This is a genomic window from Achromobacter sp. JUb104 (genome assembly GCF_024806975.1).
Classification (GTDB): Bacteria; Pseudomonadota; Gammaproteobacteria; order Burkholderiales; family Burkholderiaceae_B; genus Achromobacter; species Achromobacter spanius.
In genome coordinates, this window is sequence record NZ_JANUEY010000001.1 from 2329254 (window position 1) to 2556912 (window position 227659).

Here is a 227659-nt window from a genome sequence, read left to right on the forward strand (position 1 = left end):
TAGCCATAGGCTAAGAATATTAAATAAATATCTATTTGTGTCTAATAATCGACCGACCGATGATGACGTCTACCCAAGCCCTTGACCCTCAAAGACGTTATGGACGCATCAAGCAACAAGCCCTTCCGGCTGGGCGCCAACTGGCGCCTGAGCCAAGACGGCGACGCCGTCATCACCTCCATCAACCCGGCCGACGGCAGCATAGCCGGCATTGTCACGCGCGCATCGGCGCAGGACGTGGACGCGGCCGTGGCCATTGCCTGGGACGCCTTTCACAACAAGCCCTGGCGCAAGCTGCGTCCGGATCAGCGCGCCGCCACCTTGTACGAGATCGGCCGGCGCCTTGCCGCCGAGCGCGAACCCTTGGCGCGACTGCAAATGCAAGACAGCGGCAAGCCCTGGAAAGAATGCCTGAACATGGTCGACAGCGCGGCCGGCCATTTCCGCTACTACGCGGCCGTATGCGAAACCTGGCAAAACGAAATGACCTCGCCACGCGGCGAGTACTTTTCCATGGCGCTGGCTGAGCCTTTCGGGGTGATCGCAGCAATTACGCCGTGGAACTCGCCCATCATGAACGAGGCGCAGAAAGCCGCGCCAGCGCTCGCCGCCGGCAACGCCGTGTTGCTCAAGCCTTCCGAGGAAACGCCACAGTTGGCCCTGGAACTGGCGCGCATTTGCGGCGAAGCCGGCTTGCCCGCAGGCCTGCTGACCGTGCTGCCCGGCCATGGCGAAGACGTGGGCGCGGCACTGGTCAAGCATCCTGGCGTGCGCATGGTGTCGTTCACCGGCGGCACGGAAACCGGACGCGCCATTGGGGGCATCGCGGGCCAACGCCTGATTCCGGTCGGGCTGGAACTGGGCGGCAAGTCACCCCACATTGTGTTCGACGATGCCGACCTGGACCGCGCCGTGGCGGGCGTGGTCTCGGGCATCTTCGGTTCGGCGGGCCAGAGCTGCGTTGCGGGCTCGCGCCTGTTTGTGCAGAAATCCATCTACCCGCGCTTCATGAAAGCCTTGGTGGAACGCACGCGGCAAGTGCGCGTCGGACTGCCGGACGACCCTGCCACGCAGATGGGGCCGCTGGTGTCCCGCGCGCATCGCGACAAGGTCGCCGGCTATGTGGATATCGGCCGCGCCGAAGGCGGCCGTGTGCTGGTGGGTGGCGAGCCGCCCACGCAGGCGGAACTGGCCAATGGCTGGTTCTATCTGCCCACGGTCATAGACGGGCTGGGCAACCAGGCCCGCGTGTGCCAGGAAGAGATTTTCGGCCCCGTGCTGGTGGCGCTGCCCTTTGACGACGAGGACGATGTCGTCCACCAGGCCAACGACACCGCCTTCGGCCTGGCCGCCGGCATGTGGACGGGCGACTACGCCCGCGCCTGGCGCGTCGCCCGCGAGATCGAGGCCGGCTCTATCTGGATCAATACCTACAAGCAATCGCATATCGCCACCCCCTTCGGCGGCTTCAAGGCCAGCGGCATCGGGCGCGAAAAAGGCCTGCACGGCCTGCGCCTGTACAGCCAGGTCAAGAGCCTGTACTGGGGCATGCATGAAAAACCCATGGGACTTTAAAGCAACATGACAACTGAAAAGAAAAGCGCGGCGCTGTCGCTGGCCGACTCCCGCATCCTGATCGCCGGCGCCGCCAGCCTGGTGGGTTCCCACACCGCCGACGCCTTGCTCGCCGCCGGCGCGAAAGAAGTGATCCTGCTGGACAATTTTGCATTCGGCACCCCCGAGGCCATTGCCCACCTGCAGGACAATCCCCGCGTGAAAGTGGTTCGCGGCGATCTGATGCGCCTGCCGGACCTGCTCTCGGCGACCGAGGGCGTGGACGGCGTGCTGCACCTGGCTGCCTACATGACATTGGGCTTTTCCCAGACGCCATGGCAGGCGGTGGACGTTAACGTCCGCGGCGCGCAGAACATGCTGGAAGCCTGCCGCGCCAACAAGGTGCGGAAAATCGTCTTCGCCTCATCCAACGCGGTCTATGGCTATGGCACCGGCATCGCCGGCGCGCTGGTCGAGAACGGCCCCTTCCATTCCGAAGGCGCGCCCCCGGCCGCCATTCTGTATGGCGCGTCCAAGATCATGGGCGAGCAGCTTTGCCGCCAGTACTACCAGAAGTCCGGGCTGGACTACGTGGTGTTGCGCTATTCCACCGTTTACGGCGAACGCCAGCACTACCGCGCGGCCAACTCGCTGTACATCATGGAAACCTACGACCGCGTGCGCAAGGGTGAACGCCCCGTGCTGCCGGGCGACGGCACCGACACCAAGCACTTCGTGCACGTCTCCGACGTGGCGCGCGCCAACGTCGCGGCGTTCCAAAGCGCGGCGACCGACGTGGCGGTGAACGTGTCGGGCCCCGCACCCATCACCACCGGCGAACTGGTGCGCTTGGTGCTCGACTACTGCAAGAGCGATCTACAACCCGAGATCAAACCCGACCCGCCCGGCACCGTGCGCCTGACCTCGGGCGGTGCATTCCATATTCCGCACGACCTGGCCGGCCAACACATCGGCTGGCAGCCGAAGGTCGGCATGGCTGAAGGCGTGGCCCGGCTGCTCGCCTGGCGCGAAGCGCAAGAAGCCGGCTAAGTCCGCACCGACAGGGCGAGCGCCAAGCAGAACCCGCCACATGACGCCACAGAGCGTCAGGCAATAAGCAGCAAAACGCATTCAGGGTCCGCGTCAACAGAAAGCGGACCCGATGCGCACACGAGGAGACATGACAATGAATAAGCGACATTGCATCGCCGGTGCCCTACTTGCGTGGGGCATGGCCCTGGGCGCTGGGGCGGCGCTAGCCGAAGGCTATCCAGACAAGCCCGTGACGCTGGTGGTCCCGTATCCCCCAGGCGGCGCCACCGACGTCATCGCGCGGCTGATCGCGGAAAAACTGCCTTCGGCATGGGGCCAGCAGGTCATCATCAACAACCGCCCCGGCGCCGGCACCACGGTGGCGGCCGAGTCGGTGGCGCGGTCGGCCGGCGACGGCTACACGCTCTACATGACGACGGCGGCGCACACGATCAGCGCCAGCCTGTACAAGAAGCTCAATTACGATCCCCTGAAGGATTTCGCGCCGCTGACGCTGACCTCCACCATTCCACTGGTGCTGGTGACGGCGCCGTCCTTGCCGGTCAAGAATCTGAACGAACTGATCGCCTATGCCAAGGCCTCGCCCCAGGGCCTGAGCATGGCCTCCACCGGCAACGGCACCCCCCAGCACCTGACCGGCGAGCTGTTCAAGGCACGCGCCGGCCTGAATCTGGTTCACGTGCCGTACCGGGGCGATGCGCCCATGATCACCGACCTGATCGGCGGCCAGGTGCAGATGGCCTTCGTCACCCTGTCGGCGGCGTTGCCGCACATCCAGTCGGGCAAGCTCAAGGCGATTGCCCTGGCGCATCCGCGCCGCGTCGAAGCCATCGCCCAGGTGCCCACGATGACCGAGGCCGGCATGAAGAACTTCGAGGCCGCGACGTGGTTCGGCCTGTTCGCGCCTTCCAGCATGCCCGCCGCTCTACGCGAAAAGATCTACCACGACGTCGCGAAGATTGTCGCCACCCCCGAGATGACCAAGAAGCTGCAAGACATGGGCGGCGACGTGAACAACAGTTCGCCCCAGCAGTTCCAGGCCTTCATCAATGACGAAGCACAACGCTGGGCCGAGGGCGTGAAGCTCTCTGGCGCGCAGATCGACTGATCCGCCGCATCAATCATCCGACCGGAGAGACAACACATGAGCGACAACGAACAAGACCTGTTGGCGCGCTGCGCCGCCATCGGGACCAGCACCTGGGCAGACGCCATGGACGCGCTGGGCATCGCGGGCGTGGTGCAAGGCATTGCGCGCCGCAGCGGCCAAGGGCGCATTGCCGGCTTTGCCGTCACCGCGCGGCATGTTTGGGGCGGGCTGGGCGACTTCGACCGCGCCGACTTTGCCGTGGGGCGGCTGGTTGCCGCCACCGGTCCAGGCCGCGTGCTGATGGTGGATGCGGGGGGGACCTGCATTTCCACCTTTGGCGGCATCGCGTCCCTGGCGGCGTCCCGTCGTCAGGCCACGGCGGTAGTCATCGACGGCGCGTGCCGCGACGTTGACGAGATCCAGGCAACCGGGTTGTGGCTTGCCAGCCGCCACGTCACGCCCTTGACGGGCAAGACGCGCTTGCGCCTGCAAGCCATGGGCGAGCCCGTGACCATCGGCCAACTGCGGGTCGCCGAGGGCGACCTGGTGGTGGGTGATGACACGGGCCTGGTGGTGGTGCCGCGCGAGCGGCTTGAAGCGGTACTGGCCGCCGCGCAAGAAGCCCTGGCGGTGGATGAGCGCGTAGAACAAGGCATCCGCGACGGCCTGTCGTTCGCCGACGCCGCCGCGGCCGCCAACTACATTCCCGCACGCGCCGGAGACAGCGAGTGAGCGCCTCCCATGACGTCGTGCAGGTCGCTTCGTTAGGCGCCGAGTTCGACCAGCGCCTGGCGGCGCGCTACCGGGTTCTGCAAACCTGGCATGACCCGCGTGGCCTCGCCGCGTTCGGCGATGCGCTGCACGGCCCGCGAGTCGCCGTGACCTCGGTGCGTCATGGATTCACGCAAGCCATGTTCGATGCACTGCCCGCCTTGCAGGCGGTATGTAGCTGGGGCGTGGGCCACGACACGCTGGATTTAGGGGCCGCCGCCACACGCGGCATCGGCGTCAGCGTCACACCTGACGTGCTGGATGATTGCGTGGCCGACCTGGCGTGGGCCCTGCTGCTTTCCGCCGCGCGCCGAACCGCCATCGGCGACCGTTACGTGAAAACGGGACAGTGGCGCGCGCTGGGGCAGTTTCCGGTAACGACCAAGGTGTCGGGCAAGCGCCTGGGCATTCTTGGGCTGGGTCGTATCGGCGAAGCCATTGCCCGACGGGCGGCCGGCTTCGACATGGAAGTGCGTTACCACAATCGCGCGCCTCGGCCTGGCGCACCCTATGGCTACGAGTCCTCGCTGGTGGCCTTGGCCGAGTGGGCGGATTTTCTGGTGGTCGCGTGCGTGGGCGGCGCCGCCACGCGGCACCTCGTGGATGCGCCGGTCATCCGCGCGCTAGGCCCACAGGGCATTCTGGTCAACATTGCCAGGGGCAGCGTGGTGGACCAGGCCGCCGCGCTGGCTGCCCTGCGTTCGGGTGAACTGGGCGGAGCCGGGCTGGACGTGCTGGAGCAGGAACCCACGCCAGCCACGGAATTCGCGGATCTGGATCAGGTTTCACTCATGCCGCACGTGGGCAGCGCCACGCGCGAAACCCGGGCCGCGATGGCGGAACTGGTGCTGGACAACGTCAACGCCTTCATGCAGACCGGCCGCCTGCTCACGCCGGTAGCCGCTCGCGAGATGCAGACATGACGCATGCCGGATTGCTGGCGGAGCTAGGCGCCTGCATCGGTGACGCGCACGTGCTGACCGGCGCCGCCGCCGAGCCTTACCTGAGCGACTGGCGCCAAGCCTTCACCGGCCGCGCGCTGGCCGTGCTGCGCCCCGCCGATAGCGACGAGGTGGCGCAGGTGGTGCGCCTTTGCGCCGCAGCGGGCGTGGCGATCGTGCCGCAGGGCGGCAATACCGGCCAGGTAGCCGCTGCCACCCCCGATACCAGCGCGTCGGCCGTGGTGCTCTCGCTGCTGCGCATGAACCGCGTGCGCGCCATGGACCTGGATAACGACACCATCACGGTCGAAGCCGGCTGCGTGCTGCAAGCCGTGCAGGAAGCGGCCGCCAACGCTGGCCGGCTGTTTCCGTTGTCCCTGGGCGCACAGGGAAGCTGCACCATCGGCGGCAACCTGTCCACCAATGCCGGCGGTACACAAGTGCTGCGTTACGGCAACGCCCGCGAACTGGCGCTGGGCCTGGAAGTGGTCACGCCGCAAGGCGAGATCTGGCACGGGTTGCGCGGCCTGCGCAAGGACAACACCGGTTACGACCTGCGCGACCTCTACATCGGCAGCGAAGGCACGCTGGGCATCATCACCGCAGCTGTCCTCAAGCTCTTTCCCCTGCCCCGCGCGCAATGCACGGCCTTGGTCGCTGTGTCTGGGCTGGCGCAAGCCGTGCAGTTGCTGCAACGTGCCCGCGCGGGCTTTGGCGCCGGCCTGACCGCTTTCGAAGTCATGTCGGTTCCTTGCATGACCGATGTAACTCAGGCCTTCCCGCAGCAACGCCTTCCTTTCGCGGATCTGCCGGAAGACGCCTGGTGCGCCTTGCTTGAGGTGTCCGACCACAGCGACGGGCCGCATGCGGCAACGCGGCTGGAAGCCGTCCTGTCGGGCGCTTTGGAATCGGGCATAGCCCGGGACGCCGTGGTAGCGGTATCCGGCGCACAAAGCGCTGCCTTCTGGCATCTGCGCGAGAGCATCACCTTGGCATTGGCGCGGGCCAAGGCTTGCGTCAAGCACGACATTTCATTGCCTGTCTCGCGCATCCCCGAATTTGTGCGGGCCACCGACCAGGCGCTTGCCACCGCCTTTCCCGGTGTGGCGTTGCGCGTGTTCGGACACCTGGGCGACGGCAACCTGCACTACAACCTGCTGCCGCCCATGGGCGCATCGCACGCGGACATTCAGCGACTGGTGCATGACAAGGTCCACGACGCCGGTGGATCCATCAGCGCCGAACAAGGCATCGGCCAATGTCGCGTAGAGGACCTCCAGCGCTACAAGAGCACGCTGGAACTGGACCTGATGCGGCGCATCAAGCTTGCCCTGGATCCCCAGGGGGTCATGAATCCCGGCAAGGTTCTGCCGGCAACCGGCCCGCATCACATGCCATAGCCGGCAGCCTTGCCTGCACCAACTTCCAACATCAAACACAAACCTGGAGACAACATGTTTTTTTCACCCAAGAGCGCCGCGCGCGCCGTGCTTTCCGTTGCCGGCCTGTGCGCCGCATTGCCCGCTTGGGCGTGGCCCGACCACCCAATCGAATTGATTGTGGGTTTTGCGCCTGGCGGCGGCACGGATCTCACTGCCCGTTCGCTGGCGGTCTTTCTGGAAAAGGAACTGGGCGCCACCGTGGTGGTGCAGAACAAGCCGGGCGCGTCCAGCGCCATTGCCCTGGCCTACGTGGCGCGCGCCAAGCCGGACGGCTACACGCTGGCCATGACGAATATGCCCGGGCTGGTGTCCTTGCCCATCGAACGCAAGGCAGGCTTCAACCGTGACGACTTCACCTACCTGGCCAATCTGGTGCGGGACCCCAGTGCATTCAGCGTGGCCAGCAACAGCCCCTATCAAACGCTGGAAGCCCTGATCTCAGCAGCCAAGGAAAAGCCGGGCACGATCAGCTATGGGTCCACCGGCGTCGGCACCGACGACCATCTGGCGCTGGTCCTGTTCCAGGCCCAGACCGGCACCAAGCTTAACCACGTGCCCTACAACGGCGCGGGTCCCCTGCGCAGTTCGGTACTGGGTGGTCATACCGTCGTCGGCGGTCTGAACCTGGGCGAAGTCATGCCCTATCACGGCAAGAACATGCGAGTACTGGCGCAAGCCAGCGAGAAGCGCTCGCCGCTGGGCCCCGACGTGCCCACTTTCAAGGAACTGGGCGTGAACCTGGTGTTTGCCTCGGAACGCGGAATCGTCGCGCCCAAGGGACTGCCGGCCGACGTGTCCGAAAAATTGCGCAAAGCGCTGGGCAAGGTAGCGGCCAATCCGGACTTCCAGGCCCAGATGAAACAGCAGTTCACCGAGATGGATTACGTGGACGGCCCGCAGTGGCAGGAACGCCTTAAGGGTGACGATGCCCGCCTGCGTCAGATCTGGGCGCAAACGCCCTGGGTCGAATAAGCGTCGACGCAAGCATTACTGTCATATCCAGGTGCGCATCATGGCTTTCGATCAATAAGCCGATGCGTACCCAAACGGCGCAAGATAGCGACGGAGCCCTCCATTTCGAACGTAATCTGCCAAGACTTGTTGGGCAACACGTCGATTTTCAATATGCGAGGATCGAAGCAGCCAGTGATTGAATGAAGCCTGAGCTTGTTAGGTTGGGGATAACGCACCAAATCGCGAATGGCATTCTTTGCGGCATTCTGGATTTCGAGAGGCGCCCTGCGAAAGTCACGATCGAACGTTTCTTTCCTGGCAAGAGACCTGATAAGAATGGACGCCAAACTTATCGACCCAAAGATTTCAGAAACGCTTCGACGTCATCCTGGGGGCCGCCCGCGACCACCGCCGCCACGTCTGCATCATTTTCCATGACGGCCCACTTCAAGTCGTGCAAGTGGGAAAAGGCATCCTTCACTTGAATAATTGCCTTGTCGAAGGACTCCACCACGCCATCGCCATCTTGAAGCTCATGGTCCGCCAAGGCCGCCAGGCGCTTTTCTTCAAGCATGCGCCCCAGTTCGGCAAGCACATCAAGCGTGTCATCAAACGCGGCCTGGAACACGCCCTCGCGATCCAGCACCTGCCGTTCGCTTGCGGGCGAGCGACAGATCGCGTGCGCCACATCGGAAGCATTTCTTGAGATAGTTTCAAAGGTGTTGGCCAGCACTTCGTTGCTGGCTACCGTGTCTTCGATAGCGCGAAGCAGGTGCAGGGAACGGCTGCTGTCGGCACGAGCGCCTTCCACAATGAAAGCGACCAGCCCGCTATGAGAAATGGTGGAACGCATATGCGCTTCCTTTATCGGCGTGTTGGACCCCAATCCTGGGACCCAAGACAAGGCATGCGGAAAGTATAGACACAAAGCCAAATCGCCCGCCAGTTGTGGGAAGCCGCAATATTTGCGGTTTTCCTCCTGACCCCGTCGACGCAAGCATTACTGTCATATTTCATGTCCACAATTCCGGGCTTCTACTAGAAGACCGGAGTTGTAAAGTGCGTCAGTTACCGCGCGGGCTTGCCCGTCAGCAAGGTTTCACCCTGATCGAGATCATGGTGGTGATTGTGATAATGGGGATTCTGGCGGCGCTGATCGTGCCGCGCGTGCTGGACCGCCCGGACCAGGCGCGGCAGGTGGCGGCGCGTCAGGATATTGGCGGCATCATGCAGGCCTTGAAGCTGTACCGGCTGGACAACGGCCGCTATCCGACCACGGCGCAAGGCCTGCGCGCGCTGGCTGAAAAGCCGGATGGCGCGTCGAACTGGCGCGGTTATCTGGACAAGCTGCCCAATGATCCCTGGGGCCACCCCTATCAATACCTGAGCCCGGGCGTCAAGGGCGACATCGACGTGTTCTCGTTTGGCGCCGACAACAAGCCCGGTGGAGAAAACGGCGATGCCGACATCGGTTCCTGGGAGCTCTGAGCGCGGCTTCACGCTGGTTGAAGTGTTGGTGGTGCTGGTGATTGTGGCCATTGCCGCCAGCATGGTGAGCCTGTCGATCGGCAAGCGCGACAACGGCCTGCGCGTTGACGCCGAACGCCTGGCCGACGCCTTCACCGTGGCGCAAAGCGAAGCCCGCAGCGATGGCCGGCCCATCCGCTGGCTGGCCGGCGACCAAGGCTGGTCGTTCGAGCGCCAGGGCCGCTTGCCCGGCCCCAGCGCCGACGAAAACGTGCCCGTGCCGATAGACCGCCTGGAGCAGGACGACATGCTGCGCCCGCAGTCCTGGCACGCGGGCGTCGTCCACCTGAGCCTGACCCCCGACCGGCCGCTTGTATTCAACACCGAATGGGTCGCCGACCCGATCACGCTGACCCTGCGCGCGGGCGATGACCAGGTCACCCTGCAACGCGACGCCGCCGGCCGCTATGACATCCACTGATTCCCCTGCTTGCGCCAACAAGCCTGTCGCCCAGCGCCAGCGCGGCTTCACCCTGATTGAAGTGCTGGTGGCGCTGGCCATCATTGCCGTGGCGATGGCGGCCGCGCTGCGCGCGACCGGCGTCATGACGGCCAACAACCGCGCCTTGCAGGACAAGACCTTGGCGCTGCTGGCCGCGCAAAACGCCTTGACCCAGTTGCGGCTGGAACAGAGCTTGCCGCGCGCCGGATCGCAAACCGTGCCTTGCCCGCAAGGCGGCCGCGCGTTGCAGTGTGAGCTGGTCTTCACGAATTCCATGAACCGCAGCTTCCGGCAGGTATCGGTCAACGTCCATGACGCCGCGTCGGGCCGGCCGGACGCCGTGCTGCTGCAATTGGACGGCCTGCTGTCCAGCCTGCGATGACGATGCGCCGCGTGCCTTCCCCTCCCGCCAAGCGCCCCAACCGCGCCCGCCAAGCCGGCTTCACCCTGATCGAGGTGCTGGTTGCGCTGGCGTTGATGGCGCTGGTCAGCCTGATGGCCTGGCGCGGGCTAGCCAGCGTATCCAGCGCGCGTGACCGCATCGAACAACAGGCCGAAGACACCGACGCCATCGTCCGGACGCTGGGCCAGATGGCGCGCGACGTGGAACTGTCCTACACCGGCCCCCGCTTCGATGCGCCCGGCAAAGACGCCGTCTCGCTGACCAGCGGGCTGCGCCTGCTGCGCCAGAACACGGGCGGGCAAACGCTGGAACTGCTGCGCCCCGATGCCGACGGCAATGGCCTGTGGCAGCGCGTGCAATGGCAGGTGCGGGCGGACGGCCTGTGGCGCGCCAGCGGGCCGCCCGCGCCGCGCAGCCCGCTGCCCGCCGCCGTCAATGCCGTGCTGCTGCTGCCCGGCGTGCGCGTGTTGAGCCTGCGCGCCTGGGTGCCGGGCGTGGGTTGGGCGGACGCCAATGCCAGTTTCGGCACGGCGCCAACCGGCATCGAGATCACGCTGGAACGCGGCGCGGCCAACGCGCCGCAGCGCTACACGCGCATTCTGGAGCTGCCATGACGCCCCGCCCTACCCTGAAGGAACGCGGCGCGGCGGTCATCAGCGCGTTGATCATCGTGGCCATTGTGGCGGCGCTGACCACCAGCCTGTTCCAGCGCCAGACCGCCAGCACCCGGCGAGTGGAAAACGAGATGTCGCGCGTGCAGGCCCGCGTCATGCTGGCGGGCGGCATCGACTGGGCGCGCCTGGTCATCCGCGACCACGGCAAGCGCGAATCCACCACGCGCGGCGACCAGATCTGGGCAACGCCCATCCTGGACACCCGCATCGAACGCCCCGGCGACGACCGCGTTGCCGTGTTCTCGGGCCGCGTGCAGGACGAACAGGGCAAGTACAACCTGAGCAACCTGGCGCGCAACGGCGTGCCGCAGCCCGAGCAGGAAGAAGTGCTGCGCCGCCTGCTGGCCGCGCAGCAATTGCCCGACACGCTGGCCGCCCACATCATCGACATCATTGCCCTGGCGCAGCCGCCCGCGCTGGCGGCCGACGCGCCGTCCGGCACCAAGGGCCAGCCCGCCGCCACCCCCGACTCGCGCGCGCCGCTGCCGCGCGGCGTGGATGAAATTGCCGCCCAACTTGGGCTGGAACCCGCCGTGCGCAATGAAATGCGCCGCACGATGACGGTGCTGCCGGTGGCCACCAGCGTCAACGTCAACACCGCGCCCGCCGAGGTCATTGCCGCCCTGGTGCCCGGCCTGTCGCTAAGCCAGGCACGCGCCATGACGGGCGAACGCGATCGTGGCAACTGGTTCAACAACGCCGGCGACTTCAGCAACCGCCTCGCCGGCACTGGCGTCGAGGCGACCGCCCCCACCGTCACCACCGCCAGCGGCTGGTTCATGGCCAGCGGCACCGTCGTCTACGAACGCGCGCGAGTCGCCATGCAAGCCTTGGTGCGCAGCGCACCGCCCGCCGCGCCCGACACGATATGGACAAGAGAAATCCCTTGAAGAACGCCTTGCGCATCGCGCTTGCCCCCTTGGACGAATTCACAGCCGATTCGCCGTTGCCCTATGCCTGGTTCGACCGGCGCGGACGTTGCGTCCAGCAGGGCGAACTGAGCGTGCGCGCCCTGGGCAACGCCTACCCCCACGCCGCCTGCGAAGCGGTGCTGCACCCCGCCGACGTCATCGCCACCACGGTACGCATTCCAGCCGTGCCCCGCGCGCGCTTTGCCGCTGCCGTGCACAGCGCGTTGGAACCCTTGGTGTTAAGCGACCTGGACGCGCTGGCGATCGGGTTCAGCGCGCGCGCCGCCGATGGCAGCGTGGCGCTGGCGTGGTCGCCCCGCGAACCGGTGCGGCGCGCCTGGGGCCTGCTGAATGCCCAGGGCTTGCGCGCCCATGCGCTGATCGCGCCGCAGACTCTGGCGCCCGCGTCGTCCGAGCCCCTGCGCGACCCCGCAGACCCGCGCTGGCAAGCGCCGTCGCCCAACTGGTCGCTGGCCATGCCGCAGTTGGCGCCGGCCCAGGTCTCGCGCTGGCGTCCGGTGTGGCGCTGGGGCGCGGCGGCGGCCGTGGTCTGGATTGCGGGATTGAACATACACGCCTCGCAGCTCAACGCCGAGGCGCAAGCCTTGACAGCAGGCATGCGCCAACAGGTGCTGGCCGCGTTTCCCGACCTGCCCGTCGTGTTGGACCCGCCGCGCCAGGCCCAGCAAGGCTTGGATGCGCTACAGGCCAATCGCGGCGCGGCCAACGCAGCGGACTTTCTTCCCTTGGCGCGCGCCACCGCGCAACTGCTGCCGTTCGCGGCTGACAAGGTGTCGCGACTGACTTACTCGGATCAGGCCCTGACCTTACAACTGGCCGAGTCTGGCGAACAAGCGCAACGCGTGGCCGAAACCCCCGCGCTGATCCAGCAAGCCGCCGCCTTGGGCCTGAAGCTGGAACGCGGCGATACAGACAACACTTGGCGCATCGTGCGCAAACAACCATGACCGCCCCGATTGAAAGCCGCCAGACGAATTTGCAAAAGAATCCGCAAGCGAATCCGCACACAAATCCGCGGACGACTCCGCAAACCAATCTGCAAACCCGCCTGCAAGCCGGCTGGCAAACCGCCAGCGCCCGTCTGCGCAAAGCCGTCGACCCCACCCTCGCCCGCGCCCGCCTACGCTTTCAGGCGCTGGCGCCGCGCGAACGCCGCCTGGTCACGGGAGCCGGCGCGCTGCTCGGCCTGGCGGTGATCTTTGTCACGCTGATCGAACCGCCCCTGAACACGATGCGCAAGCTGCAAGCGGAGCTGCCGCTCTTGCGCGGGCAGGCTGCCGCCGTTGCCGACCTGACCACCCAGGCCCGCGCGCTGCGCCAACGATCCGCCGCGCCCGTGGCGTCCCTGCCCACGCAGGCGGAAGTGGGCGCCAGCCTGGAACGCGCCGGGCTGCCGGCGGCGATGTGGACCCTGGGCACGCCCGAGTCCGGCAAGGGTTTGCAATTGACCTTGAACCAGGCGCCGTCATCCGCCCTGCTGCCTTGGCTGGATGGCGCCGGACAAGACTGGGGACTGAGCACGCAGCAAGTGGAATTGACGCGGGCCACCAATCCCAATGGCCGGCCCCTGCCAGGGCTCGTCAACGGCCACGTCACGCTGACGCTGCCCGAACCGTCGGGAGCCCGCTGATGGCGTGGGTGCGTTTGAACAAGCGGTCGGCCGCGCTCTGGCTGGCGAGTTGCGCCTGTGCGGTGGCGGCGGGCGCCAGCGTGCTGCCCGCGCGCTGGTTGCTGGCCATGCAGTCGGATTCTTCTCTTGTGTCACTGGCGGACGCCGGCGGCACGGTATGGCACGGCAGCGCCTGGGTGGCCTTGGGCCCGCAAGGATCGCGGCGCGTATTGCCGCAACCCGTGCAATGGCAATGGCGTTGGGACGCGATGGCGCTTGAGGTCACGCACCCCTGGCTGCAAGGTCCCTTGCGCGCGCGCCTGGGTTGGAACGGCGTGTCTGTACCGGCGCAATCGCTGCGCGTGCCGGCCACCGTGCTGCCCGCGCTGGGCGCGCCCTGGAACACGCTGGCGCCTGAAGGGATGCTGGAAATCAAGTGGCAGGCCTTGAGCCTGGGTGGCAGTTTGCCGGCCGGCCAGATCGCGGATGTGCGCTGGCGTAACGCGGGCACGGCGCTGACGTCGATTGCGCCGGTCGGCACGTATCTGCTGCGGGTACAGGGCCAAGGCAAGGCGGGTGCCACGCTGACTCTCAGCACGGAAAGCGGGCTGCTGGCCGTCACGGGCCAGGGCACCGCCGGCCCACGCGGCGCGCGCTTCGAAGGCCAGGCCACCTTTGCGGAAGCTGCCACGCCCGCGCAGCGGGCCGCGCTAGACGGCTTGATGTCCACGCTGGGCCGCCGCTCGGGTGACAAGGTGGTGTTTCGGGCCGGCAAGTAGCCGGGCCTGCCGCAAGGCAGGCCGCGCCTGCGTGCCTCCGCGCCTGCGTGCCTGGATGCCTGCGTGCCGGCACGCAGTGCTAGGCGTCGCGCGTAACCCGCACGATTTCCTCGGGCGAAGTCTGCCCGCCTTCCACCCAGCGCTGGCCGTCTTGCCGCATCGTGCGCATGCCGGCGGCCATGGCGGCCACGCGCAATTCGCGTTCGTCGCGGCCTTCATGGATCAGGCGGCGCGCGTCGTCGTCCACGGTAAACAGTTCATGGATACCCGACCGTCCGCTGTAGCCGGTGTGATTGCAGGCCGGGCACCCCACGGGATGGAACACGCGCATGCCATCCTGCATCGACGGCTTCTTGCATTCCGGGCACAGCTTGCGCACCAGCCGCTGCGCCAGCACGCCCAATAGCGACGAGGCCAACAGGAAGGGCTCCACGCCCATGTCCGTCAACCGAGTCACGGCGGACACGGCGTCGTTGGTGTGCAGCGTGGCCAGCACCAGGTGGCCGGTCAGCGAGGCCTGCACCGCGATCTGCGCGGTTTCCAGGTCGCGGATTTCCCCGATCATGATGACGTCCGGGTCCTGTCGCAAGATGGCGCGCAGCGCCAGCGCGAAGCTCATGTCGATCTTCGCGTTGACTTGCGTCTGGCTGATGCCGGACAGGTCGTATTCGATGGGGTCTTCCACCGTCAGGATATTGCTGGTGGCCGCGTCCAGGCGGCTTAGCGCGGCGTACAGCGTGGTGGTCTTGCCGCTGCCGGTGGGCCCCGTCACCAGCACAATGCCGTGCGGCTGGCGGATCAGGCGATCCAGTTGCGTCAGCACCTCGGGGCACATGCCCAGGCGCTCCAATTGCAGCCGCCCCGCTTCCTTGTCCAACAAGCGCAGCACGGCGCGTTCGCCATGGCCCGTGGGCAAGGTCGACACGCGCACATCAATGGGCCGGCCGCCCACGCGCAGCGCAATGCGGCCATCTTGCGGCAGGCGCTTTTCGGCGATGTCCAGATGCGCCATGATCTTGATGCGCGAGATCAAGGCCGCGTGCAAGGCCTTGCGCGGCGACACCACATCGCGCAGCGTGCCGTCGACGCGGTAGCGCACCACCGAATGCGTTTCGAAGGGCTCGATGTGGATGTCGCTGGCGCCGTCGCGCGCGGCCTGGGCGAACAGCGCATTGATCATGCGGATCACGGGCGCATCGTCCTGCGCTTCCAGCAGGTCCGCCACCTCGGGCATGTCTTGCAGCAGGCGGTCCAGGTCAATCTCGTTTTCCGCCACGCCCATGACGGACGCGGCATCTTCGGAATGGCTGTACGCCGCCGTCAGCAAGGTTTCCAGCGCCTCGTCGTCCACCTGCGCCAAGGTCACGTCGCCATGGCAACGCCGAATTTCCCGCACCGCCCAATCGGGCGTGCGCGGGCTGACCGTCAACTGCACCTGGCCCGCGCGCAACGACAGCACGGCACGCTGCGCGCGCGCCCAGGCGTAGGGCAAGGGATGCGCGCTCATAGCAGCGACTCGGGGTCCACCGCCACGCTGTGCATCAAGCTGCTGGACACGTGGATCGGCATGGCGGCAGTGCGCGCCGGCGGGCTGCCCGGGTACTGACGCACCGTGAACGACTGCACCGTGGCGGGCGGCGGCTGGCGCAGCGTGGCGGCCTGCTGGTCCGGGCGCAGGTCGTAGGCGTTGTTAGACACCGACGGCGCGGAACCGGGCAGCGGCAGCATCGGCGCCTGCATGTCGGGCAATGCCCAGTGGTGACCCGGCTGCGCCGCGCCTTGCGCCCGGCGCATGTAGTCGTAGCGGTCCATGGTGACGCTGGCGCTGCGGTTCGCGTCGCGCACCACGTAGGGGCGCAGGAACACCATCAGGTTGGTCTTGGTGCGCTTGCGGGTGTCGTAGCGGAACAGCGACCCGATCACCGGCAGCGAACCCAGGCCGGGTACGCTGTTGGTGGTCAAGGTGACGTTGTCTTCCAGCAGGCCGCCCAGCACGATGATCTGGCCGTCATCGATCAACACGCTGGTGTCGATGGCGCGCTTGTTGGTCACGATGCCGCTGGTGGAATTGGAACGGCTTTCGTCGATGCTGCTGACTTCCTGGTAGATGTCCAGCTTGACCGCGCCGCCTTCCGAAATTTGCGGACGGATGTTCAGCTTCAGGCCCACGTCCTCGCGTTCAATCGTCTGGAACGGGTTCGAGCTGCCGTTGCTGCCCGACGTGACGTATTGGCCCGTCACGAAAGGCACGGTCTTGCCCACCAGAATGCTGGCCGACTGGTTGTCCAGCGTCAGCAGGTTCGGCGTGGACAGGATGTTGGCTTCGCCCGTGTTTTCCATGGCGCGGGCCAGCACGCCCAGGTTGATGACCTGGTTGCCCAGCACGTCCACCGTGCCCTTGACCACGCCCAGGCTCAGGCCGCCGCCGATGGCGTCGATGGACGTCGGGCCGTTGCCCGTGATGCCGCTGCCGCCCAGGTTGGTGCCGCCGATGAAGCTGGTGCCGTTGCTGTTGATGTTGCCGGCGCCCGTCATCCACTGGATGCCGAATTCCGCGGCCTTTTCTTCGCTGACTTCCACGATCAGGCTTTCCACCAGCACCTGCGCGCGGCGCTGGTCCAACTGGTCGATCACTTCACGCAGGCTGCGGTACAGCGGTTCGGGCGCGGAAATGATCAACGAGTTGGTGGCCGGGTCGGCTTGAATGGTGGCGCCGCCGGCCGAATACGACACGGGTTGCGAGCTGTTGTCTTCCCGCGTGATGCGTTCTTGTTCGCCCGACAAACCACTCTTGGACGAACCCGACAAGCTGGCCATGCCCTGCCCCGTTTGCACGTTGCCGGCCGAGGTGTTCTGGCTGCGCGCACCCGTCTGCTGGCCGCCCGTGGCGCTGCTGGCGCCGCCCGACGCGCCGGGCGCGGAATTGGCCTGCCCGGTCAACAGGCCGCCCAGCACTTCGGCTATGCGCGAGGCCTGCGCATTGCGCATGTAGACCACGTGCAAGTTGCCGGCGCGGTTCTGCTGCGCGTCCAGCTTCATGATCAGGTCGCGCGCCAGGCGCGTGCGCGCCGGGCTGCCCGAACGCACCAGCACGCTATTGCTGCGGGGGTCGGCCACCACCGCGATGCGCTGCGTCGGGTCACTGCTTTGCGTGTCCAGCAACTGCGAGGCCAGGATGGCGATGTCTGTCGCGATGCCCGACTGCACCGGCACCACGTCGGTGTCGATGGAGCTGGGCACGTCGATACGGGCGATGACCTCCGCAATGCGTTCCAGGTTATCGGCGTAGTCCGTGACCACCAGCGTGTTGTTGCCGGGGTACGCGTTGATGGGGTTGTTGGGCGGCACCATCGGGCGCAGCACCGGCACCAGGTTCGCCGCGTTCTCGTACTTCAGCGGGAACACGCGCGTCAGCATCTCGCCGCTGCTGCGGCCGCCTTTCGCGAAGGCCGCCACGGGTACCGGCCCGCGCGCGGCGTTGCCGGCGGCGGCGCTGGCCGGCACATTGGTCGACGCAGACCCGGCAGCCGGCCGCGTATTACCCACCACGGCGCTGCCTTGCAGCTTGGCGTCGGCTTCGGGCACCACGCGCGTCACGCCGTCCACGTCCACGATGGCAAAGCCTTGCAAGCGCAGCGCCCCCGTCAGCATGGCCAGCGCCTGCCCGCTATCCACGGGCCGGTCGGACACCAGCGTCAGTTTGCCCTTGACGCGCGGGTCCACCAGAAAGTTGCGCTGCGTGAACAACGACAGCGCGCGCAACACGGCGGGGATGTCGGTGTCGACAAAGTTCAAGCTGACACGGTTGTCCGTTTGTTGAGCGTGGGCCGTGCTGATCGCCGGTCCGATTTGGCTTGCGATGAGCAAGGCGGCAAGGCTGAATTGCGCGATGTGACGCATGACGAGAGTGGTGCCTTCAGACGTGAATGCAGAAGTGAAAAAACGTGAAATCGCGTCGGAGTATACGGGGTGACAGTGCAACACTACGGTCATATTTGACATGCAACATACAGCCTGCAAACCCTTTAAATTCGGGGCTCTTGCGCGTTTTTCATTTGCGCGTGGCCCCCTGCTTTCACCATGCCTTCCTTTCGATACGAAGCCACCGACGCGCTGGGCAAAATCGTGCGTGGCACGATCGACGCCGACACCGAGCGCGGCGCCCGCAACCAGTTGCGTGGCCGTGGCCTGCTGCCCTTGTCGACGGCATCGGCCGCGCGCACAGAAGGCCTGGGCGCCAGCCTGCGCACCCGCCTGTCGGATGCCGACCTGGCCTGGCTGACGCGCCAACTGGCCAGCCTGCTGGCGGCGCGCTTGCCGCTGGATGCCGCGCTTTCCGCCACGCTTGAACAAGCGGAGAAAAAACACATCGCGGCAACGCTTGGCGCCGTGCGCGACGACGTGCGCGCGGGCCACCGTCTGTCCACCGCGCTGGCCGCTCGGCCACGCGACTTTCCCGAGATCTATCGCGCCCTGATCGGCGCGGGCGAAGAGTCCGGCGACCTGGCGCAAGTGATGGAGAAGCTGGCGGACTACATCGAAGAACGCAACACCTTGCGCAGCAAGGTGATGACGGCCTTCATCTACCCCGCGGTGGTTGCCAGCGTGTCGGTCATCATCGTGATCTTCCTGCTGGGCTATGTGGTGCCGCAGGTGGTGTCGGCGTTCAGCCAGGCCAAGCAGCAATTGCCGATGCTGACCCGCGTGATGCTGGCCTTGTCGGACTATGTGCGCGAATGGGGCATGGTGACGGGCGTGGCCGTGGCTTTGGCCATTGTGCTGTGGCGCTACACGCTGCGCGCGCCCGCCGCGCGCCGTGCGTGGCATGCGCGCGTATTGCGCCTGCCGCTGATGGGCCGCTTCGTGCTGGGGGTGAACGCCGCGCGCTTTGCCTCCACGCTGGCCATTCTGTGCGGCAGCGGCGTGGCGTTGCTGACCGCGCTGGACGCCGCGCGCCGCACCTTGGGCAACGACGTGCTGCGCCAGGCCGTGGACGAGGCCTCGGCGCGCGTGCGCGAAGGCGCGGCGCTATCGGCGTCGTTGGGCGCACAGAAGGTCTTTCCGTCGCTGTTGGTGCACCTGATCGCCAGCGGTGAAAAAACCGGACGGCTGCCCGAATTGCTGGACCGAGGCGCGCAGAACCTGTCGCGCGATCTGGAACGCCGCGCCATGGCGATGACGGCGCTGCTGGAACCGGCGCTGATCCTGCTGATGGGCGGGTTTGTGCTGCTGATCGTGCTGGCGGTGATGATGCCGATTCTGGAGATGAATCAGCTGATCCGCTAGAAAGACAAAGGCGCCCGCCCCGGTGATGGGGCGAGCGCCTTGGAAGTTCAAGCGATGGCGCTCAACAGGTAGAGCGGATCACAGCGCTTCTTCGTCGGATTCGCCGGTGCGGATGCGGATGGCTTGTTCGACCGGGGACACGAAGATCTTGCCGTCGCCGATCTTGCCGGTGCGCGCGGCCTTGACCACGGCTTCGATGGCGGCTTCGACCTGGCTGTCGGGCAGCACGACTTCAACGCGAATCTTGGGCAGGAAGTCCACCACGTATTCCGCGCCCCGATAGAGTTCGGTGTGGCCTTTCTGGCGGCCGAAACCCTTGACCTCGGTCACGGTCAGGCCGCTGACGCCGACTTCGGCCAGCGCTTCGCGGACTTCGTCAAGCTTGAAGGGTTTGATGATGGCGGTGACTTGTTTCACGTTGGTCGTCCTGGGTTTTTGATGTGTTGCGGCGCCCTGCCCGCGCTGGCGCGGCCGGCAAAGCGCAATGGATAAGAGAATACCACCGGGGCCCGCGCCGCAAGCGAGGCGATTGCGGCATTGCGGGACAACCCCGATCAGCCCGGCGGCGCGGCGTCGGGAATGCGCTCGGCGTCGCGCATCCACACCACCGATTCCGAATCGCTGGGCGCGCGCCAGTCGCCACGCGGCGACAGCGAACCGCCCGAGCCCACCTTGGGCGAGTTCGGCACGCAAGTGCGCTTGAACTGGGTCGTGCGGAAGAACCGGTCCAGGAATATCTTCAGGTTGCGCTTGATGGCGGCCAGGTCGTACTGGTTGCGCACCACGTGCCCGGCGTCGGGCCAGGCGCCGGCCTCGCGGTCGCGCCAGGCGGTAAACGCCAGGAACGCCACCTTGGTCGGGGCAAAACCGTAGCGCAGCGTGTAGTACAGGTTGAAGTCCTGAAGTTCGTAGGGGCCGATGGAATCTTCGCTTTTCTGGACGGGCTTTTCGTCGCTGCCCGGCACCAATTCCGGGCTGACGTCCGTGCCCAGCACGTCCAGCAGCACCGCCGCGCCGTCCTCGCCCAGCCGGCCGGATTCGGCCACCCAGCGCACCAGGTGCGTGATCAGGGTCTTGGGCACGCTGGCGTTCACGCTGTAGTGCGACATGTGGTCGCCCACGCCATACGTGCACCATCCCAGTGCAAGTTCGCTGAGGTCGCCCGTGCCGATGACGATGGCGTTGCTGAAGTTGGCGATGCGGAACAGGTGGTTGGTGCGTTCGCCGGCCTGCACGTTTTCGAACGTGATGTCATAGACCGGCTTGCCGTCCGCATAGGGATGGCCCAGGTCTTTCAGCATCTGCAGGCAACTGGGGCGGATGTCGACTTCGGACGCGGTGCAGCCCACCACCGACATCAGCCGGCGCGCCTGTTGCAGCGTACGAGAACTGGTGGCGAAGCCGGGCATGGTCACGGCCAGGATGTTGGACCGGGGCAGCCCCAGCGTATCCATGGCCTGCGCGCAGACCAGCAGCGCGTGGGTGGAATCCAGCCCGCCGGAAATGCCGATGACCACTTTCGACATCTTGCTGGCCGACAGGCGCTGGGCCAGGGCCTGCACCTGGATGCTGTAGACCTCTTTGCAGCGGGCATCGCGCCGTTGCGGGTCGGCCGGCACATAGGGAAACCGCGCTACCCGCCGCTCAAGCGCCAGCTCGGCATCGTCCAGTGGCGGGTTCACCGGCACCGCCACGGGGCGGAACTTGCGCACTTCGTCCTGATGACGGCGGACGGATTGGCCGAAGGTGGTCTGGCGCATGCGCTCGCGCGACAAACGTTCCAGGTCCACGTCCGAGAACAACAGGTGCGAATGGTTCAAGAAGCGCTCGGACTCGCCGAGCAGTTCGCCGTTTTCATAGATAAGCGCCTGGCCGTCCCACGCCAGGTCGGTGGACGATTCGCCCCGGCCGGCCGACGTATACATATAGGCGGACAGGCAGCGCGCCGACTGTTGCGCCACAAGCTGGTGGCGGTATTCCGACTTGCCCACGACGATGTTCGACGCGGACAAATTCACCAGCACGGTGGCGCCGGCCAGCGACGCGAACGACGACGGCGGAATCGGCACCCAGACGTCTTCGCAGATTTCCACATGGAACTGGAACAGCGGCAGCTTTTCCATCTGGAACAGCAGTTCGGCGCCAAAGGGCACGGTCTGGTCCAGCAGGCGGATGTCGGTGACAGGCGCGCAATCGGCGGCGCTGAATTGGCGCGCTTCGTAGAACTCGCCGTAGTTGGGCAGGTAGCTCTTGGGCACCACGCCCAGCACGCGCCCGCCGGCGGCGACCACGGCGCAGTTGAACAATTGGTGCGACACGCGCAGCGGCGCGCCCACGATGACGGCGATATCCAGTTCGGCCGTGGCCGCCACCACCCGCGCCAGCGCTTCCTCGCATTCGTCCAGCAAGGCTTTCTGGTGGAAGAGATCGTCGCAGGTGTAGGCCGACAGGCCCAATTCGGGAAACGCCACCAGCACGGCGCCGCCCTGGGCGGCCTGCTGGGCCAGCTCGATGGTTTGCGTGGCGTTGAAGGCCGGATCGGCGATGCGGCATTCGGGTACGCCGACCGCCACCCGGGCGAAGCCGTGGGAATACAGGTTGAAGAACGGGTTCGACATCGGGGGTTCGCCTGGGGTCAATGAAGACTAAGTTCCAACCGGCGGATTATCTCACGGCGCCTGGCGCGCTTTCGTCTAGGTCGGCATCTTGCCATCGGTCAGGCCGCGCTCGGACACGGCGCCCGAGCCATCCGGCAACGCCGGCGCCGAGCGATCGCGATCCCGGTCCGCCGCCAACGCGGCCTGGATGGCGCTTTCGCGCAGATGGCTGCCCATGGCGCCGATGTCGGCCCCGGACGGCTGCTGGTACAGGCGCAGCCCAAGCTCGGGCAGGATGGCCAGCAGGTGGTCGAAGATGTCGCCCTGGATACGTTCGTATTCCACCCAGGCAGTCACGGCCGTAAAGCAATAGACCTCGACCGGAATGCCGTCGGACGAAGGCTCCATCATGCGCACCATCATCGCCATGTCCTGGCGCACTTCCGGATTCTGCTTCAGAAAGGCCAGGCCGTAGGCGCGGAAGGTGCCGATGTTGGTCAGCCGGCGGCGGTTGGCGGGCACGCTGGCCAATTCCCCCATGGTCTGGTTGGCTTGGGCGATGTCCTGCGTCTTGGCCTGCAGGTAGTCGTGCAGCAGGCGAAAGCGCATCAGGCGCTGGGATTCTTCGTCGGTCAGGAAGCGCACGCTGGTTGCATCGATGCGCAGCGTGCGCTTGATGCGCCGGCCGCCGGATTCGAACATATGGCGGTAGTTGCGATAGCTTTCCGAGAACAGCTTGTAGGTCGGCACCGTGGTGACGGTGTTATCCCAATTCTGCACCTTGACGGTGTGCAGGGCGATGTCCTTCACGAATCCATCGGCGTTGGATTGCGGCATTTCGATCCAATCGCCAATGCGCAGCATGTCGTTGCTGGTCAATTGCGTGCTGGCCACCAGCGACAGCAGCGTGTCCTTGAACACCAGCAACAGCACCGCCGACAGCGCGCCCAGGCCCGAAATCATCCACAAGGGCGAGCGGTCGATCAGGATGGACAGCACCAACACGGTGCACACCGCCGCCAGAATCAGCTTGCCGATCTGGATATAGCCCTTGATGGAGCGCGTTTGCGCCCGCGTGGTGGCGGAATAGGTGTCCTGCCAGGCGCTCAGCACGCCGGAGAACGCCACGAACACGCAGATCCAGGCGCCCGCATGGGCCAGCCGGCCAACGATGCTGACGGCTTTTTCCGCGTGCGGCACCAGGCCGATGCCCATCGACACCACGGCGAACGGCACCGCGTACCACAGGTTCTGGTACGCCCGGCGGCGCTGCAGCGCCTGGTCCCAGTCACCCCGCCCGCTCAGCACCAGCACGCGGTGCGCCAGCAGCAGCACCACGCGCGCCACCACCCACTGCACGAACAGCGCGGTCAGCACCAGCACGCCCACCCCCACCAGCGTCTGCGCCCAGGTCTCGTGCGGCATGTGCGCATCGAGTTGGGTGACCAGTTCTTCCCATTCCACGGGCATATCTCTTTGACTCGCTCTAAGTTCTTGAAACGACGACTTGAAACCAAGGCTGGATTATCCGACATGTCGGGCGTTGGCGCGCTGCCGCGCCCGTGAAATCAGGGGCGGGGCGGCCGCCGCGTGCGCCGCCCCGCCGGCAGGCCCTATAATTCCGCCCATCATGGCAAACACTCCCTCCCCCGATCAAAACCAGTTCGCCAACAAGGCGCAGGCCTGGTCCGCCCGGTTCTCGGAACCGGTATCCGAACTCGTCAAACGCTATACGGCGTCCGTGGATTTCGACAAGCGCCTGGCGCGCCACGACATCCAGGGCTCGCTCGCGCATGCGGACATGCTGGCCGCCCAAGGCATCATCGGCGCGCAAGACCTGGCCGACATCCAGCGCGGCATGACCCAGATCCTGTCTGAAATCGACGCCGGCAGCTTCCAATGGCTGCTGGATCTGGAAGACGTGCACCTGAACATCGAAAAGCGCCTGGTGGAACTGGTGGGCGACGCGGGCAAGCGCCTGCACACCGGCCGTTCGCGTAACGACCAGGTGGCCACCGACATCCGCCTGTGGCTGCGCGACGAAATCGACAACCTGCAAGACCTGCTGCGCCAATTGCGCCACGCCCTGGCCGCCGTCGCCCTGGAAAACGCCGGCACCATCATGCCGGGCTTCACCCATCTGCAAGTTGCCCAACCCGTCACTTTCGGCCACCACCTGCTGGCCTATGCCGAAATGTTCGGCCGCGACGCCGAGCGCCTGGCCGACTGCCGCCGCCGCGTGAACCGCCTGCCGCTGGGCGCCGCCGCCCTGGCCGGCACCTCGTTCCCCATCGACCGCGAACGCGTCGCCAAGACGCTGGGCTTTGACGGCGTGTGCCGCAATTCGCTGGACGCCGTGTCCGACCGCGACTTCGCCATCGAATTCTGCGCCGCCGGCGCGCTGATCATGACGCACGTGTCGCGCCTGTCCGAAGAGCTGGTGCTCTGGATGAGCCCGCGCGTGGGCTTCATCGACCTGGCCGACCGCTTCTGCACCGGCAGCTCGATCATGCCGCAAAAGAAAAACCCCGACGTGCCCGAGCTTGCCCGTGGAAAGACCGGCCGCGTCAACGGCAACCTGGTCGCCCTGCTGACCCTGATGAAAGGCCAACCCCTGGCCTACAACAAGGACAACCAGGAAGACAAGGAAGGCCTGTTCGACACCGTGGACACCGTGCGCGACACGCTGACCATCTTCGCGGACATGGCTGCCGGCATCAAGGTCAAGGCCGACAACATGCGCGCCGCCGCCCTGCAAGGCTTCGCCACCGCCACCGACCTGGCCGACTACCTGGTCAAGCGCGGCGTGCCCTTCCGCGACGCCCACGAAGTGGTGGCCCACGCCGTGCGCGACTGCGAACAGCGCGGCTGCGACCTGGCTGACCTGTCCACCGACGAACTCAAGGCCTATCACGCCCAGATCGGCGACGACGTCCACCAGGTGCTGACGCTGGAAGGCTCGGTTGCCGCCCGCAAGCACGTCGGCGGCACCGCCCCCGAACGCGTAGCCGAAGAAGCCCAGCGCGTACTGGCGGAAACGGCCGAAGGCTGATTCCCCCGGGATCCCGCCTTACCAAACAAGGCCCTCGCAAGAGGGCCTTGTTGCGTCTGGCGCAAGGCAAACTGGTCAGCCGAGGGCTTGGACATGGAGATCGGCGGCGAGGTCTCGCCCGGCTGGGAAGTCGCTCTGGCGCATCGGCGGCAGAAGTGCAAAGCGCCAACTACGTGACGGACAAGGCGTACTCGCGCGGCAGCTGGCACTCACGGACGCTGGGGATGGGGCGGTCCTGGCGGAGGACGCTTCCGCGGTTCCCCCCCCCGGGTTCAATAGGTGAAAGCCGCAGTGATCGCTTCCACGACAACACGCACCCTGGCTGTGTGCGCCAAGTCCTGATGTAGCACCAACCACGACTCGTACGGTTTTGCGCGTCGTCGATCAGGCCATAACCGCACGAGTTCAGTATCTCGCCGGGCCAAGTACTCCGGAAGCTCGCCAACCGCCAGGCCAGTGCGCACGAAAGTCGCCAACATCAGGCTCGAATCCAGTTCAGCTACTACACACCCGTTCGTCCTGGGCTCTCCGACCAGCGTGTCGTCCTGCCGCCCCGTCACGCCTTCTTGGTAGAGCGCAATGTCGTGACCCGCGAAGCCATTTCCGGGTTGCGGCTCACCATGCTTGGCCAGATAACCTCGGGTTGCGTAGAGGCCAACTTCCCAACAGCCGAGTTGGCGAACAATCAAGTCCGGCTGCTCCGGCCGCAGGGTGCGTACCGCAATGTCGGCTTCCCGCCGAGCCAGGTCGAGCAGCCGCGTCGTGGTACTCAGAATTACCCGCACCTCGGGATGCTTGCCCCGCAGGCGTTCAATGGCTGGAACCACGAAGTCCACCGCCAACGCGTCGGTGGTGGTCACGCGCACCTCACCGGCCACGCGCGCATCGGCACCTTCGCCGAGGCGCTCAAAGGAAACAGCCATGCGTTCCATGCCCTCAGCCATGCGCAGTACTTGCTGGCCGGTGTCGGTCAGCACCAAGCCGCCCGTGGTGCGGAGGAACAACCGGCTGCCGAGCTCCCGCTCCAGTCCGGTCAGACGCCGGCCCACCGTCGTCTGGTCGATGGCCAGTCGCTGCGCTGCCCCGCGCAAAGTTCCCGCGCTCTGAATTGCCAGGAATATCCGCACGTCGTCCCAGTTCATAACCCGCCTCATTGCAAATATGCAGCCCCGGGCTGCATTTCTGTGCATTTTCACCGGAAAGCCACCTCCGTAACATGGCGCTCATCCCTTTTTAGACCTTTGATACGCAGCCAGCCCGCCTGGTTGCCGGGAGCTACCATGCCTCGTTTACCGTTCATTCTGACCGTCGCCATGCTGAGTGCCGTCGGTCTGATTGCTTCAGACGTTTATCTGCCCGCCATGCCCAGCATGACCATGGAGTTCGGCGTCGCCGACTGGGAGATGCCGCAGACAATCTCGTTCTACCTGCTGGCACTGGCAATTGCCCAGTTGGCTTACGGACCACTGTCGGACCGTAATGGCCGCAAGCCCGTGCTGCTGGCCGGCATCGCTCTCTACATCGTCGGTTCGGTGGGCTGTGCAACCTCAGCCACCTATAACGGGTTCCTGGCGTGGCGCATGCTTCAGGCAATCGGCGCGGCTGCGGGCCTTGTCGTTGGCCGCGCCCTGATCGCCGACACCTGCGACAAACGCACTTCTGCCAAGGTCTATGCGGTGATCTACCCACTGGTGTCGCTGTCGCCAGCCCTGGCACCGGCCATAGGCGGGCATTTGGCCGCGACCTTCGGCTGGCGATCCGATTTTCTGTTCGTCGCCGCGTTCGGTGTCGTGGCACTACTGATGGTGATGACGCTGCTACCGGAAACGCTCCCCATCCCCGCCCGCACCCGGACCTCCCCCTTTGCCGGCTTCGGTCATGTCCTGCGCGACCGTACTTTTCGTCGCTATACATTGGTGGTCTGCGCGATCTACTGCGCCTGGTTCGTTTACTTGACCCAATCGCCGTTTCTTTTCGCGCGCCAGGGCTTGAGCGAGGAACAAAGCGGCTGGCTTTACCTGCCGCTGACGGCCGGCATCATCGGTGCCAACCTGTTGGCCAAGCGGTTGCTGGATCGCTGGCCCTATGACCGCATCCTCGCTGCCGGCGTCATGTGCTTCGTGCTTGGCGGCGTGGCCTTCCTGGCCGTGGCGGCATTAGGGCTGCATGGAGCGGCCGCCGTGGTGATGCCGATGTGCCTGGTCAGTCTCGCTAATGGCTCGTCGCTGTCGCTGGCTGTGTCCGGTGCCATCGCCAGTGAGCACGGGCATGCGGCTACGGCGTCGGGACTGGTAGGGTTCTGTCAAATCGGCAGCGCCGCACTGGTGGCAATGGGTGTCAGCGCGGCCTTCGGCACCGGCCTTGGCGTGCTCAGCGGCGCGGTGCTGGTACTGGGCCTGATCGCGCTGTCCACCTGTGTGCCATGGCCCGAACGCCGAACAGGCGTGGTCTGAGTACGGCGCTACTGAAGTCATCTTGAAAAAAAACAGGGGCAGCTTTCGCTCCCCCTGCATGAAAGGCCCTACGAGAACCCCCCCGTCCGCGCGTGCGAAAACGGGTTGGCGCTCGCGCCGCCGGCGCGGCTGATTGCCGAGACTGGATTACACGGGAATCGTCGTTGGGCGCGTATCACTGGAATTGGGTATTTTCGATGGCCCGCTTCCGACTTGCATGGTCATGCATGACTGGCCACATCTGGAAACACTCGTCTACAGGCCAGGGCGGGCGCTCCGATATCATCGCAACACCTTGCGACCCGCCCCCCATTTCATGCCGCTATCGCCTGCCCTACGCCGTGTTGGCCTGCCGCGCCACATGCGTGTTTGCCCGATCATTCTGAGCGCGTTCGGCCTGCTGCTTGCCGTGGGCAGTAGCTCCGACGCCCTGGCGCAAACCGCCCGCAAGCCTTCGCCCTACGAGAACGCCCGCCCCTTGCGCCCGGACGAACGCGCGACGCAATCGCAGGAAGGCGCGAAGCGTAGTGGCCCCGCGTATCTGGGTCAGATCGGCACGCAGGCCGAATTCCAGCAACTGGCTCGCGTCTACAACGCCGGCACGCCGCTTGAGATTCCGCATGTGCTGTTCGTGATTGATCGCCAACGCGGCGACCGCATCTATTACGTCGACACGCCGCGCTATTCCCTGCACGAGAATTTCGCACGCGCACACCGGCTGCTACCGGGCACGGACCGGGCCACGCTGATCGCGCAGTACAAGGATCCCAAGCGGCGTCTCTTGTTCGGCACCCTGAGCTGGCAGCGCGATCTGCCCGGCTACACCTACGAATTCTGGGAAGGCGACCAAGTCACGCCCGCGCTGCTGCGCCTGACCGAAGACAAGCTACGCGCCACGTTCTACGAGCCGGTGCGTTTCAAGGCGAATTCCACGGCGCAAGAGCAGACGGCGCAAACCGCCGGGCTGGCCTTGGTAACGCAAGAGGCGTTGCTGCGCGAACAGACGTTCTTGCCGCTGAATACCGGCAGTGCGCAGGGCCGCTTGCGTATCGTGAAGTCGATGGATGACACGCCGGATCTGGCGCCCACCGATATCGTGGTGCTGGACGAAGTGCCCGTCGCCATCTCGCCGGTCGCGGGCCTGGTCACGCAGCGGCCATCCACCTTGTTGTCGCATGTGAACCTGCTGGCCAAGGGCTGGCGAATTCCCAACGCTTACGTGCGCGATGCCGTCGCGGCGCTGCGCAAGTATGACGGCCAGTGGGTGGAACTGACGGTCACCAGTAATGGCTATCAGGTGCAGCCCATTGCCAAGCCGGAGGCCAAACCCGAGGACAACCCCGAAGGCAAGCCCAACGACCCGCCCAAAGCCACCGCCCTGCCGCTGCCCAAGCCCGACCTGTCGGTTCGGACGCTGATGCCGCTGACGGGCATGGCCACGCGCGACAGCCGGTACTGCGGGGTCAAGGCAGCCAACTTGGGCGCGCTTAAATCGGCGCTGCCGCCGCTGGCCAGCGTGCCGGACGGCTACTGCATTCCGTTTGCCCAGTACGCGGCATTCATGAAGCAATTGGGCATCCCGCAACGTATCGCCGCGCTGGAACAACGGCCCGACTTCGCCCGTGACGCCAAGGTGCGCCGCGCCGAACTGGCCGCCTTGCGCCAGGACATCATCAACGCCCCGCCCGACGCCGCGCTGGCCACCGCCTGGCGCGAACGCTGGCAACAGCAGTTGAAGGGACGCGGCGTATTCGTGCGCAGTTCATCGAATTCCGAAGACCTGCCCGGCTTCAGTGGCGCGGGGCTGTACACCACCGTGCCCAACGTGACGCAGGCCAATGCCTTGGCGCAAGCCGTGCAGACCGTATGGGCATCGGTCTATAACTTCGAAGCCTACGAGGCCCGGCGCGCGGCGGGCATCGGTCAGGATGCCGTGGTGATGGCGGTGTTGGTGCAGGAGGCGGCGGCGTCGGACAGTTCGGGCGTGATGATCACGCGCGATCCCTTTGATGCGTCGCGCCGCTACGTCACGTACCTTTCCGCCAAGCGCGGGCTGGGCATCAAGGTAGTGGAAGGCAAGCGCCAGGCAGAGCAACTGATGTATTCCACCTGGTCCAAGGCGGTGCAGGTGCTGAGTCGTTCCGCCGAGGACACGCAGTTGGTGGCGGACGCCGCGGGTGGCGTGCGCGAAGTGCCGATCGAAGGATCACGACAAGTGCTGAACGATGCGCTGGTGGCGCGGCTGGCCGCCGTGGGCAACCAGATCAAGCTGCGGTTGGGCAATGTGGATCAGGATATCGAATGGGCCGTGCAGGGCGACAACATCATCGTCTTGCAGGCCCGGCCGTATATCGACGGCAGCCGGTAGCGGCACTTGCCGCCACCGGCTGATCATCGATCAGCATCGATCAACAAACGACGAATCAAATGTGCAGCGCGTGGCCCAGCGCTTTCAGCGCCGCTTCCTGCACCGCTTCGCCCAAGGTCGGATGCGCATGGATGGTGCCCGCCACGTCTTCCAGCGTGGCGCCCATTTCCAGCGACTGGCCAAACGCCGTCGATAGCTCCGACACCCCGCGTCCCACCGCCTGCCAGCCCACGATCAGATGGTTGTCGCGCCGGGCCACCACGCGGACAAAGCCGTCGGTGGATTCCAGCGTCATGGCGCGGCCGTTCGCCGCAAACGGGAACGACGCCGCCAGGCAATCCAGCCCCGCAGCCTCCGCGTCCGCCGGCGACAAGCCCGCCACCACCACTTCGGGGTCGGTAAAGCACACGGCGGGAATGGCCGCGGGCTGGAAGTGACGGCGCTTGCCCGACACCAGTTCCGCCACCATCTCGCCTTGCGCCATGGCGCGGTGCGCCAGCATCGGTTCACCGGCAATGTCGCCAATGGCCCAGACGTCGCGCATCGACGTGCGGCATTGGTCGTCGATACGCAGCGCATTGCCCTTGCGATCCAGTTGCAGGCTTTCCAGCCCCCAGCCCTGCGTGCGCGGACGGCGGCCCACGGCGATCAGCACGCGGTCGGCCGGCAACAGGGTTTCGGCGCCGGAGGCGTCCTGGATACGCACCGCGTTGCCCGCCGCGTTCAAGCCCAGCACTTTGCGGTTCAGGTGCAGGGCCACGCCCATCTTCGCCAGCGCGGCGGCCACGGGCTTGGTCAGTTCGGCGTCGTAGGTAGGCAGGATGCGGTCCTGCGCTTCCACGACGGCAACTTCCGCGCCCAGCTTGCGGTACACGGTGCCCAGTTCCAGCCCGATGTAGCCGCCGCCCACCACCACCAACTGCTTGGGGATGGACGTAGGCGACAAGGCCTCGGTGGATGACTCCACGATGCCGCCGAACGGCATCGACACCAGCGGCGTGGGTTCGGACCCGGCCGCCAGCAACAGGTGTTCGCATTGAATGCGCATGGTGCCGCCATCGGCGGTGGTGACCTCGGCGGTCTTGCCATCCAGCAGATGCGCCCAGCCCTGCACCACTTGCACGCCGTTCTTCTTCAACAACGCGCCGACGCCGCCCGTCAGCTTGCCGACGATGCCGTCTTTCCAGGACACGGTCCGCGCGATGTCGATGGCCGGGGCGGACACTGAAATACCCAACGGTGATTCCCCCGCATAGTGCCGCGCCTTGTCGAATTCCTCGGCCGCGTGGATCAGCGCCTTTGACGGAATGCAGCCGATGTTCAGGCAGGTGCCGCCCAGTTGCGCGCCTTCAACCAGCAGGGTCGGCACGCCCAATTGCCCGGCGCGGATGGCGGCCACGTAGCCGCCGGGGCCGCCGCCGATCACCAGCAAGGTTGTTGTCTTTGTGATCTGGCTCATGCTTACTCCACGAAAAGCAGCGCGGGTTGTTCCAGCAGCGCGCGCACCGCCTGGATGAAGCGCGCCGCGTCCATGCCGTCCACCACGCGGTGGTCAAACGACGACGACAGGTTCATCAGCTTGCGCGCCACCACGGCGCCGTTGCGGAACGCCGGCCGCTCAACGATGCGGTTCACGCCCACGATGCCCACCTCGGGGTGATTGATCACCGGCGTGGTGACGATGCCGCCCAAGGGCCCCAGGCTGGTGATGGTGATGGTGGAGCCGGACAGCTCGTCGCGCCCGGCCGTGCCACTGCGCACCGCTTGCGCCAGGCGCCCGATCTCGGCCGCCATGGACCAGAGATCGCGCGCTTCGGCGTGGCGCATGACGGGCACCATCAGGCCGCCCTCGCTTTGCGTGGCGATGCCGATGTGTACGGCGCCAAAGCGTGTCACCACGCCGCCTTCGTCGTCATAACGCGCATTGATCTGCGGAAAGTCCCGCAGCGCCACCACCATGGCGCGCGCCAAGAGCGGCAGCAAGGTCAGCTTGCCGCGCGACTCACCCCATTTCTGGTTCAGTTGCACGCGCAGGTCTTCCAGTTCGGTCACGTCGATTTCCTCGACGTAGCTGAAGTGCGGAATGCGGCGCTTGGACTCGGCCATCTTCTGCGCGATCTTGCGGCGCAGGCCGATAACGGGCACCACGTCCTGATCGTGACGTTCCACATACGCCGACCCGCCGCGCGCGGCCTGGCCCGAGCCTTGCGATTGCAGATAGGCGTCCAGATCTTCGTGCATGACGCGGCCGGCCGGACCGCTGCCGGCAACAAAGCGCAGTTCGATGCCCAGGTCCCACGCGCGTTTGCGCACGGCGGGCGAGGCCAAGGGCTTGTCGCCCGGTTGGCGTGGCACGGCGGGGGTGGTGGAAGACGCGGAGGAAGACCGCGCGGCTTGTTGCCCGGATGATTGAGAAGATTGCGGACGAGCTGTTTGATTGTCTTTTTGCTGGGCCGGCGCGGCCGCTGACGCAGACCCCGGCGACATCGACGCCGCGATCTGGCCGGCGATGCCGCCCGCCTTCGCGCCCGCTTCGCCTTGCGCGGAGGCGGACGCCGACGCCGACGCGTCGCCGCCTGCCGGCTTGTCCCCTTCGGATGCCGCCTTCTGCGGAGCGCCCGATCCGGGGCGCACATTGCCCTCACCCTCCACTTCCAGGCGGATCAATTCCCCGCCCACGGCCATGACCTGGCCCACGTCGCCGCCCAGCGCAATCACCTTGCCGACCACCGGCGACGGAATTTCCACCGTGGCCTTGTCGGTCATCACATCGGCCAGCGGCTGGTCTTCGGCCACCGTGTCGCCGACCTTGACGTGCCAGCCCACCAGTTCGACCTCGGCAATGCCTTCGCCGATGTCGGGCATCTTGATGATATGGATCCCCATGTCACACCTCCATCGCGCGTTTGAACGCTTCGCCAACCCGGCGCGGGCCGGGGAAGTACGCCCATTCCTGCGCATGCGGGTAGGGAGTGTCCCAACCGGTCACGCGCTCGACAGGCGCCTCCAGGTGATGGAAGCAATGCTCTTGCACCAACGCAATCAGTTCCGCGCCATACCCGCAAGTGCGCGTGGCTTCGTGCACCACCACGCAGCGGCCGGTCTTCTTCACGGAATTCACGATGGTTTCCAGATCCAGCGGCCACAGGCTGCGCAGGTCAATCACTTCGGCGTCAATGCCGGTCTCTTCGGCGGCCGTCAAGGACACATACACGGTCGTGCCGTAGGTCAGCACCGTCAGCGCATTGCCCGGCCGCACGATGGCGGCGGAGTCCAGCGGCACGGTGTAATAGCCGGTGGGCACCACGCTGCCGGGGCGGCCGGTCCACGGCGTGACGGGGCGATCATGGTGGCCGTCGAACGGGCCGTTATACAGCCGCTTGGGCTCCAGGAAGATCACCGGGTCATCGTTTTCGATGGACGCAATCAAGAGGCCCTTGGCGTCGTAGGGGTTGGACGGCATCACCGTGCGCAACCCGCAGACCTGCGTGAACATGGCCTCGGGGCTTTGGCTGTGCGTCTGCCCGCCGTAGATGCCGCCGCCGCAAGGCATGCGGATCGTCATCGGGGCAATGAATTCGCCCACCGAGCGATAGCGCAGGCGCGCGGCCTCGGACACGATCTGGTCAGAGGCGGGGTAGAAATAATCGGCGAACTGGATTTCGCAAACGGGCCGCAGGCCATAGGCGCCCATCCCCACCGCCACGCCCACGATGCCGCCTTCGGAGATCGGCGTGTCGAACACGCGCGAGCTGCCGTACTTGGTTTGCAGGCCTTCCGTGCACCGGAACACGCCGCCGAAATAGCCGACGTCTTGTCCGAACACCACCACATTGTTGTCACGCTCCAGCATCACATCCATGGCCGAGCGCAAAGCCTGGATCATGGTCATCGGCGCCGAGGCCGGACCAGCGTTGTTATCAATTGCCATGGTCAGACTCCGAGCTGCTGGCGCTGCCGGCGCAGATGCTCCGGCATGTCCTTGTAGACGTCTTCAAAGATGCTGGCGGCGCTGGGGACGTGGCCGTCCACCAGGGTGCCGTAGCTTTCCGCTTCCTTCTGGGCGGCGACGATCTCGGCGTCGAGTTCGGCGCGCACGGCGTCGTGCTCGGCGTCGGACCAGATACCCAGACCGATCAGGTGCTTCTTGAAGCGTTCGATCGGGTCGCCCAGCGGAAAGTGCGCCCAGTCATCGCCAGGCCGGTATTTGGAAGGGTCGTCGGACGTGGAGTGCGGACCTGCTCGGTACGTGACCCATTCGATCAGGGTCGGACCCAGGTTGCGGCGGGCGCGCTCGGCGGCCCAGAGCGAGGCGGAATATACCGCCAGGAAATCGTTGCCATCCACGCGCAGCGACGCAATGCCGCAGCCCACGCCACGGCCCGCGAAGGTAGCGCCTTCGCCGCCGGCAATCGCCTGGAAGGTGGAGATGGCCCATTGGTTGTTGACCACGTTCAGGATGACCGGCGCGCGGTAGACGTGCGCGAAGGTCAGCGCGGTGTGGAAGTCGGCCTCGGCGGTGGCGCCGTCGCCGATCCAGGCCGATGCGATGCGGGTGTCGCCCTTGATGGCCGAGGCCATCGCCCAGCCCACCGCCTGGATGAACTGCGTGGCCAGGTTGCCCGAAATCGTGAAGAAGCCGTTGGGCCGGTCGGAATACATGACCGGCAACTGGCGGCCCTTGAGCGGGTCGCGCTCGTTGGACATGAGCTGGCACATCATCGTCACCAGCGACACATCGCGCGACAGCAGAAGGCTTTGCTGGCGATAGGTCGGGAAACACATGTCGCCCTGTTCCAGCGCCAGCGCGTGAGCGGAGCCGATGGCTTCCTCGCCCAGGCTTTGCATGTAGAACGAAATCTTTTTCTTGCGCTGCGCGGTCAACATGCGCCCGTCGAAAATGCGCGTCTTCAGCATGGCACGCATGCCGGCGCGCAGCAGATCGTTGCTGATCTCGGGCGCCCACGGCCCCACCGCGCGGCCGTCGTCGTCGATCACCCGGACCAGGCTGTACGCCAAGGCGCCGGTATCAACCGCGGCAACATCAATGGGGGGTTTGGGCACCTCGCCGGGCGGCGATAGATGCAGATAGGAAAAGTCGGTCTTGCAACCCGGACGCCCCGTGGGCTCGGGGACGTGCAACTTCAACGGCCCATACTGGCTCATATATTGTCTCCACGCTTGATCGTGTCACGCGTTTTCTTCCTACCAAGACATTGCCAAGGGCGTGTGACCCGGGGCGCTGCCATCGTCGGCCCGCGCATAGGGATAAACATGCGTGGCCGTCGACGAGATTAGCACAGGGGACAGGGGCGTTGAGAGGGCCAAAGCAGCATGCCGGCCCGCGTTGCACTAGGGGTTTTCCACGGTTTACCAGCGATAGCTCAGGGTGGCATACAGCGTGCGCGGCTCACCATAACGGCACCCCGTCGCGCCGGCGCACGCCAGATAACCCCGGTTGAAAAGGTTGCGTGCGTTCACCGTCAGCGCCAAGCCCGACATGGCTGGATCCAGGGCGCCGAAGTCATAAGCAGTCATCGCGTCGACCAGGAATTGCCCGGGCACGTTGGCGGGATAGCCGGGCAGGTTCGTCGAACTGGCGTAGCGCACGCCCGCACCGACAGTCAGGCCGGCTACACCGACGGCGCTCAGGTTGTAGTCGGCCCAGACAGAAGCGCTGTGCAGCGGCACCAGCGCAATACGCTGATCCACAAGCGAGGGCAAGGTGCTGCGCGTGGTGCGCGCATCGGTGTAGGCGTAGCTGGCGGTGAGGTTCATGGCGCCCAGGCGCGCCTTGGCTTCCAGTTCCAGGCCGCGTGATCGGGCACGACCGCTTTGCACGGAGTACGTGGCGTCGGTCGGATCGCTGGTCAGTGCGTTCGTCTGCGTAAGGTCGTAGACGGCCGCGCTATAGAGCATGTTGCCGCCAAGCGGTTCAAAGCGCAGGCCCAGTTCAAATTGCGTGCCTTTGGTGGGTTTGAAGGCGTTGCCCGCCCGGTCCACGCCCACGGTGGGCGCGAACGACTGGCTGGCGCTTGCATAGGGCGCCAAGCCGTTGTCGGCCAGGTAGACCAGGCCGACGCGCCCCGTCGTCGCGGTATCGCGCAAGCGCGTGGTGGCGCCGGTGGTGTAGCTCTTCTGGTCGGTATCGGCCCAATCCTGGCGGCCGCCCAGCACAAGCACCCATTTGTCCTGGATCTTGATCTGGTCCTGCAGGTACAGCCCCAGCGAACTGCTGCGCGTATTGATCCCGTAATCGGCAGCGGTATTCACGATGGGAACCGCGCCGTAGACGGGGTGGTAGATGTTCGCCAACGGCGCCACCGTGCCCGAATGACGGTGCGAATCGTAGCCGCTGCGGTAGTAGTCCAGCCCAGCCAGCACCGTGTGCTGGAAGGCGCCCCCGTCCAGCTTCAGTTCCAGCGACGTATCGGTGGCAACGCCGTAGGAATGTTCGTCGCGGCTGACAACGCCGCGCCGCAAGGTCTGCCCGTTGGCCTGCAAGGCGCCGAAGCTCAGGTAGTCCCACTGGCCATCCGCGGTGAAATAGCGGGCGCTTTGGCGCAGCTTCACGCGGTCGTTGAAGGCGTGTTCGAACTGGTAGCCGACCGTGTAGGTGTCGGTGTCGTAGCGGTCGAAATCGGGCTCGCCGATGAACAGGTCGCGCGGCACCTGGCCGTTCAAGGTATTGGCCGCGGGCATCGGCGCGGAAAAGCGCGTGCGAATGCGCTGATAGCTGGCCAGTAGAGTCAGCGACGTGGCCGCCGAAGGTTGCCACGTCAGGGCGGGCGCCAGATATGTCCGGTCGTCCGGCACATGGTCCACCCAGTTGTCGGCATTGCGGACAAGGCCGGTCAGGCGGTAGGTCCATGCGCCGTCTTGAGACAGCTCGCCGGCGAAATCGCCCGACACCTGGCGGCGGCCATAGCTGCCGCCCTCCACGTTCAGTTCGCGCAGCGTGTCGGCCGTTGGCCGCTTGCTGACGGTATTGACCACGCCACCCGGGCTCAACTGCCCGTACAGCACCGATGAGGCGCCGCGCAGCACTTCAACACGCTCAAGCCCATAGGGCTCCTGGCCGCCATCGTAGACACTGGATTGCAGCTTCAGGCCGTCGCGCAGTTGGCCCGAGTTGCCGGCGGCCACGTTGAAGCCGCGCAGCATCAGGTCGTCCACCATGCGGCTGAACGCGGGCGATTGCGCCGACACGCCAGGCGTGTAGCCCAAGGCGTCCGCCACCGAACCCGCCTTGATGATACGGATCTGATCACTGGTGACGACCGACACCGATTGCGGTGTTTCGATCAGCGCCGTGTCCGTCTTGGTGCCGGACATGGCGCGCTGCGCCACGTAGCCGTCGACGTGCGCGGTGGGAGACTCCAGCGACCCGGTGACGCGGACGGGCTCAAGCACGGTGGTGCCTTCCACCACGCGGCGGGCGCTCAAGGTGCCGTTGGCCGTTACGGCCAACTCCAATCCACTGCCGGCAAGCGCGCGCCGCACGGCGTCTTCGGCCGTGTAATCCCCCACGATAGCCGGCGCATTGCGGCCGGCGACCAAGGCGGGGTCGACAGACACCGCCCGGCCGGTCTGGCGCGCAATGCGGGTCAGCGTGTCGCCCAGCGCGGCCGCCGGCAAATCAAAATGCTGGACGGCCACGGCCGACACGGCAGCCGGCGTCGTCTGGGCAAACGCCGAAGGAAGGCTCAGGGCAATGAACAGCGCGGCAGCCAGGGGCCGCAGCGGGGGACGATGAAACATGGATTCTCCTGCAACAGTGTGGTGTTCAGGAGGGATGTCCCACGACGGGGGCAAAAGTGATCATTTATTTTCAGGCAGCGCGAGACACCAGGTCGATGCTGACGAACCAGCCGCCCAGCGAACTGACATCGATCGGCAAGGTCTGGCGCAGCGATTCCAGCGCGCGGCTGGTGTCGTCCAGCGGAAACGCGCCCAATACACGCAGCCGCGCGGCCGCCGGCGTAATCCGGATGATGCCGCGCCGGTACGGCCGCAGCGCATCGACCACTTCGCCCAAGGACTGGTCATGAACGACCAGCATGCCCGCGTGCCAGGCGGCGGCGTCCCGCAGTGCGGGGTCCGGGGAACCCAGGCCATGCGAATCAAACCGCAGGCCCTCCCCCGCTTGCAGAATCCGGCGCTGGCCCGCCGCGCGCACCTCGACACTGTGTTCGACCACGCTGGCGATGCATGCCTCGTGCTCGCGCGCCACGCTGAAGACGGTGCCCAGCGCCTGCACTTCGCCATCGGGGGTGGCGACGATGAATGGACGCGCCGCATCCGGCGCCACCCGCGCATAGACCGCGCCAGCCCGCAAGCGCACCCGACGCACGCCCGCGCTGAAATCCACGTCCACGGCCGAACGCGCGTTCAATGTCAGCTCACTACCATCCGGCAAGGTATAGGTACGGCGTTCGCGCGTGCCCGTGCGCAAGTCGGCGGTCAGCGTGCGCAGGGGGATCTGGCGGTCAACCAGCGCCGCCATGCCGCCCGCGGCCAGCGCCACGCCCAACGCATTGCGCAACGCCCGGCGCCGGGCGGGCGCGGTCAGCAAGGCCGCGCCGGCAGCATGGCGCTGCTCAACGTCGGTCAACGCGGCAAAGGGGTCCTTGACGGCGGCGTTGACGGTTTCCCAGGCCGCCTCGTGCCGGGGGTCGGACTTTTTCCATTGTTCGAAACGCGCCCGGTCTGCGGTGGGCACGCTACCCGAAGACAGCAGCACCATCCAGTCCACGGCCGATTGCAGGTCGGCGGGCAACACCGGCATGGGGGCCGTCATGCCGACAAGCGCGCGGTCACGCACAGCGTGATGGCCTGCTTCATATAGCGGCGCACCGTGATCACCGATGTGCCGATGCGCGCGGCAATCTCGCTGTAGCTGAGCTCATCAAGCTGGCTATACAAAAAGGCCTGACGCGCTTTGGGCGGCAGGCGTTGCAAGGCGCGGTCGATGTGCATCAACGCGTCGATCACCAGGGCGCGGGACTCTTCGCTGGGTGCGCTGGCTTGCGGCAAGGCGGCCAGGCTATCGAGATACGCGCGTTCCAGTTCGCGGCGGCGCCAAAAGCTGAACAACGTGCGCTGCGCCAGCGTGGTCAGGAAGGCGCGCGGTTCGCGGATGGCCTCGGTGTGCCGGCCAGCCAGGACTCGCACGAACGTATCGTGCGCCAGATCGGCGGCATCATGGCGGCACCCCAACCTGCGCCGCAGCCACTCCTGCAACCAGGAGTGATGCGCTTGATACAACTCGGCAGTGGAATGCTCCGAGGGCTGCGCGGATGAGGACATGGAAAAACGCCAGGCTAATTAACAATAAGAATTATTGTTATTTATTGCCTGGCGCGCAAGCGCCCCGTGGGGACGCCTTGCCGAATGGACGCGCCCGTGAACGCTTAGACGGGACCGGTCCACTCCGTGACGAACTCGCGGAAGTCGGGGCGCTTGGCGGGCGGAACGGCGCAACCCGGCGTGCCGATGGCCAGATAACCCAGGAAGCGGTAGTCCAGCGAGTCCAGCCCCAAGGCATTCTGCACGTCTTCCACGTAGGTGCCGACGCCGGTGCTCCAGAACGCGCCGTAGCCCAGCATGTGGGTGGCGTTCAGGATGTTCATGACGGCGCAACCGGTGGCCAGCAGCTGTTCATGCTCTGGGATCTTGGTGTTGTCGTGCGCGATTTTCTGCGCCACGCCAATGAACAGCGGCACGCCGGCCATCCATTCGCGTACCGATTTTTCTTTTTCGGGCGTCATGCGAGGGTCGCCGCTGCGCTTGACCGCTTCCAGCGCCACGTCCGCCAGCTTGGCGATGGCCTCGCCCTGGATCACGACAAAGCGCCACGGGCGCAACGCGCCGTGGTCGGGGGCCGACATGGCGGCTTGCAGGATCTGTTCAAGTTCTTGGGGCTTGGGCGCGGGGCCGCGCAGGAATTTGGTGGAACGGCGAGTGGTCAGCGCGTGCAACGGGGTGGCGGTGGTGGAGTCGGTCATTGATTCAGGCGCAAAGGTAAAAGAGACAGATTCTCATAGTAAGCGATGGCCAGGGGCCGGGGCGGGTATCCCCCGGCCGGCGGAAAGGGCATCGCGGGGCGGGCTCAGCCCAGGTGCGTGTGCCGCTCCTGGCGCTCTTCGACCTGCATTTCAGACAGGCCATGCAAGATGCCGCAATTTTCCGCATCGGGCTGCGCCGACAGGCAGCGTTGCCGTAAATCGGTCAGTTGGGTCTTCAACTGCATCAGTTCGGCGATGCGCTCATCCACGTGCGAGATGTGTTCGTCGAACAGTTCATTAATGGGGCCGCAGCCGGTGTGATGGTTGTCGGCCAACGACAGGATGGCGCGGATCTCGTCTTGCGTCATGTCCAGCGCCCGGCAGTTGCGGATCAGGCGCAGCCGTTCCAGATGGGCTTGCCCGTAGCTGCGGTAGTTGTTCAGGCCCCGGTCCGGGGCGGGCAGCAGCCCTTCTTTCTCGTAGTACCGCACGGTTTCGACCGTGGTGCCGGCCGCCGTGGCCAATTCGCCAATTCGCATCACGCCTCCTGGGATCGCATCCGAATGAGTGTTTTTTGGGGGTTGACCCTATAGTAACTCCAAGGTGTGGAATGGCGACATCCGTTTCAACAAGGCTCAGAACCATGTCATTCCCGCCGGTCAAATCCCACGATCGTCCCTCTGCCGAGCATGCCCACGCCGGCTGCGGTGGCCATGGCCATGCGCATGACACGAAGGGGCACGGCCACGATCATGATCACAACCACGCTCACGATCACAGCCACAGCCACAAACACGATCACAGCCACGATCACGCGGCATCCACCTGCTGCGGGCACGACCACGGCACGCCCGCCTATGCGGCCGCCGCCGATGCATCCACGCTTAGCGCCGGCCCCGGCCAGTTGCTGGCGCGGCTGCGTATCGGGCAAATGGACTGCCCGACCGAAGAAACGCTGATCCGTAAAAAGCTGGACGGCCTGGACGGCGTGCATGCGCTGGACTTCAACCTGATGCAGCGCGTGCTGACCGTGGTGCACGCCGAAGGCGCGCTGGACCGCATCATGGCCGCCATCAAGTCCCTGGACATGGTGCCGGAACCGCTGGCCGAAGGCGCCGCGGGCACGCCCGCCCCCGCTTCCACGCCGGTGAACTGGTGGTTGATCGGCGGCGCCGGCGTGCTGGCCGCGCTGTCCGAGTTTTCGCACTTTGCGGGCTGGCATTGGGGCGCGACCGCGGCGTTGGCGCTGGCCGCCATCCTGGCTTGCGGCCTGGGCACCTACCGCAAGGGCTGGATCGCCGTGCGCAACGGCAACCTGAACATCAACGCATTGATGAGCATCGCCGTCACCGGCGCCGTGCTGATCGGCCAATGGCCCGAAGCCGCCATGGTGATGTTCCTGTTCAACGTGGCCGAGCTGATCGAAGCCCGCTCGCTGGACCGCGCCCGCAATGCCGTGCGCGGCCTGCTGGACCTGGCCCCCGAAACGGCCACCGTGCGGCAAGCCGACGGCGCCTGGCTGCAAGTACCGGCCGCGCAATTGAACGTGGGCGACGTGGTGCGCGTGCGCCCGGGTGAACGCATCGCCGCCGATGGCATCATCGTCAGCGGTAGCTCCACGGTGGACCAGTCCCCCATCACCGGCGAAAGCCTGCCCGTGGAAAAAGCGCAGGACGACCCGGTCTACGCCGCCACCGTGAACGCGGCGGGCTCCTTCGAATACCGCGTCACGGCCGCCGCCGGCAACACCACGCTGGCCCGCATCATCCACGCGGTCGAGCAGGCGCAAGGCGCGCGCGCCCCCACGCAACGTTTCATTGACCGCTTCTCGCGCATCTACACGCCCGCCGTCGTGGCGGTGGCACTGCTGGTGGCCACGGTGCCGCCGCTGCTCTGGGGCCAGCCCTGGTTCGACGCCATCTACCGCGCCCTGGCGCTGTTGATCATCGCCTGCCCGTGCGCGCTGGTTATTTCCACGCCGGTCAGCATCGTCAGCGGCCTGACCGCCGCGTCGCGCCGAGGCATCCTGATCAAGGGCGGCGTCTATCTGGAAGAAGGCCGCAACCTGAAGTGGCTGGCGCTGGACAAGACCGGCACGCTGACCCAGGGCAAGCCGGTGCAGACCGACCTGGAAGCCTGGGATGTGGCCGACTTCACCCCCCATCCCGCCACGCTGATCGCGGCCAGCCTGGCCGCCCGCTCGGACCACCCCGTGTCGCTGGCCATCGCCAACGCCGCGCGCGAGGCCGGCAGCACCTTGCTGGAAGTAGACGCCTTCACCGCCCTGCCCGGTCGGGGAGTCAGCGGACGCATAGACGGCGTGACGTTCCAGTTGGGCAACCGCCGCCTGATGCGCGATGCGGGCGTGTCGAATCCGACACTGGAAGCGCGCATGGATGAATTGGAACGCCAAGGCAAGAGCGCCATCGCACTGACCGACGGCACGCACGTATTGGCGCTGGCCGCCGTGGCCGATACGGTCAAGCCCTCCAGCGCCGCCGCCATCGCCGACCTGCATGCCTTGGGCGTGCGCACGCTGATGCTGACGGGCGACAACACGCCCACCGCCGAAGCCATTGCGCGGCAGGTGGGCATTGATGAAGCGCGGGGGGATCAGTTGCCGGAAGACAAGCTGGCCGCCATTGAAAGCAAGCTGGCGATCAGCGCGGCAAGCGACGGCAAGGTGGGCATGGTGGGCGATGGCATCAACGATGCGCCTGCGCTGGCGCGCGCCGACATCGGTTTCGCGATGGGCGCGGCCGGCACCGGCACGGCGATCGAAACAGCGGACGTTGCGCTGATGGACGACGACCTGCGCAAGATCGGCACGTTCCTGCGCTTGTCGCGCGCCACCCACCGCGTGCTTATCCAGAACATTGTGCTGGCGCTGGGCATCAAGGTGGTGTTCCTGGCGCTTGCCATGACCGGCAATGCGACCTTGTGGATGGCGGTATTCGCCGATGTGGGCGCCAGCCTGCTGGTGGTGGCCAACGGCCTGCGGCTGCTGCGCCCGGCGGATTAAGCCGTGCGGAAGTTCCGCCCCGGGCCTTAGCCCGTCTGTTCTTCTTGCGGCCAGTCGCGCAGCACGGGCGCGTCCGGTGCGCCGGGGCCGACGTCGCGCAAGTGCTCGTGCTGCAACAAGGCCATGCGGTAGGCATCGCGATAGGCGCCGTTGGAGAAGAATTCTTCCTTCATCAGCCCTTCGATCTGAAAGCCGCAGCGTTCGTACACGTGCACGGCGGCGGTGTTGTCCTTGTCGACCACCAGGTAGACCTTGTGCATGTTCAGCACGCGAAACGCATAGCCCACCGCGATGCGGGTGGCGGCCTTGGCGTAGCCCCGGCCTTGGTAGCTGGGGGCAATGATGATCTGGAATTCGGCACGGCGGTGGATGTAGTCGATTTCAACCAGTTCCACCAGGCCGGCGGGTTGGCCGGTATCGTGCTCGATGATGAAGCGCCGTTCGTTTTGATCATGCAAGTGGCGATCATAAAGAGCGACCAGTTCGTCGTAGGCCTCGTAAGGCTCTTCGAACCAATAACGCATGATGACGTCGTTGTTGTTGATCTTGTGCACGAAGTGCAGGTCGCCGCGCTCCAGGGGGCGAATTTTGATATCGGATATGACCGACATAGAAACCTCCGAAAGTGCGGCCATTGTATTCCCATTGGCCCCGAAACGCCCTTTTCATGGGAATTTCAGAAATTTCTTGTTTGTTCATGCGGCTTTCAAGACGTTTATGCCTTGAAAGCATTGTCATTGCTGGCTTTGAATATCAAGAATTTCTCAAAACCGTAGTAAAAAAGCAGCCCGGCCACCGCCAGAATGTCGTCGTCGGCCCACCGGAATCCCCAAGCGTTACGGGTCCCCGCCGCCGGCCCAGGTATCTCTAGGAAATACTTCCGAATCTTTATACAATTCCTGGATTCCGTCTGACGCCGACCTATCCGCGAGCCATCATGAGCCGTCCCGACCCCCTATTCGTGCAATCCCTGGCCAAGGGTTTCGAGCTGCTTGAGGCCTTTGCCCAGCGGCCGTCCACGCTCAGCATGAACGAGCTCATTGAGATCACCGGGTTTGACCGCAGCACCACCCAGCGCATGACGCATACGCTGGTGACGCTGGGCTACCTGGAACGCGGCGCGGGCGGCAAGGGCTACACGCCGGGCAAGAAAATCCTGCAACGCAGTTTCGACTACATGCGCAGCGTACCGCTCTTGGAACGCGCCACGCCGCTGATCGCGGAAATGCAGCGCGAGACCAGCGAAAGGGTTGAACTGAGCCTGTTCAACGACCTCTACATCATCTTCGCGCTGCGCCGCCAGACCAAGCGCCAGACCTTCAGCAGCACGCTTGCCGGCCGCGCCCTGCCCATGGTGCAGACCGCCGGCGGCCGCGCCATCATGTCGCATCTGCCTGATGAAGAAGTCGAAGACATCCTCACGCGGTCCATCGACATGCCGCGCGCCACCATCCCCACCACGCCCAAGACCAACAACGATCCGGACCGCATCCGCGCCTTGGTGATCCAGGCGCGCCAGGACGGCTACGCCACCGCCATCGAAGAAAGCCTGCTGGGCGAACTGAACCTGGCCACCGCCATCCTGGACCACCGCCACCGCCCGGTCGCGGCCATCCAGATTGCGGGGCTGGTATCCGAATGGGCCTCGCCGGAAGAATTCGCGCGGCGCTATTCCCCCCTGCTGATGACGGCCGCCCGCGCGCTGAGCGGCAAGGTCGGCATGTCTTGAGCGTGCGGGGCCCGGGCGCGCACTTCCTGCCCGGACACGCCAGCACGCCCCTGGACTGATTACTTGCCGCGCCAGAACAACGGCAACGGCGCCTGCACCATGCCCTGGAATTTGGCGTCGTACGCCTTGAATTCCGAATAGCCGCCCAGCGGCACGAACATCACCTGCTCGTAGGCGCGCTGTTGAATCTGCGTGGCCACGCGCTTCTGTTCGTCCAGGCCCGACACCGCTTCAAACTCCGCGCGCAACTGCTGGATGGTGTCGTCCTTCGTCCACCCTGGGTAGCCGCCTTCGCCCCGCCCGTCCAGGTTGGCGTTCACGATGGGGTTGAGCAGGTCCATGCTGGTCAGGCTGGAATGGAAAATGCTCCAGCCGCCGTCGGCCGGCGGCGCGTCCTTGCCACGACGGGACAAGAGCGTGGCCCAGTCCATGGATTGCACTTCCACGTTCATGCCGATGCCACGCAGCGCTTGTGCGGTCACCGGGGCCAGCGCCGACAGGCTGCGCACGTCCGTGGGATGCAGCACCACGATCTTCTCGCCGGCGTAGCCGCTGGCTTTGAGCAGCGCGCGCGCCTCGTCCAGATTGGGCGGTTGCGTTTGCGTGGCGCCCACTTCGGTCTTGTAGGCGGAAATGCAGCTGAGCATGGCCCCGCACAGCTTGTAGAACTTGGGATCCCCCAACGACGCATCCAGATAATCCGCCTGATACAACGCCGCCAACACCGCGCGGCGCACCTTCACGTTGTCCAGCGGCGGCTGCTTCCAGTTCATGCGCAGGGTGTAGGTTTCGGAGGCATCGCCGTAGCTTTGCACCGTCACCTGCTTCACGCCTTCCAGTTGCGGCAACAGGTCTGGCGCCACGTTTTCCACAAAGTCGATCTCGCCCTGGCGCAGCGCATTCACCGCCGTCTGCGCGTCCGGCACGTTCACCACATCAATGCGGTCGAACATGGCGACCTTGCCGCCCGCGAAGCGGCTTGCCGGCTCCTGGCGCGGCACATAAGCCGCGTTCTTCACATAGGCGGCCTTCACGCCAGGCTGGAAGTCCGCCGACACGAACTGGTAGGGGCCCGAGCCCACGGTTTCCTTGATGGCCTCCGACGGCGGGGTCTGCGCAATGCGGCGCGGCATGATGAACGGTACGGGCGAACCGGGCTTGGCCAGCGCGTCCAACAGCAAGCCATAGGGCTTTTTCAACACGATGCGGAAGGTGTCGGCCGATGGGCTGTCCATGCGTTCGGTCGCGGCGGCCAGGCGCGTGCCGATCGGGTCGCGCTGCGACCAGCGCGCCAGCGACGCGATCACGTCTTCGCCGGTGACCGCCGCGCCGTCGTGGAATTTCAGGCCGGGTCGCAGGGTGAACACGTACGTCAGCTTGTCCGGCGACACCGTCCAGGCCTGCACCATCTGCGGCTGCGGACGGGAGTCCGCGTCCAGCGAGAACAAGGTGTCATAGACCATGTACCCATGGTTGCGCGTGATGTAGGCGTTGGTCAGCACGGGGTCCAGCACGCGCAGCGGCGCATGCATGACGACCCGGGCGTTGACCGGCTCGGCGGCGCGGGCATCGCGCGGCAAGACGGATACGGCGACGGCCAGCGCTGTGGCAAGGCTTGCGGCGAGAGTGGTGGCCCGAACAGCCACGGTTAAACCACGACGTTTCATGATCAGTCCTAAGCAAAGGAAGAAAGTGAACAGCGGAAGGGAACAGCCGACAGAAACAGCAGACAGGAACAGCGGGCGTTGCAGCGGGCCGCAAGCCGCCCTCCCCTGCGAGGTTCCCGCAAGGGATGGCGGACTTGCCGCTAAGCGAAAAAACAGCGAAAGCTCAGTCTTGCAGAGCCTGGATGGCGCCTTGCAGCGCCCCGTCTCCGATGGGAATGCCCGTGGCGCGCAGGGCGGCATCCACGCCGCCCAAGGCGCCCAGGATCATGGCGGAGTGCACGTCGCCCAGGTGTCCGATGCGGAACATGCGCCCCGCATACGGCCCCAAGCCGCCCGCGACCGCCACCTGGAAGCGTTCGCGCGCGACGCTGCGCATGGACTCGATGTCCACGCCATCGCGCACGGCAATGGTCGTCACCGAGACCGCCCGCGCGGCGGGGTCCGGCACGAACAGGCTTAGCGCGCCCGCCGTCGACCACGCATCCACCGCCGCATGCACGGCGGCGGCCACCCGCTGGTGGCGCGCGTAAACCGCCGCTTCACCCTCGGCGGCGATCAGGTCCAGCGCGGCACGCAAGCCGGCCAGCAGGCTTTGCGGCGGGGTGCCGCAGAACTTGCGGTAGAGCAGATCGCTCTTGCGCTTGTTCCAGTCCCAGTAGGCGCGCGGCGTGGGGTTGGCCTGCGCCGCCTGCAAGGCGCGCGCGTCCACGGCGGTGAACGACAGCCCCGGCGGGCCCATCAAGGCCTTTTGCGATGCGCCGATCGCCACGTTCACACCCCACTCGTCCATGCAAAACGGCGTGGCGCCCAGCGACGCAATCACGTCAGCCACCAGCAAGGCCGGATGACCGCTGGCGTCCATGGCCCGGCGCACCGCCGCGATGTCGCTGGTGACGCCGCTGGCCGTATCCGTATGCACCGCGAAAACGGCGGCGATGCGGTGCGCGGTATCCGCCCGCAACGCCGCTTCAATGGCGGCCGGGTCCAGGGCCTGGCCCGGCCGCGTGGGCGTGCGTATCGCCTGCGCGCCCAGCGCCTCGGCATGCACGGCCCAGGCTTCCGCGAAGTGGCCGCTACCGGCCACCAGCACCTGCGCGCCGGGCGCCACCAGGTTGACGATGGTGGCCTCCCAGGCGCCGTGGCCGTTGGCCGCGTACATCAGCACATCGGCGTGGCGCGTGCCCAGCAGGCGCGCCAGCCCGGCTTCGCAATCGGCGATCAGGTCCGCCAGGCGCGGGTCGGACAAATCCATGCACTGGCGGCCCATGGCCTCGCGCACCGCGTCGGGCACGTGCGTGGGGCCGGGCGTGTGCAGGAACTGCGGGCCGGCCAGCGTGGCGCGGGCCGTGCTCAAGCTGTCTTTCATCTTGCTGTCTCCAGGCCGGGTTCCAGCAGCCGACGGGCCGCCGTCCAGACGCGTTGTGTGTAGATCGGGGCGGTCGGCCGTTCGTACTGGCCGGCGGTGCGTTCGCATACCGCCTCGGACGGAAACACAAGCGGCACGCCGGCCGCCTGCGCCTTGACCTGCGCCTGGCAGGCGCGTTCCAGGTAATAGATATTGACGAAGGCCTCGGCCACCGACGAACCCGCGGCCAGCAGGCCGTGGTTGCGCAGGATCATGGCCTTGTGCTGGCCCAGGCTGGCGACCAGGCTTTCGCGTTCTTCCAGGTCCAGCGCAATGCCCTGGTAGTCGTGGTAGCCCAGCCGCTTGTAGAAGCGCAACGCGTGTTGCGTAATGGGCAGCAGCCCGTCGCGTTGGCAGGCTACGGCGATGCCGTCGGCGGTGTGCGTGTGCACCACGCAAGCCAGGTCGTGGCGGGCGGCGTGCACCGCCGAATGGATGGTGAACCCAGCGGCGTTGACCACCTGGCTTTCGGCGTCGCCCGGGTCCACCGGGTTGCCGTCCAGGTCGATCTTGACCAGATCTTGCGGACGCATTTCGTGAAACAGCACGCCGTAGCGGTTGATCAGGAAATGGTGTTTATCGCCGGGCACCCGTGCGCTGATGTGGGTGTCGATCAAGTCCGTCATGCGGAAATGCGCGACCAGGCGGTACAGCGCCGCCAATTCTTCACGCACTTGTGCTTCGCTTGCTTCTTGCATCATGAGTAAGGCTCCGGTTGCGATCAGGGTTCACGCATCCGCCTGGCCGGCCAGATCAAGCTGGGCACGGATCAAGCGCGCGATGGCCAAGCCGCCAGTGTCGCCCAAACGCTCCAGTTCGCGTACTACCCCCAGGCGGTCCTGCACCGATTTATCCTGATTCAGCTTCATTTTTCCTTCCAGCGTGGCAATCGGGATCTCCAGCGCGGCAATGGCCTTCAGGCGCGGGGTGGTCAGCGTGTCGGGCATGGCGGGAAACGTCCACTCGCCGCCCAAGGGCGTGTCGTAATGCGCGACGGTTGCCGATAGCACGGCGCGGATGGACTCGGGTTCCTGGATCAGGCGCGGGGTGCCGCGCGCGTGCACCGCCGTGTAGTTCCAGGTGGGAAAGGTCTGCTGGTTCACGTACCAGCTAGGCGATATGAAGGCATGCGGCCCCTGGAACAGCACCAGCGCCCGCGCGCCCGCCTCCAGATCGCGCCATTGCGGATTGGCGCGCGCCAGATGCGTGACCAGCGTGCCAAGCCCGCCGTCTTCGCGCAGCAGGAACGGCAGGTGCGTGGCCTGGGCGCCGTCCGCGCCCACGGTCACCAGCGTGGCGAAACCATGCGCCCGCATGAAGGCATGCAGTACGCGGGTGTCGTTTTCGGCGTAGGCCGGCGGGGTGTACATGGCGGGCGGCCTCCGGTTACGCGGCCTTGGCGTGCAACCAGCGCGCCGTGTCGTCGAAGGCTTCGCCCGCCACCGCCGCGATCGACACGGCTTCCAGGAAACTGTGCGCCGTGCCGGGATAGACCTTGGCGGCCACGTCCACGCCGGCCTCGCGCAGCTTGCGTTCCAGCTCGATGCTGTCGTCATGCAGCGGATCGCATTCGGTCACGACCAGCCAGGCGGGTGGCAGGCCCGTCACGTCGGCGCGCAGGATGTCCACGCGCGGGTCGAAAAAGTCTTTGCCATGGCGGATGTGCATGCCCCGGAACCAGATCATCATGTGCAGCGACAGGCCGTAATCGCCCGCGCCGTAGCGCACCACCGAGTTGCGGAACAGGTTGCTGCCGAAGCCGCCGTAGTTCAGCACCAGGCCCTTGAGCAACGGCTGGTTCTCGTCGCGCAAGGTCAGCGCCGTGCCCATGGACAGGTTGGCGCCGGCGGAGTCGCCACCCAGGAAGAGCTGGCTGGCGTCGATGTCCAGCGCCTGGCCCGACGCCGCCACCCAGCGCACCACGTCCACGCATTCTTCCAGCGGCTGCGGGAACTTGGCTTCGGGCGCGCGGGTGTAATCCACGCCGATCACCACCACGCCGGCGCGTTCGGCGTATTCGCGCATGACGCGGTCATGGGTATCGATGCTGAACAGCACAAAGCCGCCGCCGTGGATGTAGATGAAGGCGCCGGGCAAGCGGCGTTCGGCCGGGTAATAGACGCGCACGCGCACATCGCCGTGGCGGGTGGCAACCTGATGTTCCACGGTGCGGGCCATTTCCGGGCCGCCTTGCGCCCAGGGCAGGCGCACTTTTTCGGCATTGGCGCGGCCTTGCTCGATCGACAAGGTGTCGCGGCGCGGGTACTGCGATGCATCGGCCGCCATGCGGCGCAGGAATTCGGCAATCTGCGGATCCAGGGGCGCGGGGGTGCCGGTGGGAATGGTGAACGCGGGGTCGTCGAAATACATGGTGTGTCTCGTTGAAGGGGTTCAGATGGCAATCAGGTTGAAATCGGGATGGCGAAATAGCAGGGAAATAGCAGGGAAATAGCAGGGAAATAGCAGCCAAAGACGCCGGGTCAGTAGCCGCGCGCGGCGTCCACGGCGTTGGCCAGCGCCGCGCCCTGGCCCAGGCGCCGGATGTTGGCCACCACCTGTTCGGCCACGGTGCCGGGTGCCGGCATGGTGGCCATGTGCGGGGTCACGATCACGCCGGGCGTACGCCACAAGGGGTCGGCGGGGTCCAGCGGTTCATGCGCGAACACATCCAGCACCGCGCCGCGCAACTGCCCGCGCGCCAAGGCATCGATCAGGTCGGCCGGCACCAGATGTTCGCCGCGCCCGCAATTGACCACCGCCGCGCCGGCGGGCAAGGCGTCGAAAGTACGGCGGTTGAGAATGCCGCGCGTGGCGGGCGTGAGCGGCACCAGGCAGATCAGCACATCGGTATTGGCCAGGAAGGCATCGAATTCGGCTTCGCCCGCATAGCCGCGCACGCCGTCAATCTGGCGCGGCGTGCGCGACCAGCCGTTCACGGGGTAGCCCAGCCCCGGCAGCACCGAGGCAATGGCGCTACCCAGTTCGCCCAGGCCCATCAGCCCCACGCGGCATTGCGACGCGGGGGTCTGCACCGGCCGCTGCCATTGCGCGCTGCGCTGGTTGGCCAGCGCCACGTCCAGCTTGCGGTGAAACGTCAGCACGCACCACAGCACGTACTGCAACATGCCCTGTGCCAACTGCGGATCCACCACGCGGCACACGGGCAGGCCGCGCGTGCGCTGCCCGTCCAGCAGGTTGTCGACGCCGGCGGCAATGCTGTGGATCAGCTTCAGGTTGGGCATGTCGTCATACACGCCCACGGGCGGGTTCCAGCACACCGCTACGTCGGCGGACAGGCTGCGCGGGTCGGGCCAGACGGCCACGTCCAACTCGGGCGCCAGCCCTTGCAGCAAGGGTTGGAAATACGAAAGATTGGCCGAACGGCTCAATAAGGCAACGCGTGTCATCGTCAGGTTTCCTTGGATGCCTTGATGTTCTTGGATTCCGCTACGCACCGGCCAGCGCCAGGCCGGCAACGGGGCGGCTGCCCAGCCCGTCCTTGCCGGGAATGGCGGCCAGCAATTCCTGCGTGTAGCCGCTGCCGGGGCGTGTGAAGATCTGTTCGGCCGGGCCGATCTCCATCACGCGGCCGCGCTGCATCACCGCGATGCGGTGGCACAGCCGGGCCGCCACGCGCAGGTCGTGGGTGATGAAGATCATGCTCAGGTTCAGTTGTTCGCGGATGCGTTCCAGCAAATCCAGGATCTGCGCCTGCACCGACACGTCCAGCGCCGATACCGCTTCATCGGCGATCAGAATCTCGGGTTCCATCATCAAAGCCCGCGCAATGGAAATGCGCTGGCGCTGCCCGCCCGAGAACTCGTGCGGATAGCGCTTGAGCGCGCTGGCGTCGATGCTGACCAGTTCCAGCATGTCGCGCATGCGGGCCTGGACGCGGGCGCGGTCTTCGCCGTAGTTCATCGGCCCTTCGGCCAGCGTGGCTTCAATGGTCAGGCGCGGGTTGAATGAGCGGTATGGGTCCTGGAACACCATCTGGATGCGCTTGCACCATTGCCGCCAGGCGGCGCGCGACAGGCGCGATACGTCTTCGCCGTTCATCACGATGCGCCCCGACGTGGGCCGCGCAAAATGTGCCAGGCAGCGGCCCAACGTGGTCTTGCCCGAGCCGGATTCGCCCACGATGCCCAGCGTTTCGCCGCGCGCCAATGACAGCGACACCCCATCCAGCGCCATCACCTCGCGGCGCTTGGCCTTGAACAGGCTGGACGTCACAAAGCGCATGCCCAGGTTTTCCACGCTGATGACCGGGTCGCCCTCGGCCAGCGGCGCACCCGCGCCAAACTGCCCCTTGGGCACGGCATCGATCAGCTTGCGGGTGTAAGGGTGTTGGGGGTTGGCCAGGACCTCGGCCGCCGTGCCGGCTTCAACAATGCGGCCCTGCTGCATCACGATGACGCGGTCGGCAATTTCGGCCACCACATCGAAGTCATGCGTGATGAACAAAATGCCCGTGTCGTGCCGTTCGCGCAGGCCGTGCAGCAAGCGCAGCACCTGGGCTTGCGACGTTACGTCCAGCGCGGTGGTGGGCTCGTCGGCGATGATCAGCGCGGGCTCCATCGCCAGCGCCATCGCAATCATCACCCGCTGGCGCTGGCCGCCCGACAACTGATGCGGATACGCATGGCGCAGCGTTTCGGGCGACGGCAGCCGCATGTCCGTCAGCAAGGCAAGCACGCGGGCGTCAACCTCGCGTCGTGACAGCGACGGGCCGTGAAATTGGAAGATCTCGGCCACCTGGTCGCCCACTTGCATCAGCGGGTTCAGCGCCGTCATGGGTTCCTGGAAGATCATGGCCATGCGGTCGCCGCGCAGCTCGCGCAACTCGGTGTTCGTGGCGTGTGTGAAGTCGCGGCCAGACAGCAGGATCTGCCCGCTTTCCAGGCGCAGCACGTTCTTGGGCAGCAAGCCCATGACGGCGCTGGCCGTGACCGATTTGCCCGACCCGGACTCGCCCACGATGCAGACGATTTCGCGCGCGCTTACGGTCAGGCTGATGCCTTCGGCGGCGTAGCGGCGGTCGCCCGCGCCGGGCAGGCTGACGTTCAGGTCGCGGATTTCAAGAATGGGAGTTGAAGACATGGCGTTCAGCCCTTGCGTAGACGCGCCATGCGCGGGTCGAGGCGGTCGCGCAGCGCGTCGCCGAACAGGTTCACGGACAGGATCAGCAGCGCCAGGAAAATGCCGGGGAACAAAATGATCCACGGCGCGCGCTGGAAGAAGGGTCGACCTTCGGAAATGATGCTGCCCAGGCTGGGAATCTCGGGCGGAAAGCCCAGGCCCAGAAAGCCCAGCACTGCTTCGATCAGGATGGCGGACGCACAGATGAACGTGGCCTGCACCACCAGCGGGTTGATGGTGCTGGGCAGCACGTGGCGCCACAGCACGCGCCAGGTGGCGGTGCCCATGCCCAGCGACGCTTCGACATAAGGCTCTTCGCGCACCGACAGCACCACGCTGCGCACCAAGCGCGCCACGCGTGGAATTTCCGGAATGGCGATGGCCGTGACCATGGTGGGTATGGACGCCCCGCCCAGCGCCACCATGGCAATCGCCAGCAGCAGGCCGGGTATGGCCATGATGCCGTCGATGATGCGCATGACCACGGCATCCAGCCGGCGGAAGTAACCGGCCAGCAAGCCCAGCAGCAAGCCGGCGCACACCGAGATCACGCTGACCAGCACGGCCAGCGTGATCGAGAGCCTGCCGCCGTAGAGCACGCGGGAAAACAGGTCGCGGCCCAGAGAATCAGTGCCCAGCCAGTACTCGGCGCTGACGGGTTTCAAGCGCAGTCGCGGCGTCAGGCTGGCCGGATCGTGCCAGGTGATGACGGGCGCCAGCAGAGACAGGCCAATCAACAGCACCAGCAGCACCAGCCCGGTCAGCATCATGGGATCGCGCGTCAGCGCGGGCCACCAGGCGCGCGCCCGGGGAAAAGTGATCGCGTTTGAAGTCATGGGGATCCGGCCTCAGTAGCGGATGCGCGGATCGAGTACCACATACAGCAGGTCGATCGCCAGGTTGATGAAGACATACACGAACGAGAAGAACAGGATCGTGCCCTGCACCACCGGATAGTCGCGCGCCAGCACGGCGTCGACGATCAGGCGCCCCACGCCCGGAATGTTGAAGATGGTTTCGGTGACCACCACGCCGCTGATCAGCGTGGTCAGCGCCAGTCCGATCACCGTCACGATGGGCACCGCCGCATTGCGCAGCGCGTGGCGGTACAGCACGTAGCGTTCGGGCACGCCCTTGGCGCGCGCGGTGCGCACAAAGTCTTCGCCCAGCACTTCCAGCATGCTGCCGCGCGTGATGCGGGTGATCAGCGCGACGAACACGGTGGCCAGCGTCACGGTGGGCAAGACCATGTGATACAGGAAGGTGCCGAAGCCGGAGGCCAGGCCGGCGTAGCCCTGCACCGGCAGCCAGTTCAGCTTGACCGAGAACACCAGGATCAGCAGATACCCCACCACGAAGGCCGGCACCGAAAACGCCAGCACCGTCACAGCCAAGGTAATGCGGTCGATCAGGCGCTTGTGCCACCAGGCTGAAAACACCCCCAACGGAATGGCCGCGAAGATCGTCAGCAGAATCGCGCACAGGGCAAGCGCGAGGGTCGGCCCCAGCCGCTGGCCGATCAGCGTGGACACCGGGTCCTTCGAAATGATGGACTCGCCCAGGTCACCCTTGAGCAACGCGCCCATGGCCAGCAGGTACTGCGTGGGCAGCGGCTGGTCCAGGCCCATTTGCGCGCGGACCTCGGCCACGGCCTCTTCGCTGGCCATGTCGCCGGCGATGACCCGGGCGGGGTCGCCCGGGGCCATACGCAACAACAGGAACACCACGGTGGCCACCACCAGCATCACGGGAATGGCCGCCAGCAGGCGTTTAAGGATCAGATTCAACATGATGGCCCTTCCCCGCTACTTGGCCGAGGTCCAGAACAGCGGAATCGGCGCGTCCACCAGATCGGCGAACTTGGCGTCATAGCCCTTGAACTTCGAATACCCGCCCAGCGGCACATACATGACCTGTTCGTAGTTGCGGCGCTGGATGGCGGTGGCGATGTCGCGCCGTTCGGCTTCAGTACGAGCGGCGGCGAAGCGGGTGCGCAGCGCGTCCATCGCGTCGTCGTGCGTCCAGCCGGGGTAGGTGGAACCGGCGCGTCCGTCCAGGTTGGGATTGCCCACGGGCGAAATCAGGTCCAGGCTGGACATGTTCGACTGGAAGATGCTCCAGCCGCCCTGCTCCACGCCGTCCTTCTTGCTGCGGCGGCTGAGCAAGGTGGCCCAATCCATCGACTGGATCTCGGCATTCATGCCGATGCTGCGCAGCGCCTGCGCGGTCACGGGCGCAATGTTGGCGAAGATGGGCAGATCCGTCGGGTGCAGCACCACCACCTTTTCGCCCTTGTAGCCGCTGTCTTTCAGCAGCTGGCGCGCATGCGCCAGGTCTGGCGCCTTGATCTGCGTGGCGTCGGCTTCAGACGCATACGGCGACACGCAGGTCAGCACCGCGCCGCACACTTGGTAAACCTCGGGGTCGCCGATCTGCGCGTCCAGGTAGTCCACCTGGTTCAAGGCGGCCAGCGCCGCGCGACGCACCTTCACGTTGTTGAACGGCGGTTGCAGCCAGTTCATGCGCAGCGTGAACATATTGGAGTTCTTGCCGTAGGACTTCAGCGTGATGCCCTTGGCGTCTTTCAATTGCGGCATCAGGTCGGGCGGCACGTCTTCCAGGAAGTCGATCTCGCCGTTGCGCAGCGCGTTGACGGCCGTCTGGCTGTCGGGGATATTCACCAGTTCCAGACGGTCCACCCGGGCGACCTTGCCGCCCGCGAAGGCGCTGGCCGGTTCCTTGCGCGGCACGTAGTCCGCGAACTTCAGGTAGGTGGCCTTGACCCCTGCCTGGAAGTCGGCCTGCACGAACTTGTAGGGGCCCGAACCGATCGTTTCGCTGATAGCCTGCGAGGCCGGCACGGACGCAATCCGCTTGGGCATGATGAAAGGCACCGGCGAGCTTTCCTTGGCCAGCGATTCCAGCACCAAGCCATAGGCGGTGCGCAGCTTCAGCGTGAAGGTGTCAGCGCCGGTCGCGGCCAGTTCCGCCGTGGCCTGCTTCAGACGGTTGCCGATGGTGGGGTCGCCGTTTTCCCAGCGCTGCAACGACGCCACGACGTCGTCCGCCGTCACCGGCGCGCCGTCATGGAATTTCAGGCCGGGCCGTAGCTTGAAGGTGTAGGTCAGCCGGTCTTCCGACACGGTCCAGGAATCGACCATCTGCGGCTTGGGCTGGCCCTGGGCGTCCATCGAGAACAGCGTGTCGTAGACCAGATAGCCATGATTGCGCGTGACGTAGGCCGACGTCAGGATCGGGTCCAGCACGCGCAGCGGCGCATGCATCACAAACTTGGCGGTGGTCTCGGCCTGGCTGGCCGTGGGCACGGCGGCAAGCGGGCCTGCCGAGGCCAGGAACAATGTGGCGGAAAACAGAAAAGCGCGTTTCATTTCTTCCCCTTGTATGGTTTTGAACGGCGCCCCCGGCATGGCGGCGGACCGTGGCGTGGTTCAGGGCAGCAGGATTTGCCGCGTGCCCCAAGGCGCGGCGCGTTCCAACTCCGCCGCCAGGCGCAGGATCTGGTCCTCGCGCCCGAAGTGCCCGATCAGCTGGCTGGCCACGGGCACCCCTGTTTCAGTCCAGTCCAGCGGCAGGCTGGCCGCCGGTTGGCCCGATGCATTGATCACCGCAAGAAAGGTGGCGTAGCGCGACACCTTTTCGCGAAACGCCCAGAACTCGCCCTCTAGCGCCAGCTCGCCCAGCTTGGCGGGCAACTGCGCCAAGGTGGGCGTCAGCACCAGATCAAAGCCCGTCATCGCCGATTCGATGGCGCGGCCGATGGCATGAAAGCGGTTGATCGAATCTACGTATTGCGTGGCGGACAGGCCCCGGCCCACGGACAGGCCATCGCGGATGACCGGTTCCAGGTCGTCGTCGCGCAAGTCGCGGCCGCGCAGCGTCAGGCGGGCCTGCACGGCCAGCACGATGTTGGTGGCCAGCACCGTGCCGTGCGCGCGGACGAAACCGGCGTAATCCAGGTCGGGCAAAGGGGCCTCGACCACCTCGTGCCCCAGTTCGCGGCACAGGCGCGCCGTGCGTTCGACGGCGGCCAGGCATTCCGGAGCAATCGCGATGCCGTTCCACGCCCGGCGCCACAGCGCAATGCGCAGCGGTTCGCGGCGCTGCTCACGCACCGAATCCAGGTACGAGCCCGGCTGCGGCGGCGCGGCATACGGCGCGCCAGCGGCATAGCCACCGATACCGTCCAAGGCGGCGGCGGTATCGCGCACGCTGCGCGACAGCACGCCTTCGCAGGCCATGCCGCCCCACCCTTCGCCGCGCGCCGGGCCCATCGGGACGCGGCCCCGGCTAGGCTTCAAGCCGAATACGCCGCAGCAAGCCGCCGGAATCCGGATCGACCCGCCGCCGTCGCTACCGTGCGCCACCGGCACGATGCCCGCCGCCACGGCCACGGCCGCGCCGCCGCTGGAGCCGCCGACCGACCGGTCCAGCGCACGCGGGTTCAGCGTTGCGCCGCCGTTGCGGCGCGCTTCGGTGGACGGCCCCATGCACAGTTCCGACACCGTGCTGCGCGCAAACGGAATCAGGCCCGAGGCCTCGAAACGTTCGGCCAAGGTGGCGTCAATGTCATAAGCCGTGTCGTCGAACAGATGCGAACCCAGGCTGGACGGAAAGCGCCGGCTGGGCAGGCCCGAGTCTTTCAAGATAAAGGGGATGCCGCGAAAGACGCCGCATTGGCGCCATTCGGCGGCAAGATCGCGGCCCGTATCGGGCTGCACATAAGTCAGCGCGTTCAGGGGCTTGCCGCGCGTGTCGGCAAGTTCCAGCGCGCATGCCATCAGTTCGGCCGGGGTGGTTTCGTTGTAAGCCAACAGTTGGGCCAAGCCCAAACCATCCCGCCCTTCGTATTCATCTGTCCGCATGAAGTCCTGCAACCTTGATGCGCCTGGGTGTGACGGAACTCGGCTCGGAAGCGGCCGGCGCGCTTGCCCCGTTCCGATAAATGCCGCGTTCGTCGTGCTTGCTTTGAAGTATTGTTTAGCAATACCTACGTAGCTCATAAAAATATTCTAAGCGAGCCCATCGGGCACACGCAACGCGAGTTTGATCAGGGATTTCCCGCGAAATCGGGGCTGGGCAAAGGGAATGAGCCCGCGCGCGGACAACGCTATTGCTGAAAGCCCGCGCCCTCTCCAATAATTCGGCAGACCCGGAAATTCACGGACCTGAATCCAAGAGGAAACGACATGCACATCCTGGTGGCTGGCTTCCAGCACGAGACCAATACCTTTGCGCCCTCCAAGGCCGGGTACGACAACTTTGTCCGGGGCGAAGGCTTTCCCGCCATGGCGCGCGGCCAGGACGTGCTGGCGCTGCGCTCGGTCAACATTCCCGCAGGCGGTTTCATCAACGCCATCCAGGCGCAGGGGCATAGCGTGCATCCCGTGATCTGGGCCGGAGCAAGCCCCTCGGCCCACGTCACGCGCGACGCGTTTGAACGTATTGCCGGCGAAATCCTGGATGCCACGCGGTCGGGCCGCTACGACGCTGTCTACCTGGACCTGCACGGCGCGATGGTCACCGAACACCTGGACGATGGCGAAGGCGAACTGCTGGCGCGGGTGCGCCAGATCGTGGGGCCGAACGTGCCGGTGGTGGCCAGCCTGGACCTGCACGCCAACGTCACCGCGCAGATGCTGCAAGAGGCCGATGCGTTGGTCGCCTTTCGCACCTATCCGCATGTGGACATGGCGGATACCGGCGAACAGGCGGCGCGCCTGCTGCTGGCCCGTATCGCGGCCGGCTCGCGCTGGACCCGGCATGTGCGCCGCCTGCCCTTCCTGATTCCCATCAACGGCATGTGCACGATGCTGCAACCGTCGCAAGGCGTGTACGAAACGCTGGCCCAGTTGGAGCAGACGCCAGGGGTCACGTCGATGTCGTTCGCGCCCGGTTTCCCGGCGGCTGATTTTCCGGAATGCGGCCCGGTGGTGTGGGCCTACGGCACCGATGCGGCGGCCGTCGAACACGTTACCGACACGCTCTACAAGCAGGTGCTGGAGCTTGAACCAGAATGGTCGCCCGACTTCCTGGAACCCGCCGATGCCGTGCGCCGCGCTCAGGCGCTGGCGGCGGGCGCATCGCGCCCTATCGTGATCGCAGACACCCAGGACAACCCCGGCGCGGGCGGCGACGCCAACACCACGGGCATGCTGCGCGCGCTGGTGGAGGCCGATGCGCAGAACGCCGCGCTGGGCTTGCTCTATGACCCCGACGCGGTGCGCGCCGCTACCGCCGCCGGCGTCGGCCAGACCGTGACGCTTAGCTTGGGTGGGCAGTCGGGCGTGGCGGGCGATGCCCCGTTCACGGGGGAATTCGTGGTGGAAACGCTATCGCCCGGCAAGCTGCGCTTTGACGGACCGATGATGCACGGCATGGACGTGGACCTGGGCGCCGTGGCCGGCCTGCGCATCGGCGGCGTGCGCGTGGTGGTCAGCGCCAGCAAGGCGCAGATGCTGGACCGCAACCTGTTCCGCGTGGGCGGAGTGCAGCCCGAGGAAATGGGGATTCTGGTCGTGAAGAGTTCGGTGCATTTTCGCGCCGACTTCCAGCCCATCGCGCACGAGGTGCTGGTGGCCAAGGCGCCGGGGCCGATGCAGGCCGACCCGGCGGATCTGCCCTGGACCCGCTTGCAGCCGGGCATCCGCGTGCGGCCTCAAGGCCGGCCGTTCAATGGGTAGTACCCACGAGGCATAGAACCGAGGCTTAAACCCCGGGCTTGGCGCTCCGGGGCTGTCTCAGAACTCGGGTGCTATTTCAGCTTGCCCTGGGGGCTGATGAAGTCTTCCAGGGTCAAGCCCTTTTCCTTCAAGATGGCTTCCAGCAGCGGTTGCAGCTTGCCCAGGCTTTCCTGGACGGTTTCGCGCACGGTATCAACCATTACCTGCGTGCTGCGTTCGATTTCAATGTTCACGAAATCGCCCACCTGCTTGTCCTCGAACACCGTCATGCGGCGGGTTTCGGGGATGAGCCACACTTCAAACCAGCCTTCGGCGCGGTTCACCTCGGACACGGTCAGGCTGGCGCCGTTGATGGCGATGTAGCCTTTGGCGAAAACGTATTTGCGGAACGCTTCGGGGATGCTGAAACGCATCAGCCGGTTGGTGTCCGACGACTTCACCATGACGACTTCCGACGTGAAGTCCACATGGCCCGACAGCGGATGCCCGCCGATTTCGGCACCGTCTTTTGCCGCGCGTTCGACGTTGGCGCGGTCGCCCTCGGCGTAGCTGCCCAGCGTAGTGATCGCCAGGCTTTGCAGCATGACGTCGAACGTGGCCTGGTTGTCGGACAGCAGCTCGGTCACGGTCAGGCAGACGCCGTCCGTCGACACGCTGGCGCCGATGGCCAGGTCAACACAGAAACCAGGGGGGAAATCCAGCGTGAAGGTGCGCAGGCCTTCGCGATCCGCGATCTTCGCGATCGTCGCGGTGCCTTGAACAATACCGGTGAACATACGGATCCTGAATACGGGGCGGCGAGCCCCTGAAGCAAAACCTGAACGTTAACCGATATTTGCCGATATTTTGCCAGGCGCCGCCCCGAAGCAGGCGGGTGGCGAACGCCACCCGCCCTGCCATCAATGACGGATGGCGATGGTCTTCAAGGTGGTGAAGCCGTACAACGCTTCGAAGCCCTTTTCGCGGCCGTAACCCGACTGGCGCGACCCGCCGAAAGGCAGTTCCACGCCGCCGCCGGCGCCGTAGTTATTGACGAAGACCTGGCCGGCGCGCAGCTTGCGAGCCAAGCGCATCTGACGGCCGCCGTCGCGCGTCCAGACACCGGCCACCAGGCCGTACAGCGTGCCGTTGGCGATTTCCAGCGCCTCTTCCTCGGTGTCGAACACCATGGCGGCCAGCACCGGGCCAAACACTTCTTCCTGCGCCAGGCGGCTGTTGGGCGGCACGTCGCGGAACAGCACGGGCGGCTGGTAATAGCCCGCTTCGGGCGCGCCTTCTTTCAGCGTGCCGCGCGCGGCCACTTTCAGCCCTTCGGCTTCGGCTTCGGCCAGGAAGCCGCGCACGCGGTCCTGCTGACGGCCGCTGATCAGCGGGCCCACGTCCAGATCTTGCGCGGCGGGGCCGGTCACCGTGGCCGCGAACGCCTCCGACAAACGCTTCAATACGGTTTCGTACACGCCGCGCTGGATCAGCACGCGGCTGCCCGCCGAGCAGGTCTGTCCGGCGTTCTGAATGATGGCGGCCAGCAGCACGGGCAAGGCGGCGTCCAGGTCGGCGTCGTCAAACACGATCTGCGGCGACTTGCCACCCAGTTCCAGGGTGACCGGCACGTGGTTGTCGGCGGCGGCGTGGGCCACCATCTTGCCCGTCTGCGGCGAACCCGTGAACGAGATGTGGTCGATACCGGGATGCGCGGACAAGGCGGCGCCGGCTTCGTGGCCATAGCCGGTCACGATGTTCAGGGCGCCCGCGGGCAGGCCCACTTCGGCGGCAATCTCGGCCAGCTTCAACAGCGACAGGCACGCATCTTCGGCGGGCTTGACCACGCAGGCGTTGCCCGCGGCCAGCGCGGCGCCCACGCTGCGGCCAAAAATTTGCAGCGGATAGTTCCAGGGCACGATATGGCCGGTAACGCCATGCGCCTCGCGCACGGTCAACACGGTGAAGCCCGGGGTGTAGGGAATGGTCTCGCCATGCAGCTTGTCGACGGCGCCGGCATAGAACTCGAAATAGCGCGCCACGGCGGCGGCGTCGGCACGCGCCTGCTTGATGGGCTTGCCCGTGTCGGCGGATTCCAGTTGGGCCAACTCTTCCTGCCGATCCAGCAGCGCGAAGGCAATCTTCATCAACAGGCGGCTGCGCACGGCGGGCGCCATCTGGCCCCACTCGCCTTCGAATGCCTGACGGGCGGCCTGCACCGCGCGGTCGACATCCGCCTCACTTGAGCGGGCGATCGACTCGAAGGGCTTGCCGTCGGACGGGTTGAGGACGGGGATGGTTTCACCGGTGGCGGCGGCCACCCATTGGTTGGCGATAAAGTTCTTCTGAGTCACGATGTGCGGAGTAAAGTAGCGGCCGAATGGCCTGGGGTGCGCGTCAAGGCGCGGGCGATGTGAGTGATGCGATGTGCTGCATGCCGGGTGGTAAACGCCCAAGGCAAAGGCTGGGGTAAACGCCCCGTGGCAAACGTCTGAAAGCAAATTAAGGGAGCCCCCCTAACTTGTCAATTGAATTGACAGCTTTCTTCCTAAGCTTCAGGATTTTTGACGTCGGATTCGGGTAATCCCTTAGATATCAAGCCTCTGCCTGCCGGTTTGCCACCCGCGATTTCTGTCATGGCGACTGACAACCTTCGGATTTTTTCAACCTCTTCAGGAACGCGCCAATGAGCGATGTGCGTGACCCCCAACTGGATTCCCTGCTGGAATCCGCCTCGCGCCCCCGTCCTGAACTGGACGTGCTGGCAGACGTGGCGTCGGGCTTGGGCTATGTGCGCGCCGAGCGCTTTGCCGAGCGCGTCTATGAAAGCCTGTTCTACGCGATTGCCACCGGCAAGATCGCCCCCGGCAACAAGCTGCCCACCGAATTGGAACTGGCCGCGCTGTTCGAGGTGTCCCGCCCGGTGGTCCGGCAGGCGCTGGACCGCTTGCGCGAAGACCAGTTGGTGGATTCCATCCGAGGCTCGGGCTCCTACGTCCGCGCCAAGCCCGACCTGATGGGCGGCATGCCCGCCGTCGACCCGGCACGCCGCGTCGGCCACATCCTGGAAGGCCTGGAACTACGCATGGTGATCGAACCCGAATGCGCCTACCTGGCCGCCCTGCGCCGCAGCAGCGACGACCTGCGCGAGATGGACCGCATGCTGACCGGCTACGAAGAGGCCGACGCATCGGGGGCCATCGCCCACCATTACGACTACGGCTTTCACCGCGCCATCGCCACCGCCACCAGCAACCAGCGCTTCGTGCAAGTGTTGAAGTCGCTGGAATACGACGTCAGCCACGCCGTCAACGTCATGCGCCACCTGGTACACAGCGAACCCTGGAAGCGCACCCGCGCCGCCATCGACGAACACCGCCACATCTACCGCCTGATCCAGGAACAAGACGCCGACGGCGCCCGCAACGTCATGCGCGCCCATATTGAAAAAGCGAAGAGCCGGATGCTGAACAGCGGCTCGGAGAGTTGATCAGGGTGGGGCTGGGGTGAATGGGTTGAGGATTTGAACATCGAACTGAACAAAATCGCTGACGTTGCGCGTCACCATGACCAATTGGCTCAGTTTGGCGGTGGCCGCAATCATGGCGTCCTTGTTCAGCGTGTCCGAACGGCCATGAATCAATTGCGCCCAGAGGCGAAAGGCTCTTCCATGCATGGGCAACACGTTATAGGCATTCTGCACAGCGTCTAACCAGCACGAAAGGTCATCTGCCTTGGCCGCATCCTGAACTCTTGTCCGTTCAATTCCAACCTGAATCTCGCCAACGGTTACCGCGGACAAGTGCAATCGACTGTCATCCACCGATTGCAGCCAAGCGACGACCCCCGCATGCGGCTTTGGCCGTCGCAGCTCTGAAACGACATTGGTGTCCAGCAAGAACATAAACTTATCGGCGACCTGATGAAGGAGTCAGCAACCGCTTTTCGGCCCTGGCGGGCGTCAAGTGTTCTGTCCGCGCGAAATCACTCAGCAAAAGAGCCTTGAGTGTCGGCCTGACCGCTGGCATCGTTGGATTCCGCGCGTTCGCGCGCATGTTGACGGCCAACTCAGGACCCTCGCTGACCAGCGCGTGCGGTCGGGTGGATAGGGTTTCGTCAAGCAGGTCAACAAATTGCGCTTGGACGTCTTGCCTGGACATGGTTTTCATGGACGGCTCCGAAATGAAGTGTTCCAGCAGTCTAGGCAGTTACCCAGGTTTTCGCCTGCAAAAAGGCGAAATGTAAGACCGGTTCCCTGCCCTTCCGGCGTTCGCCCACAGCCATCCGCCCCCTTGGCACGCATGGCCGCGCCGCCACGGTATCATCTGCCCCTACCCCTGGCGCCTGCCGGCCCACTCCGAACGCATCGCCGAATGCCCAGCCAGTCCGGATTATTGGCAAGCACGACATTGGCAGGCGCTATCGCCAAGACCCGCATGAGTAAAGGCACTACAAAATCATGAAACTCGCCACCTGGAACGTGAATTCCTTGAACGTACGCCTGCAGCAGGTGCTGGATTGGCTGGCGGCCAATCCGGTTGACGTACTGTGCATCCAGGAACTGAAGCTGACGGACGACAAGTTTCCCGAGGCGGCTTTCAAGGAAGCCGGCTACCACGCCGTCTGGGCGGGCCAGAAGACGTATAACGGCGTGGCGATCGTGTCGCGGGTGCCGGGCACGACGATGGTGCGCAACATTCCCGGCTATGAAGACCCGCAGCAGCGCGTGCTGGCGCTAACCTTTCCCAGCCCCGAAGGCGACGTGCGCGTGGTTTGCGCGTATTGCCCCAACGGGCAGTCGGTGGATTCGGACAAGTACATCTACAAGCTGGCGTGGTTTGACGCCATGCGCAATTGGCTGGCCGACGAGATCAAGCAGTTTCCGCGTCTGGCCGTGCTGGGCGACTACAACGTCGCGCCCGCCGATGAAGACGTACACAACCCCGAAAAATGGGAAGGCCAGGTGCTGGTGTCCGAGCCCGAACGCGCCGCCTTGCGCGCGCTGCTCGACTTGGGCCTGACCGATTCCTTCCGCTTGTTCGAGCAGCCGGAGAAGTCGTTTTCGTGGTGGGACTACCGGCAATTCGCCTTCCGTCGCAACGCCGGCCTGCGGATCGACCACGTGCTGCTGTCCGCGCCGCTGGTCAAGCGCTGCGTGGCCTGCGTCATCGACAAGGAACCGCGCCGCAACGAGCAGCCGTCGGACCACGCGCCGGTCGTGGCCACGCTGGAATTCGTCTGAAAATAATTGCCCAGCGCCGTATTGCGCGGCGCTTTGAAGTTCAGGTATAGTTTTGCTCTTGCTTCATTGGGGCGGTAGCTCAGCTGGGAGAGCGTCGCGTTCGCAATGCGAAGGTCGGGAGTTCGATCCTCCTCCGCTCCACCAAACACCAGACGGAAAAGCCTTGGACACCAACATGTGTTCCAAGGCTTTTTTGTTTTTGGGGGGCTACATGGACCGCGTACTCAAACCGCGTCCTTATCCAGCCGCCGCACCGCCGCGCTCAGCGTCGACAAATCAAACTCCTTCACCCCACGGCGTGCCAGGCGCATCAGCACCGTCACCACGACCGGCACGAACGCCGCCAGCAAAAACGATTCCAGCAAGAACGTGGGCTTGTCGCCCGGCGCCGGGAAGAAGAACAGCCCTACCGCCAGGCCCGCCGCCGTTGCCGTGGTGGCCGTCGCGCCATCATGCTTGCGGCTGAACAGGCCGTAGAAAACCGGAAACGCCGCGGCCGAGCACAGCAGGTCGGCCAGCAAAAATAGATACAACACGCTGTAGCCTTGCGAGGCCACGATCATCACGGGAATCGCCAGCAGCAGCACGGCCCAGCGGGCCAGTCGCTTCATGTCGCGGCCATTGGCGTGCGGCATCAGGCGGCGCATGTCCACCGCCACGATGCTGGACACCGCACTGATCGCCGTGTCGGCCGTGCTCATGACCAGCGCCAGGCCCAGCGGAATCAAGGCGATCACGAACCAGGCGGGCGCGTGCGGCATGATGACGCTGAACAGCGCGACAGAGCTATCGCCCTGCGGCGCCAGGCCCACGAACGCCAGGCCGAACAGACCCATCAAGAAGATGAACGGCGCGGCAAGAATACCGCCCAGCAGGAAACCATTGCGCATCGACCGCGCGTCTTTCGCGGCGTAGATGCGCTGCCAATTGCCCTGATGGAAGATGCCGGTCAACAGAATTGCCACGAAGAACGTCAGGCCCGCCTTCACGCCCACGGGGTCCGTCAAATCCAGCAATTGGGGCGCGCGGGCTTGCAACGCTTCGATGGTGGGCAGCGCGCCGCCCGCCGCCTGCCAGCCCACCACGCACAGGATCACCAGCAACGGCACGATGACCATCATCTGCACCTGGTCGGTGAAGATCGACGAACGCAGCCCGCCGTAGGTGGTGTAAAGCAGCGTCGTGCCCATCACGATGGCGGCGGTGGTCCACAGCGGCACGGGCGCCAGCATGGTGACCAGCTTGGCAATCGCCGTGACTTCGGCCGACAAGGCAATGAACAGATAGAACAGCATGATGAATAGCGCCAGCCCGTACATCGGGCGGCCATAGCGCGCCATCAGGAATTCGGTCAGGGTATGGCCGTGCGGAATCAGTTCACGCATGCGCCGCCCCAGCGGAATCATTACCAGGCGCGGCGACATGGACCCCAGCGCATAGCCGATCACCGCCGCCAGTCCGCCCCAGGTAGCGGCCTGTGCGGGCGAGAACAGGATCCACGCGCCCAGCGTTGACGCCATCAGCGTCAGGATGGTGCCGAACGCGCCCTGGCTGTTGCGGGCCACGATGTAGTCTTCCAGCGTGCCGCGCTTGCGACGGGTATAGAGCACGCTGGCAACGGCGAAGCCGCCTGAAAACAGCAGCAGCCACAACAAGGCGGTGGTTTGGGTCAGCATGAAAAACAGTCCTCCCTGGCCCGGCCGACAGCCGGACGCGCAACGCGGCGGCCCGTGAGAAACAGGGGCCGCTGATGGATGAAAGTCTAGGGAGGGCGCACGAACCGTGCGATGTCCTTCCCTTCGCCGGCATTACCCGGATCAGGTTCAAAGGGTTACCGCATGACGCGGAATCTCAGCCCAAACAGGCTCCCCCAGGAATTGCCGCAAGATTAGGGTCGCGGCGAGCCAATGTCAACGCATGGATTCGTGCTAAGTTCGCCCGCTTGCGGCACCTGTTTGCATGCGTGCCGGTGAACTGAAGAGCCCACCATGTCCATTGCCCATCGCTCCCCTGCCCTGAACGAACAGCTGGTTATTGTCACGGGAGGCGCCCGTGGATTGGGCGCGCACATCACGCGGGCCTTCCTGCGCGAGGGCGCGCGCGTGGTGATCAATTATCTGAACAGTGCGGATGCCGCCCAGGCGCTGGCCGCCACCGCGCCCGACCGGGCGTTGGCAGTACAGGCCGACGTACGCGACGCCGCCGCCGTGGCCGGGATGATCGCGCAGGCGCAAAGCCACTTCGGCATGCCGGTGACCACGGTGGTCAACAATGCGCTGCCCGCCTTTCAGTTCAATGGCGATGCGCGCCCCCACGCCGACACCCTGACCTGGGACAACCTGAACCAGCAGATCGAAGGCTGCGTGCGCGGCGCGCTGAACACCACGCAGGCCGCGTTGCCCGGCATGCGCAGCGCAGGCGTCGGCCGCATCATCAACATCGGCACCAACCTGGTCCAGAACCCGGTGGTGCCGTACCACGACTACACCGCCGCCAAGGCCGCGTTGCTGTCGTTCACGCGCACGCTGTCGCAGGACCTGGGCCCGGATGGCATCACGGTCAACATGGTGTCGGGCGGCTTGCTGCGCACCACCGATGCATCGGCCGCCACGCCCGAAGCGGTGTTCGACCTGATTGCCGCCAGCACGCCTTTGCGCGCCGTCACCACGCCGGACCAGTTCGCCGATGCGGTGCTGTTCTTCGCCTGCCCCTGGTCGCGCAGCGTCACCGGCCAGAACCTGGTCGTGGACGGCGGCCTCGTCAAGAATTGATCGCCATGCTGCATCTGAACCTGTTCATCTTCGGCTGCGGGCACCACCGCGCCGCGTGGCGCCACCCGGACTCCGCCGCCGAACGGCTGGGCGACATCAGCTATTACGAAGCGCTGGCGCAGACGGCCGAACGCGGCAAGCTCGACGCCATTTTCTTTGCCGACGGGCAGTCCACCGACAACATCGGCGACGGGCCGCGCTGGTACCTGGAACCGCTCACGACCATGGCCGCGATTGCGCGCGCCACCCATCGCATCGGCTTGATCAGCACGGTGTCCAGCACCTTTTTCACGCCCTTTCACGCGGCGCGCATGGTGGCGTCGCTGGACCACATTTCGGGCGGCCGCATGGGCTGGAACGTCGTCACGTCCATGTTCGACGCCGAAGCGCGCAACCACGGCTTTGAAGCCATGCCCGGCCACGATTGGCGTTACGCGCGCGCCGAAGAATTCGTCGACGTGGCCTTGCGCTTGTTCGACTCGTGGCAAGACGACGCCCTGGCCATCGACCGCAACGGCTTCTACGGCGTCCCCGAACGTGTACGGCAGATCCACCACCACGGCGACCATTTCCTGGTGGACGGCCCGCTGACCGTACCGCGCCCGCCGCAAGGGCATCCCGTGCTGTTCCAGGCGGGCGCATCCGACCAGGGCCGCGACCTGGCCGCCCGGCGCGCCGAAGCCATCTATGCCGTGGCCTACGACCTGCCGGCCGCGCAAGCCTATTACCGCGACATCAAGCAGCGAGTGCGCGCCGCCGGCCGCAGCGCTTTTGTGCCGATCATGCCGGGCCTGGTTACCTATGTGGGGTCGACCGAGGCCGAAGCGCGCGCCAAGCAGCGCGAGCTGGACGTGTTGTTGCCCAGCGATGCCTCGTTACGCCAGTTGGGCACGTTTGTGTTGCAGGATTGCGCCGCGTGGGAACTGGACGCCCCCGTGCCGCCGCTGCCGCCCCTGCATGAGTTCAAGGGCCCGAAGGGCCGCTACGCCACGATTCTGCGGATTATCGAAACGGAACAACCCACCGTGCGCCAATTGCTGGGGCGCCTGGCGGCGGGTGGCGGCCACTGCACCATGGTGGGCACGCCGGAGCATATTGCCGACCAGATCGAACACTGGTTCAAGAACGAAGGGGCGGATGGGTTCAACCTGATGCCGCCGTCATTGCCAGGCGGCATCGACGATTTCGTGGATCACGTCATTCCGGTTCTGCAACGGCGCGGGCTGTTCCGTACGGAATACGAACACAGCAACTTGCGCGGGCACCTGGGTTTGCAACGGCCCGCGGGCTGACGGACCGGGCGCGCCCGTCAAGCGGAATTCCGTCTAAATCGCAACGAAATAGCAGACACAATTTATCAATTTGTACGCGACGAGGCGGCCGGCATTTTCCGTAATCAGATCAATGCTTGACGCAACACGAGCCGGCTGCCCGCCCCACGACTTGGCCCAGACTGTTGTAAGCAAGCCATAGCGCGCCCCGTTTTTAGATGTGAACGGGGTAACTGATATTTACTGCTTCAGCCTGCTGTCAGAGGGAGCGAAGCTGAATACGGCCCCAATATGTATATCCAGAACCATTACGTAGTTTTCAGTTTCATGTTTTCGAGCCGCCTTCCCTATTGTTGAGGCCTGGGCTGCTTTCACTCCCCTGAAAGCAGGCAACGCAAGCCTTAGAACCGGATGTGGATATGAAACTAACAAAAACTTTGCTCGTTGGCGCGATTTTGGCTGGCATGGCCGGTGCGGCGCAGGCGGAAACGTCCGTCACCTTGTACGGCATCGTTGACTTGGGCATGACCTATCAACGCGGCAAGGTCGGCACCACCGATTCAAACCGTGGCGTGAATGGCGGCGACTACCACTCCCGGATCGGCATGAACGACGGCATCCAGAACGGTTCGCGTTTTGGCTTGCGCGGCACGGAAGACCTGGGCGACGGCCTGTCGGCGGTCTTCACGTTGGAAAGCGGCTTTACGGCTAACAACGGCAACCGCTCGCAAGGTGACCGCCTGTTCGGCCGCCAAGCCACGGTGGGCCTGAACAGCGACCAATTTGGTCTGCTGGAACTGGGCCGCCAAACCAACATCGCATCCAAGTACTTCGGCGACATCGATCCGTTCGCGCTGGACTACCTGAACGCCAACATGGGCTTGGCCTTCAGCGCCGCGAACACGGTTCGCTACGACAACATGGTCATGTACCAGACCCCGGTCTGGAGCGGCTTCCAAGGCGGCGTCGGTTACTCGTTCTCGACGGACGACGTCGAAGGCCCGACCGGCTTCAAGACCAAGGAAAACAACCGCGCCTGGACGGCCGGCGTGCGCTACGACAACGGCCCCTTGAAGCTGGCCCTGTCCTATGACGTGCAATACCGCAAGCCGAACCAGCCGCAACCGCAGCAGTTCATCATCGGTGGCGCTTACGACTTCGAAGTCATCAAGCTGTCGCTGGCTTATGGCCGTTCCGAAGACGGCGTCTTCGCCGGACAAGACTTTTCGCTGATGGGTGGCCGCCAGCAAGCCGGTGGCACGGCCCAAGGCCAAGGCTTCACCAACGGCCGCTTCACCTGGGACGGCCTGCGCATCAACTCGTACATGGTTGGCGTGAGCGCCCCGATCGGCGCGGCCAGCAACATCTTCGCGTCGTGGCAGCGTGCTGACCCGAACAAGAACCTGTACGCCATGGACATCTACAGCGTCGGCTACACGTACGACCTGTCCAAGCGCACCAACCTGTACGCCCTGGCTTCCTACGCCGACGGCGCCGCCTTCATCAACGGCAACAAGATCAGCACTGTTGGCGCCGGCATCCGCCATCGCTTCTAAACAGGCTGCGGGCCGCCCCTGCTGAGCAGAGTCGGGGCGGCCTATCTGTACTTAGGCCATCCGTGATCGGATGGCCTTTTTTTATCTGGTGTGGGGAAACAGACGCGGCGGCGCTAATGAAAGCGGGCGCGGGAGATTCGCTGCGGGAGACTAGCGGGAGCGCCTCGCTGCGGAGGGCTAGCTGACCGACGGCGCGGGTTCGACACGCTTGGCGGCGTGCGCCGTTGCGCGGGGCGCGCCTGTCGCGCGGGTGGCGGCAATGCGGGCGGCAGTACGGGGGGCAATGCGGGCGACTCTGCGCGCAGCGAACCAGTCGTAAAGGACGACGCCGGGGTGGCGCAACAACACAGCGGCAAAAGCGATCAGTGCAACGCTTGCAATAACCAGGGTTGGCCAGGACATCTGACGCCCCTCCTTGAAGAACATTCCGGCTTGGAAACCAGACGAAAAATCGTGTGCGAAAAACTCACATACGGCGTATTTGGCAGCTACTGTACCGCACAAAACCAGCGAAATTGGCCGTTTCCCGGGTGGAAAACACTGTTCCGTAACTCAGAGAAACACGTCATGGCTGCTGCCGGATACGCCTGGAAAACGCGACGGGGTCCTCTTCCGGCGCGGTAAGAGGGCCGACCGAAGCGCGCTTGCGCAGTTCTTCCAAGGCCACGCTGTCGTCCAACCCGCCTTGCTCGTATAGGTACTCGGGCAGATAGCCCGACAGCAACAGCCTGTGATCCAGCGGCAAGCCCGGCACAATCGCATTCACCATGTGGTAGACCAGCGTCGTGCAATTGGCGGTGACCGTGTGATAGAACCGGGGCGTTGTGACCAGCGTGTTGGCGGTATTCACGTAAGACAGGAACAGTTCACGCATGGCGCGCTCGGGCATGCGCACCGGATACAGGTAAACGCTTTCGCCGCGCGGCCCGGCGCGCACATACAGAATGTCGCGCTCTTCGGCGGCCACCACGCTCAGTTCGAACTGCTTGAAGAATCCGCCAATCTCCGAGAACTGTTCGCCGCGTTCCTTGCGGATTTCAACCGAGAACACCACGTGCCGCCCGTCGGAAAAGCCGAAGGAAACCAGCGTGTGCGCGATGGCTGGGCCTGCCCAGTACGACAGCGCCATGTCCACGGACTCAAGCTGGTCCAGATCGTACTGCCGCGTTTCCCAGCGCACGGTGTAGTCGTCGTCCGCGCGCCAGTCGAAATTGCGGACGTTTTCAAGCGTGACCGTTGAGCCCTGCACGGTGCCGCGCAGCATCTTCGCCACGTCGTCGGCCCAGATGCGGTCATTGCTTGGCGCCAGGGTCTGCCACCAACCGCACAGCAGCGCCAACCCGATCACGTAGGCCCACCCTGCTTGCCGCCGCCACCGGCTTGCGCGCCACCGCGTTTTGCACCACAGCGCCAGCACGGCGCCCACGCATAACGCGGTCCACACCAGGCCCGCGGCCCCCTTGCCCCACGCGCCACCAGGCGCTTGATAGGCCAGTGCCAAGCAGCCCCACACGGCGGACGCGGCCAGCAGCAGCGTCAACAACACCCGTCCTGCCACGGCCAACCCTCGGCGCAAGCCGCCCTGCCCCGCCGGCTTAGCCACCGCCATGCTGGCTCACGATTTCCAGCACGCCGTTGATGACGAACTGGACCCCCATGCACACCAGCAGAAAGCCCATCACGCGCGAGATGGCTTCGACGCCGCTCTGCCCGATCACCGCCACGATGCGGCCCGCCGAGCGCAGGCACACCCAGAACAGCACGCCCAGCAAGACGAAGACGATGACGGGGGTGACGACAACCACCCACTCGGGGTATTGCGGCGTAATGGAGGCATCCACCGAGGCCGCGCCGCTGATGATCATGGCGATGGTGCCGGGCCCCGCCGTGCCGGGCAGCGCCAGCGGCACGAACGCAATGTTGGGCACCTGCCGGGTTTGGGCGTCGGCCGCTGCTTCCGCGGCCAGCGTGCGAGGTTCCGCCGGCGGAAACAGCATGCTGAACCCGATGCTGACCACGATCAGCCCGCCCGCGATGCGCAGGCCCGGAATCGAGATGCCGAACGTGTGCATGATCCACGCGCCCGCGTAGTAGGTCACCAGCATGACGCCCACCACATAGAACGCCGCCTGCGTCACCTGGCGTTCTCGCTCTTTATAAGGAATCTGCCCGCCTAGCGACAGCAGCAAGGTCATGGACGTCAGGGGGTTGGCCAAGGGCAGCATCAGCGCCAGGCCCAGACTGGTGAGCTTGGCCAGTTCAATCAGGTCATCAATCATGGAACTCCTGAAAAAAATGCGGGCAAGAATGTACGGGAAAAACAAGCGCGGACCTTGCCGCGGGTTGTGTAGCGCACTCTACCTTACCCATTCCCCGGTGTCGCCCCACCCGCGCCATCAGCATCAGGCTTTCTGATTATCAACATCCATTAAACTGATGCAATTGCCGTGGCGGATGCCGCTGCCTAGCATAGCTGGATAGCTGGGATAGCTGGCACAGCGAAGACGGCACGACGCTATCGTGTCCCACCCGCAGCGCCTGTCAGCCCACCCACCGCCGCGCATTCATTTTGTGACCCGGAGTTTTCCCTTGAGCGACCTCTTTCATTTCAGCCGTGGCACCGCCCCGCTGCTGATTTCCATTCCCCATCTTGGCAGCCAGATTCCCGATGCGCAGCGCGCGCAAATGACGCCCTTGGGCTTGCAGTCCGGCGACACCGACTGGCACCTGGACACGCTGTACCAATTTGCCCAGGCCCTGGGCGCTTCCGTGATCGGCGCGCGCTATTCGCGCTATGTGGTGGACCTGAACCGCCCGCCCAACGATGAAAGCCTGTACCCCGGCCAGACCAAGACGGGTCTCTGCCCCACCCAGACCTTCCGTGGCGATGCGCTCTACCAGGACGACGCCGTGCTGACCGACGCCGAACGCGCGCAGCGCTTGCAGACCTATTGGCAGCCGTACCACGCGCAACTGCGCAGCGAAATCGACCGCATCAAGGCCGAGCACGGCACCGTGCTGCTGTGGGAAGCGCATTCCATCGCCAGCGTGTTGCCGCGCCTGTTCGACGGCAAGCTGCCCGACTTGAACATCGGCACGTCCGACGGCGCCGCCTGCGCGCCCGACATCCTGGCCGCCGTCCAGGCGCAACTGGACCCTTGCACCGACTACACCTGGGCCGTCAATGGCCGCTTCAAGGGCGGCTACATCACGCGCCACTATGGCTCGCCGGCCGACAACGTACATGCCATCCAACTGGAAATGTGCCAGTCCACCTACATGGACGAAACGCATCCCTACGGCTATCGCCCCGACCTGGCCGGCCGCGTCATCCCGGTGGTCGAAGCCATGGTGCGGGCCGCGCTGGAGCAGACCACGGCGCGCCAGCGCTAAGCACCAAGCGCTGAGCGCTAAGCGATAAACGCCAAGCGCCAGCCTTTCCCCCCACCACATCCAGGACCACCCAGGCCATGAACCGCTTTTCCTTCAGCACGACGGAAAACTATCCGGAATGGAGCCTGCTGTTGACCTGGGTGGCGGTGGTGGAAGCCGCGTCGGTGTCCGGCGCGGCGCGCCTGCTGGGCCTGTCGCAGGCGGCGGTGTCGCAGCGGGTCAAGCAACTGGAAGCCGCCATGTCGACCGAGCTGCTGGACCGCAGCACGCGGCCGGCGCGGCCGACCCCGGCGGGCGAACTGCTGTTCGATCACGCCGCGCGCCTCTTGGCGCAAGCCGGCGACATGACGGAAAGCGTGCGCAACCTGAGCCGCGCCAAGCGCAACATCGTGCGCTTCGGCTGCGTGGATTCCTTTGCCGGCACCTTGGGGCCAACCTTGATCCATGGCCTGTCCGGCGCGTCGCGCCAGATTCGTTTGTGGTCGGGCATTACGCCCGTGCTGGACAAGCAACTGGAAGACCGGCAACTGGACCTTGTCGTCACCACCAGCGCCGTAGCGGGCAAGCCCACCATCCGCAAGATCAGCCTGTTCAGCGAACCCTATGTGCTGATCGTGCCGCGCACGCTGGACGTGGACAAGATCGGCTCGCTGAAAGACCTGGGCAAGCGCATGCAGTTCATCCGCTACAGCGCGCGTTCATTCATCGGCGCGGAAATCGACCGCCTGATCGAAGCGCACGACGTGATGATCGAACGCACCTTCGAATTCGACAACACGGATCCGCTGCTCAGCCTGGTCACGGCGGGCATCGGCTTTGCGATCAGCACGCCGCTGTGCATCTGGCAGTCGCGCCATTTCGTGGACCAGTTGCGGGTGCTGCCGCTGGCGCCGTATCTGGGCGTGACGCGCGCCGATGATCCCGGCCTGTCGCGCACGCTATACCTGGCCTCGCGCCAGCAAGAGGTGGGCAAGCTGCCCACCGAGGCGCGCGACGTGATCCTGATGGCGGTGGAACGCCTGATCCAGAAAGACATCGCGCCGGCCCTCGGCCTGCCGCCCGCCACGCTCTGGCGCAGCATGCGGCGTTGACGCGGCCGGGCGCTTAAGCTCTTACAGCTCTTACAGCTCTTACAGCCCTTACAGCCCTTACAGTGACGCGGTCAGCGTCGGCACGGCCTCGAACAAGTCGCCCACCAAGCCATAATCCGCCACCCCGAAGATCGGCGCGTCGCCGTCCTTGTTGATGGCGACGATGGTCTTGGAATCCTTCATGCCGGCCAGGTGCTGGATGGCGCCCGAGATTCCCACCGCGATGTAGAGCGCCGGCGCCACGATCTTGCCGGTCTGCCCCACCTGCCAGTCGTTGGGCGCATAGCCCGCGTCCACCGCCGCGCGCGAGGCGCCCAGCGCCGCGCCCAGCTTTTCGGCCAGCGGGTCCAGCAGCTTGAAATGTTCGGCGCTGCCCAGCCCGCGCCCGCCCGACACCACCACGCGCGCACCGCCCAGTTCGGGCCGTTCCGACGCGGCGATGTCTCGGCGCTTGAATTGCGCAAGGCCCAGGTCGGCCACGGCGGCAATGGGTTCGATCGCCGCATTGCCGCCGTCCTCGGCCGCCGCATCGAATGCGGTGGGGCGGATCGTCGCCACCACGACGGCATAGCCGCTTTTTACCGTGGCAATGGCGTTGCCCGCGTAGATGGGGCGCTTGAACGTGTCCGGCGCCAGCACCTCGATCACATCCGACACCTGCTCCACATCCAGCAGCGCGGCTATGCGCGGGGCCACGCTCTTGCCCTGCGTGGTGGCAGCCATGAACACATGCGTGTAGCTGTCTGCGGCAGCGGCGACCGCTTGCGCGGCAAGATTCTCGGCCAGGCCATCGGCCAGATGCGGTGCATCCGCCAGCAGCACTTTCTGCACGCCCGCGATGCGCGCGGCGGCTTGCGCCACGGCCTGCGCGCCCGCGCCCGCCACCAGCACGTGGATCGGCACGCCCAGCTTGGCCCCGGCGGCAACGGCGTTGCGCGTGGCGCTATTCAGGGTGTGGTTGTCGTGTTCGGCAATAACTAGGACCGTCATCAGATCACCTTGGCTTCGTTCTTCAGTTTGTCGACCAGCGCGGCCACATCGGCCACCTTGATGCCGGGCGCGCGCGCCGCGGGCTCTTCCACGCGCAAGGTCGACAGGCGCGACGCGGGGTCCACTCCCAAGCCCTCGGGCGTGTCGATGTCCACCGGCTTTTTCTTTGCTTTCATGATGTTGGGCAGCGTGACGTAGCGCGGTTCGTTCAAGCGCAAGTCGGCCGTCACGATGGCGGGCAGGGTCAGGTCCAGCACTTCCAGGCCGCCGTCCACTTCCCGCGTGACACGCGCCGTGCCGCCGTCGATCTCGATGGCGCTGGCGTTGGTGGCTTGTGGCCAGCCCAACAGCGCGGCCAGCATCTGGCCCGTCTGGCAAGCGTCATCATCAATGGCCTGCTTGCCCAAAATCACCAGCGCGGGCTGTTCTTTCTGCACCACGGCGCGCAGCAGCTTGGCGACGGCCAGCGGTTGCAGCGCGGCGTCGGTCTGCACCAGCACGCCACGGTCGGCGCCGATGGCCAGCGCCGTGCGCAGCGTTTCCTGCGATTGCGCGGGGCCGCAAGACACGGCGACCACCTCCGTGGCCGCGCCCTGCTCTTTCAGGCGCACGGCCGCCTCGACGGCGATTTCATCGAACGGGTTCATCGACATCTTGACGTTGCCGATGTCCACACCGCTTTGATCGGCCTTCACGCGCACCTTGACGTTGTAGTCAACCACGCGCTTGACCGCGGTTAATACCTTCATGCAAACACTCCTGGGTCAGGGAATCAATGAACGCCTTGCGCCGCAACCGCGCAGGACGTCAAAAATGGATCGAATAAGACGGGGTTAAACCGCGCACCGGAAACCGCACGACTCAAATAGCACGACTCACACGGCAGCCGACGCGGGCACGCGCACGTCCAGCACCACTGCGGCCACACCATCCCGCGCCATGGGTTGTGCAGGCTCAAAGGCCTGCCGCGCATCGATGCCACAGGACACGCCGACCACATAGCTGCCCGCCGCCAGCGCCACGCCGGCATCGGCTGCCGCCTGGCTCAAGCGCCCCGCCTGCGCGGCGACAACGATCCGCAGCGTGTGCGTCGTGGCGCTGTCTTGCGCCAGCCCGCCCGCCTGCACCGCAGACTGCCCGCCGCCCACGCACAAGACGCTGGCCGCCGCCGCGCCGCGCAACACAAACAGGTTCAGCACGCGCACCGGCCCATTCAACAGGCGCGATTGAAATCCCGCATCGCCCGCGAAGGCCGTGGCCACACCGGGTGCAAGCGTGATGCGCCCGGCATCGACAACGTCGGCCGAATCCGCCACTTCGGCCACATCCGCCCCCTCCGCAACCAGCTCCACACCACCGCCCGTCAACACCACCGATACGCGGTCATAGCCGGGAAAGCGGGAATACGGCCCGTCGCGGTCGATGTCCGCCACGCTCACCCGCCAGCGCGGCGGTTGCTGGGCGGCATCCATCGACAGCGTGCGCGTGACGCCACCGCCGTTCTTCCAGGGTTCGGGCGTAACGGCCAGCCAGCTTGCGTGCAGCGGGCGCATCGCGTTACGAGACGGCGCCAAGGCCGTACTTGCCGGTCAGCAACGCACCGCTGGCAAAGCGGCCGATGTCATAAGGCTTGAGCGACACGTCCGTGGCCAGCCCCAGCGCTTCCTGCGCCAGCACGCGGCCCACCGTCGGCGACAGCTTGAAGCCGTGGCCTGAAAACCCGAAGCCCACGATCAGGCCCTGCACGCCCGGGACGCGGCCCAGCACCGGGTTCCAGTCCGGGGTGACGTCGTACACGCCCGTCCAGGACGAGGCCAGGCCCGCCGTCTCGTAGGCGGGAAAGCGCGTTGCCACCTGCTCGCCCACTTCGGCCACGTAGTCCAGCGGGATATCGCCTTGCTCGGCGTCGCTGTTTTGCAGCGCCTCGCCCACGATGCCTTCGCTGACCAGCATCTGGTTGCCGCCATAGCTGCGGCAATACAGCATGCCGGGCGAGGCCAGGTCCTTGAAGACCGGCATGGAATAGGTATAGGGCGCGGCGTCGCATTCCAGCGCCAGCACCGCGTGGCGCTCAGGCACGACCGGCATGGCCACGCCGGTCCAGCCCGCCAGTTCGGAGGTCCAGATGTTCTGCGTGCTGATCACCACGGGGCTGGCGTAATCGCCGTCAGAGGTGGACACGCCCACCACGCGGCCGTTTTCCACCAGCAGTTTTTTCACGTCCACGTTTTCGCGGATGGTCACGCCACGGCGGCGGGCGCCGCGCGCGAAGCTGGTGGCCACCAGGTAGGCATCGGCAAAGCCTGCTTCCGGTTCAAAGCCGATCAGCGCCGCGTTGTCGAACGAGGCAATGGGCAGCAGCTCGCGGGCCTGGGCGGGGTTCAGCAATTCCAGCGCAATGCCCTGTTCGCGCTGCTGGTCCAGCGCGCTCTGCAAGGGAGCCAGCTTGTCGTCGTCGGCGGCGGTGATCAGATAACCGCACTTGACCAGGCCGCAGGACGCTTCGTCGTCACCGACGTAGCTGGCGAAGTGGTTGAACACGTTCCAGGAACGCTGCGCCAGCTCCACGTTTTCGCGCACCGAATAATGGGTGCGCAAAATACCGGACGACTGCGAGGTCGTGCCCGCGCCGATGGTCGCGCGGTCCAGCACCAGCACGTTCTTCGCGCCCAGCTCCGCCAGGTGGAACGCCACCGAACTGCCGATCACGCCGGCACCAATCACGATCACGTCATAACTTTTCACGACAAGGCTCCAAGGACAAGTGGCGCGAGTGTGAACCTGCGTTAGTGGGCCGATCGCAATATAAGCATCGCGAATACTTAATAAAAGCGCCGCAAGAACAGGGAGTGACGAAAGCAGATTGCTTAAGCGCGGCGAATTTTGACCATCGCCGCTCCTTATATTCATGGCTTGGCGCGGCGGCCGGGTGAAAGTCTCGTCTGCCGCACCATAGAGTGCCGGCGACATGGAATCTATCCGTCAATCTACATCCACGTAGGGGAAAAATATGAACATGAATCGCCGCGCCATGCTGGTGCGCACCGCTGCCCTGGCGGGCGCAAGCGCCCTGGGCTTTCCGATGATCGGCCGCGCCGCCAATGCGTCTTATACGTATGGCGGCTCGGCGTGGCTGGGCCACTATTCGGCCTACATCGCCATGAAAACGGGCCTGTTCGCCAAGCAAGGCCTGGACATCAAGTGGCAAAGCTTCGCCACGTCGTCCGACCGCATGAGCGCCGTGATGGCCGGCAACATCGACCTGGCCGGCACCGGCGTGGTGTCGTCGCTGGCCTTGATGGCGGCCGGCGCGCGCCAGTTTCAGGTGATCGCCACGCCCAACAACTTCGGCCGCGCCGAAGGCGTGCTGGTGCGCGAAGACGTGAAGTCGGTGGCGGACCTGAAGGGCAAGAAGATCGGCGTCACCTACGCCTCCAGCGCGCACGTGCTGCTGCTTGATGTGCTGCGCCAGGCCGGTCTGGACGCCGAGCGCGACGTGTCCATCATCAACCTGCCGGCCACCAACCTGCTGTCTGCCTACCAGGGCAAGCAGATTGATGCGGCGGTGGCCTGGACGCCCGCGTTCGACCGCATCAAGGCCGTGCCCGGCACGCACGTGCTGCTGGACGACACCGCGTTCTCGCTCTACAAGCAATACGCCATCACTCCCGGCCCGGACGTGCTGCTGACGCACGCCAAGCTGGGGCGCGAGAACCCGGAAGCGGTGAAGAAATTCCTGCACGCGGTGTTCCAGGCCAACGCCATGCTGACCGAGCAGCCCGATGAGGCCGCCGGCGTGCTGTTGGAGCTGACCGGCTTGTCGCGCCCCGAGCAACTGGCCGTCATCAAGCAGACGCAGTGGTATTCCGCCGCCGACCAGAAGGCCTTGATGGTGGACCCGGGCAACTTCGTCACCGGCATGCAGCAGTTGGCCCAGATGCTGGTATCGCTCAAGCAGATCGACAAGGCGCCCCAGGTCAAGGACTGGGTCCAGGCCTCGTACCTGTAAACGCGGAACCCAATCGCCATGTCCGCGCGCTCGTCTTCAAAGGAAACACGGCTGATCTGGGTCAGCGTGTTTTCGCTTCTTGGCTTTCTGTTGCTGTGGGAAGGCCTGTGCCGTGCCGGCGCGGTCGACCCCATCTTTTTGCCCGCGCCGTCCCAGGTGCTTGCGCGGGCCTTGTCCATGTCGGACCAGGGCACGCTGTTCTACAACGTGCTGGCGTCCACGCGGCGCGTGATGGTGGGCTTTCTGGCGGCCGTTTTCGTGGCCATACCGCTGGGCATCTTGCTGGGCACCTCGAAGGTGGCGCGCGCCGTCTTCGACCCCATCATCTCGTTCCTGCGGCCGCTGCCGTCAATGAGCTGGATTCCGCTGTCGCTCTTGTGGTTCGGCATTACCGAAACGCAGAAGTACAGCATCGTCTTCATGGGCTCGTTCGTGCCCGCGCTGCTGTATGTGATGGAAGCCTCGCGCAGCATTGACCCGGTGCTGGTGCGCGCGGCGCGCAACCTGGGCGCCAACCGCTGGCAGGTGATGCGTGAGGTGCTGTTTCCCGGCTGCCTGCCGCAGATTCTGTCGGGCATGAAGATCATCCTGGGCCTGTCCTGGACCTGCGTGATCTCGGCGGAACTGGTCGCTTCGCGGGAAGGCCTGGGCTTCATGATCATGAACGGCAAGGAATTCTTCCAGACCGACACCGTGGTGCTCGGCATGGTGCTGATCAGTTTCACCGTGCTGGTGACCGATCTGTGTTTGCGGCTTCTTGAACGGTGGGTGCTGGCATGGCAACGATGAACGAAACGATGATCCAGCTGACCGACGTGTCCAAGGCCTATGGCGACGTGACCGTGCTGGACAAGGTCAACCTGGAGGTCAAGCGGGGTGAATTCCTGGTGCTGCTGGGCGCGTCCGGCTGTGGCAAGTCCACCTTGCTGAACCTGATGGCCGGCTTCATCCAGCCCAACACGGGCACGGTGGCCATCAATGGCAAGACGGTCACCGACGTGACCGCCGCCTGCGGCATGGTGTTTCAGCAGTACGCGCTGTTTCCGTGGCGCACCGTGCAAGAGAACGTGGAATTCGGCTTGAAAATGCGCGGCATGTCCAAACAGGAACGTGCCCCGATTGCCCGCAAGTTCATCGAGATGGTGGGTTTGAAACAGGCGGCGGACAAGTATCCGCATGCGCTGTCGGGCGGCATGAAGCAGCGCGTGTCGATTGCGCGCGTGCTGGCCAACGACCCGGACGTGATGCTGTTCGACGAGCCCTTCGCCGCGCTGGACGCCATGACGCGCCAAGTGCTGCAAGACCAGTTGCTGTCCATTTACGAACAAAGCGGCAAGACGATTGTGTTCATCACGCATTCGATCGACGAGGCGCTGACGCTGTCCACCCGCATGGCCGTGATGGGCTCCAAGCCCGGGCGCATCGTGCAAGACATCCACAATGACCTGCCGCATCCGCGCAGCGCCGACGTGCAGTTGTCGCCGCGCTTTGTGGAATTGAAGCGGTCGATCTGGGAACGGGTGCAGGAAGAGGTCACGCGCAGCATGGAGCTGACGACCGACTAGCCGGGTCTGGCCTGGCCGCTACCAGGCCCCCTGGCTGCGGCCTTCTTCGGCCAGGAACTCCACCAGCGCGGGCAGCGACGCATCCATCGGCCGGTTGGCGTGGATGCGCATCACATAACCCCACGAGCCCGGCATGCGCAGTTGCGGCATCAACGGCACCAGGCGGCCGCTGGCAAGGTCTTCATCGATCAGCGGCGCGCGCCCCAGCGCGATGCCCACGCCAGCGGCGGCCGCCGCCACCACGGTGCTCAGGCCGCTCAAGACCATGGGCTCTTGCCAATCCGATTCGGCCAGCCCCAAACGCGGGCCCCAGGTGCGCCAATCGGTTTCGGGGCTGTCGATATGTTTTTCCTCCAGCCAGCGGTGCCGCAGGAACACGCGGGGGTCGCCGCGCTCGGCTTCGGGGATCAGCGCGGGGCTGCACACGGGCACCACGGTTTCCGTCATCAGTGCAATGTCGCCCGGCTCGGCCAGATGCGGCCCCCGGGCGCGCACGTGCAGGAAGGCCAGGTCGATGTCCTGGCTTTTCCAGGCGGGGTCCTGGCTGGCGTGCAAGTAGACCTGCACGCCGATGTCGGGATGCAGTTCGATGAAGCGCCCGATGCGCGGCGCCAGCCACAATGCGGCCAGCGAGGGGTTGGCCGACACGTTCAACGTGTAGCGGCGGCGGCCCCTCGCGCTGGCGCGGACGTCGCGGCAAGCGGCCTCCAGAAGGGTCAAGGCCTGTTGTACGGAAGCCAGCAATTTGGCGCCCGCTTCGGTGGTTTCGGCGCGGCGCACCGTGCCGCCCCGGCGCAGCAATTGCACACCCAGGTCTGTCTCCAGCGCGCGTAGCTGATGGCTGACCGCGCTTTTAGTGACATGCAGCTCGCCCGCCGCGCGGCTCAGGCTGCCCAGGCGGGCAACGGCCTCGAACGCACGCAGCGCGGCCAAAGGCGGCGTATGCGTGGGCAGATCGGGGGATGGATTCTGGTTGGGCAGATCAGACATGGGGTTGAGTTTATCTCAACCCAAGATTGAAAAAGACTCGCTATCGCAACGGCGTCGGATCAGCGACCATGCAGGCTCTGCATGGAGCATTGATATGTATTTCGACTCTCGGTTGTGGCGCCTGACGGCGGGATTGCGCGCCGGCATGGCGGGCGGCATTTTCCTGGGCCTCTTGGCGCTGGCGGCGGGCATTGCCCGTTATGTGTTCCTGGGCCAGTTGCTGGCCCGCGTGTTCGACGGCGCGCCGTGGCAAGACTGGATCGTGCCCGCCCTGTGCGTGGGCGCCATGGTGCTGCTGCGCGCGCTGTTCGACCACTGGCGCACCGTGCAGGCCAACCACACGTCGGCGCAAATCCAGCAGACCTTGCGCGGCAAGCTGTACGACCGCATCGTCGCCCTGGGGCCGGCCTGGTTCGCCAACCAGCGCACGGGCGGCGTCATGCTGACCGTGGTGGACGGCGTGGAGCAGTTGCAAACCTTCTTCGGTCAATACCTGCCGCAGGTCGCCATTGCGGCGGCCGCGCCCTTTGCCATCTTCGCCGTGATCGCGTTCTGGGACGTGCCCACCGCGCTGGTGTTTCTGGTGGCGGCGCTGTTCGCGCTGTTCGGCCCGATGGCGGTGCACATGCTGGACCGCCGCGCCAGCCAGGCGCGCACGCAGGCGCTGAATGCCTTCGGCGAAGACTTCCTGGACGCGGTGCAAGGCCTGCCCACGTTGAAGTCCTACGGCCAGGGCAAGGCCTGGGGCCGGCGCCTGGCGGCCCGTGCCCGCAGCCTGTCGGACAACACGTTCTGGGTGCTGTCGGTCAGCCTGTTGACGCGCGGCATCAGCGACCTGGGCGTGGCGCTGGGCGCCGCGCTGGCCCTGACGCTGGGCGCCTGGCGCGTAGCCGCGGGCGACATGAGCGTGGAAGCGCTGCTGATCGTGCTGATGGCCGGCACCGAGATCTTCCGGCCGCTGCGCGACCTGCGTTCGGTCTTGCACCGCGGCATGCTGGGCCAGTCGGCCGCCGTCAGCATCCATGCCTTGATGGACGCGCAGCCGCTGACGCCCGTGCCCAGCAGGGCCTTGGGCACGCGCAACACGGCCGCCCATCCAGCGCCCAACCAACTCGCGTCCGCCCCCCTGTCGCCCACGATCGAATTCGACAACGTGGCGTTTTCCTACACGCCCGAGCGCCGCGCGCATCAAGGCCTGGCGTTCCGCATCGCCGCGGGCGAACGGGTCGGCGTGGTCGGCCCCAGCGGCGCGGGCAAGTCCACCATCGTGCGGCTGCTGCTGCGCGAATGCGTGCCGCAGGCGGGCGTCATCCGCGTGGGCGGGCACGATGTGAACACGCTGGACACGCAAACGCTGCTGTCGCAAATTGCGCTGGTCAGCCAGGACATCACGCTGTTTCACGGCACCATCGACGACAACCTGCGGCTGGGCCGGCCCGACGCCACGCACGAGCAGGTGCGCGCCGCCGCCCGTGCCGCGAATATCGACGACTTCATCATGGCGCTGCCCGACGGGTACGCCACCCGCATCGGCGAACGCGGCCTGCAATTGTCGGGCGGGCAACGCCAGCGCGTGGCCATCGCGCGGGCGCTGCTGCGCGATGCGCCCATCCTGATCCTGGACGAAGCGCTGTCATCGGTAGACACCGAAAACGAAGCGCTGATCCAACAGGCGCTGGACCGCCTGATGGCCGGCCGCACCACGCTGATCCTGGCGCACCGGCTGGCCAGCGTCATCGGCGCCGACCGCAGCCTGGTGCTGGATCAGGGCCGCGTGGTGGAAGCCGGGCCGCATGAGCAACTGATGCAGGCGCGCGGGCTGTACTACCGCTTGATGCATGAGCAGGCCGAGGCGCACCGGAACCCGTCGGCCGGTGTGGCCGCCTTGGCGTCGGCTCCGGTGCTGGATGCCGCCAAGCCCGACGATGCAGACGACGACGGCGGCACGCAAGGCCCCGCCCTACGCCCGTTGGATGCCGATGCCGACCAGGTGGGTTGGCGCGCCACGCTGGGCACCTTGCTATCCGTGGTCAAGCCATGGCGCGGCACGCTGACCGCCACCATCCTGCTGGGCGTCGCGCGGGTGGCCGCCTTCATCGGCGTGGGCGTGTTCAGCGCGCTGATCGTAGCCGCCATCCGCGATGGGCGCGAGGTTTCCGGCCTGATCGTCGGCCTCTTGGTCTGCGCGCCGCTGGCCGCCTTGTTCCATTGGCTGGAGTCGTGGCTGGCGCACGCGATGGCCTATCAGTTGCTGGCCGACATGCGGGTGAAGCTGTTCGACAAGCTGGAGCGCCTGGCGCCCGCCTACCTGTTGCAGCGCCGCTCGGGCGACCTGGTTGCGCTGGCCACGCAAGACATCGAGATGGTCGAGTACTTCTACGCGCACACCATCGCCCCGGCCATCGTGTCGGTGCTGGTGCCGCTGTCGGTGCTGGGCTTTCTGGGCGTGTATAGCTGGCCCGTGGCCTTGGCGCTGCTGCCCTTCCTGGCCTATGCGCTGGTGTCGCCCGTGCGCGGCCGCCGCCATATCGATACGCTGGGCGACAAGGCGCGGCAGGCGCTGGGCGAAATGAGCGCGCACACCACCGACACCATCCAAGGCCTGGCCGACCTGACCGCCTTCCAGGCCACCGACCGCCGCCGGGGCCAGTTCCTGAAAGTGGCTGATCAATACCGCATCCGCCGCCTGGACATCCTGCGCGACCTATCCAAGCAAACGGCCTGGTTTGAAGTGGCCATGGGCTTGGGCGGGTTGGCCGTGGCGGTCGTGGGCGCCTTGCAGGTATCCGCGGGCGCGCTGTCGGCCAGCATGCTGCCCTTGCTGGTCTTGATTGCGATGGCGACCTTTCTGCCGGTGTCCGAGATTTCGCAGGTCAGCCGCCAATTGGCCGACACCATCGCCGCCACGCGCCGCCTGCACGTGGTCAGCAACGAGCCCGAACCCGTCACCGACGGTCCGCTGGCGCCGCCGGTGGCCACGCATGGCTTGTCGTTGGCGTTTGAGCACGTCAGCTTCGCCTACCCCGGCAAACAGGAAGACACGCTGAAGGACTTGAGTTTCAAGGCGCCGGCCGGGGCAACCGTGGCCATCGTGGGCGCCTCGGGCGCCGGCAAAAGCACCGTGGCCAGCCTGTTGCTGCGTTTCTGGGACCCGCGCCAGGGCGCGGTCAAGCTGGACGGCCTGGATGTGCGCCAACTGCAATTGGACGGCTTGCGCGAGCGTGTGGCCCTGGTCACGCAAGACACCTACCTGTTTAACGACACACTGGAGGGCAACATCCGGCTGGCGCGCCCCGAGGCCACCCCCGAGGAACTGGCGCGCGCGCTGGACCAGGCGGCGCTGACGACATTCGTACAGCAACTACCCGACGGGCTGGCCACCAAGGTGGGCGAACGCGGCATGCAGTTGTCGGGCGGGCAGCGCCAGCGCATCTCGATTGCGCGGGCCTTCCTGAAGAACGCGCCGGTGCTGATCCTGGACGAGGCGACTTCGCACCTGGACACCTTGTCCGAGATGCAGGTGCGGACCGCGCTGGACGCGCTGATGCAGCACCGCACCACCCTGGTGATTGCGCACCGGCTGTCCACCATCCGCAACGCGGACCTGATCCTGGTGCTGGATCGCGGCACGCTGGCCGAGGCAGGCACGCATGACCAATTGCTGCGCAAGCAAGGGGCCTATGCGCGCCTGGCCAGCCACCAGGGCGGCTACACGGTCAGTAGCGCAACGTCTCAACCGACTTAGCGTTGGCGCGCACTTCCGCATCCGTGAACCAGACGCGCTTGCTGCCAAAGTGGTTGTACAAGTCGAACTGGTCGCGGGTGTGGACGGACGGCGTGCCGTCCGGCGCCACGAAACCGCTCTGCCCCGGCGCCACCACGTCCACCGCGCGCACGCCCTTGCCGTCGAACACCGTCATGTTGTTTTCGGTGCCCCGGTTTTGGGTAGCGGAAAAACTCAGTACTGCCTTGTCGTCCGCCTGCGGCACGCCCAGGAAGTTCTTCGGCGCAAACACCATCGGCGGCGCGGGGATGCGCCACGCGGCCGGGTCCTGGCCATACGCTTTTTGCAAGGCGGCCAGGGCCTCGTCCAGCGCGGCCAGGCTGACCGCTTCCGGGCGCTTGCCGTTGAAGAAGTCATAGGGCTGGGGCACGCCGGCGTCGGGGCCAGCCAAGGCGTTGAACAAGACCTTCACGCCCACGGTCAGGTTGAGCGAACCGGTGGCCGGCGTGGCGGGGGTGGGATAGCCCGTGGCGCTGTACCACTTGAAGAAGTCGGCGGGCATCTCGTCGGCCAGCGTGCTGCGCAGCATGGCGCGCAGCCAGGCGTCCATCACGGCGGACCCGGCGTTGTCGTAGTAGCCGGGCTGTTTGTCGCTGGTGCCCATGCCGTCCCAGGTGGACAAGTCGGCCACCAGCCGCGCGCGTGCGTCATCAGCTGGCAAGCCCGCCACGGCGCGTTGCAGGAACGGCAGGAAGTGGCGGCGGTTGACGTCGGCGTAGCTGGTGGTGCGGATCAAGTCCCACATTTGCTGCGCGCTGATCTTGCCGCCATCGGCCGTCATGGCCTTCATGCGCGTTTCGATTTCGGCGTAGCGGTCGGCCTGGCCCCACACGATGGCGAACAGGTCGGTGGACGGGTAGCCGCGCATGGGCTGGTTGTTCCAGTTGGCGATGTAGCCTTGGCGCGGGTTGTAGACCTGCGGGTTGGTGGCGAACGGCAGCATGCCGTCCCAATCCATTTCACCCGTGCCGGGCACGGGCAGGCGCGGGTCATGGCCGGGTTTGCGCTTGGGATAAAAGCCGGTGTGCGCATAGCCGATGTTGCCGCGGTCGTCGGCGTAGTACCAGTTGATGGTCAGCGCGTGGCGCGCGGCCTGCTGCTTCCACTGGTCCCAATTGCGCGCCTGCGTCTTGTGCGTCCAGGCCATCAGCGATTGCAACTCAAAGCCTTCCCACGCGCGCGCCTTGGCGTAGGCCACATGCTGCTTGTCGTCGAACTTGGTCACGATGCCATGCACCGTGCGGTACACGTCCATCAATACCGGCTTGCCGTCCTTGACCTGGATAAGCTCGGTGCGCTTTTCCATCGTCTTCCATTCGCCATTGTGAAAATAGCGGGTGCGGTCGGCGGGGTCGAGCTTTTCGGCGTAGATGTCCACGTCGTCGCCAAAGCCTGCCGTGGAGCCCCAGGTGACGTGCGCGTTGTGGCCAAACAGAATGCTGGGATAGGCGAACGGGGTGTTGCCCACCACGTCGTAGCCCGCGCCGTGCAGGCCGATGCCGTAGGTGTAGGCGGGGTTCCACCAGCCGAACTGCGGGCCGTTCAACAAGATGGAACGCGCGTCCTTGGCGTGCTCGCGTCCCACGATCCACATATTGCTGGTGGTGGGAAAGCCGGCGATGCCAGGCTGGCCGCTTTGCGCAAACTGCGCCAGCAGGCGGGCGGGCGCGTCGGCGGGTGCGTCTTGCAGCACGCCGCGCGTTTGCGGGTCGCGCGCCACGCGCTCCAGCATGGGCGGCGTGCCGTCGTAGCGCGGCAAGGCGTAGGACAGCTTGGCGGGCGCGCGCGCGGTGGCGGGTTGATAGGTGGCGGGCTGATAAACCCCCTCTTCTTCCGGCACCGTGGTCGGCGCGCGGCTGTCGGTCATCCAGCGCAATTGGTTGAAGATCTGCATGGCGCGCGCCTCGCCGTGCTTGTCGCGTAGCGCGGTCAGCAGCGCCAGGTTGTCGATTTCGCTATTGGCGTCCGAAAACCGGTTGGCCATGGTGCCCACGAACACCATCGCCACGTCATAGGGCGTCCAGTCGGACGGCTGGAATTGCAGGTCGTTGAATTCCTTGGGCATCAGCGTGCCGGGTTCGGCGCGCACGCGCGCAATCCATGCATTCATGCCGGCCGCGTAACCGTCCAGAATCTGGCGTTCGGACGCGGGCAGCGCGGCCAGTTGGCGCTGGATGCGTTCGGGCGAAAAATTTCCGCGTATCGATTTGTCGAAGGCCACCATTTTTTCGCCCAACACTTCGGCCACCTGGCCTTGCGTGCTGCGACGCGCCATCTCCATCTGAAACAGACGGTCTTGCGCCACCGCGTAGCCGTAGCCGTAGAAGATGCCGTACACCGTGTTGGCGTAGACGTGGGGCATGCCGTAGCCGTCGCGGCGGATGGTGACCTGCCCGGCGGTGGGGCGCTGGGCGTCGGCGGTCAGGGACGGTTGGGATTGGGGCTGGGATTGCGCGTGCGCGGGGGCTGCGCCCACGCCGGCGCAGGCTGCCAGGATGGCGGCCGACAACAAATGCTGCTTCATTGACTCTGTCTCCAAATTGATAAACCGCGCCATGCTTGCGAGCGACCTTCAGCGCGGGATGCGGCGCCTCTGCGGGCGCCGTCCGGGGACCATGATAAGAAGCCGCTACTTATAATGCCAATGCATTTATGTCATGGATTCGATGCGTAAATCTCATGGACTTTCAGAAACTCAAACACCTGCTGGCGGTGGTCGAACACGGCACTTTTTCGCTGGCGGCGGAAAAGGTGAACCTGTCCCAACCCGCGCTTAGCCGCAGCATTCAGGCGCTGGAAACCGAGTTGGGCCTGCCGCTGCTGGATCGCGGCACGCGCCGGGTCCGCCTGACGCCCTACGGCGCTTGCGTGGCCGAGCGCGCGCGCCGCATGCGCTTCGAAGAAGCCGAGCTGCAACGCGAACTGAAGGCGTTGCACGGCGGCGATGCCGGCTCGCTGACCATCGGCCTGAGCCCTGCCCCGGCCTCGTTGCTGCTGTCGCCCTTTCTGGCGCACATGGCCGCCCACCGGCCCCAGGTGCGCGTGGGCGTCGAACTCGGCAGCACGGCGGCGCTGCTCGACATGCTGCGCGCCGAACGCATCGACGCCATGGTGTGCGATGCGCGCATGTTGTACGACGCCGCCGATATCGACACCCGCCCGCTCGCGCCGCTGCGCGCGGGCATGGTCTGCCGCAAGGGGCACCCCATCCTGGCGCACAAGCGCGTGGGCATCGAACAGGTGCGGCAATATCCGGTGGCCTCCAGCACGCTGAGCCCGGAGGTGTCGCTACGGCTTGCCGAAACCTTGGGGCCAGGCGGCGCGCCCGAACAGATGGTGACGCTGCGTTGCGAAAACCTGGATGCGCTGGCCGACCTGGCGCTGCATACCGACACGCTGCTGCTGGGCGTGATCTGCGTGACGCGGCGCGAACAAGAGGCGGGGCGACTCGTGGAAGTGCCGCTGCCGCCTGACCGCCAGCGCCAGGGCCATTACGTGCTGGCGCGCCTGGCCGGGCGCACGCCCCTGGCGGCGCAAGATGCGCTGTACGAATTCACGCAGCAATGTTGGGCGGGGTTCGCCGCGTTCAAGCCCCGCGGCCCCGGTCGTTGAAAAAAACCCACAGCGGCAATACCCACACAAAGCGCCCCGTTGATTCCCTTACATCATCTCTATAGAATCAGCAATTCGGGCCTTTGCCCATTCCTTTTTCATCCACTTCACTTACCGCCAGGGAGGCCGCATGATGTTTTGCCCCATGCTCACCGCCGTCCCGCGCGTATCCCCGCGACGCCATTAAGTCGTCGCCCGCGCGGATCCATCGCTATACCGTTACCTAGCGACTGGTCCACCGCGCCCGCTCAACACCCGTAAACGCAGTTGCCGATGCCTTGGGCATCCGGCTTGTTATCCCTCTTTCCTCACAAGGACATCCTGGCGTGTCTTGTGCCGCCAGGCCATTGTTATGGCTAGAAAAAAAATCGACTTTCGAGGACAGGCCTTCAAGGACGTCCTGGGCTTTACCTTCAAGCATTGGGTCTTGCAGCCCTGGCGCACCCTGGTCATCGTGCTGCTGGCCTTGCTCTCGGCCGTGGCCGATATCCTGACGCCGATGTATGCCGGCCGCCTGGTTGACGCCGTGGCGTCCGGTTCGAGCGGCGACGCGCTGGCCTGGGACGCGGCCATCACGGCCTTCTGGCTGCTGGTGGCGCTGGGCGTGGGCGGCACGCTGCTGCGCCAGGCGGTGTTCCAGAACATCATCACGTTTACGTTGAAGATGATGAACGGGATCGTGTCCAACGCCTTCTACCGCGTGCAGCGCTTTTCCACCGACTGGCATGCCAACAGCTTCGCGGGTTCCACCGTGCGCAAGATCACGCGCGGCATGTGGGCCGTGGACATCCTGAACGACACGCTGCTGATCGCGCTGTTGCCGTCCGTGGTGATGCTGGTGGGCGCCACCGCCCTGCTGGGCGCGCACTGGCCCTTGATGGGCTTGGTGGTGGGCCTGGGTTCGGTGGTGTATATCGCCGTCACCGCCGCGCTGTCGCTGGGTTATGTGGCCCCGGCCGCGCGCCTGGGCAACGCCTGGGACACGCGCATGGGCGGTGCGCTGGCCGACGCCGTCAGTTGCAATGCCGTGGTCAAGGCCTTCGGCGCGGAAGCGCGTGAAGAAGCGCGGCTGGATCGCGTGGTGAACAAGTGGCGCCATCGCACGCGCCGCACCTGGGTACGCGGCACACTGAACGGCGGCATCCAGGGCGCGATGCTGGTGGCGATGCAGGCCGCCATCCTGGGCGCGTCCTTGCTGCTGTGGTCGCGCAACGAGGCCACAGTGGGCGACATCACCTTCACCCTGACGATGTTCTTCATGCTGCAAGGCTATCTGCGCGACGTGGGCATGCATATCCGCAACCTGCAACGCTCGGTCAACGACATGGAAGAACTGGTGGCGATGGGACGCCAGCCGCTGGGCGTGGCCGACCGTCCGGGCGCATCCGCCATCAACATTCGCGAAGGTGAAATCCGCTTTGAAGACGTGACCTTCCGCTATGGCGCGCACAACACGGCGCTGTACCAGAACTTCTCCGCGCGCATCGCGCCCGGAGAACGCGTCGGCCTGGTGGGCCATTCGGGCTCGGGCAAGACCACGTTCATCAAGCTGATCCAGCGCCTGTACGACGTGAACGGCGGCCGCATCACCATCGACGGGCAGGACATCGCCCAGGTGAAGCAGGCGTCGTTGCGCAGCCAGATCGCGATCGTGCAGCAGGACCCGGTGCTGTTCCACCGCACGCTGGCGGAGAACATCGCCTATGCCCGGCCGGGCGCGACGCAGGCCGAGATCGAGCAGGCGGCCCGGCTGGCCAGCGCGCATGACTTCATCATGACGCTGCCCAAGGGCTACGACACGCTGGTGGGCGAACGCGGCATCAAGCTGTCGGGCGGCGAACGCCAGCGCGTGGCGATCGCGCGTGCGTTCCTGGCGGACTCGCCCATTCTGATCCTGGACGAGGCCACCTCCAGCCTGGACAGCGAAAGCGAAGTGCTGATCCAGCAGGCCATGGACCGCCTGATGGTGGGCCGCACCACGCTGGTGGTGGCGCACCGGCTGTCGACCGTGCGCGCCCTGGACCGTCTGCTGGTGATGGACCGTGGCCGCATCATCGAAGAAGGCAGCCATGACCAATTGATCCGTTTGCAGGGCGGCCTGTATCGGCGCCTGTTCGAACGCCAGGCCCTGGAACTGACCAAGGGCCTGACGGCCGCCGAAATGCTGCAAGACGGCGCCACGCCCCCGAAGGTCAAGGACCCGAATATGGACCCCAGCGTGGATCCGAGCTTGGACACGGACGTGGATGAAGGCAGCTACGCCTTCGGCAAGTAGCGCGGTCCAAGTAGCAAGGCCCAAGTAGCAAGGCCTCAGTCGCGCGGCCCAAGTCAGGCAGCCCGATAGCCTAGGGCATGGCGGCGGCGGCGCGGTCCACCGCCGCCGACCGCCGCGCGAAGCGCGCTTCTGACAAGGCCAGGTAGCGCTCCACCACGGCCGGCTCGGACGTGGCCGGCGTGCCGCCCGGGAACGGCGGCTTGGGGTCGTATTCGATCTGCAACTGAATCAGCTTGGCTACGTCTTCGCCACACAGCGCCGCCACCACCTTCAAGCCCATGTCGATGCCGGACGTCACGCCGCCCGCCGTGTAGATATTGCCGTCGACACACAGGCGTTCATCGCTGGGAATCGCGCCAAAGCGCGACAGCAGTTCGCGCGCGCGCCAGTGGCTGGACGCGCGCTTGCCGCGCAGCAAGCCCGCCGCGCCCAACAGCAGCGACCCCGTGCAGATGCCGAAGATGGTTTGCGCGGCCAGTCCCTGCGTGCGCGTGAACGCCACCCAATCCGCATCGACGATGGCATCATCCGTGCCCGGCCCGCCAGGCACCACCAGCAGGTCGCAGGGCGGCGCGGACGCCAGGGTTTGCGTGGGCACGAATTGCAGGCCGCGATCGCACCGTACCGGATCGCGCGTTTTTGCGACAAAATCCACGGTGAAGCCCGGCGCGTTCGCCAAGACCTCGTAGGGCCCGGTCATGTCCAACTGGGTCAGCCCTTCGAACAAGAGAAAATTCACATGCATGACGATGCTCCCTCAGAAACGCCAGCGCCCAGCATAGGCGGACGCGCCCCCGCCGGTGCGCCAGAATGCGGCCAAAGCGCGCCACGGCGCGTGGTGTTCATGCTGTACGACGGATTCCAGCCGCTGGATCTGGCGGGCCCCTGGCAGGCCTTCAGTTCCGCCAACGAAGAGGCGGGACAAGCGCTATACCAGTTGAGCACGATCGCCGCCACGCCGGTCGTCAGCACCTGGGAACAGGGCCTGCGCATGCAGGTGGACGGCACCTTCGAACAAGACGGCGACGCGCCCATCGACATGCTGCTGGTGCCAGGCGGCCCCGGCGCGGACCACGCCAGCGCCCATGCCGAAACGATGGCCTGGTTGCGGCGCCGCGACGCCGGCGCGCCGCGCACGTGCAGCGTGTGTACCGGCGCCTTCGTGCTGGCCGCGGCCGGCCTGCTGGATGGCCGCGCCGTCACCACGCATTGGCGCTCGGCCGACCGGCTGCGGCAGAGGTACCCCGCCCTGCGCGTGCACGACGACCGCATCTTCATTGAAAGCGGCAAGTACTGGACGTCGGCGGGCGTGACGGCGGGCATCGACCTGGCCTTGGCGCTGATCGAACGTGACGTGGGCGCGGCGCTGTCGCAACAGGTGGCGCGCCGGCTGGTCGTCTTCATGCGCCGCGATGGCGACCAGCGTCAGTACAGCCAGACGCTGCGCCTGCAAGATCGCGTGGCCGCGCCGTTCCGGGATCTGGTCGAAAGAATCGAGGCGAAGCTGTCGGCACGCTGGTCGGTGGACGACATGGCCGATGCCTGCCAGATGTCGCGCCGTACCTTCCAGCGCAAGTTCGCCGCGCACTTTGGTGTGGCGCCCACCGAAGTGCTGCGGCGGCTGCGCCAGGAGCGCGCCAGCGCGCTGCAGGCCACCGGTAAGATGTCGAAAAAATCGGTCCAGCAACATGTGGGCCCCACGCACAACAGGTCCACTCCATGACAACACCCGCTTGCCACCGCAAGTCCGCGCGCCGCGCCCTCGCCGCCTTTGCCTTGCTGGCCCTGCCGCTGCTGGCGGGCTGCGACAATCCCGACGACCCGCCCAAGCTGACCTTGGAACAACGCTTGTTCAAGGATCTGGCGCCCCACCGGGAATTCAAAGGCGAGTTGAACGGCCAGCAGGTGCACTTGATCGTCCACGAGTGCGAGGTCTTCCTGAACGAGCCCGATCCCGAATCCACGTCAGCCGGCGCCCGACGCTGGACGAAGGTGCTGGAGCCCGAGTTCTATCCGTCGTTCATGGACTGCCAGCGCCAATCCTTAAGCCGCGAAGGCCAGACGGTGGAAGCCATCATCGGCGAAATGGCGATGGGCGCGGGCGGATGCTGCGCCACCGGCGGCCGCTTCCGGTCCAAGGACGGGCGCGAATGGAAGCCGCAATAAGCGGCCTCCCCCCACGCCGCTGGCAACGCGCTACCCCGCCAGCCCCACCGACATACCCCCGCACACATACAGCAGTTGCCCGGTGATGAAGCCCGCCTGCTTGTCCAGGAACATGGCGACGCTGTGCGCGACCTCTTCCGGCTGCCCCACCCGGCGCACGGGAATGGACGCTTCCAGCGCCAGCGTTTTGGGCTGGCCGGGCGGATTGGACTGATTGAACAGTTCGGTGGCGATCGGCCCCGGCGCCACGGTGTTGACGGTGATGCCGTCGGCCGCCAATTCCAGCGCCCAGGTGCGCGTCATGCCGGCCAGACCGGCCTTGGACGCGCCGTAGACCGTGCGCCCGCCCTTGCCCAGCGCGGCGCGGCTGCCGATATTGACGACGCGCCCGTACTGCGCCTCGCGCATGGCGGGCAGCAGCGCCTGCAACAGCAGGACTGGCGCGGTCAGGTTCAAGGCCAGCGTGCGCTGTAATTCGGCCTCGGTCACGTCTTCGATGTTGGCCACCTGGATCATGCCGGCGTTGTTCACCAGATGCAGCACGCGCCGCTCGGCCGCCAGTTCGCGCGCGGCCTCGCGGGTGGCCGCCGCATCGCCCAGGTCAACCGAGCGAAACGTCTCGCCCGGCAGCAAGGCATCGGGCGGCCGACGGCTGAAATTCACCACCTGATAGCCGTCCTGAATCAGGCGGGCCACGATGGCGCGGCCGATGCCCCGGCTGCCGCCGGTGACAAGTGCGATGGGCGTGTTCATTGCGCGGTAATCCCTTGGTCTTTGATAAGCCCGCCCCACTTCTTGCGCTCCGCGCGTTCGAAGGCGGCCAGGTCGTCGCCGAACAGCGTGCCGGGCTTGGCGCCCATCGTGGAGAAATTCTTGGCCAGGGCGGCGTCTTGCAGGCCGCTGCGGGCAGCGTCGATCAATTGCTTGACCACCGGCGCGGGCGTGCCGCGCGGCGCGTACAGCGCGAACCAGGCCGTCACGTCAAACCCGGGCAGGCCGGATTCGGCAACGGTAGGCAGGTTGGGCACGGACGGGTCACGCTGCGCCGAGGTAACGGCCACGCCGCGCACCAGGCCGCCGTCCTTGATCTGCGCCAGCGAGCCGGGCAGGTTGTCGAACAGCAGGTCCACCTGCCCGCCCGCCACGGCGGGCAGCGATGCCGATGTGCCCTTGAACGGCACGTGCAGCATCGTCACCCCCGCCATCGCCTCGAAGTACGCGCCGGTCAGGTGTACCGACGAACCCACGCCCGGCGAGGCGTAGGTCAGTTTCTTGTCGGGCGATTGCTTGGCGGCCTTGATGACATCGGCCACCGTCTTGTAGGGCGACTTGGCGCTGACGGCGATGACGTTCGGCGTGGTGGACACCAGCGCGATCGGCACCAGGTCTTTTTCGGGATCGAACGCCATATTGCTGTACAGGAACTGGTTGATGGTCTGCGTGCCGATCGTGCCCAGTCCCAGCGTGTAGCCGTCGGCCTTGGCGCGGGCCACGTAAGCCATGCCGATATTGCCGCCCGCGCCGGGCTTGTTTTCAACCAGCACCGTCTGCTTCAGCCCGGGTTGCAGCGCATTAGCAATGGCGCGCCCGAACATGTCGGCGCCACCGCCCGGCGGGTAAGGCACCACCACCGTGACGGGATGATCGGGATAGCCCGCGGCATGCGCCACGGGCAACGCCAGCAGGGCCAGGGCGGCCAGCGCCAGCCTGCGCCGCCCGGCGCGCGGGAGTACGGATGAGGTCATGAACTTGTCTCCTGTTGAATCCGCTGCATGCGGATTTCTTCTTGAAATCGACAACTGCTCAAAGTACGTAAATACGTACTATAGTTATAAAAACACAGAAATCGGATAGGAGACAAGCAATGAAACGCTGGACGCAACGCCCCGAAGGATCCACCTGGGGCGACTTCGGCCCGGACGATGAACTGGGCCGACTGAACCTGCTGACCGAGGAAAAAGTGTTGCAGGCCGTGCGTGAAGTGCAGGCGGGCAAGGTGTTCTGCCTGTCGCTGCCGCTGGACCTGCCGGGCGGCAACGTGCTCAACCCCCGCCGCCACGCCCCCACGCTCAAGCCCACCTTCCGCGAGGGCACGCCCTACCTGAACTTTGCGATGTCGCAAGTGCAGCCCGAGGCCGTCGACGTGCTGTCCGACGACCAGGTCACGCTGTCGATGCAATATTCCACGCAGTGGGACGGCCTGTGCCACGTGGGCGCGCTGTTCGACATCCAGGGCGACGGCGAGGCCCGCCGCGTGTACTACAACGGTTATGCCGCCGGGGTGGACGTGTTTGGCGGCGCCGACCCCGACACGGCGCCGGATGCCTGCTGCCCGCCCGGGGGCTCGTTTGCGCGCAAGCTCAGCGTTAGCCGCTATGCCGAAAAAGGCATGCAGGGGCGCGGCGTGCTGGTGGACCTGGCGCGCGCCTTTGGCCCCGGCCGCACGCTGGTGGGGCATGAACAGTTGCTAGCCGCCATGCGCGAACAGAACGTGGTGGTGGAAACCGGCGACATGCTGGTGTTGCGCACGGGCTTCGCCGAGCGCGTGGTTGAAATGAACGGGCAGCCTGACCCGCACGCACTGGAGCAGACCGGCGCGGTGCTGGACGGCGCCGACAGCGCACTGCTGGACTGGATCTCCGCCAGCGGCGTGGCCGCCATCTGCGCCGACAACTACGCGGTGGAATCCTACCCGGCACGCACCTCCGGCCCCGGCCATTCGATCTTGCCGCTGCACCACCATTGCCTCTTCAAACTGGGCGTGCCGCTGGCCGAGCTGTGGTACTTGAAGGACTTGGCCGACTGGCTGCATGCCAACGGACGCAACCGCTTCCTGCTGACCGCCCCGCCCTTGCGCATGCCCGGCGCGGTGGGTTCGCCCGTGACGCCCATCGCCACGGTGTAAGCCATGACCTTGCCGTACTCGACCTTCGCCGAACATCTGGATGCACTGGCGGCCCGCCGCCCCGAAGCGACCCTGTTGATCGATCAAGACCAGCCCATCAGCGCCGCACAACTGCGCAACCAAAGCCGCGCCCTGGCCTCGGGACTGGCGCGCATCGGCGTGCGCCCCGGCCACCGCGTGGCGGTCTGGCTGCCCAACTGCGCCGCCTGGGTGGAATCTTTCCTGGCCTGCGCGCATCTGGGCGCGCTGGTACTGGCCGTCAACACGCGCTTTCGCGCCCTGGAGGTGGCCGACATCCTGGGGCGCGGCCAAGCCGACTGGCTGGTGTTCTGGCCGGGCTTCAAGGGCATCGACTTCGCGGGCATCCTGGCCGCCGTCCCGGCGTCGGAACTGACGCGCCTGCAAGGCGCGATCGCCGTTGCCGAGCCGGATCCGAATGACGTCACCCCGAACAATGCCACCCCGAACGTCGCCCCTACAACCGACGCCACTTCGACTGTCCCCGCCGCACCGCCCCCCGCATTCATCCCGGGCAAACCCACCCATCGCTACGCCGACCTGATGGCAAGCCAGCAACCGCCCCCGGCCGCGCAGGGCAACGCCGGGGTGCTGTGTTTCACCACGTCGGGCACCACGTCCAAACCCAAGTTCGTGCTGCATGACCAGCAAACCCTGCTGCGGCATGGCGCCACGGTTGCGCAGGCGTTTGGCTATGACGAGCACAGTTGCGTGCTGGCCAGCGCGCCGTTCTGCGGCGCGTTCGGCTTTGCAACGTTGGCGGGCGGTCTGGCGCAAGGCGTGCCCGTGGTCTGCGCGCCGGTGTTCAACGCCGCCGAATCGGCCGACGCGATGGCGCGCTATCAGGTCACGCACACTTATGCCAACAACGAGGCGCTGGTTGGCATGATGCAGGCCGCGCCCGCCAGCGCCTTCGCCTCGGCGCGGCTGTTCGGCTTCGCCAGCTTCACGCCGGCGTTGGACAACATGCTGGATCTGGCGCGCGAAGCCGGTGTGCCGCTGACCGGCTTGTACGGCTCCAGTGAATTGATTGCGCTGGTGGCGGGCCAGCCCCGTGATCCGGCGGAAGGCGACGTGTCGGCCCGCCACAAACCCGGCGGCACGCTGATCTACCCCGAGGCGCGGGTACGCGCCCGCGACCCGGAAACCGGCCAGGTGCTGCGGCACGGCCAGTCAGGCGAAATTGAAATCCTGTCGCCCAGCCTGATGCAAGGCTATCTGGACAACCCCGAGGCCACCCGCAACGCCGTCACCGATGACGGCTATTTCAAGACGGGCGACCTGGGCTATACGCTGACCGAGCGGCAGTTTGTGTTCCAGACCCGCATGGGCGATTCCCTGCGCCTGTCGGGCTTTCTGGTGAACCCCGTGGAAATTGAACAGGTGGTCGAAACCCTGCCCGGCGTACGCGCCTGCCAGGTGGTGGGCGCCACCCGCGACGGCAAGATCGTGCCCTACGCCTTTGTGCTGCTGCACGAGGGCGCCCAGGCCGACTCCGCCGGCTGGACCGCCGCCTGCAAGGCCGCCATGGCCGGTTTCAAGGCGCCGGTGGGGTTCACCGTGCTGGACGCCTTTCCGTCGGTGGAAAGCGCCAATTCGGTCAAGATCCAGAAACACCGGCTGCGCGACATGGCTGAGGCTATGCTCTCGGATCCTTCCTTACCGCCCACGCCCTGACCCATGCCCGCCCGCAAGCTTTTTTCGCGCAGCCCCCAGCCGCTTTACCTGCAAGCGGCGGCGCTGTTCCGCAGCCATATCCAGAACCGCACGTGGCGGCCGGGGCAACAGATCCCGCCGCTTGAGTCGCTGATGGAAACGTATGGCATCTCGCGGGCCACCATACGCCAGGCGTTCGGTTTGTTGGAGCAGGACGGGCTGATCCGGCGTTCGCGCGGGTCGGGCACGTTCGTGAACGCGGAGCTTCCCGAAACCCCTACCCTGCTGATCCCCAAGACCTGGGCCGAAACGGTGGAGCTGAGCAATCAGCTGGGCACGGTGTCCCTGGTGGAATCCAGCGCCGATTCCCCGCTGCCCGACACGCTGGGCATGCCTTGCGAAGCGGACCGTGGCGGCTTGTTCCAGTACCTGCGGCGCGTGCACACCACGGACGCCGGCCCCTTCTGCTACAGCGAAGTGTTCCTGGAAAGCGGGCTGTTTCGCAAGCATCGCACCCGCATCCAGAAAAGCACGGTGGCGCCCGTGCTGGACCAGTTCTACGGCACCCGCATCACCGAAGCGCGCCAGGTGCTGAACGTGATCGAAGCCGGCCAGGAATCGGCCGAGTCCTTGCAGATTCCCGTGTCGTCGCCCGTGGCCGAGCTGCGCCGCTATGCCTGCATCGACGGCCGCGTGGTGTATTTCGCGCGGCTGGAGTTTCCGTTTCGTAAAGTGCGGATGGAATTCGACCTGCTGGCGCAACGCTGAGCCGGCAACGCCCCGCCACCATCGCCGCAATCAACCCCATCGCCCAAGGAGCTCATCCCACCACCCACGCCACTTTCGCGGCCAGCCCCCAAACCAGAGCGCCATCAAAGCGCCGGCAGACTTCACATGATCCGGCACAAGAGGAGACAGACCATGGCTTACGCCAACACGCCCCGGATTTCCATGCATTGCCGCAGCACGATTACCCGTCTATTCGCCACGTCCGCCCTGTTGGCGGCAGCGGCCGCCCCCGCCTGGGCGCAGCAGCCCGCCGCCATCTCTGACGACGTCGTCCGGCTGGGCCTGATCCTGGACATGAGCGGCGTCTACGCCGACGTGACCGGCAAGGGCAGCGCCACCGCGGCCGAGATGGCCATCGCCGATTTCGGCGGCACGGTGCTGGGAAAGAAGATCGACATGATGGTGGTGGACCACCAGAACAAGGCCGATATCGCCGCCGCCAAGGCACGCGAGTGGTACGACACGCAGAAGGTGGACGCCATCATGGACGTGGCCGGTTCCGCGCCCGCGCTGGCCGTGCTGGAAGTGGCCCGCGAAAAGAAGAAGATCGTGGTGTTCAGCGGCCCCGGCACCGAACGCATCACCAATGATCTGTGCTCGCCCTATTCCGTGCACTACACCTACGACACCTGGTCGCTGGCCAACACCACGGCGCGCGCCACCGTGGAGAAAGGCGGCAAGAGCTGGTACTTCCTGACGGCCGATTACGCGTTCGGCCACACGCTGCAAGCGTCCGCCACCGACGTGGTCAAGGCCAACGGCGGCACCGTGCTGGGCGCCTCGCGCCATCCGCTGGGTTCCAGCGACTTCGCGTCCTACCTGCTGCAAGCCCAGGCCAGCAAGGCGCAGGTGGTGGGCCTGGCCAACGCGGGCGGCGACACGGTCAACGCCATCAAGGCGGCCAGCGAATTCGGCCTGACCAAGGGTGGCCAGAAGATGGCCGGCTTGCTCTTGTATATCAATGACATCCACGCCATCGGCCTGGACGCCGCGGCCGGCCTGACGCTGACCGAAGCGTTCTACTGGGACATGAACGACCAGACGCGCGCCTGGTCGCAGCGCTACTACGACAAGCTGAAGAAAATGCCCAACATGAGCCAGGCGGGCACCTATTCATCGGTCATGCATTACCTGAAGGCGGTGCAGGCGGCCGGCACCGATGCGCCCGAAGCCGTGATGAAGCAGATGAAGTCCATGCCCATCAACGACTTCTTCGCCACCAACGGCCGCATCCGCGAAGATGGCCGCATGGTGCATGACATGTACCTGTTCGAGGTCAAGCAGCCGTCAGAATCCAAACGGCCGTGGGACTACTACAAGCTGGTGGCAACCCTGCCAGGCGACCAGGCCTTCATGCCCTTGTCCAAATCCACCTGCCCGCTGGTGAAGAAGTAAAGCGCCTGGGGTGGCCTCGCCGGATACGTTAGGATGAGCGCCACCCCCAGGAGATTTCCGCATGACCTCCCCCATTGCCGCCACCATTGCCGCCGTCATCCGCGACGGCCATGTGCTGCTGGTGCGCCGCGCGAACCCGCCCGACGAAAACTGCTGGGCCTTTCCCGGCGGCAAGATCAACGCCGGTGAGCCCCTCGAAGCGGCGACCGTGCGCGAATTGCTGGAAGAAACCGGCGTCGTGGCCGAGCCCCTGCACGTGTTTGACGCGGTGGACGTCTTCGACCGCGACGACACCGGCGCCCTGCGCCGTCATTTCATCTTGATCGCCATGCTGTGCCGCTGGCAGTCCGGCGAACCGGTCGCCGGCGACGATGCGCGCGACGCACGCTGGATTGCGCTTGCCGACCTGGAAGGCCACGAACTTGCCACCAGCTTCGGCGTGGCGCGCCTGGCCCGCAAGGCGGCGGCGCTGATGGCCGGGTCGTAAGTCGGCGTGGCAAGGCGGCGTACTAAGTCGGTGTACTAAGTCGGCGTAGCAAGTCACCGTAATAAGGAAGCCCCCTCGATGTTCGACGCCTACCTGTCGCGCTGGAACCTCGTGCCCGACGGCGCGCCCATCCAGACCCATGCCGCCCGGCTGCTACCCGTAATGCACCAGGGCGCGCCCGCCATGCTGAAGATTGCCGAGCAAGAAGATGAGCGCCAGGGCGGCGTGCTGATGCGCTGGTGGGACGGAGACGGCGCGGCCCGCGTGCTGGCGCACGACGACGACGCCATCCTGCTGGAACGCGCAACGGGCACGCGCTCATTGTCGGCGTATGCCCGCACCGGCCGTGACGACGAAGCCACCCGCATTCTGTGCAAGGTACTCAAGGCGCTGCACGCCCCGCGCGCCAAGCCTTTGCCCGCGCTGCGCGGCCTGGAGGAATGGTTCACGGACCTATGGCCCATGGCGCATTCGCACGGCGGCATCCTGGCCCAAAGCGCCCGCTACGCCCGCGCCCTGCTGGACGACCCGCGCGAGGTCACCGTGCTGCATGGCGACATGCATCACGACAACGTGCTGGATTTCGGTGAACGCGGCTGGCTGGTCATCGACCCCAAGCGCCTCACCGGCGAACGCACCTTCGACTACGCCAACATTTTCTGCAATCCCGATCTGTCCGACCCGGTGCCGCCCGTGGCCACCGTGCCCGGCTGCTTTGAACGCCGCCTGCAAATCATCGTGGAGGAATCCGGCCTGGACCGGCGCCGCCTGCTGCAATGGGTGGTGGCGTGGTGCGGCCTGTCGGCCGCCTGGTACCTGGGCGACGGCGACGACGCCGCGGTCGACCTGAACATTGCCCATCAGGCGATGGCGCTGCTGCGCGCCTGAACCGCGCCACGCCGCGTCACCTCGGTTCACGCCCCGTCCCTTCCCGCCCCGGCCCGCATGATCAGGTAAGGTGTAGCCCCTTGCACCCCTTATCTCTTCATTCCTGGAGTCGTGAATGACCGGATTGTTTATCGTGGTGGCGGCGCTGGCGTTCCTGATGCTGGCGGCGTATCGAGGCTATAGCGTCATCTTGTGCGCCCCCATCGCCGCCATGGGCGCGGTGTTGTTGACGGATCCGTCCGCGCTGGCCCCCGTGTTCTCGGGCATCTTCATGGAGCGCATGGCGGGCTTCGCCAAGCTGTATTTCCCCGTGTTCCTGTTGGGCGCCGTGTTCGGCAAGCTGATCGAGCTGTCCGGATTCTCACGCGCCATCGTGCAGGCCGTGCTGCGCATGATCGGCGCCGAGCGCGCCATTCTGGCCATCGTGATGGTGTGCGCGGTGCTGACCTACGGCGGCGTATCGCTGTTCGTGGTGGTGTTCGCCGTCTACCCCTTCGCGGCCGAGATGTTCCGCCAAGGCGGCATTCCCAAGCGGCTGATGCCCGGCGCCATCGCGCTGGGCGCGTTCACCTTCACCATGACGGCGCTGCCCGGCACGCCGCAGATCCAGAACATCATCCCCACCACCTTCTTTGAAACCACCACCTGGGCCGCGCCCTGGCTGGGCCTGATCGGCGCGGCGTTCACCCTGACCATGGGCATCACGTATCTGGAATGGCGGCGCAAGCGCGCGGCGGCGGCGGGCGAAACCTATGGCACCGACCTGCGCAACGAACCCACCACCCCGGCTACCGAACGCGATCACCCTCCGCTGATCGCGCTGCTGCCGCTGGTGGTCGTGGGGGTGGTGAACTTCCTGCTGACCCGCTGGATTCCCGGCTGGTATCCGGCGGGCGCCGAAGTGGACCTGCCCGGCCTGGCCCAGCCCCTGCCCGTCAACGCCGCCGACCAGGTGGCGCTGTGGGCGGTAATGGGCGCGCTGATCGCGGGTATCGCGACCATCCTGATGTTTTCGTTTTCCACCATCAGGGCGCATTTTGCCGAAGGCAGCAAAAGCGCCGTGTCGGGCGCGCTGCTGGCGTCCATGAACACGGCGGCCGAATACGGCTTTGGCGGCGTCATTGCCGCGCTGCCGGGATTTCTGCTGGTGGCCGACGCGCTCAAGGCCATTCCCGACCCGCTGGTCGGCGAAGCCGTGGCGGTGACGTCGCTGGCGGGCATCACCGGGTCGGCATCGGGCGGCATGAGCATCGCGCTGGCCGCGATGGCGCAGACCTTTATCGACGGCGCGGTGGCGGCCGGCATTCCCATGGAGGTGCTGCACCGCGTCGCCGCCATGGCCAGCGGCGGCATGGACACGCTGCCGCACAACGGCGCGGTCATCACGCTGCTGGCCGTTACCGGCCTGACGCATCGCCAGTCGTATGGCGACATCTTCGCCATCACGCTGATTTCAACGCTGTCGGTGTTCGTGGTGATTTCGGTTTACTACCTGACCGGCATCGTCTGATCGAACGCGGTGGCGAACACCTGGGTTAGCCACTGCGTAAAGACGCGCACCCGCGCCGACACCTGCCGGTTCTGCGGATACAGCACCGACACCGGCATGGGTGCGGGCGGCAGATCCGGCAGCACGACGCGCAGATGCCCGGCCGCCAGTTCGCGCTCGACGCGATAGCGCGGCACCTGCACCAGGCCCAGGCCGGCCAGCGCCGCGCTGGTGTAGAGCTCGGCGCCCGTCACGCTGGCCACCGACGCGGGCTGCACCGTGACGTTGCGCCCGTTCACCATGAAGTCCAGGGGCATGGCGCGGCCGGTGGCGCTTGAGATGTAGTCCACGGCCCGGTGGCCGGCCAGATCGTCCAGGCCGGTGGGTTCGCCAAAGCGCGCCAGATACGCGGGACTGGCCACCGTCACCTGCGGCATCAAGGCGATCTGCCTGCCCGCCAGGGATGAATCCTGCAAGGTGCCCGAGCGCAGCACGCAGTCCACGCCTTCACGCACCAGGTCAACCAGCCGGTCGTCCTCGCCCAGATGCAGGACGATGTCGGGATAGCGTTCCAGAAAGCCAGGCAAGCCCGGCATGAGGAAGTATTTGGCCAGCGTGCCCTGCGCATTGACGCGCAGCAGCCCCTTGGGCGCGGTGTTCAGGAAGGCGCCGTCGGCCTCTTCCAGGTCCGCCAGCAAGCGCACGCAGCGCTGGTAATAGGCCTCGCCGTCATGCGTCAAGCGCACCTGACGGGTGGTGCGTTCCAGCAGCCGCGCGCCCAGGCGCTTTTCCATGCGCTTGATCAGGTTGGTGACCGTGGCGCGCGGGATGCGCATGTCTTCCGCCGCTTGCGAAAAACTGCGCCGCTCGGCGATGCGGACGAATACCTGCATTTCCTGGAAACGGTCCATGGGTAGTTGGGTTCACGGCTGGGATGAGGGTTCGGATTGTTAATGCAAATGAAATTAACTTAGCGAATATAGGGTAATTATTTTCAGTTTGGAATAGTTCATGATGCGTTTCATGCAGGTTCGCTTCCTGCTTTGCCTTCCCCTTTCACTGGAGCCCCCCCATGAATACGCAAGCCCTTGATCACGCATCACAACGCGTCGCCCTGGTTACCGGCGGGTCGCGCGGGATTGGCGCAGCCATCGTGCGCCGCCTGGCGCAGGACGGTTATGCCGTCGCCATCAACTACGCCGCCAGCGCCACGCACGCCGAAACCCTGGCCGACGAGATCCGCCAAGCCGGCGGCCGCGCGCTGGCGGTGCGGGCCGACGTGGCCAAGCCCGCCGAGGTGCGCGCGCTGTTCGACAAGGTGGAATCGGAATTGGGCCGCGTCAGCGCGCTGGTCAACAGCGCAGGCGTATTGAAGGTGCAGCCGCTGGCGCAGACCAGCGACGAAGACTACGACCAGACCTTCAACATCAATACCCGAGGCACCTTCAACACGCTGCGCGAAGCCGCCACGCGCCTGGCCGACGGCGGCAGCATCATCAACGTGTCCAGCACCACCGTGGCGACCAACCTGCCGGGGTACTCCATCTACATCGCCAGCAAGGCCGCGGTGGAAAGCCTGACGCACGTGTTCGCCAAGGAACTGCGCGGGCGCCGCATCACGGTCAATGCCGTGGCGCCCGGCCCCGTCGCCACCGAACTGTTCCTGACGGGCAAGAGCCCCGAATTGATCGAGCACTTTGCCAAGATGCCGCCGTTGGAACGGCTGGGCCAGCCGGAAGACATCTCGGGCATCGTGTCATTCCTGGCCGGCCCCGACAGCGGCTGGGTCAACGGTCAGGTGCTGCGCGCCAATGGCGGCATGGCCTGAGCGCGTCGTTAGAACCGGTATTGCGCCGTGGCCACCACGGTGCGCGGCTCGCCCACCTGGATCTGCCCGGCGCTGGTGGCCGAGCCGTAGTAGGTCTTGTCGGTGATGTTGCGCATGGCCAGGCGCCAGTCCCACTTGCCGGTGCGATAACCCACCAGCGCGTCCCAGCGCGCATAGCCCGGCAGCGTCGTCAGGTTGGTGTTGTCGGCGTAGCGTTCGCCCACGAAGGTCAGCCCGGTTTCGCCATACAGGCCCTCGGCCGGCTTGTAGGTCAGGAACACGCTGCCGTTGCGCCGCGCCACGTTGCTGACGCGGTTGCCCGCCATGCCGTTGTTGTCTTCGATGATGGCGGCGTTTTGCAGGCCGATCCCGCCACGCAGATACCAGTTGCCCGTCAGCCGGCCTGCGGCGGTCAGCTCGATGCCGCGTGAACGCTGCTTGCCGGTCAGCAGCACCAGCGTCGGGTCGTTGGGGTCGGTGGTGCGGCGGTTATAGAGTTCAAGCTGGTACAGCGCCAGCGTGGTGCTCAACTGCCCGTCCAGCCAATCGCTCTTGACGCCCACTTCCGTCTGGCGCGTGTGTTCGGGCGCCAGCTCGTTGGTGTTGCCGCGCGCGTTCGGCGTGATGCCGATGGTGCCGCCGCCGGTGGGTGAAAACGTCTTGCTGTACGAGGCATAGAAGGAATGGTCGCGCAGCGGCGACCACACCAGGCCCACGCGCGGGCTGACGCCGCTGCTGTCGTGCGACGCCGAGGCATCCAGCAGGCGGTTGGTGGAATCAATGTTGAAGCGGTCCATGCGCACGCCCAGCAGCACCTGCCACGCATCGTTCAAGCGGATCTGATCCTGCACGTAGTAGCCCTGGCTCCTAACCTTGTGGCGCGCGTCGCTGCTGAGCGCCATGGCGCCGTTGTGTTGCTGGGACAAGTCGGGGTCGTAGAGATCCAGCGCCGGCACGGGCTGCGCGCCCGGCCCGCGCGTGGCGGCGGAATACAAAGTGGGCGACCGGTCCTGGTGGGCCAGTTCCACCCCGAACAGCACTCGGTGCTCGATGCCGCCGGTATGGAACACCCCTTCGGTTTCCAGGTTGTTGGTGATGTTGCGCGTGCTTAGGTCCTGCTGCCAGCGTGTGCGCGTGACCTTGCCGGTGGCGGCGTTGTAGCCCGTCAGGTAGGTGTTGTCGAAATCACTGTCCAGCTTGAACACGCCCAGCGTGTAGCGCAGTTGCCAATCGGGCGCCAGCGTGTAGGCCAGCCGCGAGCGGAAGGATTGCGCGCGGTCGTCGATGTAGTCGCGGTCGGGGTCGCCGTAGACGGTGCTGCGGCCCACGTCGGCGGGCCGGCCGTTGACGCTGGGGATGCCGCGGTCGGGCGTGCGGTCGTAGCGGCTGTATTCGTACTGCACCAGCCAGTCCAGGTTGGGCGTGATGCGCCAGTTGATGGCGGGCGCCACCAGTTGGCGCGTGCCGCCGATCTTGTGGCGAAAGCTGTTGCTGTCTTCCTGGCCCAGGTTCAGGCGCACGCTGACGTTATCGCTGGGGTCGGCGCTGAAGTCGCCGTACACGCTGCGCAAATCCCAACTGCCGGTCTGCGCTTCGATGCTGGACTCGCGGCCCGGCTGCGGCGCCTTGCTGACGCGGTTGACAATACCGCCCTGGCTGCCCCGTCCGTACAGCACGGCGGCCGGCCCCTTCAGCACTTCGATGCGTTCAATGTTGTGCAGGTCGCGCACGTACTGGCTGTCGTCGCGGATGCCGTCCAGATAGAAATCGCTGCTGGCGTCAAAGCCGCGGATACGCACCGAGTCAAAGCGGGTGTCTTGCGCGCTGGACACGTTGGGCATGCCCGACAGTGCGTCGCTGATCGTCGTGACGCCATAGTTCTGCACGTTTTCGACCTTCACGGTGTCGATGGTCTGCGGCACGTAGCGGGCCGGCGTCTGCGTGCGCGTGGCGGTGGTGACTTCCGGCACACGCGGGTCGTCGGCGTTGGCGCCTTCGACACTGATGGCGGGCAATTGGGCGGTCTGCGCCAGTGCCTGCGGCAAGGCGGATGACAGGGCGAACGCTACCGCCAAAGAGAGGGAGCGTGGGACAAACGGCGGATGCATCGCAAGACCTTTACGTCGGTTCAGGAAAATGAAAGGCGCGATGCTATCGAGAATTGATTCTATTTACAAATGAGACTCAATCTTGTTGCAGTGCTGCAACATCCTCATCCGAACGCATGACGGCATGCGCACCGCAAGCGGTTTGGCGCCCTGCCCGCAAGGTCGCGAATTTGCGAGCTTGGTCATCCGTTGCGGCGATGCGCGCCTCGCCCGAGAGGCCGAGGGCTTGCTCCGCTTGGCAAGACTTTCTCTTTAATCACTCGGCGGTTCGACCTACGGCCAAGTCTGGCCAGTCGGACGAGGTTTGCATGAGACGGCACCCGGAAGCTCTGGTTTAGGCTGACCCGGCAGTACTCCGACTCACCTTGATCGATTGGACGAAAGCAAATGAATCAACTCATTCATACAGACTGCCACCCCTTCACCGCCGCGGGCAACATGAAGCAAATCTCGGCCTTTTATGAGGAGGGACGCCGAGTCATGTGGATGATGCTGCGCGCACAACCGCGGCCGTGCTTTAACCACGAACTCATCGACGAAATCATGACCCTGGCGCGCGCCGCCAAGGACTCGGGCCTGCCCATCGACTTCTGGGTCACCGGTTCACTGGTGCCGCAGATCTACAACGTGGGCGGCGATTTGAATTTCTTTGCCGAAGCCATCCGCAACGGCAAGCGCGAAGCGCTGCGGGCTTATGCACGCGCTTGCGTGGACTGCGTGCATGCAGCCTCGCGCGGCTTCGATACCGGTGCGATCTCGTTGGCGATGATCGAGGGCACGGCGCTGGGCGGCGGCTTTGAAGCCGCATTGGCACACCACTTCGTGCTGGCGCAGAACAATGCGCGCATGGGCTTTCCCGAGATGGCGTTCAACCTGTTTCCGGGCATGGGCGGCTATTCGCTGGTGGCGCGCCGTTCGGGCATGAAGCTGGCTGAAGAGCTGATCAGCTCGGGCGAATCGCATACGGCGGAATGGTTCCACGGCAAGGGGCTGGTGGACACCTTGTTTGAACCGGGCGAGGCGTACCGCGCCACGCGCACCTTCATCGATGTGATGCGGCCCAAGCTCAACGGCATGCGCGCCATGCTGCGCGCCCGCCAGCGCGTGCTGAACCTGTCACGTTCAGAACTGATGGACATCACCGAGGATTGGGTCGAGGCCGCGTTCTCGATCGATCCGAAAGACCGTGCCTACATGGAACGCCTGGTGCTGGCGCAGAACCGCCGCAGCGCCGTCAGCAGCGAGGCCGTGCAGGAAGCCACCATGCACTGAGCGCGCCCCCGCATCGCGCGGGCTGCATCAGGCGATCAGATGCAGCCGGCGCCGCTGAGCCAGCCAGGCAACGAATTCAGTCGCGGGCATGGGCTTGGCGTACAGATAGCCTTGCTTGGCGTCCACGCCCAGCGTATCCAGGAAGGCGGTTTCCTCAAGCGTTTCCACGCCTTCCGCAATCACCTTCAATTCCAACGTGCGCGCCACGGCCACGATGGCGCGCGCCAGCGCTTGCGACACCGGGTTCTCGTTCACGCCGCGCACAAAGCTGGCGTCCAGCTTGATGGCGTCCAGCGGAATGCGCGCCAGTTGCGACAGCGACGAATAGCCCGTGCCGAAGTCGTCCAGATGCACGCGCGCGCCCAATTGGCGGAACTGCTTGATGAGATCGATGGCGGCGTCTTCGTCATCGATCAGGCAGCTTTCGGTGAGCTCGATATCCAGCATGCAAGGCTCGAGCCCGGCATCGCCAATGGCGCGCATGAAGTCGCTGACCACGCCCTTGTCATCCAACTGCCGCGCCGACATGTTGATGGCGATACGGATGTTCAGGCCGTCGCGCTTCCAGGCCGCGGCCTGGCGCGCGGCTTCGCGCATCACCCACACGCCCAGCGGCGAGATCAGGCCCGACTCTTCCGCATAGGGAATGAAGGTGCCGGGGCAGACCATGCCACGATCGGGCGAGCGCCAGCGCAGCAGCGCTTCGACGCTGTGGACTTCACCGGTGCGGCCCACCAGCTTGGGCTGGTAATACAGCATCAGGTGATTCTCGGACAAGGCCTTGCGCAGGTTGGTGTCAAGCCACACGTAGTCGGCGTTGCGACGATCCATGTCGGGCTGGAACACGCGGTAGGTATGCCGCCCTGCTTCCTTGGCCACATACATGGCGATGTCGGCGCTGCGCACCACGCTGTCCAGGTCGGCGCCGTGGTCGGGGTACATGGCGATGCCGATCGAGCAACTGGTGTAGACCTCGATCAAGCCCTGGCGGAACGGCTCGCGCAGCCGTTCGATGATGCGTTCGGCAGTCGCTTCCAATTCCCAGGCCTGCGCCTGTTCCTGCAACACGATGAACTCGTCGCCACCCAGGCGGGCGAGCGTCTGGCCCGACGACAGGCAGGTTGAAATCGCCACCGACACGGCCTTGAGCAGGCGGTCGCCAAAGCCGTGGCCATAGTGGTCGTTGATGCGCTTGAAGTTGTCCAGGTCCAGAAACAGCACACCGCCGCGCCCGTCCTGCCCCGCCGCCAACGCCGCCTTCAGGCGCGACGTAATGGCGTGCCGGTTGGGCAGGTTGGTCAGCATGTCGGTATTGGCCAGCACGCGCAGCCGTTCCTGCGCCTGGCGTTCTTCGGTGATGTCGGTGCCCGAGCAGATCAGGTACACACGCTTTTCACCGCTGCCGCTGGTGACGAACTTGTTGCGAAACAAAAAGAGCCGTGGGCCCTTGACCGTGTTGATGAGGCGCTCGACCTCATACGACTGGCCGCGTTTGTAGAATTCCGCGATATTGCGGCGCGAAGCAATGGCCTCTTCGCGCGTCATGAACATTTCGAACACGCTACGCCCGACGATGTCTTGCTCGCGCTTGCCGGTGTATTCCTCGCTCAGCTTGTTGAAGCGCTGCACGCGGCCGTTCTGGTCCACGATGACGATCACCGAATTGGCTTCGGACACCACGGTCTCGGCAAACGACAGGCCTTCGACCAGGTCCTTGGCGACGGATTCGGTATCGGAATAGGCGGACGCGGTGCCGGCCCATTCGTTTGGGTTGATCTTGCGGCCCACCAGGTGCAAGCGCAGCAGATCGCCGTACAGCAAGATGTCGATGCGCACGCTGGAGGTAATCCCCGTCAGCGATCGAACCGTGTCTGCCTGATCCGGCCGCAGCGCCAATGCGATGTTGGTCGCCCCCTTGATGGCGGCCAACTGTATGGCGTCGCTATCGGCCGACAGACGCCAATAAGGGCTGTGCGTACCGAACTGCGTGTACAGGATCGACTTTTCGTCTTGATTCTCTGTCATCGTGGTATCCCCCCACTGTCCTAGGCTGGACCGCAAAGTACATTACGGCCTAGTCCGAACAGGGTCAATACCCGTTTGCGGTGCAACAAACGCTGTATTACGGATTATTGCAACGGCAGTCTGAACCGGCGGCGTGCCCACCTGCTTCCCCGCGCCCTTTAGTGCGCCGGGTTCCCCTGCGACGAACGTCTTGTTGCGCGGCCCCTTTTGGCGTCGCACAAAAAATAACGCCGAAGACTTCGTTCGGAAATCTTCGGCGTGTGGCGTAAATGGTTCAGCCGAGAGGCGCAGCGATCAGGCTTACTCTGGCTTCACGCCGGCTTCGTCGATCACCTTGGTCCAGCGGGCGACTTCCGCCGACACCCGTTTGCTCGCATCGGCCGGCGTGGTCCAGGTAGCGATGGCGCCCTGGTTCAACAACGACGCCTTCACCTCTGGCTTGGCCAGGATCTTCTTCAACTCGCCATTCAAACGTTCGATTACCGGCGCCGGCGTGTTGGCGGGCGCAACGATGCCGAACATGGAGCTGACCTCGAAGTCCTTCAGGCCCGCTTCCGCCGCGGTCGGCACGTCCGGCAACGCGTCCACGCGCGCGGGGGACGTCACCGCCAACGCGCGCAGCTTGCCCGCCTTGATGTTGCCCTGCGCGGCAGGCACGGTTTCGATCATGCTCAACACCTGGCCGCCCATCAGGTCGGTCATGGCGGGGCCGCTGCCCTTGTAGGGCACGTGCAGGATGTCGACGCCGGCGGCGCGCTTGAACATTTCGCCCGCCAGATGCTGCGGCGAGCCGTTGCCGGCCGACGCCATGGTGATGTAGCCCGGCTTGGACTTGGCCAAGGCAATGAACTCGGACAAGGTCTTGGCCTGCACCGACGGGTTCACCACAAACACCAGCGGCACCGTGCCCACGATGGACACCGGCGCGAAGCTCTTTTCCACGTCATACGTGACGCGGCCACGGTACAAGGCGGCATTGATGGAGTGGCTGGTCAACGCGCCCATCAGCAAGGTGTAGCCATCCGGCTGGGCCTTGGCGACCTGGTCGGCGCCAATGTTGCCCGCCGCGCCCGCGCGGTTTTCCACGATCACGGACTGGCCCAGCGCGCCCGTCAGTTCCTGCGCCAGCACTCGGCCGATCACATCGGTGGCGCCCCCGGGCGGGTACGGCACGATCAGGCGGATGGGCTTGTCCGGGTAGGCATCGGCGGACATGGCCGGGGCGGACACGCCGGCACACAAGGCCAGCAGGGATAGCAGGACGGCACGGCGTGGCCGCAGACGCAGGTCTGACATAAGGTCTCTCTCCAGCCGGGATGAGTATAGGAATGGACGGACGCCCGGCTCGTCAACCGCGCCAGTTTAGGAGCGTGAACTTGATTGAAGAATCAGAATTTTTCTATCGACTGATCGATAATTTCGATCAATATTCCAGCATACAGAAACCGCTTGCCGTCGCTTTCAAAGGCTGGATATGATCTTGGACCTGGATTATCAATAATATTATCGGGACTGAAAATGACGGACGAGACCAAGGGCGCCAAGCCCGCGATGGGCCCTTTTGATAGCGACAGCGCCACCGCGCAGGGCGTGGCGCGCGGGCTCACGAACTACGGCGACAAGGGTTTTTCGCTGTTCTTGCGCAAGGCGTTCATCAAGGGCGCCGGCTTGTCCGATGACGCCCTGGCCCGTCCGATCATCGGCATCGTCAACACCGGCAGCAGCTATAACCCCTGCCACGGCAACGCGCCGCAACTGATCGAAGCCGTCAAGCGCGGCGTCATGCTGGCCGGCGGCCTGCCCATGGACTTTCCCACCATTTCGGTGCACGAGAGCTTCTCGCAACCCACCAGCATGTACCTGCGCAACCTCATGTCCATGGACACCGAGGAAATGATCCGCGCGCAGCCCATGGACGCCGTGGTGCTGATCGGCGGCTGCGACAAGACCGTGCCCGCCCAACTGATGGGCGCGGCGTCCGCCGGCGTGCCCGCCATTCAATTGGTCACGGGGTCGATGCTGACCGGCTCGCACCGTGGCGAACGGGTCGGCGCCTGCACCGACTGCCGCCGCTACTGGGGCCGCTACCGCGCCGACGAGATCGACGCGCCGGAGATCGCCGACGTCAACAACCAACTTGTCGCCAGCGTGGGCACCTGTTCGGTGATGGGCACGGCCAGCACCATGGCTTGCATCACCGAAGCGCTGGGCATGATGGTGGCGGGCGGCGCGTCCGCCCCGGCCGTCACCGCCGACCGCGTGCGCGTGGCCGAACGCACCGGCGCCACCGCCGTCGCCATGGCGGCATCGCGCCTGACGCCCGACCAGATCATCAACGGCAAATCCATCGAGAACGCCTTGCGCGTCTTGCTATCGATTGGCGGGTCCACCAACGGCATCGTGCACCTGACCGCCATCGCCGGCCGCCTGGGTATCGACATCGACCTGGCGGGCCTGGACCGCATCAGCCGCGAAACTCCCGTGCTGGTGGACCTGAAGCCGTCGGGCCAGCACTACATGGAAGACTTCCACGACGCCGGTGGCATGCTGGCGCTGCTGCGCGAACTGCGCCCCTACCTGCATCTGGACGTGATGACCGTGTCCGGCCGCACGCTGGGCCAGGAACTGGACGACGCGCCCGCGCCCTTCAAACAGGACGTGATCCGCACGGCTGCGTCGCCGATCTACCCCGTGGGCGGCCTGGCCGTGCTGCGCGGCAACCTGGCGCCGGGCGGCGCCATCATCAAGCAGTCGGCCGCCAACCCCAAGCTGATGGAACATGAAGGCCGCGCCGTGGTGTTCGAAGACGCCGAGGACATGGCGCGCCGCATCGACGACGACGCTCTCGACGTAACCGCCGACGACATCCTGGTGCTCAAGCGCATCGGCCCGACCGGCGCACCGGGCATGCCCGAAGCCGGCTACATGCCGATCCCCAAGAAGCTGGCGCGCGCGGGTGTGAAGGACATGGTCCGCATTTCGGATGGCCGCATGAGCGGCACGGCGGCCGGCACCATTGTGCTGCACGTCACGCCCGAATCCGCGATTGGCGGCCCGCTGGCTTACGTGCAAAATGGCGACCGCATCCGGTTGTCGGTGGCCAATCGGGAAATTGCGCTGCTGGTGGACGACGCCGAACTGGCGCGCCGCGCGGCGGAAAAGCCCATCAGCCGGCCCACCGCCGACCGCGGCTACCGCAAGCTGTTCCTGCAAACCGTGACGCAGGCCGATCAGGGCGTTGATTTCGACTTCCTGCGCGCCGGCGTCACGCATGACACGGTGCCCAAGAAATAGGCCGACTCGATGTAAGCCGTTGCGAAGCGGCCGATGCGAAGCAGCCGTTTCAAAATAAGCAGACCAACGTAAGCCGACTGAGCAAACGCCCGCAAACATGAACGCCATCACGCCCGACGCCCTGCAAGCAGAGGCCCCCGACGCCACGCAATCCGCGGTGGCAGCCCTGGAAGAAGACATCGTCTTCGGCCGGCTGCACCCGCGCGAACGCCTGACCGAAGACGAGCTGATGGCGCGCTTTTCCATGAAGCGTCATGCCGTGCGGCAAGTGCTGACCGAGCTTGAATTGCTGGGCGTGGTGGAAAAAAAGCGCAACGTCGGCGCCGTCGTGCGGGCATTTTCCGCGCGCGAAGTCATGGAGCTGTACGCGCTGCGCGAAGTGCTGGAAGTGCACGCTGCCAGCCAGATGCCGCTACCCGTTCCCGAAGCGCGACTGGCGGCCTTGGTCATGGTGCAACGCGAACACGACGCCGCCGTGGCCGACGGCGACGCACGCCGCGTATTCCGCAGCAACCAACGCTTTCACCGCGAATTCTTCGGCCTGCTGGACAACGCCGTACTGGGCCAGGCGATTGAGGAATACGCCCGCCGCACCCATCCGATCCGCTTCGGCACCCTGGTTGCGCCGGCCTACCGCGAACGCGCAAGGCAGGAACACTGGGCCATGATCCAGGCGCTACGCGCGGGCGACCGGGACGCGCTGATGGCGATCTGCCGGGATCATTTGCTGCCTTCCAGAGACGCCTATCTGGCGTCGGAGCAGACGCGGTTGCGGGCGTGAAAATCCGCGGCGCTTCATAGATCAGGCAAGGCTGAAAAGAGAAAATCCGCGTTACCGATCGCGGCGGTTCGCATGGTCTCGGTTGAAGATGAATTCCGCGGGTAGCATTCCACGGAATTTACGCAACCTGGCCAGCGTCTCTTCCTCGTCGATCGTCTTGCGCACTTCGAATCGGCGATCATCCTTGACGTCAAATTCAACATCATCGCCCTCTTTGAGGTTCAACGTATCGACCACGTTATCGGGCAGGCGCAGAGCCAGACCGCTGCCGCATTTAAAGACTCGCATGTGAGCTTCTCCTTGGATAAACGAAGGGCATTTCCATTAATGATGCCTGAAGGCACCACCGTCTACATTTCATAATCGTCCTATAGCTCTACCCCAACGATGTGCCCGACGATATCGGGATCACATTCCGGGGGGAGCTATCGTGACTCATCAATGCGACCTGTGTTTTAGTTTCGGCGTCGTCGGCGGCTTGGATTTCGAGCTTATTGAGTTCACGCTTGATGAGGCACTTTCCGAACCGTTTCGCCTGGACCTCGAACTGGCCAGCGACGATGCGTCGATCGACTTTTCCCGGATCCTGGATCAACCGGCGCTGCTGACCATCTGGCGCGACGACACCCCGGTGCGCTATGTGCACGGCGTGGTGTCCCGCTTCGAGCAAGGCACAACCGGCTTTCGTCGCACGCGCTATCGGGCCACCGTTGAACCGCGGTTGGCCCGCGCGGGTCTGTGTTCAGACTGGCGAATTTTCCAGCTGTTGTCCGTACCCGAGATTCTGCAACTCGTGCTGAAAGAGCACGGCATCCTCGACTACGAGCAGACGATTACGCACGAGCACCTGGCGCGTGAATACTGCGTGCAGGCAGGCGACACGGACCTGCACTTTCTGGAACGCCTGGCCCGCGAAGAAGGATTTTTCTACGCCTTTCATCACCACGCCAAGGGCCACCGGCTGGTGCACAGCGACCGACTGCACATACACGGCGGCATTGACGGGGACCCCGTGCGTTATCAACCCGCGCCCGGCGGCGACCAACCCGAACCCGCGCTACGGCGGTTTTCTTATGCCGAGCAAGTCCGTACCGCGCGGCAGACCCAGCGCGACTACACCTACACCCACCCGCAATACGCCCAGGAGCACAGCCGCGACGGCGGCGACCTGCATCATCAGCACGCGCGCTACGAACGCTACGACTACCCGGGCCGCTACAAGCGCGACGAAGCGGGCAAACCCTTTACTGAAAACCGACTGCGTGGCCTGCGGCGGGACGCGCGCGTCGCAACCGTCGAAGGCGACGATCCGCGCCTGACTCCAGGACTTTCATTCGAACTCGTCGGCCATCCGCGCAACGATCTCAACCAAGGCTGGCGCCCGATACGCATGCGCCATCACGGCGTCCAACACACCAGCCAGCAAGAAGACGGGGCCGATGCCCAACGAGGCACACGCTACGGCTACACGGCAGAGCTCGTGTCCAAACACGCCGAATGGCGGGCCGAGCCCTTGCCCAAACCCAGGATCGACGGGCCGCAGATTGCCACGGTGACCGGGCCCGCCGGCGAGGAAATCTATTGCGACAGCTATGGGCGGGTCAAGGTGCAATTTCCCTGGGACCGCCTGGGCAAGCATGACGAGCACAGCTCCTGCTGGATACGCGTGTCGCAGAACTGGGCGGGCGCCACCTGGGGCCACATGGCAATACCTCGGATCGGACAGGAAGTCATCGTGAACTATCTGGACGGCGACGCGGACCAGCCGGTCATCACCGGCAGAACGCACATGGCGCTGCAACTGCCGCCCTATGAACTGCCGCGCCACAAGACACGCATGACCATCAAGAGCCAGACCCACAAGGGCCAGGGCTATAACGAGCTGCGCTTTGAAGACGAACGCGACCAGGAAGAAATCTACGTCCACGCACAGAAAGATCAGAACATTCACGTCAACCACGACGAAAGCACGTTTGTCGGGCATGACCGCAGTGAAAAAGTAGAAAACGACGAAACCATCGTGATCGGCCACGACCGCGAAGACACCGTGGGCAATGACGAGCGCGTCGACATCGGCCAAGACCGCCGCCACCGCATCGGCCAGGACGACCTGCTGGAAATCGTGCGCGACCACACCATCATTACTGGCAAGGACCGCACGGAAGAGGTCGGCAACAACCGTCGCGACAAGACGTTTGCCAATCACTGGGTAGAAACGGGCGGCCACGTCGAGCACCAGGTGCAGGGCCATCACCACATTGAAGCCGGCCAGGCCATTGAACGGAATACCCCCATTTACCGCCTGCGGACCCGCGAACGGATCGTGCTGCAAAGCCCTGGCGGGTCCATCACCCTGGACGAGGGCGGCATCACACTGGATGGCGTGGCGATCAATATCAAGGGGCCGCTCAGTCAGCAGGGTGCCGGCGCCGGCCTGCCCCTGAACATCGACGGCGCGCCAAACCTGGACGAACCCATTTGCCTGAGCTGCTGGATCAAGGCCGCAAAGGAGCGCACCGCGCTGATGAAGGTAAGCCCATGATTCCGCAGCAACTACAACGTGCGTTGGAGGAAGACATCCACGCCGCGACGCCCGGACAAACGCGGTACCTGATGGTGCTGATCGATATGGCGGGGTTATCGGATGCCCAGCGCGGCAGGATCCGGAACGACATGGCTGGCCGGATGCATTCCCTGCTGTTGCATCCTGATTTTCTGGCCTTGCGACCGCTAGGCGCAATGCTGGTGGGATCGGACGACAGCAGCCCCAAGTCGCGAGATGCCCTGCTGTCGATCGCGGGCGCCTACGATGCCGACATCGTCCAGGCCTGGATCACCAGCGTCCTCAGCCCTGCCGACCTGGCCACCCATTTGAGCCAGGCCTGTTTCGCGCTAGGCAAAGACGGCGAACGTTACTTGCTGCGCTATTACGACTCCTTGATCACACCCGTCCTGTACCGCACGGCGGATGCCGCCTGGGTCGCCAGCGTCTTCGCACCGGTCATTTCATGGTGGTTCGTGGGCGCCAACATCCTGCACCCGCAATGGCACCGCATTCCCGGCAGTGCAAACGCACGCTGCCGGCCACCCAGCCCGCTGGTGCTGACAGAAACGCTGTGGAACGCCTTGGCGGGCGATCCACTTCCCCACCGACTGCTGGACGAACTTGAACAAGTGTCGCCAGACGTTTTATCCACGCAATGCCGTGGCGTCCGCCTGGCGCAGATCCGGTCTCATCTTGCCTCGGCGAATCAGATTGGACTGAACCGCCACGACGATCTGGTTGCCTACGTATTCACGGCACTGTCGCGGCCGGCGGCCAGCCTGCAAGCCGACCGCGCATGGCAACACGCGCTACAGCAGGCTGTTGCTGGCGAAGCGCCGCTAGCCGTCACCACTCCGATTCCCACGCCACACAACAGGACTGCCCGATGACGACGCCAACCCTTGAGTCCCTGGTGCCGCAAATCCTGCGCATCGCCGACAGAACCCGTTGCGACGCCGGCCCCAGCCCCGTGGTCGCGTGCAAGAGCGAAGTCGCCATCCTGCCCCTGCGCTACGCCGTCCTGACCGACGCCGGCCCGGCCCTTGAAGCCTTGGCGCCAGCGTTGCCGCCTCACCTTGCGTCCGGGTTACCGCCACTCCAGGGCGAGCACGCGCGCTATGCCGTGTGCACGATACGCAGGGGTTATCTCTACCTGTTCACGAAACGCTTCCGGAACGACTGGTCCTGCGAAAGCGCCTACCGCACCTATGACTGCGGCCTGCTGAAGCGTGTATTTCCGTATGCCCCCCAGCGCTTCGAACGCGAGCCACTGCATGAACAGCGAGCCAGCGTGCACGATCTATACGGCTCGGCCGAGAGCGGCCCGGGTGGCTGGACCCTTTGCCTGAAAGCCCCTGAAGACATCGAAGAACTTCGCGCCCTGTTCACGCCCGACCCCTTGACGACACGCATGCTGGACTTGATATCCAGCTTCAGTCCGCTGCGCAATCAACTGCAAGCGTTCGATATCCGCAGATTGATGATGTCGTGCTCGCGGGCAGCCGACGTGCTGGATCCCAGCATCATCAATGACACGTTGGCCGACGCCATCGCGCAAGACCAGCCGAACACCGCGCCAGTTCTGGCAAGCCAGTTGTATTCCGATCCTGAAAACCGCTACGCGCGCAACGTTGTCGCCCTGGACCTAAAGGAAAGCGCGCGCCGTGCTCGTGGCTTTGGAATCGTGCTGCATGACGCCATCGGGATCACCCAGCAGCTCAATAGCTGGCGCAACGACGCCTATGAAGCAGTGCAGCGCTATCTGGACAAAAAGGACGACAAAGGCATCGAGAACCAGCGCAAGGTCTTGGTTGCGCAGGCGTTTATCGACGTCAAGCAGCAGTTCGAATCCCGCTCGGCCGCGCTGGAAGCCCAGCACTACATCGATATCGAGCGCGGCCGAATCTATGACCCGGGCATGGCGGCGGGCCGCAACTGGATCTTGAACGACGACGAGCGCGAACGCTGGGACAACGAAGCAGACCAGTACATCACTCAGTTCGAAGACACCCTGCGCGCCAAGATGCAGGCGAAGCTGGATAGCGGTGAGTACCGGCGTAGATTCGACAGCAAATACCTGTCGCCTGCAAACCCTGGACAAGCGGTGCGCGTGGCGGACATGGACGTGGAGTTGAAGGCCTTCGACGCCGTGTCGGCGACCGCTGAAGCCGTCGGCGCCAAGCGCGCCAAGAATCACGAACGATGGCTCGCCAGCGAGCATCTGCTGACCGCGCTGGACGTCTACGACGACAGGGATCTGGCCAGCGGCTGGCGCTTCGCGGGCCAGACAGGCTTGTGCGTGTTGGGCGCGGATGGGTGCAAAAGTACGGCGGATCTGATCGAAAAGTGGTGGACCGGCAACCCAACCGAACGCGCCAACTTGGCGATGCGCGGCTTTGCGCTGAATCAAACAGAGATTCAAGCGGAATTGCAGCGGACACTGGAAGAAGCGCGCGGTCAAGGGCAAACTCAGGCGCAAAGCCAAGCGCACAACCCCGTCCTATCCAACGACAGGATGATCCAGCAAGTTCAGGCGGGGTTCGTCGCGGTTCAACACCTGGCCGATCTATTCGACAAAGCGAATGGCTTATTTGAGGCATTGGCCGCCACCGGCGAAACGAATCTGGCGGGCGGCGCTTTGGCCTGGTATTCCAGCCTGGGCCGCCAATCCCTGCGCTACGGCTCAACCGGCAAGGAATGGTTCATCCACGGCATCACCCGAAGCTGGCTGGCCGCCAGCGTCGGCAAGCGCGCCACGAATATGCGCATCGACGAGCTGACCCAATTGGGGCGAAGCGTGGATCCGAAACAGTTGCGCGCGCAAATTGGCAAGAACACCCGATTCGCATTTGCCACTGAACTGGTGGACGCCCATCGCAGTGACTTTTACAAGCTACGCGCCAGCAGTTGGCTGCTGTTCTTTGAAGCGGCGTTGATTGCCTTGCGGGTGCGGGATATGCCGAACGACGAACGCGGCGTCGGGGAGTTGATCGCCCATGGGTTGCTTGCGGGCGCTGCGGGAACGGAGATATTGGCGGCGGGCACGGAGTTGGTACTGGGGCATTACAGCGCGGCCAGCGTGACCGGGCGGGGCGCGACGGTCTTTCAGGGGCAACTGAAGCTGGTCGGCGGCGCGTTAGCGGCGGTGGGTGGGGTGGTGTTGATGGGGTATGACGTCGAGGATGGAATAGCAGCCTCAAAAGAGGCAAAGCATGGTTTAGCTCTCGCGTATTACCTACGATCGGCGGCTGCATTTGCGATAGTTGGCAGCCAATCCAGCATTGCCTTCGCCGCCGCCGGCCCGATGCTGAAGATCCTGGCAGAGCGACGCGGAAAATCATATGCACTGTCCTCGCTCCTTTTCATGGCGGCAAGGGCGTCCTCATTCCTAGGAAGACCCGCCAGCCTCGCACTATTGCGTAGCCTACTCCTGCGCAGCACGTTGATTGGAATTGCCGCCACTTTGGCCATAGTCATCTTTGATGACGATGCGCTAGAAAAATGGTGCAGGCGCTCTACCTATCGCGGCATCGACTACCAAGGCAACAGCCCGCACAAGGAACTGGAAAATGAGCTGGCCGACTTGTACAGCGCCTTGCTGGAGATAATCTGATGTACCTGATGGAGTGGATTCTCTGGCTTTCCGTCATCAAATCCGATGCTTGGTTACAGGAACAGGCAGACGAGAATCCGAACGATCTTGCCCGCAAGCCTCTGGAGCCGGTCTATGAGGATCTACTCGTCGCGGAATATGCGCGATTGCGCGCCGCGCGATCCGACCACGCCGAATCCAGAGGCCCGGTCTACGCCTGCGACAACACCATCCTCGAAATGCGTTGCGGCGCTATGGAAGAAAAACGGGGGTTCGTTACTCTCATATCCGCGTTTTTCTTTTTGCCCACTCTGGTCGCCATCAAAGGCATTCCTATACTGTTTACTGAGCCAAACGCTGGCCACTGGAGTATCAGCAAGGCGGCCGTTTTGATTCTTCTTGTCGTAATGAGCGCCGCATCCCTCTACGTCTACTTCAAATACCTCTTCCGCTTCACCCGCCTGGAATCCTTCACTTCCCGCCACCTTCTTATCCGCTTCAACCGCATCACCCGCCAGGTCTATCTGCACCGCCCGCCCAGTTGCGGCGGTATCGCCGTGCTGCCTTGGGACGACATTCATCACGATGAAGTCCCCGGCGTGAACCTCGTCGTCGGTTGGTACCCGCCCTACTCTCCGCTTCCGTTTCCCAACATGGTCTTCGTCGGAAAAAAGAGCGTCAGCGAATTCGAAATGAAAGCCGAATGGGAATACATCCGACGCTACATGGATGAAGGCGGCCTGGATGCGGTGGACCCGCCGCGCCTCAGTTCGCACCTGCCCTTGCCTTGGCCGGCGTTTGCAGCGCAGTTCGAGGCGCTGGGTCCTTACCTGCGTCACAGCGGCCCACTGACGTGGCTCGGAATGCTGTTGATATCCCCGGCCTTGGTGGTTATCGGGCTGGGGCATTGGGTGTCGCTGCTGTTGTGCTGGCGTCCGCGTTGGCCAAAGATCATCCGGGAAGCCGGACTGCCCGGCAAGCCGACTCCACCATTGACCACCATCGAAGACTACCCGCCGGATATTCGTGCGGCGCTGCTGGAAAATGCACATCGATGGGTGGTCCGGCCGGGTTCGCCACCACCACGGCCCAAACGATTTTCCCTCAAGGGAAGCTGGGATAACCGCAAACGCTAACCGCCAGTCGCCAGCCGCTTGCCGCTAGCGGTAGCAGCCGTCGGTGACGCCCCCCCTGCGCCCCTTCAGCGCCCCTTCAGCGCCCCTGCAACGCCAGATACTCCTTCAAGGTCCCCACCAACGCCGCCGCCGCCGGCGACAAACTACGGTTGCGTGACGTTACCAAGCCAATCGACCTTTCCGCCACCGGCCCGATCAGCGGACGTTGCACGATCCCCGTTTGCGCCACCGCGCCCGCGGCAATCTCGGGCAGTGCCGCCACGCCGAAGCCGCATTCCACCATGGCCACAATGGTGGTCAGGTGTTCGGCTTCAAACGCGGGCGTGAAGCGGATGCGGTTTTGCAGGAAGGCCCATTCCGTGTATTGCCGCACGCTGCTGGGTTGCACCATCGACACGTGCTCGGCCGAGGCGGTGTCGGCCCAGCGCAGCGGGCCACGGGACTTGGCCAGCGGATGCGACTCGGGGATCAGCAGCAGGAAGCTATCGGACATCAGCGGCACATAGTGCAGGTCGGCGTGCTGCGGGTCTGCGGCGGTGAGCGCGAAGTCGACTTCGCCCGCGCGCACCAGGTCGAAGGCCGGGCCCGACAAGGTGTCGCGCACTTTCAGGGCAACATGCGGGTGCGCCTGGCGATAGGTCATCAGCACGCGCGGCAGCAAGCGGGCAGCAAGCGAGGGCAGCGCAGCGACCGACACCTGCCCCTGCTCGGCGCTGGTAATGCTGCTGACCGCCGCGATGGCGTCGCGAAACGCCGCCTGCAACGTCGCGGCCTGCTGCATGAAGACTTCGCCCGCCGCCGTCAGCCGCACGGTGCGCGTGGTGCGGTCGAACAGGCGCACGGCCAAGGCCTCTTCAATGCGCTGTATCTGCGTGGATAGCGCCGATTGCGACAAATGCAATTGCGCCGCCGCCTGCCGGAAATTCAGCGTGCGGCCCAGCACCAGCGTGGTATCGATGTCGCGCATGGAAAGGTTGATCTGCATGTCTCTACACCCGGGTCGTATTGATCTATTTTGTCGATCATTCTATCCAAAAAATCTGATTCATCTATCAAACGCCCTTCTCTACACTCGCCCCCAACGACGATGCAATGACAGGAGCAAACCATGCAGACGGACGCAACAGCGCTGCCCAACCCGGGCGCGGCGCATGCAGTGGTGGTGGGCGGCGGCACGATGGGCGCGGACGTGGCGGTGGTGTTGACGCGCGCCGCCTGCCGCACCACCGTGATCGAATCGAACGCCGAACGCGCGGCGGGCCTGCCCGCGCGCGTGGCGGAAAATCTGAAGACGATTGGACGCGAGGCGAACGCCCCGTTGCTGGCCACGGCCGCCAGCCTGGACGAGGTGGACTGGTCCACGGTGAACCTGGTCATCGAATGCATCCCCGAACGCCTGGAAATCAAACAAGCGTTGTTCGCGGACCTCGCGCAGCGGGCGCGCCCCGACGCCATCCTGGCCAGCAATAGTTCCAGCTTTCCAATCAGCGCCATCAGCCAAGGCCTGGACACGCGCGGCCGCATGCTGGGCCTGCACTTCTTCATGCCCGCGCATCTGGTGCCCTTGGTGGAAGTGGTGCTGGGCGAAGCCAGCGACAACGCCTGCGCCGATTCGCTGATTGCCTTCATGCGCCGTTGCGGCAGCGTGCCGGTGAAGGTCAAGCAAGACCTGCCGGGCTTTCTGGCCAACCGATTGCAGCATGCGTTGTCACGCGAGGCGTTTGACCTGATCGACCGTGGCATTGCGTCGCCGGAAGACGTGGACGCCGCCGTGCGCTTCGGCTTTGGCTTCCGCTTCCTGGCCGCCGGCCCCGTCATGCAGCGCGACCATGCCGGCATCGACGTGCACGCCGCCGCGGGCGCCACGATGTACCCCACGTTCTGCAACGCCGACCACCCCGCGCGCTGCCTGACCGAGCGCGCCGCCGATGGCCGCCACGGCATGAAGACGGGCGAAGGCTTCTACGCCTGGACGCCCGACACCATTGCCGCCGAACGCGCCCGCTACGACCGCCTGCTGCGCGCCGGCCTTGACCTTATCAACCCGGAATTGCCGGAGATCCAGCCTTGAACGCCCCCGCCTTGCCGCGCGCCGCGCTGGCCGACTCCCCCGTCATCATCACCGTGGCGCCCAACGGCGCCTACAAGAAGGCGGCCGACCATCCGGCCGTGCCGCTGAGCGCCGACGACCTGGCGCGTGAAGCGCGCGCCTGCCTGGACGCGGGCGCCGGCATGATGCACATGCACGTGCGCAAGCCGGACGGCAGCCATCTGCTGGACGCTACCGCCTACCGCGACGCCCTGGCCGCCGTGGACCGCGCCGTGGGTCATGAATTGCTGGTGCAGGTCACCAGCGAAGCGGCCGGCGTGTACAAGGCCGCCGAACAGATTGCGCTGGTGCGCGAATTGCAGCCGGAAGCCGTGTCGATCGGCCTGCGCGAGATTGCCGTGCCGGACATTCCGGAGACGGAACTGGCGGCGTTCCTGGCCTGGCTGGCCGAACGCCGCATCATGACGCAGATCATCCTGTACGACGAAGGCGACGTGCGCCGCTGGCTGTCGCTGCGCGCGCGTGGGCTGGTGCCGCCGGGCGCGTGGTCGGTGCTGTTCGTGCTGGGCCGCTACAGCGCGGGCCAGACCTCGTCGGCGTATGACTTGCTGCCGTTCCTGGGTGCCTACGATCAGTCGTTGCCCTGGGCGGTATGCGCGTTCGGCCCCGAGGAAAACGCCTGCGTCACGACGGCGGCGGCGTTTGGGGGGCACATGCGCGTGGGCTTTGAAAACAACCTGAAGTTGCGGGATGGAAGCGTTGCACCGGACAACGCGGCGTTGGTCCGCCAGGCGGCGGACGGGGCGCGCGCGCTGGGCCGGCCCATTGCCACCGCCGCTGATGCGCGCCGCATCTACGGCGCGATTGCCTGATTCAACCCCGCACCAACACCGACCGCGTGTCGCGTGCCGAATGCTGTGCCGGATCAATCCGGCCTACGCATCCGGCACTTTTTTTTCGCCCTGCCAGGCGCCGCCCCAACCACCGCGTTATTGCAGTGCCGCAATATTGTTTCGCCGCCATGCAACATTGACGCAATGTAAAAGCACTGCTAAAAACTTCGACATCCGCACGTTCAATGCAATACCCCAACTGTCAAAGTGAGGTGGTGTGTGCAAAACGAGTCTGATGGCTACACCAAGCCTCAGGAGCTGCGAAGTTTTCTGTTCCTGACGGCAGTCATGGCCCCCGTTCTTACGGTCATCATCGTGGCGGGTTACGGGTTTATCGTCTGGGCCTATCAGCTGATCGCCGGCCCCCCGGGCAGTTGATGCCAGGCGACGGAAATCCTGCCATGTCCGCGCTTCCCCCCACCGCGCCGCCCCCGGCGCCACCCGAGCTGCACATCGCCAGTCTGGTTGTGCATGCCCTGCCCCACCGCTTGCCCGACGTGCGCGCCGCCATCCTGGCGATAGCGGGTTCGGACATCCATGGCGCGTCCGACACCGGCAAGCTGGTCGTCACGCTGGAAGCGCCCACCACCGACGACATGATGGCGCGGATCTCCGAGATCCAGCGCCTGGATGGCGTACTGGCTTCGGCGCTGGTCTATCAGCACGCCGACACGCTGGCCGCGATGAACGAGGAGATTGGCGATGTCCATGGCTCGTAGAGATTTCATCAAGCAGTCCGCCGCCGCGGCCGCCGCCACCGTGGCGGGCATTCCCATCGTCGGCATGACGCAGAACATCGTGACCGAATCCGAGGCCGCCAAGCTCAAGTGGTCCAAGGCGCCCTGTAGGTTCTGCGGGACCGGCTGCGGCGTGAACGTCGCGGTGAAGGACAACCAGGTCGTGGCCACGCACGGCGATTTCAATGCCGATGTGAACAAGGGCCTGAACTGCGTCAAGGGCTATTTCCTGTCGAAGATCATGTACGGCAACGACCGGCTGACCACGCCGCTGCTGCGCATGAAAGACGGCAAGTACGCCAAGGACGGCGAATTCGCCCCGGTATCGTGGGACCAGGCGTTTGACGTGATGGCCGAGCAGTTCAAGCGCGTGCTTAAAGACAAGGGGCCGACCGCCGTGGGCATGTTCGGCTCGGGCCAATGGACCATCTGGGAAGGCTACGCCGCGCTCAAGCTGATGAAGGCGGGCTTTCGGTCGAACAACCTGGACCCGAACGCGCGCCACTGCATGGCGTCGGCGGCGGTGGGCTTCATGCGCACCTTCGGCGCGGATGAGCCCATGGGCTGTTATGACGACATCGAGAACGCCGACGCCTTCGTGCTGTGGGGCTCGAACATGGCCGAGATGCACCCCATCCTGTGGACCCGTGTCACCGACCGCCGCCTGTCTGCCCCCAAGACGCGCGTGGTGGTGCTGTCCACCTTCGAGCACCGCTCTTACGAGCTGGCCGACCTGACGCTGACCTTCACGCCGCAGACCGACCTGGCCATCCTGAACTACATCGCCAACTACATCATCCAGACCAAGCGGGTGAACCGCGATTTCGTCGACAAGCACACCGTATTCCACGAAGGCAATACCGACATCGGCTATGGCCTGCGCCCCGACCACCCCTTGCAAAAGGCCGCCAAGAACGCGGACAAGGCCGGCGGATCCAAGCCCATCACCTTCGATGATTTCGCCAAGTTCGTGTCGAAATACGATCTGGAATACACGTCCAAGCTGACCGGCGTCCCGCAAAAGCAGCTGCGCGATCTGGCCGAGCTGTATGCCGACCCGAAGATCCGCGTGACGTCTTTCTGGACGATGGGTTTCAACCAGCACACGCGCGGCGTGTGGGCCAACAACATGGCCTACAACATCCACCTGTTGACCGGCAAGATCTCGACGCCCGGCAACAGCCCGTTCTCGTTGACGGGCCAACCGTCGGCCTGTGGCACCGCGCGCGAAGTCGGCACGTTTTCGCATCGGTTGCCGGCCGACCTGGTGGTCACCAACCCCAAGCATCGCGCGCACGCGGAAGAGATCTGGCAACTGCCGGACGGCACCATCCCCGACAAGGTGGGCGCGCACGCGGTGTTGCAGAACCGCATGCTGAAGGACGGCACCATCAACGCCTACTGGGTGATGGTCAACAACAACATGCAGGCGGCCGCCAACCTGATGAACGAAGGGCTGCCCGGCTACCGCAACCCGGCCAACTTCATCGTGGTGTCGGACGCCTACCCCACGGTCACGACCATTTCGGCCGACCTGATCCTGCCCACCGCCATGTGGGTGGAAAAAGAAGGCGCTTACGGCAACGCCGAACGGCGCACGCAGTTCTGGCATCAACTGGTGAACGCGCCCGGCGACGCGCGCTCCGACCTGTGGCAGTTGATGGAGTTTTCCAAGCGCTTCAAGGTGGAAGAAGTCTGGCCCGCCGACCTGCTGGCCAAGAAGCCGGAATATCGCGGCAAGACGCTGTATGACGTGCTGTACGCCAACGGCAAGGTCAACAAATTCCCCAATAGCGAATTGAACGCGGAATACGAAAACCAGGAGGCCAAGGCGTTCGGCTTCTATGCGCAAAAGGGCTTGTTCGAGGAATACGCCGAGTTCGGCCGGGGCCATGGCCACGACCTGGCGCCGTTCGACACCTACCACGAGGTGCGCGGCCTGCGCTGGCCGGTGGTCAACGGCAAGGAAACCCTGTGGCGCTACCGCGAAGGCAGCGACCCCTACGTGAAGGCCGGCGCGGGCTTCGAGTTTTACGGCCACCCCGACGGGCGCGCCATCATCTACGCCCTGCCCTACGAACCCCCACCGGAATCGCCCGACAAGGAATACCCCTTCTGGCTATCCACCGGCCGGATCCTGGAGCACTGGCATTCCGGCTCCATGACGCGGCGCGTGCCCGAGCTGTATCGCGCCTTTCCCAACGCGGTCTGTTTCATGCACCCGGACGACGCCCAGGCGATGGGCTTGCGACGCGGCGTGGAAGTCGAAATCGAATCGCGGCGCGGCAAGATGCGCACACGGCTGGAAACGCGCGGGCGCAACAAGCCACCGCGCGGCCTGGTGTTCGTGCCCTGGTTCGACGCCGGCCAACTGATCAACAAGGTCACGCTGGACGCCACCGACCCGATCTCGTTCCAGACCGACTTCAAGAAGTGCGCGGTCCGGATCGTCAAGGTCTGAAGGCCTGGGGGAGACAGCCATGAACACGCGCACCGCCGCCATCGCCCTTGCACTCGTTGCGGGTTCCCTGTTGGGCTCGTCCGCCTGGGCGGCGCCGCCCTTCGAGGTCGAAGACCCCATGCGCGGGCCCACGCCCGTTGCCGACGAGACGACCCCACCCCTCATCAGCCCCATCGAAAACAAGGACATCAAGCGGATGCGCACGTATTCGATGCAGCCGCCCACCATTCCGCACAAGATCGACGGCTATCAGATCGACAAGAACTACAACCGCTGCCTGGCCTGCCATGCGCGCGTGAACACCGAGGAAACCCAGGCGCCACCGCTAAGCGTCACGCACTACATGGACCGCGACAGCAATGTACTGGCCGAGGTGTCGCCACGCCGGTATTTCTGTGTGCAATGCCATGTGCCGCAAGCCGAGGCCAAGCCGCTGGTGTCCAACACCTATCAGGACATCGATGTGATCCTCAAGCGCCTGACCGCCCCGGCGACAGACAAGAAGTAAGGGACAGGACGCCGCCATGGTCAAGCTTCTAAAGCGCTACTGGAACATCATCCGCCGCCCCAGCGTGCATTTCAGCCTGGGCTTTCTGACGATAGGCGGCTTCATCGGCGGCATCCTGTTCTGGGGCGCCTTCAACACCGCCATGGAACTGACCAACACCGAAAAATTCTGCACCGGCTGCCATGAGATGCGCGACAACGTCTATGCGGAATTGAAGGGCACCATCCACTTCACCAACCGCTCGGGCGTGCGCGCGCTGTGTTCGGACTGCCACGTGCCGCACAACTGGACGGACAAGATCGCGCGCAAGATGCAGGCATCCAAGGAAGTGTGGGGCAAGATCTTCGGCACCATCGACACGCGCGAAAAATTCGTCGACAAACGGCTGGAACTGGCCCAACACGAATGGGCGCGCTTCAAGGCAAACGATTCGCTGGAATGCCGCAACTGCCACAACTACGAATACATGGACTTCACGCGCCAGAGCGTGCGCGCGCAGAACATGCATTCGACCTATCTGGCGGACAAGTCCAAGACCTGTATCGATTGCCACAAGGGCATCGCGCACACCTTGCCGCACATTCCGCCCGGGCAGACGTCGAACGCGGCGCCGGCCACCGGCGCGACCAAGGAAATCGCCAAGGCGGAGCCGGCCAATGCGGCCCGCTGACGCGCCGCCTCCGCTGCTTGCCGCCCACGGCCTTTGCTGCCCGCGTGGTGGTATGGCGGGGCAAGGCGTGGGCCCGTTGCACTTTGACCTGCACGCCGGCCAGTTGCTGCACCTGCACGGCGCCAATGGCAGCGGCAAGACCAGCGTGCTGCGCATGTTGGCCGGCCTGCTGCGGCCCGTGGCGGGCTCGCTGCATGTCTTGGGCCGCGACGTGTCGCGCGACCCGTCGTCGTACTTCGCGCGCTTGGCGTATCTGGGCCACGCCAACGGGCTGTGCGCCGACCTGAGCGCTTTGGAAAACCTGCGCTACAGCCTGCATGTGGCGGGCGCCCCGCAAGGCGATAACGCCATCGCGGCGGGGCTGGCGGCCTGGCGCTTGAACGCCTGCCTGCATACCCCGGCGGCCCACCTGTCGCAAGGGCAAGCGCGTCGCGTAGCGCTGGCGGCCGTGATGCTGAGCGGAAAGCCGCTATGGCTGCTGGACGAACCCGATGCGGGGCTGGACGCGGCCAGCCTTGAACAATTGTGGGCCGCGCTGGACACGCACCTGGACGCAGGCGGCGCGGCGGTGGTGGCCTGCCATCGGCAACCCGCCACCGCGCCCGATCGCCTGCAAACCCTGAACATGGATGACTACGCGGATGCTGGCTACGCTGTCTCAGTTGGTGTTGCGTGACATCCGGCTGGCCTGGCGGCGGCCTGCAGACACGCTGGGCGCCACCTTGTTCTTCGTGGTGGCCGGATCACTGTTTCCGCTGGCGGTCGGCCCGGACCCGGCGCTGCTACGCGCCATCGGGCCGGGCGTGCTGTGGGTGTGCGCGCTGCTGGGCATCTTGCTGAGCCTGCACCGCCCGTTTACCCAGGACCACGACAACGGCGCGCTTGAGCAACTGCTGGTATCACCCCACCCGCTGCCGCTGCTGGTGGGCGTCAAGTTGGCCGCGCACTGGTTCAGCGGCTGCGTGCCGCTGATTCTTGCCAGTCCCATCCTGGCATTGCAGTTTGATTTGCCGCCGCACGCCATCGGCGTCCTGGTCCTGTCCTTGCTGCTGGGTACGCCCACGCTGGCGCTGGTGGGTGGCCTGGGCGCGGCGCTGACGCTGGGCCTGCGCGGCGCCGCGCTATTGCCCTTGCTGGTGTTGCCGCTGTATGTCCCGGTGCTGATCTTCGGCGCGGGCGCGGTGTCGGCCACGCAGGCCGGGTTGGGCGCGGGGCCACAACTGTCGCTGCTGGGCGCGTGCCTGTGCCTGGCGATTCTGCTATGCCCCTGGAGCGCGTCCGCCGCGCTGCGCGTGGCGCTGGACTGAGAGGGCCCATGCACAAGCAAGCTGTCTGGATGCGCTATGCCTCGCCCGCCGTGTTCTACCCGCTGGCGGGCCGGCTGATTCCCTGGCTGGCGCTGGCCGCCGCCCTTTTTGCCGCTGCCGGCTTGTACGTGGGCCTGGTCGTCGCGCCCCCGGACAGCCAGCAGGGCGAGGTCTATCGCATCCTGTTCATCCACGTGGCGGCGGCGTGGATGTCAATGTTCCTGTACCTGGTAATGGCCGCGTATGCCGCGCTGGGCCTGATCTACAACACGCGCCTGTCGTTCATGATGATGCGCGCCCTGGCGCCCACCGGCGCGCTCTTCACCTTCCTGACCTTGTGGACCGGCGCGCTGTGGGGCAAGCCAACCTGGGGCGCCTGGTGGGTCTGGGACGCGCGGCTGACGTCCGAACTGATTTTGCTGTTTCTATACCTGGGGTTCATCGCCCTGCAAGCGGCCACCGACGACACCCGCCGGGCCGACCGCAGCGGCGCCATCCTGCTGCTGGCCGGCGTGGTCAACGTGCCCATCATCTATTTTTCGGTGCGATGGTGGAGCACGCTGCATCAGCGCGCATCCATCAACCTGACCACCGCGCCCAGCATGGCGCGCATCATGCTGACGGCCATGCTGCTGATGGTGGCGGCGTTCTGGCTGTACAGCGCGGCGGTGGCGCTGGCGCGCGTGCGCGGGTTGATCGCACAACGCGAACCGGGCGCCGTGCATTCGGGCCCCGTGCGTTCGGGCGCCGTGTGTTCGGGCGCCGTGTGTTCGGGCGACAAAGGTAGCAATGGCCACGCGGGCCAGCCCGGCCGCCAGGAGGCGCCATGAGTTGGGACGCGTTGTTTTCGCTGCAAGGCCATGGCCCGTACATCCTGGGCGCCTATGGGGTGACGGTGGCGCTGATGGGCCTGGAAGTCTTTTTGCTGTGGCGCCGCGGGCGCAGGCGATCCGGCTCACGCGCTACGCGCATATCGTCCGACCCGCGCGCGGAATCGGGGCGCCCATGAGCCCGCGCAAGCGTCGCGCCTGGGCTATCGCGGGCGGGCTGGCGCTGCTGGCCCTGGCCACGGCGCTGGTGCTGAACGCGCTGCAATCGAACCTGGTGTTCTTCTTCAGCCCCAGCCAGATCGCCGCGAAAGAGGCCCCAACCAGCGGCAGCTTCCGCGTGGGCGGATTGGTCGAACAGGGCTCGGTGCGCCGCGAGCCGGACGGCGTGACCTTGCGCTTCATCGTGACCGATACCGCGCACACCGTGCAGGTCGCCTACCAGGGCCTGTTGCCGGACCTGTTCCGTGAAGGCAAGGGCGTGGTGGCGGCGGGCAAGCTGGGCGCGGACGGCGTATTCCGCGCCACGCAGGTGCTGGCCAAGCACGACGAGAACTACATGCCGCCCGAAGCCGCCGACGCGCTCAAGCGCGCGGCTGGCGCATCCGGTGGCGCGCGTGCGGCGACTGGCAACCCCGTTGCCCCAACCGGCACGGCCAGCAACAAAGCGACCAATGCGTTGCGTCCGGAGGCCCGATGATTCCCGAGATAGGCCTGTTCAGCCTGATCCTGGCGTTGCTGGTGGCGTTGACGCAGGCCACGTTGCCGCTGATCGGCGCCGCTACCGGCTGGCAAGCGGGCCTGCGCGTGGCGCGGCCCGCCGCAGTGGGCCAGTTCTGTCTGACGACGCTGGCGTTTGGCTGCCTGGCCTGGTCGTTCGTCGACAAGGACTTTTCGGTGTTGTACGTGGCGGGCAACTCGCACGCCGACCTGCCCGCCGCCTACCGCTTTGCCGCCGTGTGGGGCGGGCATGAGGGGTCCTTGCTGCTGTGGCTGTACTTGCTGACTGCCTGGACCTTGGCCGTCGCCGTCTTCAGCCGCCGCCTGCCTTTGGCTTTCACCGGGCGCGTGCTGGCGGTCATGGGCTGGATCAGCGTGGGCTTGTTGCTGTTTCTGCTGTTCCTGTCCAACCCCTTCGAACGGCTGATGCCGCCCGCCATGGCCGGCCGCGACCTGAACCCGCTGCTGCAGGACCCCGGCATGATCGTGCATCCGCCGATGCTGTACATGGGCTACGTGGGCTTTTCCGTGGCCTTCGCCTTTGCGATCGCGGCGCTGCTGTCGGGCGAGCTGGACGCGCTGTGGGCGCGCTGGGTGCGTCCGTGGACCTTGGCCGCGTGGACATTTCTGACCGTGGGCATCTTGCTGGGCAGCGCATGGGCCTATTACGTATTGGGCTGGGGCGGCTGGTGGTTCTGGGACCCGGTGGAGAACGCCTCGTTCATGCCCTGGCTGGCGGGCACCGCGCTGATCCATTCGCTGATCGTCACCGAGCGCCGGGGCGCGTTCCGCAGTTGGACGGTGCTGCTGGCCATCTGCACGTTTTCGCTCAGCATCCTGGGCACGTTCCTGGTCCGCTCTGGCGTGCTGACCTCGGTGCACGCTTTTGCGGTCGACCCCGGTCGGGGCCTGTACATCCTGGCGTTCATGACCGTGATCGTCGGCGGCTCGTTGGTGCTGTACGCCTGGCGCGCGCCCTCGGTGGGCTTGGGCGGCGGCTTCTCGTTGCTGTCGCGCGAATCCCTGTTGCTGTCCAACAATGTCGTGCTGACGGTGGCGGCGGGCTCAGTGCTGTTGGGCACCCTGTACCCCGTGGTTCTCGACGTGTTGGACTGGGGCAAGATCTCCATCGGCCCGCCCTACTTTGAAGCGGTATTCGTACCGTTGATGACGCCCGCGATCTTCCTGATGGGCGTGGGGCCGGTGGCGCGCTGGAAGCAAGCCGAAGTGCCCGACCTGGCGCGCAAGCTGCGCGCCGCCTTCGTCGTCAGCGTGTTGACCGCCGTGTTGCTGCCGCTGGCCATGCCGGGGCCGGCGCGCCTGGGCTCGCCGTTGGTCATGCTGGGGTTGTGGCTGGCCGCCTGGTCGGTGGCCGCCGCCGGCGCGCATGCATGGCAACGACTGACCGACGGCGCCGACGGCCAATGGCTGCGCCGCCTGGGACGGCAGCCACGCTCCTGGTACGGCATGCTGCTGGCGCACGCCGGCATCGGCGTCTTCATCGCGGGCGTCACCTTGGCCAACGGCTACGAAGTCAAACATGAAGTCCGCCTGGACCTGGGCGCCACCCAGGAAGCGGGCGGCTACCAGTTCACGTTTGCCGGCATCGCGCCCGCCATCGGCCCCAACTACAGCGCCCAGCGCGCCGAGTTCAAGGTCACGCGCAACGGCAAGCCGGTGGTGACGCTGTATCCCGAAAAGCGCCTGTACATCGTGCAGGACATGGCCTTGAGCCAGGCCGACATCGACAGCGGCCCCACGCGCGACCTCTTCGTGGCGCTGGGCGAACCGGTGGGCGAACCCGGCGGCAAGGTCGCCTGGACCGTGCGCATTCAGGTCAAGCCTTTCATGATGTGGATCTGGGCGGGGTGCGTGCTGATGGCGTTGGGCGGCCTGCTGGCCGCGGCCGACAAACGCTACCGCCGCCAGCAGGAAGCCGCTGCGCGTCAGGCCCAACCAGGCTTGGCCACGGCGCAGCGCCAGGCGCGGGAGGGCTATTGATGCGCTACGTGCTGCCGCTGGCCGTCTTCATGGCAATGGCCGTGTTCCTGGCGATGGGCCTGTCGCGCGACCCGCGCGCCGTGCCGTCCGCCATGATCGACAAGCCGGCCCCGCCCATCAACCTGCCGGTGCTGCAATCGCCCGGCGAACAACTGGACGTGCAAGCGCTGCGTGGGCAGGTGTGGTTGCTGAACGTATGGGCATCGTGGTGCGCGCCATGCCGGGAAGAGTTGCCGGTGCTGCGCGACGCCGCCCAGCGTCACGCCATCCCGCTGTACGGTTTGAACTACAAGGACAACCCCGAAGACGCCGTCGCCTGGCTGGCGCGCAATGGCAACCCGTACGTGGCCTCGGCCAGCGACACGGACGGCCGCGTCGGCATCGAATATGGCGTTTACGGCGTGCCGGAGACCTTCGTCATCGACGGCGCCGGCCGCATCCGCCACAAGCATCTGGGCCTGATCACACCCGAGATTTTCCGCACGCGAATCCTGCCTATCATCGAGGCGCTGAAATGAGCGGGCGGTGGATTCCGTTGACGCTGCGGCAGGCGTTGATGCCGATGCTGATGGTCGCGATCCTGCTGGCCTTGAGCCCGGCGATCGCGCAGGCCGCCTCGCCCTCGCCCGCACTCGCCGCACCCACCGCGCCCGCCCTGCCCGCCCTGTCGCCCACCGACCAGCAACGCGCCGACAAGCTGGCGCACGGCCTGCGCTGCCTGGTCTGCCAGAACCAGACCCTGGCCGATTCCAACGCGCCGCTTGCCCAAGACATGCGCAAGCTGATTCACGCGCAATTGGCCGAGGGCCGCAGCGACACGCAGATCATGCGCTTTTTCGAAGACCGCTACGGCGACTTCGTGCGCTATGACCCGCCCTTCAAACCGATTACCTGGCTGCTGTGGCTGGGTCCGTTCACCTTGCTGGCCTTGGGCTTCTGGGTGCTGTTACGCACGCTCAAGCGGCGCGCCGTGGCCCGCGCGCCATTGACGGCCGACGAGCGCGCCCGCGCCACGCGCTTTCTGGACACCGACCCATGACCTCGCTTTGGATTGTCGTCGTGCTGTTGTTGCTGGCCACCCTGCTGTGCCTGATTCCTCCGCTGCTGCGTCGCGCGCTACCCGTCGCGCCCGCTGCCGACGAGAACCTGCGCGCCTTCTATCGGGCGCAGCGCGAGCAGTTGCAACGCGACCTGCGCGCCGGCAGCGTGAGCCCCGAGGCCGCGTTGCGCGCGGAAGAAGAATTGCAGCGTGAACTGCTGCAAGACCTGGCGGCGCGCCAACCCCGCGTGGGGCTGGTCGGCGGCCAGCGTGCCGGCCTGGCCGCCGCCTGCCTCTTGACCGTGCTGATCCCCGTGGCTGCCGTGCTGCTGTACGGCAAGCTGGGCAACCCGCGCGCCGTGGCCGACATGGCGCACACGCGCACGGCGCCCGCGCATGCCAACATCGCGGGTAACGGCGTGGGGAATGACGCAAGCAATGGCGCGGATAATGGCGCGGCAACCAACGCCGCAGGCCCGGCTAGCGATGGCGCCGACATGGCCGTGGCCATCAATGCCTTGGCGCAACGGCTGCGCGCCAGCCCCGACGATGCCGACGGCTGGTATACGCTGGCGCGTTCCTACGAAACATTGGGGCGCTATACGGATGCGGTAGCGGCGTATCGGCAAGTGCTGCGGCTGGTGCCGGGGCAGCCCGCCGTGTTGGCGGACCTGGCCGATGCCCTGCTCTCGGCCAATCAAGGCAAGCCGGACACCGACGCCATCGCGGCGGTGGCACAGGCGCTGGTGGCGGACCCGGACCAACCCAAGGCCCTGGCGCTGGCCGGCATGATGGCGCTGCGCCGTGGCGACGCGGCCGAGGCGCTGGTGCATTGGGAACGCCTGCAAACGCTGCTTCCGGCAGACTCCGAGGCCGCGCGCCAGATCCAGTCGAACATCGCGCAGGCGCGTGCCATGTCGGCTGGCGCGCCGGACGCGAAGCCGGGTAGTGGCATGGGCGCTTCGATCAGCAACACGAACGGCGCCGCCGATGGCGTCTCCTCCAAAGACGCCCCGCCCCCTGCCGGCCCATCTCCCGCCCGCATTTCGGGCACCGCGAGCATCGCTGACGCGCTGCGCGGTCAGGTTCAGCCCGGCGATACCGTCTTCATCCTGGCGCGCCCCGTCGCGGGCTCGCGCATGCCGCTGGCCATCACGCAATGGCGCGTGTCGGACTTGCCGCGCGCCTTCGTGCTGGATGACAGCAACGCCATGTCGCCGCAGGCCAAGCTGTCTGGGGCCAGCCGCGTGCAGGTCGAAATCCGCATCAGCCGTTCGGGCAAGGCCGCCGCCCAGCCGGGCGATTTGTCGGGCGTGCTGTCCGATGTGGACATCCGCGCACGCGATCTGGAGCTGGTGGCCGACACCGTGGTGCGCTGAAGCGCTCCCCCGGTAGCCGCCCTCGGTTGGCTCGGTTCGCTCGGTCAGCTAAGGCCGCCAAGCGCGTTAAGCCCGCCAGACCCGCTAGACCCGCTCGATCCGCGCCGGCAGGCCCTGGCGCACCGCCGCGCCGGACACCCAGTCGATCCAGACGTTGGCGTGTTCGCCGCGCGTGGCGTCGCCAAAGCCCAGATCGTTCAGGTTGACGCCCGCCGCCAGCGTGGCGTCATGCGGCATGGGCTTGCCGTCCACCACGTGCGCGCGCGCGCCCAGCTCGGTGTGGCCGTAGCCATGTTCGATGCCGACCGCGCCCGGCTGGATGCCATCGCGCAGCAAGGCCAGCCCCGTCACCGCGCCGCCCGGCGTCACGATGCGCACGGCATCGCCGTTGCGGATGCCCAGCCGTTCACCGTCCTGCCGGTTGATCGACACCGGGTTGTGCGGATGGACCTGGCGCAGTCGGCTCACGCCGATGGACATCGAGCTCATCAGGTTCGACTTGAACGAACTCAGCAGGAAGGGCCAGTCCGCAGCGGGATACTCGGCGCGCACATCGCGGCCATCCGCCAGGCGTGGCGGATACCAGGTCGGACAGCCGCTGTAGCGTTCTCCCGTCATGGCATGCCGGAACGCCGCCAGGTCTTCGCTCCAGACGTGCAAGGGCTTGGCGTAGGCGGCGCGGGTCTGACGGGTTTGGCGGGCTTCGCTTTGCACCCAGGCGTCGTCCATCTTGTCGAAGCGCCCGCCGCGGCTCATCAGCATGGCCACTTGCCGCCACTCGCCCGGCTTCAGCTTGTGTTCGAGCAGGGCGCGATAGCGGTCCACGCCGGTCAGCGCCATGTCTTCGTCGCTGGCTTCGGGCACGGGGCGGCCGGCCGAGAACGCGATGTTGGCCATGCCGCGCAGGAAGAAGTCTTCGGGCGTGTCCAGCGCGTGCTTGCCGCCGTCCTTGTCGGTAATGGCGTTGGCGCCGAAGCCCGGCATGCCCAGACGCTTGGCGCAGGCGATCAAGAACGTTTCCAGGCACACCGGTTCATCCGTGGCCGTGCGCGCCACGCGCGGCCGGACAGCGGGCCAGCGCACCGTGGACGCCTTGGCGACCACGTCGGCCCACGGCGCCGACACGCCCCAGCTTTCGTAGGTGACGGTGTCCGGCACGATGTAGTCGGCCAGCGCGTTGGTCTCGTTGATGAACGGGTTGATCGACACCGATAACGGCAGGATGCGCGGGTCCTTCATCTTGTCGGCCAGCACGGATTTGAAACCCGCGATGCCGTAGACCGGGTTGCTCATGTGGTTGAACCACACCTTGGCGCGATACGGATAGCCCGCCAGCGCGGACGCCAGCATTTCCGAACTGAGCCCGCCGGTGGCCGGATACCAGGGCGCGGCAGCCGGATAGGCAGGCTGCCCCGCCGCCTGCTTGCGCTTGAATTCGCTGGACTTCTCGTAGGGGTAACGATTGCGCGACAGCGCGACACCCTTGGGCGTGGCGCGGTTGGCAAAGCCTGCGATGTTGTAGCGCGGGCCGGGGCCGTAGGGCGGGAACGGGCCGGCGTCCAGCACCAGGCCGCCGTCCACGTTCAGGTTGCCCACCAGGGTGTTCAACATGGCGATGGCGTAGGCGGTGTAGAAGCCCGCGCCGCTCATCGTGCCGCCGTGGGCGTCGGCCACGGCGCGCTTGCCGTGGCTGGTGAAGCGTTGGGCAAGCTGAACGATCTTGTCGGCGGGCACGCCGCACAGGTCGGCGTATTCGTCCAAGGTTTTACGATGCGATTCCTCACGCAACAGCGCCAGAGACGAACACACGCGCAGGGCTTGCGGCGCATCCGCCATGCCGGGCGCCGCGATGCGCTCGTCCACGAACAAGGTCGCGGGAGACGCGCCGGTGTGCGGCGCCAGCGTGCCGTCTTCCAGGCGAACGACATACACATCTTGCCATTTGTCGTCGGCGTCCAACGGGCGCGGCCAGCCCAGGTCCGCGCCGCGCAGGAAGCTGCCCAGGCGCGGGTGGCCGGGTTCGGCCACGACCAGGTGCGTGGCGTTGGTCCAGGCGGCTTCGCCCGCCGCCTGCATGGCCTGCGGGCCGGGCTGCGCCAAGGCCTTGGCGTCAAAGCGCTCGTGGTCAAGAATCCAGCGGATCAGGCCCATGACCAAGGCCAGGTCGCTCGCCGGGTTCACCGGCAGCCATTCGTTGCCCGCCCCGGCCGACAGGCTGGAGGACGCGGGCAGCACGGGCGACACAACCACGTAGGTGAAGCTGTTTTCTTCCGGACGCACGCGCGCTTCGGCCAACTGCCGGGCCTGGCGCTGAAACGGGTTGCCGGCCTGCGCGGGCGCGGCGCCGATGAAGAGGCCAAAGCGGGCGTTGTCCCAATCAGGCTTGCCATGCGGCATGCCTTTCAAATCGCCCAACGCGGCGCCCGCCCCTACGCGGAAGCTCTGGCCGCAATACGAGCCGTGGTTGCTGAAGTTGACCGTGCCGAAGGACTGCGCGGCAAAGCGCTGGATCAGCGGCGTGCGGCCTTCGTTGGAGGCGTCGGTGAACAGGAACTGGTTCACGCGCGCGCCGTACTCGGGGTTGGCGGGGTCCAGCAGCGTGTCGCGGTCGAAGATGGCGCGCAGGCCATCGACGTGGCCTTCGCCGAACAAGTCGCCGCCTTCGCACACTTCCTGCACCAGTTGTTCAAACGAGATGCTCTGCCACTGGCCTGCCCCGCGCGCGCCTACGCGCTTGAGCGGTTGCAGCACCCGGTACGGGCTTTGCAGTTGTTCCAGCATGGCCGAGCCGCGCGCACACGACGTGGCGCGCCCTTCCAGGCCGTTGTCGCCGCCCAGTTGCGCGTAGACCTCGCGCACGGGGGTTTCCATGGCGGCCGGGCGCGTGGTGGCCAGCGGATGATAGGGGTTGCCCGCCACGCGCAGGATGCGGTTTTCCGCCGTGTCCACGCGCAGCCGCACGCCGCACTGGGTCCAACAGCCCAGGCAACTGGACGGGCTGACCGTCTGCCCGGGCTGCGGACTCAGTACGCCGGTGAGCGGGTCGATACGGAATTCCGGGGTCAACGAATTGCCGCGCACGGCATGCGCCGTGGGCACGCCGGCCGTCCCGTGGGCCAGACCCTTGACGGCGCGCGTGACGGTTTCGCCATAGCCGGCCGCAAAGGCGGCCATGCCACCGGCGACCATGCCGCCCCGCACCATCAGCTTGCGCCGCGCGGCGTCCTGGGGTGTGTCCTGCGACGAGTCCGGGCGGGTGCCCTGGACCGGGCTTGTGTTCCGGCCCGAGGTTGCGCTCTCGCCAGGGGTTGCGTTCTGGCCCGGCTTCGCGCCGGGTTTGTCGTCTTCGTGTTGCTTGTTCATTGCTTTGTGTTCCATTGCTGTCAGGCCGCCATGCCGCGTGCACGCGCCGGGTAGGCTTCCAGAGCCCAGGTCACCGCGGTGATCAGGGCCACGCACAAGCCCAACACCCCCACCATGCCCAGCAGCCCATCGCTGCCCCAGGGCATGTCGTACAGGTATAGGCCGGCGCCGTACTTGGGCACGCCCTGCACGCTCATGAAGACCACCCAGCGAAAGATCCAGGCGGCGCCCAGCATCGTCAGCGCCAACACGGCCGAAGGCAGCGGCGCGGCCAGCGCGCGCGCGGGCCGCTGCAACAGCGCGATCATGCAAAAGCCCGTGATGACCGCGCCCGCCAGGCTCAGGCGCCAGATGGGAAATTCCGCGAACAGCCGCAAGGCCGCGTCAAACGACGGGTCGGCGCCCAACAGGCCCAGCGCCGCCCAGGCGCCCGCCCCCACCGCCATCAGGATCACGGCGGTCAGGCTCAGCCCGCGCAAGCACGCCACCGGCAAGGCCTTCATGCCGCCCGGTAGCCAACGGCCCACCAGGAACATGGCGCCCAGCGCGCCCAGCCAGGCCGTCAAGGCAAAGTTCACGGGCAGGAACGCGGTGTGCCACAAGGGCCGCGAGCGCAGCACCATGACTTCCGCGCCGGTGTAGACCAGGATGGACGCGGCGGACAGCGCCAGCCCCACGCCCAGCACACGCAGCCAGACGATGCGGCCCCACCACCAGGCGGCGCAGAACAGCACCGACAAGCCCACGAACACGGGCAGCAGCAAGGCGCCCAGCCACATCCACGACCACGGCGTGATGTGTGCGTAGAAATGCCAGAATCGGCCGGGCTGGTGCAGGTCGGCCAATAGCGACACGGGCGCGGCGACGGCGCTGACCAGCAGCACGGTGGCCGCGGCCGGCAACAGGCGGCGCAAGGGCGAGCCGGCCTCGCCAAAGGCGGCAAAGACGGCGGTCAGCGCCGTGGTGGCCGCAATGCCGATAAGAAAGAAGTACTGCACGGCCCACGGCAGCCAGGCGGCGTCGTAGACCGGCGTGAGCAATTCCGAGATCTGCATGAAAGTCCCCTTCAATGGCTCAATGTCCGCCGGCCAAACGCACGCCCGCCTGGCCATCGACCTGGTGGACAAAGGCGTCGGGCAGGCCGATGTAATAGACGTGGGGGTCGGTCTTCATGTCGGGCTTGAGCACCTTGATGTCGGCCTTGTGTTCCTTAAGCAGCGTCGAGATGGCGCTGTCGGGGTCGTTCATGTCGCCGATGACGCGCGCGCCGCCCACGCAGCTTTCCACGCAGGCCGGCAACAGGCCGACTTCCAGGCGGTGTTCGCAGAACGTGCATTTGTCGGCCGTCTGCGTGTCGTGGTTGATGAAGCGGGCGTCGTAGGGACAGGCTTGCACGCAGTAGGCGCAGCCCACGCAGCGTTCGTTGTCGACCAGCACGATGCCGTCTTCACGCTGGAACGTGGCCTGCACGGGGCAGACCGGCACACAGGGCGGGTTGTCGCAGTGGTTGCACAGGCGCGGCAGCATGACCATGGCGCTTGGCCCCCCGGCGTCGGGGGTGACTTCGTATTGCAGGACAGTGGTGCGGAACTGCCCGATGGGCGGCAGGTTTTCCAGCGAACAACTGACCGTACAGGCTTGGCAGCCAATGCACTTGCGCAGGTCGACCACCATGCCATAGCGCTTGCCGGGCATGCCGGGACGGCGCGGCGGCTGGCCGTTCAGGCCGGTGGCTTCGGCATGGATGGGGATGATGGTGGCGGCGGCGCTCAGGCCAAGCAGCCCTTTGAGAAAACCGCGTTTGCCGCGTAGGGCAGGGTCGGGGGGAACGGGTGAGGAAGGCATTACGGACGACTCCGGACGGGTAGCTTTTTTGTTGCTATTAACTTATCACTTTTGGTTATATAGACAGTTGATCTGAATCAAATCGGGGACGGAGATAAAGCGATGGACGGTAAAAAGCCCGCCTAGAGGGGCGGGCTGGGCTGGGCTGGGCTGGGCTGGGCTGGGCTGGGGGCTGCGGCTTGGGACTGCCGGCTGGGCGCTCCGGCTGCAGCCTTGCCGCGCGCAACTACATCGTCAACGCGCGGCGCCACGCCGCGAGCTTCATGTCGAACGACGCGGCGGCATGGGCGGGGCTGGTGGATGGCAGGTCTACATAATCCACCGATCGATCCAGCGTGGGCAGGACGTGTCGGCGATAGAGCGCGGCGGCCTTGCCCCCGTTGAAGCAGATCCGCGTGATGGCCGGATGGCGGTCCAGGAAGGACGCGAAATCGTTGGGCACCAGCGTGTCGCGGCGGATGTCGGCGTCCAGGCTGCCGGGCCGTTCGCACGCGTGCAGCACGTCCCATAGCGCAACGCCCGCGGCTTGCAGGGCTTGCAGCCGCTCTGCATAGTCCAGGCCCGCGTCAAAACCCAGCACCTGCGCGGCGATGGGCCAGAAGGCGTTGCGCGGATGGGCGTAGTAACGGGCCTGCTTGAGCGACGCCACGCCGGGCATGGAGCCCAGCACCAGCACCCGCGCATCAGGCGCGGCAACCGGGGCAAAGCCCCAAACCTGATCGGTGCGCGCGGCCGGCGCGAGGGTGATGCGATGTTCCATGGCGGCAGGATACGTCAGACGGGGGCCCGGCTCAAAAAATCGGATTATTCTTAAAAATCCCGGCCTCGATGCTCATGATCAAGGCTTCAAAGACGGACGGGACAAGGTATCAAAGAGGTATCAAAGCGGTATCGGCGCGGTATCAAAGTGGCCCAAAAGCGTCTTCAGCACGGGCTGGCAATCGTCCGATTCATGGAACAGTCCTTATCAGAAACCAGTACTACTGAAACGTGGGTCCGCCCCTATCTTTACCCTCATGACGAACGGCCCCGAAGGGGCCGCGCAATAGGAATAGATGCCATGAAGAAGATCCTCGGCCTGCATGCCGCTCCGCGCCCCCACTGGGTGGGCGACGGGTTCCCGGTGCGCTCGATGTTCTCGTATCACGACAACGACAAGATCCAGAATGTCAGCCCGTTTCTGCTGCTGGATTACGCCGGCCCCGCAAAGTTCGAGCCGGCCGACCGCCCGCGCGGCGTGGGCCAGCACCCCCATCGCGGCTTTGAAACCGTCACCATCGTCTACAGCGGCGAGGTCGAACACCGTGACTCCACCGGCAACGGCGGCGTCATCGGCCCTGGCGACGTGCAATGGATGACGGCGGCTTCCGGCATCCTGCACGAAGAGTTCCACTCGCCCGCCTTCACCCGCTCGGGCGGTGAACTGGAAATGGTGCAGCTATGGGTCAACCTGCCGGCCAAGGACAAGGCCGCGGCGGCGGGCTATCAGGGCATTCTGAATGCCGACATCCCCACGGCCGCCCTGCCCGACGGCGCAGGCAGCGTGCGCGTGATCGCGGGCAACTTCGCGGGCGTGGCCGGCCCCGCGCGCACCTTTACGCCGATGGACGTGTGGGACGTGCGCCTGAACGCGGGCAAGGCGGCAAGCTTTCCGATCGAGGCGGGCCGCAACAGCATGCTGGTCGTGCTGCGCGGCACGGTGCTGATCAATGGCGAATCCGTGGCGCGCGATGCGCAACTGGCGCTGTTCTCTCAGGATGGCGAAGACATCACCGTCGAAGCCAACAACGACGCGGTATTCCTGGTGCTGAGCGGCGAGCCGATCAGCGAGCCGGTGGTGGGCTACGGCCCGTTCGTGATGAACACGCAGGCCGAAATCATCGAAGCCATCCAGGACTTCAACGCCGGCCGCTACGGGCAGATGCACTGACGGGCTGGGGCGGCGCTCTTTGGGGCTTTAGCCGGGGCGCCGCCATACGCTGGCCAGCCACGGCTGCTGTTCCCGTGGCAGCCCATCAGGCCGGTAATAGTGTTCAAGCTCGTCGAAGCCGGCCCCGATCATCAGCGTGCGCCATCCGTCCAGATCGTGATACGCGCCATAGCGTCCTCGGTTCCAGCCTTCCTGGTTGCCGCCCCTTGGGTTGGAGCAGAACAGCACGCCGCCCGGGCGCAGCGTGGCCCACAGGTCGCGCAGCACGCGCGGCAACTCCTGGCCTGGCACGTGAAACAGCACGGCATTGGCGAAGACGCCATCAAAGCGTGCAGGGGGCAGAGACAGTTGCAGGAAATCCTGGTTCCAGACCTCGCAACCGGATGCGGCGCGCGCCATCTCGACAAAGCTGGGCGTGCCGTCCAGCCCCACCGGTCGATGACCCAACGCGGCAAACGTCTTCAGGTCGCGGCCGGGGCCGCAGCCCAAGTCCAGCACATCAAAAGGAGGTTCGCCCTGGATATGCCGCAGCAAGGCGGCGATGTTCTGGCTGACGTCGTGGCCGCGTGTGCCGGCCTCGAAGTCCACCGCGTTTTCTTCGTAGTTCGCCAAGGTCAGCGAGGTGATCTTGGCCAGGTCTTCGGGATCAAGTTTCATGGGGTCATTGTGCCTGGATCACGCATTGCGCGTTGCTCGATCCGCGAACGCGCACGCCTGGCCGCCTGTTGCAGCCGTTGCGCCATCACCGCGCGTGGCGGCAGGTCGGTCAGGTATTGAGCCACCTGTACGCCGGACTTGTCCAGTTCCAGCAATTCGATTTTTTCAGTCTGCATGCCCGCGCAAACAATGATGCCCAGCGGCGCGGCTTCATCGGGTTCACGGTCGAACTTGTCCAGCCAATGCAGGTGGCGTTCCATCTGGCCCTTGTAGGCCGCCCTGAACTCATCGACCTTCAAATCAAGCGCCACCAGCCGGCGTAGCTTGCGGTGGTAGAACAGCAAGTCCAGGCACGCGTCATCGCCGTCGATGGGCGTGCGCACCTGCCGGCCGATGAAGGCAAACCCCATGTCCAGTTCCAGCAGGAAGGACTCCATGTCGCGGATGACGGCCACTTGCAGATCGCCTTCCGGGCCGCGGTCGCGCAAGGCCGCCCTGCCCGCGTCGCCCCGAAATTCGTCCAGATTCCATTTCGCCACCACGACAACTCCTCGAAAAGCCGAATGAAGAGAGCCATCATGAAATAGAAAAGCCCGCGCGCCTATGGGGCACGCGGGCTTATCAGACCAAGTCAGCGTCAGGCAGCCAGACGCCCTTCAATCTTGGTCTTGGTGGCCGGCAGGTCTTCGGGCAAGCCTTGGGACAATTGGCCGAACAGTTCGTGGTGCAGCGCCAGCTCATCGCGCCAGGCCGCCGCGTCCACCGACATGACCTGTTCGAATTTGTCCGGCGTGAACTCCAGGCCGGTCCAGTCGATGTCCTGGTAGCTGGGCGATACGCCAAACACCTGGTCCACGCCCTTGGATTCGCCGTCGATGCGGCCCAGCATCCAGCGCAGCACGCGCATGTTTTCACCAAAGCCCGGCCAGACGAACTTGCCGTCGGAACCCTTGCGGAACCAGTTCACGCAGTAGATGCGCGGCAAGGTGGCGCCGGTGGCTTCCAGTTGCTTGCCCAGCTTGAGCCAGTGGTTGAAGTAGTCGCTCATGTTGTAGCCGCAGAACGGCAGCATGGCGAACGGGTCGCGGCGCACCACGCCCTGCTGCCCAACGGCGGCGGCGGTGGTTTCCGAACCCATGGTGGCGGCCATGTACACGCCTTCGACCCAGTTGCGCGCTTCGGTCACCAGCGGCACGGTGGTGGAGCGGCGGCCGCCGAAGATGAAGGCGTCGATGACCACGCCCTTGGGGTTTTCCCATTCGGGGTCGATCGACGGGCACTGCGCGGCCGGCGCGGTGAAGCGCGCGTTCGGGTGCGCGGCCTTGCGCCCGGTTTCGCGGGCGATGGCGGGCGTCCAGTCCTGGCCTTGCCAGTCGATCAGGTGTGCGGGCGGCGTGTCGGTCATGCCTTCCCACCAGACGTCGCCATCATCGGTCAGCGCCACGTTGGTGAAGATGACGTTGGCCTTCAGCGTGGCCATGGCGTTGAAGTTGGTCTGTTCGCTGGTGCCCGGGGCCACGCCGAAGTAGCCGGCTTCCGGGTTGATGGCGTGCAGGCGGCCGTCGGGGCCGGGTTTGATCCAGGCGATGTCGTCGCCAATGGTGGTGACCTTCCAGCCGTCCATGCCCTGCGGCGGGATCAGCATGGCGAAGTTGGTCTTGCCGCAGGCCGACGGGAATGCCGCGGCCACGTGGTACTTGCGGCCCTTGGGCGACGTGACGCCCAGGATCAGCATGTGTTCGGCCAGCCAGCCCTGGTCACGCCCCATGGTGGAGGCAATACGCAAGGCGAAGCACTTCTTGCCCAGCAACGCGTTGCCGCCGTAGCCCGAACCGAAGCTCCAGATTTCGCGGCTCTTGGGGAAATGCACGATGTACTTGGTGGGGTTGCACGGCCAGGCCACGTCGGCCTCGCCCGCCGCCAGCGGCTTGCCCACGGAATGCACGCAGGGGACGAAGTCGCCATCCGTGCCCAGCACGTCATACACCTGCTTGCCCATGCGCGTCATGATGCGCATGTTCACGGCCACGTAGGGGCTGTCGGACAGTTCGACGCCGATGTGGGCGATGTCCGAACCCAGCGGGCCCATCGAGAACGGCACCACGTACAGCGTACGGCCGCGCATGGCGCCGTCGAACAGGCCGTTGAGCGTGTCGCGCATCTCGGCCGGATCGGCCCAGTTGTTGGTGGGGCCGGCGTCTTCAGGCCGGTCGGAACAGATGAACGTGCGATCTTCCACGCGCGCCACGTCGGACGGGTCCGAGCAGGCCAGGAAGGAATTGGGCCGCTTGGCGGGGTTGAGCCTGCGCATCGTGCCGGCCTGGACCATTTGTTCACACAGGCGGTCGTATTCTTCTTGCGAGCCGTCGCACCATACAACGTGATCGGGCTTGGCCAGCGCAACAAAACTGGCGACCCAGTCGATCAGGCCGCGATGCTTGACGTAGGCAGGCACGTTCAACGCAGCCAAACCCCCATCCAATGGCTTATTCATTGGGGCTATCTCCATGCTTTAGACAAATGGTGATACGGCCCCGATTGCGTGGGGCCGTATGTAATTTGCGCCATCATACTTGCAGCGCCGGGCAACCCGTCAACCCATCCACATGGACGAGATTGTCACGGGTTGAGACGAGCTCAACGGTAGCTGCCGTCGCGTAACTCTCGACGGATGATCTTGCCGGTGGCGGTCGTTGGCAAACTGGTTACAAAGCGGATGGCGCGCGGGTACTCGTGCGCGGCCAAGCGGGTGCGCACGTGCGCCTGCAAGGCCTTGACCAAGGCGTCGTCGCCGTCGAAGCCCTCGTTCAGCACCACATACGCCATGACGATCTCGGTGCGTTGTTCGTCGGGCACGCCCACCACCGCGGCCATGCGCACGGCGGGGTGGCCGATCAGGCAGTCTTCGATGGGCGCGGGACCGATGCGGTAGCCCGCGCTGGTGATGACGTCGTCATTGCGGCCCACGAAGCGGATGAAGCCGCGCGCGTCGCGCACGCCCAGGTCGCCGGTCAGCAGGGTGTCGCCCACGAATTTCTCGGCGGTGGCGTCGGGGTTGTTCCAGTAGCCCAGGAACATGACCGGGTCGGGCCGCAATACGCCGATGTTGCCCTCCTGTCCATCGGCCACTTCAACGCCAAGGTCATCCACAATAACCACGCGATGGCCCGGCGCCGCGCGGCCGATCGACCCGATTTCCGGGTCGAACAGCGACGAGCACGACGACACCAGCATGTTGCATTCGGTCTGGCCGTAGAACTCGTTGATGGTCACCCCCAGCACGCGGCGACCCCAGTCGATCAGTTCGGCGCCCAGCGATTCGCCCCCGCTGGCCACCGAGCGTAGCGCCAGCGGGCCGGCGCCTTCCGGGTAGGCCGAGCCGCGCATCATCTTCAGCGCGGTGGGCGGCAGGAAGGTGTGGGTGACGCCGTGGCGCGCCATCAATTCCAGCGCGGACGTGCCGTCGAATTTTTCAAAGCGCCGGGCCAGCACCGGCACGCCGTGGTGCCAGGCCGGCAGCAATACATCCAGCAGGCCGCCGATCCAGGCCCAGTCGGCCGGCGTCCACATCAAGGCGGCGTTTTCGGGAAAGAATTCGTGCGACATCTCCACGCCCGGCAGGTGCCCCAACAGGACGCGGTGCGCGTGCAGCGCGCCCTTGGGCTTGCCCGTGGTGCCCGACGTGTAGATGATCACGGCCGGGTCATCGGCGGCGGTGTTCACTGGCGTGTAGTCATCGGACTCTTGCGCCAAGGCGGCGTGAAACGGCACGGTGCCTGCCTCGCCGTCGCCATCGCCGTCGATGCAATACACGACCTTCAAGTCCGGCAGGCTGGCGCGTATCTCGCGCAGTTTTCGGCACCCTTCCGTGTCCGTCACCAGCGCCACCGCGCCGCTGTTGGCCAGGCGGAACTGGATGGCGTCCACGCCAAACAGCGTGAACAGCGGCACCGCCACCGCGCCCATCTTGTAGACGGCAATATGCGTAACCGCGGTTTCGGGCGCTTGCGGCAGGTACACGGCCACGCGGTCGCCGCGCGCTACGCCGTGGCGCGTCAGGCTATGCGCCAGGCGGTTGGATTGCGCCTTGATATCGTCGAACGAATAGCGCGTTTGCGCGCCGTCGCTTTTTTCGAAGATCAGGGCCAGGCGGCCGCTGCCGTCAGCCCATTTATCGCAGGCGTCCACGCCGATGTTGAAGCGTTCCGGCACCTGCCATTGGAATTGGGACACAAGCTGCTTGTAGGATTCGGCTCGGGACAGCATGGTTTTGTCTCTGATGTTGTTATGAATAATCCAGGGCTTGCTCAACTGGCTTGACCCTGGCTCAATAATAAGCCCCGCCCCACCGCCCTTTTGCCGTCCGCATGGAAAAAACCCCCGTCGTCCCGACCCGCCGCCCGCCGGCCAGCGCCAAGTCCGAGCAACGCATACGCGACATTCTGCACATGGCCCGCCAGGTCTTTTCCGAAGCCGGGTTCCAGGCCGCCACAACGACCGAGATCGCCCAGCGGCTGGGCGTGTCCGAAGCCACCATCTTCACGTACTTCGGCGGCAAGCGTGAACTGTGCGTGCGGGTGATCAGCGATTGGTATGACGAGATCATCGCCAAGGTGGAAGACAACCTGCCGCACGTGCAGGGCGCGCGTGCGCAATTGCACTACCTGGTGCACACGCACTTGCGGCACCTGCTGGCCGAAGGGCCGGGCCTGTGCGCGTTCATTCTGTCGGAGGGGCGTGCGCGCAACGACGATTTCGGCGAGATCTACGCAGGTTTGCAGCGCCGCTATACCGCGCCGCTGATGCGCATTCTGGCCCAGGGGCAGGCCGATGGCGACATCCGGCAAGACATGCCGTTGCGGCTGCTGCGTTCCACGGTCTACGGGCCGATGGAGCATGTGCTGTGGGACGCCATTCTGCGTGGCGCGCGCGTGGACGTGGCCGCCACGGCCGAGCAACTGGTCGGCTTTTTGTGGCAGGCCTTGCAGCCCCCGCGCCAGCATGCGCTGGCGCTGGCCCGCTTTCGCGGCGAAGTGCGCGACGCCCTGCATCGGCTTCAGGCCGCCGAGGAATCGGCGGGCTCTGAAAACAAGGATGGCGGCACGTACTGAGGAAAGCCGTTATAGACCTCGCCGCGCTCGGCCGGCTGCAAGGTCCAGGAATGGCGGGCGTTGGGCACGCCGCCATCCACCCGGATAACCGTGCCGTTGATGAAGGCGGACGCGGGCGACAGCAGGAACACCACCGCCGCCGCCAGCTCGGCCTCGGTGCCAAAGCGTTGCAGCGGCACCTTGGTTTTCAGTTCGCGCAGCACCGCGCGGTAATCGTCGCCGTAACTGTCCATGCCGCTGGAAGCGATCCACCCGGGCGCCACCGCATTCACCCGCACGCCCGCATGCGCCCATTCGCAGGCCGCGGTTTCAGTCAGGTTCCACACGCCGGCGCGCGCCGCGCCTGAATGGCCCATGCCCGGCATGCCACCCCAGATGTCGGCCAGCATGTTCACGATGGCCCCGCCGTGCTGGCGCATGTGCTGCGTGTAGACCTCGCGCGCCATCAGGAAGGTGCCGTGCAGATTGTTCTGCACCACGGCGTTCCAGCCATTCAGGCTGATGCGGTCCAGAGGCGCGGGAAATTGCCCGCCCGCGCAATTGAACAGGCCGTCGATCGCGCCATGCCGCGCCAGCACATCGGCCACCGCGCCGCGCACGCCGGCTTCGTCGCGGATGTCGCAGGTGTGCAGGCTGATGCGCCCCGCCGCTTCGGGGTAGATGCGCGCGATTTCCGCGCTTGCCGCTTCCAGCTTTTCCGGCTTGCGTCCCACCAACGCCAGGTTCGCGCCCAATGACGCAAGCTCGTGCGCGGTGCAACGGCCCAAGCCGCTGCCGCCGCCCGTCACCACCAGGGTCTTGCCGTCAAACAGACCTGGCCGAAAGACCGAGGCGTATCGCGTGGTGGCAGTGTGGTTGCCTGCTTGAGGGGCCGCATTTTGGTTTGCTTGTGGGTCCATGGATCGCTCCGATATTTTTTTGAGGATAACTCAATATTTACAATCCGCTCATCCCGTCCAAGTAGTTTTACTCATAGAATCTTCGACTAAACCCCTGCTACTTATTGAGCACTATTCAAAGATAATGGAGACCCGCATGACTGCAAACGCCCCGCTGGACGTCGCGCGCGATGGCGCCATCGCCCGCCTGACGCTGAACCGGCCCGACATGCGCAACGCATTCGACGAGGCGCTGATCGCCGCGCTGACGAGCGCGGTGCGGCAGGCCGAGCAAGACCCTGACGTGCGCGTGCTGCTGTTGACCGGCGCCGGCAAGGCGTTTTGCGCGGGCGGCGACCTGAACTGGATGCGCAAGATGGCCACGCACACCGACGCGGACAACCGGGCCGACGCCACCCGGCTGGCGGACATGCTGCACACCATCTGGGCGTGCTCAAAACCGGTGGTGGCGTGCGTGAACGGCGACGCCTATGCGGGCGGCATGGGCTTGCTGTCGGCCTGCGACATCGCCATCGCGGCGGAGAGCGCGCACTTCTGCCTGTCGGAAACCCGTTTGGGGCTGCTGCCAGCTGCCATCAGCCCTTACGTGATCCGCGCCATGGGCGAACGCGCGGCGAACCGCTACTTCCTGACGGCTGAACGGTTTGACGCCGCCACCGCACTGCGCTTCGGACTGCTGCATGACGTCGTTCCCGCTGATCGGCTGGACGAGGCGGTCGACGCCCTGTGCCGCACGCTGTGCGCCAACGGCCCCGATGCCGTCAAGGCCAGCAAGCGGCTAGTGCGCGACTTTGCCGGCGCTCCCATCAACGCCGCATTGATCGCCGACACCGTCGAACGCATCGCCGCGTGTCGCAGCAACGAGGAAGCGCGCGAAGGCGTGGCGGCTTTTCTGGAAAAGCGCGAACCGTCCTGGCGGCGGGGTTCTTGAGGCAGGGCTCTTGAGGCGGGTTTGCGAAGACGGGGCTGCGAAAGGCGCTTTGCGTAGGCGGGCTACGCTGAGCCCGCAGCGGGCTGAATACGTCACCCCTGAGCAGGACGCCACTTGCACGCATGACATAATCCCTGGCGCATCTTCAGGAATTTTTCATGCCGCATCCGACTTCCCCCTCCCCCGCATTCCCGCCGCTCAACGCCGACCGCCTTTGGGCCCGCGTTGAAGCCTTGTCCCAATTCACGTTGCCCGACGTCCCCTGGACGCGCCGCGCCTTTTCGCCGCTGTTCGATGACGCGCGCGCCTGGTTGCGCGGCGAATTCGAAGCCGCCGGCCTGGCGACTCGGCTGGATGCGGGCGGCAACCTGGTCGGCACCCGCGCCGGCCGCGACCCCGCGCGCAAACCCATCGCTACCGGCTCGCACTGCGACACGGTCATGGCCGGGGGCCGCTTTGACGGCATCATCGGCGTGCTGGCGGGCATTGAAGTCGCGCACACGCTGCAAGAGCACGGCATCGAACTGGCGCACCCGTTTGAAGTCATCGATTTCCTGTCCGAAGAACCCAGCGACTACGGCATCTCGTGCGTGGGCAGCCGTTCGCTCAGCGGCCAGCTCACGGCCGACATGCTGGCCGCCTGTAACCCCGACGGCGAATCGCTGGCCGAAGGCATTGCGCGCATCGGCGGCGACCCCGCCGCGCTGCACGCGCCGCTGCGTGGCCCCGGGGGCACCGCAGCGTTCGTTGAACTGCATATCGAACAAGGCCCCGTGCTGGAAAGCCGTGGCCTGCCCATCGGCGTGGTGACCAACATCGTGGGCATCCGCCGCGTGCAGATCGTGGTGGAAGGCCAGCCCGACCACGCGGGCACCACGCCCATGGACATCCGCCGCGACGCGCTGGTGGGCGCCGCACGCATCATCGACGCGGCCAGCCGCCAGGCCAGCGCCGCCAGCGGCAACCCGCATTACGTGGTGGCCACCGTGGGCCGTCTGTCGATGACGCCCAACGCCGCCAACGCGGTGCCGGGGCGCGTGGAAATGACCCTGGAAATGCGCAGTGACAGCAACGCGGTGCTCGACACCTTCCCCGAAACGCTGATGGCCGGCGTGGCTAACGACCTGAAGGCGTTGCGCCTGACGGCCGGCTTCACCCCGCTAAGCCGCGCCCAGCCCACCGACTGCTCGCCCTTGGTGATGGATGCCGTCAAGGCGGCCGCCGACCAATTGGGCTACGCGTCGATGCGCCTGCCCAGCGGCGCCGGCCACGACGCCGTCTATATGGCGCCCACGGGCCCCATCGGCATGATCTTCATCCCGTGCCTGAACGGCCGCAGCCATTGCCCGGAAGAATGGATTGAACCGGCACAGTTGCTGGACGGCACGCGGGTCTTGTACCAATCGGTATTGGAACTGGACCGGGTGCTGCGCGGCGCCTGAGGCGGCCCACCCATCCCGCCCCCGAGGTTATCGGCGGCCCCGGGGCGGCGCGCTGCCATAATGGCTGCCTTGCCCCGCTGCCCTGCCCCGGATTTGATACGCCATGGAACAGATAGAACTCAACGACAGCACCGCCGACCGCTACCTGCTGGACGCCCCCGGTCTTACGCTGCTGGTCTTCCATAGCCGCACCTGCGGCACCTGCCGCATCGCGCGCGAACAACTGCCCGCGCTGGAATTGCCGGTGGAGCGCGTCTGCTGGGTGGATGCCGGCGACAACCGCGGTCTGGTGGAACGCTACGAGGTCTTTCACCTACCCGCCATGTTCGTCACGCGCGACGGCGCTTTCTTCGGCCCGGTGCAATCCACGCTGGCCGAATGGGACCTGCGCCAACAGATCGGCCTGGCGCTGGACAGCTACCCCGCCGAATTGCCATGAGTACGCGTGGGTCTACTGGGTCTGCGCCCGGGTCTGCTGCTGGGTCTGCTGCTGGGTCTGCTGCGGGGTCTGCTGCGGGGTCCGCTGCGGGGTCTGTGCCCGGGTCTGCTTCTGCCCCGACTGCAAAACCGCTGCGCCTGCCGCTGGACGCGTTGGCCACCACCGGCATGCTGGTGCTGTGCGTGTGCTGGGGGTTTCAGCAGATTGCCATCAAGCTGGTCGCGGCCGACATTGCCCCGATCATGCAGATCGGCCTGCGCTCGACCTTCGCCGCGTTGGTGTTGGCCGTCGTGGTCTGGCGGGCCGAAGGCTTGCGGGCGGTGCGCGACGGCACGGCGCTGCCCGGGCTGATCGTAGGGCTGCTGTTCGCGGGCGAATTCCTGTTCGTGGCGCAAGGGCTGCTGCACACCACGGCCTCGCACATGTCGGTGTTCCTATACACGGCCCCCATCTTCGCCGCGCTGGGCCTGCACTGGCTGCTGCCCGAAGAACGCATGCAGCCGCTGCAATGGCTGGGCGTGGCGGTGGCGTTCGGCGGCATCGCGGTGGCATTCCTGGGTAAGGGCGACGCGCCACTAGCGGCGGCCGGCGCCCCCAACATGCTACTGGGCGACGCCATGGGTTTGGCGGCTGGCCTGCTGTGGGGCGCGACCACGGTTGCCATCCGCGCAACATCGCTGTCAGAGGCCGCGCCGTCCAAGACCCTGCTGTATCAAATGGCGGTGGCGGCGGTCGGCCTGCTGGCCTATGCCGCCGCCACCGGCCAGCACACCATCCATGCCACGCAAGCCGCTATCTTGAGCGTTGCGTTCCAATCCGTGGTGGTGGCGCTGTCGAGTTATTTGGCGTGGTTCTGGCTGCTGCGCAGGTACCTGGCATCGCGGCTGTCGATCCTGTCATTCATGACGCCGTTGTTTGGCGTGAGCTTCGGCGTGCTGATTCTTGATGAGCCGCTGGACTCTGGGTTTGCCGTCGGGGCTGTGCTGGTGCTGATCGGCATCACGTTGGTGAGTGGCGGGGAAATGGTCAGGGAGTGGGTGCGTAGAAGGCGGGGGTGATGGGTTGCGCGCGATTGGCGGGGGTGTTCTTCTGCCGACCCTTGCCGCGCTTCACCCATCCTACGGGCGACGGTTGTGATGGGTTGCGCGCGATTGGCGGGGGTGTTCTTGCGTCGGTTTTGCCGCGCTTCACCCATCCTACGGGCGACGTTGGTGATGGGTTGCGCGCGATTGGCGGGGGGGTTCTTCTGCCGACCCTTGCCGCGCTTCACCCATCCTACGGGGCGATGGTTGGTGATGGGTTGCGCGCGATTGGCGGGGGGGTCTTCTGCCGACCCTTGCCGCGCTTCACCCATCCTACGGGCGACGGTTGGTGATGGGTTGCGCGCGATTGGCGGGGGGGTTCTTCTGCCGACCCTTGCCGCGCTTCACCCATCCTACGGGCCATCCTACGGGTGCACGTTCGTAGGATGGGTGGAGTGCGAGATGCCAACCATCTGGGAACTGCCGTCCAGCGCACGTAACCCATCTCGCTCAGCCACGCCCGCGCCCCAGGTTCAACACGATCAGCGCCGCGCCCGCCAGCACAAAACCAAACCCCCACCAGTCGGCTGCGCCCGGTCTGTCGCCGACCAGGGCCATTGCGCCCAGCACGCCAACCACGGGCACCATCAGCGTTGTCAGCGCGGCGACCGTGGCGCTGACGCGTTCGCTCAGGACGAACCACAGCCAATACGCCACCGCCGTGCCCAGGATGATGTGGAACGACAGCGCCGCGACGATGCGGCCGTTCCAGCCTTGGGTGGGAAATGATTCGCCCGCGATCAACACGCCGGTCAGGGCGCAGGCGGCGCCTACGGCCAGTTGCCATGCCGTGATGACGATGCGATGGCCGTTCACGGGCCAGCGCTTCAGATAGACGGTGCCGGCCGCCCATCCGAACGCCGCCACCAGCGGGAAGATCAAGCCCTTGGTTGCCGCCAGATCGTGTTCCGCGAACACCGCGTGCAGCACGGGCCAGGCCAGGATGGCCACGCCTATCGCGCCCAGCATCAACGCCAGCCCGCGCCGCCGGTCCAGGCGTTCGCCCAGGACCAGCCACGCCAGCACCGCCGACATCATGGGCATGGTGAAGGTCAGCACCGCCGCGCGGGACGTACTGGTGCTGAGCTGCGCCCAGGCCACTGCCAGGTTGAAGACGGCCACGGCCAGCACCCCGCCCACGACGATGCCGGGCCACGCGTCGCGAGGCGGCAGCAGCGCCAGCCGCTTGGCGCGCGCCAGCAGCAGCAACAGAATGGCGCCGCTGCCCAGCCCCAGCACGCGCAGCGTAAACGGCGGGAAGATCGCCAAGATGATCTTCACCGCCGGCCAGTTCAAGCCCCAGAACAGGGCCAACGCCACCGGGATCAGGCGCACGCGGCTTTTTCCATGGCGGTCAGTTCGGACAGCCCCTGACGCTGCTTGCCTTGCTCATCGAAGTTCGCGGGATCCAGCCAGCGCTCGTAAGCGGCGCGCAGAGCCGGCCATTCGCTATCGATGATCGAAAACCACGCGGTGTCGCGACTGCGGCCCTTGTAGATCGTGGCTTGGCGGAAGATGCCCTCAAACTGGAACCCCAACCGCGCGGCGGCCTGGCGCGACGGGGCGTTCAGGCTGTCGCACTTCCATTCGTAGCGGCGGTAACCCAGCTCGTCGAACGCGCGGCGCATCAGCAGGAACTGCGCTTCGGTGGCGATGCGGGTGCGCTTGAGCTGGCGCGAGAACGATACGAAGCCGACCTCGATGACGCCATTGGCCGGGTCGATGCGCATCAAGGCCAGCGTGCCGATGGCCCGGCTGGTTTTCAGGTCGATGATGGCGTGGTGCAGCGGGTCGTTGCCCGCCTGGGCGGCTTCGGCAAAGGCGCGGTACGCGGCTTCATCAGCGAACGGGCCAACGCCCATGTAGGTCCAGTCGCTATCGTCCGGCGCCTGGCTGAAGGCCTGGTACAGGTCCGCCGCGTGCCGCTCGGCCGACAGCGGTTCCAGCCGGCAGTAGCGGCCGGTGGTGGATGTTAGCGGCGGACGCGGGCGCGGCGTCCAGCCGGGCACGTCGGGGCCGATGGGTTGTTGGAATGCATTGACGCGGGGTGGCATGCGGCGGGGCCTCATCTAGGGGTAAGCGCGCGCCGCCGGCCGTGGCGGACGCAACACGCAGAACCTCACGATATCGGAATCGTGGCATCATAAAAAGCACCACGATCCTGGAATTTAATGGGGCCATGAATATGCCAGCCCGGGCACCGACGCAGGCAGCAGCGCAGGTACCAACCCCGGCGCCAACCCAAATGCCAAGCCCGAACATTCCCGCCGACAGCGCCCTGCTGTCCAGCCCGCTTGCGCGTGGTCCCGGCGCCCTGCCCCGGCAGCGCCAGCTTATCCAGCGCTTGAAGCAAGCCATTCTGACCGGTCAGTTGCCTGCTGGCGGCAAGCTGCCATCGTCGCGCTCGCTGTCTGAAGACCTGGCGATTTCGCGCAACACGGTGCTGATTGCCTACGAGCAGTTGACGGCCGAAGGCTATGTCATCGCCGACCGCCAGGGCACGCGCGTTGCTCCCCTGTCGGCGCCCTTGTCGTCGCCTCTGTCGTCGCCCCTGTCATCGCCCTCGCTCACGGCCTCCCAGCCATCAGCAAACCGCACCGCCCAGCGCGCCTTGCCCCCCGCCACCGCCACGCGCCTGTCGCGCATCGTGACCACGCGCGCGCCCAGCGACAGTTCGCTGCCGCTGACGCCTGGCACGCCGGCGCTGACCCAATTTCCCTTGAACGCCTGGCGCCGCGCGCAAGACCGCGCCCTGCACGCAGCACCCGCCGCCACGCTGGGCTACGGCCACCCGATAGGCGAGCCCGCGCTGCGCGAAGCCATCGCCCAATACCTGCGCGTGTCGCGGGGCGTGCACTGCGACGCCTCGCGCATCATCATCACCGAAGGCGCCCAAGGTGCCTTGGCCTTGTGCGTGCAATTGCTGACCAACCCTGGCGACACGGCCTGGCTGGAAGATCCGGGCTATCGCGGCGCCAAGTCGGCCTTTCATGGTGGCGACCTGAACGTGGTGGCCATGCGCGTGGACGCCGACGGCATTGTCATCCCCGAAGACGCCTGGCGCACCCAACCACCGCGCCTGATCCAGACCACGCCCACGCATCAATACCCCACGGGCGCCGTGCTGTCGGTCGCGCGTCGGCTGGATTTGCTGGAACGCGCCCGGCGCGCGGGCGCATGGATCATCGAAGACGATTACGACAGTGAATTCCGCCATCAGGGCGAACCCATCGCCGCCATGCAGGGGCTGGTGCCCAACGCGCCCGTGCTGTACGTGGGCACCTTCAGCAAGACGCTGTTTCCCGCCTTGCGGCTGGGCTTTCTGGTGCTGCCCGAGGCGCTTGCCCAGACGGCGCTGCCCTCGGTCGTTGAGATGCTGCGCGGCGGCCATCGGCTGGAACAACTGACCCTGGCCGCCTTCATCGACAACGGCCAGTTTTCGCGCCACCTGGGTCGCATGCGGCGCCTGTACCGCGACCGGCAAGCCGCTTTGCGCGACGCACTGGCCACCCATTTGCGCGTTGACCACGAGGTGCTGGGCGGGCATAGCGGGCTGCATCTGACGGTGCGCCTGCCGTCCGACATTCCGGATCAGGCCATCGTGGCGCAGGCGCGGCTAGTTGGCATGAACCCCAGCGCGCTGTCGTCGTTCGCGATGGTGCCGCGTCCGGAAGACAACGGCCTGGTGATCGGCTATGGCAACACCAGCGCCGACCACTTCCCCACCATGATCAAACGCCTGGGTGACTTCGCGCGCCAAGCAAGGCGTTAGAGGATTGGCATTGGAGAATCAGCGTCGGAGAATCAGCGCTAGAGAATCAGCGCCGCAGCATCGGGCGCTTAACGCACGCCGCTAATTCACCAGGCCGCCCAGCACCAGTACCGCCAGCACCAGCCAGAACAGAAAGCCCAGGATAGAGCGACGCAGCAAGGCCTTGATGGCGGCCCACAGGAACATCAGCCCCAGCACCAGCAAGACAAAGTTGAAGATGGATGGGCTCATGCCCATGGCCTTGGACAGCCCGCCGTAGAAGTCGCCCAAGGCGCCGCCCAAGCCGCCCAGCAGCCACTTGATGCCCGCCACCACGGCGCGCAGCGCTTCGCCGAGCATGACGCCCAGCGATCCGAAAAATCCGTCGTCCTGTGGCATCAGCGGCGCGTGTCCATCAGCATGCGCACGGCCAGGCCGGCCAGCACGGTTCCCATCAGCCAGCGCTGAATCACCATCCACAAGGGCCGCCCCGCCAGAAAGACGGCGATGGAGCCCGCGGTGATGGCGATGACGGCGTTAACCGACAGGCTGATCACCACTTGCGTCATGCCCAAGGCCAGCGACTGCGTGAACACGCTGCCGTGGTCGGGCTGAATGAACTGCGGCAGCAGCGACACATACATCACCGCGATCTTGGGATTGAGCAGGTTCGTCACCAGGCCCATGGTAAAGAGGGTGCGCGCGCTGCTTTTGGGCAGTTCACGCACCTGGAACGGCGAACGACCGCCCGGCCGGATGGCCTGCCACGCCATGTACAGCAGATACAGAGCGCCGCCGATGCGCAGCGCGTCATAGGCCATGGGCACGGTCAGCAGCAAGGCCGTGATGCCGAATGCCGCGCAACACACATAGAAGATGAACCCGACCGCCACGCCGCCCAGCGAAATCAGGCCGGCGCGCGCGCCTTGGGAGATCGAGCGCGACACCAGGTAGATCATGTTGGGGCCGGGCGTCAGCACCATGCCCAAGGACACCAGGGCGAAGGCAAGAAGATGAGTCAGGTCGGGCATGTTGAGCCGGCGCGCGCCGGGTATTGAAGGAAAGTGATTCGCACACGTTATCGCAAAACTGTATCGGAACAGGGATTTTTTTGATGTTCCCAAACCCGCTTTCATCTCGTATCGCCCATGCCACACCGGCGTGGACAGGGCCTGCCGAGCAACATCCACGTCTTTACGACCGCGCCTGCGTAGCGATACAGTGAACCGATCGTACGACTGCATGGAGCACCTGAACATGCCGAATCGTCATCAGTCCCAGGGCGCAAGCCCCATCATCCGAGTCGGCATCGGAGGCTGGACCTACGCGCCCTGGCGCGGCACATTCTTTCCTGAAGGCCTGCCCCACGCGCGCGAACTGGAATACGCCAGCCAGCGGCTGACCGCCATTGAAATCAACGGTACCTACTACAGCACGCAAAAGCCGGCCACCTTCGCCAAGTGGCGCGACGAGACGCCGGACGGCTTTGTCTTTTCGCTGAAGGCATCGCGCTACGCGACCAACCGGCGCGAACTGGCGGGCGCGAAAGACTCTATCTTGCGTTTCGTGAACAGCGGCATCGCCGAGCTGGGCCCCAAGCTGGGGCCGGTGGTGTGGCAGTTTGCCCCCACCAAGACCTTCAACGCCGAGGATTTCGGCGCGTTCCTGGCGCTGCTGCCCGACAAGGTCGATGGCCTGCCGCTGCGCCACGTGCTGGACGTGCGCCACCCCAGCTTTGCTTGCGAGGAATACCTGGAACTGGCCCGCCGCCACCGCACCGCCACGGTCTACACCGACAGCGAGGATTTTCCGTCCATCGCCGACCGCACCGCCGACTTTGTCTACGCACGTTTGATGCGCGCCAGCACCGCGTTCAGGGCGGGCTATGCGCCCAAGGTGCTGGACGCCTGGGCCGAACGCCTGCGCACCTGGGCACGCGGGGCCGATCCGGCCGACCTGCCCCGCATCGGCCAACCGCCGCCTGGGGCGGCCCGCCCGCAGGACGTCTATGCCTTTTTCATCAACGGGGCGAAAGAGCGCGCACCGGCGGCGGCGCGCGCCATGATCGAACGGCTGTAAGCCTTACTGCGCGACCGGCGTGCGCAGCGTCACGAACTCTTCGGCGGCCGTGGGGTGGATGCCGATGGTGTCGTCAAACACCTGCTTGGTGGCGCCCGCCTTCAGCGCCACGGCGATGCCCTGGATAATTTCGCCGGCATCGGGGCCCACCATGTGCACGCCCAGCACGCGATCGGTCTTGGCGTCCACGATCAACTTCATCAAGGTCTTTTCCTGCGATTCCGTCAGCGTCAGCTTCATCGGGCGGAACCGGCTTTCGAAGAGCTTGACCTCGTAGCCGGCCTCGCGTGCTTCTTCGGTGGTCATGCCCACCGTGCCGATGTTCGGCAGGCTGAACACGGCGGTGGGAATCAGCTTGTAGTCGACCTTGCGGTATTCCTCGGGACGGAACAGGCGGCGCGCCACGGCCATGCCTTCGGCCAGCGCCACCGGCGTCAGCGGCACGCGGCCGATCACGTCGCCGATGGCCAGGATGGAAGGCTCGGCCGTGCGGTATTCGTCATCCACCTCAATAAAGCCGTCTTCACGCAGCTTGACGCCGGTGTTCTCCAGGCCCAGGTTGTCCAGCATGGGCCGGCGTCCAGTGGCGTAGAACACGCAGTCCGTCTCGATGACCGAGCCGTCCTTCAGCGTGGCCGCCAGCGAGCCGTCGGGCTGCTTGTCGATACGGGCAAGGTCCGTGAAAAAGCGCAGGTCGACGCCCTTTTTGGTCAGCTCGTCGCGCAGATGCTCGCGCACGCCCTGGTCAAAGCCGCGCAGGAACAAGGGGCCGCGATAAGCCTGGACGGTCTGCGCGCCCATGCCATTGAAAATAGAGGCGAATTCCACGGCGATATAGCCGCCGCCCACCACCAGCACACGGCGCGGCAGCGCCGGCAGGAAGAAGGCCTCGTTGGACGTAATGGCGTGTTCCTTGCCGGGGATGTCCGGCACGCTGGGCCAGCCGCCCGTCGCCACCAGGATGTTGGCGGCGGTGTGGCGTTGGCCGTTGATCTCGACGGTATGCGGGTCGACGATGCGGGCGTGGCCTTCCAGCAGCGTCACGCCGCTATTGACCAGCAAGTTGCGGTAAATGCCGTTAAGGCGCTCGATTTCGCGGTTCTTGTTGGCGATGAGGGTGGGCCAGTCGAAGGACGGTTTGCCCGTGGTCCAGCCAAAGCCGTGGGCCTGCTCGAAGTCTTCGCTGTAGTGGGCGCCGTAGACCAGCAGCTTCTTGGGCACACAGCCCACGTTGACGCAGGTGCCGCCCAGGTAGCGGCTTTCGGCCACGGCCACGCGCGCGCCGAAGCCCGCCGCGAAACGGGCCGCGCGCACGCCGCCCGAGCCCGCACCGATCACAAACAGATCAAAATCGAATGCCATATTGTTTCCTTCGCTATAGCCCGAGCGCCCGCGTTCACGGTCCGGGAAAACCGTATTTAACACTACCGGCGCGCGCCCTGCCCTTAAGCTCTGGCAAGATTCCCCAAAGGAAACCACACCATGAACACTCCCCCCCTGCATATCGGTATCGTCGCCTGCTCCGCCGAAGGCGCTGCGCTGTGCTATCGCACGCTATGCGCGGAAGGCGCGCAGCGCATGGGGCCGCACGCGCACCCCGAAATTTCCCTGCATACCCACTCACTGGCGGATTACGTGGTTTGCCTGGACAACAACGACCTGCCCGGCGTGGGCGCGTTGATGCTGTCGTCAGCCGGCAAGCTGGCGCGCGCGGGCGCCGACTTTCTGATCTGCCCCGACAACACCATCCACCAGGCGCTGGGCCACGTGCTGCCGGATTCCCCGCTGCCCTGGCTGCATATCGCCGAAGAAGTCGCGGCCGAGGCGCGGGCGCGCGGCTACCGGCGCATCGGCATCCTGGGCACCCGCTGGCTGGTCGACAGCAGCGTCTACCCGGACAAGCTGGGTGCGCAGGGGCTGGATTACCTGCGCCCCGCCGACGCAGACCGGATCACGCTGGGCCGCATCATCATGGACGAACTGGTCTATGGCGAATTCAAGCCCGAATCGGTGGCGCGGCTGCAAGGCGTGGTGGAACGCCTGCGCGATGCCGGCTGCGATGCCGTGGTGCTGGGCTGCACCGAATTACCGCTGGTGTTGAACGACGGCAATTGCGCGCTGCCCACCCTGGACTCCACCCGCATCCTGGCGCGCGCCGCGCTGTCCCGTGCCCTGGCGCCGCGCTGAGCGCGCCTAGATCTGGTCCAGGCCAAACTGCCGCAAGCGGTCCAGGTCCAGCACCTTGATCTGGTGATACGCCAGCGCCAGGATCCCGGCGTCCGCCAGCGTCTGCAAGGCCTGGTTCACGCGCTGGCGCGACAAGCCCGTCAGAAAGCCCAGCTCTTCCTGCGAAATCGCCAGCGTCAGGTCGGTGGACGGATACAAGCGCGGGTTGAACAACTGCGCCAGGGACTGCGCCACGCGCGCATCAGCGTCCAGCAGCCGATGGTTCTGGATGGACGCAATGAACTCGCCCATGCGGTCGTTCAATTGGCCGATGACGAAATGCGAAAACGGCAGGCTGGCGGCAAGCAGCGAGTGAAAGGTCGCGGTCGGCACCAACATCACGAGCGACGGCTGGATCGCCACCACATCGTATTTGCGCAGTTCGCGCTTGATGACGCTGCCTTCGCCGAACCAGCCCCCGCGCGGCACGCCGGAAAACGTGCAGCTGCGTCCCGATTCGTTATAGATGGCCAGCTTCAGCAGCCCCGTATGCACGCCCAGCCAGTAATCCGATGGCGCGTTGCGCCGCGCAATCCAGGCCCCGTTCGCCACGTGTTCCGCCCGCGACGTCGCCAGCACCAAATCCTGGTGCCGGGCGTCCAGCGCGCCGAACCAGGCACAGGCCCGGAACAGGCTGGCGAGCTCGGCATCGGAAACAATGTTTGAAACGTCGGACATGGGCGGAACCGTGTAAAACTGGGAGTTTTCGGGGTCGGCCGGCGGTCTGTCATGCAGGCGACAGACAGTATTTTCCGGCCGCCCCTAAGCTCACGCAAGCGACGGGAATCAAGCTTCCCGCAATCAGCACACCTCGAACAAGACAGGGGCCGCACGACGAGCCCCATTCGGAGACTAGGCATGAGCAGCATGTTCGACCATGGTTTGGGGCGCCGCGACGCCAACTACACCCCTTTGACGCCCGTGGACTTCATCGCCCGCGCGGCGGAAGTCTATGGCCACCGGCTTGCCGTGGTGCACGGCCAGGTGCGGCGCACATGGGGCCAGACCTACGAACGCGCGCAGCGGCTGGCCAATGCGCTGGAACGAGCCGGCATCAAGCGCGGCGACACCGTTGCCGTCATGCTGCCCAACATTCCCGCCATGGTCGAAGCCCACTTCGGCGTGCCGATGCTGGGCGCCGTGCTGAACACGCTGAACACCCGGCTGGACGCGCCCAGCGTGCTGTTCATGCTGGGCCACGGCGAAGCCCGCGCGCTGATCATCGACACCGAATATGCCGACATCGCCCAACGCGCCCGCGCCGAATTCCCCCACCTGACCGTCATCTCGGTCCACGACCTGGACGGCGCGCCCGCCACCCTGCCCGGCGCCGTCGACTACGAGGCCTTTCTGGCCGACGCCCCCGCCCGTTACGACTGGCAGCCGCCCGCCGACGAATGGGACGCCATTGCGCTGAACTACACGTCGGGCACCACCGGCGACCCGAAAGGCGTGGTCTACCACTATCGCGGCGCCTATATGAACGCCGTCAGCAACATACTTGAATGGGACATGCCCAAGCACGCGGTCTATCTGTGGACGCTGCCCATGTTCCATTGCAACGGCTGGTGCTTTCCGTGGACCGTCGCCGCGCGCGCGGGCGTGAACGTCTGCCTGCGCAAGTTCGACCCCAAGACGGTATTCGACCTGATCCGCGCCGAAGGCGTCACGCACTATTGCGGCGCGCCCATCGTGCAAAGCGCGCTGGCCAACGCGCCCGTCGAACTGCGGGCGGGCATCACGCACACCGTGCGCACCATGGTGGCGGGCGCCGCGCCCGCGCCGGCCGTCATCGCCAAGATGCGCGAAATCGGCTTTGAACTGACGCACGTGTACGGCCTGACCGAAGTCTACGGGCCGGCCGCGGTGTGCGCCCGCCAGGAAGCCTGGGACGCGCTGGACGATGAACGCCGCGCCTTGCTGACCGCGCGCCAGGGCGTGCGCTACCACTTGCAGGCGGGCGTGTCCGTGCGCAACCCCGACACCATGCAGGAAGTGCCCGCCGATGAGCAGACCGTGGGCGAGATCATGTTCCGCGGCAACATCTGCATGAAGGGCTATCTGAAAAACGAACGCGCCACCGACGAGGCATTCGCGGGCGGCTGGTTCCACACCGGCGACCTGGGCGTGATGACGCCGGACGGGTATGTGCGCATCAAAGACCGCAGCAAGGACATCATCATCTCGGGCGGCGAAAACATTTCCAGCATCGAAGTGGAAGACGCGCTCTACCGCCACCCCGCCGTGGCGGCCGTGGCCGTCGTGGCCATGCCCGACCCGAAGTGGGGCGAAACGCCTTGCGCCTTTGTCGAACTGAAGGCCGGCAGCACCGCCACCGCCGAAGAGATCATTGCGCATTGCAAGCTGCTGCTGGCGGGCTTCAAGGTGCCGCGCGCGGTGCGCTTCGGCGAACTGCCCAAGACGTCCACCGGCAAGATCCAGAAGTTTGAACTGCGCGCCGCCATCGGCGCGACCCAGGCCATTGATCTGGCCAGCCCGTCGGCCGATAGCGCGGTCGACACCGCCCCTGCCCAAGACAACCCCAACAAAGCCGCCTGAACGCCGGCGCCCCAGCAACCTTCATCCAGGAGTTTTTCGGCCATGACGTACCAAGCCCCCGTGAAAGACATGCTGTTTGTGTTGAACCATCTGGCCGGCCTGCCGCAAGTTGCCGCCCTGCCCGGTTTCGAGGAGGCCACGCCCGACACCGCCCAAGCCGTGCTGGAAGAATCCGCCCACTTCGCCGCCGAAGTGCTGGCCCCCCTGAACCACCCGGCCGACCGCGAGCCCAGCGCGTGGCGAGACGGCGCCGTCACCACCACGCCAGGCTTCAAGCAGGCCTTTCGCCAATACACCGAAGCCGGCTGGCAAGGCATGTCGCATCCACAGGAATACGGTGGCCAGGGCTTGCCCGGGCTGATCGGCTCGCCCTGCTCTGAAATGCTGAACGCCGCCAACCTGTCTTTCGCGCTGTGCCCCTTGCTGACCAACGGCGCCATCGAGGCGCTGCTGACGGCGGGTTCGCCGGAACTGAAAACACGCTTCATCGGCCCGATGATTTCCGGGCAATGGACCGGCACCATGAACCTGACCGAGCCGCAAGCCGGGTCCGATCTGGCCATGATCCGCACGCGCGCGCAACCGGTGGGCGACGGCACGTACCGCTTGTCTGGCACCAAGATCTTCATCACCTACGGCGACCACGACCTGACCGAGAACATCCTGCACCTGGTGCTGGCGCGCTTGCCGGATGCGCCCGAGGGTGTGAAGGGTATTTCCCTGTTCCTGGTCCCGAAGTTCCTGGTCAACGAAGACGGCTCGCTGGGCGCGCGCAACGACGTCACCTGCGTGTCCATCGAACACAAGCTGGGCATCAAGGCCAGCCCCACGGCCACCTTGCAATTTGGCGACGCGGGCGGCGCGCTGGGCTATCTGGTCGGCCAGGAAAACCGTGGGCTGGACGCCATGTTCATCATGATGAACGCCGCGCGCTACGCGGTGGGCGTGCAAGGCATCGCCATTGCCGACCGCGCCTACCAGCACGCGTTGGCCTATGCCGCCGACCGCGTGCAAAGCCGTCCGGTGGACGGGTCGGCGCGCGAGGCAGTGACCATCATCCATCACCCTGACGTGCGCCGCATGCTGGGCACCATGCGCGCCTTGACCGAGGCCGGCCGCGCGCTGGCTTACGTGACCGCCGGACACGCCGATCTGGCCCACGCCAGCGCCGACGCCGACGAACGCAAACGCCATCTGGCCATCCAGGAATTCCTGGTGCCCATCGTCAAGGGCTGGTGCACCGAAATGTCCATCGATGTCGCCAGCCTGGGCGTGCAGGTGCATGGCGGCATGGGCTTCATTGAAGAAACCGGCGCGGCGCAGTACTACCGCGATGCCCGCATCTTGACCATCTATGAAGGCACCACCGCCATCCAGGCCAATGACCTCGTCGGCCGCAAGACCCTGCGCGACGGCGGCGCCGTGGCGCAAGGCCTGCTGGAAGCCATCCGCCAGACCGAAACGGAATTGGAATCGCGCAGCGAACCCGCCGCAGGCCTGGTGCTGAAGCCGCTGCGCCAGGCCCGTCTGGCGCTGGCCAACGTGGTGGACTTCGTGCTGGCCAATGCGGCCAGCGCGCCGAATGCGGTGTTCGGCTCGGCGGTGCCTTATCTGCTGCTGGCCGGCACCACCTTGGCGGGCTGGCAGATGGCGCGCGCGCTCTTGGCCAGCCTGGAACACCAGGCTGAAGACCCTGAATTCCATCAGGCCAAGATCGCCACGGTGCAGACCTATGCCCTGCATAAGCTGACCCAGGCACCCGGCCTGGCGGCCGTGGTGCTGGGGTCCAAGGACTACGCGGTGCAACCCTGACCGGAAGGTGGCGGCGCGGCCTTGGCGGGCAGCGTCGCCACCCAGAACAACAGCGCCGTCACGCTGATGGCGCCGCCCAGCGCGCAGACGCCCAACCATCCCGCGCGGGCATACACGGCGGTCGACGCAATTGCCCCCAGCCCGCTGCCCACCGCGTAGAACATCATGTAGCCCCCGACCAGCCGGCTATGCGCCTGCGTGCTGATGCTGAAGATCATCGTCTGATTGGTCACATGCAAGGCTTGCAGCGCCACGTCCAGCACCAGCACGCCCACCGCCAAGGCCCATAGGCTGTGGTCCAGCAATGCAATGGGCAACCACGCCAGGCACAGCAGCAACAGGCCCGCGCCGGTGGTGCGCTGGCCCAGGCCGCGATCGGCCCAACGGCCGGCACGCGCCGCCATCAGCACCCCCAACACCCCCACCAAGCCGAACGCGCCCACCGCCGTGTGCGACAAGGAATGCGGCGGCGCGCTTAGCGGCAACACCAGCGCGGTCCAGAACGCGCTGATGGCGGCGAACATCAGCAAGGCGATCATGCCGCGCACACGCAGCACGGGTTCCGTAGCCAGCAGCGTCGCCATGGAACGCAGCAGGGCAACATAAGACAGGTTGGCCGTGGGCAGCCGACGTTGCGGCAAGCGATGCATGAGCACCAGCGCCAGCACGGCAGCCACCACCGCCGACACGCCGTACACCGCGCGCCAGCCCCAGGCATCGGACACCACGCCGGCCACCGTGCGCGCCAGCAGCAGGCCGATCACCACCCCGCCCTGCGCGGCGCCCACCACCCGGCCGCGTTCGCCGGGCGCGGCCAGGGCGGCGGACAGCGCCAGCAAGCCCTGCGTCATCGCCGTGCCCAGCAGGCCCAGCGCCACCATGCCCGCCAGCAGCCAGGGCGTGTTGGCGGATAGCGCCACCGCTACCAGGGCCAGCATCAAGAGGCCTAATTGGCCCAGCATCAATTGGCGTCGGTCCAGCAGATCGCCCAGTGGCACCACCAACAGCAGCGCCACCGCGCAGCCCAATTGGGTGGCCGTGACCACCACGCCCACCGCTCCCGGGTCCAGCGCGAACTCGCGCCCGATCGCATCCAGCAAGGGCTGCGCGTAATACACGTTGGCCACGCTCAAGGCGCAGGCGACCGCCAGCAACATAACTAGCGAGGTTGGCATGGGGCTGGGTACGGAATCCGCTGAGCCGACGGGATTGGCACGAGTATGTGAGGGGTCAGGCATAGGTTCGCTTCGGTTTTATTACGAAACCAGAATGCTAGGTCTTTAGGTTTTATAATGCAACCGTTCTGTCTAGTGCCGTTCCCGCCGTCCCTACGCCCATCCCTTTTGCTTGAGGACCCGACATGGTCAAACGCACCAGCCTTGAAGGCGCCGCCTGTCCGGTGGCGCGCTCGTTAGATGCCATCGGCGACTGGTGGTCGCTGCTGATCGTGCGGGATGCGTTTGACGGCATCCGGCGGTTTGGCGAATTTCAGAAAAGCCTGGGCGTGGCGAAGAACATTCTTAGCGACCGGCTGCGCACGCTGGTCGCCCACGGCATTCTTGCCGTGGCCCCCGCATCGGACGGCAGCGCCTACCAGGAATACGTGCTGACGGACAAAGGCCGCGCCTTGTTTCCCGTGATCGTCGGCTTGCGCCAATGGGGCGAAGACCACTATTACGGCCCCGCCGAAGCCCATTCAACGCTGATCGACCGCAAGCGCGGCCAAGCCGTCCGGCGCCTGGAAATCCGCGCGCAGGACGGCCGCCTGCTGGAACCCGACGACACGGTCGTGCAGAAGACGACGACGCCAGCTACCTAGGCGGGCCATTGCCCCGTGGCCAGCGCGGTCGGGGCGTAGTCATGGAACCGCCACCGCAGCGCCAAGGCGCCGGGGCGGCGCACCACGCGGCGCACGTGCACGCGCCACAGCCGTTCCGCGCCCGCGAAGGTCTGAATTTCAGGGCTGTCCAACACCACTTCCGCCCGGCCGGACACTTGCAACACGTCGCCCCGTTCAAAATCGATGAACACCAGCCCGGCGCGCGGGTTCGCCGTCAAATTGCCCAAGGTGTTGAAAAAGCGGTTGCCGGAAAAGTCGGGAATGGTCAGCACATTGCCGTCCACCCGCACGAAGCCGGGCTTGCCGCCCCGGTGCGAGACATCCACCGCCCGGTCGACGTTCCTCGTGTTGACCATGTCCGGGTTTACGTCCGGGTTCACAGCAAGGTCCATGTCCGGAGCGTCTACATACGACGCCACGAAAAACGTGTCGGACGCGCGGATCAACGCGCGCGCTGCGTCGTCCAACTGGTTTGCTTCGGCTTGCGCCGTGGCAACGCGCAACGACGGCGGACGCGAAAAGCTGAAGTCGCGCGCCTGAATGTATTGCGGGCAATTGCCGAACGACTGCGTGACCGCCACGTCAAAGCGCTGACCATCCCACGCGGCAACGCGGCCGTTCATGCGATTGCGGCGGCGCGTGTGCAATTCAATCCCCAAGAGGCCCACCGGCTGGCCCAGGTTCAGCCCCGCGCGCAGCGGGTCGTCGGCATCGGGCGCGGCGGCTAGGCTTAGCGTGTGCGGGTCGGGCGATACGGCAAAGCCCGGTTCGCCTTCCAGCACGCCGGCCCAGGGGTCGCCCTGCGCGTCCACCGTACCCATCACCACAAAGGGCAACTGCGCGAAGAACGCGCGGTGCTGGTCCGGCATGTAGTCGCGGATGACCTTGGGGCCGATCTGCGCCATGCGCACGGCCACGCCGATGCGCGTTTGCAGCAGGCGTTCGCCCGCATGCCAGGGGGATGCACTGTGCGGGGTAGCGTCAGCGTTGGTCATGATGCGGTCCTTGCGGTGGGGGCTGTTGCCGGTTTCAAGCCGCTTGCAAGCCCGCGGCGGTACGCGCCATGGGCACGAAGCCGGGCAGGTTCTCGATACGGTCCAGCCATGCACGCACATGCGGATAATCCGCCAGCGACACGTTGCCTTCGGGCGCGTGCGACACGTAGGCATAGCAAGCCACATCCGCGATCGTCGGCGTGGATCCCGTCAGGAATTCGCGGCCGCTCAGCTCGCCGTTCATGACCGTCAACAAGGCATGCGCGCGCGCCATGGTGGTGTCCGCGTCGTGGGCCGCGCCAAACACCGTGATCAGGCGCGCCGTTGCCGGGCCGTAGGCCAAGGGCCCCGCTGCCACCGATAGCCAGCGTTGCACGGCAGCCGCGCCGGCCGGGTCGCTGGGCAACCAGGCCTGGCCGCCGTAGCGCGTGGCCAGGTAAACCAGGATGGCGTTCGAGTCGGCCACCACCGTGCCGTTGTCGTCAATCACCGGCACCTGGCCGAACGCATTCAGCGCCAGGAATGCCGGGCGCTTGTGTTCACCGCCGCGCAGGTCGACGTCAACACGCTGGTGGGGCACGTTCAGCAACGACAGCATCAAGGCAACGCGGTGGGCGTGGCCAGACAGGGGAAAGCTATAGAAGGTCAACGGGGCGGCGGACATGGAGATTTCCAGAGTGGGTGAACGAGGGCTCCATGTTGGCCCTCCCCGCCCGCCGCGTGAACGGCCAGCCGCGACAAGACACTATTGCTGAAAATGAAAGGACAGCGCTGAAAGGACAGCGATGAAAGCGAAGAAAGCGCAGCGCCGCCCGCGCGCGGCGGCTCAGACCGGCAGCGCCGCCAGATCGCGGCGCAAGGCCTCTACGCAGAATTCAACAAAGCTGCGCACCTTGGCCGAACTGCGGCGGCCTTCCGGGTACACCACGTGCACCGGCATCGGCGGCAATTCAAAGTCGCGCAACACCACCTGCAAGGCGCCGCTTTTCAGGTGGCGGGCCACCTGGTACGACACCACCTGCGTCAGCCCCCACCCTTCGCAGGCGGCCAGCACGGCGGCCTGGAACGACGTGACCGTCAACTGCGATGACACGTTCATCCACCGCGGCTCCCCGTCCTGCATGAAGCGCCACTGCGCGCCGCGCCCTTCCATTGCCGCGGTGATCGTGCAAAAACGCGCCAGCGCATCGGGGTGTTCGGGCGCGCCGTGTTCCTGCAAAAACGCAGGCGCGGCGCACACCACGCGGCGCACGTGCCCAACGGGCACCGCCGTCAGCGTGGAATCCGGCAAGGCGCCGATGCGCACCGCAACGTCTACGCCTTCGTCCAACAGGTTGACAACGCGGTCCACCAACAGCGTGCGCAGCGAGACTTCGCGATGGGCGCGCAGATATCCCAGCACCACCGGCATCACGTGCAGTTCGCCAAAAAAGGCGGGCGCAGTGACATGCAGCGCGCCGCGCGGCACGGCCATTACGCCGGCGGCGGCGTCGTCGGCCTGTTCAACCTCTTCAAGAATGCGACGGCAATCGGCGGCGTAGCGCTGGCCGGCTTCGGTCAGGCGCAGGCTGCGCGTGGTGCGCACCAGCAGCAAGGCGCCCAGCCGCCGCTCCAGGGCGGCGACGCTGCGCGTCACGGTGGGCGCGGACATGTCCAGGCGCCGCGCGGCGGCGGCAAAGCTCTGCGCCTCGGCCACGGCCAGGAACACCGACATTTCGTGGAAGCGATTCATGGCTGGACCTTGGCGCGCGGGGCTTTGAATGGGGAGGGTGAGGGGGAAGCGGTTGGGGAAGCGGTTGGCGAAGATGGGGAAGAGGAAGCGGCTGGCGCCGCCCAGGCGGCGGCGCTGTCCTGGATGCATCGCCGCACGATATCGCCCAAGGCGACGGTCACAGAGTCGGGCTGCGCCTGCGCACGATACAGCGACAGCGCAATCGACGGCAAAGCAGGCAGGCCCTGTTCGCCCGGCGCCAACGCGCGCACGCTGGCGGGCAAGCCCAAGGGCGTGCGCACGGCCAAGCCTAAACCCGCCGACACCGCTGCCCACAGCCCAGCCAGGCTGGGGCTGGTGAACGCGGGTAGCCAATGCAGGCCGGCGCGGTCCAGGGCGTCGGTGGCGCAGGTGCGAAACAGGCACGGCGCCTCGAACGCCACCAAGGGCACATCGCCATCGCCATCGCGACTGCCAATGCGATCGCGATGGCCGTTGCCATCACCAGTGCCAGTGCCAGTGCCAATGTCAGCGCCATGCCTGCTGGCCGCGTGCGTGGGCTGCGCGGGGCCGATCCAGCGCATGGGCAGATCCAGCAAGCGCTCCGCATGCGGCACACGGGCGTCGTGGTCCCAGGCTAGGACCAGATCCAACTGCCCCACCGCCAGCCGTTCCAGCAATTCGGCATTGCGCGCGACCCGCGCTTCTATCCGCACCTTGGGATGCGCCCTGGCGAACTGGCCCAGAACCTGCGGCAACACCATTTCGCCAAAATCTTCCTGCATGCCCAGCCGCACCCGGCCGGAAAGCTCGCCGCCCTGCACTGCGCGCGCGGCCTGGTCGTTCAATTCCAGCAGGCGGCGGCCATAGGCCAGCATGGTCTCGCCCGCCTCGGTCAGCGCCAGGCCGCGCCCGGCTTTGCGCAACAGCGGCACGCCGGCCTGTTCCTCCAGCTTTTTCATCTGCGCGCTGATGGCGGACGTCGAGCGGCCCAGGCGGTCGGCCGCACGGCCAAAACTGCCCAGGTCCACCCCCGCGACAAAGCTGCGCAGCACATCCAGGTCAAAGGTCACCGGCCGCATTGGATAGTCCTGTTTTTCAAAACAATTGACGCAATATTTCCTGATTTTCAAAACGATAGCAGATGCGCAAACTGGCTGGGTCGTTATTACTTGCCCTTGGAGTTCTGCATGTCCGTGCCCGCTGCGCCCCCACTACCCCACTGCGCGCCCCACCCGGGGCCTCACCCCGCGCCCCGCCCCACCCACCGCTGGAAAGTGCTGGCGGTGGGCGTGGCCGCCAACGCCGCCTTCTCCGCCGCGGCGGCGGGGCTGCCTACCACCGCGGTGTTCATGCGCGCCGGTTACCGTCTGGACAACGATCAGTTGGGCTTGGCGCTGGGTTTGATGGGCTTGGGCGTGGCCCTGTTCGAACTGCCCTGGGGCTTGCTGACCGACCGCTGGGGCGACCGCCCCGTACTGTTTACCGGCCTGGGCGCGACCGCTGCGGCGCTGGCCTGGATGAGCGGCTTTGCCTCGCCGGATGGCGTCACCGTGCCCAGCCTGTGGCTGTTGGCGGTGGGCCTGGTGCTGGTCGGCGTGCTGGGGGGCAGTGTCAACGGGGCCAGTGGCCGGGCGGTGATGGCCTGGTTTGACGAAGGCGAGCGCGGCCTGGCCATGAGCATCCGCCAGACCGCCGTGCCCTTGGGCGGCGGCCTGGGCGCGCTGCTGCTTCCCTGGCTGGCGGCGCACGCGGGCTTTGCGGCGGTGTTCGGCGTGCTGGCGCTGATGTGCGCGGTGGCGGCGGTGCTTGCCGCTTGCTGGCTGCGCGAGCCGGCCTCCGACCTGCCTGCTCGATCCGCTCAAGTCGGCCAATCCGCCCAGCCTCGTCAGCCCGCTCGATCTGCTGGACCCGCCCAATCCGCCCAGCCTGCCCAAGCGGGCCACGGCTTGCCGGCCACGGGCCGACGCACCGCACCCTCGCCCCTGCGCAACGCGCGCGTCTGGCGCGCGGCCGCCGCTATCGGCCTGATGTGCTGCCCGCAATTCGCCGTGCTGACCTTCGCCACGGTGTTCCTGCACGATGTCAGCCACGCCGGCATCGGCACGCTCACGGCGGTGATGGTGGTGGTGCAACTGGGCGCGATGGTGGCGCGCATCGCCAGCGGCCGATGGACGGATCGCCACGGCAATCGGCGCGCCTATCTGCGCCGCTGCGCGCAATTCAGCTTCCTGCTGTTTGCGGCGCTGGGCGCGGTGGCGTGGGCGGTCAGCGGTGCGCCCACGGCGGCGGGCGCGCTGTGGGGCGTGGCGGGCCTGCTGGCGGCGGCGGGCATCTGCGCGTCCGCCTGGCATGGCGTGGCGTATACCGAACTGGCCACGCTGGCCGGTGCCGCGCGCGCCGGCACGGCGCTGGGCATGGCCAATAGCTGCGTTTACCTGGGCTTGTTCCTGACGCCGCTTGCGATTCCGCACGTGGTCGCGGTCAGTTCCTGGCCCGCCGCCTGGCTGCTGGCGGGCGCGCTGATGCTGGCAGCGCTGCCCTTGTTGCCGCGCCCCGCCCTCCGGCAGGCCGCCGATGTCATGCCTGGAATTCCTGCGTCAGCCACGCCAGGAAAGCCTTGACCGGCGGATGGCGTTCGCGCCCGGGCGCGCACAGCGCCTGGTAGGCCGCGCCCGGCACGCGCACCTGTGGCCGGTAGGCGGCCAGCGTGCCGGCGCGCACGCTGTCGGACACCATCACGGAACTGGCCAGCACCAATCCTTGCCCAGCGATGGCGGCCTGCAAGGCATAGTGTTCTTCCTCATAGGCGTGTACTGCCGACGGCGCCTGCCAGGCCGGCAAACCCGCCGCCTGGCACCAGGCGCGCCAGCCTTGGTCGTACAGGTCGGAGTCGCGCCAGCGCACGATGACCAACGCGGGGGTGGGCGGGGATGTGGGTGGCGGTGTGCGCTTTTCCAACTGTGCGATTTGCGTCGGCGCACCGTAGACGCCGAACCATTCCGGCAACGTAGCCGCGGTATGCAAGGCCGGATACCGTTGGCGGCTGTAGCGCACCGCCACGTCCACGCTGGCGTCTTGCAACAGGTCGACCGCGTCCGCGCCGGTTTGCAGGTTCAACTGATATTGCGGATAGGCCTGGTGAAAGCGCCCAAGGCGCGGCACCAGCCACAGCGCCGCAAAGGAATGCGTGGTGGACAGGGTCAGCGCGCCCGATGCGGGTTCGGGACGCAAGGCATCCAGCGTCTGGGAAATCTCCAGCAAGGCGCCATGCACGCTGGCGAACAGGCGCGCGCCGCTGTCGGTCAAGCGCACGCCTCGCGGCACGCGGTCAAACAGCGCCACGCCCACTTGGCGTTCCAGCAATTTGATCTGGTGCGACACCGCCGTGGGCGTCACGGCCAGTTCCGCCGAGGCCAGCTTGAAACTGCGCAGCCGGGCGGCTGCCTCGAAGGTGCGCAGCGCGGTAACAGGCAGGGTCGTGAACATGGATTTCAGGCATTTCTTGGGATGAATTGAATTCATCGTAATCAAGGATTCGTCATTTGTCGCGGGATTGGGTGATGCCTACATTTAAGTATTGAACTTGAACCCACCCAAAGGACTCACCATGAATTCAAATCACCCCACTCAACGCTTGCTAATCCTGATCGGCAGCCCCCGCCGCGACGGCAATAGCGCGGCCTTGGGCGCGGCCGCGCAACGCGGCGCGAACGCCGCCGGGCTTGCCACCACCCTGCTCTTTCTGGACGACTACCTCAACGGCTTCCTGTCGGACCTGCGGCACCAGCCAGCGCCCGAAGACCGCTATCCGGAGCTGTTCCTGGAACATTTTCTGCCGGCCGACGGCGCCCTGATCTGCACGCCTATCTATTGGTACGGCATGTCGGCGCAGACCAAGGCGTTCTTCGACCGCTCGTTCACGCACTACGCGGGCAGCGGGCCGGAGCCGGAACGGGTCAAGGCGCGCATGACCGGCAAGCGGCTGGGCCTGGCCGTGGCGTCTGAAGAAACCTACCCCGGCGCGGCATTGGGCATCGTGCACCAGGTGCAGGAATACGCGCGATATACGCACTCGGACTTCGTGGGGTTTGTGCATGGCGCCGGCAACCTGCGCGGCGAAATCGCGGCCGACCCGCGAGAGCCCTTGCTGGCGGCCGAGCAGTTGGGCGCCACGTTCTTCAGCCGCAAATACTCGGACTACCGGATCGAAACGCCGCGCGCTCGCAACGTCTGGGAATCCGCGCGCAGCAACGCGCCCGGCGTGCTGCCGTAAACCTGCTTGAACACGCGGGTCAGGTGCGCCTGATCCGCAAAGCCCACGGCCTGGGCGGCCTGCGCCAAGGGCAGGCCGGCGCGCAACAGCACCCGCGCCCGCGCCACCCGCCAGTTGCGTAGCCAGGCCTGCGGCGGCAGGCCGTAACGGCGCGCGAACTGCTTGACCAGCGTGGTGCGATGGCGGTCCTGCGCGCGCGCCAGCGCTTCCAGGTCTGGCGCGCAAGCCGGGTCGGCGGTCATGCGTTCGCGCAGCAAGGCACAGACGTCCGCCGCGTCCTTCCCGTCGGCACTGCGGGCATCGTCAGGACGGTCCGCGCCATTGGCTCCGTCTGCACCATTGGCGCCGTCTATATGCTCCGCGCCGATGGCCTTGCCGTGCGCCGCCAGAAGACCAAACAAGGCGGCCGAGATGCGTTCGCGGCGTTCGCCATCGGGGATAGCGGTTGGCGTCAGCGCGGCCAGCCATTGTGTGCACAGCGCGGGCGCCGTGATGACCGGCGCGGCCAAGCGCGAGACAGCACCAAACAAGGCCTGCGCGTGGTCATCGAACCAGGCGGCGTCGATGTACGCCATGCGGTAAGCCAAGGGCGCATCCGACGTACCGCCCGTATGCACCTGGCCGGGCGCGATCACCACCAGATCGCCCGCGGCGGCCGAATGCGCCACGCCATGCACCGTGAACGCGCAGTTGCCGTGTTCCACAGCGCCGATGGACCAGGCGTCGTGGAAATGCGGCGCGTAGCGATAAGCGCGCAGGTCAGCGATCAGCACGTCGCCGGGCAAGCCCGCGCCGCAATGCCAGATGTGTTGGGAAACCGCCATGGGATCGCCAAGAAAAAAACAATACGGCCGCTAACCGAAGTACCCGCCGTCGGCCTTCAACGAACGGGCCAACAGCCACGCATTGCCGGGGTTTTCGCCCACGCGGCGGATGGCGTAGGGCCACCAGTCGCCACCAAAGGGCAGATAAACCCTGACGTTATAGCCCAGGTCGCGCAGCGCCAGTTGCCAGTCCGGCCGCACGCCATAGAGCATTTCAAATTCGAACGCGTCGGGCGACCAGCCCCGTTCGCGCGCCAAGGCCATGATGGCGCCGGCCAGGCGGTCGTCGTGCGTGCCGAACACGGGGTAGAAGCCCGCCTCGCGCGCCTCGCGCGACAACATGATGGCAGCCGCGTCCAGATAGGCGTGGTCGATGCGGTCGCGGCCCGCGTGGTCCAGCGCGCGCTCAGGAAACGCGCCCTTCACCAGGCGCAAGGACGTGTGCTGGCGGATCGCCCAGGCCAGGTCTTCGGGCGTGCGCCGCCGCCGCGCCTGCAAGGTCAGGCCAGCGGGCAGGCCCGCTTCCAGCAAGCTGCGGTGCAAGGCGCAGGTGCGTTCGCGGATGCCAGCATCTTCCATGTCCAGCACCATCCAGTGCTGTCCCGCCCGCGCCGCCTGGCCCGTGTCCTGGCCCGCCGCCTGCCGCAGCGCCTCGCCGATACGCCGCGCGTTGGCCTCGCCCAGCGCGTCGCTGGCCATGTAGCCGATGGCGGTGGGGTCCACCGACACATGCACGTCCAGGCCCGCCGCGCCCAGCGCGCCGCAAGCGTTGATGGCCTGCGACACGTTGTGCTCGATGGCGGCCGGGTCGGCCACGTATTCGCCCAGGTAGAACAGCGACGCCCGGATGCCGTGCGCGTCGCGCAGCCGCAGCGCGGTGCGCACGGCGGCGTCTACGTCCGCCCCGCCCACAAAGCGCTGCGCCAGCGACGTGCGCGCTGCCACCGCCCGCATGGCGCGCCCCATCGCGGGGCTACGCGCCAGCGCGATGGTGGTTCTTTGGAAAATGCTCATGGATGCTCCCGCTAGAGAGCAACACTATGGCTGCGCGGCGTGGGCCTGTATTGAACGCCCGTGAATCTTGAACCCTTCCGGATTCAAGGCCGGAACGGCGCGGGGTCCAGCGGCAATTCCAGGCCGGCCATCTGCGCCGTCAGCAGCGCGGCGCTGCCGCAGGCCAAGGTAAAGCCCAAGGCGCCCTGGCCGATGTTGAGCCACAGGTTGTCGGCCGCGGGGCTGCGCCCGATCAGTGGTTTGCCGGTGGGCGTGGCGGGACGCAGGCCGGCCCAGGGGATGGCCTGGGTCAGGTCCAGCGCCGGAAACGCCTCGCGCACCTGTTGCTTCAACAGCGCCACGCGCGCCGGATCGATATCGGCGTTGGCGCTGCCGATATCGACCATGGCGGCAATGCGCAGCACCTTGCCCACGCGCGCGTAGACAATGCGGCGCTCGTAGTCCGTGACGCTGATGCGCGGGGCCACGGTGTCGTCGTCGGCCAAGGGCACGCTCAAGCTGTAGCCCTTCAGCGGATACAAGGGCACGTCATGCCCCAGCGGCTTGAGCAGCGCGCGGGTGCCGATGCCGGTGGCCAGCACAATGGCGTCGGCGCCGATATCGCCGTTGCGCGTGTTCACGGCCACGATGCGGCGGCCTTCCCGCTGCAATCCGGTTACCGGGTTGGACATCGCGCATTCCACGTTGCCCAACAGTTGCAGGCGGTCGAACAGGCCTTCGGTGAACTGGCGGCAATCGCCGGCTTCTTCGCTGGGGGTGTAGATGGCGCCGGCCAGCTTGCTGCCCATGGCGGCAAGCGCCGGTTCCATCGCCAGGGTTTGCGGGGCGTCCAGCACCTGCTGCTGCGCGCCATGGCCCGCCTGGTACGCCACCAGCGCGCGCGCCTTGTCCAGCAAGGCCGCGCTGCGATAGGCGATCAGCTTGCCGTTTTTCAGATGGCCGAAATCCAGGTTTTCCTGTTCCAGCAGCGTGTGCATGACGTCGCGGCTCAGGTACGACAAGCCCAGCAATTGCGCGGTGGACGCCTTGGCGACCGACGCGCGGCACGCCAGGGCAAATTGCAGGCACCAACGCCATTGATGGGGGTCCAGCCTGGGCCGGAAACGCAGCGGGGAATCTTGGCGCAGCAGCCAGCCGGGCACGCTGGGCAGCACGCCCGGGCCGGCCAGCGGGGCCACATAGCTATAACTGAGCTGGCCGCCATTGGCGTAGCTGGACACTTCCGCCGGACGCGCCTGGCTGTCCACCAGCACCACGTCGTGGCCCTGGCGCGCCAGGAAATAGGCGGACGTCACACCGACCACGCCCGCACCGATTACGCAAACGCGCATGCCTTCATCCAAGAGAACAGGGAACGGCTCCATTCTGGAGCGCGCGCGGGCCGTCCGGCAAATGCCAAACGCCGCAGCATCCATAACAAAACATCATGCCCTGGGTTTCAGTTCAGGCGGCGCGGTGCAGTTTGATGATGGCGGCGGCGGTGGGGTCGCGCACCAGGTCGGCCAGGGTGTAGGCATTAAGCGCGTCATAAAACGCCGCCAGCGTCTGCGCCAACACGCCCGCCAGCCGGCACGCGCCGTCCAGCGCACAGGGCGGTTCGCGGCAATCGATCAAGGGCCCTTGCTGTTCCAGTTCGCGGATCAGGTCGCCCACCTGATAGGCAGACGGCTCGCGCGCCAGGCGCATGCCGCCGCCCTTGCCACGCACCGTGCTGACCCAGCCGCGCTGCGACATGAAGTGCACCACTTTGACCAGATGATTGCGCGACACGTCGAACCGCCCCGCGATCTCCGGGATGGTCACGGCGGCGGGCCGGTCACGGCATTGCGTCAGGTACATCAGGACGCGCAGGCCGAAGTCGGTGAATCGGGTCAGTTGCATGGCGTGGATGGGGCCCGGGTCGGCCTGGCAAGATCAGGCCGCCAGGATACACCGCTCAGGCGGGCGCGCCGCCGGTGCCGAACGCTTCGGCATGGATGCGGCCCGGGTCCACACCCAGCTCCAGCAAGGCGGCGCGTTGCGCGGCCATGAAGGGCGCCGGCCCGCACAGGTAGTAGTCGGCGCCGGGCACGATGGCGTCGTCCGTGATGGCGCGCAGGTCCACGCGGCCGCGATGGTCGTAGTCCACCCCGGCCTGGTCGCCGTGGCCCACCTCTTCGTAGAAGACCGCCTTGCGCACATTGCCGCGCTCGGCCGCAATCTGGTTCACATGGTCTTTCATGGCGTGCACCGAACGGTTGCGACAGCCGTGAACAAAACGGATCTGGCGTTCGTCGTTGGCGCGGACCAGGTGATTCAGCATGGACACCATGGGGGTCAGGCCGACGCCGCCGCTCACCAGCACCACGGGCGCATCGCTGTCGTCCTTCAAATGGAAATCGCCCTGCGGCGGCGCCACGTCCAGCACGCCGCCCTCTTCCAGGCGGTCATGCAAGGCGTTGGACACGCGCCCTGCCGGTGTGTCGGCCCCGGCCGCTTCGCGCTTGACGGAAATACGCAGCCGGTCCTGGCCGGGCGCGTCCGACAAGCTGTATTGGCGCGGCTGCATCAGGCCCAGCTCGGGCACGTACACGCGCACCGACACATACTGCCCCGGACGATAGGCCGGCACGGCCCCGCCGTCGGACGGCGCCAGGTAGAAGGACGTGATCTCGGCGCTTTCCGGCTGCTTGCCCACCACGCGGAAGGCGCGCCAGCCCGTCCAGCCGCCCGGCTTGGCGGCGGATTCCGCGTACAGGCGGGATTCTTCGGCAATCAGCAGATCGGCCAACTGGCCGTAGGCGGCAGCCCAGGCGTCCACCAGTTCATCGGTGGCGGCCGCGCCCAGCACTTCGCGGATGGACGCCAGCAAATGCTTGCCCACGATGGCGTAGTGCTCGGGCCGAATACCCAGGCTGACGTGCTTGTGCACGATGCGCGTAACCACCGGCGCCAGCACCGAGGGGTCGTCGATGTGCTCGGCATACGCCGTCACCGCGCCCGCCAAGGCGTGCTGCTGCTGGCCACCGGCCTGATGGCCCTGATTGAAGACGTGCTTCAGTTCAGGATTGTGTTCGAACATGCGCGCATAGAAATGGCGCGTCAACGCCACGCCGTGGGTCTTGAGGACGGGGGCTGTCGCTTTGACCAGCGCGCGGACTTGGGGGCTCAACATCTGCTGCTCCTTGGAGGGCGATCGGGGATCGCTTTTTAAACATGCATCAATAATACATCTTTAAATCCGAAGGATGAAACAAGGGTCTAAATGTTCGTAATGTCAGTCAGCGTCGCGTAGCCATTCGCCAACAAGTGTTAGCGCAGGCAAGTCGCAGCCGACGGCGCCGCGCCAGGTTGGATACGTTGTGTTATCAGTGGGCGCCCGCCAGACCACCGAGGCCATCCACGCGCTGCCCAGGCGCCAACTGCACGCCCGCCAATGACCGGGCGGCGCACGCAAGCGCCATTGGCCATCCGGACCCGGATTCAGCCCGAACAAGGCCATATCCGCCGGAAAATCAAGCTCCGCCGCCTTGATGAAGGCCTCTTTCAGCGTCCACAGCAGATAAAAGTGCTGGCATTGCGCCGGCCCCGTCAGCGCCGCCAGCGCGGCGGCCTCTTCCGGCCTGCATACCCACTGCGCCAGCCGGGAAAAATCGCGCGGACGCAGGCTTTCAAGATCCGCCCCCAGCGGCCATCCCGCGGGCGCGCTGGCGCAAACCGCGTGGCCGCCGCTGTGGCTAAGCGACATCATCGCGCCAGGATCGGCCTTCCGCCTTACTTCATGCTTCAGTGCCCGGCTGACGCGCCAGTCTTCCTGGGCTTTGCGGCCTGTTCGCCCGGACGCGCGGGCCGCGTCGTCCAGGGACAAGTCCGTCGCTCGATAGTGATCGGCGGCGCCTTGGTCCGCCCAATACATGAATAGTTCCTGAATATCCACAGCAACAAGTAACCGATTATATTTTTTACAGATCTGCGCCCTAGCTAATAGACGAAGACAAAGTAACCATTAAAAACAAAGTATGCGCAACTCGACATAGTAGAATCGCGCGCTATGTTGACGTTTTCAATCGCGCAATGGCAAGGTTGGACGCAAGGAATGGAGTCGCCCGACGACTGGTTTTACTGGGCGCAACACCCTTACTGCCCTCTTGATAACCCACGCGCGCCCCGCCTCGATTTTTTGCCGCCCATGCAACGCCGCCGACTCAGCCCACTGGCTCGCGCGGTGTTCGAGTGCGCGTGGCCGCTGGCTGCCGATCGCCCCGCGATGCCCCTGGTGTTCGCCTCGCAGCACGGCGAAACCAGCCGCAATTTCGGCCTGTTGCAATCCTTGGCGGCGGATGAACCCTTGTCTCCCACCGCGTTTGGCTTGTCGGTGCACAACGCCATTGCCGCGCAGTGGTCGATCATACGCCGCGAAACCACTGAATCCGTTGCCATTTCCGTGGACGACGACGGCCTGGAACACGCCTTCATCGAAGGCGCCATGCTGTTGGACCAGGGGCATGAAGACGTGCTGGTGGTGCTGGCCGAAGAGCGCCCGCCCGCCCCCTATGCCCCGTGGATCGACGACGTGCCCTACACCTACGCCGCCGCCTTCCACCTGCGCGCGGGCACGGAATGGACGCTGGCCATGTCGGCCGAGCCGGCCCCGCGCCCTGACGCGGAGGCCACCGCCGGCCCCGCCTCCGACGCATCGCAAACCTGGCCCAACCCCTTGAATCTGCTGCGCCATCTGACGCTGCGCACGCCCTCCTGGGGGCATGCGAATCGCGCCCGACGCTGGACCTGGACCCGCAACGCATGACCAGCCCTACCCAACCCCGCCAGGACTTCTGGCTCTGGCGCCTGTTGGCCACCGGCATGGCGTTCACCATGTTCGGCGTGGGCGGCGTGCTGTTGCGCGTGCTGGTCTTCCCGCCGCAGCGCTTGTTGCCGGGCGGTAAGCTGGAACGCCAGCGCCGCGCGCGCTGGGCGCTGAACGGCACGTTCCGCCTGTTCATCCGGTTCATGGTTCGCGTGGGCATCCTGACCGTGGAATTCAAGGGTGCCGAGCGCCTGGGCAAGCCCGGGCAGATGATTCTGGCCAACCACCCGTCGTTGCTCGACGTCGTCTTCCTGGTGGGCCATGTCAAGAACGCCAACTGCATCGTCAAGCACGGCCTGGCCACCAACCCGTTCACGCGCGGCCCCATCGCCAACGCCGGCTACATCACGAACGACGAGAGCTTCGACATGTTCGACCGCGCCGCCGACGTGCTGCGCAACGGCGAAACCCTGATCGTCTTTCCCGAGGGCACGCGCACGCCCCCCGACGCCTTGCCGCAATTTCACCGGGGCGCCTGCGCCATCGCACTGCGCGGGGCGCGCGTCGTCACGCCCGTCGTCATTCAGATGAACCCGCGCAGCCTGACCAAGGGCGAACCGTGGTACCGCATTCCGGCGCGCCGGATGCGCTATGTGATCCAGGTGGGCGAAGACATCGACCCCACCGTCTGGAGCAGCGCGCACCCCCTGCCCGCCGCCGGACGCAAGATGAATGCCTGGCTGCATGCCTATTTCGAAGCCGAGCTGGCGCGCACCGCGCCCGCCGGTGCTGTCATGAACGAACAAGCCACCCGGGCGGGTGGCAGCGGAGTTGAAGCGGGATGAACCAACTGGAACTTGAGCTCAAAACGCTCGTCATCGAATCACTGGGTCTGGAAGACATCACCCCCGACGACATCGCGTCCGACGCGCAACTCTTTGGCGACGGCCTGGGGCTGGATTCGGTCGATGCGCTGGAGCTGGGCCTGGCGCTGCAAAAGCGCTACAGCATCGCCATCGACCCTGAAACGCGCAACATGCGCGAGCATTTCACCAGCATCAACAGCCTGGCGGCCTTTGTCACCGCGCAGCGGCGCGCCTGACGCACGGAGTCCACGATGCATACCCGCGAGGACATCTTCAATACGCTGCGCGATGCGCTGGTCGAACTGTTCGAGATCGAGCCCGAGCGCGTCACGCCAGAGGCCAATCTGTACACCGATCTGGAAATCGACAGCATCGACGCCATCGACCTGATCGACCACGTGCGCCGCCAGACCGGCCGCAAACTGGACGCGAACGACTTCCGCACGGTGCGCACCGTGGAAGACGTGGTCCAGGCCATGTGGCAAAAGCAGGCTCCCGACGCATGAAAGGCGGCGTGGCGGCCGGTTTGGCCGTGGCCGGCGTGGCGTACCCCTTCGTGGTGCACGCAACGCTGGGGCGGGTCAGCCCCGCGTGGCTGGCCTTGCCGCTGGCCGTTCTGTGGCTGCTGCGCGGCCTGACCGCGCGCACCGGGCAGCCCGGCGGCCGCTTGCTGCCCGCCGTCGCCGTCACCTTCTGTTTGATTCTTGCCGTGTCCAATACCGAGGCATGGCTGCGCTGGTATCCCGTGATGGTCAACGCGATGATGCTGGCCATCTTCGGCGCCAGCCTGCGCGTGGGCCGCCCGGTGGTCGAACAACTGGCGCGCCTGCGCCACCCCAATCTACCGCCCGAAGGCGTGCGCTATACGCGCAACGTCACGCGCGCCTGGTGCGTGTTTTTCGCCTTGAACGGCGCGGTCGCGGCGGGCTTGGCCGCGTGGGGGCCGTGGAACTGGTGGGTGGCCTATAACGGCGCCATCAGCTATGGCTTGATGGGCCTGCTGATGGCAGGCGAATGGCTGCTGCGCCCGGCAGCCGCGAAGGCGGTTTAAACCATGCGCTGGACACCGCTGGAACACCTGTTGCTGCCGTCGGACGATACCGACAACCTGTGCATCGCCGACGATCCGCCGCTTGCGCGCGCCGCCTTCGCGCAAGCCAGCCTGCGCGTGGCCGGGGCCTTGCAGGCGCGCGCGCCGCAGCGCGTCGCGCTGTGGTTCGACGACGCCGCGGCGCTGGCCGTTGCGCTCTTCGCCTGCTGGCGCGCGGGTGTCATCGCCGTGCTGCCCGGCGATGCCCAACCCGCCACCTGCGCCGCGCTGGACGCGGATGTCGCCGGATGGATCACCGACGCCGACCTGCCCCTGCCGCCCGCCCGGCAATGGCGGCTGGCCGACCTGCAAGACCATTCCCCGCTGGCACCCGCCAATCTGGACCTGTCCCTCGGCCTGGTGCTGTGCACCTCGGGCTCAAGCGGCACACCCAAGCATCTGCACAAACAATGGCGGCAGCTGTCGGCAGAGGTCCATGCCTTGCAGCAGCAATGGCCGGACCTTAATGCGCCCGTGCTGGGCAGCGTCTCGGCCCAGCACATGTATGGCCTGCCATTCCGCGTGCTGTGGCCGCTATGCGCGGGCAGGCAGATCGACCGCCGCCAGCGGCTCTATCCCGAAGAGCTGCAACAGGCCAGCCTGCGCTATCCGTCCTTCACCTGGATCGCCAGCCCCGCCTTGCTGCGCCGCCTGGGTCAACGGCTGGACTGGGCGCAACTGCGCGGCCGGCTGCTGCGCATCCACTCGTCGGGCGGCGCGTTGCCGCCCGAGGTTTCCGACGACATTGAGCGCGAACTCGGCCTGCGCCCCACCGAAATCTACGGCAGCTCTGAAACCGGCGCGGTGGCCTGGCGCTGCGGGTCGGCGGACTGGCAGCCACTGCCGGGCGCGGCCATCAGCGTGAACGCCGACGGCGCCTTGGGCGTGCGATCGCCATGGGTACAGACCGCCGACGAGCAGACCGCGGACGGCGCACGGCTTACCGCCGATGGCTTCCAGCTACTGGGCCGTCTGGACCGCATCGTGAAGATTGAAGAGAAGCGGATCTCGCTGCCCATGCTGGAACAGTCCTTGATGCGCCACGCCTATGTCAGCGACGCGCGCGTGGGCAACGCCACCGGCGCCACGCGCCTGACCGGGCTGGTGGCGCTATCGGCCACGGGCCTGCACGCGCTGCGCAACCAGGGCCGCAAAACTGTCGTGGACACGCTGCGCGCGCACCTGGGCGCCGGATTCGAATCCTTGGCCATTCCGCGCGCGTGGCGCTTTTTCAGGCACCTGCCCAGCAATGCGCAAGGCAAGCTGCCGCAGGCTTTGTTCGACGCGGCGGCCGGCCCGCGCCCGGTGGACCCTATCACCCAGGAAGTATCCGGCCAGCCCGCCAACGAACGCCGCTACATGCTGGACATCCCCTACGACCTGGCTTACTTCAGCGGGCATTTTCCGTCCGTGCCCGTGGTGCCGGGCGTGGCCCAGATCAGTTGGGCCGTATCGATCGCCCAGCGCGATCTGTGCCCCGGCCTGCGTTTTGGCGGCATGGAAGCCTTGAAATTCCAACGCCTGCTGCGCCCAGGTGACCAAGCCCAACTTGCCTTGCGCTGGGACGACGCCCGGCAGAAGCTGTATTTCACCTGCACGGTGGACGATGCCCCCTGCTCGTCCGGCCGCATTCCGCATCAAGACGGCCATGCCGCCCCATAATCTCTGCGCGGTCATCCCCGTCTATAACCACGGCGCCACCGTCGCGGCCGTGCACGCGCAATTGGCGGCGCAGGGCCTGCCCTGTGTATTGGTGGACGACGGCTCCGAACCCGGCTGCGCCGCCGTGCTGGACACCCTGGCCGCGCAACCGCGCACGCATCTGATTCGCCGCGCCGAGAACGGTGGCAAGGGCGCGGCGGTGCAAGACGGCCTGCGCGCCGCCGCCACGTTCGGCTACACCCACGCCTTGCAGGTGGATGCCGATGGCCAGCATGCGCTGGCGGACGCCGTGGCCTTGGCCGACGCTTCCCGCGCCAAGCCTCAAGCCGTGATCTGCGGCGCGCCGGTGTATGGCAACGACGTGCCGCGCAGCCGTCTTTACGGGCGCTGGCTGACCCGCGTCTGGGTATGGATCAATACGCTGTCGTTCGACATCCCCGACGCCATGTGCGGCTTTCGCGTCTATCCGCTGGCGCGCGTGCTGCCGGTCATTGAGCAGGCCAGCGTTGGTCGGCGCATGGATTTCGACATCGCCATCCTGGTGCGCCTGCATTGGCGCGGCGTGCCGATGGCGTGGCTGCCCACCCGCGTCAGCTACCCCGAAGGTGGCGTGTCGCACTTCAAGGGCCTGCGCGACAACCTGTTGATCAGCCGCATGCACGCGCGGCTGTTCTTCGGCATGCTGGGCCGCGCGCCGGCCCTGCTTTGGCGCCGCCTGGCGCAAAAGGCGCGCCCGTGAGCGCCGCCGATCCCCACTGGGCCCACCAGGCTGAACGCGGCAGCCCCGCGCTGATGCGCCTGACGGCCTGGGCCGCCCGCAAGCTGGGCCGCCGCGTCGTGGCGCCGGTGGTGTGGTTGGTCGTGCTGTACTTCTACGCCTTCGGCGGCCGCGCGCGGCGTGCTATCGCGCAGTACCAGCAGCGGCTGTCGCAAACCGCGCCGCTACCCCGCACCCTGCCCGTATACCGCCAGTACCTGGCCTTTGCCGACGCCATGCTGGACAAGCTGGATGTCTGGCAAGGCAAGATCACGATGTCGCACCTGGACATCTCCGACCCCGACGGCCTGCATGCGCAGATGGGCGTGGGCCGGGGCCAGATCCTGGTGGGCTCGCACCTGGGCAATATCGAAGTCTGCCGCGCGCTGGCCGAACAGTCGGGCCTGCTGCGGCTAAACGTCTTGGTGCACAGCAGGCATGCCGTCCACTTCAACCGCCTGCTGGGCGAGGCGGGCGGCGGGCTGCGCATGATTCAAGTCAGCGAACTGGATGCGCCCGTCATGCTGGACCTGGCGCAGCGGCTGGAGCGTGGCGAATGGCTTGCCATTGCCGGCGACCGCGTGCCGCTGCAAGGCGACCGCACCACCCTGGTTGATTTCCTGGGTGCCCGCGCCGCGCTGCCGCAAGGGCCGTGGCTGCTGGCCGGGCTGCTGCGCTGCCCCGTCAATGTGCTGTTCTGCACGCGCCACGGCGCGCGTTATCGCGTCGCCATGGAACGCCTGTCCGACGGTATCGAATGGACGCGCGCGACGCGCCAGGAACGCATCGCCCATTGGGCGCAACGCTACGCCGACCGCCTGGCCGCGCATTGCCGCCAGGCGCCGCTACAGTGGTTCAACTTCTACCCCTTCTGGAAAGACGATGCGTAAACGAGGCCTTATCGGCGCGGAAATCGACATCCGCGTGCCGTTCTTCGACATCGATTCGCTCAACGTCGTGTGGCACGGCCACTACGTCAAGTACCTGGAACAGGCGCGCTGCGAACTGCTGGACCAACTGGGCCACAACTACGACGCCATGCGCGCCAGCGGCTACGCCTGGCCGGTGATCGACCTGCATCTGCGCTACGCCCAGCCCGCCCAATTCGGCCAGCGCCTGACGGTGCGCGCCGAACTGGTGGAATGGGAAAACCGCTTGAAGATCAACTACCTGATCCTGGACGCGGCCACCGGCCAGCGGCTGACGCGCGGCACCTCGGAGCAAGTCGCGGTGAGCATCGAAACCCGCGAAATGCAATTGACCTCGCCCGCCGTCTTCGTGGACGCCGTGCGGCGCAAGCTGCAATCCCTGGAGTCCGCGACATGAATGGGCTGAACATGATCGCGCCGAACATGAACGCGCTCAGCATGAAGGCACGCCATATGAAGGCGCTGGGCATGAACGTGTTCCGCTCCTTGCACCGGGCCACTCGCATTCAGGCCGCACGCGCCGTCGCGCATCGTGTGGCCCTGCTGCTGTTGCTGGCCGCCCTGCCCGCGCACGCCCACGCCTTTGGCCTGGACGACCTGCAAGCCCAGTTGCGCGCCACGCCTATCGTGCGCGGCCACTTCGTGCAGCAAAAATTCCTGCGCTCGCTGCCGCAGCCGCTGACCAGCCGGGGCGACTTCACGCTGGCCACCGGCAAGGGATTGTTGTGGCTGCTGCGCACGCCCATCGCGCAAGACCTGCGCATCAACGCCAACGGCATTTCGCGGCGTGACGAAGCCGGCGCCTGGCAAGCCCTGCCGCAGCAAACCGGCTCCAGCCGCGAGAACCGCCTGTTCCTGGCGGTGCTGGCGGGCGACACGAAGGGCCTGCAAGAAAACTTCGACCTGACGCTGACGGGCCAGGCCAGCGCCTGGCAGTTGCTGTTGACGCCCCGCTCGGCCTTGCTGCGCCAGATTTTCGACAACATCCAGATCAACGGCGGCAAGCTTGTCGACCGCATCGAACTACGCGAAACCCAGGGCGACCGCAGCGTCCTGCAAATGACGGACGCGGCCCCCGCCGACGCGCTGACACCCGAGGAGCAACGTGCGTTTGCCGATTGAGCGCTGGCTGCCCCGGCTCTTCAAGCTAGGCTTGTTGCTGGTGCTATGCGTGGGTGCCTGGCAGTGCCGCCATGGCTGGCCGGTGTCCGCCAACCTGATGGAACTGGTGCCGCACGCCCAAACCGACGCCACCCGGCAGTTGGCCGAAGCCCGCATCCAGGAACCGCTGTCGCGGCAGTTGCTGGCGCTGGTGGCCGCGCCGGCGGGCGCCGACCCGGTTGCCCCCGCGCGCGCCTTGGCCGAGCGCCTGCGGGGAAGCGGCCTCTTCGCGTCGGTACAGCTTGAATTGAATGTGGACGTGCCCGCCCTGCGCGCGCAATTGCTGGCTGGCCGGCTTGCCATGCTGCCCGTGGCCGACCGCGAACAACTGGTCTCCGACCCCACCGCCTACGCCCAGCGGCGCGCGCGTGAATTGTCCGACCCGTTTTCATCGTCGGGGCTGGTGCCCGTGGACCAGGACTGGCTGGGCCTGACGCGGCGCGCTGAACAGGCGCTGCGCCCCGGCGGCGCGGTGCAATACGACATGGGCAGCGGCACGCTGCAAGCCGAACACGGCGACAGGCGCTGGGTGCTGGTGCGGGCGGAAACCCGCGCGGACGCTTTCGACACCGACGCGCCGCAAGACCTGTCGGCGCGCATCGATGCAGCCCGGCAAGCGCTGCGCGCCGACGGCGCTGAATTGTTGGTGGCGGGCGGCCCGCTGTACGCCGCGGCCGGGCGCGCGCAGGCCATGGCGGAAAGCACGTGGATTGGGTCCACCGCCTTGGCGGGCATCGTGCTGGTGCTGCTGTTGGCCCTGCGCCGCGTGCGCGCCCTGCTGGCGTTCGTGCCCGTGGCGGTGGGTTTGCTGACCGGCGCGGTGGCCTGCGTCGCCGTATTCGGTTCGATCCATGTGCTGACGCTGGTGATCGGCGCCAGCCTGATCGGCGTGGCGGTGGACTTTCCCATGCACTGGCTAGGCAAAAGCTATGGCATGCCCGACTGGCGGGCGTGGCCCGCGTTGCGCCGCGTGTTGCCGGGGCTGAGCATCAGCCTGGCGGCAAGTCTGGTCGGCTATATCGCGCTGGCCTTCACCCCGTTTCCCGCCTTGACGCAAACCGCCGTGTTTTCGGCGGCTGGCCTGTTGGGCGCTTACGCCTGCACGGTGTGTCAGTTGCCCGCCTGGATGAACGGCTGGCAACCCCGCCCGTGGCCGCCCCTGCTGCGGGCCGCCGACGCCGCGCTGCGCCTGCGCGAACGCCTGGCGGGCCAGCGCGTGCTGTTGGTGGTCGGCGCGCTGGCGCTCAGCGCCGCGACGGTGGGCGGCATCAGCCGGCTTGTCATCCAGGACGACCTGCGCCAATGGTTGAGCCTGCCCGCGCCGCTGTTGCAGCAGGCGCGCCAGATTGGCGAGATCACCGGTTTCACGCCCACCAGCCAGTTCTTTCTGGTGCGCGGCGCCAACGCTGATGAACTGCTGCGCAGGCAGGCCCAAGTGGCCAACAAGCTGGACGCGCTGGTAAAGCGCGGCGATCTTGCCGGCTACAACGCGCTGAGCCAGCTGGTGTCGCCCGCTGATGACCAGCGGGCGCTGGGCCAGCGCCTGGCAGCCCTGGCGCAACAGCCGCAGGTGTGGAAGCCATTGACCGACCTCGGCATTCCCTTGGACGCCGTGCAACACGAACTGCAAGCCCTGGCGGCGCTGCCCACGCTTAGCATCGACGCCGCGCTGCAAGGGCCGCTGGCCGAACGCTGGCGCGCGCAGTGGCTGGGTGAGCACAACGGCGAGGCGGCCGGCATGGTCACCTTGCGGGGCCTGCGCAACACCGCCGCGCTGGACGGCATCACGCAAGGGCTGCCCGGTGTTGAACTGGTGGACCGCAGCGGTGACCTGAACCGGATGTTCGCATCCACCCGCATCGAAGCCGCCGAACTCAAGCTGCTGTCCTACGTCGTGGCGGCGGTGCTGCTGCTGCTGACCCTGGGCCGCGCCGCCACCTGGCGCATCCTGGCAGTACCCGTGGCCGCCACTGCCTGCGCCCTGGCGGCCCTGGGCTACCTGGGCCAGCCGCTGACCTTGTTCAGCCTGTTCGGCCTGCTGCTGGTGTCCGCTATCGGCGTGGACTACGCCATCTTCATGTATGAACGCGTGGCGGGCGCGGCAGCCAGCCTGGTCGGCATCTTGCTGGGCGCCGTCACCACGCTGCTGTCGTTCGGGCTGCTGGCCGTGAGCCAGACGCCCGCCATTGCCAACTTCGGCATGGCGGTAGCGCTGGGCGTCGGCTTTTCCTTGCTGTGGTCACCCTGGGTGCGTCCGCCCCCGGCTGCCTGACCGTGGTCAACTTTTATTGCACCGACATGGAATCAACTCGCATGGAACATCGTGAAGTCGTCGTCATTGGGGCAGGCCCCGCTGGCGCGGTCGCGGCCGCGCTGCTCAAGCGGCAAGGCCACGATGTGCTGATGCTGGAACGCCAACAGTTCCCGCGCTTTTCCATCGGCGAAAGCCTGCTGGCCCACTGTCTGGAATTCGTGGAAGAAGCCGGCATGATGCCGGCCGTGAACGCGGCGGGCTTTCAAGTGAAGAACGGCGCCGCCTTTGCGCGCGGCGACGATTACACCTACTTTGACTTCCGCGACAAATTCACCGCCGGCCCCGGCACCACCTTCCAGGTGCAGCGCGCGCAGTTCGACAAGGTGCTGGCCGACGACGCCGCCCGCCAGGGCGTGGACGCGCGCTACCTGCAGGAAGTGACCGCCGCGGATTTCAGCGGCGAGCAGCCCGTGCTGGACGTGCGCGGCGCCAACGGCGACAGCTATCAGATCCAGAGCCGCTTCGTGCTGGACGCCAGCGGCTACGGCCGCGTGCTGGCGCGCCTGCTGGACCTGGAACGCCCGTCGTCCATGCCACCGCGCAAAGCCATCTTCACGCACATCGAAGACCGCATCGACGACCCCGGCTTTGACCGCGAAAAGATCCTGATCAGCGTGCATCCCGAACAGCCCGGCATCTGGTACTGGCTGATTCCGTTTTCCAACGGGCGCTGCTCGTTCGGCGTGGTGGGCGGACAGGATCTGTTCGGCGGCCCCGACCAGGACTTGATGACTACCCTGCGCGCCATGGCGGATGCCGCCCCGAACCTCAAGCGCGTGCTGGCCAACGCGGTCTGGGACACGCCCGCCAACACCATCGGCGGCTATTCCGCCAGCGTCACGCGGCTGCACGGACCCGGCTATGCGCTGCTGGGCAACGCCGCCGAATTCCTGGACCCGGTGTTTTCATCGGGCGTCACCATCGCCCTGCGTTCGTCCAAGCTGGCCACCGACGCCTTGCACCGCCAGTTGCGCGGTGAACAGGTGGATTGGCAGGCAGACTTTGCCGACCCCTTGATGCTGGGCGTGGAAACCTTCCGCGCCTATGTGCAGGGCTGGTACAGCGGCGAATTCCAGGACGTGGTGTTCCACAAGAACCCGCAGCCGGACATCCGCCGCATGATCAGTTCCATCTTGGCGGGCTACGCCTGGGACACGGCCAACCCCTTTGTCGCCAGCCCGCAGCGCCGCCTGCGCATGCTGAGCGAGCTGTGCCGTGGCGTCACGCAAGCAGAACCGGTCTGACACCCACCATGCGCACCCTTCCGTTCCCCCTACCCGCCCGCCGCGCCATCGGCATGGCGATGCTGCTTGCCGTGCTGACGGGCTGCGCCGGCGCCCCGCCCCTTCCCGCGCGCGACGCCCACTTTGCCTTGCCGCGCCAATTGCATGTGGTGCAGTCGGCCGCCGGCCTGCCCGCGGTGGACACGATGCTGGTGGTGCAGCGCGAAGGCGCGGCGTTGCGCTGGTCGCTGTTTGACCCGATGGGCGTGCCGCAAGCGCGTCAGATGCTGGAAGCTGGCCACTGGCGCAACGACGGATTCCTGCGTCCCAACGCCCAGGCCCGTGACCTGTTCGCTGCGCTGATGTTCGCGTGGACGCCACAGGCAGAGCTGGACGCCGCCTACGGCGCGGGCGCGTGGCGCGCGCAGCGGCACGATGACGGTGGGGCGGAACGCAGCCTGCGGGATGGCGCCAAGGTTCGATGGACGGTGCGCTGGCCGCAAGCCGCTCGGCCCGAGGTCTTTTCCATCACCGGCGCCGATGGCGTCACGTGGCGGATCGAACCGCTGAAGGAGTCGCCATGAACGGAAGCCGACATGAATAGAAGCCCCATGACCAGTTGGTTAAGCGCCCCTGGCATCGTCTGCGCGCTGGGCGCGGGCGTGGACGCCGTTGCGCAAGCGGCCTTCAACGGCGACACGCGCGGCATGCGCAGGCAGACCGGCTGGGTCAACGGCCGCAGCCTGACGCTGGGCGCTTATGACGGCGCATTGCCGTCGCTTTCCGATTCTCTGCCCGCACACCTGCACAGCCGCAACAACCGCCTGCTGCTTGCCTGCGCGGACCAGATCGCGTCGCCAGTGCAACGCGCCATCGCCCGCCATGGCCCGGCCCGCATTGCCGTGGTGCTGGGCACCAGCACGTCGGGCGTGAACGACAACGCGCCGGACTTCCGGGAGCTTGCCGCCGAAGGCGCCTTTCCCCCTGGCTACGATTACCGCCGTCAGGCGCTATCGTCGCCCGCGTCGTTCCTGGCCGCGCACCTGGGCGTGACCGGCCCGGCCTACACGCTGTCCACCGCGTGCACGTCCAGCGCCCGCGCGCTGCTGTCGGCACGCCGCTTGTTGGCCCTGGGCCTTTGCGACGCGGTGGTGTGCGGCGGCGCCGATACGCTCTGCCGCCTGACGATCAATGGCTTCGCCACGCTGGAAGCCATTGACGACGGGCTCTGCCAGCCATTCTCGGCCAACCGCCGTGGCATCAACATCGGCGAAGCGGGCGTCCTGTTCATGATGGAACGCGACGCCTTTGATGCCGATGCCGTGGCCCTGCTGGGCGGCGGCGCCAGTTCGGACGCCTGGCACATGTCGGCGCCCGAGCCCTCCGGCGCGGGCGCGCGGCAGGCCATGCTTGCCGCCCTGCGCGCCGCCGACCTCACGCCCGCCGACATCGGCTGGGTCAACTTGCATGGCACCGGCACCGTGCACAACGACGCAATGGAAAGCCAGGCCATGCATGCCGTGTTTCCCGAAGGCGTGCCGTGTGCGTCCACCAAGGCCTTGACCGGCCACACGCTGGGCGCGGCCGGCGCCATGGAAGCCGCGCTGGCGTGGATGACGCTGTCCGCGCGCACGGCCGACGGCCGGCTCATGCCGCACGTCTGGGACGGCCAGCCCGACCCGGCGCTGCCCGCGCTGGACTTCAGCAGCAGCGTGCACCGCTACGCCCAAGGCCGGCCGCGCATCGCCATGAGCAACTCGTTCGCGTTCGGCGGCAACAACGCCAGCCTGATCCTGGGAGCCCGCCCATGAACGCATGCCCCTGGCCCATCGCCAGCCTGCTGCCGCACGCCGGCAACATGATCCTGATTGACGACGTGCTGGGCTATGACGCCGACAGCCTGCGCGCCCGTGCCGTCGTCAAGCCTGGCCCCTACTCCTTGCCGGACGGCTCGCTACCGCCCTGGCTGGGCATGGAATTCATGGCGCAAGCCGTGGGCGCCTGGGCCGGCTGCCACGCGCGCGAAGCCGGTGCCAGCGTCAAGCTGGGATTCCTGCTTGGCACCCGGCGCTATGACTGCCACTGCGACAGCCTGCCCGTGGGCATGGCCCTGTCCATCCACGTCCAACGCGGCCTGATCGACGCCAGCGGCATGAGCGTTTTCGAATGCGAATTGCGCGAAGAGCGTGACGAGCGCCGCGAAGATAAAGACCGCAGCGATACCCGCCTGCTGGCGCACGCCCGGCTGAATGTCTATCAGCCCAAGGACCCCAACGAATTTACTCAGGAAGCCCCCCTCACATGAGCGCCGCCCCCATACTCGTCACCGGCTCCAGCCGCGGCATCGGCCGCGCCATCGCACTGGCCCTGGCCGACGCCGGCCATGACCTGGTCCTGCATTGCCGCCAACAACGCGAACAGGCCGAAGCCGTGCTGGCCGAGGTCACCGCGCGCGGCCGCCAAGCCCGCATTTTGCAATTCGACGTGTCCGACCGCGCACAATGCGCGTCCGTGCTGCAAACGGACGTGGACGCGCACGGCGCCTATTACGGCGTGGTGCTGAACGCCGGGCTGACGCGCGACGGCGCATTCCCGGCGCTGACCGGCGACGACTGGGACCAGGTGCTGCGCACCAACCTGGACGGCTTCTACAACGTGCTCAGCCCGCTGGCCATGCCCATGATCCGGCGCCGCGCGGCGGGCCGTGTGGTCTGCATGGCGTCGGTGTCGGGGCTGGTGGGCAACCGTGGCCAGGTCAACTACAGCGCGTCCAAAGCTGGGCTGATCGGCGCCGCGAAAGCGCTGGCCGTTGAACTGGCCAAGCGCCAGATCACCGTGAACTGCGTGGCGCCCGGCCTGATCGATACCGACATGATCGACGAGCATGTGCCCGTTGAAGAAATCCTGAAGGCGGTGCCGGCCCAACGCATGGGCAAGCCCGAAGAGGTCGCCGCCACGGTGGCCTTCCTGATGTCACCCGGCGCCGCCTACATCACGCGCCAGGTCATCGCCGTCAACGGAGGCTTGTGCTGATGAACCGCGTCGTCATTACCGGCATGGCCGGCATCAGCGCGCTGGGCTCGGATTGGGCCAGCGTGCAGCAGGCATTCCAATCGGGCCGCAGCGCCATCCGGCACATGCCGGACTGGTCGCGCTTTGCCGAACTGAACACGCGGCTGGCCGGGCCGGTGGAAGATTTCCGCGTGCCCGCGCACTGGACCCGCAAGCAACTGCGCAGCATGGGCCGCGTGTCGCAACTGGCCGTGCGCGCCGCCGAACTGGCGCTGGAAGATGCCGCGCTGCTGGGCGATGCCAGCATCACCGACGGCCGCATGGGCGTGGCCTGCGGCTCGTCGGTGGGCAGCACCGCTGAAATCCGCGCCTTCGGCAACATGCTGCTCAATGGCGTCACCGACGATCTCAACGCCAATTCCTATGTGCGCATGATGCCGCACACCACGGCCGCCAACGTCGGCATTTTCTTTGAACTGAAGGGCCGCATCATCCCCACGTCCAGCGCCTGCACGTCGGGCAGCCAGGGCATCGGATATGCCTACGAGGCCATTCGCTACGGCCGCCAGCAGATGATGCTGGCCGGCGGCGCGGAAGAACTGTGCGCCAGCGAGGCGCTGGTGTTCGACGCGCTGTATGCCACCAGCCAGCAGAACGACACGCCAGAGCTCACGCCCCGCCCCTACGACCGCGACCGCGATGGCCTGGTAATCGGTGAAGGCGGCGGCATGCTGGTGCTGGAATCGCTGGACCACGCACTGGCGCGCGGCGCGCGCATCCATGCCGAAGTGGTCGGGTTCGGCAGCAATTCAGACGGCACCCACATCACTCGGCCCGAAGCCGCGACCATGCGGGTCGCCATGGAAATGGCATTGGCGGATGCCGGCCTGCCCCCCGAAGCCATCGGCTATGTGAACGGTCACGGCACCGCCACCGAACAAGGCGACATCGCCGAAACCCAGGCCACGCACGCGCTCTTCGGCAGCCGCATGCCGATCAGCTCGCAGAAAAGCTATCTGGGCCACACGCTGGGCGCCTGCGGGGTGCTGGAATCCTGGTTCAGCATCGAAATGCTGAACCGCGACTGGTACGCCCCCACGCTGAACCTGCGCAACATCGACCCGCGCTGTGGCGAACTCGACTACCTGCAAGGCGAAGGCCGCCGCATGAGCAACGAGTACGTCATGAACAACAATTTCGCGTTCGGCGGCATCAACACGTCCCTGGTTTTCCGCCGCTGGCCCTGAGCCCCCTCTTTCAGCCCTTGATTCACTTTCATAACCGGAAACGCTCGTCATGAAGATCTCCTACAAGCTGTTTGGCGCCCTGTCCCTGTCGCTTGCCTGCTCCGCGCACGCGGTGGCGGCGGATCGCACCGTGTTCCTGCCCCTGCAACCCGCCATCGACGCGGCCCTGGCGGCGGGCAAGATCGACGGCAGCGTGAAGTTCTACCTGGCGGGCACCGGTCCGAAAGGCCAGGTGCTGGAAGCGGGCGTGGTCACCAACCGCAAGACCAACGCCTTTGCCAAGAAAGACGCGGACGCCTGCCTGTGGGTGGCCCAATCGGCGGTGATCGCGCTGCATGAAGCCGCCAAGAAGGCCAACGCCAACGCCGTCACGAATATCGTCAGCTACTATCGCAAAAACGAATACAGCAGCAAGACCGACTACGAATGCCATGCTGGCGCGGTCGTGGCGGGCGTGGCGCTGCGCGGCAACCTGGCCCGGCTGAAGTAAAACCCGATTTACACTTGCGGATTGCCGCAACACCACCCAAAAGGTTCACTTATGAGCACTGCTACGCTCAAGACCCGCCTCTCTGATGCCGTCAAGGACGCCATGCGCGCCAAGGCCTCGGAACGCCTGACCACGCTGCGTTTCCTGTTGGCTGCCGTCAAACAGAAAGAAGTGGACGAACGCCGCGACCTGAACGACGCCGAAATCACCGCCATCATCGAAAAGCAGGTCAAGCAACGCCGCGAGTCCATCGCCGCGTTCGAACAGGCCGGCCGCACCGAAACGGCTGAACAGGAAAAGGCCGAACTGCTGGTGCTGCAAGAATTCTTGCCGCAAGCCGCCACGCCTGAAGAAGTGGCCGCCGCCATTGACGCCGCCTTGGCCGAAGTGGCCGCGCAAGGCGTGACCGGCGCACCCGCCATGGGCAAGGTCATGGCGCTGCTCAAGCAAGCGCTGGCTGGCCGCGCCGACATGACGGCGCTGTCGCAGCAGGTCAAGGCCCGTCTGGCCTGATTCGTCTGGGCTGCCGCGTCTGGCCTGATTCGTCAGCCCAGGCCCGAGCCACCGTTCAGAACGCGCCGCCAAATAAATCCGGCTGGCGCGCCTGCTCGGCGGGGTCGGCAAAATTGCTCATTCCCACCCCGGCCAGCCGGTACAGCGTTTCCGGCGGCAGCTCCACGCGCTCGCACAGCAACCTGGCCACCGAGGCCAGCTCGGCCGCCGACCCGGGCGGGTTCAAGCTGGTCTGGCTGCGCGTCAGAATGCGAAACCGGTCGGTCTTCAGTTTCAGCACCACCGTGCGCCCCAGCGCGCCCTTCTTCAAGGCCTGATCCCAGACCTTGTCCGCCATGCGGTCGATGGCGTCGCCCAGGGCGTCCAGGCGGATATCTTCCGAAAACGTGGTTTCCGCCGACACCTGCTGCAAGGGCTGGTCGGTCTGAACCTGGCGTTCGTCGATGCCGCGCGCCAGCTCGTACAGGCGCCGGCCGTAACGGCCGAAATAATGCGACAGCTCTTCCACGCTGTGCGTGGCCAGGTCGCCCACCGTCTGAATGCCCAATTGCTCCAGGCGCGCCTGCGTCACCTTGCCCACCCCCGGCACCTTGCGCACGGGCAAGGGCTGCAAGAATTCCAGCACTTTGGTGGGCCGGATCACGAACTGGCCGTCGGGCTTGTTCCAGTCTGACGCAATCTTGGCCAGGAATTTGTTGGGCGCAATGCCGGCCGACGCGGTCAGACCCGTTTCTTCCTTGATCTGCTGGCGGATCACCTGCGCCACCTCGGTCGCCGAGGGCAGCCCGTACTTATTCTGGGTCACATCCAGATAGGCCTCGTCCAGCGACAGCGGTTCGATCAAATCGGTATGGCGGGCGAAAATCTGCCGGATCTGACGCGACACGTCGCGGTATCGGTTGAAGTCGGGCGGCACATAGATGGCGTGCGGGCAAAGGCGTTCGGCGCGGATGGCGGACATGGCCGAATGAATGCCGAAGCGCCGCGCCTCGTAAGACGCGGCGCACACGACCGAGCGCGGCCCGGTCCACGCCACAACGACGGGCTTGCCACGCAGCTCGGGGTTGTCGCGCTGTTCGACGGACGCATAAAACGCATCCATATCCACGTGCACGATCTTGCGCAAGAGTTCAGACATTCCGATAAAGACCAGGGTGGCCGCCGCCGCGCCATGCTGGCGGACGCTGGCGGGCACTGCAAAAAAATATATTATGACCGGCTGAATCGCTTAACCACTGCCTACCCACCCCATCCACCGCCCATGACCGCACCCGCTTCCACCGACTATTTCGGCCTGACGATCCCCTTCATGCACTTCATTGGCCTGGTGCCCGAAAGCATCGCGCCGGGATTCGCCCGCACCACGCTGCCCTGGCGCCAGGACCTGACCAACAGCCGTGGCGACGTGCATGGCGGCACGCTCATGAGCGTGCTGGACTTCACCCTTAGCGCGGCGGCGCGCGGGTCGGCCGACGCCACCGAAGGCATGGCCACCATCGACATGAACACCACGTTCCTGTCGCCCGGCACGGGCGACCTGGTCATTGAAGCGCGCTGCCTGCGCCGGGGCGGGTCCATCGCCTTCTGTGAAGGCGATATCCGCCGCGCCGATGGCGAACTGGTGGCGCGCGCCACGGCCACGTTCAAGATCGTCCGCCGCCGCCCGGGTGGCGACTGACCAGCGCCGGACCGGCCCCGCGCACGGCGCCGGGGCTTAGTCCCGCAGGTCGCGCGAAGGCTTGACGGGCGTACGCGGGTCCAGCGGCATGTAGCTGCTGCAAGACGTGATGCTGTAGTAGATGGCGTCTTGCATCGCGCGCATTGCCGCCGCGTCCCAGGTGCCCTTGCCCCACATCACAATGCGCACGTCGGTGCTCTTCGGGCCGGCGGCCTTCAGGTCGACCCGCGACATTTCGTTGTCGCTATACGGCGCCAGCACGCGCACCACGCCCGACTGCGCCGCTTCGTTCAGATCAGACACCACGCGATAGGCGTTGTCGGTGCTGCGCAGGCAGTTGTTCGACTGCCGGATCACCGCGGCGTAAGCGTCCTTGAACGCGACCGGCGCCTTGAATTCGCTGTGCGGCGACGCGCTGTCCGACGAGATGCCCAGCGAGCAACCCGCCAGGCCCAATACCAGCGCCGATACCGCGACCAGATTCCTGACCATGTAATTCTCCAGATGAACTGCCGCGATTATCCCGCAAACCGCACAGCGGCATAAGTGGGGCCGGTTCGACACCGTCCGCGCGACTATGGCATTATCGATCGCATCCAAAACGCGGAGGTCTTGCCTTGTTTTCATTCATGACGCGCACTGTCCTGGCCGCCAGCATGGCCGGCATCGTCGGCACCACGCTGGGCGCCTGCGCCACCCAGCCGCCGCCCCGCGCCTATCCTCTCAAGGACTTTTTCCGCAATCCGGAACGCGGCTTCTTCCGCCTGGCCGACGACGGCCGTACGCTGGCCTTCATGCAGCCCACCAGCGTGGACGGCCAGCCGGCCCGCATGAACATTTATGTGCAAGCGCTGCAAGGCAGCAAGCTGGTGGGCGAACCCCGCCGCCTCACCAGCGAAACCGCGCGCGACATCTCCAACTACTTCTGGAAGGGCGCCGACGTGGTGCTCTATCAAAAGGACTTTGGCGGCGACGAGAACTACCACGTGCTGGCCGTCAACGCCAAGACCGGCAAAATCACCGACCTGACCCCGTATGAAGGCGCGCGCGCCAGCATCGAAGACGATCTCGAAGACGACCCCGACCACGTCCTCATCAGCCACAACCAGCGCAACCCCGAGGTCTTTGACGTCTACCGCGTCAACGTCCACACCGGCGCGGCCGTGCTGGTGGCGCAGAACCCGGGCAACATCGTCGGCTGGCAGACCGACCACGCGGGCAAGGTGCGCGCCGCCGTCACCAGCGACGGCCTGAACACCACCCTGCTCTACCGCGACGACGAAGCCTCTGAATTCCGCCCGCTGATCACCACCGACTACCGCACCAACGTCAGCCCGTCCTTCTTCACGTTCGACGACAAGAAGATCTACGCGCTCAGCAACCGTGGGCGCGACAAGCTGTCGCTGGTGGTCATCGACCCGGCGCAACCCGACGCCGAAGAAGAAATCTTCACCCCCGACACCGTGGACCTGGACGGCGCGGGCTACTCGCGCAAGCGCCGCGTGCTGACCCTGGCGGCCTACCAGACCGACAAGCCGCAATACAAGTTCTTCGATGCGCAATCCGAAGCCCTGTTCAAGACACTGACTGAAAAGCTCAAGGGCTACGACATCGCGCTGCAAGGCTCCAACCGCGACGAAAACGTGTTCATCGTCGCCGCCTACAACGACCGCACGCCGGGCTCGCGCTATCTGTACGACGCCACCACCGACACGCTGACCAAGCTGGCCGACATCAACCCGGCCATTCCGGAAAGCGACATGTCGCACGTGCGGCCCATCAGCTACCAAAGCCGCGACGGGCTGACCATCCATGGCTACCTGACGCTGCCCGCCGGCCGCGACCCCAAGAACCTGCCTTGCGTCGTCAACCCGCATGGCGGCCCCTGGGCGCGCGACGGCTGGGGCTACAACCCCGAAACGCAATTCCTGGCCAATCGCGGCTTCTGCGTGCTGCAAATGAACTTCCGAGGCTCGACCGGTTACGGCCGCGCCTTCTGGGAAGCCAGCTTCGGGCAATGGGGCTTGAAGATGCAGGACGACATCACCGACGGCGTGCAGTGGCTGGTGCAGCAAGGCATCGCCGACCCCAAGCGCATCGGCATCTACGGCGCCAGCTACGGCGGCTACGCCACGCTGGCGGGCGTGGCCTTCACGCCGGACCTGTATGCCGCGGCCGTGGACTACGTGGGCGTGTCGAACCTGTTCACGTTCATGAAGTCCATTCCGCCGTACTGGAAGCCCATGCTGGACAAGATGCAGGACATGGTCGGCCACCCCGAACGCGACAAGGACCGGCTGGCCGCGACCTCGCCCGCGCTGCACGCGGACAAGATCAAGACGCCGCTGTTCGTTGCGCAGGGCGCCAAGGACCCGCGTGTCAACAAAGATGAAAGCGACCAGATGGTGGCCGCGCTAAGGGCGCGCGGCGTTGAAGTGGAGTACATGGTCAAGGACAACGAAGGCCACGGTTTCCACAACGACGAGAACAAGTTCGAGTTCTACGAAGCCATGGAAAAGTTCCTGACGCAGCACCTCAAGCCTTAACGTCCGGCGCCTTCCTGAGTCACCAGCGGCGCATTCGCCGCTGGCGCCATCCCGACCAGGCTGCTCACCTGCATGCGGCCTGGGGCGCGCCCCCCAAACGCCATCTCCACACGGTCCCGCCCTTGTTCCTTGGCGCGGTACAGCGCCACGTCGGCACGCGCCAGAATGACGTCGGCGCTATCGCCCGACTGATAGGACGCCAGGCCGCCGCTGGCGGTCATGGGCACTTCCACCCCTTGCAGGTATAGCGGCGTGTCGCGCAGTGCATCGCATACGCGCTGCGCGTGCACCAGCGCGCGCGCGGGGTCGCAGTCCACCATCAGCAGCACGAATTCTTCGCCGCCCAATCTGCCGACACGGTCGGTGGCGCGCACGGCATTCTGCGCCACCTTGGCGAAGTGGCGCAGCGCCGTATCGCCGGCCGCATGGCCATACCGGTCATTGATGGACTTGAAATGATCGATGTCCAGCACCAGCACCGCCAGCGGGCTGCCCGAGCGCGCGCAGCGTTGCAGTTCGCGTTCCAGTTCATCCAGGATGCTGCGGCGGGAATGCACGTGCGTCAGGCTGTCAAACGTCAACGCCGCCTGCATCTGCTCGGACAAGCGCGTCTGCACCAGCAACAGCAGCGCCAGGAACAAGGCGGGCACGGCGACCGAACCGCACACAATGAAGAACAAGCCCCATGGCGACGGCTGCACCAGGGAAACCGGTTCAGCCCAGCCCAGGCCATAAACCAGCACCCGCAGCGCGTGCAGCACGGCCAGGCCGACAATCGCCAACATCAGATAAAGCACCACGCCTCGCGTGCGGATCTGCTTGCGCTGCTGGAAGATCACCCGGCCGGTCATCAATGCGCTGACACAGGTAAACGCGGAAAACAGCAACATGCGGCCGGCCACATCGTCCGTGCCATACAGCAGCAACGCGAAACCCAGCACACACAAGGCACTGATTCCCGCCGTGCGCACGATATGCGGACGCAGCCCAAAAAACTGGCGCACGCCCACGTAGACGAGGCTGATGGCGAACACCCACGCCGCGTTGGACACAATGACGTAGACCTCCGGCGGTATCAGCCGCACGGTGGCAAACGCCAGCAGGGACAACACGGCCAGCGCATTCGCGGCGATGAACGCGCGTATGCCTCTTACGCCGCGCGCCTGGAACGGCAGCAACAGCGGTAACGCCAAGGCCGTGGCCAGCCCCCACATCAGGAAAAATAAGGAAGTCGTCATGTTGTTTGCCGGGCCGCCTTGTGGGCATGCGCCGCCGCTTCTGACCTGCTGTTGCACTGGGTTCGTAAGGTGGAAACGCGTTACACGTCAGCATGATTGATGCTTTTTGTTACCAATAGGACTAAAGGCAAAATCCCCGCAAGACGGCGATGCGTCGTTGCGAGGGCGCGATTTGTCCAGAACCTTTACCACCCGCGCCAAGACGATTGCGCGGTATGCACGGAGAATACGCCAAGGCCGGGGCGCCCGGTTCAACCTTTGCAGTATTTGACAGTTAAAACTTCTACCCCGTCCGCCATCGGAAAGGACGACGGGTTAGGCCATAGATTAATTATTGTGGGCCGCCCTTCATAGTCGTCCATAAGCGTTAGTGCGCGACGGGCGCCATCATGCTTTAGTGGTGTGCTTTTTCCACTCGCGTTTTTTCCACATTCGGCAGCAAGATCGCCACCACCCCCAGCAACGGCAGGTACGCGCACACCTGGTACACATAGCCGATGCTGGTGGCATCAGCCAGCTTGCCCAGCGCGGCGGCACCCACCCCGCCCATGCCGAACGCAAAGCCGAAGAACAGCCCGGCAATCATGCCCACCTTGCCCGGCACCAGTTCCTGCGCGTAGACCACGATGGCGGAAAACGCCGACGCCAGCACCATGCCGATAATCACCACCAACGCGCCCGTCCAGAACAGGTTGACGTACGGCAGCAGCAGCGTAAACGGCGCCACGCCCAGGATCGACACCCAGATCACGATCTTGCGGCCGATGCGGTCGCCGACGGGGCCGCCCACCACCGTGCCCACCGCCACCGCGGCCAGGAACAGGAACAGGTACAACTGCGCCTCGCGCACCGACAGGCCGAATTTGTCGATCAAATAAAAAGTGAAATAGCTGTTCAGGCTAGCCAGATAGAAGTACTTGGAAAACACCAGCACGCCCAGCACCGCCAACGCGCCCATGACCTGATTGCGCGACAAGCCCGTGCCGGCCCCCTCGCGGCGGGCGCGGGGCTTAAGAATGACGCGGTTGGCGCTGTACCAACGGCCGATACCCGTCAGCACCACGATGCCGAACAAGGCCACCAAGGAAAACCAGGCCACGCTGCGCTGCCCATGCGGAATGATGAACAAGGCCGCCAACAGCGGCCCCAGCGCCGACCCCACATTGCCGCCCACCTGGAACAGCGACTGTGCCAGGCCATGCCGCCCGCCCGAAGCCATCCGCGCCACCCGTGAAGACTCCGGATGGAACACCGACGAACCCGTGCCCACCAGCACCGCCGCCACCAGCAACCAGCCGAACGACGGCGCCACCGACAGCAGTAGCAGCCCCATCAAGGTGAACCCCATCCCCACCGGCAGGGAATACGGCTTGGGATGGCGGTCGGTATAAAAGCCGATGAAGGGCTGCAACAGCGACGCCGCCAATTGATACACCAAGGTGATCAGCCCGATCTGCGCAAACGACAGGCTGAACGAGTCCTTCAGCATGGGATAGATGGCCAACAAGATCGACTGGATCATGTCGTTCATCAAATGCGCCACGCTGATCGCGCCCAGCACCTTGAAAGCGGTCGAGGGCGCAGCGGGGGCCGGGGCAGCGGCGGGCGCGGGCACGTTGGAGTCAGAGATACCGGCGACGGGGTTCTGGGCGGAGGTCATGGGGCGAAAGTCCGGGGCGGAAGGGATCGGGTGCAAGCCGTGGCGGCCAGGATCGTGGGCCGGCGGATGCCACTGACGGAATGCCCCGACTGACTGTCGGAGCCTGCCCACAGTGTAAAAACGCGCCACGGATCGGATCTGCCAATATTCGTCGGCCAAGTGACAAAATAGCGAAATCGCACGTCTAACCGCGCCCTCATCCTTTCGTCGGAAGTGACATCATGCCCGCCCGCCTGCCTCCGCCCGACCCCACCCGCAGCGTCAATGCGCAGGACTACCAGGACCGCCCCCGCGTGGTTACCGCGATGGCCAAGGAATTCCGGGCGGGCGCGCGGACCGGCGCGCACTTCCACCCCCGCGCGCAATTGATCTATGCGGCCGAAGGCGTCATGCGCGTCACCACGCCCAGCGGCTTCTGGGCGCTGCCGCCCTTGCGCGCGCTGTGGGTGCCGGCGGGCGTGCCGCACGGCGTGGACATGGTGGGCGCGGTGGCCATGCGGTCGCTCTACATCCAGGCCGACGCCGCCGCAACGTATTGGCCGCAGTGCCAGGTGATTGAAGTCAGCCCGCTGCTACGCGAACTGATCCTGGCGCTGACCGCCGAACCCATTGACTACCCCCTGGGCGGCCGCAGCGAGCAGATCGCCGCGCTGATCCTGACGGAACTGACGGCGGCCCGCGTGGTGCCCGTTCAGATTCCCTGGCCGCGCGACCGCCGCCTGCAAACCATCTGCGCGGCCATCCTGGCCCAGCCCGGCCTGCAACGCGGCATCGAAGCCTGGGGTAGCGAAGTCGGCGCCAGCGCGCGCACCTTGATCCGGCTGTTCCAGGCCGAACTGGGCCTGAACTATCGGCAATGGGTGCAGCAGGTACGCTTGGCGGACGCCATGTGCCGCCTGTCGCAAGGGGAGCCGGTGGCGCGCATCGCCGCCGACCTGGGCTACCGCAGCCCCAGCGCATTCAGCGCCATGTTTCACCGCGCCCTGGGTGCGCCGCCGCAACGCTATCAGCGCGACGCGGCATGACTGAATGGAAGCTGAATCCGAGACTAATTTCCCACCATCGCATGCAACCGGCCTTGCCGTTTGTCACAGCGCGCAATACATTTCACAGCGCATTTCCCATTGACCCCGCGCGAAAGCCCCGTCCCGCGTATCCTGGACCACGTCCCTCAATTTATCGGGCATGCGCCCCCGCCCAGCCTCGGCAAGTTTGGTTACCGAAACCTTATTGCGCCATGGCCGGTCTATAGCGTTCTGTCCTAGAATCGCCTGCAATGAGCACCCCCCAGCAATCCTCCGCCACCCCGGGCGGCAAATCGGGCCTTCCCTGGAAACGCATCCTGGTCAAAACGGGCATCGCCGCAGCCTGCGTCGGCGCGTGCAGCGCGCTTGCGCTCGGGCTCGCCCTGGCGCTGGCCTGGCCCGCCCTGCCCGACCTGCACGCCATGACCGACTACCGGCCACGGGTGCCGCTGCGCATCTACACGGCCGACAAGGTGCTGATCGGTGAATACGGCGAAGAACACCGCAACGTGCTGCGCTTTGACGAGATTCCCCCGGTCATGCGTCAGGCGGTGCTGGCGGCCGAGGACGACCGCTTCTACAGCCATGGCGGCGTCGACTGGATGGGCGTGGCGCGCGCGGTGCTGACCAACGTGGTCAAGGGTTCGAAGTCGCAGGGGGGCAGCACCATCACGATGCAGGTGGCGCGCAATTTCTACCTGTCGTCGGAAAAGACCTATTCGCGCAAGTTCTACGAGCTGTTGCTCACCTTCAAGATCGAGAACGAGCTCACCAAGGACCAGATCCTTGAGCTCTACATGAACCAGATCTACCTGGGCCATCGCGCCTACGGCTTCGCGGCCGCATCGCGCACCTATTTCGGCAAGCCGCTGTCGGAAGTGACGGCGGCCGAAGCCGCCATGCTGGCCGGCATTCCCAAGGCCCCGTCGCGCTTCAATCCCATCACCAACTTCCCGCGCGCCGAAATTCGCCAGCACTATGTGCTGGGCCGCATGAAAACGCTGGGCTACCTGACGCCCGAGCAGGCCGACCAGGCCTTGCAGCAGCACCTGACCATCCGTGGCGCCGACGGCACCAGCGCGCGCGGTTTTGCCGTGCATGGCGATTACCCGTCGGAACTGGCGCGCCAACTGATGTATGGCGTGTTCCAGGAAGAAACCTATTCCAAGGGCATCGACGTCTACACGACCATCGATTCCAAGGCGCAGGAAGCCGCCTACCAGGCCGTGCGCAGCGGCGTGCTGGACTACACGCGCCGCGCCGTCTATCCCGGCCCGGAAGACCAGATCGACCTGCCTGACGACGTCGAAAGCGATCCCCAGGCGCTGGACGACATCCTGGACGGCGTGCAAGACAAGACGCCCGACAGCGAAGACCTGCTGGCTGCCGTGGTGCTGTCGGCCAGCCCCACCGAGGTCAAGGTCGCCCGCAGCGCGCGCGACATCATCACCATTTCGGACAAGAAGGCGCTGGCCGTCGTGGCCCGCGCACTGAACCCCAAGGCCAGCGACAGCCAGCGAATTCGCCGCGGCTCGGTCGTCTACATCCACAAGACGGGCGGCAAGGACGGAGACGGCTGGGAAATCATCAACATGCCGGCGCTGCAGGCCGCGCTGGTGTCCATGGCGCCGCAAGATGGCGCCATCCGCGCCATGATCGGCGGCTTCGACTACAACCGTGGCGGCTTCAACCGCGTGACCCAGGCCTGGCGCCAGCCGGGCTCCAATATCAAGCCCTTCGTCTACGCCGCGGCGCTGGAACGCGGCTTCACGCCCGCCACGCAGATTTCCGACCAGCCCTTCATGTTGACGGCCGCCCAGACCGGCTCGAAGGATTGGCAGCCCAAGAACGACGGCAACAAGTACGAACCCATGCTGACGTTGCGCCAGGGGCTTTATCGGTCCAAGAACATGGTGTCGATCCGCATCCTGCAGGCCATCTCGCCGCAGTACGCGCAGGACTACCTGACCCGCTTCGGCTTCGACAAGTCGCGCTGGCCGGCCGTGCTGCCGCTGGCGCTGGGCGCGGGCGGCGCCACGCCGCTACAGGTCGTCAACGGCTACGGCGTGTTTGCCAACGGCGGTTACCGCGTCACGCCGTATTTGGTGGACCACGTCACTGACCGCTCGGGCAAGGTGCTGATGCAGGCGCAACCCGTCAAGGCGGGCGACGAAGCGGCGCGCGCCATCGACCCGCGCACCGCCTGGGTCATGGACGACATTCTGCGCGGCGTCACCACCAACGGCACCGCCGCGCGCGCACACCAAGTGCTAAAGCGCAACGATGTGGGCGGCAAGACAGGCACCACCAACGACGCTGTGGACGTCTGGTTCTCGGGCTTCACGCCCGACCTGGCCACCACTGTCTGGATGGGTTTTGACCAGCCCAAGTCCCTGGGCACCAACGAGTTCGGCAGCGGCCTGGCGCTGAGCACCTGGCTGGACTACATGCAGCCGGTGTTGAAGGGCGTGCCCGAAGTGAAGCAGGCGCCGCGCCCCGATGGCCTGCTGGTGGATAACGGCGAATACTATTTTTCGGAATTCCCACCCGGCCAGGCCGTGGCGTCGCTGGATCTGTCTTCCGGGGACGAGCTGACCGACTTCCTGAACAACAACCTCAGCACTGATGGCGTGGACACCTCGGTGAAGCCGCTGCCCGCCCCCGGCGCGAATGTGCCGCCTCCGAATTTGAACAGCCCGATCCAGGCGCCGCTTCAGCCTATCCCGGTGCCCAGCGCCGGCAACGCGCTGCCGGCGGTGCCGACGGCGGGGGTTCCGACGGCGGGGGTTCCGGCGGCGGGCGTACCCGCGGCCGGCGTACCGGCGGCGGGCATACCGGCTTCGGGCGTACCGGCTTCGGGCGTACCCGTCGCCGCGCCGATCAATGGTGCCGACGGCGGCGCGGCCAGCGCCAGCGCCATCACCCCGTCCAGCGCCGTCGTCGCGCGGCCGCTCTGATCCTCGGGTTTTGAAATGCCAACGGGCGCCTCTACGGCGCCCGTCTTCATTTCAGGCCTATGGCCACCACGGCAGCCCAGTTCTTGGCTGCCCTGTTTTTGGCAGCCCTGTTCTTGGCAGCCCTATTCTGGCGACCCTGTTCGGGTGGCCCTACGCTTCCACCACCAGCTCCGTCACCACCTCGCACGGCCAGGCCGACAGCGACTCCAGGTCCAGGAACGTGAAGTAGCCCGCGCGCCATCCCTCGGTATCGATGTGATAGACATTGCCCAAGGCCAAGGGCGCGGCCACCGGCGTATGCCCGGCCACTACCGCCCGCACGCCCTGGATGCCCGTACGGTTCATCTGCCGCAGCCGCTCGCGTGACCATTGGCAGGCCGCGCTGGTGCGCTTGTAGCGATCCTGCAACGCGAACTCCAGGCGCGGCCAGAACAGCACCGGGCAATCCGCATGCAACAAGCCGACCGCGCCCTCGGACGTTTCGACTTCGATCGCAATGGGCAGTTGCGCGAACGCCTCGGCGAACACCTGCTGCCGCTCCGTGGGCAGGTCCAGGAACCAGCCGCCGCCATAGCCGCGCCAGTTCGCTACGTCCACCTGCCCCGTGCGCACATGCCGGATCGCATAGTCCTCATGGTTGCCCTGCACCGCGTAGAACCACGGGCGTGCCAACCACTCCAGCGCCGCCTCGCATTCCGGCCCACGGTCGACCAGGTCGCCCACCGAGAACAGCCGGTCGCGGGCGGGGTCGAAACCCAGCCTGTCCAAGCTTTCCTGTAAACGTGAAAAATGCCCGTGCACGTCGCCCACCGCGAAATCGCGGCCCAGCTCGTTGCGCGGGACTTTCACAAAACGCTGCTCCATGATGATTCTCGACAACCGGTTGAGGGGGGACATGAACCGTCCCTTGAAACACACCGTGGCGGCTCGCCCCCGGTAAACCCCGACCTGTCTTTTTAACCCGCTTTAGTTGACACGGGCCTTGCGCCCCCGCCGCCAGCGCGGTCAAATAATCCGTTACGAGAATCGCTATTGTTCGTGATAATGTTCCGTACTTCCTCACAAATACCTTAAAGGGGGCCGCGCGCGCCGCCGCCCTCCCGCCGCCATGACAGCCGCGTCCACCATCAAAACCTGGTACTGGATCCATAAATGGACCAGCCTGGTCTGCACGATCTTCCTGCTCATCATCTGCCTCACGGGCTTGCCCCTGGTGTTCCATCACGAGATCGAACACTGGCTGGATGATGGCAAGCCCCTGTCCAGCGTGCCGGCCGACACGCCGCCCGCCAATCTGGACAAGCTGGTTGCCAGCGCGCTGACGATGTACCCGGGCGAGGTCGTTGATTATTTGTTCTTCGACCCCGATGAACCCCAGGTGTATGTTGGCATGGCCAAAACCCCGGGCGACGGCCAGGCTTCCGGCCACGCCGTGCGCATGGACGGCCGCACGGGCGAGGTGCTGCTGGACGGCCCGCTTTATACCGAAGACAAGTTCTCTTTCATGGGCATCATGCTGGCCCTGCACGTGGACCTGTTCGCGGGCTTGCCCGGTGAACTGTTCCTGGGGTTCATGGGCCTGCTGTTCTGTGTGGCTATCGTATCGGGCGTGGTGCTGTACGGCCCGTTCATGAAGAAGCTGGAATTCGGCACCGTGCGCGCGGCGCGCTCCACGCGCCTGAAATGGCTGGACCTGCACAACCTGCTGGGCATCGTGACGCTGGTGTGGGCCTTTGTGGTGGGGTTCACGGGCGTCATCAATGAATTGTCGACGCCGCTGTTCCGCCTGTGGCAGTCCACCGAACTGGTCCGCATTCTTGAGCCCTACAAGGGCCAGACCGTGCCCACCCAACTGGCCTCGGCGCAACTTGCCGCCGACACCGCCAAGAAAGCGCTGCCCGGCAACGAGGTGTCGTTCATCGCCTTCCCCGGCAACGCCTTCGGCAGCCCGCACCATTACATTGCCTGGATGCGCGGCGACACTCCGCTGACCTCCAAGCTGAACACCCCCGTGTTGGTGGACGGCAAAACCGGCGAGCTCACCACCGTGGCCAAAATGCCGTGGTACCTGACCGCGCTTGAAGTCTCGCGCCCGCTGCACTTTGGTGACTACGCCGGCCTGCCCCTGAAGATCATCTGGGCCTTGCTGGACCTGATCACCATCGTGGTCCTGGTCAGCGGCCTGTATCTTTGGATCGCGCGGCGCCGTGCGACCGAAGCGCGCATCAATGAACTTGTGAAAAAGCACCAAGCCGCCGCCGCGCCGCAAAGGACGCCGGCATGAGCAAGCGCCAATCCAAAGGCCGGGGCGGCCGGGGCTTCATGTTCGTATGGGGCGCGCCCACCTTGCTGGGCGTCTTGAGCGTGTTCGGCCTGCTGGCCGCCCTGTTGGGCACGGGCGCCTGGCACTGGGCCTCGTGGATCACGCTGACCATCCTGTTGGTGGTCATCTTGCGCTACTGGGTATTCCCGCTGAAACACTAGCCCGCGGGCCGGGGGGTCATGGGGCCCCGCTGCCCCACCCCTGGCCTCGTATTTGGCCGCGCACCCAGCCTCGGCCTTGGCCGGATCAGCGGCCGAACTTCTCCGGGTCCGGTCCCAAGCGCGCGCCGTCCTTGATGGCGTCGATGGCGGCCATCTCGTCGGCTGACAATTCAAAATCGAAAACGTCGATGTTCTCGCGGATGCGAGCCGGCGTGACCGACTTCGGAATCACGATCAGCCCACTCTGCAAGTGCCAGCGCAGCGTGATCTGGGCGGCCGACTTGTTGTGCTTTTTGGCCAGGTCCACGATGACCTTTTCCTTGGTGACCCCGCCTTGCGCCAAGGGGCTCCAGGACTCGGTGGCGATACCGTGCCTGGCATGGAACGCCCGCAGCTCACGCTGCGCGAACCCCGGATGCAGTTCTATCTGATTCACCGCCGGCGCCACTTTCGACGCCTCGATCAGTTGCTCCAGGTTGGCCTGCGTGAAGTTGGACACGCCGATCGAACGCGCGCGGCCGTCTTCCTTCATCTCGACCATGGCGCGCCAGGCGTCCAGGAACTTCGTGCTGCCCGCCACGGGCCAGTGGATCAGGTACAGGTCCACATATGCCAGGCCCAGCTTCTCCAGGCTTTCGTCCATGGCCTTGTGGGCATCGTCGTAGCCGTGCTTGTCGTTCCACAGCTTGGTGGTGATGAACAGATCCTTGCGTGCCACGCCCGCCGCGCGCAGGCCCGTGCCCACGCCGGCTTCGTTGCCGTAGATGGCAGCAGTGTCCACCGACCGGTAACCGGCCGCCAGCGCTTCCTTGACCGCGGAAGCCGCCTGGTCGTCGGGCACCTGCCACACACCCAGGCCCAACTGCGGGATGCTGTTGCCGTCGTTCAATTTCACTGCGGGTACCTTCGCCATAAGATCCTCCGAAGCTTGCACCGCGACGCTCGCACGGCGAATACGCGCCAGGTCGCGCAATCCAGGGCCCAGCCCGGCCACCCCCGGATTGAAGAGATAAAAAAAAACGGGCTTGCCGAGCTGCGCCCGCGCCGTAATTCCGGACCGACATCCCCTGGCAATGGTCCGGAAACACCAGGGGTTATCACCAAATAATAGCGCCCGTGCCCGATAATGCCCGTCACAAGGCCACCTGCACCCCCTGCCGTACCGCCTTTCACCCCGTCCTTTGCGCCATCGCGCCCCCTCGCCCAGCCATGAATTCCCCTGACGCGCCGCCCAAGAATCGCGGCGGTTTTTCCACCTTGCGAACCCTGTTTCCCTACCTTTGGCCGCCGGGAAAAACCGGGCTGAAGGTGCGCGTCGTGGCGGCGCTGCTGTGCCTGTTCGCCGCCAAGGCGGCGACCGTCTACGTGCCCCTGATCTACAAGCACGCCATCGACGAACTGGGCAAGGGCGCGCCCGGCGCGGTGACCGTGCCGCTGGGCCTGATCCTGGCGTACGGCACCGCGCGCGTGCTGTCGCTGCTGTTCTCGGAACTGCGCGACGCCATCTTCGCCCGCGTCGGCCAGCACGCCATCCGCGAAGTCGGCCTTCAGATCTTCCGGCACCTGCATGCCTTGGCGCTGCGCTTTCACCTGTCGCGCCAGACCGGCGGGCTGACCCGCGCCATCGAACGCGGCACCAAGGGCATCCAGACGCTGCTGTCGTTCCTGCTGTTCAACATCCTGCCGACGTTCTTCGAGATCGGGCTGGTCTGTATTGTGCTGTGGAAGATGTTCGACATCTGGCTGGCCGTGGCCACCGGCGCCACGGTCATCCTGTACATGGCCTACACGCTTGCGGTGACGGAATGGCGCGCCAAGTTCCGGCGCCAGATGAACGAAACCGACTCGGAAGCCAACACCAAGGCCATCGAAAGCCTGCTGAACTACGAGACGGTCAAGTACTTCGGCAATGAAGAACACGAGGCGCGCCGCTACGACGCCTCGCTGACCCGCTACGAACGCGCGGCCGTGCGCAGCCAGGTCAGCCTGTCCATCCTGAACGTGGGCCAGGCCGCCATCATCTCGGTCGGCCTGACGCTGGTGATGTGGATGGCCGCCACCGGCATTGCCGAGGGCCGCTACACGCTGGGCGACTTCGTGCTGGTCAACACCTACCTATTGCAGCTTTACCAGCCGCTGAGCTTCTTCGGTTTCATCTACCGCGAAATCAAGCAGGCCATGATCGACATGGAACGCATGTTCGAACTGCTGGGCCAAGACCGCGAAGTGGCCGACCGCCCCGACGCCCAGCCCCTGCACCTGGCGGGTGGTCAGGTCGAATTCCGCGACGTGTACTTTGGCTACGACGCGCGCCGGCCCATCTTGAAGGGCGTAAGCTTCAGCATCCCCGCCGGCAAGACCGTGGCCGTGGTGGGCACCTCGGGCGCCGGTAAATCCACCATTGCCCGCTTGCTGTTCCGCTTCTATGACGCCGACAGCGGCGCCATTCTTGTTGACGGCCAGGACGTGCGCAGCGTCACCCAGGCCAGCCTGCGCGCGGCCATCGGCGTGGTGCCGCAAGACACGGTGCTGTTCAACGACACCATCCACTACAACATCGGCTACGGCCGCCCCGGCGCAACCGATGCCGAGATCGAAGCCGCCGCGCGCCTGGCGCACATCCACGACCTGATCATGACCATGCCCGACGGCTACCAGACCATGGTGGGCGAGCGCGGCCTGAAGTTGTCGGGCGGCGAAAAGCAGCGCGTGGCCATCGCCCGCACCATCTTGAAGAACCCCGTCATCTTTTTATTCGACGAGGCCACCAGCGCGCTGGACACCCATACCGAACGCGAGATCCAGGCGAACCTGCGCGAAGTCAGCGAAGGACGCAGCACGCTGATCATCGCGCACCGGCTGTCCACGGTGGCGGACGCCGATGAAATCATCGTGCTGTCGGAAGGCCGCATCATCGAACGCGGGCGCCATGCGCAGTTGCTGGCCCAACGCGGCGTGTACGCCGGCATGTGGGCTCGCCAGCAAGACAGCACCCACAGCGCCCCGGCGGATTGACAAGCCCCGCCCGCTATCCGAAGATCGCACCCTTTTCTTCCAAGGCCCGCCATGCAGGATTCTTCCGCCCCTGACGTCCCTGAGATTCCCGACGCTCCCGGTGTCCACGTCTGTGCCTCTTCCGACCTGGTCAACGGCGGCCTGGGCGTGAAAGTGCCCGTGTCCGATGGCTCGGGCCAGACCACCGCGTTCTTCGTGCGCTACCAAGACCGCGTGCACGGCTACCTGAACCGCTGCGCCCACGTCGGCGTTGAACTCGATTGGGAAGGCAGCTTCTTCACCCGCGCCGGCGACCTGATCATGTGCGCGCGCCATGGCGCCACGTACCAGCCCGACACGGGCCTGTGCGTGGGCGGCCCCTGCAAGAACGGCCGGCTGACCGTGCTGACGGTTTCCGAGCACGACGGCGCCGTCTACTGGCACCCCAGCGGCAAGATCGTTCCGCGCAACGACGCTTGACGCGGGTCAGGACCTAGGCCCCGGCCACCACCGCCTGGGCCGGCTGCTGCCGTTCCGCATAGCGGCGCGCCAGCACGGCGCAGACCATCAGCTGCATCTGGTGGAAAATCATCAAGGGCAGCACCACCACGCCCATCTGCGACGTGCCAAACAGCACCGTGGCCAGCGGAATGCCCGACGCAAGCGACTTCTTCGATCCACAGAACACCAGCGTGATCTCGTTCTCTTTGGACATGCCCAGCTTGCGGCTGCCCCAGGTGGTGATCACCAGCACCGCCCCCAACAACAGGGCATTCACCAGCACCATCGTGGCCAGGTCTATGGCCGGAAAGGCGTGCCAGATGCCCTGCGCCACGGCCTCGCTGAACGCGGTGTAGACGGCCAACAGAATCGAACTGCGGTCCACCTTGGACAAGGTGCGGTTGTTGCGCTGCGCCCAAGCGCCAATCCACGGCCGCAGCAGGCTGCCCACGGCGAAGGGCAACAACAGTTGCAGCAAGATGCGGCCTGCGTCGGCCAGCCCGTGCCCGCCCCCCTGACGATGCAACAGCACCGCCACCAGCAACGGCGTCAACACGGTGCCAAGCAGATTGGACGCCGTCGCCGCGCAAATGGCGCCGGGCACATTGCCGCGCGCCATCGACGTGAACGCAATCGACGACTGCACGGTTGACGACAAGGTGCAGACGAACAGCACGCCCAGCCACAGCGATGGGGTCAACAGCCCCGGAAACAGCGCACGCAAGCCCAGGCCCAGCGCGGGAAACAGAATGAAGGTGGACGCCAGAATCAAGGCATGCAGGCGCACGTCCTTCACGCCCGCCACGATGGCGTCCGTGGACAGGCGCGCGCCGTGCAGGAAGAACAACAGCGAAATGGCCACGTTGCTGGCCACCATCATGAACGAGGCGCCCTTGCCCACGGCGGGGAAAAAGCTGGCGAATGCCACGGTGGCAATCAAAATCAAAGTGAACTGGTCTGGCAGGAAGCGGCGCATGGCGTAAGGGTTTCCAAGAAATTACGGAAAACTATAGGCGCGCCGCTTGCCATCGTGAAGCCCACTGATTACTTTAACTGTCATCGAAAATCATAATGACCAGGCCGCGTTCCCCATGCTGAATCCCCTATGGCTCAAGACCTTCACCGCCGCGGCGGCCGCCCCCAGTTTCACGGAAGCCGCCCGCCGCCTGGGGCTGACCCAGCCCACCGTCAGCGAACATATCCGGCAGTTGGAACAGTCGGTCAACCGGCGCCTATTCCTGCGCGATACCCATTCGCTAGTGCTGACCAGCGACGGCCGCAGCCTGCTCGTTCATGCCGAGATCATCCTGGACGCGCACGAACGCGCCGAACGCCTGTTTGATGCGCCGCGCCTGCGCGGCCGCGTGCGGCTCGGCACGTCGGACGATCTGGCCATGGGCCCGCTGCCCGATGTGCTGGCCGCGTTCCGTTTGGCGCATCCGGAAGTCGAGCTGGACTTGACCATCGGCGTCACCAGCGAGCTCTACAAATTGCTGGACGACAACGACCTGGATGTGATGATCGGCAAGCGGCGCCGGGGTGATCGCCGGGGCCAGACGTTGCACAAGGAAGCGCTGTTGTGGCGCGCCAAGGAAGGCCTGCGCTTTGCGCCCGATGAGCCACTGCCGCTGATTCTGCTGCGCGAACCCAGCGTCACGCGCACGTTGACGCTGGATGCGCTGGCACGCGTGGGGCGCAGTTGGCAGATTGTGTGCACCAGCACCAGTTACGCGGGTTGCCAGGCGGCCGCCCGCGCGGGCCTGGGCATTACGGTGCAGCCCTCTCACTTGTCCACGGCGGGCCTGGCCGCGCCGGGCGGCGCGATTCAGTTGCCGGCGTTGCCGCAGGTGGAATTCATCGTCATCTCGGCCCCGTCGCCCAACAAGCCCACCCGGGCGCTAACTGAAATCCTGATGCGCAGCACCTTGACCTGAACGCGCTGGGCCTGAATGCGCGCGGGGCCATTGCCGCAGCCTCTTATTCGGGCAGCGGGTCGGGCACGCCGTCTTCGTCCACACTCTTCACGCGGTCCAAGGCATTGCGCGCGGCCGACATCGCTTCGATCGTGCTGCGAAAGCGCCGGCTGACAAAGATCTCGAAGGGCCGGCCTTCCGGGGGCCGGCCATCCGGGGGCTGGCCTTCCGCCGGCGCGTCTTCCGACTCCGCCCCATCCCGCGCCACGTCGCCCTCTTTTGCCTTGGACGCCAAACGCCGCGTCTCCAAAAAGGCCCGAGGCGGCGTGCGCCCTTCAGGCTGCGTCGCGTACGCCACCACCGAAAATCCGTTGATCGTCTTCTCTAGCATTGCGGTTCCCTCGCGCCACGGCCACACACGGCGCAGCTTGTTCCTAGCGACAACGGCGCGGCACGAGGAAACTTAAGCGCCATGCAAAAAGCCGATGTTGATCTGCATCAACACCGGCTTTTTCCACCCGCCGACCACACAAGCGACTCTATTTTGTCGACGTAACGGCGTCCATGCGCACGCGCACGTAATCGGCCACCTGCTCCAGCACGGTCGACAAATGCCCGCGCAGCAATTCAAAGCCCGGGTTGCGTTCGCGCGTGACCTCGTCCATGTACAAGGGGCGACGAATTTCCACCTGCAAGCTGTGCCGGTTCAGCGCGGGCTGCCCAATCTGCGCAATCAACTGCACCCCTTTGTAGGGGTCGTTGCGCGCCACCGTATAGCCCAGGTCGCGCAAGGCCTTTTCGATCAGCGCGATGAACTCGGGTTCGCACGTTGTGCCGTCACGGTCGCCCAGCACAAAATCCGCCAGGGGATGTTCGCTTTGCCGACCCAGGCGTTCATAGGCATCGTTGGGCATCGAATGCAGGTTCAGATGCCACACGGCGCCAAAGCGCGCTTCGGCTTGGCTGATCGCGCGCGCCAAGGCGGCGTGGTAAGGCTCGTAGTAAGCCTGGATGCGATGCCGCACTTCGGCCAGGCTCAGCTTGCGGTCATAGATCGGCGTGGCCTTGTCCATGCGGCGCCAGATCAGCCCTTTTCCCAGGCGGGTTTTCTCGCCGGGCGACAGCGCATGCGGCCAAGGTTCGGCCAACAGTTCTGGGTCCAGATCCTGCAGCGTGCGGTTCGGATCGATGTACACGCGCGGAAAGTGCGCCGCAATCAAAGTTGCGCCCAGCGCGGGGGCTGCCGACCACAACGCGTCCACGTGCGTGTCTTCACCCTGGCGCAATTGCGCCCGCGTGGCGACCGCCCCGAAATCCTCGGGATAGTGTTCGCCGCTATGCGGCGAATCACAGACCAGCGGCAGCGCCGGCCCTTGGGGTTCATGCACGGAAACCACGTTGAAATCGGCGAGCGTCATCGTCAGTCAGCCTGAATGTTGGCGGCCTTGGCCACCTTGGCGTAGCGGGCCAGGGCCTGATGAATCTGGTCCTGGAACTCTTGGGGGGTAGTCGGCATCAGCGTACCACCCACGTCTTCGGCCTTCTTGCGGAACTCGGGATCTTTCATCGCCGCGCGCACGGCTTGGTTAAGCGTGTCGATCACGGCCGTGGGCGTACCCGCCGGCGCCACCAGCCCGAACCAACCGCCCGTGCCCATGTCGGGGTAACCCAGCTCGATGTAGGTCGGCACGTCCGGCAGCAAGGGCGAGCGCTCGGCGCCCAGCACGGCCAGCGCCCGCAACTTGCCGCCCTTCACTTGCGGCAGCGTCGACGACAGGTTGTCGGTGATCGCGTCCACCTGCCCGCCCATCACATCGTTCAAGGCCGGACCCGCGCCGCGATACGGCACGTGCAGCAGGCGGATGCCGGACAGCATCATGAAGTTCTCGATATTCACGTGGCCCAGCGAGCCCACACCCGGCGAGGCAAAGCTGTAGCGGTCGGCCGGCGCGGCTTTGGCCATCGCCACGAATTCCGCCATGTTCTTGGCCGGCAGATTCGGGTTGATTGCCAGAATGCTGGGCACCGCCAGCACATTGGCCACGGGCGCGAAATCCTTCACGGGGTCGTAATTCATCTTGCGATACACGGCCGGGTTCGAGCCATGCGTGCTCATCGTGGCCATGCCCAGCGTGTAGCCGTCGGGCGTGGACCGCGCCACCTGCTCCATGCCCATCGAGCCACCCGCGCCCGCCTTGTTCTCGACCACGATGGTCTGCTTCAGTTCGCGGCCGGCGTACTCGGCCACCAGGCGGGCCACGATGTCGGTTGATCCACCGGCGGCGAACGGCACCACCAGCTTGATGGGGCGCGAGGGGTAGTCGGCGGCTTGGGCAATGCCGGCAAAAGACAAGGTAGCGAACACGCCGGCAAGCGCGAAACGCGCGGACCGGCCAAGCAGGCGGCGAGACATGAGTCGACTCCGAAAAAGGAAGGTGTGGGTTTCAGACAGGCCGCCAGTGTCCAAACTTTACCGTCCCCTTTCAAACGACTATATTGCACTCCTTCATTACCAAAGGTCATGCTCGATGCGGCTGCATTCGCCTTCCATGTCCGAGTTGCATGCCTTCATCACGGCAGCGCGCTTGGGCAGCTTCACCCTGGCCGCCCAGACGCTATGCGTGACCCAGGGCGCCATCAGCCGCGCCATTTCGCGCCTGGAAGCGCATTTCGGCCAGCCGCTGATGCATCGGAATGCGCATGGGCTGACGCTGACGGCGATGGGTCAAAAACTCTACGATGGCGCGCAGGCGCCGCTGCAAGCCATCGAAAAGCTCAGCACCGAGCTACGCGCCGACGACCGCCGCCGGCACCTGACGCTGTCCATGGTTCCCACGCTGGCCAGCGCCTGGCTGGTGCCGCATCTGCCCGACTTCCATCGGCGTCATCCCGACATTCAACTCAATTTCTCGGCCTATCGGCGCAATGAAGATTTTTCGGGCGACACGCCGGACGCGAGCATCCTGGCGGGCACCCCCGAACAATGGCCCGGATGGCAAGCCGACTACGTAATTGGGCGCGAAGTGGTGGTGATCTGCCACCCGGACCGCTTGGCCGCCCGCCAGGCCCACGGGCTATGGAACACACCGAACGGCCTGCTGGGTGAGCCGCTGCTTTTTCACACCAATGGGCAAGATAACTGGGCGCAATGGTTCACTGCCGCCGGCGTGCCGCGCCAGGCGGTCACGCTGTCACAGGGGTTCGATCAGGTGTCCATCCTGATCCGAGCGGTTATGGCCGACATGGGCATCGCCGTCCTGCAGCGCTGCTTGGTGCGCGATGAGCTTCAATCTGGCCGCGTGGCGGCGCCTTTTCCCAAGCTGCCGATACGCTTGCGCCGCGGCTATCACTTGTGCGCCCCGGCTCAGCGGCGCGACCACTACGCGCTGGCCTGCTTCCGGCAATGGTTATTGCAAACCGCGCAGGCGGATCCCGACGTCGTAGCGGCAGACCAGATGCACGGCTAGGGGCCTGGCCTCAAAGAAACCTTTAGTTTCTTCGGTTCGGAATTTGGTGCAACCAAATAAAACGGGCCTCTTATTCAGAGGCCCGGCTCACATGCGGCGGTGCGACGCTCAAGGCGCCAGCTTGAATCCCAGATCCACGCCCCACTTATCGGTTTCACGCAACCATTTCGCCCCACAACTCAGGCACCGGAAGTGATCTTCGCGACTCTCTTCGCGCCCTTTTTGCGTGGGATTGGTGAAACCTTGATGTCCCAGGTGCGAATGCGGCGCAACGCCTGCAAGGCCCGGATTAATGCGTTGGCACGCCAAACACATGACGCTCATTGATGCTTCCCCACAAACAGTGTTACGGAATTGTAAGGGATTTCACCAATATTTTTCTATCGATTTATATCAAGTGAATGACAATAATTGTTAAATGAGCGTTTAAACAACGTTTGGTAACGCCGCGAGACAGGTCGCCAAATGGTATGGCGACGTCGACGGCATATCGGCCCGCACCACCGCTCCCTGGCTGTCCAGACACTCGTACCACCCGCCGTCGTGCAGGAAACGGGCGCGGAAACTGGCAAGCCCCGACGCCAGGGCGGGCAAATCGCCCAACACCGCCAACGCCCGCAGGTATTCCGTTTGCGCCCAGATCCGCCGGGTGGCATCAATGACCACGCCCGACTCGTCCAACGACGCCACCACACCCGGGCCGTCCACATCCACGCCGTGCTCGCGCGACCACCGCATGGCACGCGGCAAGGATTCCACCAGCTCCAGGCCTTCGAACACCTCAGCCGCGCCATGCACCAGCGACAACCATTCGAACTGATGCCCGGGCTCCAGCCGATTGCCGGCCGAGCCCTGCAAGGCCTCGGAAATGCACTGCGTGGGTCCATGCACGAAGAACTGGCTGACGCCCTGTGCCAGCGCACGCAAACGCTGGGAAAACAGCGCAGGCTCCGCCACTTGCGCGGCAGCCAGGTACGCTTCAGTCAGATGCATCATGGGATTCTGCGCCGGGGCTTTCAGCGGGTGCAGAAGATCCGCGCTTAGCGCCGCGTGGTACAGCCCATCATTTGTCTTGAAACGCGACTCGATCGTGGCCGCCGTCGACAACATCAGCTTGCGCGCCTGGGCATTGCGGCTGCGCGGAAAATACGCCGCGCAGGCCAGCACTATGAAAGCGTGCGTATAAAGATCTTGCGTGTCATCCAAGGGCTGCGCATCCGCGTCCACGCTGTACAGCCACCCGCCGAGTTCATTGCGAAACACGCGGCACAGCGAATCGAACAGCCGGTCGGCATGCAGGCCGGCTTGCTCGCCCGGCGCCTGCGCGAATACATACAGTTGCCGCGCGCAAGCCATCGCACGATATCGCGTGGGCGCCAACGGTTGACCCGTTGCGGCATCCAACGATTCGTAGGGCAGATTCAGGGTTTGATTGAAGCCCGGCCCCATCCACAAAGGCAGGATCACAGAGCCAAAATGCGCCCGCAAGGCGCGGGCATGTTCCGTGAGAGTAAGAGTGGTCTGTGCGGCAGTCATCTTGGAACGACGCATACCCGAAAAGGGCTCCAGGTTTCGGAGCAGCAACGATAACCGAAAATTTCGTCGCAATTTTTTGAGTATTTTCCTAAGCCTCATGCAAGCACAGACCGGTCCAACCGATCAGCTTCGTCCAGGGCGCTTATGCCCTATCGGAAGATGTTTTCCTCGACCCAGTTCTGCGCGAATATTTCCGCGCGATCACGTGCTTCGTCTAACGAAGCGCAGTTGCCCAAGTGGGAAAACGCGGCATCCACCTCGGTGCCGCCCTCGGCCGTTACCGTCAGCAAGACGCCATATCCGCCGGTATCCATGGCCGCCGTGGAAACGTCGATCAGTACTTCCTGGTCACGATGCTGCATGTGCTACCTCCCAGTCGGTTACCTAAACGCGTGAACCACGCGTGACGTTGCGGGAGCAAATTCCCGCGAAATGAATAGACCTGAAAGCGTCACGCAAGTTCATCTTACTGGCGACGAAAGGTGCGCGATACGTCCGGAAGATGCCAAATCGCACATTCCGTCTCAGGAGATTCCCGTACTGGCCCATAAATACCCCCTGAAGTGCGACATAGGACGAAAACATTCGCAAACTATGCGGCAATTCCACGCATCTTGCTTCAATGCGCAGCAAGCAGAAAGATTTCAGGGGGTTGAAAGAAAAGCGCTGCAAGCGTCCGACGGAATGCCGCTTGCGTGGACGCGCTTAGCGCACGTGGATGGCGCCAGGTTCTTCCATGCGCAGGGCAAGCTTGCCCTTTTCGGTAATCAACCAACGGCCATCGGGGCCGGGTTCGATGCAGCGCAAGGTCTGCAATGCCTGCGAAATTTCAGCGGGCACCACAGCTTTAGCGGCGTCAGCTTCACAGTTGTCGGCCACGATGCGCAGCCAGTGACTCAGTTCGCCTTTTTGGAAACGATGCAATGCCATGCTAATTCTCTCTTCAATGGCGTAAACGATAGCATGCCCGTCAAGCCCGCCTGGCTACGTCAAAAGCTTGGGCACCGAAGAGACCAGCAGCGCCACGCCCGATAGCGTCAACAGGCCCAGCACGACGCGGCGAAACGTCACATCGCTGATGCCCACATACAAGCGAGCGCCCAGCAATGTGGGCACCAGCATCGCCGGCAAGATGATGGCGAAAAGCGGCAGCATGTCGCGCGTGACCACGCCCGTGTAGAGGTAGCCCGCCATCGTCACGACCAGCATCGACAGGTTGAAGTTCTGGATCACCGACCGTTGCACGTCGCGATCAAAACCGCGCAAGGTACACCACAGGGTTGGGATCACGCCGGTAAAGCCGCCGATGCCACCCATGACGCCGCCCATCGCGCCTACCACCCCATCAGCCACCTTGCCGCCCGCCGTGATGCGCGGCAAGCGCGTGGCGAACAACATCAGCGGGCACCAGACCGCAAGCAAGCCGCCAATACAGGCCTTGAATATCACCGGGTCCAGATGCGGCAAGAGCTGCACGCCAACAGGTATGCCCACCAGGCCGCCCGCTACGAAAGGCAGAAGGTTCGACCACGAAAACCCTCGGCGCACGGTGAATGCAGCCAACAACTGGCCGGTCAGCCCACCGAACACGGTCATCGCCGCCGCCAATCGGGGGTCTATCGTCCACGCCCAGAATGACATGGCCACCAACCCAAAGCCGAACCCTGACAACCCTTGCACGAAGCCGGCAGCCACCGCACCGACCACGACCAATACATATAACGAGTCCATTCTGCCGCGCACCTACAGGTGTTGCCAGGCCCCGCCCGGCGCACGACATTCTAAAGCGTTCTAAGACGGCCGCAGCGCAAGCGGACGCTTCATGCGCGCCGCCACGGCGGATGCCGCAACGCTTGCGGCGATCAAGCACAGGCCCAACGCCAGGTCTGCCGAAATGCGTTCATGAAAGACCACCGACGAAACGACCAAGCCGATGACCGGCACGCACAACATCGCAATGGACGTAGCTACGGGCGGCATCTTTTGCGTCATGCCCAGCACCACAATGAAAGTCAGCGCGGTGGCCAACGGACCCGTGTACAGAATAATGGGCCAGGCGTCCGGCACGGTCAGGAAGGTGGGTGCGCCGTCACGCATCCAGGCCAGCGCAACCAACGGCAGCGTGGCCAGCGCGGTCTGCCAGGGAATCATGTCAGCGCCCAAGCGCACATGGCGGCTGCCGCGCAGTTGAATGATGTTGCACGCCCACGCGAACGAGGCGCCCAGCAGCATGATCAGGCCGATCGCCGTATGCGCCTGCCACGGGCTGAACGCGGGCGCCACGATCACGGCTATGCCCGCATAACTGAGCGCCGTTGCCAGCCACTGGCCCGCGCTCAAGCGCTCTTTCAGAATCAGTGCCGACAACGGAATGACCCATATCGACGTGGCGTACGCAATGACGGACGCGCGGCCAGGCGCCACGTATTGCAGCGCCCACAGCGCCAACGCCGTGAACGCGCCCATTTGCAGCATGGCCACGCCCGCCACCAGCGGCCATTCCTGGCGCGTCGGCAAGCGCAATCGCCCCAACATCCCCAGTACCACCATGCTGATCAGCGCCGCCGATCCAAAACGGCTGGCCGCCAGCCAAAGCGGGCTCATGTGCGCCAGCCCCATCTTCATGACGGGCCAATTGCCGCCCCAGATCAGGACCGCACCCGCCAAGGGCAAAAACCTGCGCAACGCACTTTGCTGACTCATCACTGCCTGCTCTACCGCTTGAATATTCTGTGCTTTTGCCGATTAGCAAAAGGAAGGAATAGTCTATAGGGTAAACCCCAGCATATTTCACCTGAATGCACTCCGATAAACTCCTACCTCAGCACGAATGCGCTGCCAATCGACAAAGCTAGGTGACTTATGCCGGAAATCAATCTGGATGCAACCGACATCCGAATCCTGAACGAACTTCAACGCGACGCACGCCTGACCAATGTCGAGCTTGCTGCCCGGGTCAACCTGTCTGCGTCGCCCTGCCTGGCCCGTGTCAGGCGCCTGGAAGCCGATGGCTTAATCGACCGCCGGGTCACGCTGCTGAATGCGCGCAAGCTGGGGCTAAAGGTCAACGTGTTCATCCAGATCTCGCTGGACAAGCAACGCAAGGCCGCGCTGGATGTCTTCGAACGCGAAATTGCCGTGCTGCCGGAAATCATGGAGTGCTATCTGATGTCGGGCGATGCCGATTACCTGATCCGCGCGCTGGTGCCGGACGTGGATGCACTGGAACGCCTGATCGTCGAGCACATCACGCGCATTCCGGGCGTTGCCAGCATCCGTTCAAGCTTTGCGCTGAAGCAAGTGCTCTACACCACCGCCGTGCCGCTTGCCTGATGGCTGGCGCCACGTGATCGGCAAGCTTGCGGGATCCAGCGGGCACCCGCACAATGATTGCGTCGGCGCCGCATGTGCGCCGGCCTTCCCTCCCATCGCTTAGCAAGGAGCAACCATGCCCGAAACAGAATGGTCCCCCGGCAGCACGCTACCCGATCGTCAGGGTTACTTTGAAGTCGAATTCGACACAGGCGAAACCGAAATCACGCGCTACGGCATGCTGGGTTGGGAACCCGAGCCCGAACGCGGTCGCATCCTGCGATGGCGCGGCCTGGACCCCGACATCGAAGAAGCTGAAATCCAACGCGAAAGCGCCGTGCGCAGTAACGGCGACAACCTGATCGGTTGATGTCGTGGGCTTGGCGAATTAGCCGAGCCAAAATAAAAACGCCGCGGAAAAATCCGCGGCGTTTTTTCATGGGGAAAGATCTTACCAGTCGAGCTTGGAGATCTTGGTGCCCGCCAGCGAAACCCCAGCCATCAGGCCGCCGTTATTCATCACGAAGCCAACAATCGGCTGCTGCGCCGTGTTGGTGTCGATGCGGCCGTTCGCGCCGATGTTCACCACCGCCACCGTGGCGTCCGCACCCACCGTCCAGCCGCTGCTGTTGCGGAACTTGTTCAATGCATCATCCGTCATGAACAACAACACCATGGCCTTGGATTGCGCGCCAGCCTGAAACCCGATCGAACCCGCCGTCGTGCTGTAGTAGCCGGCGTTGGTCCCGCCCACGCGCAGCACACCCTTGCCATGCTCGGCGCCCACAATGAAGCTGCCGCTCAAGACATCAGGGAACACCAGCACGCCCTTAGCACGCGCCACCAATTCCTTGGACTGCGGCGATGCCTCGTAGAGTTTGGTCAGGGTTGCATTGGCCGCGCTATTCATCGAATCGCGCTTTTCAGTAGCTGATGCGGAAGATTTTGGCGTAGTCGTGGTGCAACCCGCAAACAGCAGGCCTGCCGCACCGATAGCCGCCGCAATGCCTACACGACGCAGGACAGGAAAAGTATCAAGCATGGAACTCTCCTTTATTTTTGTCATCCGCCCCCAATGTACCGGCCAAACCCGCCGGGCCACGGCATCGGATTGTGATAAACGAAACAAAACCTACCTGCTGCCGCCCTGACCTAGGCGGGTCTTCTTCAACAACCATGCGCCTGCGGGCGAGAAATCACCCCCAATCACACGGCAACATTTGGTAGGGCATTTTCCTACCGGTGCTACATCACTACAGAATGCCGTAGCGGGGTTCGCCCGTCGCCACATCCACGGACACGATGCCCGACAAGACCAGTTCCGCATGACGCCTGGCCACCTCGGCGTTGGCAAACGTGACGAAACGCGGCAGGGACCAGCGTTGCTGTCCACCGTCATTGCCTACCCGGCTCACGATTATCTCGATGGCCAACACGCCCGCATCCAGGCTTACGATTTCACAACCGACTTGAAAACCATCGATATGCCGTTGCGGCACCGAACCCATTCTTTTCGCTCCTGAAATCGAACTCACCGCGCGCAATATGCCAAAAAATATTGGCGCTGAAAAGCAGTCATTTCAACGGGTTATGGCGCACTATTTCGCCTAGTACTGACGCATCTTGCACAACATCTCAAGCGGCGAAATTCCGCCCTTTTCGCGCCGTTTTCATTATTTTTTGCGGTTCAAAAAAAAGCACGATGGACCAGAGCGCGATACCCAGGGGTATATTTGCAACGTTCAACAAGAGGCCAAACATCCCCATGCAACCCACTGCTTTCGAACCCGACACCGCCCCCCTGGAAATCCTGCCCCGCGACCTATCGGCATACCGCGAGGGCAACACCGGCATTCCGTATGTGCATCGTTTTGAGTCCGGCGTGCCCGGCCCTCACGTACTGATCAACGCCATCACGCATGGCAACGAAATCTGTGGCATGGTCGCCGCCACCCATTTGCTGGACAACGGCGTGCGGCCGAAGATCGGCACATTGACGGTCAGCTTTGCCCACGTCGAAGCCTATGAGGCCTTCGACATCGATAACCCGTACGAAAACCGCCAGCTTGTCCATAACTTGAACCGCATCTGGTCCGCAGCCATGCTGGACGGTGCCGAAGACAGCCCCGAACTGCGCCGGGCGCGCGAGTTGCGGCCGGTCTTGGACGCAGCAGACTTCGTGCTGGACATCCACTCGACCCGCGCGCCGGTGCAACCTTTCTGGGTCTACAACGAGATGGACCGCAACACCGCGTTGGCTGCCGCGGTGGGCGCCCCCGCCGTGCATCTGGTCATGCCGCAGCACAAGTTTCCCGGCACGGGCGTGATGGGCTATGGCCACCATGGTGACCCGTCGTCCGACAGCGGTGGTGCGCTGGTGGTCGAATGCGGCCAGCACTTTGCGCGTTCGGCCGCTGAACT

The 227659-nt window shown here is 65.7% G+C and carries 210 protein-coding genes, 1 tRNA gene, 1 pseudogene and 1 riboswitch (2 of these 213 only partly in view); of the genes and pseudogenes, 115 read left to right on the top strand and 97 right to left on the bottom strand.

Annotation, left to right across the window (positions count from 1 at the left end; genetic code table 11):
• Window positions 1-7 carry the 5' portion of a LysR family transcriptional regulator gene (locus tag M2361_RS10525; RefSeq protein ID WP_259248799.1) on the bottom strand. Its footprint begins 944 nt before the window's first position, so only the first 7 of its 951 coding nucleotides appear in the window; its start codon is at window positions 5-7; the stop codon falls past the left edge of the window.
• A 92-nt stretch (window positions 8-99) separates the two neighbouring features.
• On the opposite strand from M2361_RS10525, the gene M2361_RS10530 reads away from it, so the two are divergent.
• The 7 genes from M2361_RS10530 (at window position 100) to M2361_RS10560 (ending at window position 7823) form a co-directional block, all read left to right on the top strand.
• Window positions 100-1575 (top strand): aldehyde dehydrogenase, encoded by a 1476-nt coding sequence (locus M2361_RS10530; protein ID WP_259248801.1) that lies wholly within the window; start codon window positions 100-102, stop codon window positions 1573-1575.
• A 6-nt stretch (window positions 1576-1581) separates the two neighbouring features.
• Window positions 1582-2604, top strand: coding sequence for an NAD(P)-dependent oxidoreductase (locus M2361_RS10535; protein WP_259248804.1), 1023 nt, complete (start codon window positions 1582-1584; stop codon window positions 2602-2604).
• A gap of 136 nt (window positions 2605-2740) precedes the next feature.
• The gene (locus M2361_RS10540; protein ID WP_259248807.1) at window positions 2741-3715 is read left to right on the top strand and encodes a tripartite tricarboxylate transporter substrate binding protein; all 975 of its coding nucleotides are present in this window, start codon (window positions 2741-2743) and stop codon (window positions 3713-3715) included.
• 36 nt (window positions 3716-3751) lie between these two features.
• Complete coding sequence (locus tag M2361_RS10545; RefSeq protein WP_259248808.1) at window positions 3752-4429, top strand: RraA family protein; 678 nt, start codon at window positions 3752-3754, stop codon at window positions 4427-4429.
• Window positions 4426-5391: a 2-hydroxyacid dehydrogenase gene (locus M2361_RS10550; RefSeq protein WP_259248810.1), complete on the top strand. Its 966-nt coding sequence runs from the start codon at window positions 4426-4428 to the stop codon at window positions 5389-5391. The genes M2361_RS10545 and M2361_RS10550 overlap by 4 nt, the downstream gene beginning before the upstream one ends.
• The gene (locus tag M2361_RS10555) at window positions 5388-6809 is read left to right on the top strand and encodes an FAD-binding oxidoreductase (RefSeq protein ID WP_259248813.1); all 1422 of its coding nucleotides are present in this window, start codon (window positions 5388-5390) and stop codon (window positions 6807-6809) included. Before M2361_RS10550 ends, M2361_RS10555 begins: the two co-directional genes overlap by 4 nt.
• A 54-nt stretch (window positions 6810-6863) precedes the next feature.
• The gene (locus M2361_RS10560) at window positions 6864-7823 is read left to right on the top strand and encodes a tripartite tricarboxylate transporter substrate binding protein (RefSeq protein ID WP_259248815.1); all 960 of its coding nucleotides are present in this window, start codon (window positions 6864-6866) and stop codon (window positions 7821-7823) included.
• Between the two features lie 331 nt (window positions 7824-8154).
• Here the strand turns inward: M2361_RS10560 and M2361_RS10565 are convergent, their stop codons facing one another.
• Entirely contained in the window at window positions 8155-8802 is a 648-nt protein-coding gene (locus M2361_RS10565; RefSeq protein ID WP_259248817.1) for a hypothetical protein, read from the bottom strand.
• A gap of 62 nt (window positions 8803-8864) precedes the next feature.
• On the opposite strand from M2361_RS10565, the gene gspG reads away from it, so the two are divergent.
• From gspG to M2361_RS10605, 8 genes are read left to right on the top strand one after another with little or no spacing between them, the layout of a single operon-like run.
• On the top strand, window positions 8865-9293 hold the full coding sequence (gene gspG, locus M2361_RS10570) for a type II secretion system major pseudopilin GspG (RefSeq protein WP_100855320.1): 429 nt from the start codon (window positions 8865-8867) through the stop codon (window positions 9291-9293).
• Complete coding sequence (gene gspH / locus M2361_RS10575; protein ID WP_259248820.1) at window positions 9265-9753, top strand: type II secretion system minor pseudopilin GspH; 489 nt, start codon at window positions 9265-9267, stop codon at window positions 9751-9753. The genes gspG and gspH overlap by 29 nt, the downstream gene beginning before the upstream one ends.
• Window positions 9740-10156, top strand: a complete 417-nt coding sequence (gene gspI / locus M2361_RS10580; protein ID WP_259248822.1) for a type II secretion system minor pseudopilin GspI — start codon at window positions 9740-9742, stop codon at window positions 10154-10156. The genes gspH and gspI overlap by 14 nt, the downstream gene beginning before the upstream one ends.
• Window positions 10153-10791, top strand: coding sequence for a type II secretion system protein J (locus M2361_RS10585; RefSeq protein ID WP_404976331.1), 639 nt, complete (start codon window positions 10153-10155; stop codon window positions 10789-10791). Before gspI ends, M2361_RS10585 begins: the two co-directional genes overlap by 4 nt.
• Window positions 10788-11741 (top strand): type II secretion system minor pseudopilin GspK, encoded by a 954-nt coding sequence (gene gspK / locus M2361_RS10590; protein ID WP_259248824.1) that lies wholly within the window; start codon window positions 10788-10790, stop codon window positions 11739-11741. Before M2361_RS10585 ends, gspK begins: the two co-directional genes overlap by 4 nt.
• Window positions 11720-12730, top strand: a complete 1011-nt coding sequence (gspL, locus tag M2361_RS10595) for a type II secretion system protein GspL (RefSeq protein WP_259248826.1) — start codon at window positions 11720-11722, stop codon at window positions 12728-12730. The genes gspK and gspL overlap by 22 nt, the downstream gene beginning before the upstream one ends.
• Window positions 12727-13413 (top strand): type II secretion system protein M, encoded by a 687-nt coding sequence (locus tag M2361_RS10600; protein ID WP_259248828.1) that lies wholly within the window; start codon window positions 12727-12729, stop codon window positions 13411-13413. Before gspL ends, M2361_RS10600 begins: the two co-directional genes overlap by 4 nt.
• Window positions 13413-14171: a type II secretion system protein N gene (locus tag M2361_RS10605; protein ID WP_259248830.1), complete on the top strand. Its 759-nt coding sequence runs from the start codon at window positions 13413-13415 to the stop codon at window positions 14169-14171. The genes M2361_RS10600 and M2361_RS10605 overlap by 1 nt, the downstream gene beginning before the upstream one ends.
• Before the next feature lie 79 nt (window positions 14172-14250).
• On the opposite strand, the gene gspE is transcribed toward M2361_RS10605, so the two are convergent.
• Window positions 14251-15678 carry a type II secretion system ATPase GspE gene (gspE, locus tag M2361_RS10610; RefSeq protein ID WP_259248832.1) on the bottom strand — a complete coding sequence of 476 codons (1428 nt, stop codon included), beginning with the start codon at window positions 15676-15678 and terminating at the stop codon, window positions 14251-14253.
• Window positions 15675-18071, bottom strand: a complete 2397-nt coding sequence (gene gspD, locus M2361_RS10615; RefSeq protein WP_259248833.1) for a type II secretion system secretin GspD — start codon at window positions 18069-18071, stop codon at window positions 15675-15677. Before gspD ends, gspE begins: the two co-directional genes overlap by 4 nt.
• Window positions 18072-18251: 180 nt before the next feature.
• Between gspD and gspF the strand changes: the two genes are divergently transcribed.
• Window positions 18252-19457 carry a type II secretion system inner membrane protein GspF gene (gene gspF, locus M2361_RS10620; RefSeq protein WP_259248835.1) on the top strand — a complete coding sequence of 402 codons (1206 nt, stop codon included), beginning with the start codon at window positions 18252-18254 and terminating at the stop codon, window positions 19455-19457.
• A 78-nt stretch (window positions 19458-19535) separates the two neighbouring features.
• Here gspF and M2361_RS10625 read toward each other — a convergent pair whose 3' ends face one another.
• From M2361_RS10625 to M2361_RS10635, 3 genes are all read right to left on the bottom strand, one after another.
• Window positions 19536-19874, bottom strand: coding sequence for a P-II family nitrogen regulator (locus tag M2361_RS10625; protein WP_050449738.1), 339 nt, complete (start codon window positions 19872-19874; stop codon window positions 19536-19538).
• Window positions 19875-20011: 137 nt separating this feature from the next.
• Complete coding sequence (locus tag M2361_RS10630; RefSeq protein WP_259248837.1) at window positions 20012-22075, bottom strand: NAD(+) synthase; 2064 nt, start codon at window positions 22073-22075, stop codon at window positions 20012-20014.
• A 75-nt stretch (window positions 22076-22150) separates the two neighbouring features.
• The gene (locus M2361_RS10635; protein ID WP_259248838.1) at window positions 22151-23524 is read right to left on the bottom strand and encodes a mechanosensitive ion channel family protein; all 1374 of its coding nucleotides are present in this window, start codon (window positions 23522-23524) and stop codon (window positions 22151-22153) included.
• Window positions 23525-23684: 160 nt separating this feature from the next.
• On the opposite strand from M2361_RS10635, the gene argH reads away from it, so the two are divergent.
• Window positions 23685-25106, top strand: coding sequence for an argininosuccinate lyase (gene argH / locus M2361_RS10640; protein ID WP_100855308.1), 1422 nt, complete (start codon window positions 23685-23687; stop codon window positions 25104-25106).
• 272 nt (window positions 25107-25378) lie between these two features.
• On the opposite strand, the gene M2361_RS10645 is transcribed toward argH, so the two are convergent.
• Complete coding sequence (locus tag M2361_RS10645; RefSeq protein ID WP_259248843.1) at window positions 25379-26248, bottom strand: LysR family transcriptional regulator; 870 nt, start codon at window positions 26246-26248, stop codon at window positions 25379-25381.
• A 138-nt stretch (window positions 26249-26386) separates the two neighbouring features.
• Between M2361_RS10645 and M2361_RS10650 the strand changes: the two genes are divergently transcribed.
• On the top strand, window positions 26387-27559 hold the full coding sequence (locus tag M2361_RS10650; RefSeq protein WP_259248844.1) for a multidrug effflux MFS transporter: 1173 nt from the start codon (window positions 26387-26389) through the stop codon (window positions 27557-27559).
• 361 nt (window positions 27560-27920) lie between these two features.
• On the top strand, window positions 27921-29927 hold the full coding sequence (locus M2361_RS10655; protein WP_259248845.1) for a PEP/pyruvate-binding domain-containing protein: 2007 nt from the start codon (window positions 27921-27923) through the stop codon (window positions 29925-29927).
• Between the two features lie 55 nt (window positions 29928-29982).
• On the opposite strand, the gene lpdA is transcribed toward M2361_RS10655, so the two are convergent.
• The 9 genes from lpdA to cadR all read right to left on the bottom strand — a co-directional run bounded on the left by lpdA (window position 29983) and on the right by cadR (window position 40473).
• The gene (lpdA, locus tag M2361_RS10660) at window positions 29983-31386 is read right to left on the bottom strand and encodes a dihydrolipoyl dehydrogenase (protein ID WP_259248847.1); all 1404 of its coding nucleotides are present in this window, start codon (window positions 31384-31386) and stop codon (window positions 29983-29985) included.
• Window positions 31387-31388: 2 nt separating this feature from the next.
• Window positions 31389-32813, bottom strand: a complete 1425-nt coding sequence (locus M2361_RS10665; RefSeq protein WP_259248849.1) for a dihydrolipoamide acetyltransferase family protein — start codon at window positions 32811-32813, stop codon at window positions 31389-31391.
• A gap of 1 nt (window position 32814) precedes the next feature.
• Window positions 32815-33858 (bottom strand): alpha-ketoacid dehydrogenase subunit beta, encoded by a 1044-nt coding sequence (locus M2361_RS10670; protein ID WP_054426127.1) that lies wholly within the window; start codon window positions 33856-33858, stop codon window positions 32815-32817.
• Window positions 33859-33860: 2 nt separating this feature from the next.
• The gene (locus M2361_RS10675; protein ID WP_100855301.1) at window positions 33861-35093 is read right to left on the bottom strand and encodes a 3-methyl-2-oxobutanoate dehydrogenase (2-methylpropanoyl-transferring) subunit alpha; all 1233 of its coding nucleotides are present in this window, start codon (window positions 35091-35093) and stop codon (window positions 33861-33863) included.
• Window positions 35094-35297: 204 nt separating this feature from the next.
• Window positions 35298-37688: a TonB-dependent siderophore receptor gene (locus M2361_RS10680; protein ID WP_259248856.1), complete on the bottom strand. Its 2391-nt coding sequence runs from the start codon at window positions 37686-37688 to the stop codon at window positions 35298-35300.
• Between the two features lie 70 nt (window positions 37689-37758).
• A complete protein-coding gene (locus tag M2361_RS10685; RefSeq protein WP_259248857.1) occupies window positions 37759-38751 on the bottom strand; it encodes a FecR family protein in 993 nt (330 codons plus the stop codon).
• Window positions 38724-39236: a sigma-70 family RNA polymerase sigma factor gene (locus tag M2361_RS10690; RefSeq protein ID WP_259248859.1), complete on the bottom strand. Its 513-nt coding sequence runs from the start codon at window positions 39234-39236 to the stop codon at window positions 38724-38726. Before M2361_RS10690 ends, M2361_RS10685 begins: the two co-directional genes overlap by 28 nt.
• A 104-nt stretch (window positions 39237-39340) precedes the next feature.
• Window positions 39341-39934 carry a nitroreductase gene (locus tag M2361_RS10695; RefSeq protein WP_259248862.1) on the bottom strand — a complete coding sequence of 198 codons (594 nt, stop codon included), beginning with the start codon at window positions 39932-39934 and terminating at the stop codon, window positions 39341-39343.
• Window positions 39935-40038: 104 nt separating this feature from the next.
• Window positions 40039-40473 (bottom strand): Cd(II)/Pb(II)-responsive transcriptional regulator, encoded by a 435-nt coding sequence (gene cadR, locus M2361_RS10700; protein ID WP_050449728.1) that lies wholly within the window; start codon window positions 40471-40473, stop codon window positions 40039-40041.
• A 104-nt stretch (window positions 40474-40577) separates the two neighbouring features.
• Between cadR and M2361_RS10705 the strand changes: the two genes are divergently transcribed.
• A complete protein-coding gene (locus M2361_RS10705) occupies window positions 40578-42956 on the top strand; it encodes a cation-translocating P-type ATPase (RefSeq protein ID WP_259248865.1) in 2379 nt (792 codons plus the stop codon).
• Window positions 42957-42982: 26 nt separating this feature from the next.
• Here the strand turns inward: M2361_RS10705 and speG are convergent, their stop codons facing one another.
• The gene (gene speG, locus M2361_RS10710; RefSeq protein WP_006218930.1) at window positions 42983-43567 is read right to left on the bottom strand and encodes a spermidine N1-acetyltransferase; all 585 of its coding nucleotides are present in this window, start codon (window positions 43565-43567) and stop codon (window positions 42983-42985) included.
• A 326-nt stretch (window positions 43568-43893) separates the two neighbouring features.
• Between speG and M2361_RS10715 the strand changes: the two genes are divergently transcribed.
• Window positions 43894-44685, top strand: a complete 792-nt coding sequence (locus M2361_RS10715) for an IclR family transcriptional regulator (RefSeq protein ID WP_259248867.1) — start codon at window positions 43894-43896, stop codon at window positions 44683-44685.
• A 59-nt stretch (window positions 44686-44744) separates the two neighbouring features.
• On the opposite strand, the gene M2361_RS10720 is transcribed toward M2361_RS10715, so the two are convergent.
• From M2361_RS10720 to M2361_RS10770, 11 genes are all read right to left on the bottom strand, one after another.
• On the bottom strand, window positions 44745-46352 hold the full coding sequence (locus tag M2361_RS10720) for an ABC transporter substrate-binding protein (protein ID WP_259248870.1): 1608 nt from the start codon (window positions 46350-46352) through the stop codon (window positions 44745-44747).
• A 163-nt stretch (window positions 46353-46515) separates the two neighbouring features.
• Window positions 46516-47718, bottom strand: a complete 1203-nt coding sequence (locus M2361_RS10725) for an alanine--glyoxylate aminotransferase family protein (RefSeq protein WP_259248872.1) — start codon at window positions 47716-47718, stop codon at window positions 46516-46518.
• Window positions 47715-48458 (bottom strand): class II aldolase/adducin family protein, encoded by a 744-nt coding sequence (locus M2361_RS10730; RefSeq protein ID WP_259248873.1) that lies wholly within the window; start codon window positions 48456-48458, stop codon window positions 47715-47717. The genes M2361_RS10725 and M2361_RS10730 overlap by 4 nt, the downstream gene beginning before the upstream one ends.
• Window positions 48459-48485: 27 nt before the next feature.
• Window positions 48486-49127, bottom strand: coding sequence for an FMN-binding negative transcriptional regulator (locus M2361_RS10735; protein ID WP_259248875.1), 642 nt, complete (start codon window positions 49125-49127; stop codon window positions 48486-48488).
• A 16-nt stretch (window positions 49128-49143) separates the two neighbouring features.
• A complete protein-coding gene (locus M2361_RS10740; RefSeq protein WP_259248877.1) occupies window positions 49144-50127 on the bottom strand; it encodes an alpha/beta hydrolase fold domain-containing protein in 984 nt (327 codons plus the stop codon).
• 110 nt (window positions 50128-50237) lie between these two features.
• Window positions 50238-51164 carry a glyoxylate/hydroxypyruvate reductase A gene (locus M2361_RS10745; RefSeq protein ID WP_259248878.1) on the bottom strand — a complete coding sequence of 309 codons (927 nt, stop codon included), beginning with the start codon at window positions 51162-51164 and terminating at the stop codon, window positions 50238-50240.
• A gap of 40 nt (window positions 51165-51204) precedes the next feature.
• Window positions 51205-52857 (bottom strand): ABC transporter ATP-binding protein, encoded by a 1653-nt coding sequence (locus tag M2361_RS10750; protein ID WP_259248881.1) that lies wholly within the window; start codon window positions 52855-52857, stop codon window positions 51205-51207.
• A gap of 5 nt (window positions 52858-52862) precedes the next feature.
• Window positions 52863-53732 carry an ABC transporter permease gene (locus M2361_RS10755; protein WP_259248883.1) on the bottom strand — a complete coding sequence of 290 codons (870 nt, stop codon included), beginning with the start codon at window positions 53730-53732 and terminating at the stop codon, window positions 52863-52865.
• 12 nt (window positions 53733-53744) lie between these two features.
• Window positions 53745-54686 carry an ABC transporter permease gene (locus M2361_RS10760; RefSeq protein WP_259248885.1) on the bottom strand — a complete coding sequence of 314 codons (942 nt, stop codon included), beginning with the start codon at window positions 54684-54686 and terminating at the stop codon, window positions 53745-53747.
• Window positions 54687-54701: 15 nt separating this feature from the next.
• Entirely contained in the window at window positions 54702-56285 is a 1584-nt protein-coding gene (locus M2361_RS10765; RefSeq protein ID WP_259248886.1) for an ABC transporter substrate-binding protein, read from the bottom strand.
• Between the two features lie 60 nt (window positions 56286-56345).
• A complete protein-coding gene (locus M2361_RS10770; RefSeq protein WP_259248888.1) occupies window positions 56346-57779 on the bottom strand; it encodes an amidase in 1434 nt (477 codons plus the stop codon).
• Between the two features lie 324 nt (window positions 57780-58103).
• On the opposite strand from M2361_RS10770, the gene M2361_RS10775 reads away from it, so the two are divergent.
• Window positions 58104-59597 (top strand): M81 family metallopeptidase, encoded by a 1494-nt coding sequence (locus M2361_RS10775; RefSeq protein ID WP_259248890.1) that lies wholly within the window; start codon window positions 58104-58106, stop codon window positions 59595-59597.
• Between the two features lie 71 nt (window positions 59598-59668).
• Here M2361_RS10775 and M2361_RS10780 read toward each other — a convergent pair whose 3' ends face one another.
• Together M2361_RS10780 and M2361_RS10785 are read right to left on the bottom strand one after the other, a co-directional pair.
• Entirely contained in the window at window positions 59669-60373 is a 705-nt protein-coding gene (locus tag M2361_RS10780) for a riboflavin synthase subunit alpha (protein ID WP_259248892.1), read from the bottom strand.
• A gap of 123 nt (window positions 60374-60496) precedes the next feature.
• Window positions 60497-61933: an aldehyde dehydrogenase family protein gene (locus tag M2361_RS10785; RefSeq protein ID WP_259249277.1), complete on the bottom strand. Its 1437-nt coding sequence runs from the start codon at window positions 61931-61933 to the stop codon at window positions 60497-60499.
• A gap of 329 nt (window positions 61934-62262) precedes the next feature.
• Here M2361_RS10785 and M2361_RS10790 point away from each other — a divergent pair, with 329 nt between their 5' ends.
• Entirely contained in the window at window positions 62263-63066 is an 804-nt protein-coding gene (locus M2361_RS10790) for a FadR/GntR family transcriptional regulator (RefSeq protein WP_259248894.1), read from the top strand.
• Here the strand turns inward: M2361_RS10790 and M2361_RS10795 are convergent, their stop codons facing one another.
• Both M2361_RS10795 and M2361_RS10800 read right to left on the bottom strand, forming a co-directional pair.
• Window positions 63067-63480 (bottom strand): type II toxin-antitoxin system VapC family toxin, encoded by a 414-nt coding sequence (locus M2361_RS10795; RefSeq protein WP_259248896.1) that lies wholly within the window; start codon window positions 63478-63480, stop codon window positions 63067-63069.
• 4 nt (window positions 63481-63484) lie between these two features.
• The gene (locus M2361_RS10800; RefSeq protein ID WP_259248898.1) at window positions 63485-63745 is read right to left on the bottom strand and encodes a prevent-host-death protein; all 261 of its coding nucleotides are present in this window, start codon (window positions 63743-63745) and stop codon (window positions 63485-63487) included.
• A 290-nt stretch (window positions 63746-64035) separates the two neighbouring features.
• On the opposite strand from M2361_RS10800, the gene xth reads away from it, so the two are divergent.
• The gene (gene xth, locus M2361_RS10805; RefSeq protein WP_259248900.1) at window positions 64036-64818 is read left to right on the top strand and encodes an exodeoxyribonuclease III; all 783 of its coding nucleotides are present in this window, start codon (window positions 64036-64038) and stop codon (window positions 64816-64818) included.
• 68 nt (window positions 64819-64886) lie between these two features.
• Window positions 64887-64962: transfer RNA gene (locus tag M2361_RS10810), tRNA-Ala, on the top strand.
• Between the two features lie 80 nt (window positions 64963-65042).
• On the opposite strand, the gene M2361_RS10815 is transcribed toward M2361_RS10810, so the two are convergent.
• Window positions 65043-66494 (bottom strand): sodium:solute symporter family protein, encoded by a 1452-nt coding sequence (locus M2361_RS10815; protein WP_259248902.1) that lies wholly within the window; start codon window positions 66492-66494, stop codon window positions 65043-65045.
• A 101-nt stretch (window positions 66495-66595) separates the two neighbouring features.
• Window positions 66596-66700, bottom strand: a riboswitch (TPP riboswitch).
• A 106-nt stretch (window positions 66701-66806) separates the two neighbouring features.
• Between M2361_RS10815 and M2361_RS10820 the strand changes: the two genes are divergently transcribed.
• From M2361_RS10820 to M2361_RS10830, 3 genes are all read left to right on the top strand, one after another.
• On the top strand, window positions 66807-67589 hold the full coding sequence (locus M2361_RS10820; RefSeq protein WP_259248904.1) for a 3-oxoacyl-ACP reductase: 783 nt from the start codon (window positions 66807-66809) through the stop codon (window positions 67587-67589).
• Window positions 67590-67594: 5 nt separating this feature from the next.
• Entirely contained in the window at window positions 67595-68881 is a 1287-nt protein-coding gene (locus M2361_RS10825) for an LLM class flavin-dependent oxidoreductase (protein ID WP_259248906.1), read from the top strand.
• Between the two features lie 398 nt (window positions 68882-69279).
• Window positions 69280-70416 carry a porin gene (locus M2361_RS10830; RefSeq protein ID WP_259248908.1) on the top strand — a complete coding sequence of 379 codons (1137 nt, stop codon included), beginning with the start codon at window positions 69280-69282 and terminating at the stop codon, window positions 70414-70416.
• A gap of 177 nt (window positions 70417-70593) precedes the next feature.
• Here the strand turns inward: M2361_RS10830 and M2361_RS10835 are convergent, their stop codons facing one another.
• From M2361_RS10835 to M2361_RS10845, 3 genes are all read right to left on the bottom strand, one after another.
• Complete coding sequence (locus tag M2361_RS10835; RefSeq protein WP_259248911.1) at window positions 70594-70818, bottom strand: hypothetical protein; 225 nt, start codon at window positions 70816-70818, stop codon at window positions 70594-70596.
• Window positions 70819-70981: 163 nt separating this feature from the next.
• A complete protein-coding gene (locus tag M2361_RS10840; protein WP_259248913.1) occupies window positions 70982-72025 on the bottom strand; it encodes a DUF4105 domain-containing protein in 1044 nt (347 codons plus the stop codon).
• Window positions 72012-72695 carry a MarC family NAAT transporter gene (locus M2361_RS10845; RefSeq protein WP_279994534.1) on the bottom strand — a complete coding sequence of 228 codons (684 nt, stop codon included), beginning with the start codon at window positions 72693-72695 and terminating at the stop codon, window positions 72012-72014. The genes M2361_RS10840 and M2361_RS10845 overlap by 14 nt, the downstream gene beginning before the upstream one ends.
• A gap of 310 nt (window positions 72696-73005) precedes the next feature.
• Between M2361_RS10845 and hutG the strand changes: the two genes are divergently transcribed.
• Window positions 73006-73809: an N-formylglutamate deformylase gene (gene hutG / locus M2361_RS10850; RefSeq protein ID WP_050447943.1), complete on the top strand. Its 804-nt coding sequence runs from the start codon at window positions 73006-73008 to the stop codon at window positions 73807-73809.
• 77 nt (window positions 73810-73886) lie between these two features.
• The gene (locus M2361_RS10855) at window positions 73887-74900 is read left to right on the top strand and encodes a LysR family transcriptional regulator (protein ID WP_127184213.1); all 1014 of its coding nucleotides are present in this window, start codon (window positions 73887-73889) and stop codon (window positions 74898-74900) included.
• A 57-nt stretch (window positions 74901-74957) separates the two neighbouring features.
• On the opposite strand, the gene M2361_RS10860 is transcribed toward M2361_RS10855, so the two are convergent.
• The 4 genes from M2361_RS10860 to M2361_RS10875 form a co-directional block, all read right to left on the bottom strand.
• Window positions 74958-75890, bottom strand: coding sequence for an electron transfer flavoprotein subunit alpha/FixB family protein (locus M2361_RS10860; RefSeq protein ID WP_259248922.1), 933 nt, complete (start codon window positions 75888-75890; stop codon window positions 74958-74960).
• A complete protein-coding gene (locus M2361_RS10865; RefSeq protein ID WP_259248924.1) occupies window positions 75890-76639 on the bottom strand; it encodes an electron transfer flavoprotein subunit beta/FixA family protein in 750 nt (249 codons plus the stop codon). Before M2361_RS10865 ends, M2361_RS10860 begins: the two co-directional genes overlap by 1 nt.
• A gap of 126 nt (window positions 76640-76765) precedes the next feature.
• On the bottom strand, window positions 76766-77443 hold the full coding sequence (locus M2361_RS10870) for a HutD family protein (RefSeq protein WP_259248926.1): 678 nt from the start codon (window positions 77441-77443) through the stop codon (window positions 76766-76768).
• A gap of 4 nt (window positions 77444-77447) precedes the next feature.
• Window positions 77448-78635 carry an FAD-binding oxidoreductase gene (locus M2361_RS10875; RefSeq protein WP_259248928.1) on the bottom strand — a complete coding sequence of 396 codons (1188 nt, stop codon included), beginning with the start codon at window positions 78633-78635 and terminating at the stop codon, window positions 77448-77450.
• 265 nt (window positions 78636-78900) lie between these two features.
• Between M2361_RS10875 and M2361_RS10880 the strand changes: the two genes are divergently transcribed.
• From M2361_RS10880 to M2361_RS10890, 3 genes are read left to right on the top strand one after another with little or no spacing between them, the layout of a single operon-like run.
• On the top strand, window positions 78901-79899 hold the full coding sequence (locus M2361_RS10880) for an aliphatic sulfonate ABC transporter substrate-binding protein (RefSeq protein WP_259248930.1): 999 nt from the start codon (window positions 78901-78903) through the stop codon (window positions 79897-79899).
• An 18-nt stretch (window positions 79900-79917) separates the two neighbouring features.
• Window positions 79918-80688, top strand: a complete 771-nt coding sequence (locus M2361_RS10885; protein WP_100855280.1) for an ABC transporter permease — start codon at window positions 79918-79920, stop codon at window positions 80686-80688.
• Window positions 80676-81464 (top strand): ABC transporter ATP-binding protein, encoded by a 789-nt coding sequence (locus M2361_RS10890; protein WP_167401008.1) that lies wholly within the window; start codon window positions 80676-80678, stop codon window positions 81462-81464. The genes M2361_RS10885 and M2361_RS10890 overlap by 13 nt, the downstream gene beginning before the upstream one ends.
• An 18-nt stretch (window positions 81465-81482) precedes the next feature.
• Here M2361_RS10890 and M2361_RS10895 read toward each other — a convergent pair whose 3' ends face one another.
• The gene (locus tag M2361_RS10895; RefSeq protein ID WP_259248936.1) at window positions 81483-82454 is read right to left on the bottom strand and encodes a LysR substrate-binding domain-containing protein; all 972 of its coding nucleotides are present in this window, start codon (window positions 82452-82454) and stop codon (window positions 81483-81485) included.
• Window positions 82455-82548: 94 nt separating this feature from the next.
• Between M2361_RS10895 and cydC the strand changes: the two genes are divergently transcribed.
• Window positions 82549-86199 carry a thiol reductant ABC exporter subunit CydC gene (gene cydC / locus M2361_RS10900; protein WP_259248938.1) on the top strand — a complete coding sequence of 1217 codons (3651 nt, stop codon included), beginning with the start codon at window positions 82549-82551 and terminating at the stop codon, window positions 86197-86199.
• On the opposite strand, the gene M2361_RS10905 is transcribed toward cydC, so the two are convergent.
• Window positions 86171-88762 carry a penicillin G acylase gene (locus tag M2361_RS10905; RefSeq protein ID WP_259248940.1) on the bottom strand — a complete coding sequence of 864 codons (2592 nt, stop codon included), beginning with the start codon at window positions 88760-88762 and terminating at the stop codon, window positions 86171-86173. The genes cydC and M2361_RS10905 overlap by 29 nt on opposite strands.
• Window positions 88763-88917: 155 nt before the next feature.
• On the opposite strand from M2361_RS10905, the gene M2361_RS10910 reads away from it, so the two are divergent.
• Both M2361_RS10910 and M2361_RS10915 read left to right on the top strand, forming a co-directional pair.
• Window positions 88918-89850, top strand: coding sequence for a LysR family transcriptional regulator (locus M2361_RS10910; protein ID WP_259248942.1), 933 nt, complete (start codon window positions 88918-88920; stop codon window positions 89848-89850).
• Between the two features lie 352 nt (window positions 89851-90202).
• Window positions 90203-92125: an ABC transporter ATP-binding protein gene (locus tag M2361_RS10915; RefSeq protein ID WP_259248944.1), complete on the top strand. Its 1923-nt coding sequence runs from the start codon at window positions 90203-90205 to the stop codon at window positions 92123-92125.
• 70 nt (window positions 92126-92195) lie between these two features.
• On the opposite strand, the gene M2361_RS10920 is transcribed toward M2361_RS10915, so the two are convergent.
• Window positions 92196-92870, bottom strand: a complete 675-nt coding sequence (locus tag M2361_RS10920) for a DJ-1/PfpI family protein (protein ID WP_100855273.1) — start codon at window positions 92868-92870, stop codon at window positions 92196-92198.
• Between the two features lie 90 nt (window positions 92871-92960).
• On the opposite strand from M2361_RS10920, the gene M2361_RS10925 reads away from it, so the two are divergent.
• Both M2361_RS10925 and M2361_RS10930 read left to right on the top strand, forming a co-directional pair.
• Complete coding sequence (locus M2361_RS10925) at window positions 92961-93848, top strand: GlxA family transcriptional regulator (protein WP_259249279.1); 888 nt, start codon at window positions 92961-92963, stop codon at window positions 93846-93848.
• Window positions 93845-94291, top strand: a complete 447-nt coding sequence (locus tag M2361_RS10930) for a hypothetical protein (RefSeq protein ID WP_259248947.1) — start codon at window positions 93845-93847, stop codon at window positions 94289-94291. The genes M2361_RS10925 and M2361_RS10930 overlap by 4 nt, the downstream gene beginning before the upstream one ends.
• Window positions 94292-94321: 30 nt before the next feature.
• Here the strand turns inward: M2361_RS10930 and M2361_RS10935 are convergent, their stop codons facing one another.
• Both M2361_RS10935 and M2361_RS10940 read right to left on the bottom strand, forming a co-directional pair.
• On the bottom strand, window positions 94322-95044 hold the full coding sequence (locus M2361_RS10935) for an SDR family oxidoreductase (protein WP_259248949.1): 723 nt from the start codon (window positions 95042-95044) through the stop codon (window positions 94322-94324).
• Window positions 95041-96036, bottom strand: a complete 996-nt coding sequence (locus tag M2361_RS10940) for a tripartite tricarboxylate transporter substrate binding protein (RefSeq protein WP_100855270.1) — start codon at window positions 96034-96036, stop codon at window positions 95041-95043. Before M2361_RS10940 ends, M2361_RS10935 begins: the two co-directional genes overlap by 4 nt.
• A gap of 119 nt (window positions 96037-96155) precedes the next feature.
• Here M2361_RS10940 and M2361_RS10945 point away from each other — a divergent pair, with 119 nt between their 5' ends.
• The 7 genes from M2361_RS10945 (at window position 96156) to M2361_RS10975 (ending at window position 103939) form a co-directional block, all read left to right on the top strand.
• Window positions 96156-97196, top strand: coding sequence for a cyclase family protein (locus tag M2361_RS10945; RefSeq protein WP_259248952.1), 1041 nt, complete (start codon window positions 96156-96158; stop codon window positions 97194-97196).
• A gap of 3 nt (window positions 97197-97199) precedes the next feature.
• A complete protein-coding gene (locus M2361_RS10950) occupies window positions 97200-98891 on the top strand; it encodes an AMP-binding protein (protein ID WP_259248954.1) in 1692 nt (563 codons plus the stop codon).
• 3 nt (window positions 98892-98894) lie between these two features.
• A complete protein-coding gene (locus M2361_RS10955) occupies window positions 98895-99638 on the top strand; it encodes a GntR family transcriptional regulator (RefSeq protein ID WP_046804777.1) in 744 nt (247 codons plus the stop codon).
• A 153-nt stretch (window positions 99639-99791) separates the two neighbouring features.
• Window positions 99792-101054, top strand: a complete 1263-nt coding sequence (locus tag M2361_RS10960) for an ABC transporter substrate-binding protein (RefSeq protein WP_259248958.1) — start codon at window positions 99792-99794, stop codon at window positions 101052-101054.
• 61 nt (window positions 101055-101115) lie between these two features.
• On the top strand, window positions 101116-101541 hold the full coding sequence (locus M2361_RS10965; protein WP_259248960.1) for an NUDIX hydrolase: 426 nt from the start codon (window positions 101116-101118) through the stop codon (window positions 101539-101541).
• 78 nt (window positions 101542-101619) lie between these two features.
• Window positions 101620-102429, top strand: coding sequence for an aminoglycoside phosphotransferase family protein (locus M2361_RS10970; RefSeq protein WP_259248962.1), 810 nt, complete (start codon window positions 101620-101622; stop codon window positions 102427-102429).
• 115 nt (window positions 102430-102544) lie between these two features.
• The gene (locus tag M2361_RS10975; RefSeq protein ID WP_259248964.1) at window positions 102545-103939 is read left to right on the top strand and encodes a GntP family permease; all 1395 of its coding nucleotides are present in this window, start codon (window positions 102545-102547) and stop codon (window positions 103937-103939) included.
• Here M2361_RS10975 and M2361_RS10980 read toward each other — a convergent pair.
• A complete protein-coding gene (locus tag M2361_RS10980; protein ID WP_259248965.1) occupies window positions 103918-104829 on the bottom strand; it encodes a LysR family transcriptional regulator in 912 nt (303 codons plus the stop codon). The two genes, M2361_RS10975 and M2361_RS10980, sit on opposite strands and share 22 nt — an antisense overlap.
• Window positions 104830-104990: 161 nt before the next feature.
• Here M2361_RS10980 and M2361_RS10985 point away from each other — a divergent pair, with 161 nt between their 5' ends.
• The gene (locus M2361_RS10985) at window positions 104991-105746 is read left to right on the top strand and encodes an SDR family oxidoreductase (protein WP_259248967.1); all 756 of its coding nucleotides are present in this window, start codon (window positions 104991-104993) and stop codon (window positions 105744-105746) included.
• Window positions 105747-105754: 8 nt separating this feature from the next.
• Here the strand turns inward: M2361_RS10985 and M2361_RS10990 are convergent, their stop codons facing one another.
• Window positions 105755-107854, bottom strand: coding sequence for a TonB-dependent siderophore receptor (locus M2361_RS10990; RefSeq protein WP_310508901.1), 2100 nt, complete (start codon window positions 107852-107854; stop codon window positions 105755-105757).
• 387 nt (window positions 107855-108241) lie between these two features.
• Between M2361_RS10990 and M2361_RS10995 the strand changes: the two genes are divergently transcribed.
• A complete protein-coding gene (locus M2361_RS10995; RefSeq protein WP_100855262.1) occupies window positions 108242-109126 on the top strand; it encodes a crotonase/enoyl-CoA hydratase family protein in 885 nt (294 codons plus the stop codon).
• A 27-nt stretch (window positions 109127-109153) separates the two neighbouring features.
• Here the strand turns inward: M2361_RS10995 and pdeR are convergent, their stop codons facing one another.
• A complete protein-coding gene (gene pdeR, locus M2361_RS11000) occupies window positions 109154-111151 on the bottom strand; it encodes a cyclic di-GMP phosphodiesterase (protein ID WP_259248971.1) in 1998 nt (665 codons plus the stop codon).
• A 300-nt stretch (window positions 111152-111451) separates the two neighbouring features.
• Window positions 111452-112447 carry a tripartite tricarboxylate transporter substrate binding protein gene (locus M2361_RS11005; protein ID WP_100855260.1) on the bottom strand — a complete coding sequence of 332 codons (996 nt, stop codon included), beginning with the start codon at window positions 112445-112447 and terminating at the stop codon, window positions 111452-111454.
• A gap of 222 nt (window positions 112448-112669) precedes the next feature.
• Between M2361_RS11005 and M2361_RS11010 the strand changes: the two genes are divergently transcribed.
• Both M2361_RS11010 and M2361_RS11015 read left to right on the top strand, forming a co-directional pair.
• Complete coding sequence (locus M2361_RS11010; RefSeq protein WP_259248973.1) at window positions 112670-114445, top strand: IlvD/Edd family dehydratase; 1776 nt, start codon at window positions 112670-112672, stop codon at window positions 114443-114445.
• 97 nt (window positions 114446-114542) lie between these two features.
• Window positions 114543-115226, top strand: coding sequence for a GntR family transcriptional regulator (locus tag M2361_RS11015; protein WP_259248975.1), 684 nt, complete (start codon window positions 114543-114545; stop codon window positions 115224-115226).
• Between the two features lie 51 nt (window positions 115227-115277).
• On the opposite strand, the gene M2361_RS11020 is transcribed toward M2361_RS11015, so the two are convergent.
• Window positions 115278-115514 (bottom strand): AbrB/MazE/SpoVT family DNA-binding domain-containing protein, encoded by a 237-nt coding sequence (locus M2361_RS11020; RefSeq protein ID WP_259248977.1) that lies wholly within the window; start codon window positions 115512-115514, stop codon window positions 115278-115280.
• Window positions 115515-115656: 142 nt separating this feature from the next.
• Between M2361_RS11020 and M2361_RS11025 the strand changes: the two genes are divergently transcribed.
• From M2361_RS11025 to M2361_RS11040, 4 genes are read left to right on the top strand one after another with little or no spacing between them, the layout of a single operon-like run.
• Window positions 115657-117768, top strand: coding sequence for a type VI secretion system Vgr family protein (locus M2361_RS11025; protein WP_259248979.1), 2112 nt, complete (start codon window positions 115657-115659; stop codon window positions 117766-117768).
• Window positions 117765-118661, top strand: coding sequence for a DUF4123 domain-containing protein (locus M2361_RS11030; RefSeq protein WP_259248981.1), 897 nt, complete (start codon window positions 117765-117767; stop codon window positions 118659-118661). Before M2361_RS11025 ends, M2361_RS11030 begins: the two co-directional genes overlap by 4 nt.
• Window positions 118658-121384: a T6SS effector BTH_I2691 family protein gene (locus tag M2361_RS11035; RefSeq protein ID WP_259248982.1), complete on the top strand. Its 2727-nt coding sequence runs from the start codon at window positions 118658-118660 to the stop codon at window positions 121382-121384. The genes M2361_RS11030 and M2361_RS11035 overlap by 4 nt, the downstream gene beginning before the upstream one ends.
• Window positions 121384-122499, top strand: a complete 1116-nt coding sequence (locus M2361_RS11040) for a hypothetical protein (RefSeq protein ID WP_259248984.1) — start codon at window positions 121384-121386, stop codon at window positions 122497-122499. The genes M2361_RS11035 and M2361_RS11040 overlap by 1 nt, the downstream gene beginning before the upstream one ends.
• A 76-nt stretch (window positions 122500-122575) precedes the next feature.
• Here the strand turns inward: M2361_RS11040 and M2361_RS11045 are convergent, their stop codons facing one another.
• The gene (locus M2361_RS11045) at window positions 122576-123484 is read right to left on the bottom strand and encodes a LysR family transcriptional regulator (RefSeq protein ID WP_100855258.1); all 909 of its coding nucleotides are present in this window, start codon (window positions 123482-123484) and stop codon (window positions 122576-122578) included.
• Between the two features lie 123 nt (window positions 123485-123607).
• Here M2361_RS11045 and M2361_RS11050 point away from each other — a divergent pair, with 123 nt between their 5' ends.
• From M2361_RS11050 to ccmI, 16 genes are all read left to right on the top strand, one after another.
• Window positions 123608-124570, top strand: coding sequence for a 3-hydroxyacyl-CoA dehydrogenase family protein (locus tag M2361_RS11050; RefSeq protein ID WP_259248987.1), 963 nt, complete (start codon window positions 123608-123610; stop codon window positions 124568-124570).
• The gene (locus tag M2361_RS11055; RefSeq protein ID WP_259248989.1) at window positions 124567-125421 is read left to right on the top strand and encodes a 3-keto-5-aminohexanoate cleavage protein; all 855 of its coding nucleotides are present in this window, start codon (window positions 124567-124569) and stop codon (window positions 125419-125421) included. The genes M2361_RS11050 and M2361_RS11055 overlap by 4 nt, the downstream gene beginning before the upstream one ends.
• 240 nt (window positions 125422-125661) lie before the next feature.
• Window positions 125662-125820 (top strand): periplasmic nitrate reductase, NapE protein, encoded by a 159-nt coding sequence (napE, locus tag M2361_RS11060; RefSeq protein ID WP_127184184.1) that lies wholly within the window; start codon window positions 125662-125664, stop codon window positions 125818-125820.
• Between the two features lie 23 nt (window positions 125821-125843).
• A complete protein-coding gene (locus tag M2361_RS11065) occupies window positions 125844-126161 on the top strand; it encodes a chaperone NapD (protein WP_259248992.1) in 318 nt (105 codons plus the stop codon).
• Entirely contained in the window at window positions 126145-128640 is a 2496-nt protein-coding gene (napA, locus tag M2361_RS11070) for a periplasmic nitrate reductase subunit alpha (RefSeq protein ID WP_259248993.1), read from the top strand. Before M2361_RS11065 ends, napA begins: the two co-directional genes overlap by 17 nt.
• Before the next feature lie 19 nt (window positions 128641-128659).
• The gene (locus M2361_RS11075) at window positions 128660-129148 is read left to right on the top strand and encodes a nitrate reductase cytochrome c-type subunit (protein WP_100855252.1); all 489 of its coding nucleotides are present in this window, start codon (window positions 128660-128662) and stop codon (window positions 129146-129148) included.
• Between the two features lie 16 nt (window positions 129149-129164).
• A complete protein-coding gene (locus tag M2361_RS11080) occupies window positions 129165-129818 on the top strand; it encodes a cytochrome c3 family protein (RefSeq protein WP_259248996.1) in 654 nt (217 codons plus the stop codon).
• Entirely contained in the window at window positions 129805-130494 is a 690-nt protein-coding gene (ccmA, locus tag M2361_RS11085) for a heme ABC exporter ATP-binding protein CcmA (protein WP_259248998.1), read from the top strand. Before M2361_RS11080 ends, ccmA begins: the two co-directional genes overlap by 14 nt.
• A complete protein-coding gene (ccmB, locus tag M2361_RS11090) occupies window positions 130460-131125 on the top strand; it encodes a heme exporter protein CcmB (protein WP_259249280.1) in 666 nt (221 codons plus the stop codon). The genes ccmA and ccmB overlap by 35 nt, the downstream gene beginning before the upstream one ends.
• 8 nt (window positions 131126-131133) lie before the next feature.
• The gene (gene ccmC, locus M2361_RS11095; protein ID WP_259249001.1) at window positions 131134-131955 is read left to right on the top strand and encodes a heme ABC transporter permease CcmC; all 822 of its coding nucleotides are present in this window, start codon (window positions 131134-131136) and stop codon (window positions 131953-131955) included.
• Window positions 131952-132134: a heme exporter protein CcmD gene (gene ccmD, locus M2361_RS11100; RefSeq protein ID WP_259249002.1), complete on the top strand. Its 183-nt coding sequence runs from the start codon at window positions 131952-131954 to the stop codon at window positions 132132-132134. The genes ccmC and ccmD overlap by 4 nt, the downstream gene beginning before the upstream one ends.
• Entirely contained in the window at window positions 132131-132652 is a 522-nt protein-coding gene (ccmE, locus tag M2361_RS11105) for a cytochrome c maturation protein CcmE (protein WP_259249004.1), read from the top strand. The genes ccmD and ccmE overlap by 4 nt, the downstream gene beginning before the upstream one ends.
• The gene (locus tag M2361_RS11110; protein ID WP_259249006.1) at window positions 132649-134673 is read left to right on the top strand and encodes a heme lyase CcmF/NrfE family subunit; all 2025 of its coding nucleotides are present in this window, start codon (window positions 132649-132651) and stop codon (window positions 134671-134673) included. The genes ccmE and M2361_RS11110 overlap by 4 nt, the downstream gene beginning before the upstream one ends.
• Window positions 134670-135191 carry a DsbE family thiol:disulfide interchange protein gene (locus M2361_RS11115; protein ID WP_259249008.1) on the top strand — a complete coding sequence of 174 codons (522 nt, stop codon included), beginning with the start codon at window positions 134670-134672 and terminating at the stop codon, window positions 135189-135191. Before M2361_RS11110 ends, M2361_RS11115 begins: the two co-directional genes overlap by 4 nt.
• Window positions 135188-135712 carry a cytochrome c-type biogenesis protein gene (locus M2361_RS11120; RefSeq protein ID WP_259249010.1) on the top strand — a complete coding sequence of 175 codons (525 nt, stop codon included), beginning with the start codon at window positions 135188-135190 and terminating at the stop codon, window positions 135710-135712. The genes M2361_RS11115 and M2361_RS11120 overlap by 4 nt, the downstream gene beginning before the upstream one ends.
• The gene (gene ccmI / locus M2361_RS11125) at window positions 135709-137091 is read left to right on the top strand and encodes a c-type cytochrome biogenesis protein CcmI (RefSeq protein ID WP_259249012.1); all 1383 of its coding nucleotides are present in this window, start codon (window positions 135709-135711) and stop codon (window positions 137089-137091) included. The genes M2361_RS11120 and ccmI overlap by 4 nt, the downstream gene beginning before the upstream one ends.
• An 84-nt stretch (window positions 137092-137175) precedes the next feature.
• Here the strand turns inward: ccmI and M2361_RS11130 are convergent, their stop codons facing one another.
• From M2361_RS11130 to M2361_RS11145, 4 genes are all read right to left on the bottom strand, one after another.
• Window positions 137176-140295, bottom strand: coding sequence for a tetrathionate reductase subunit A (locus M2361_RS11130; RefSeq protein ID WP_259249281.1), 3120 nt, complete (start codon window positions 140293-140295; stop codon window positions 137176-137178).
• A gap of 179 nt (window positions 140296-140474) precedes the next feature.
• The gene (gene nrfD, locus M2361_RS11135) at window positions 140475-141509 is read right to left on the bottom strand and encodes an NrfD/PsrC family molybdoenzyme membrane anchor subunit (protein WP_100855244.1); all 1035 of its coding nucleotides are present in this window, start codon (window positions 141507-141509) and stop codon (window positions 140475-140477) included.
• A gap of 19 nt (window positions 141510-141528) precedes the next feature.
• On the bottom strand, window positions 141529-142299 hold the full coding sequence (gene dsrO / locus M2361_RS11140) for a sulfate reduction electron transfer complex DsrMKJOP subunit DsrO (RefSeq protein WP_259249015.1): 771 nt from the start codon (window positions 142297-142299) through the stop codon (window positions 141529-141531).
• 226 nt (window positions 142300-142525) lie between these two features.
• A complete protein-coding gene (locus M2361_RS11145) occupies window positions 142526-143059 on the bottom strand; it encodes a DNA-deoxyinosine glycosylase (RefSeq protein WP_259249018.1) in 534 nt (177 codons plus the stop codon).
• A gap of 300 nt (window positions 143060-143359) precedes the next feature.
• On the opposite strand from M2361_RS11145, the gene M2361_RS11150 reads away from it, so the two are divergent.
• Window positions 143360-144229, top strand: a complete 870-nt coding sequence (locus M2361_RS11150) for a pirin family protein (RefSeq protein ID WP_100855241.1) — start codon at window positions 143360-143362, stop codon at window positions 144227-144229.
• Window positions 144230-144256: 27 nt separating this feature from the next.
• Here M2361_RS11150 and M2361_RS11155 read toward each other — a convergent pair whose 3' ends face one another.
• From M2361_RS11155 to M2361_RS11170, 4 genes and pseudogenes are all read right to left on the bottom strand, one after another.
• Complete coding sequence (locus tag M2361_RS11155; RefSeq protein WP_259249023.1) at window positions 144257-144886, bottom strand: bifunctional 2-polyprenyl-6-hydroxyphenol methylase/3-demethylubiquinol 3-O-methyltransferase UbiG; 630 nt, start codon at window positions 144884-144886, stop codon at window positions 144257-144259.
• Window positions 144883-145374: pseudogene (locus tag M2361_RS11160) on the bottom strand (PDDEXK nuclease domain-containing protein); the annotation flags it as partial. The gene M2361_RS11155 and the pseudogene M2361_RS11160, both read right to left, overlap by 4 nt.
• A 149-nt stretch (window positions 145375-145523) precedes the next feature.
• Window positions 145524-147380 carry a phosphoenolpyruvate carboxykinase (GTP) gene (locus M2361_RS11165; RefSeq protein WP_259249025.1) on the bottom strand — a complete coding sequence of 619 codons (1857 nt, stop codon included), beginning with the start codon at window positions 147378-147380 and terminating at the stop codon, window positions 145524-145526.
• 143 nt (window positions 147381-147523) lie between these two features.
• Window positions 147524-149152, bottom strand: a complete 1629-nt coding sequence (locus tag M2361_RS11170; protein ID WP_259249028.1) for an acyl-CoA synthetase — start codon at window positions 149150-149152, stop codon at window positions 147524-147526.
• A 101-nt stretch (window positions 149153-149253) separates the two neighbouring features.
• On the opposite strand from M2361_RS11170, the gene M2361_RS11175 reads away from it, so the two are divergent.
• Window positions 149254-149997, top strand: a complete 744-nt coding sequence (locus M2361_RS11175; RefSeq protein WP_259249029.1) for a TetR/AcrR family transcriptional regulator — start codon at window positions 149254-149256, stop codon at window positions 149995-149997.
• Here the strand turns inward: M2361_RS11175 and M2361_RS11180 are convergent.
• Window positions 149943-150896, bottom strand: coding sequence for an SDR family oxidoreductase (locus M2361_RS11180; protein WP_259249031.1), 954 nt, complete (start codon window positions 150894-150896; stop codon window positions 149943-149945). The genes M2361_RS11175 and M2361_RS11180 overlap by 55 nt on opposite strands.
• A 136-nt stretch (window positions 150897-151032) precedes the next feature.
• On the opposite strand from M2361_RS11180, the gene M2361_RS11185 reads away from it, so the two are divergent.
• The 4 genes from M2361_RS11185 to M2361_RS11200 all read left to right on the top strand — a co-directional run bounded on the left by M2361_RS11185 (window position 151033) and on the right by M2361_RS11200 (window position 154766).
• Entirely contained in the window at window positions 151033-151827 is a 795-nt protein-coding gene (locus M2361_RS11185) for an enoyl-CoA hydratase/isomerase family protein (protein ID WP_259249033.1), read from the top strand.
• A 158-nt stretch (window positions 151828-151985) separates the two neighbouring features.
• Window positions 151986-153269 carry a Zn-dependent hydrolase gene (locus tag M2361_RS11190; protein WP_259249035.1) on the top strand — a complete coding sequence of 428 codons (1284 nt, stop codon included), beginning with the start codon at window positions 151986-151988 and terminating at the stop codon, window positions 153267-153269.
• A 103-nt stretch (window positions 153270-153372) separates the two neighbouring features.
• A complete protein-coding gene (locus tag M2361_RS11195) occupies window positions 153373-153708 on the top strand; it encodes a co-chaperone YbbN (RefSeq protein ID WP_100855233.1) in 336 nt (111 codons plus the stop codon).
• A gap of 167 nt (window positions 153709-153875) precedes the next feature.
• A complete protein-coding gene (locus M2361_RS11200) occupies window positions 153876-154766 on the top strand; it encodes a DMT family transporter (RefSeq protein ID WP_259249282.1) in 891 nt (296 codons plus the stop codon).
• Between the two features lie 474 nt (window positions 154767-155240).
• Here M2361_RS11200 and M2361_RS11205 read toward each other — a convergent pair whose 3' ends face one another.
• Together M2361_RS11205 and M2361_RS11210 are read right to left on the bottom strand one after the other, a co-directional pair.
• Entirely contained in the window at window positions 155241-156125 is an 885-nt protein-coding gene (locus M2361_RS11205) for a DMT family transporter (RefSeq protein ID WP_259249037.1), read from the bottom strand.
• Window positions 156116-156844, bottom strand: coding sequence for a GNAT family N-acetyltransferase (locus M2361_RS11210; protein WP_259249038.1), 729 nt, complete (start codon window positions 156842-156844; stop codon window positions 156116-156118). The genes M2361_RS11205 and M2361_RS11210 overlap by 10 nt, the downstream gene beginning before the upstream one ends.
• A 191-nt stretch (window positions 156845-157035) precedes the next feature.
• Between M2361_RS11210 and M2361_RS11215 the strand changes: the two genes are divergently transcribed.
• The gene (locus tag M2361_RS11215; RefSeq protein ID WP_259249042.1) at window positions 157036-158562 is read left to right on the top strand and encodes a PLP-dependent aminotransferase family protein; all 1527 of its coding nucleotides are present in this window, start codon (window positions 157036-157038) and stop codon (window positions 158560-158562) included.
• An 81-nt stretch (window positions 158563-158643) separates the two neighbouring features.
• Here M2361_RS11215 and M2361_RS11220 read toward each other — a convergent pair whose 3' ends face one another.
• Both M2361_RS11220 and M2361_RS11225 read right to left on the bottom strand, forming a co-directional pair.
• On the bottom strand, window positions 158644-158940 hold the full coding sequence (locus M2361_RS11220) for a hypothetical protein (protein WP_100855228.1): 297 nt from the start codon (window positions 158938-158940) through the stop codon (window positions 158644-158646).
• Window positions 158940-159572, bottom strand: coding sequence for a LysE family translocator (locus M2361_RS11225; protein WP_100855227.1), 633 nt, complete (start codon window positions 159570-159572; stop codon window positions 158940-158942). The genes M2361_RS11220 and M2361_RS11225 overlap by 1 nt, the downstream gene beginning before the upstream one ends.
• Window positions 159573-159798: 226 nt before the next feature.
• On the opposite strand from M2361_RS11225, the gene M2361_RS11230 reads away from it, so the two are divergent.
• Window positions 159799-160620: a DUF72 domain-containing protein gene (locus M2361_RS11230; protein ID WP_259249044.1), complete on the top strand. Its 822-nt coding sequence runs from the start codon at window positions 159799-159801 to the stop codon at window positions 160618-160620.
• A gap of 3 nt (window positions 160621-160623) precedes the next feature.
• Here the strand turns inward: M2361_RS11230 and gorA are convergent, their stop codons facing one another.
• Complete coding sequence (gene gorA / locus M2361_RS11235) at window positions 160624-161982, bottom strand: glutathione-disulfide reductase (protein ID WP_259249045.1); 1359 nt, start codon at window positions 161980-161982, stop codon at window positions 160624-160626.
• 120 nt (window positions 161983-162102) lie between these two features.
• Here gorA and M2361_RS11240 point away from each other — a divergent pair, with 120 nt between their 5' ends.
• Window positions 162103-162807 (top strand): aspartate/glutamate racemase family protein, encoded by a 705-nt coding sequence (locus tag M2361_RS11240; RefSeq protein WP_259249048.1) that lies wholly within the window; start codon window positions 162103-162105, stop codon window positions 162805-162807.
• Between the two features lie 6 nt (window positions 162808-162813).
• Here M2361_RS11240 and M2361_RS11245 read toward each other — a convergent pair whose 3' ends face one another.
• A complete protein-coding gene (locus tag M2361_RS11245) occupies window positions 162814-163524 on the bottom strand; it encodes a Crp/Fnr family transcriptional regulator (RefSeq protein WP_259249050.1) in 711 nt (236 codons plus the stop codon).
• A gap of 180 nt (window positions 163525-163704) precedes the next feature.
• Between M2361_RS11245 and M2361_RS11250 the strand changes: the two genes are divergently transcribed.
• The gene (locus M2361_RS11250) at window positions 163705-165405 is read left to right on the top strand and encodes an acyl-CoA synthetase (protein WP_259249052.1); all 1701 of its coding nucleotides are present in this window, start codon (window positions 163705-163707) and stop codon (window positions 165403-165405) included.
• Window positions 165406-165447: 42 nt separating this feature from the next.
• Window positions 165448-167217: an acyl-CoA dehydrogenase gene (locus M2361_RS11255; protein ID WP_259249054.1), complete on the top strand. Its 1770-nt coding sequence runs from the start codon at window positions 165448-165450 to the stop codon at window positions 167215-167217.
• On the opposite strand, the gene M2361_RS11260 is transcribed toward M2361_RS11255, so the two are convergent.
• A complete protein-coding gene (locus tag M2361_RS11260) occupies window positions 167199-168392 on the bottom strand; it encodes an MFS transporter (protein ID WP_259249056.1) in 1194 nt (397 codons plus the stop codon). The genes M2361_RS11255 and M2361_RS11260 overlap by 19 nt on opposite strands.
• 185 nt (window positions 168393-168577) lie before the next feature.
• Between M2361_RS11260 and M2361_RS11265 the strand changes: the two genes are divergently transcribed.
• A complete protein-coding gene (locus tag M2361_RS11265; protein ID WP_259249058.1) occupies window positions 168578-169036 on the top strand; it encodes a helix-turn-helix domain-containing protein in 459 nt (152 codons plus the stop codon).
• On the opposite strand, the gene M2361_RS11270 is transcribed toward M2361_RS11265, so the two are convergent.
• From M2361_RS11270 to M2361_RS11285, 4 genes are all read right to left on the bottom strand, one after another.
• Window positions 169033-170052, bottom strand: coding sequence for a pyridoxamine 5'-phosphate oxidase family protein (locus M2361_RS11270; RefSeq protein ID WP_259249060.1), 1020 nt, complete (start codon window positions 170050-170052; stop codon window positions 169033-169035). The two genes, M2361_RS11265 and M2361_RS11270, sit on opposite strands and share 4 nt — an antisense overlap.
• A 34-nt stretch (window positions 170053-170086) precedes the next feature.
• On the bottom strand, window positions 170087-170716 hold the full coding sequence (locus M2361_RS11275; RefSeq protein ID WP_259249061.1) for a glutathione S-transferase family protein: 630 nt from the start codon (window positions 170714-170716) through the stop codon (window positions 170087-170089).
• Window positions 170717-170878: 162 nt separating this feature from the next.
• Window positions 170879-171784: a LysR family transcriptional regulator gene (locus M2361_RS11280; RefSeq protein WP_259249063.1), complete on the bottom strand. Its 906-nt coding sequence runs from the start codon at window positions 171782-171784 to the stop codon at window positions 170879-170881.
• Window positions 171781-172845, bottom strand: a complete 1065-nt coding sequence (locus tag M2361_RS11285) for a LysR substrate-binding domain-containing protein (RefSeq protein ID WP_259249064.1) — start codon at window positions 172843-172845, stop codon at window positions 171781-171783. The genes M2361_RS11280 and M2361_RS11285 overlap by 4 nt, the downstream gene beginning before the upstream one ends.
• A gap of 108 nt (window positions 172846-172953) precedes the next feature.
• Here M2361_RS11285 and M2361_RS11290 point away from each other — a divergent pair, with 108 nt between their 5' ends.
• Complete coding sequence (locus M2361_RS11290) at window positions 172954-174387, top strand: MFS transporter (RefSeq protein ID WP_259249066.1); 1434 nt, start codon at window positions 172954-172956, stop codon at window positions 174385-174387.
• Here M2361_RS11290 and M2361_RS11295 read toward each other — a convergent pair.
• Entirely contained in the window at window positions 174344-175252 is a 909-nt protein-coding gene (locus M2361_RS11295) for a LysR substrate-binding domain-containing protein (RefSeq protein WP_259249067.1), read from the bottom strand. The genes M2361_RS11290 and M2361_RS11295 overlap by 44 nt on opposite strands.
• Window positions 175253-175373: 121 nt before the next feature.
• Between M2361_RS11295 and M2361_RS11300 the strand changes: the two genes are divergently transcribed.
• Entirely contained in the window at window positions 175374-176039 is a 666-nt protein-coding gene (locus tag M2361_RS11300; RefSeq protein ID WP_259249069.1) for a flavodoxin family protein, read from the top strand.
• Here M2361_RS11300 and M2361_RS11305 read toward each other — a convergent pair.
• The 6 genes from M2361_RS11305 to M2361_RS11330 all read right to left on the bottom strand — a co-directional run bounded on the left by M2361_RS11305 (window position 175964) and on the right by M2361_RS11330 (window position 181772).
• On the bottom strand, window positions 175964-176863 hold the full coding sequence (locus tag M2361_RS11305; protein WP_259249071.1) for an AraC family transcriptional regulator: 900 nt from the start codon (window positions 176861-176863) through the stop codon (window positions 175964-175966). The two genes, M2361_RS11300 and M2361_RS11305, sit on opposite strands and share 76 nt — an antisense overlap.
• Before the next feature lie 30 nt (window positions 176864-176893).
• Window positions 176894-177877 carry a proline dehydrogenase family protein gene (locus M2361_RS11310; protein ID WP_259249074.1) on the bottom strand — a complete coding sequence of 328 codons (984 nt, stop codon included), beginning with the start codon at window positions 177875-177877 and terminating at the stop codon, window positions 176894-176896.
• 83 nt (window positions 177878-177960) lie between these two features.
• Window positions 177961-179208, bottom strand: a complete 1248-nt coding sequence (locus tag M2361_RS11315; protein WP_100857679.1) for a D-amino acid dehydrogenase — start codon at window positions 179206-179208, stop codon at window positions 177961-177963.
• A gap of 112 nt (window positions 179209-179320) precedes the next feature.
• Window positions 179321-179758 (bottom strand): Rrf2 family transcriptional regulator, encoded by a 438-nt coding sequence (locus M2361_RS11320; protein WP_127184150.1) that lies wholly within the window; start codon window positions 179756-179758, stop codon window positions 179321-179323.
• Between the two features lie 55 nt (window positions 179759-179813).
• The gene (hmpA, locus tag M2361_RS11325; protein ID WP_259249077.1) at window positions 179814-181031 is read right to left on the bottom strand and encodes an NO-inducible flavohemoprotein; all 1218 of its coding nucleotides are present in this window, start codon (window positions 181029-181031) and stop codon (window positions 179814-179816) included.
• A 102-nt stretch (window positions 181032-181133) separates the two neighbouring features.
• Window positions 181134-181772, bottom strand: coding sequence for a 4'-phosphopantetheinyl transferase superfamily protein (locus tag M2361_RS11330; RefSeq protein WP_259249079.1), 639 nt, complete (start codon window positions 181770-181772; stop codon window positions 181134-181136).
• Window positions 181773-181952: 180 nt separating this feature from the next.
• Between M2361_RS11330 and M2361_RS11335 the strand changes: the two genes are divergently transcribed.
• The 19 genes from M2361_RS11335 to M2361_RS11425 are packed head-to-tail and all read left to right on the top strand — an operon-like array spanning window position 181953 to window position 197927.
• On the top strand, window positions 181953-182663 hold the full coding sequence (locus tag M2361_RS11335; RefSeq protein ID WP_259249283.1) for a beta-ketoacyl synthase chain length factor: 711 nt from the start codon (window positions 181953-181955) through the stop codon (window positions 182661-182663).
• Window positions 182660-183508 carry a 1-acyl-sn-glycerol-3-phosphate acyltransferase gene (locus tag M2361_RS11340; protein ID WP_259249081.1) on the top strand — a complete coding sequence of 283 codons (849 nt, stop codon included), beginning with the start codon at window positions 182660-182662 and terminating at the stop codon, window positions 183506-183508. The genes M2361_RS11335 and M2361_RS11340 overlap by 4 nt, the downstream gene beginning before the upstream one ends.
• Window positions 183505-183765 (top strand): phosphopantetheine-binding protein, encoded by a 261-nt coding sequence (locus tag M2361_RS11345; protein ID WP_100855205.1) that lies wholly within the window; start codon window positions 183505-183507, stop codon window positions 183763-183765. The genes M2361_RS11340 and M2361_RS11345 overlap by 4 nt, the downstream gene beginning before the upstream one ends.
• Window positions 183766-183780: 15 nt before the next feature.
• Entirely contained in the window at window positions 183781-184035 is a 255-nt protein-coding gene (locus M2361_RS11350) for an acyl carrier protein (protein WP_054422263.1), read from the top strand.
• On the top strand, window positions 184032-184580 hold the full coding sequence (locus M2361_RS11355) for a hypothetical protein (protein WP_259249088.1): 549 nt from the start codon (window positions 184032-184034) through the stop codon (window positions 184578-184580). Before M2361_RS11350 ends, M2361_RS11355 begins: the two co-directional genes overlap by 4 nt.
• Window positions 184581-184583: 3 nt before the next feature.
• Entirely contained in the window at window positions 184584-186281 is a 1698-nt protein-coding gene (locus tag M2361_RS11360) for an AMP-binding protein (protein WP_259249090.1), read from the top strand.
• The gene (locus M2361_RS11365) at window positions 186268-187020 is read left to right on the top strand and encodes a glycosyltransferase family 2 protein (protein ID WP_259249092.1); all 753 of its coding nucleotides are present in this window, start codon (window positions 186268-186270) and stop codon (window positions 187018-187020) included. The genes M2361_RS11360 and M2361_RS11365 overlap by 14 nt, the downstream gene beginning before the upstream one ends.
• Window positions 187017-187928, top strand: a complete 912-nt coding sequence (locus M2361_RS11370) for a glycosyl transferase (protein WP_259249093.1) — start codon at window positions 187017-187019, stop codon at window positions 187926-187928. Before M2361_RS11365 ends, M2361_RS11370 begins: the two co-directional genes overlap by 4 nt.
• Window positions 187921-188364, top strand: coding sequence for a thioesterase family protein (locus M2361_RS11375; protein ID WP_259249095.1), 444 nt, complete (start codon window positions 187921-187923; stop codon window positions 188362-188364). Before M2361_RS11370 ends, M2361_RS11375 begins: the two co-directional genes overlap by 8 nt.
• On the top strand, window positions 188361-189089 hold the full coding sequence (locus M2361_RS11380) for an outer membrane lipoprotein carrier protein LolA (protein WP_259249097.1): 729 nt from the start codon (window positions 188361-188363) through the stop codon (window positions 189087-189089). The genes M2361_RS11375 and M2361_RS11380 overlap by 4 nt, the downstream gene beginning before the upstream one ends.
• Window positions 189073-191400, top strand: coding sequence for an MMPL family transporter (locus M2361_RS11385; protein WP_259249099.1), 2328 nt, complete (start codon window positions 189073-189075; stop codon window positions 191398-191400). Before M2361_RS11380 ends, M2361_RS11385 begins: the two co-directional genes overlap by 17 nt.
• 41 nt (window positions 191401-191441) lie before the next feature.
• Window positions 191442-192686, top strand: coding sequence for an NAD(P)/FAD-dependent oxidoreductase (locus M2361_RS11390; RefSeq protein WP_259249102.1), 1245 nt, complete (start codon window positions 191442-191444; stop codon window positions 192684-192686).
• 8 nt (window positions 192687-192694) lie between these two features.
• On the top strand, window positions 192695-193249 hold the full coding sequence (locus tag M2361_RS11395) for a hypothetical protein (protein WP_259249104.1): 555 nt from the start codon (window positions 192695-192697) through the stop codon (window positions 193247-193249).
• Window positions 193250-193261: 12 nt separating this feature from the next.
• A complete protein-coding gene (locus M2361_RS11400; RefSeq protein WP_259249107.1) occupies window positions 193262-194476 on the top strand; it encodes a beta-ketoacyl-ACP synthase in 1215 nt (404 codons plus the stop codon).
• On the top strand, window positions 194473-194970 hold the full coding sequence (locus tag M2361_RS11405) for a hotdog family protein (protein ID WP_259249109.1): 498 nt from the start codon (window positions 194473-194475) through the stop codon (window positions 194968-194970). The genes M2361_RS11400 and M2361_RS11405 overlap by 4 nt, the downstream gene beginning before the upstream one ends.
• Entirely contained in the window at window positions 194967-195698 is a 732-nt protein-coding gene (gene fabG, locus M2361_RS11410; RefSeq protein ID WP_259249111.1) for a 3-oxoacyl-ACP reductase FabG, read from the top strand. The genes M2361_RS11405 and fabG overlap by 4 nt, the downstream gene beginning before the upstream one ends.
• Entirely contained in the window at window positions 195698-196924 is a 1227-nt protein-coding gene (locus M2361_RS11415; RefSeq protein ID WP_259249112.1) for a beta-ketoacyl-ACP synthase, read from the top strand. The genes fabG and M2361_RS11415 overlap by 1 nt, the downstream gene beginning before the upstream one ends.
• Window positions 196925-196973: 49 nt before the next feature.
• On the top strand, window positions 196974-197414 hold the full coding sequence (locus tag M2361_RS11420) for an excinuclease (protein ID WP_259249114.1): 441 nt from the start codon (window positions 196974-196976) through the stop codon (window positions 197412-197414).
• 51 nt (window positions 197415-197465) lie between these two features.
• Window positions 197466-197927 (top strand): GatB/YqeY domain-containing protein, encoded by a 462-nt coding sequence (locus tag M2361_RS11425; RefSeq protein WP_006218783.1) that lies wholly within the window; start codon window positions 197466-197468, stop codon window positions 197925-197927.
• Between the two features lie 55 nt (window positions 197928-197982).
• Here M2361_RS11425 and dinB read toward each other — a convergent pair whose 3' ends face one another.
• Window positions 197983-199065, bottom strand: coding sequence for a DNA polymerase IV (dinB, locus tag M2361_RS11430; RefSeq protein ID WP_100857675.1), 1083 nt, complete (start codon window positions 199063-199065; stop codon window positions 197983-197985).
• A gap of 123 nt (window positions 199066-199188) precedes the next feature.
• On the opposite strand from dinB, the gene M2361_RS11435 reads away from it, so the two are divergent.
• A complete protein-coding gene (locus M2361_RS11435; RefSeq protein ID WP_100855192.1) occupies window positions 199189-199605 on the top strand; it encodes a PaaI family thioesterase in 417 nt (138 codons plus the stop codon).
• A gap of 36 nt (window positions 199606-199641) precedes the next feature.
• Here M2361_RS11435 and M2361_RS11440 read toward each other — a convergent pair whose 3' ends face one another.
• Window positions 199642-200097 carry a BPTD_2524 family lipoprotein gene (locus tag M2361_RS11440; protein WP_100855191.1) on the bottom strand — a complete coding sequence of 152 codons (456 nt, stop codon included), beginning with the start codon at window positions 200095-200097 and terminating at the stop codon, window positions 199642-199644.
• A 137-nt stretch (window positions 200098-200234) separates the two neighbouring features.
• Here M2361_RS11440 and M2361_RS11445 point away from each other — a divergent pair, with 137 nt between their 5' ends.
• Window positions 200235-202151, top strand: coding sequence for a prolyl oligopeptidase family serine peptidase (locus tag M2361_RS11445; protein ID WP_404976336.1), 1917 nt, complete (start codon window positions 200235-200237; stop codon window positions 202149-202151).
• Here the strand turns inward: M2361_RS11445 and M2361_RS11450 are convergent.
• Together M2361_RS11450 and M2361_RS11455 are read right to left on the bottom strand one after the other, a co-directional pair.
• Window positions 202148-203389, bottom strand: a complete 1242-nt coding sequence (locus M2361_RS11450; RefSeq protein WP_259249122.1) for a diguanylate cyclase — start codon at window positions 203387-203389, stop codon at window positions 202148-202150. The two genes, M2361_RS11445 and M2361_RS11450, sit on opposite strands and share 4 nt — an antisense overlap.
• Before the next feature lie 394 nt (window positions 203390-203783).
• Complete coding sequence (locus M2361_RS11455) at window positions 203784-205049, bottom strand: MFS transporter (RefSeq protein ID WP_259249123.1); 1266 nt, start codon at window positions 205047-205049, stop codon at window positions 203784-203786.
• Between the two features lie 221 nt (window positions 205050-205270).
• On the opposite strand from M2361_RS11455, the gene M2361_RS11460 reads away from it, so the two are divergent.
• Complete coding sequence (locus tag M2361_RS11460; protein WP_259249125.1) at window positions 205271-206074, top strand: helix-turn-helix domain-containing protein; 804 nt, start codon at window positions 205271-205273, stop codon at window positions 206072-206074.
• Window positions 206075-206325: 251 nt separating this feature from the next.
• Window positions 206326-209031: a PBP1A family penicillin-binding protein gene (locus tag M2361_RS11465; RefSeq protein WP_259249127.1), complete on the top strand. Its 2706-nt coding sequence runs from the start codon at window positions 206326-206328 to the stop codon at window positions 209029-209031.
• A 150-nt stretch (window positions 209032-209181) separates the two neighbouring features.
• Here the strand turns inward: M2361_RS11465 and M2361_RS11470 are convergent, their stop codons facing one another.
• The gene (locus tag M2361_RS11470; RefSeq protein ID WP_259249284.1) at window positions 209182-209895 is read right to left on the bottom strand and encodes a metallophosphoesterase; all 714 of its coding nucleotides are present in this window, start codon (window positions 209893-209895) and stop codon (window positions 209182-209184) included.
• A gap of 244 nt (window positions 209896-210139) precedes the next feature.
• Between M2361_RS11470 and M2361_RS11475 the strand changes: the two genes are divergently transcribed.
• Window positions 210140-211315, top strand: coding sequence for a PepSY domain-containing protein (locus M2361_RS11475; RefSeq protein WP_259249128.1), 1176 nt, complete (start codon window positions 210140-210142; stop codon window positions 211313-211315).
• Window positions 211312-211515: a hypothetical protein gene (locus M2361_RS11480; protein ID WP_100855183.1), complete on the top strand. Its 204-nt coding sequence runs from the start codon at window positions 211312-211314 to the stop codon at window positions 211513-211515. Before M2361_RS11475 ends, M2361_RS11480 begins: the two co-directional genes overlap by 4 nt.
• Before the next feature lie 85 nt (window positions 211516-211600).
• Here the strand turns inward: M2361_RS11480 and M2361_RS11485 are convergent, their stop codons facing one another.
• On the bottom strand, window positions 211601-212428 hold the full coding sequence (locus tag M2361_RS11485) for an aldo/keto reductase (protein ID WP_259249130.1): 828 nt from the start codon (window positions 212426-212428) through the stop codon (window positions 211601-211603).
• A 296-nt stretch (window positions 212429-212724) separates the two neighbouring features.
• Here M2361_RS11485 and M2361_RS11490 point away from each other — a divergent pair, with 296 nt between their 5' ends.
• Window positions 212725-214530, top strand: a complete 1806-nt coding sequence (locus M2361_RS11490) for an ABC transporter ATP-binding protein/permease (protein WP_259249133.1) — start codon at window positions 212725-212727, stop codon at window positions 214528-214530.
• Window positions 214531-214581: 51 nt separating this feature from the next.
• Complete coding sequence (locus M2361_RS11495; protein WP_259249135.1) at window positions 214582-214989, top strand: Rieske 2Fe-2S domain-containing protein; 408 nt, start codon at window positions 214582-214584, stop codon at window positions 214987-214989.
• A gap of 13 nt (window positions 214990-215002) precedes the next feature.
• On the opposite strand, the gene M2361_RS11500 is transcribed toward M2361_RS11495, so the two are convergent.
• Window positions 215003-215986 (bottom strand): bile acid:sodium symporter family protein, encoded by a 984-nt coding sequence (locus tag M2361_RS11500; protein ID WP_259249137.1) that lies wholly within the window; start codon window positions 215984-215986, stop codon window positions 215003-215005.
• A 115-nt stretch (window positions 215987-216101) separates the two neighbouring features.
• Here M2361_RS11500 and M2361_RS11505 point away from each other — a divergent pair, with 115 nt between their 5' ends.
• Complete coding sequence (locus M2361_RS11505; protein ID WP_050448571.1) at window positions 216102-216944, top strand: LysR substrate-binding domain-containing protein; 843 nt, start codon at window positions 216102-216104, stop codon at window positions 216942-216944.
• Window positions 216945-216987: 43 nt separating this feature from the next.
• Here the strand turns inward: M2361_RS11505 and M2361_RS11510 are convergent, their stop codons facing one another.
• The 3 genes from M2361_RS11510 to M2361_RS11520 all read right to left on the bottom strand — a co-directional run bounded on the left by M2361_RS11510 (window position 216988) and on the right by M2361_RS11520 (window position 219336).
• On the bottom strand, window positions 216988-217314 hold the full coding sequence (locus M2361_RS11510) for a hypothetical protein (protein ID WP_259249146.1): 327 nt from the start codon (window positions 217312-217314) through the stop codon (window positions 216988-216990).
• 148 nt (window positions 217315-217462) lie between these two features.
• Window positions 217463-218341, bottom strand: a complete 879-nt coding sequence (locus tag M2361_RS11515; RefSeq protein ID WP_100855176.1) for an N-formylglutamate amidohydrolase — start codon at window positions 218339-218341, stop codon at window positions 217463-217465.
• A 2-nt stretch (window positions 218342-218343) separates the two neighbouring features.
• Window positions 218344-219336 (bottom strand): tripartite tricarboxylate transporter substrate binding protein, encoded by a 993-nt coding sequence (locus tag M2361_RS11520; RefSeq protein WP_259249148.1) that lies wholly within the window; start codon window positions 219334-219336, stop codon window positions 218344-218346.
• Window positions 219337-219451: 115 nt separating this feature from the next.
• Here M2361_RS11520 and M2361_RS11525 point away from each other — a divergent pair, with 115 nt between their 5' ends.
• Window positions 219452-220390 carry a LysR substrate-binding domain-containing protein gene (locus M2361_RS11525; protein WP_259249150.1) on the top strand — a complete coding sequence of 313 codons (939 nt, stop codon included), beginning with the start codon at window positions 219452-219454 and terminating at the stop codon, window positions 220388-220390.
• Window positions 220391-220498: 108 nt separating this feature from the next.
• Here M2361_RS11525 and M2361_RS29005 read toward each other — a convergent pair whose 3' ends face one another.
• The 6 genes from M2361_RS29005 to M2361_RS11550 all read right to left on the bottom strand — a co-directional run bounded on the left by M2361_RS29005 (window position 220499) and on the right by M2361_RS11550 (window position 224629).
• Entirely contained in the window at window positions 220499-220714 is a 216-nt protein-coding gene (locus M2361_RS29005; RefSeq protein WP_025135384.1) for a hypothetical protein, read from the bottom strand.
• A 102-nt stretch (window positions 220715-220816) separates the two neighbouring features.
• Window positions 220817-221926 (bottom strand): AGE family epimerase/isomerase, encoded by a 1110-nt coding sequence (locus M2361_RS11530; RefSeq protein ID WP_259249285.1) that lies wholly within the window; start codon window positions 221924-221926, stop codon window positions 220817-220819.
• 149 nt (window positions 221927-222075) lie between these two features.
• Window positions 222076-222288 (bottom strand): hypothetical protein, encoded by a 213-nt coding sequence (locus M2361_RS11535; RefSeq protein ID WP_006218759.1) that lies wholly within the window; start codon window positions 222286-222288, stop codon window positions 222076-222078.
• A gap of 343 nt (window positions 222289-222631) precedes the next feature.
• Complete coding sequence (locus tag M2361_RS11540) at window positions 222632-222856, bottom strand: hypothetical protein (protein ID WP_259249151.1); 225 nt, start codon at window positions 222854-222856, stop codon at window positions 222632-222634.
• Between the two features lie 54 nt (window positions 222857-222910).
• Entirely contained in the window at window positions 222911-223657 is a 747-nt protein-coding gene (locus M2361_RS11545) for a sulfite exporter TauE/SafE family protein (RefSeq protein ID WP_259249152.1), read from the bottom strand.
• Window positions 223658-223717: 60 nt separating this feature from the next.
• Window positions 223718-224629: a DMT family transporter gene (locus M2361_RS11550; RefSeq protein WP_259249153.1), complete on the bottom strand. Its 912-nt coding sequence runs from the start codon at window positions 224627-224629 to the stop codon at window positions 223718-223720.
• A 159-nt stretch (window positions 224630-224788) separates the two neighbouring features.
• On the opposite strand from M2361_RS11550, the gene M2361_RS11555 reads away from it, so the two are divergent.
• Both M2361_RS11555 and M2361_RS11560 read left to right on the top strand, forming a co-directional pair.
• Window positions 224789-225259 (top strand): Lrp/AsnC family transcriptional regulator, encoded by a 471-nt coding sequence (locus tag M2361_RS11555; protein ID WP_259249154.1) that lies wholly within the window; start codon window positions 224789-224791, stop codon window positions 225257-225259.
• A gap of 115 nt (window positions 225260-225374) precedes the next feature.
• Window positions 225375-225608: a hypothetical protein gene (locus M2361_RS11560; RefSeq protein ID WP_100855170.1), complete on the top strand. Its 234-nt coding sequence runs from the start codon at window positions 225375-225377 to the stop codon at window positions 225606-225608.
• Between the two features lie 81 nt (window positions 225609-225689).
• Here M2361_RS11560 and M2361_RS11565 read toward each other — a convergent pair whose 3' ends face one another.
• On the bottom strand, window positions 225690-226280 hold the full coding sequence (locus M2361_RS11565) for a YSC84-related protein (protein WP_259249155.1): 591 nt from the start codon (window positions 226278-226280) through the stop codon (window positions 225690-225692).
• Between the two features lie 211 nt (window positions 226281-226491).
• Complete coding sequence (locus tag M2361_RS11570; protein ID WP_259249156.1) at window positions 226492-226746, bottom strand: hypothetical protein; 255 nt, start codon at window positions 226744-226746, stop codon at window positions 226492-226494.
• Between the two features lie 257 nt (window positions 226747-227003).
• Between M2361_RS11570 and M2361_RS11575 the strand changes: the two genes are divergently transcribed.
• Window positions 227004-227659, top strand: partial view of a succinylglutamate desuccinylase/aspartoacylase family protein gene (locus M2361_RS11575; protein ID WP_259249157.1) — the 5' portion only. 298 nt of this gene lie beyond the right edge of the window; the window shows 656 of its 954 coding nt (coding positions 1-656); the start codon lies at window positions 227004-227006; the stop codon falls past the right edge of the window.

Bases quoted from the DNA above. Each gene is read 5' to 3' on its own strand.
- M2361_RS11490 (WP_259249133.1), top strand. From the start codon at position 212,725: ATGAATTCCCCTGACGCGCCGCCCAAGAATCGCGGCGGTTTTTCCACC.
- M2361_RS11030 (WP_259248981.1), top strand. From the start codon at position 117,765: ATGATTCCGCAGCAACTACAACGTGCGTTGGAGGAAGACATCCACGCC.
- M2361_RS11195 (WP_100855233.1), top strand. From the start codon at position 153,373: ATGGAACAGATAGAACTCAACGACAGCACCGCCGACCGCTACCTGCTG.
- M2361_RS11400 (WP_259249107.1), top strand. From the start codon at position 193,262: ATGAATAGAAGCCCCATGACCAGTTGGTTAAGCGCCCCTGGCATCGTC.
- M2361_RS10920 (WP_100855273.1), bottom strand. From the start codon at position 92,870: ATGCATGTGAATTTTCTCTTGTTCGAAGGGCTGACCCAGTTGGACATG.
- M2361_RS10735 (WP_259248875.1), bottom strand. From the start codon at position 49,127: ATGTACACCCCGCCGGCCTACGCCGAAAACGACACCCGCGTACTGCAT.
- M2361_RS11565 (WP_259249155.1), bottom strand. From the start codon at position 226,280: ATGCTTGATACTTTTCCTGTCCTGCGTCGTGTAGGCATTGCGGCGGCT.
- M2361_RS11495 (WP_259249135.1), top strand. From the start codon at position 214,582: ATGCAGGATTCTTCCGCCCCTGACGTCCCTGAGATTCCCGACGCTCCC.
- dinB (WP_100857675.1), bottom strand. From the start codon at position 199,065: ATGTCTGAACTCTTGCGCAAGATCGTGCACGTGGATATGGATGCGTTT.
- M2361_RS10540 (WP_259248807.1), top strand. From the start codon at position 2,741: ATGAATAAGCGACATTGCATCGCCGGTGCCCTACTTGCGTGGGGCATG.
- cydC (WP_259248938.1), top strand. From the start codon at position 82,549: ATGTATTTCGACTCTCGGTTGTGGCGCCTGACGGCGGGATTGCGCGCC.
- nrfD (WP_100855244.1), bottom strand. From the start codon at position 141,509: ATGCAGATCTCGGAATTGCTCACGCCGGTCTACGACGCCGCCTGGCTG.
- M2361_RS10895 (WP_259248936.1), bottom strand. From the start codon at position 82,454: ATGTCTGATCTGCCCAACCAGAATCCATCCCCCGATCTGCCCACGCAT.
- M2361_RS10855 (WP_127184213.1), top strand. From the start codon at position 73,887: ATGAACCGCTTTTCCTTCAGCACGACGGAAAACTATCCGGAATGGAGC.
- M2361_RS11465 (WP_259249127.1), top strand. From the start codon at position 206,326: ATGAGCACCCCCCAGCAATCCTCCGCCACCCCGGGCGGCAAATCGGGC.
- M2361_RS11210 (WP_259249038.1), bottom strand. From the start codon at position 156,844: ATGCCACCCCGCGTCAATGCATTCCAACAACCCATCGGCCCCGACGTG.
- M2361_RS11285 (WP_259249064.1), bottom strand. From the start codon at position 172,845: ATGCGGCCGGTGACCTTTGACCTGGATGTGCTGCGCAGCTTTGTCGCG.
- ccmI (WP_259249012.1), top strand. From the start codon at position 135,709: ATGACCTCGCTTTGGATTGTCGTCGTGCTGTTGTTGCTGGCCACCCTG.
- M2361_RS11390 (WP_259249102.1), top strand. From the start codon at position 191,442: ATGGAACATCGTGAAGTCGTCGTCATTGGGGCAGGCCCCGCTGGCGCG.
- M2361_RS10770 (WP_259248888.1), bottom strand. From the start codon at position 57,779: ATGCGGACAGATGAATACGAAGGGCGGGATGGTTTGGGCTTGGCCCAA.
- M2361_RS11045 (WP_100855258.1), bottom strand. From the start codon at position 123,484: ATGCAGATCAACCTTTCCATGCGCGACATCGATACCACGCTGGTGCTG.
- hmpA (WP_259249077.1), bottom strand. From the start codon at position 181,031: ATGTTGAGCCCCCAAGTCCGCGCGCTGGTCAAAGCGACAGCCCCCGTC.
- M2361_RS10950 (WP_259248954.1), top strand. From the start codon at position 97,200: ATGACCTTGCCGTACTCGACCTTCGCCGAACATCTGGATGCACTGGCG.
- M2361_RS11445 (WP_404976336.1), top strand. From the start codon at position 200,235: ATGACGCGCACTGTCCTGGCCGCCAGCATGGCCGGCATCGTCGGCACC.
- M2361_RS10535 (WP_259248804.1), top strand. From the start codon at position 1,582: ATGACAACTGAAAAGAAAAGCGCGGCGCTGTCGCTGGCCGACTCCCGC.
- M2361_RS11485 (WP_259249130.1), bottom strand. From the start codon at position 212,428: ATGGCGAAGGTACCCGCAGTGAAATTGAACGACGGCAACAGCATCCCG.
- M2361_RS11505 (WP_050448571.1), top strand. From the start codon at position 216,102: ATGCTGAATCCCCTATGGCTCAAGACCTTCACCGCCGCGGCGGCCGCC.
- M2361_RS11225 (WP_100855227.1), bottom strand. From the start codon at position 159,572: ATGCCCGACCTGACTCATCTTCTTGCCTTCGCCCTGGTGTCCTTGGGC.
- gspD (WP_259248833.1), bottom strand. From the start codon at position 18,071: ATGCGTCACATCGCGCAATTCAGCCTTGCCGCCTTGCTCATCGCAAGC.
- M2361_RS10730 (WP_259248873.1), bottom strand. From the start codon at position 48,458: ATGATGCAAGAAGCAAGCGAAGCACAAGTGCGTGAAGAATTGGCGGCG.
- M2361_RS11015 (WP_259248975.1), top strand. From the start codon at position 114,543: ATGAACGCCATCACGCCCGACGCCCTGCAAGCAGAGGCCCCCGACGCC.
- cadR (WP_050449728.1), bottom strand. From the start codon at position 40,473: ATGCGAATTGGCGAATTGGCCACGGCGGCCGGCACCACGGTCGAAACC.
- M2361_RS10990 (WP_310508901.1), bottom strand. From the start codon at position 107,854: ATGCATCCGCCGTTTGTCCCACGCTCCCTCTCTTTGGCGGTAGCGTTC.
- ccmA (WP_259248998.1), top strand. From the start codon at position 129,805: ATGCGGCCCGCTGACGCGCCGCCTCCGCTGCTTGCCGCCCACGGCCTT.
- M2361_RS10755 (WP_259248883.1), bottom strand. From the start codon at position 53,732: ATGACTTCAAACGCGATCACTTTTCCCCGGGCGCGCGCCTGGTGGCCC.
- M2361_RS10880 (WP_259248930.1), top strand. From the start codon at position 78,901: ATGAACATGAATCGCCGCGCCATGCTGGTGCGCACCGCTGCCCTGGCG.
- M2361_RS11510 (WP_259249146.1), bottom strand. From the start codon at position 217,314: ATGCTAGAGAAGACGATCAACGGATTTTCGGTGGTGGCGTACGCGACG.
- gorA (WP_259249045.1), bottom strand. From the start codon at position 161,982: ATGGCATTCGATTTTGATCTGTTTGTGATCGGTGCGGGCTCGGGCGGC.
- M2361_RS10890 (WP_167401008.1), top strand. From the start codon at position 80,676: ATGGCAACGATGAACGAAACGATGATCCAGCTGACCGACGTGTCCAAG.
- M2361_RS10835 (WP_259248911.1), bottom strand. From the start codon at position 70,818: ATGTCCTGGCCAACCCTGGTTATTGCAAGCGTTGCACTGATCGCTTTT.
- M2361_RS11360 (WP_259249090.1), top strand. From the start codon at position 184,584: ATGCGCTGGACACCGCTGGAACACCTGTTGCTGCCGTCGGACGATACC.
- gspE (WP_259248832.1), bottom strand. From the start codon at position 15,678: ATGAGCGCGCATCCCTTGCCCTACGCCTGGGCGCGCGCGCAGCGTGCC.
- M2361_RS11065 (WP_259248992.1), top strand. From the start codon at position 125,844: ATGTCCGCGCTTCCCCCCACCGCGCCGCCCCCGGCGCCACCCGAGCTG.
- M2361_RS10655 (WP_259248845.1), top strand. From the start codon at position 27,921: ATGCGTGTTTGCCCGATCATTCTGAGCGCGTTCGGCCTGCTGCTTGCC.
- gspI (WP_259248822.1), top strand. From the start codon at position 9,740: ATGACATCCACTGATTCCCCTGCTTGCGCCAACAAGCCTGTCGCCCAG.
- M2361_RS11540 (WP_259249151.1), bottom strand. From the start codon at position 222,856: ATGGCATTGCATCGTTTCCAAAAAGGCGAACTGAGTCACTGGCTGCGC.
- M2361_RS10775 (WP_259248890.1), top strand. From the start codon at position 58,104: ATGCACATCCTGGTGGCTGGCTTCCAGCACGAGACCAATACCTTTGCG.
- M2361_RS11010 (WP_259248973.1), top strand. From the start codon at position 112,670: ATGACGGACGAGACCAAGGGCGCCAAGCCCGCGATGGGCCCTTTTGAT.
- M2361_RS10980 (WP_259248965.1), bottom strand. From the start codon at position 104,829: ATGGACCGTTTCCAGGAAATGCAGGTATTCGTCCGCATCGCCGAGCGG.
- M2361_RS11555 (WP_259249154.1), top strand. From the start codon at position 224,789: ATGCCGGAAATCAATCTGGATGCAACCGACATCCGAATCCTGAACGAA.
- ccmB (WP_259249280.1), top strand. From the start codon at position 130,460: ATGCTGGCTACGCTGTCTCAGTTGGTGTTGCGTGACATCCGGCTGGCC.
- M2361_RS10940 (WP_100855270.1), bottom strand. From the start codon at position 96,036: ATGACCTCATCCGTACTCCCGCGCGCCGGGCGGCGCAGGCTGGCGCTG.
- M2361_RS11005 (WP_100855260.1), bottom strand. From the start codon at position 112,447: ATGTCAGACCTGCGTCTGCGGCCACGCCGTGCCGTCCTGCTATCCCTG.
- M2361_RS11480 (WP_100855183.1), top strand. From the start codon at position 211,312: ATGAGCAAGCGCCAATCCAAAGGCCGGGGCGGCCGGGGCTTCATGTTC.
- M2361_RS10740 (WP_259248877.1), bottom strand. From the start codon at position 50,127: ATGTATTTCGACGACCCCGCGTTCACCATTCCCACCGGCACCCCCGCG.
- M2361_RS11075 (WP_100855252.1), top strand. From the start codon at position 128,660: ATGAACACGCGCACCGCCGCCATCGCCCTTGCACTCGTTGCGGGTTCC.
- M2361_RS11560 (WP_100855170.1), top strand. From the start codon at position 225,375: ATGCCCGAAACAGAATGGTCCCCCGGCAGCACGCTACCCGATCGTCAG.
- M2361_RS11050 (WP_259248987.1), top strand. From the start codon at position 123,608: ATGCAGACGGACGCAACAGCGCTGCCCAACCCGGGCGCGGCGCATGCA.
- M2361_RS29005 (WP_025135384.1), bottom strand. From the start codon at position 220,714: ATGAGCGTCATGTGTTTGGCGTGCCAACGCATTAATCCGGGCCTTGCA.
- M2361_RS11365 (WP_259249092.1), top strand. From the start codon at position 186,268: ATGCCGCCCCATAATCTCTGCGCGGTCATCCCCGTCTATAACCACGGC.
- M2361_RS11340 (WP_259249081.1), top strand. From the start codon at position 182,660: ATGACCAGCCCTACCCAACCCCGCCAGGACTTCTGGCTCTGGCGCCTG.
- M2361_RS11260 (WP_259249056.1), bottom strand. From the start codon at position 168,392: ATGCCAACCTCGCTAGTTATGTTGCTGGCGGTCGCCTGCGCCTTGAGC.
- M2361_RS11110 (WP_259249006.1), top strand. From the start codon at position 132,649: ATGATTCCCGAGATAGGCCTGTTCAGCCTGATCCTGGCGTTGCTGGTG.
- M2361_RS11155 (WP_259249023.1), bottom strand. From the start codon at position 144,886: ATGAAACTTGATCCCGAAGACCTGGCCAAGATCACCTCGCTGACCTTG.
- M2361_RS10825 (WP_259248906.1), top strand. From the start codon at position 67,595: ATGCTGCATCTGAACCTGTTCATCTTCGGCTGCGGGCACCACCGCGCC.
- M2361_RS11145 (WP_259249018.1), bottom strand. From the start codon at position 143,059: ATGGAACATCGCATCACCCTCGCGCCGGCCGCGCGCACCGATCAGGTT.
- M2361_RS11305 (WP_259249071.1), bottom strand. From the start codon at position 176,863: ATGGCGGTTTCCCAACACATCTGGCATTGCGGCGCGGGCTTGCCCGGC.
- M2361_RS11315 (WP_100857679.1), bottom strand. From the start codon at position 179,208: ATGCGCGTTTGCGTAATCGGTGCGGGCGTGGTCGGTGTGACGTCCGCC.
- M2361_RS11550 (WP_259249153.1), bottom strand. From the start codon at position 224,629: ATGAGTCAGCAAAGTGCGTTGCGCAGGTTTTTGCCCTTGGCGGGTGCG.
- M2361_RS10915 (WP_259248944.1), top strand. From the start codon at position 90,203: ATGGCTAGAAAAAAAATCGACTTTCGAGGACAGGCCTTCAAGGACGTC.
- M2361_RS10645 (WP_259248843.1), bottom strand. From the start codon at position 26,248: ATGAACTGGGACGACGTGCGGATATTCCTGGCAATTCAGAGCGCGGGA.
- dsrO (WP_259249015.1), bottom strand. From the start codon at position 142,299: ATGCCTTCCTCACCCGTTCCCCCCGACCCTGCCCTACGCGGCAAACGC.
- M2361_RS11270 (WP_259249060.1), bottom strand. From the start codon at position 170,052: ATGACCAACGCTGACGCTACCCCGCACAGTGCATCCCCCTGGCATGCG.
- M2361_RS10585 (WP_404976331.1), top strand. From the start codon at position 10,153: ATGACGATGCGCCGCGTGCCTTCCCCTCCCGCCAAGCGCCCCAACCGC.
- M2361_RS11320 (WP_127184150.1), bottom strand. From the start codon at position 179,758: ATGCAACTGACCCGATTCACCGACTTCGGCCTGCGCGTCCTGATGTAC.
- M2361_RS11130 (WP_259249281.1), bottom strand. From the start codon at position 140,295: ATGGTGCGGGGCGGCATGGTCGCCGGTGGCATGGCCGCCTTTGCGGCC.
- M2361_RS10930 (WP_259248947.1), top strand. From the start codon at position 93,845: ATGACAACACCCGCTTGCCACCGCAAGTCCGCGCGCCGCGCCCTCGCC.
- M2361_RS11405 (WP_259249109.1), top strand. From the start codon at position 194,473: ATGAACGCATGCCCCTGGCCCATCGCCAGCCTGCTGCCGCACGCCGGC.
- M2361_RS10800 (WP_259248898.1), bottom strand. From the start codon at position 63,745: ATGAAAACCATGTCCAGGCAAGACGTCCAAGCGCAATTTGTTGACCTG.
- M2361_RS11350 (WP_054422263.1), top strand. From the start codon at position 183,781: ATGCATACCCGCGAGGACATCTTCAATACGCTGCGCGATGCGCTGGTC.
- M2361_RS11345 (WP_100855205.1), top strand. From the start codon at position 183,505: ATGAACCAACTGGAACTTGAGCTCAAAACGCTCGTCATCGAATCACTG.
- M2361_RS11380 (WP_259249097.1), top strand. From the start codon at position 188,361: ATGAATGGGCTGAACATGATCGCGCCGAACATGAACGCGCTCAGCATG.
- M2361_RS10765 (WP_259248886.1), bottom strand. From the start codon at position 56,285: ATGAAACGCGCTTTTCTGTTTTCCGCCACATTGTTCCTGGCCTCGGCA.
- M2361_RS11545 (WP_259249152.1), bottom strand. From the start codon at position 223,657: ATGGACTCGTTATATGTATTGGTCGTGGTCGGTGCGGTGGCTGCCGGC.
- M2361_RS10945 (WP_259248952.1), top strand. From the start codon at position 96,156: ATGAAACGCTGGACGCAACGCCCCGAAGGATCCACCTGGGGCGACTTC.
- M2361_RS10545 (WP_259248808.1), top strand. From the start codon at position 3,752: ATGAGCGACAACGAACAAGACCTGTTGGCGCGCTGCGCCGCCATCGGG.
- M2361_RS10870 (WP_259248926.1), bottom strand. From the start codon at position 77,443: ATGCGCCCGCTGCACGCAAGCTGGCTGGCCGTTACGCCCGAACCCTGG.
- M2361_RS11035 (WP_259248982.1), top strand. From the start codon at position 118,658: ATGACGACGCCAACCCTTGAGTCCCTGGTGCCGCAAATCCTGCGCATC.
- M2361_RS11420 (WP_259249114.1), top strand. From the start codon at position 196,974: ATGAAGATCTCCTACAAGCTGTTTGGCGCCCTGTCCCTGTCGCTTGCC.
- M2361_RS11525 (WP_259249150.1), top strand. From the start codon at position 219,452: ATGCGGCTGCATTCGCCTTCCATGTCCGAGTTGCATGCCTTCATCACG.
- M2361_RS11230 (WP_259249044.1), top strand. From the start codon at position 159,799: ATGCCGAATCGTCATCAGTCCCAGGGCGCAAGCCCCATCATCCGAGTC.
- M2361_RS11440 (WP_100855191.1), bottom strand. From the start codon at position 200,097: ATGGTCAGGAATCTGGTCGCGGTATCGGCGCTGGTATTGGGCCTGGCG.
- M2361_RS10720 (WP_259248870.1), bottom strand. From the start codon at position 46,352: ATGAAACGTCGTGGTTTAACCGTGGCTGTTCGGGCCACCACTCTCGCC.
- M2361_RS10555 (WP_259248813.1), top strand. From the start codon at position 5,388: ATGACGCATGCCGGATTGCTGGCGGAGCTAGGCGCCTGCATCGGTGAC.
- napA (WP_259248993.1), top strand. From the start codon at position 126,145: ATGTCCATGGCTCGTAGAGATTTCATCAAGCAGTCCGCCGCCGCGGCC.
- M2361_RS11170 (WP_259249028.1), bottom strand. From the start codon at position 149,152: ATGCTGTCCCGAGCCGAATCCTACAAGCAGCTTGTGTCCCAATTCCAA.
- M2361_RS10680 (WP_259248856.1), bottom strand. From the start codon at position 37,688: ATGTTTCATCGTCCCCCGCTGCGGCCCCTGGCTGCCGCGCTGTTCATT.
- gspL (WP_259248826.1), top strand. From the start codon at position 11,720: ATGGACAAGAGAAATCCCTTGAAGAACGCCTTGCGCATCGCGCTTGCC.
- M2361_RS11190 (WP_259249035.1), top strand. From the start codon at position 151,986: ATGCCGCATCCGACTTCCCCCTCCCCCGCATTCCCGCCGCTCAACGCC.
- M2361_RS11375 (WP_259249095.1), top strand. From the start codon at position 187,921: ATGCGTAAACGAGGCCTTATCGGCGCGGAAATCGACATCCGCGTGCCG.
- M2361_RS11245 (WP_259249050.1), bottom strand. From the start codon at position 163,524: ATGTCCGACGTTTCAAACATTGTTTCCGATGCCGAGCTCGCCAGCCTG.
- M2361_RS11435 (WP_100855192.1), top strand. From the start codon at position 199,189: ATGACCGCACCCGCTTCCACCGACTATTTCGGCCTGACGATCCCCTTC.
- M2361_RS11450 (WP_259249122.1), bottom strand. From the start codon at position 203,389: ATGACGACTTCCTTATTTTTCCTGATGTGGGGGCTGGCCACGGCCTTG.
- M2361_RS10795 (WP_259248896.1), bottom strand. From the start codon at position 63,480: ATGTTCTTGCTGGACACCAATGTCGTTTCAGAGCTGCGACGGCCAAAG.
- M2361_RS11200 (WP_259249282.1), top strand. From the start codon at position 153,876: ATGCTGGTGCTGTGCGTGTGCTGGGGGTTTCAGCAGATTGCCATCAAG.
- M2361_RS10630 (WP_259248837.1), bottom strand. From the start codon at position 22,075: ATGTCGAACCCGTTCTTCAACCTGTATTCCCACGGCTTCGCCCGGGTG.
- M2361_RS10860 (WP_259248922.1), bottom strand. From the start codon at position 75,890: ATGACGGTCCTAGTTATTGCCGAACACGACAACCACACCCTGAATAGC.
- M2361_RS10865 (WP_259248924.1), bottom strand. From the start codon at position 76,639: ATGAAGGTATTAACCGCGGTCAAGCGCGTGGTTGACTACAACGTCAAG.
- M2361_RS10985 (WP_259248967.1), top strand. From the start codon at position 104,991: ATGAATACGCAAGCCCTTGATCACGCATCACAACGCGTCGCCCTGGTT.
- M2361_RS10830 (WP_259248908.1), top strand. From the start codon at position 69,280: ATGAAACTAACAAAAACTTTGCTCGTTGGCGCGATTTTGGCTGGCATG.
- M2361_RS10705 (WP_259248865.1), top strand. From the start codon at position 40,578: ATGTCATTCCCGCCGGTCAAATCCCACGATCGTCCCTCTGCCGAGCAT.
- gspK (WP_259248824.1), top strand. From the start codon at position 10,788: ATGACGCCCCGCCCTACCCTGAAGGAACGCGGCGCGGCGGTCATCAGC.
- M2361_RS11185 (WP_259249033.1), top strand. From the start codon at position 151,033: ATGACTGCAAACGCCCCGCTGGACGTCGCGCGCGATGGCGCCATCGCC.
- M2361_RS11520 (WP_259249148.1), bottom strand. From the start codon at position 219,336: ATGTCTCGCCGCCTGCTTGGCCGGTCCGCGCGTTTCGCGCTTGCCGGC.
- M2361_RS10840 (WP_259248913.1), bottom strand. From the start codon at position 72,025: ATGGCGGTGGCTAAGCCGGCGGGGCAGGGCGGCTTGCGCCGAGGGTTG.
- M2361_RS10560 (WP_259248815.1), top strand. From the start codon at position 6,864: ATGTTTTTTTCACCCAAGAGCGCCGCGCGCGCCGTGCTTTCCGTTGCC.
- M2361_RS10715 (WP_259248867.1), top strand. From the start codon at position 43,894: ATGAGCCGTCCCGACCCCCTATTCGTGCAATCCCTGGCCAAGGGTTTC.
- M2361_RS11530 (WP_259249285.1), bottom strand. From the start codon at position 221,926: ATGACTGCCGCACAGACCACTCTTACTCTCACGGAACATGCCCGCGCC.
- M2361_RS10780 (WP_259248892.1), bottom strand. From the start codon at position 60,373: ATGTTCACCGGTATTGTTCAAGGCACCGCGACGATCGCGAAGATCGCG.
- M2361_RS10815 (WP_259248902.1), bottom strand. From the start codon at position 66,494: ATGCTGACCCAAACCACCGCCTTGTTGTGGCTGCTGCTGTTTTCAGGC.
- M2361_RS11515 (WP_100855176.1), bottom strand. From the start codon at position 218,341: ATGACGCTCGCCGATTTCAACGTGGTTTCCGTGCATGAACCCCAAGGG.
- fabG (WP_259249111.1), top strand. From the start codon at position 194,967: ATGAGCGCCGCCCCCATACTCGTCACCGGCTCCAGCCGCGGCATCGGC.
- M2361_RS10695 (WP_259248862.1), bottom strand. From the start codon at position 39,934: ATGACCGACTCCACCACCGCCACCCCGTTGCACGCGCTGACCACTCGC.
- M2361_RS11290 (WP_259249066.1), top strand. From the start codon at position 172,954: ATGTCCGTGCCCGCTGCGCCCCCACTACCCCACTGCGCGCCCCACCCG.
- M2361_RS11300 (WP_259249069.1), top strand. From the start codon at position 175,374: ATGAATTCAAATCACCCCACTCAACGCTTGCTAATCCTGATCGGCAGC.
- lpdA (WP_259248847.1), bottom strand. From the start codon at position 31,386: ATGAGCCAGATCACAAAGACAACAACCTTGCTGGTGATCGGCGGCGGC.
- M2361_RS10970 (WP_259248962.1), top strand. From the start codon at position 101,620: ATGTTCGACGCCTACCTGTCGCGCTGGAACCTCGTGCCCGACGGCGCG.
- M2361_RS10665 (WP_259248849.1), bottom strand. From the start codon at position 32,813: ATGGGGATCCATATCATCAAGATGCCCGACATCGGCGAAGGCATTGCC.
- pdeR (WP_259248971.1), bottom strand. From the start codon at position 111,151: ATGACAGAGAATCAAGACGAAAAGTCGATCCTGTACACGCAGTTCGGT.
- M2361_RS11080 (WP_259248996.1), top strand. From the start codon at position 129,165: ATGGTCAAGCTTCTAAAGCGCTACTGGAACATCATCCGCCGCCCCAGC.
- M2361_RS11355 (WP_259249088.1), top strand. From the start codon at position 184,032: ATGAAAGGCGGCGTGGCGGCCGGTTTGGCCGTGGCCGGCGTGGCGTAC.
- M2361_RS10935 (WP_259248949.1), bottom strand. From the start codon at position 95,044: ATGAACACGCCCATCGCACTTGTCACCGGCGGCAGCCGGGGCATCGGC.
- M2361_RS10690 (WP_259248859.1), bottom strand. From the start codon at position 39,236: ATGTCCTCATCCGCGCAGCCCTCGGAGCATTCCACTGCCGAGTTGTAT.
- M2361_RS11335 (WP_259249283.1), top strand. From the start codon at position 181,953: ATGGAGTCGCCCGACGACTGGTTTTACTGGGCGCAACACCCTTACTGC.
- M2361_RS10530 (WP_259248801.1), top strand. From the start codon at position 100: ATGGACGCATCAAGCAACAAGCCCTTCCGGCTGGGCGCCAACTGGCGC.
- M2361_RS11330 (WP_259249079.1), bottom strand. From the start codon at position 181,772: ATGTATTGGGCGGACCAAGGCGCCGCCGATCACTATCGAGCGACGGAC.
- M2361_RS10750 (WP_259248881.1), bottom strand. From the start codon at position 52,857: ATGTCTTCAACTCCCATTCTTGAAATCCGCGACCTGAACGTCAGCCTG.
- M2361_RS11280 (WP_259249063.1), bottom strand. From the start codon at position 171,784: ATGAATCGCTTCCACGAAATGTCGGTGTTCCTGGCCGTGGCCGAGGCG.
- M2361_RS11165 (WP_259249025.1), bottom strand. From the start codon at position 147,380: ATGAATAAGCCATTGGATGGGGGTTTGGCTGCGTTGAACGTGCCTGCC.
- gspH (WP_259248820.1), top strand. From the start codon at position 9,265: ATGCCGACATCGGTTCCTGGGAGCTCTGAGCGCGGCTTCACGCTGGTT.
- M2361_RS11570 (WP_259249156.1), bottom strand. From the start codon at position 226,746: ATGGGTTCGGTGCCGCAACGGCATATCGATGGTTTTCAAGTCGGTTGT.
- M2361_RS10965 (WP_259248960.1), top strand. From the start codon at position 101,116: ATGACCTCCCCCATTGCCGCCACCATTGCCGCCGTCATCCGCGACGGC.
- M2361_RS10725 (WP_259248872.1), bottom strand. From the start codon at position 47,718: ATGAAAGACAGCTTGAGCACGGCCCGCGCCACGCTGGCCGGCCCGCAG.
- M2361_RS11250 (WP_259249052.1), top strand. From the start codon at position 163,705: ATGAGCAGCATGTTCGACCATGGTTTGGGGCGCCGCGACGCCAACTAC.
- M2361_RS10820 (WP_259248904.1), top strand. From the start codon at position 66,807: ATGTCCATTGCCCATCGCTCCCCTGCCCTGAACGAACAGCTGGTTATT.
- xth (WP_259248900.1), top strand. From the start codon at position 64,036: ATGAAACTCGCCACCTGGAACGTGAATTCCTTGAACGTACGCCTGCAG.
- M2361_RS11275 (WP_259249061.1), bottom strand. From the start codon at position 170,716: ATGTCCGCCGCCCCGTTGACCTTCTATAGCTTTCCCCTGTCTGGCCAC.
- M2361_RS11310 (WP_259249074.1), bottom strand. From the start codon at position 177,877: ATGAGCATTTTCCAAAGAACCACCATCGCGCTGGCGCGTAGCCCCGCG.
- M2361_RS11240 (WP_259249048.1), top strand. From the start codon at position 162,103: ATGAACACTCCCCCCCTGCATATCGGTATCGTCGCCTGCTCCGCCGAA.
- M2361_RS11415 (WP_259249112.1), top strand. From the start codon at position 195,698: ATGAACCGCGTCGTCATTACCGGCATGGCCGGCATCAGCGCGCTGGGC.
- M2361_RS11020 (WP_259248977.1), bottom strand. From the start codon at position 115,514: ATGCGAGTCTTTAAATGCGGCAGCGGTCTGGCTCTGCGCCTGCCCGAT.
- M2361_RS11535 (WP_006218759.1), bottom strand. From the start codon at position 222,288: ATGCAGCATCGTGACCAGGAAGTACTGATCGACGTTTCCACGGCGGCC.
- M2361_RS11475 (WP_259249128.1), top strand. From the start codon at position 210,140: ATGACAGCCGCGTCCACCATCAAAACCTGGTACTGGATCCATAAATGG.
- M2361_RS10675 (WP_100855301.1), bottom strand. From the start codon at position 35,093: ATGAGCCAGTATGGGCCGTTGAAGTTGCACGTCCCCGAGCCCACGGGG.
- M2361_RS11265 (WP_259249058.1), top strand. From the start codon at position 168,578: ATGGTCAAACGCACCAGCCTTGAAGGCGCCGCCTGTCCGGTGGCGCGC.
- M2361_RS10995 (WP_100855262.1), top strand. From the start codon at position 108,242: ATGAATCAACTCATTCATACAGACTGCCACCCCTTCACCGCCGCGGGC.
- M2361_RS11470 (WP_259249284.1), bottom strand. From the start codon at position 209,895: ATGGAGCAGCGTTTTGTGAAAGTCCCGCGCAACGAGCTGGGCCGCGAT.
- ccmC (WP_259249001.1), top strand. From the start codon at position 131,134: ATGCACAAGCAAGCTGTCTGGATGCGCTATGCCTCGCCCGCCGTGTTC.
- M2361_RS10650 (WP_259248844.1), top strand. From the start codon at position 26,387: ATGCCTCGTTTACCGTTCATTCTGACCGTCGCCATGCTGAGTGCCGTC.
- M2361_RS11455 (WP_259249123.1), bottom strand. From the start codon at position 205,049: ATGACCTCCGCCCAGAACCCCGTCGCCGGTATCTCTGACTCCAACGTG.
- M2361_RS11295 (WP_259249067.1), bottom strand. From the start codon at position 175,252: ATGTTCACGACCCTGCCTGTTACCGCGCTGCGCACCTTCGAGGCAGCC.
- M2361_RS11215 (WP_259249042.1), top strand. From the start codon at position 157,036: ATGCCAAGCCCGAACATTCCCGCCGACAGCGCCCTGCTGTCCAGCCCG.
- argH (WP_100855308.1), top strand. From the start codon at position 23,685: ATGGCAAACACTCCCTCCCCCGATCAAAACCAGTTCGCCAACAAGGCG.
- M2361_RS11180 (WP_259249031.1), bottom strand. From the start codon at position 150,896: ATGGACCCACAAGCAAACCAAAATGCGGCCCCTCAAGCAGGCAACCAC.
- M2361_RS11395 (WP_259249104.1), top strand. From the start codon at position 192,695: ATGCGCACCCTTCCGTTCCCCCTACCCGCCCGCCGCGCCATCGGCATG.
- M2361_RS10845 (WP_279994534.1), bottom strand. From the start codon at position 72,695: ATGATTGATGACCTGATTGAACTGGCCAAGCTCACCAGTCTGGGCCTG.
- M2361_RS10635 (WP_259248838.1), bottom strand. From the start codon at position 23,524: ATGCCCGTGGAATGGGAAGAACTGGTCACCCAACTCGATGCGCACATG.
- gspF (WP_259248835.1), top strand. From the start codon at position 18,252: ATGCCTTCCTTTCGATACGAAGCCACCGACGCGCTGGGCAAAATCGTG.
- M2361_RS11220 (WP_100855228.1), bottom strand. From the start codon at position 158,940: ATGCCACAGGACGACGGATTTTTCGGATCGCTGGGCGTCATGCTCGGC.
- M2361_RS11460 (WP_259249125.1), top strand. From the start codon at position 205,271: ATGCCCGCCCGCCTGCCTCCGCCCGACCCCACCCGCAGCGTCAATGCG.
- ccmE (WP_259249004.1), top strand. From the start codon at position 132,131: ATGAGCCCGCGCAAGCGTCGCGCCTGGGCTATCGCGGGCGGGCTGGCG.
- M2361_RS10910 (WP_259248942.1), top strand. From the start codon at position 88,918: ATGGACTTTCAGAAACTCAAACACCTGCTGGCGGTGGTCGAACACGGC.
- M2361_RS10975 (WP_259248964.1), top strand. From the start codon at position 102,545: ATGACCGGATTGTTTATCGTGGTGGCGGCGCTGGCGTTCCTGATGCTG.
- M2361_RS11040 (WP_259248984.1), top strand. From the start codon at position 121,384: ATGTACCTGATGGAGTGGATTCTCTGGCTTTCCGTCATCAAATCCGAT.
- M2361_RS10790 (WP_259248894.1), top strand. From the start codon at position 62,263: ATGAGCGATGTGCGTGACCCCCAACTGGATTCCCTGCTGGAATCCGCC.
- M2361_RS11120 (WP_259249010.1), top strand. From the start codon at position 135,188: ATGAGCGGGCGGTGGATTCCGTTGACGCTGCGGCAGGCGTTGATGCCG.
- M2361_RS10955 (WP_046804777.1), top strand. From the start codon at position 98,895: ATGCCCGCCCGCAAGCTTTTTTCGCGCAGCCCCCAGCCGCTTTACCTG.
- M2361_RS10670 (WP_054426127.1), bottom strand. From the start codon at position 33,858: ATGGCAATTGATAACAACGCTGGTCCGGCCTCGGCGCCGATGACCATG.
- M2361_RS11500 (WP_259249137.1), bottom strand. From the start codon at position 215,986: ATGCGCCGCTTCCTGCCAGACCAGTTCACTTTGATTTTGATTGCCACC.
- M2361_RS11175 (WP_259249029.1), top strand. From the start codon at position 149,254: ATGGAAAAAACCCCCGTCGTCCCGACCCGCCGCCCGCCGGCCAGCGCC.
- M2361_RS11150 (WP_100855241.1), top strand. From the start codon at position 143,360: ATGAAGAAGATCCTCGGCCTGCATGCCGCTCCGCGCCCCCACTGGGTG.
- M2361_RS11255 (WP_259249054.1), top strand. From the start codon at position 165,448: ATGACGTACCAAGCCCCCGTGAAAGACATGCTGTTTGTGTTGAACCAT.
- speG (WP_006218930.1), bottom strand. From the start codon at position 43,567: ATGTCGGTCATATCCGATATCAAAATTCGCCCCCTGGAGCGCGGCGAC.
- M2361_RS11425 (WP_006218783.1), top strand. From the start codon at position 197,466: ATGAGCACTGCTACGCTCAAGACCCGCCTCTCTGATGCCGTCAAGGAC.
- M2361_RS10605 (WP_259248830.1), top strand. From the start codon at position 13,413: ATGGCGTGGGTGCGTTTGAACAAGCGGTCGGCCGCGCTCTGGCTGGCG.
- M2361_RS10960 (WP_259248958.1), top strand. From the start codon at position 99,792: ATGGCTTACGCCAACACGCCCCGGATTTCCATGCATTGCCGCAGCACG.
- M2361_RS10760 (WP_259248885.1), bottom strand. From the start codon at position 54,686: ATGTTGAATCTGATCCTTAAACGCCTGCTGGCGGCCATTCCCGTGATG.
- M2361_RS10905 (WP_259248940.1), bottom strand. From the start codon at position 88,762: ATGAAGCAGCATTTGTTGTCGGCCGCCATCCTGGCAGCCTGCGCCGGC.
- M2361_RS10885 (WP_100855280.1), top strand. From the start codon at position 79,918: ATGTCCGCGCGCTCGTCTTCAAAGGAAACACGGCTGATCTGGGTCAGC.
- M2361_RS10600 (WP_259248828.1), top strand. From the start codon at position 12,727: ATGACCGCCCCGATTGAAAGCCGCCAGACGAATTTGCAAAAGAATCCG.
- M2361_RS10745 (WP_259248878.1), bottom strand. From the start codon at position 51,164: ATGACACGCGTTGCCTTATTGAGCCGTTCGGCCAATCTTTCGTATTTC.
- ccmD (WP_259249002.1), top strand. From the start codon at position 131,952: ATGAGTTGGGACGCGTTGTTTTCGCTGCAAGGCCATGGCCCGTACATC.